This window comes from Microbacterium xanthum (assembly GCF_034531355.1).
GTDB lineage: Bacteria > Actinomycetota > Actinomycetes > Actinomycetales > Microbacteriaceae > Microbacterium > Microbacterium xanthum.
Genome location: NZ_JAWHUE010000002.1, coordinates 57,516 through 288,201, shown reverse-complemented (window position 1 = coordinate 288,201; position 230,686 = coordinate 57,516). Strand labels below are relative to the sequence as shown.

At 70.1% G+C, this 230,686-nt stretch carries 205 protein-coding genes (2 of these 205 only partly in view); 95 read left to right on the top strand and 110 right to left on the bottom strand.

Annotation, left to right across the window (positions count from 1 at the left end):
• The 8 genes from RZO50_RS06995 to RZO50_RS06960 form a co-directional block, all read right to left on the bottom strand.
• Positions 1-234 carry the 5' portion of a sugar ABC transporter ATP-binding protein gene (locus RZO50_RS06995; RefSeq protein ID WP_322598998.1) on the bottom strand. Its footprint begins 1,302 nt before the window's first position, so the window shows 234 of its 1,536 coding nt (coding positions 1-234); it begins with the start codon at positions 232-234; its stop codon lies off the left edge, out of view.
• A gap of 17 nt (positions 235-251) precedes the next feature.
• Entirely contained in the window at positions 252-1,547 is a 1,296-nt protein-coding gene (locus RZO50_RS06990; protein WP_322598997.1) for a sugar ABC transporter substrate-binding protein, read from the bottom strand.
• A gap of 50 nt (positions 1,548-1,597) precedes the next feature.
• A complete protein-coding gene (locus RZO50_RS06985; protein WP_322598996.1) occupies positions 1,598-2,608 on the bottom strand; it encodes an ABC transporter permease in 1,011 nt (336 codons plus the stop codon).
• Positions 2,608-2,973, bottom strand: coding sequence for a cupin domain-containing protein (locus tag RZO50_RS06980; protein ID WP_322598995.1), 366 nt, complete (start codon positions 2,971-2,973; stop codon positions 2,608-2,610). The genes RZO50_RS06985 and RZO50_RS06980 overlap by 1 nt, the downstream gene beginning before the upstream one ends.
• Positions 2,970-3,860, bottom strand: coding sequence for a 3-hydroxy-5-phosphonooxypentane-2,4-dione thiolase (lsrF, locus tag RZO50_RS06975; protein WP_322598994.1), 891 nt, complete (start codon positions 3,858-3,860; stop codon positions 2,970-2,972). The genes RZO50_RS06980 and lsrF overlap by 4 nt, the downstream gene beginning before the upstream one ends.
• Before the next feature lie 49 nt (positions 3,861-3,909).
• Positions 3,910-5,499: an FGGY family carbohydrate kinase gene (locus tag RZO50_RS06970; RefSeq protein ID WP_322598993.1), complete on the bottom strand. Its 1,590-nt coding sequence runs from the start codon at positions 5,497-5,499 to the stop codon at positions 3,910-3,912.
• Positions 5,496-6,515: an NAD(P)-dependent oxidoreductase gene (locus RZO50_RS06965; RefSeq protein WP_322598992.1), complete on the bottom strand. Its 1,020-nt coding sequence runs from the start codon at positions 6,513-6,515 to the stop codon at positions 5,496-5,498. The genes RZO50_RS06970 and RZO50_RS06965 overlap by 4 nt, the downstream gene beginning before the upstream one ends.
• Positions 6,516-6,790: 275 nt before the next feature.
• Entirely contained in the window at positions 6,791-7,639 is an 849-nt protein-coding gene (locus tag RZO50_RS06960) for a GntR family transcriptional regulator (RefSeq protein WP_322598991.1), read from the bottom strand.
• 399 nt (positions 7,640-8,038) lie between these two features.
• On the opposite strand from RZO50_RS06960, the gene RZO50_RS06955 reads away from it, so the two are divergent.
• The 3 genes from RZO50_RS06955 to RZO50_RS06945 all read left to right on the top strand — a co-directional run bounded on the left by RZO50_RS06955 (position 8,039) and on the right by RZO50_RS06945 (position 10,432).
• Positions 8,039-8,275, top strand: coding sequence for a ribbon-helix-helix domain-containing protein (locus RZO50_RS06955; protein ID WP_322598990.1), 237 nt, complete (start codon positions 8,039-8,041; stop codon positions 8,273-8,275).
• Entirely contained in the window at positions 8,272-8,706 is a 435-nt protein-coding gene (locus RZO50_RS06950) for a TA system VapC family ribonuclease toxin (RefSeq protein ID WP_322598989.1), read from the top strand. The genes RZO50_RS06955 and RZO50_RS06950 overlap by 4 nt, the downstream gene beginning before the upstream one ends.
• A 163-nt stretch (positions 8,707-8,869) precedes the next feature.
• The gene (locus tag RZO50_RS06945; protein WP_322598988.1) at positions 8,870-10,432 is read left to right on the top strand and encodes an HNH endonuclease signature motif containing protein; all 1,563 of its coding nucleotides are present in this window, start codon (positions 8,870-8,872) and stop codon (positions 10,430-10,432) included.
• Positions 10,433-10,504: 72 nt separating this feature from the next.
• On the opposite strand, the gene RZO50_RS06940 is transcribed toward RZO50_RS06945, so the two are convergent.
• Positions 10,505-11,206, bottom strand: a complete 702-nt coding sequence (locus tag RZO50_RS06940; RefSeq protein WP_322598987.1) for a sigma-70 family RNA polymerase sigma factor — start codon at positions 11,204-11,206, stop codon at positions 10,505-10,507.
• Between the two features lie 81 nt (positions 11,207-11,287).
• Between RZO50_RS06940 and RZO50_RS06935 the strand changes: the two genes are divergently transcribed.
• Positions 11,288-12,049, top strand: a complete 762-nt coding sequence (locus RZO50_RS06935; RefSeq protein WP_322598986.1) for a class I SAM-dependent methyltransferase — start codon at positions 11,288-11,290, stop codon at positions 12,047-12,049.
• Between the two features lie 21 nt (positions 12,050-12,070).
• Here RZO50_RS06935 and RZO50_RS06930 read toward each other — a convergent pair whose 3' ends face one another.
• Entirely contained in the window at positions 12,071-12,610 is a 540-nt protein-coding gene (locus RZO50_RS06930) for a VanZ family protein (protein WP_322598985.1), read from the bottom strand.
• Positions 12,611-12,866: 256 nt separating this feature from the next.
• Here RZO50_RS06930 and RZO50_RS06925 point away from each other — a divergent pair, with 256 nt between their 5' ends.
• Entirely contained in the window at positions 12,867-16,478 is a 3,612-nt protein-coding gene (locus RZO50_RS06925) for a purple acid phosphatase family protein (protein WP_322598984.1), read from the top strand.
• A 73-nt stretch (positions 16,479-16,551) separates the two neighbouring features.
• Here RZO50_RS06925 and RZO50_RS06920 read toward each other — a convergent pair whose 3' ends face one another.
• Positions 16,552-18,309, bottom strand: coding sequence for a beta-xylosidase family glycoside hydrolase (locus tag RZO50_RS06920; RefSeq protein ID WP_322598983.1), 1,758 nt, complete (start codon positions 18,307-18,309; stop codon positions 16,552-16,554).
• A 68-nt stretch (positions 18,310-18,377) separates the two neighbouring features.
• Between RZO50_RS06920 and RZO50_RS06915 the strand changes: the two genes are divergently transcribed.
• The 5 genes from RZO50_RS06915 to RZO50_RS06895 are packed head-to-tail and all read left to right on the top strand — an operon-like array spanning position 18,378 to position 24,259.
• Positions 18,378-19,475, top strand: a complete 1,098-nt coding sequence (locus tag RZO50_RS06915; RefSeq protein ID WP_322598982.1) for a LacI family DNA-binding transcriptional regulator — start codon at positions 18,378-18,380, stop codon at positions 19,473-19,475.
• Positions 19,472-21,073: an FAD-dependent oxidoreductase gene (locus RZO50_RS06910; RefSeq protein WP_322598981.1), complete on the top strand. Its 1,602-nt coding sequence runs from the start codon at positions 19,472-19,474 to the stop codon at positions 21,071-21,073. Before RZO50_RS06915 ends, RZO50_RS06910 begins: the two co-directional genes overlap by 4 nt.
• A gap of 12 nt (positions 21,074-21,085) precedes the next feature.
• On the top strand, positions 21,086-22,369 hold the full coding sequence (locus RZO50_RS06905; RefSeq protein ID WP_322598980.1) for an ABC transporter substrate-binding protein: 1,284 nt from the start codon (positions 21,086-21,088) through the stop codon (positions 22,367-22,369).
• Positions 22,370-22,374: 5 nt separating this feature from the next.
• Positions 22,375-23,334, top strand: coding sequence for a carbohydrate ABC transporter permease (locus tag RZO50_RS06900; protein WP_322598979.1), 960 nt, complete (start codon positions 22,375-22,377; stop codon positions 23,332-23,334).
• Complete coding sequence (locus tag RZO50_RS06895) at positions 23,324-24,259, top strand: carbohydrate ABC transporter permease (RefSeq protein ID WP_322598978.1); 936 nt, start codon at positions 23,324-23,326, stop codon at positions 24,257-24,259. Before RZO50_RS06900 ends, RZO50_RS06895 begins: the two co-directional genes overlap by 11 nt.
• A gap of 74 nt (positions 24,260-24,333) precedes the next feature.
• On the opposite strand, the gene RZO50_RS06890 is transcribed toward RZO50_RS06895, so the two are convergent.
• The 6 genes from RZO50_RS06890 to RZO50_RS06865 all read right to left on the bottom strand — a co-directional run bounded on the left by RZO50_RS06890 (position 24,334) and on the right by RZO50_RS06865 (position 29,963).
• On the bottom strand, positions 24,334-25,659 hold the full coding sequence (locus tag RZO50_RS06890; RefSeq protein ID WP_322598977.1) for an extracellular solute-binding protein: 1,326 nt from the start codon (positions 25,657-25,659) through the stop codon (positions 24,334-24,336).
• Positions 25,660-25,722: 63 nt separating this feature from the next.
• Positions 25,723-26,619, bottom strand: a complete 897-nt coding sequence (locus RZO50_RS06885) for a carbohydrate ABC transporter permease (protein ID WP_322598976.1) — start codon at positions 26,617-26,619, stop codon at positions 25,723-25,725.
• Complete coding sequence (locus RZO50_RS06880; RefSeq protein ID WP_322598975.1) at positions 26,616-27,500, bottom strand: carbohydrate ABC transporter permease; 885 nt, start codon at positions 27,498-27,500, stop codon at positions 26,616-26,618. Before RZO50_RS06880 ends, RZO50_RS06885 begins: the two co-directional genes overlap by 4 nt.
• Positions 27,497-28,588: an ABC transporter ATP-binding protein gene (locus RZO50_RS06875; protein WP_322598974.1), complete on the bottom strand. Its 1,092-nt coding sequence runs from the start codon at positions 28,586-28,588 to the stop codon at positions 27,497-27,499. The genes RZO50_RS06880 and RZO50_RS06875 overlap by 4 nt, the downstream gene beginning before the upstream one ends.
• On the bottom strand, positions 28,585-29,313 hold the full coding sequence (locus RZO50_RS06870) for a glycerophosphodiester phosphodiesterase (RefSeq protein WP_322598973.1): 729 nt from the start codon (positions 29,311-29,313) through the stop codon (positions 28,585-28,587). Before RZO50_RS06870 ends, RZO50_RS06875 begins: the two co-directional genes overlap by 4 nt.
• Positions 29,310-29,963, bottom strand: a complete 654-nt coding sequence (locus RZO50_RS06865; RefSeq protein WP_322598972.1) for a PI-PLC domain-containing protein — start codon at positions 29,961-29,963, stop codon at positions 29,310-29,312. Before RZO50_RS06865 ends, RZO50_RS06870 begins: the two co-directional genes overlap by 4 nt.
• Before the next feature lie 224 nt (positions 29,964-30,187).
• On the opposite strand from RZO50_RS06865, the gene RZO50_RS06860 reads away from it, so the two are divergent.
• Entirely contained in the window at positions 30,188-31,201 is a 1,014-nt protein-coding gene (locus RZO50_RS06860) for a LacI family DNA-binding transcriptional regulator (protein ID WP_322598971.1), read from the top strand.
• Between the two features lie 55 nt (positions 31,202-31,256).
• On the opposite strand, the gene RZO50_RS06855 is transcribed toward RZO50_RS06860, so the two are convergent.
• Together RZO50_RS06855 and RZO50_RS06850 are read right to left on the bottom strand one after the other, a co-directional pair.
• Positions 31,257-32,078: a glycerophosphodiester phosphodiesterase gene (locus tag RZO50_RS06855; RefSeq protein ID WP_322598970.1), complete on the bottom strand. Its 822-nt coding sequence runs from the start codon at positions 32,076-32,078 to the stop codon at positions 31,257-31,259.
• 158 nt (positions 32,079-32,236) lie between these two features.
• Entirely contained in the window at positions 32,237-33,157 is a 921-nt protein-coding gene (locus RZO50_RS06850; RefSeq protein ID WP_322598969.1) for an aldose 1-epimerase family protein, read from the bottom strand.
• Positions 33,158-33,280: 123 nt separating this feature from the next.
• Here RZO50_RS06850 and RZO50_RS06845 point away from each other — a divergent pair, with 123 nt between their 5' ends.
• Positions 33,281-33,433, top strand: coding sequence for a hypothetical protein (locus tag RZO50_RS06845; RefSeq protein ID WP_322598968.1), 153 nt, complete (start codon positions 33,281-33,283; stop codon positions 33,431-33,433).
• Positions 33,434-33,492: 59 nt separating this feature from the next.
• On the opposite strand, the gene RZO50_RS06840 is transcribed toward RZO50_RS06845, so the two are convergent.
• Entirely contained in the window at positions 33,493-33,936 is a 444-nt protein-coding gene (locus RZO50_RS06840; protein WP_322598967.1) for a DUF805 domain-containing protein, read from the bottom strand.
• Positions 33,937-34,030: 94 nt separating this feature from the next.
• Complete coding sequence (locus RZO50_RS06835; protein WP_322598966.1) at positions 34,031-34,585, bottom strand: helix-turn-helix domain-containing protein; 555 nt, start codon at positions 34,583-34,585, stop codon at positions 34,031-34,033.
• A 76-nt stretch (positions 34,586-34,661) separates the two neighbouring features.
• Between RZO50_RS06835 and RZO50_RS06830 the strand changes: the two genes are divergently transcribed.
• The 4 genes from RZO50_RS06830 to RZO50_RS06815 all read left to right on the top strand — a co-directional run bounded on the left by RZO50_RS06830 (position 34,662) and on the right by RZO50_RS06815 (position 40,584).
• Positions 34,662-36,287 carry a bifunctional NAD(P)/FAD-dependent oxidoreductase/class I SAM-dependent methyltransferase gene (locus RZO50_RS06830; RefSeq protein WP_322598965.1) on the top strand — a complete coding sequence of 542 codons (1,626 nt, stop codon included), beginning with the start codon at positions 34,662-34,664 and terminating at the stop codon, positions 36,285-36,287.
• 85 nt (positions 36,288-36,372) lie between these two features.
• Complete coding sequence (locus RZO50_RS06825) at positions 36,373-37,698, top strand: UDP-glucose dehydrogenase family protein (RefSeq protein ID WP_322598964.1); 1,326 nt, start codon at positions 36,373-36,375, stop codon at positions 37,696-37,698.
• A 74-nt stretch (positions 37,699-37,772) separates the two neighbouring features.
• Positions 37,773-38,843: a spore photoproduct lyase family protein gene (locus RZO50_RS06820; protein ID WP_322598963.1), complete on the top strand. Its 1,071-nt coding sequence runs from the start codon at positions 37,773-37,775 to the stop codon at positions 38,841-38,843.
• A gap of 46 nt (positions 38,844-38,889) precedes the next feature.
• Positions 38,890-40,584 (top strand): hypothetical protein, encoded by a 1,695-nt coding sequence (locus RZO50_RS06815; RefSeq protein ID WP_322598962.1) that lies wholly within the window; start codon positions 38,890-38,892, stop codon positions 40,582-40,584.
• Positions 40,585-40,716: 132 nt separating this feature from the next.
• On the opposite strand, the gene RZO50_RS06810 is transcribed toward RZO50_RS06815, so the two are convergent.
• Positions 40,717-42,087, bottom strand: a complete 1,371-nt coding sequence (locus tag RZO50_RS06810) for a coiled-coil domain-containing protein (protein WP_322598961.1) — start codon at positions 42,085-42,087, stop codon at positions 40,717-40,719.
• Positions 42,088-42,398: 311 nt separating this feature from the next.
• On the opposite strand from RZO50_RS06810, the gene RZO50_RS06805 reads away from it, so the two are divergent.
• Both RZO50_RS06805 and RZO50_RS06800 read left to right on the top strand, forming a co-directional pair.
• Positions 42,399-46,394, top strand: a complete 3,996-nt coding sequence (locus tag RZO50_RS06805; RefSeq protein ID WP_322598960.1) for an Ig-like domain-containing protein — start codon at positions 42,399-42,401, stop codon at positions 46,392-46,394.
• 95 nt (positions 46,395-46,489) lie between these two features.
• Entirely contained in the window at positions 46,490-46,849 is a 360-nt protein-coding gene (locus tag RZO50_RS06800; protein WP_322598959.1) for a hypothetical protein, read from the top strand.
• Positions 46,850-46,852: 3 nt separating this feature from the next.
• Here the strand turns inward: RZO50_RS06800 and RZO50_RS06795 are convergent, their stop codons facing one another.
• The gene (locus RZO50_RS06795; RefSeq protein ID WP_322598958.1) at positions 46,853-48,640 is read right to left on the bottom strand and encodes a sulfatase; all 1,788 of its coding nucleotides are present in this window, start codon (positions 48,638-48,640) and stop codon (positions 46,853-46,855) included.
• 165 nt (positions 48,641-48,805) lie between these two features.
• Between RZO50_RS06795 and RZO50_RS06790 the strand changes: the two genes are divergently transcribed.
• Genes RZO50_RS06790 through RZO50_RS06770 form a run of 5 tightly spaced genes read left to right on the top strand, consistent with a single transcriptional unit; the run spans position 48,806 to position 54,997 of the window.
• Positions 48,806-50,071, top strand: coding sequence for an extracellular solute-binding protein (locus RZO50_RS06790; protein WP_322598957.1), 1,266 nt, complete (start codon positions 48,806-48,808; stop codon positions 50,069-50,071).
• Positions 50,072-50,079: 8 nt separating this feature from the next.
• A complete protein-coding gene (locus RZO50_RS06785) occupies positions 50,080-51,036 on the top strand; it encodes a carbohydrate ABC transporter permease (RefSeq protein WP_322598956.1) in 957 nt (318 codons plus the stop codon).
• Between the two features lie 4 nt (positions 51,037-51,040).
• Positions 51,041-51,937 carry a carbohydrate ABC transporter permease gene (locus RZO50_RS06780; protein ID WP_322598955.1) on the top strand — a complete coding sequence of 299 codons (897 nt, stop codon included), beginning with the start codon at positions 51,041-51,043 and terminating at the stop codon, positions 51,935-51,937.
• A 47-nt stretch (positions 51,938-51,984) separates the two neighbouring features.
• On the top strand, positions 51,985-53,859 hold the full coding sequence (locus RZO50_RS06775) for a glycoside hydrolase family 3 protein (RefSeq protein WP_322598954.1): 1,875 nt from the start codon (positions 51,985-51,987) through the stop codon (positions 53,857-53,859).
• 25 nt (positions 53,860-53,884) lie between these two features.
• Positions 53,885-54,997, top strand: a complete 1,113-nt coding sequence (locus tag RZO50_RS06770) for a LacI family DNA-binding transcriptional regulator (RefSeq protein WP_322598953.1) — start codon at positions 53,885-53,887, stop codon at positions 54,995-54,997.
• Positions 54,998-55,060: 63 nt separating this feature from the next.
• On the opposite strand, the gene RZO50_RS06765 is transcribed toward RZO50_RS06770, so the two are convergent.
• A complete protein-coding gene (locus RZO50_RS06765; RefSeq protein WP_322598952.1) occupies positions 55,061-55,822 on the bottom strand; it encodes an SDR family oxidoreductase in 762 nt (253 codons plus the stop codon).
• A gap of 100 nt (positions 55,823-55,922) precedes the next feature.
• Between RZO50_RS06765 and RZO50_RS06760 the strand changes: the two genes are divergently transcribed.
• Complete coding sequence (locus tag RZO50_RS06760; protein ID WP_322598951.1) at positions 55,923-56,765, top strand: helix-turn-helix transcriptional regulator; 843 nt, start codon at positions 55,923-55,925, stop codon at positions 56,763-56,765.
• Between the two features lie 153 nt (positions 56,766-56,918).
• On the opposite strand, the gene RZO50_RS06755 is transcribed toward RZO50_RS06760, so the two are convergent.
• Positions 56,919-57,680 carry an FxLYD domain-containing protein gene (locus RZO50_RS06755; RefSeq protein WP_322598950.1) on the bottom strand — a complete coding sequence of 254 codons (762 nt, stop codon included), beginning with the start codon at positions 57,678-57,680 and terminating at the stop codon, positions 56,919-56,921.
• Positions 57,681-57,724: 44 nt separating this feature from the next.
• Entirely contained in the window at positions 57,725-58,531 is an 807-nt protein-coding gene (locus tag RZO50_RS06750; RefSeq protein WP_322598949.1) for a Cof-type HAD-IIB family hydrolase, read from the bottom strand.
• A gap of 92 nt (positions 58,532-58,623) precedes the next feature.
• Here RZO50_RS06750 and pgi point away from each other — a divergent pair, with 92 nt between their 5' ends.
• Positions 58,624-60,303, top strand: coding sequence for a glucose-6-phosphate isomerase (gene pgi, locus RZO50_RS06745; RefSeq protein ID WP_322598948.1), 1,680 nt, complete (start codon positions 58,624-58,626; stop codon positions 60,301-60,303).
• Between the two features lie 183 nt (positions 60,304-60,486).
• On the opposite strand, the gene RZO50_RS06740 is transcribed toward pgi, so the two are convergent.
• Complete coding sequence (locus RZO50_RS06740) at positions 60,487-60,978, bottom strand: riboflavin kinase (RefSeq protein WP_322598947.1); 492 nt, start codon at positions 60,976-60,978, stop codon at positions 60,487-60,489.
• Positions 60,975-61,523 carry a flavin reductase family protein gene (locus tag RZO50_RS06735; protein ID WP_322598946.1) on the bottom strand — a complete coding sequence of 183 codons (549 nt, stop codon included), beginning with the start codon at positions 61,521-61,523 and terminating at the stop codon, positions 60,975-60,977. Before RZO50_RS06735 ends, RZO50_RS06740 begins: the two co-directional genes overlap by 4 nt.
• Positions 61,524-61,925: 402 nt before the next feature.
• Between RZO50_RS06735 and RZO50_RS06730 the strand changes: the two genes are divergently transcribed.
• The 5 genes from RZO50_RS06730 to RZO50_RS06710 all read left to right on the top strand — a co-directional run bounded on the left by RZO50_RS06730 (position 61,926) and on the right by RZO50_RS06710 (position 66,775).
• Complete coding sequence (locus RZO50_RS06730; RefSeq protein WP_322598945.1) at positions 61,926-62,465, top strand: NADPH-dependent FMN reductase; 540 nt, start codon at positions 61,926-61,928, stop codon at positions 62,463-62,465.
• A 29-nt stretch (positions 62,466-62,494) separates the two neighbouring features.
• A complete protein-coding gene (locus tag RZO50_RS06725) occupies positions 62,495-63,025 on the top strand; it encodes a flavin reductase family protein (protein WP_322598944.1) in 531 nt (176 codons plus the stop codon).
• A 195-nt stretch (positions 63,026-63,220) separates the two neighbouring features.
• Positions 63,221-64,192: an alpha/beta hydrolase gene (locus RZO50_RS06720; protein ID WP_322598943.1), complete on the top strand. Its 972-nt coding sequence runs from the start codon at positions 63,221-63,223 to the stop codon at positions 64,190-64,192.
• Between the two features lie 80 nt (positions 64,193-64,272).
• Positions 64,273-65,283 carry a helix-turn-helix domain-containing protein gene (locus RZO50_RS06715; protein ID WP_322598942.1) on the top strand — a complete coding sequence of 337 codons (1,011 nt, stop codon included), beginning with the start codon at positions 64,273-64,275 and terminating at the stop codon, positions 65,281-65,283.
• A 106-nt stretch (positions 65,284-65,389) separates the two neighbouring features.
• Positions 65,390-66,775: an NtaA/DmoA family FMN-dependent monooxygenase gene (locus RZO50_RS06710; RefSeq protein WP_322598941.1), complete on the top strand. Its 1,386-nt coding sequence runs from the start codon at positions 65,390-65,392 to the stop codon at positions 66,773-66,775.
• A 170-nt stretch (positions 66,776-66,945) separates the two neighbouring features.
• Here the strand turns inward: RZO50_RS06710 and RZO50_RS06705 are convergent, their stop codons facing one another.
• Positions 66,946-67,749, bottom strand: a complete 804-nt coding sequence (locus tag RZO50_RS06705) for an alpha/beta fold hydrolase (RefSeq protein WP_322598940.1) — start codon at positions 67,747-67,749, stop codon at positions 66,946-66,948.
• Between the two features lie 336 nt (positions 67,750-68,085).
• Here RZO50_RS06705 and RZO50_RS06700 point away from each other — a divergent pair, with 336 nt between their 5' ends.
• The 7 genes from RZO50_RS06700 to RZO50_RS06670 all read left to right on the top strand — a co-directional run bounded on the left by RZO50_RS06700 (position 68,086) and on the right by RZO50_RS06670 (position 77,257).
• Positions 68,086-68,736 carry a DUF4956 domain-containing protein gene (locus RZO50_RS06700; RefSeq protein ID WP_322598939.1) on the top strand — a complete coding sequence of 217 codons (651 nt, stop codon included), beginning with the start codon at positions 68,086-68,088 and terminating at the stop codon, positions 68,734-68,736.
• Positions 68,733-69,557 carry a polyphosphate polymerase domain-containing protein gene (locus RZO50_RS06695; protein WP_322598938.1) on the top strand — a complete coding sequence of 275 codons (825 nt, stop codon included), beginning with the start codon at positions 68,733-68,735 and terminating at the stop codon, positions 69,555-69,557. The genes RZO50_RS06700 and RZO50_RS06695 overlap by 4 nt, the downstream gene beginning before the upstream one ends.
• 52 nt (positions 69,558-69,609) lie before the next feature.
• Positions 69,610-71,427, top strand: coding sequence for a carbohydrate-binding domain-containing protein (locus RZO50_RS06690; RefSeq protein WP_322598937.1), 1,818 nt, complete (start codon positions 69,610-69,612; stop codon positions 71,425-71,427).
• A 102-nt stretch (positions 71,428-71,529) separates the two neighbouring features.
• Positions 71,530-72,489 carry a nucleoside hydrolase gene (locus RZO50_RS06685; RefSeq protein WP_322598936.1) on the top strand — a complete coding sequence of 320 codons (960 nt, stop codon included), beginning with the start codon at positions 71,530-71,532 and terminating at the stop codon, positions 72,487-72,489.
• Positions 72,486-73,331 carry a PfkB family carbohydrate kinase gene (locus RZO50_RS06680; RefSeq protein ID WP_322598935.1) on the top strand — a complete coding sequence of 282 codons (846 nt, stop codon included), beginning with the start codon at positions 72,486-72,488 and terminating at the stop codon, positions 73,329-73,331. The genes RZO50_RS06685 and RZO50_RS06680 overlap by 4 nt, the downstream gene beginning before the upstream one ends.
• A gap of 157 nt (positions 73,332-73,488) precedes the next feature.
• Positions 73,489-76,602, top strand: a complete 3,114-nt coding sequence (locus RZO50_RS06675; protein ID WP_322598934.1) for a M14 family zinc carboxypeptidase — start codon at positions 73,489-73,491, stop codon at positions 76,600-76,602.
• Positions 76,603-76,654: 52 nt separating this feature from the next.
• Positions 76,655-77,257, top strand: a complete 603-nt coding sequence (locus RZO50_RS06670; RefSeq protein WP_322598933.1) for a hypothetical protein — start codon at positions 76,655-76,657, stop codon at positions 77,255-77,257.
• 20 nt (positions 77,258-77,277) lie between these two features.
• Here RZO50_RS06670 and RZO50_RS06665 read toward each other — a convergent pair whose 3' ends face one another.
• From RZO50_RS06665 to RZO50_RS06625, 9 genes are all read right to left on the bottom strand, one after another.
• Complete coding sequence (locus RZO50_RS06665) at positions 77,278-77,634, bottom strand: hypothetical protein (protein ID WP_322598932.1); 357 nt, start codon at positions 77,632-77,634, stop codon at positions 77,278-77,280.
• A gap of 161 nt (positions 77,635-77,795) precedes the next feature.
• The gene (locus tag RZO50_RS06660; RefSeq protein WP_322598931.1) at positions 77,796-80,744 is read right to left on the bottom strand and encodes a polysaccharide lyase family 8 super-sandwich domain-containing protein; all 2,949 of its coding nucleotides are present in this window, start codon (positions 80,742-80,744) and stop codon (positions 77,796-77,798) included.
• 64 nt (positions 80,745-80,808) lie between these two features.
• Positions 80,809-82,440 (bottom strand): FAD-dependent oxidoreductase, encoded by a 1,632-nt coding sequence (locus RZO50_RS06655; protein WP_322598930.1) that lies wholly within the window; start codon positions 82,438-82,440, stop codon positions 80,809-80,811.
• A 2-nt stretch (positions 82,441-82,442) separates the two neighbouring features.
• The gene (locus RZO50_RS06650; protein ID WP_322598929.1) at positions 82,443-83,321 is read right to left on the bottom strand and encodes a carbohydrate ABC transporter permease; all 879 of its coding nucleotides are present in this window, start codon (positions 83,319-83,321) and stop codon (positions 82,443-82,445) included.
• Positions 83,311-84,249, bottom strand: coding sequence for a carbohydrate ABC transporter permease (locus tag RZO50_RS06645; protein WP_322598928.1), 939 nt, complete (start codon positions 84,247-84,249; stop codon positions 83,311-83,313). Before RZO50_RS06645 ends, RZO50_RS06650 begins: the two co-directional genes overlap by 11 nt.
• 7 nt (positions 84,250-84,256) lie before the next feature.
• On the bottom strand, positions 84,257-85,543 hold the full coding sequence (locus RZO50_RS06640; RefSeq protein ID WP_322598927.1) for an ABC transporter substrate-binding protein: 1,287 nt from the start codon (positions 85,541-85,543) through the stop codon (positions 84,257-84,259).
• Positions 85,544-85,672: 129 nt separating this feature from the next.
• Positions 85,673-87,070, bottom strand: coding sequence for a sulfatase-like hydrolase/transferase (locus RZO50_RS06635; RefSeq protein ID WP_322598926.1), 1,398 nt, complete (start codon positions 87,068-87,070; stop codon positions 85,673-85,675).
• A gap of 45 nt (positions 87,071-87,115) precedes the next feature.
• Positions 87,116-88,159: a LacI family DNA-binding transcriptional regulator gene (locus RZO50_RS06630; RefSeq protein WP_322598925.1), complete on the bottom strand. Its 1,044-nt coding sequence runs from the start codon at positions 88,157-88,159 to the stop codon at positions 87,116-87,118.
• Between the two features lie 75 nt (positions 88,160-88,234).
• Positions 88,235-89,254 (bottom strand): NADP-dependent oxidoreductase, encoded by a 1,020-nt coding sequence (locus RZO50_RS06625; RefSeq protein ID WP_322598924.1) that lies wholly within the window; start codon positions 89,252-89,254, stop codon positions 88,235-88,237.
• Positions 89,255-89,368: 114 nt separating this feature from the next.
• Between RZO50_RS06625 and RZO50_RS06620 the strand changes: the two genes are divergently transcribed.
• The 3 genes from RZO50_RS06620 to RZO50_RS06610 all read left to right on the top strand — a co-directional run bounded on the left by RZO50_RS06620 (position 89,369) and on the right by RZO50_RS06610 (position 92,086).
• Positions 89,369-89,944 (top strand): TetR/AcrR family transcriptional regulator, encoded by a 576-nt coding sequence (locus RZO50_RS06620; protein WP_322598923.1) that lies wholly within the window; start codon positions 89,369-89,371, stop codon positions 89,942-89,944.
• A 361-nt stretch (positions 89,945-90,305) separates the two neighbouring features.
• Positions 90,306-91,697 carry an FAD-dependent oxidoreductase gene (locus RZO50_RS06615; protein ID WP_322598922.1) on the top strand — a complete coding sequence of 464 codons (1,392 nt, stop codon included), beginning with the start codon at positions 90,306-90,308 and terminating at the stop codon, positions 91,695-91,697.
• Positions 91,694-92,086 carry an arsenate-mycothiol transferase ArsC gene (locus RZO50_RS06610; protein ID WP_322598921.1) on the top strand — a complete coding sequence of 131 codons (393 nt, stop codon included), beginning with the start codon at positions 91,694-91,696 and terminating at the stop codon, positions 92,084-92,086. Before RZO50_RS06615 ends, RZO50_RS06610 begins: the two co-directional genes overlap by 4 nt.
• A 23-nt stretch (positions 92,087-92,109) precedes the next feature.
• Here the strand turns inward: RZO50_RS06610 and RZO50_RS06605 are convergent, their stop codons facing one another.
• Positions 92,110-92,583 (bottom strand): Lrp/AsnC family transcriptional regulator, encoded by a 474-nt coding sequence (locus tag RZO50_RS06605; protein WP_322598920.1) that lies wholly within the window; start codon positions 92,581-92,583, stop codon positions 92,110-92,112.
• A 132-nt stretch (positions 92,584-92,715) separates the two neighbouring features.
• Here RZO50_RS06605 and ald point away from each other — a divergent pair, with 132 nt between their 5' ends.
• From ald to RZO50_RS06585, 4 genes are all read left to right on the top strand, one after another.
• Positions 92,716-93,786, top strand: a complete 1,071-nt coding sequence (ald, locus tag RZO50_RS06600) for an alanine dehydrogenase (protein ID WP_322598919.1) — start codon at positions 92,716-92,718, stop codon at positions 93,784-93,786.
• A 361-nt stretch (positions 93,787-94,147) separates the two neighbouring features.
• On the top strand, positions 94,148-94,861 hold the full coding sequence (locus tag RZO50_RS06595) for a cohesin domain-containing protein (protein ID WP_322598918.1): 714 nt from the start codon (positions 94,148-94,150) through the stop codon (positions 94,859-94,861).
• Positions 94,862-94,920: 59 nt separating this feature from the next.
• The gene (locus RZO50_RS06590; protein WP_322598917.1) at positions 94,921-96,756 is read left to right on the top strand and encodes an amidase family protein; all 1,836 of its coding nucleotides are present in this window, start codon (positions 94,921-94,923) and stop codon (positions 96,754-96,756) included.
• 89 nt (positions 96,757-96,845) lie between these two features.
• Positions 96,846-98,159 carry a chloride channel protein gene (locus tag RZO50_RS06585; RefSeq protein ID WP_322598916.1) on the top strand — a complete coding sequence of 438 codons (1,314 nt, stop codon included), beginning with the start codon at positions 96,846-96,848 and terminating at the stop codon, positions 98,157-98,159.
• A 21-nt stretch (positions 98,160-98,180) separates the two neighbouring features.
• Here the strand turns inward: RZO50_RS06585 and RZO50_RS06580 are convergent, their stop codons facing one another.
• Positions 98,181-98,546 (bottom strand): response regulator transcription factor, encoded by a 366-nt coding sequence (locus tag RZO50_RS06580; protein WP_322598915.1) that lies wholly within the window; start codon positions 98,544-98,546, stop codon positions 98,181-98,183.
• Between the two features lie 126 nt (positions 98,547-98,672).
• Here RZO50_RS06580 and RZO50_RS06575 point away from each other — a divergent pair, with 126 nt between their 5' ends.
• Entirely contained in the window at positions 98,673-100,373 is a 1,701-nt protein-coding gene (locus tag RZO50_RS06575; RefSeq protein WP_322598914.1) for an ATP-binding protein, read from the top strand.
• 44 nt (positions 100,374-100,417) lie between these two features.
• Here RZO50_RS06575 and RZO50_RS06570 read toward each other — a convergent pair whose 3' ends face one another.
• Positions 100,418-101,266 carry a universal stress protein gene (locus RZO50_RS06570; protein ID WP_322598913.1) on the bottom strand — a complete coding sequence of 283 codons (849 nt, stop codon included), beginning with the start codon at positions 101,264-101,266 and terminating at the stop codon, positions 100,418-100,420.
• Positions 101,267-101,361: 95 nt separating this feature from the next.
• Here RZO50_RS06570 and RZO50_RS06565 point away from each other — a divergent pair, with 95 nt between their 5' ends.
• Positions 101,362-101,661, top strand: coding sequence for a hypothetical protein (locus RZO50_RS06565; RefSeq protein ID WP_322598912.1), 300 nt, complete (start codon positions 101,362-101,364; stop codon positions 101,659-101,661).
• Here the strand turns inward: RZO50_RS06565 and RZO50_RS06560 are convergent.
• Both RZO50_RS06560 and RZO50_RS06555 read right to left on the bottom strand, forming a co-directional pair.
• The gene (locus RZO50_RS06560) at positions 101,658-102,008 is read right to left on the bottom strand and encodes a DUF7882 family protein (protein ID WP_322598911.1); all 351 of its coding nucleotides are present in this window, start codon (positions 102,006-102,008) and stop codon (positions 101,658-101,660) included. The two genes, RZO50_RS06565 and RZO50_RS06560, sit on opposite strands and share 4 nt — an antisense overlap.
• A 420-nt stretch (positions 102,009-102,428) precedes the next feature.
• Positions 102,429-102,719 (bottom strand): hypothetical protein, encoded by a 291-nt coding sequence (locus tag RZO50_RS06555; protein WP_322598910.1) that lies wholly within the window; start codon positions 102,717-102,719, stop codon positions 102,429-102,431.
• A 79-nt stretch (positions 102,720-102,798) separates the two neighbouring features.
• Here RZO50_RS06555 and RZO50_RS06550 point away from each other — a divergent pair, with 79 nt between their 5' ends.
• The 6 genes from RZO50_RS06550 to RZO50_RS06525 all read left to right on the top strand — a co-directional run bounded on the left by RZO50_RS06550 (position 102,799) and on the right by RZO50_RS06525 (position 109,835).
• Positions 102,799-103,659 carry a hypothetical protein gene (locus RZO50_RS06550; protein ID WP_322598909.1) on the top strand — a complete coding sequence of 287 codons (861 nt, stop codon included), beginning with the start codon at positions 102,799-102,801 and terminating at the stop codon, positions 103,657-103,659.
• A gap of 152 nt (positions 103,660-103,811) precedes the next feature.
• Positions 103,812-104,579 (top strand): response regulator transcription factor, encoded by a 768-nt coding sequence (locus RZO50_RS06545; RefSeq protein ID WP_322598908.1) that lies wholly within the window; start codon positions 103,812-103,814, stop codon positions 104,577-104,579.
• Between the two features lie 68 nt (positions 104,580-104,647).
• A complete protein-coding gene (locus RZO50_RS06540; protein ID WP_322598907.1) occupies positions 104,648-106,228 on the top strand; it encodes a sensor histidine kinase in 1,581 nt (526 codons plus the stop codon).
• Positions 106,225-107,415: a hypothetical protein gene (locus RZO50_RS06535; protein WP_322598906.1), complete on the top strand. Its 1,191-nt coding sequence runs from the start codon at positions 106,225-106,227 to the stop codon at positions 107,413-107,415. The genes RZO50_RS06540 and RZO50_RS06535 overlap by 4 nt, the downstream gene beginning before the upstream one ends.
• 9 nt (positions 107,416-107,424) lie before the next feature.
• Positions 107,425-109,221: a DUF4012 domain-containing protein gene (locus RZO50_RS06530; protein ID WP_322598905.1), complete on the top strand. Its 1,797-nt coding sequence runs from the start codon at positions 107,425-107,427 to the stop codon at positions 109,219-109,221.
• A 68-nt stretch (positions 109,222-109,289) separates the two neighbouring features.
• Positions 109,290-109,835: an LPXTG cell wall anchor domain-containing protein gene (locus tag RZO50_RS06525; protein WP_322598904.1), complete on the top strand. Its 546-nt coding sequence runs from the start codon at positions 109,290-109,292 to the stop codon at positions 109,833-109,835.
• 6 nt (positions 109,836-109,841) lie between these two features.
• On the opposite strand, the gene RZO50_RS06520 is transcribed toward RZO50_RS06525, so the two are convergent.
• Positions 109,842-110,555: an endonuclease/exonuclease/phosphatase family protein gene (locus tag RZO50_RS06520; RefSeq protein ID WP_322598903.1), complete on the bottom strand. Its 714-nt coding sequence runs from the start codon at positions 110,553-110,555 to the stop codon at positions 109,842-109,844.
• 112 nt (positions 110,556-110,667) lie between these two features.
• On the opposite strand from RZO50_RS06520, the gene RZO50_RS06515 reads away from it, so the two are divergent.
• Positions 110,668-111,690 (top strand): glycoside hydrolase family 6 protein, encoded by a 1,023-nt coding sequence (locus RZO50_RS06515; RefSeq protein WP_322598902.1) that lies wholly within the window; start codon positions 110,668-110,670, stop codon positions 111,688-111,690.
• A gap of 117 nt (positions 111,691-111,807) precedes the next feature.
• Complete coding sequence (locus RZO50_RS06510; protein WP_322598901.1) at positions 111,808-112,863, top strand: response regulator transcription factor; 1,056 nt, start codon at positions 111,808-111,810, stop codon at positions 112,861-112,863.
• 69 nt (positions 112,864-112,932) lie between these two features.
• Here the strand turns inward: RZO50_RS06510 and RZO50_RS06505 are convergent, their stop codons facing one another.
• Both RZO50_RS06505 and RZO50_RS06500 read right to left on the bottom strand, forming a co-directional pair.
• On the bottom strand, positions 112,933-114,408 hold the full coding sequence (locus RZO50_RS06505; protein ID WP_322598900.1) for a glycosyltransferase family 2 protein: 1,476 nt from the start codon (positions 114,406-114,408) through the stop codon (positions 112,933-112,935).
• 20 nt (positions 114,409-114,428) lie between these two features.
• Positions 114,429-115,154, bottom strand: a complete 726-nt coding sequence (locus RZO50_RS06500; protein ID WP_322598899.1) for a fructose 1,6-bisphosphatase — start codon at positions 115,152-115,154, stop codon at positions 114,429-114,431.
• 221 nt (positions 115,155-115,375) lie between these two features.
• On the opposite strand from RZO50_RS06500, the gene RZO50_RS06495 reads away from it, so the two are divergent.
• Positions 115,376-115,993 carry a hypothetical protein gene (locus tag RZO50_RS06495; protein WP_322598898.1) on the top strand — a complete coding sequence of 206 codons (618 nt, stop codon included), beginning with the start codon at positions 115,376-115,378 and terminating at the stop codon, positions 115,991-115,993.
• A 28-nt stretch (positions 115,994-116,021) separates the two neighbouring features.
• Here the strand turns inward: RZO50_RS06495 and truA are convergent, their stop codons facing one another.
• Entirely contained in the window at positions 116,022-116,867 is an 846-nt protein-coding gene (gene truA / locus RZO50_RS06490) for a tRNA pseudouridine(38-40) synthase TruA (protein WP_322598897.1), read from the bottom strand.
• A gap of 124 nt (positions 116,868-116,991) precedes the next feature.
• On the opposite strand from truA, the gene RZO50_RS06485 reads away from it, so the two are divergent.
• Entirely contained in the window at positions 116,992-118,977 is a 1,986-nt protein-coding gene (locus RZO50_RS06485; protein ID WP_322598896.1) for an acyltransferase family protein, read from the top strand.
• Positions 118,978-118,986: 9 nt separating this feature from the next.
• Here the strand turns inward: RZO50_RS06485 and RZO50_RS06480 are convergent, their stop codons facing one another.
• From RZO50_RS06480 to rpsJ, 33 genes are all read right to left on the bottom strand, one after another.
• A complete protein-coding gene (locus RZO50_RS06480) occupies positions 118,987-120,027 on the bottom strand; it encodes a GNAT family N-acetyltransferase (protein ID WP_322598895.1) in 1,041 nt (346 codons plus the stop codon).
• Positions 120,028-120,100: 73 nt separating this feature from the next.
• A complete protein-coding gene (locus RZO50_RS06475; protein WP_322598894.1) occupies positions 120,101-121,126 on the bottom strand; it encodes a GNAT family N-acetyltransferase in 1,026 nt (341 codons plus the stop codon).
• Positions 121,127-121,248: 122 nt separating this feature from the next.
• Positions 121,249-121,803 (bottom strand): 50S ribosomal protein L17, encoded by a 555-nt coding sequence (gene rplQ / locus RZO50_RS06470; protein ID WP_322598893.1) that lies wholly within the window; start codon positions 121,801-121,803, stop codon positions 121,249-121,251.
• Between the two features lie 68 nt (positions 121,804-121,871).
• Positions 121,872-122,861 carry a DNA-directed RNA polymerase subunit alpha gene (locus RZO50_RS06465; RefSeq protein WP_322598892.1) on the bottom strand — a complete coding sequence of 330 codons (990 nt, stop codon included), beginning with the start codon at positions 122,859-122,861 and terminating at the stop codon, positions 121,872-121,874.
• Positions 122,862-123,018: 157 nt separating this feature from the next.
• Complete coding sequence (rpsK, locus tag RZO50_RS06460; protein WP_071044935.1) at positions 123,019-123,417, bottom strand: 30S ribosomal protein S11; 399 nt, start codon at positions 123,415-123,417, stop codon at positions 123,019-123,021.
• 31 nt (positions 123,418-123,448) lie between these two features.
• Positions 123,449-123,823, bottom strand: coding sequence for a 30S ribosomal protein S13 (rpsM, locus tag RZO50_RS06455; protein ID WP_071044934.1), 375 nt, complete (start codon positions 123,821-123,823; stop codon positions 123,449-123,451).
• 229 nt (positions 123,824-124,052) lie between these two features.
• The gene (gene rpmJ / locus RZO50_RS06450) at positions 124,053-124,169 is read right to left on the bottom strand and encodes a 50S ribosomal protein L36 (RefSeq protein ID WP_055821300.1); all 117 of its coding nucleotides are present in this window, start codon (positions 124,167-124,169) and stop codon (positions 124,053-124,055) included.
• A 79-nt stretch (positions 124,170-124,248) separates the two neighbouring features.
• Positions 124,249-124,470, bottom strand: coding sequence for a translation initiation factor IF-1 (infA, locus tag RZO50_RS06445; RefSeq protein ID WP_028496510.1), 222 nt, complete (start codon positions 124,468-124,470; stop codon positions 124,249-124,251).
• 289 nt (positions 124,471-124,759) lie between these two features.
• Positions 124,760-125,734 (bottom strand): hypothetical protein, encoded by a 975-nt coding sequence (locus tag RZO50_RS06440; RefSeq protein ID WP_322598891.1) that lies wholly within the window; start codon positions 125,732-125,734, stop codon positions 124,760-124,762.
• A gap of 211 nt (positions 125,735-125,945) precedes the next feature.
• Positions 125,946-126,632, bottom strand: coding sequence for a DsbA family protein (locus RZO50_RS06435; protein ID WP_322598890.1), 687 nt, complete (start codon positions 126,630-126,632; stop codon positions 125,946-125,948).
• Between the two features lie 15 nt (positions 126,633-126,647).
• Entirely contained in the window at positions 126,648-127,562 is a 915-nt protein-coding gene (gene map / locus RZO50_RS06430) for a type I methionyl aminopeptidase (protein WP_416211579.1), read from the bottom strand.
• On the bottom strand, positions 127,495-128,100 hold the full coding sequence (locus tag RZO50_RS06425) for an adenylate kinase (RefSeq protein ID WP_322598889.1): 606 nt from the start codon (positions 128,098-128,100) through the stop codon (positions 127,495-127,497). The genes map and RZO50_RS06425 overlap by 68 nt, the downstream gene beginning before the upstream one ends.
• Positions 128,097-129,419: a preprotein translocase subunit SecY gene (gene secY / locus RZO50_RS06420; RefSeq protein ID WP_322598888.1), complete on the bottom strand. Its 1,323-nt coding sequence runs from the start codon at positions 129,417-129,419 to the stop codon at positions 128,097-128,099. Before secY ends, RZO50_RS06425 begins: the two co-directional genes overlap by 4 nt.
• Before the next feature lie 99 nt (positions 129,420-129,518).
• Entirely contained in the window at positions 129,519-130,067 is a 549-nt protein-coding gene (rplO, locus tag RZO50_RS06415; protein WP_322598887.1) for a 50S ribosomal protein L15, read from the bottom strand.
• Positions 130,067-130,252, bottom strand: coding sequence for a 50S ribosomal protein L30 (rpmD, locus tag RZO50_RS06410; protein ID WP_194424257.1), 186 nt, complete (start codon positions 130,250-130,252; stop codon positions 130,067-130,069). Before rpmD ends, rplO begins: the two co-directional genes overlap by 1 nt.
• A complete protein-coding gene (rpsE, locus tag RZO50_RS06405) occupies positions 130,252-130,944 on the bottom strand; it encodes a 30S ribosomal protein S5 (RefSeq protein ID WP_322598886.1) in 693 nt (230 codons plus the stop codon). Before rpsE ends, rpmD begins: the two co-directional genes overlap by 1 nt.
• Positions 130,941-131,300, bottom strand: a complete 360-nt coding sequence (gene rplR, locus RZO50_RS06400; RefSeq protein ID WP_322598885.1) for a 50S ribosomal protein L18 — start codon at positions 131,298-131,300, stop codon at positions 130,941-130,943. Before rplR ends, rpsE begins: the two co-directional genes overlap by 4 nt.
• A gap of 2 nt (positions 131,301-131,302) precedes the next feature.
• Positions 131,303-131,839: a 50S ribosomal protein L6 gene (gene rplF / locus RZO50_RS06395; protein WP_322598884.1), complete on the bottom strand. Its 537-nt coding sequence runs from the start codon at positions 131,837-131,839 to the stop codon at positions 131,303-131,305.
• Between the two features lie 6 nt (positions 131,840-131,845).
• Positions 131,846-132,244, bottom strand: a complete 399-nt coding sequence (gene rpsH, locus RZO50_RS06390) for a 30S ribosomal protein S8 (protein ID WP_322598883.1) — start codon at positions 132,242-132,244, stop codon at positions 131,846-131,848.
• Positions 132,245-132,340: 96 nt separating this feature from the next.
• Complete coding sequence (rplE, locus tag RZO50_RS06385) at positions 132,341-132,931, bottom strand: 50S ribosomal protein L5 (RefSeq protein WP_322598882.1); 591 nt, start codon at positions 132,929-132,931, stop codon at positions 132,341-132,343.
• A 2-nt stretch (positions 132,932-132,933) separates the two neighbouring features.
• The gene (rplX, locus tag RZO50_RS06380) at positions 132,934-133,293 is read right to left on the bottom strand and encodes a 50S ribosomal protein L24 (RefSeq protein ID WP_322598881.1); all 360 of its coding nucleotides are present in this window, start codon (positions 133,291-133,293) and stop codon (positions 132,934-132,936) included.
• A 2-nt stretch (positions 133,294-133,295) separates the two neighbouring features.
• The gene (rplN, locus tag RZO50_RS06375) at positions 133,296-133,664 is read right to left on the bottom strand and encodes a 50S ribosomal protein L14 (RefSeq protein ID WP_322598880.1); all 369 of its coding nucleotides are present in this window, start codon (positions 133,662-133,664) and stop codon (positions 133,296-133,298) included.
• On the bottom strand, positions 133,661-133,999 hold the full coding sequence (rpsQ, locus tag RZO50_RS06370; RefSeq protein WP_228480829.1) for a 30S ribosomal protein S17: 339 nt from the start codon (positions 133,997-133,999) through the stop codon (positions 133,661-133,663). Before rpsQ ends, rplN begins: the two co-directional genes overlap by 4 nt.
• Complete coding sequence (gene rpmC, locus RZO50_RS06365) at positions 133,999-134,304, bottom strand: 50S ribosomal protein L29 (RefSeq protein WP_322598879.1); 306 nt, start codon at positions 134,302-134,304, stop codon at positions 133,999-134,001. Before rpmC ends, rpsQ begins: the two co-directional genes overlap by 1 nt.
• Complete coding sequence (rplP, locus tag RZO50_RS06360; RefSeq protein WP_322598878.1) at positions 134,304-134,723, bottom strand: 50S ribosomal protein L16; 420 nt, start codon at positions 134,721-134,723, stop codon at positions 134,304-134,306. The genes rpmC and rplP overlap by 1 nt, the downstream gene beginning before the upstream one ends.
• A complete protein-coding gene (rpsC, locus tag RZO50_RS06355; protein WP_071044921.1) occupies positions 134,723-135,469 on the bottom strand; it encodes a 30S ribosomal protein S3 in 747 nt (248 codons plus the stop codon). The genes rplP and rpsC overlap by 1 nt, the downstream gene beginning before the upstream one ends.
• Positions 135,469-135,867 (bottom strand): 50S ribosomal protein L22, encoded by a 399-nt coding sequence (gene rplV / locus RZO50_RS06350; protein WP_194423762.1) that lies wholly within the window; start codon positions 135,865-135,867, stop codon positions 135,469-135,471. Before rplV ends, rpsC begins: the two co-directional genes overlap by 1 nt.
• A gap of 26 nt (positions 135,868-135,893) precedes the next feature.
• Positions 135,894-136,175 (bottom strand): 30S ribosomal protein S19, encoded by a 282-nt coding sequence (rpsS, locus tag RZO50_RS06345; RefSeq protein WP_045246805.1) that lies wholly within the window; start codon positions 136,173-136,175, stop codon positions 135,894-135,896.
• A gap of 13 nt (positions 136,176-136,188) precedes the next feature.
• Entirely contained in the window at positions 136,189-137,028 is an 840-nt protein-coding gene (rplB, locus tag RZO50_RS06340) for a 50S ribosomal protein L2 (RefSeq protein WP_071044919.1), read from the bottom strand.
• 25 nt (positions 137,029-137,053) lie between these two features.
• Positions 137,054-137,374, bottom strand: coding sequence for a 50S ribosomal protein L23 (gene rplW, locus RZO50_RS06335; protein ID WP_071044918.1), 321 nt, complete (start codon positions 137,372-137,374; stop codon positions 137,054-137,056).
• Positions 137,371-138,054, bottom strand: coding sequence for a 50S ribosomal protein L4 (gene rplD / locus RZO50_RS06330; protein ID WP_322598877.1), 684 nt, complete (start codon positions 138,052-138,054; stop codon positions 137,371-137,373). The genes rplW and rplD overlap by 4 nt, the downstream gene beginning before the upstream one ends.
• Positions 138,055-138,058: 4 nt before the next feature.
• Complete coding sequence (gene rplC / locus RZO50_RS06325; RefSeq protein WP_322598876.1) at positions 138,059-138,718, bottom strand: 50S ribosomal protein L3; 660 nt, start codon at positions 138,716-138,718, stop codon at positions 138,059-138,061.
• 8 nt (positions 138,719-138,726) lie between these two features.
• The gene (gene rpsJ / locus RZO50_RS06320) at positions 138,727-139,035 is read right to left on the bottom strand and encodes a 30S ribosomal protein S10 (protein ID WP_039403048.1); all 309 of its coding nucleotides are present in this window, start codon (positions 139,033-139,035) and stop codon (positions 138,727-138,729) included.
• A 619-nt stretch (positions 139,036-139,654) separates the two neighbouring features.
• Between rpsJ and RZO50_RS06315 the strand changes: the two genes are divergently transcribed.
• Together RZO50_RS06315 and RZO50_RS06310 are read left to right on the top strand one after the other, a co-directional pair.
• Positions 139,655-140,740, top strand: coding sequence for a glycosyltransferase family 2 protein (locus RZO50_RS06315; protein ID WP_322598875.1), 1,086 nt, complete (start codon positions 139,655-139,657; stop codon positions 140,738-140,740).
• Positions 140,741-140,760: 20 nt separating this feature from the next.
• The gene (locus RZO50_RS06310) at positions 140,761-140,922 is read left to right on the top strand and encodes a hypothetical protein (protein WP_322598874.1); all 162 of its coding nucleotides are present in this window, start codon (positions 140,761-140,763) and stop codon (positions 140,920-140,922) included.
• Positions 140,923-141,068: 146 nt separating this feature from the next.
• Here RZO50_RS06310 and RZO50_RS06305 read toward each other — a convergent pair whose 3' ends face one another.
• The 16 genes from RZO50_RS06305 to RZO50_RS06230 all read right to left on the bottom strand — a co-directional run bounded on the left by RZO50_RS06305 (position 141,069) and on the right by RZO50_RS06230 (position 168,252).
• On the bottom strand, positions 141,069-146,195 hold the full coding sequence (locus RZO50_RS06305; RefSeq protein ID WP_322598873.1) for a DUF5979 domain-containing protein: 5,127 nt from the start codon (positions 146,193-146,195) through the stop codon (positions 141,069-141,071).
• A 376-nt stretch (positions 146,196-146,571) separates the two neighbouring features.
• Entirely contained in the window at positions 146,572-146,787 is a 216-nt protein-coding gene (locus tag RZO50_RS06300) for an Rv0909 family putative TA system antitoxin (RefSeq protein ID WP_322598872.1), read from the bottom strand.
• A 222-nt stretch (positions 146,788-147,009) separates the two neighbouring features.
• The gene (gene tuf / locus RZO50_RS06295; protein ID WP_322598871.1) at positions 147,010-148,203 is read right to left on the bottom strand and encodes an elongation factor Tu; all 1,194 of its coding nucleotides are present in this window, start codon (positions 148,201-148,203) and stop codon (positions 147,010-147,012) included.
• Positions 148,204-148,347: 144 nt separating this feature from the next.
• Positions 148,348-150,462, bottom strand: coding sequence for an elongation factor G (gene fusA, locus RZO50_RS06290; RefSeq protein WP_322598870.1), 2,115 nt, complete (start codon positions 150,460-150,462; stop codon positions 148,348-148,350).
• Between the two features lie 128 nt (positions 150,463-150,590).
• Positions 150,591-151,061 (bottom strand): 30S ribosomal protein S7, encoded by a 471-nt coding sequence (rpsG, locus tag RZO50_RS06285; protein ID WP_322598869.1) that lies wholly within the window; start codon positions 151,059-151,061, stop codon positions 150,591-150,593.
• 5 nt (positions 151,062-151,066) lie between these two features.
• Complete coding sequence (rpsL, locus tag RZO50_RS06280; protein ID WP_071044913.1) at positions 151,067-151,435, bottom strand: 30S ribosomal protein S12; 369 nt, start codon at positions 151,433-151,435, stop codon at positions 151,067-151,069.
• A gap of 293 nt (positions 151,436-151,728) precedes the next feature.
• Positions 151,729-152,229: a hypothetical protein gene (locus RZO50_RS06275; protein WP_322598868.1), complete on the bottom strand. Its 501-nt coding sequence runs from the start codon at positions 152,227-152,229 to the stop codon at positions 151,729-151,731.
• Complete coding sequence (locus tag RZO50_RS06270; protein WP_322598867.1) at positions 152,226-153,983, bottom strand: DUF5684 domain-containing protein; 1,758 nt, start codon at positions 153,981-153,983, stop codon at positions 152,226-152,228. The genes RZO50_RS06275 and RZO50_RS06270 overlap by 4 nt, the downstream gene beginning before the upstream one ends.
• Entirely contained in the window at positions 153,980-156,460 is a 2,481-nt protein-coding gene (locus tag RZO50_RS06265; protein WP_322598866.1) for a transglutaminase domain-containing protein, read from the bottom strand. The genes RZO50_RS06270 and RZO50_RS06265 overlap by 4 nt, the downstream gene beginning before the upstream one ends.
• On the bottom strand, positions 156,457-157,839 hold the full coding sequence (locus RZO50_RS06260; RefSeq protein WP_322598865.1) for a DUF58 domain-containing protein: 1,383 nt from the start codon (positions 157,837-157,839) through the stop codon (positions 156,457-156,459). Before RZO50_RS06260 ends, RZO50_RS06265 begins: the two co-directional genes overlap by 4 nt.
• Positions 157,836-158,801 carry an AAA family ATPase gene (locus RZO50_RS06255; protein WP_322598864.1) on the bottom strand — a complete coding sequence of 322 codons (966 nt, stop codon included), beginning with the start codon at positions 158,799-158,801 and terminating at the stop codon, positions 157,836-157,838. Before RZO50_RS06255 ends, RZO50_RS06260 begins: the two co-directional genes overlap by 4 nt.
• A 21-nt stretch (positions 158,802-158,822) precedes the next feature.
• Complete coding sequence (locus RZO50_RS06250) at positions 158,823-164,771, bottom strand: Ig-like domain-containing protein (RefSeq protein WP_322598863.1); 5,949 nt, start codon at positions 164,769-164,771, stop codon at positions 158,823-158,825.
• Between the two features lies 1 nt (position 164,772).
• On the bottom strand, positions 164,773-165,903 hold the full coding sequence (locus RZO50_RS06245; protein ID WP_322598862.1) for a serine/threonine-protein kinase: 1,131 nt from the start codon (positions 165,901-165,903) through the stop codon (positions 164,773-164,775).
• Between the two features lie 189 nt (positions 165,904-166,092).
• The gene (locus RZO50_RS06240) at positions 166,093-166,746 is read right to left on the bottom strand and encodes a spermidine/putrescine ABC transporter substrate-binding protein (RefSeq protein ID WP_322598861.1); all 654 of its coding nucleotides are present in this window, start codon (positions 166,744-166,746) and stop codon (positions 166,093-166,095) included.
• A 53-nt stretch (positions 166,747-166,799) separates the two neighbouring features.
• Positions 166,800-167,303 carry a hypothetical protein gene (locus tag RZO50_RS06235; RefSeq protein ID WP_322598860.1) on the bottom strand — a complete coding sequence of 168 codons (504 nt, stop codon included), beginning with the start codon at positions 167,301-167,303 and terminating at the stop codon, positions 166,800-166,802.
• A gap of 7 nt (positions 167,304-167,310) precedes the next feature.
• The gene (locus tag RZO50_RS06230) at positions 167,311-168,252 is read right to left on the bottom strand and encodes an ABC transporter (protein ID WP_322598859.1); all 942 of its coding nucleotides are present in this window, start codon (positions 168,250-168,252) and stop codon (positions 167,311-167,313) included.
• A 152-nt stretch (positions 168,253-168,404) separates the two neighbouring features.
• Between RZO50_RS06230 and RZO50_RS06225 the strand changes: the two genes are divergently transcribed.
• The gene (locus RZO50_RS06225) at positions 168,405-169,016 is read left to right on the top strand and encodes a hypothetical protein (RefSeq protein ID WP_322598858.1); all 612 of its coding nucleotides are present in this window, start codon (positions 168,405-168,407) and stop codon (positions 169,014-169,016) included.
• A gap of 1 nt (position 169,017) precedes the next feature.
• Here the strand turns inward: RZO50_RS06225 and RZO50_RS06220 are convergent, their stop codons facing one another.
• From RZO50_RS06220 to RZO50_RS06200, 5 genes are all read right to left on the bottom strand, one after another.
• Positions 169,018-169,638, bottom strand: a complete 621-nt coding sequence (locus RZO50_RS06220; RefSeq protein ID WP_322598857.1) for a hypothetical protein — start codon at positions 169,636-169,638, stop codon at positions 169,018-169,020.
• A 134-nt stretch (positions 169,639-169,772) separates the two neighbouring features.
• Positions 169,773-173,645, bottom strand: coding sequence for a DNA-directed RNA polymerase subunit beta' (gene rpoC, locus RZO50_RS06215; protein ID WP_322598856.1), 3,873 nt, complete (start codon positions 173,643-173,645; stop codon positions 169,773-169,775).
• Positions 173,646-173,682: 37 nt separating this feature from the next.
• The gene (rpoB, locus tag RZO50_RS06210; RefSeq protein ID WP_322598855.1) at positions 173,683-177,174 is read right to left on the bottom strand and encodes a DNA-directed RNA polymerase subunit beta; all 3,492 of its coding nucleotides are present in this window, start codon (positions 177,172-177,174) and stop codon (positions 173,683-173,685) included.
• Positions 177,175-177,445: 271 nt separating this feature from the next.
• Entirely contained in the window at positions 177,446-179,086 is a 1,641-nt protein-coding gene (locus RZO50_RS06205; protein WP_322599562.1) for a 5-oxoprolinase subunit B/C family protein, read from the bottom strand.
• On the bottom strand, positions 179,086-179,841 hold the full coding sequence (locus RZO50_RS06200) for a 5-oxoprolinase subunit PxpA (RefSeq protein WP_322598854.1): 756 nt from the start codon (positions 179,839-179,841) through the stop codon (positions 179,086-179,088). The genes RZO50_RS06205 and RZO50_RS06200 overlap by 1 nt, the downstream gene beginning before the upstream one ends.
• A gap of 52 nt (positions 179,842-179,893) precedes the next feature.
• Here RZO50_RS06200 and RZO50_RS06195 point away from each other — a divergent pair, with 52 nt between their 5' ends.
• The 3 genes from RZO50_RS06195 to RZO50_RS06185 all read left to right on the top strand — a co-directional run bounded on the left by RZO50_RS06195 (position 179,894) and on the right by RZO50_RS06185 (position 181,997).
• Entirely contained in the window at positions 179,894-180,757 is an 864-nt protein-coding gene (locus RZO50_RS06195; RefSeq protein ID WP_322598853.1) for a spermidine synthase, read from the top strand.
• A 133-nt stretch (positions 180,758-180,890) separates the two neighbouring features.
• Positions 180,891-181,418: a hypothetical protein gene (locus tag RZO50_RS06190; protein WP_322598852.1), complete on the top strand. Its 528-nt coding sequence runs from the start codon at positions 180,891-180,893 to the stop codon at positions 181,416-181,418.
• Between the two features lie 90 nt (positions 181,419-181,508).
• Complete coding sequence (locus tag RZO50_RS06185; protein ID WP_322598851.1) at positions 181,509-181,997, top strand: SprT-like domain-containing protein; 489 nt, start codon at positions 181,509-181,511, stop codon at positions 181,995-181,997.
• Here RZO50_RS06185 and RZO50_RS06180 read toward each other — a convergent pair.
• Entirely contained in the window at positions 181,957-182,529 is a 573-nt protein-coding gene (locus tag RZO50_RS06180; protein WP_322598850.1) for a 2-phosphosulfolactate phosphatase, read from the bottom strand. The genes RZO50_RS06185 and RZO50_RS06180 overlap by 41 nt on opposite strands.
• A gap of 249 nt (positions 182,530-182,778) precedes the next feature.
• Here RZO50_RS06180 and RZO50_RS06175 point away from each other — a divergent pair, with 249 nt between their 5' ends.
• On the top strand, positions 182,779-183,315 hold the full coding sequence (locus tag RZO50_RS06175) for a hypothetical protein (RefSeq protein WP_322598849.1): 537 nt from the start codon (positions 182,779-182,781) through the stop codon (positions 183,313-183,315).
• On the top strand, positions 183,308-183,826 hold the full coding sequence (locus RZO50_RS06170; protein WP_322598848.1) for a GNAT family N-acetyltransferase: 519 nt from the start codon (positions 183,308-183,310) through the stop codon (positions 183,824-183,826). The genes RZO50_RS06175 and RZO50_RS06170 overlap by 8 nt, the downstream gene beginning before the upstream one ends.
• Before the next feature lie 4 nt (positions 183,827-183,830).
• Here the strand turns inward: RZO50_RS06170 and pheA are convergent, their stop codons facing one another.
• Together pheA and RZO50_RS06160 are read right to left on the bottom strand one after the other, a co-directional pair.
• Positions 183,831-184,790, bottom strand: coding sequence for a prephenate dehydratase (pheA, locus tag RZO50_RS06165; RefSeq protein WP_322598847.1), 960 nt, complete (start codon positions 184,788-184,790; stop codon positions 183,831-183,833).
• A 13-nt stretch (positions 184,791-184,803) separates the two neighbouring features.
• The gene (locus RZO50_RS06160) at positions 184,804-185,769 is read right to left on the bottom strand and encodes an EamA family transporter (protein ID WP_322598846.1); all 966 of its coding nucleotides are present in this window, start codon (positions 185,767-185,769) and stop codon (positions 184,804-184,806) included.
• 73 nt (positions 185,770-185,842) lie between these two features.
• Between RZO50_RS06160 and RZO50_RS06155 the strand changes: the two genes are divergently transcribed.
• A complete protein-coding gene (locus RZO50_RS06155) occupies positions 185,843-186,760 on the top strand; it encodes a LysR family transcriptional regulator (protein ID WP_322598845.1) in 918 nt (305 codons plus the stop codon).
• A gap of 64 nt (positions 186,761-186,824) precedes the next feature.
• Positions 186,825-188,471: a phosphoglucomutase (alpha-D-glucose-1,6-bisphosphate-dependent) gene (gene pgm / locus RZO50_RS06150; protein WP_322598844.1), complete on the top strand. Its 1,647-nt coding sequence runs from the start codon at positions 186,825-186,827 to the stop codon at positions 188,469-188,471.
• A 123-nt stretch (positions 188,472-188,594) separates the two neighbouring features.
• Here the strand turns inward: pgm and RZO50_RS06145 are convergent, their stop codons facing one another.
• Entirely contained in the window at positions 188,595-189,581 is a 987-nt protein-coding gene (locus tag RZO50_RS06145) for a serine hydrolase domain-containing protein (RefSeq protein ID WP_322598843.1), read from the bottom strand.
• 168 nt (positions 189,582-189,749) lie between these two features.
• On the opposite strand from RZO50_RS06145, the gene RZO50_RS06140 reads away from it, so the two are divergent.
• Positions 189,750-190,772 carry a LacI family DNA-binding transcriptional regulator gene (locus RZO50_RS06140; RefSeq protein ID WP_322598842.1) on the top strand — a complete coding sequence of 341 codons (1,023 nt, stop codon included), beginning with the start codon at positions 189,750-189,752 and terminating at the stop codon, positions 190,770-190,772.
• Here RZO50_RS06140 and RZO50_RS06135 read toward each other — a convergent pair.
• Entirely contained in the window at positions 190,759-192,903 is a 2,145-nt protein-coding gene (locus tag RZO50_RS06135; protein ID WP_322598841.1) for a beta-galactosidase, read from the bottom strand. The genes RZO50_RS06140 and RZO50_RS06135 overlap by 14 nt on opposite strands.
• A gap of 103 nt (positions 192,904-193,006) precedes the next feature.
• On the opposite strand from RZO50_RS06135, the gene RZO50_RS06130 reads away from it, so the two are divergent.
• From RZO50_RS06130 to RZO50_RS06105, 6 genes are read left to right on the top strand one after another with little or no spacing between them, the layout of a single operon-like run.
• On the top strand, positions 193,007-194,782 hold the full coding sequence (locus RZO50_RS06130) for an ABC transporter ATP-binding protein (protein WP_322598840.1): 1,776 nt from the start codon (positions 193,007-193,009) through the stop codon (positions 194,780-194,782).
• 28 nt (positions 194,783-194,810) lie between these two features.
• Positions 194,811-195,929, top strand: coding sequence for a Gfo/Idh/MocA family protein (locus RZO50_RS06125; protein ID WP_322598839.1), 1,119 nt, complete (start codon positions 194,811-194,813; stop codon positions 195,927-195,929).
• Positions 195,926-196,825 carry a DUF6807 domain-containing protein gene (locus tag RZO50_RS06120; RefSeq protein WP_322598838.1) on the top strand — a complete coding sequence of 300 codons (900 nt, stop codon included), beginning with the start codon at positions 195,926-195,928 and terminating at the stop codon, positions 196,823-196,825. Before RZO50_RS06125 ends, RZO50_RS06120 begins: the two co-directional genes overlap by 4 nt.
• Positions 196,822-197,577, top strand: a complete 756-nt coding sequence (locus RZO50_RS06115) for a cupin domain-containing protein (RefSeq protein WP_322598837.1) — start codon at positions 196,822-196,824, stop codon at positions 197,575-197,577. The genes RZO50_RS06120 and RZO50_RS06115 overlap by 4 nt, the downstream gene beginning before the upstream one ends.
• Before the next feature lie 37 nt (positions 197,578-197,614).
• The gene (locus RZO50_RS06110) at positions 197,615-198,715 is read left to right on the top strand and encodes a Gfo/Idh/MocA family protein (protein ID WP_322598836.1); all 1,101 of its coding nucleotides are present in this window, start codon (positions 197,615-197,617) and stop codon (positions 198,713-198,715) included.
• A complete protein-coding gene (locus tag RZO50_RS06105) occupies positions 198,715-199,683 on the top strand; it encodes a glycoside hydrolase family protein (protein WP_322598835.1) in 969 nt (322 codons plus the stop codon). The genes RZO50_RS06110 and RZO50_RS06105 overlap by 1 nt, the downstream gene beginning before the upstream one ends.
• A gap of 15 nt (positions 199,684-199,698) precedes the next feature.
• Here RZO50_RS06105 and RZO50_RS06100 read toward each other — a convergent pair whose 3' ends face one another.
• Together RZO50_RS06100 and RZO50_RS06095 are read right to left on the bottom strand one after the other, a co-directional pair.
• Positions 199,699-200,403: a GntR family transcriptional regulator gene (locus RZO50_RS06100; RefSeq protein WP_322598834.1), complete on the bottom strand. Its 705-nt coding sequence runs from the start codon at positions 200,401-200,403 to the stop codon at positions 199,699-199,701.
• Positions 200,404-200,457: 54 nt separating this feature from the next.
• Positions 200,458-201,798, bottom strand: a complete 1,341-nt coding sequence (locus RZO50_RS06095; protein WP_322598833.1) for a sulfatase family protein — start codon at positions 201,796-201,798, stop codon at positions 200,458-200,460.
• An 88-nt stretch (positions 201,799-201,886) separates the two neighbouring features.
• On the opposite strand from RZO50_RS06095, the gene RZO50_RS06090 reads away from it, so the two are divergent.
• From RZO50_RS06090 to arfA, 8 genes are all read left to right on the top strand, one after another.
• Positions 201,887-203,164 (top strand): ABC transporter substrate-binding protein, encoded by a 1,278-nt coding sequence (locus RZO50_RS06090; protein WP_322598832.1) that lies wholly within the window; start codon positions 201,887-201,889, stop codon positions 203,162-203,164.
• A gap of 13 nt (positions 203,165-203,177) precedes the next feature.
• Positions 203,178-204,371: a Gfo/Idh/MocA family protein gene (locus RZO50_RS06085; RefSeq protein ID WP_322598831.1), complete on the top strand. Its 1,194-nt coding sequence runs from the start codon at positions 203,178-203,180 to the stop codon at positions 204,369-204,371.
• A 218-nt stretch (positions 204,372-204,589) separates the two neighbouring features.
• A complete protein-coding gene (locus RZO50_RS06080) occupies positions 204,590-205,879 on the top strand; it encodes an ABC transporter substrate-binding protein (RefSeq protein WP_322598830.1) in 1,290 nt (429 codons plus the stop codon).
• A 71-nt stretch (positions 205,880-205,950) separates the two neighbouring features.
• Positions 205,951-206,946, top strand: a complete 996-nt coding sequence (locus RZO50_RS06075; protein WP_322598829.1) for a carbohydrate ABC transporter permease — start codon at positions 205,951-205,953, stop codon at positions 206,944-206,946.
• On the top strand, positions 206,943-207,881 hold the full coding sequence (locus RZO50_RS06070) for a carbohydrate ABC transporter permease (RefSeq protein ID WP_322598828.1): 939 nt from the start codon (positions 206,943-206,945) through the stop codon (positions 207,879-207,881). The genes RZO50_RS06075 and RZO50_RS06070 overlap by 4 nt, the downstream gene beginning before the upstream one ends.
• Positions 207,882-207,885: 4 nt before the next feature.
• Positions 207,886-208,557 (top strand): hypothetical protein, encoded by a 672-nt coding sequence (locus tag RZO50_RS06065; protein ID WP_322598827.1) that lies wholly within the window; start codon positions 207,886-207,888, stop codon positions 208,555-208,557.
• Positions 208,558-208,611: 54 nt separating this feature from the next.
• Positions 208,612-210,681, top strand: a complete 2,070-nt coding sequence (locus RZO50_RS06060) for a beta-galactosidase (RefSeq protein ID WP_322598826.1) — start codon at positions 208,612-208,614, stop codon at positions 210,679-210,681.
• Between the two features lie 30 nt (positions 210,682-210,711).
• Positions 210,712-212,229, top strand: coding sequence for an arabinosylfuranosidase ArfA (gene arfA, locus RZO50_RS06055; RefSeq protein ID WP_322598825.1), 1,518 nt, complete (start codon positions 210,712-210,714; stop codon positions 212,227-212,229).
• A 4-nt stretch (positions 212,230-212,233) separates the two neighbouring features.
• Here the strand turns inward: arfA and RZO50_RS06050 are convergent, their stop codons facing one another.
• On the bottom strand, positions 212,234-213,247 hold the full coding sequence (locus tag RZO50_RS06050) for a LacI family DNA-binding transcriptional regulator (protein ID WP_322598824.1): 1,014 nt from the start codon (positions 213,245-213,247) through the stop codon (positions 212,234-212,236).
• A 152-nt stretch (positions 213,248-213,399) separates the two neighbouring features.
• Here RZO50_RS06050 and RZO50_RS06045 point away from each other — a divergent pair, with 152 nt between their 5' ends.
• The 14 genes from RZO50_RS06045 (at position 213,400) to RZO50_RS05980 (ending at position 229,639) form a co-directional block, all read left to right on the top strand.
• A complete protein-coding gene (locus RZO50_RS06045; RefSeq protein ID WP_322598823.1) occupies positions 213,400-214,923 on the top strand; it encodes a sugar ABC transporter ATP-binding protein in 1,524 nt (507 codons plus the stop codon).
• Positions 214,920-215,954 carry an ABC transporter permease gene (locus tag RZO50_RS06040; protein ID WP_322598822.1) on the top strand — a complete coding sequence of 345 codons (1,035 nt, stop codon included), beginning with the start codon at positions 214,920-214,922 and terminating at the stop codon, positions 215,952-215,954. The genes RZO50_RS06045 and RZO50_RS06040 overlap by 4 nt, the downstream gene beginning before the upstream one ends.
• Positions 215,951-217,009 carry an ABC transporter permease gene (locus RZO50_RS06035; RefSeq protein WP_322598821.1) on the top strand — a complete coding sequence of 353 codons (1,059 nt, stop codon included), beginning with the start codon at positions 215,951-215,953 and terminating at the stop codon, positions 217,007-217,009. The genes RZO50_RS06040 and RZO50_RS06035 overlap by 4 nt, the downstream gene beginning before the upstream one ends.
• Before the next feature lie 50 nt (positions 217,010-217,059).
• Entirely contained in the window at positions 217,060-218,097 is a 1,038-nt protein-coding gene (gene rhaS / locus RZO50_RS06030; protein WP_322598820.1) for a rhamnose ABC transporter substrate-binding protein, read from the top strand.
• A 189-nt stretch (positions 218,098-218,286) separates the two neighbouring features.
• Complete coding sequence (locus RZO50_RS06025) at positions 218,287-219,483, top strand: Gfo/Idh/MocA family protein (RefSeq protein ID WP_322598819.1); 1,197 nt, start codon at positions 218,287-218,289, stop codon at positions 219,481-219,483.
• Positions 219,484-219,488: 5 nt separating this feature from the next.
• Positions 219,489-220,730 carry a dihydrodipicolinate synthase family protein gene (locus RZO50_RS06020; protein WP_322598818.1) on the top strand — a complete coding sequence of 414 codons (1,242 nt, stop codon included), beginning with the start codon at positions 219,489-219,491 and terminating at the stop codon, positions 220,728-220,730.
• A complete protein-coding gene (locus tag RZO50_RS06015) occupies positions 220,727-221,605 on the top strand; it encodes a sugar phosphate isomerase/epimerase family protein (RefSeq protein WP_322598817.1) in 879 nt (292 codons plus the stop codon). The genes RZO50_RS06020 and RZO50_RS06015 overlap by 4 nt, the downstream gene beginning before the upstream one ends.
• Before the next feature lie 33 nt (positions 221,606-221,638).
• A complete protein-coding gene (locus RZO50_RS06010) occupies positions 221,639-222,673 on the top strand; it encodes a LacI family DNA-binding transcriptional regulator (protein WP_322598816.1) in 1,035 nt (344 codons plus the stop codon).
• A gap of 126 nt (positions 222,674-222,799) precedes the next feature.
• Entirely contained in the window at positions 222,800-223,801 is a 1,002-nt protein-coding gene (locus RZO50_RS06005; RefSeq protein ID WP_322598815.1) for a LacI family DNA-binding transcriptional regulator, read from the top strand.
• 77 nt (positions 223,802-223,878) lie between these two features.
• Positions 223,879-225,225 carry a Gfo/Idh/MocA family protein gene (locus RZO50_RS06000; protein WP_322598814.1) on the top strand — a complete coding sequence of 449 codons (1,347 nt, stop codon included), beginning with the start codon at positions 223,879-223,881 and terminating at the stop codon, positions 225,223-225,225.
• Positions 225,222-226,178: an NAD-dependent epimerase/dehydratase family protein gene (locus RZO50_RS05995; RefSeq protein WP_322598813.1), complete on the top strand. Its 957-nt coding sequence runs from the start codon at positions 225,222-225,224 to the stop codon at positions 226,176-226,178. The genes RZO50_RS06000 and RZO50_RS05995 overlap by 4 nt, the downstream gene beginning before the upstream one ends.
• Before the next feature lie 8 nt (positions 226,179-226,186).
• Positions 226,187-227,086 (top strand): 5-dehydro-4-deoxyglucarate dehydratase, encoded by a 900-nt coding sequence (locus tag RZO50_RS05990; protein ID WP_322599561.1) that lies wholly within the window; start codon positions 226,187-226,189, stop codon positions 227,084-227,086.
• Positions 227,083-228,165 (top strand): mandelate racemase/muconate lactonizing enzyme family protein, encoded by a 1,083-nt coding sequence (locus RZO50_RS05985; protein WP_322598812.1) that lies wholly within the window; start codon positions 227,083-227,085, stop codon positions 228,163-228,165. Before RZO50_RS05990 ends, RZO50_RS05985 begins: the two co-directional genes overlap by 4 nt.
• A 28-nt stretch (positions 228,166-228,193) precedes the next feature.
• Positions 228,194-229,639: an aldehyde dehydrogenase (NADP(+)) gene (locus RZO50_RS05980; protein ID WP_322598811.1), complete on the top strand. Its 1,446-nt coding sequence runs from the start codon at positions 228,194-228,196 to the stop codon at positions 229,637-229,639.
• A gap of 170 nt (positions 229,640-229,809) precedes the next feature.
• Here RZO50_RS05980 and RZO50_RS05975 read toward each other — a convergent pair whose 3' ends face one another.
• On the bottom strand, positions 229,810-230,686 hold the 3' portion of the coding sequence (locus RZO50_RS05975; protein WP_322598810.1) for a glycerate kinase. The gene runs 266 nt beyond the window's last position; the window shows 877 of its 1,143 coding nt (coding positions 267-1,143); the start codon falls outside the window, past its right edge; it ends in the stop codon at positions 229,810-229,812.

Sequence of the window (230,686 nt, the reverse complement as noted above, 5' to 3'; positions counted from 1 at the left end):
CACATCGGAGCCGTCCATGACGACCATCCCCGCCGTCGGCTGCAGCACGCCGCACATGATGTCCATCACCGTGGACTTGCCCGCACCGTTCTCGCCGATCAGACCGACGATCTCCCCCGGATTCACGTGCATCGTGACATCGCGCAACACGACATTCGTGTCGAACACCATGCCCGCGCCGACGACCCCGAGGGAGGTCGACGCGGACGACTGCGCGCGTGCGTGCTGATTCATGACGACTGCTCCTCGGGTTACTTCTGACCGAACGAGGTCTCACCCGACAGGGTGAGGCCGATCACCGGTGCCAGCGGGTTTGCGACCGAGTGGTCGAGGTAGGTCGACGCCAGATCGAGCGCCGGGCCCTCGAGGTCCTCCGCGTACGCGGCGGGCAGCTCGTAGCCGGCGGGCGGCTCCTCACCGATGCGGCCCCAGTACTCGTACGGGTCGATCGGAACGAGGGTCACCTGCGTGTCCCAGTCATCCGGGTTCATCGCGCGGGAGATCGACGTCCAGTCGAAGGGCAGCGGGTCGGCCTGGTAGACGACCGACTGGTACTCACCGGCCGCGTCCGACGTGTCGATCGTGAGCGAATCCTGGAACATCATGCTCTCGGCCGGCGTGTACTCCGCACCCTCGTAGGCGTCGTAGAGGCGCACGACGTTGTACCCGCCGAACCAGGAACCATGGATCGCGACAGTCGCCGCCGCATTCGACCCGTTCTGCATGTCGTCGAGGAACTCGTCGATCGCGTCGATGCCGCCGACCTTCACGTCGGACATGCCGCGGTCCTTCAGCGCGTTGATCACGGCGATCGCCGAGTCGTCGTTGTGGCAGATGATCGCATCAACATCGGGGTTCGCGGTGAGGAGGTCCTCGATGACCGGCTGGGTCGCGACACGGTTCTCGCCGCCGCTCTCGCGGCCGACCAGCTCGATGCCGGGGTTCTCGTTCAACGCCTGCTGGACACCGAGCTGACGCTCGTCTGCGGTGGTGTTCCCGGGGAGGCCGGTGATGTGGATCACCTTGCCCTCGCCACCGATCTGGTCGATCACCGACGAAGCCATGTTGTACGAGTCGCGCACGTTGTCGGGCAAGAAGTAGCCGACGTAATGGTCGTTGTACTCCGGCTCCGACGGAGTGGACCACGGCTGGTTGGAGAAGATGTTCGTGGCATAGATGTCCTGGTCGGTTGCCGCCTGGATGAGCGTCGGCGACGAGGCCTGGTCCTGCGCGAACAGCAGGGCCATATCGATGCCCTTCGAACCGGCTTGCTGAACCTGGCTGAGCTGGGTGTCGGTGGAGTCACCGTAGACCTGCACGTCGACACCGATGTCCAGAGCGTCGGCCGCAGCCTCCGCCCCCTTGATGACGTCGGCCCAGTACGAGTTGTCCAGGGTGGGCACCTGCACCATCACGGTCGGTCGGTCCGGATCGCCGGTGGCGTCGCCACCGGCACTGTTCGAGGCGCAGGCCGCGAACAGCGGCACGGCGGCGGCGAAGGCGACGCCGGCCATGAGGCGGCGACGGGTGGACGATGTGGGGGTCATCAGACACTCCTTTGTGTGTTTCGGGTTGGTGAGTGGGGAGGGCCTCGGCGCTATTTGACGCTCGAGAGTTCTTTGCGGTTGAGGGTGAGGGCCACGGCGGCGATGAGCACGACGCCCGTGATCGTCTGCTGAACGAACGGGTCGACGCTGGCGAGGTTCATGCCATTGCTCAGCACCGAGATCACGAGCACGCCGAGGATGGTGCGCGCGGGCCCGCCCACTCCGCCCATGAGCGAGGTGCCCCCGAGCAGAATGGCGGCGAGCGCCTCCATGAGCAGAGGCTCCCCCATGCTTCCCGAAGCCGAGTTCGTGCGGATCATCAACAGGAGTCCCGCGAAGGCGGCGAACAGGCCCGACAGGGCGAACACCGCGACCTTCACGCGGTCGACGTTGATGCCCGAGAGCTTCGCCACGGTCTCGGCGTCACCGACGGCCTTGGCCCGGTATCCGAACACCAGTTTCTTCTCGATGGCCACGGCGATCACGAGGGCCACGAGCGCCCACAGCGAGATCAGCGGGATGCCGAAAATCGTGCCACCGAAGATCGTCGACAGCTCCGGCGAGCGCAGTGCCTGCGGACGCCCACCCGAGACGATCAACGCGACGCCCGCGAAGACGAACATCGTGCCGAGGGTGACGATGAAGCTCGGCACCTTCAGGTAGACGTGCACGAGCCCGTTCACGAGTCCACACGCGACGCCGACGGCGAAGCCGAGCGCTGCACCCCACGGGCCGAGCGCGGCGACGAACATCGCCGAGCTCACCCCCGTGAGGGTCACGATCGACCCGATCGAGAGGTCGATGCTGCCGATCAGCACGACGAACGTCGCACCGAGAGCGACCACGAGAAGTACCGCCATCTGCCGCACAAGGTTCTGCAGGTTCTCCATCGTGAAGAACACCGGACTCGCCAGCGAGAAGACGATGATGAGCACGATCAGCGCCGCGATCGGGGCGAGCAGGATGATGCGAGCCCGCCACGCGCCCTGGCCGTCGGATCTGATCTGGGTCGCGACCGTCTGGGTGAGGGTTCCCGGTTCGGGATCGAGTTTGGTGCTCATCATGTCTCCTCGGGGGTCCAGGGGCGGTCGACCTTGTCGCCGTCGACCCAGGGGGTCTTCACGAACACGGCGCGGAAGGTCTCGTCGAACGGGTTGCGCACGAAGTGCTCTTCGCCCGGCTCGGCGCGCAGCACCTCACCGGCCGAGACGACCACGCGCGTGGTGCGGTCGAGCCAGATCTCGGCTCTGCCCTCGAGCACCACGAACGACTCGGTGTGCTTCTCGTGCAGGTGGTTGTCGAACGTGTCGCCGGGGCGCAGCACGACCGTGCCGAACGCGGCATCGTCGGTCTGCTGCAGATACGCGGGGCCCCAATCGCCGAACCGCAGGTCGGCGTCGGCCGGGCGCAGCACATCCGCACTCATACGAGCACCTTCTCGGCGCTGGCCTCGCGGAACAGTTCGTACGCGTCGGCGGGGTCGACGTCGTCGTGCACGACCGCGCGCACGGCCCGCATCATCGCCGCCGGGGCGGCGCTCTGGAAGATGTTGCGGCCCATGTCGACACCGGCCGCCCCGGCACGCACGGCGTTGCTGGCCATGGTGAGGGCATCCCGCTCGGGAAGCTTCTTGCCGCCGGCCATGATCACCGGCACCGGGCAGCCGGCCACGACGTCTTCGAAGCCCTCGTCGCAGTAATACGTCTTCACCAGCTGCGCGCCGAGCTCGGCGATGATGCGGGTCGCCAGGCCCAGGTAGCGGGCGTCGCGGGTGAGCTCCTTGCCCACCGCGGTGACCCCGAGCACCGGAATGCCCGCGTCGTAGCCGGCGTCGACGAGCGTGGTCATGTTGCGGATGCTGCGGCTCTCGTTCTCGCCGCCGACGAACACCTGCACCGCGACCGCGTCGGCGTTGATGCGGACCGCATCGTGCATCGCCATGGCGGTGTACTCATCCGACAGCTCCTTCAGCACCGACGGGCCGCCCGAGGCGCGGAGCACCAGGCCGGACTGAGTCGCCGGGGAGATCGAGGTGCGCAGCGACCCGCGCGTGCACATCAGCGCGTCGGCCTCTTCGGCCAGCGGCGCGATGTTCAGGTCGATGCGCTCGAGTCCCGACGTGGGGCCCTGGAAGTAGCCGTGGTCGAACGCGAGCATCACGGTGCGGCCCGTGGCCGGGTTCAGGATGCGCGCGAGACGGTTCTGCATGCCCCAGTCGAGGTTGCCCGCCCCGCGGATGCTGTGCCCGAAGGGCACCGCGGGGGTGTCGGGGTGGAACTGCTTCGCCGAGGCGTTGCCGTCGAGGTCTGCCATGAGGGTCTCCTTCGGGGATGGGGTCTTCGAGGGGGTCGGGGTGATCGGGTCAGGCGTGGGGTTCCCGGGTGCGGCGGGCCTGCATCGGCTCGCGGGCCGCGCCCGGCGGGGTGAACAGGGGCTGCAGGTCGTCGCCCGAGATCGACAGCACGTCGCGGTAGACGCGGTGCCAGCGCTGCACGATCTCCGGGTAGGCGTCGCGCTCGGCCGGGTCGGGGTGCACGATGCGGTCGGGCTCGCCCATCGGCGGCAGCGACGCGCCGACACCCTGCGCGGCCAGGCGCGCGGCGCCGTACGAGGTCGCCTCCGGGGCCGGGGTGACGGCGGTGTCGAGGCCGGTGACCCCGGCGATGATGCGCGGCCACAGGGTGCCGGCACTCGAGCCGCCCGTGAAGGTCACGGTGCCGTTCTCGGTCGCACCGCCGCCGGTCAGCTCGGTGAGGATGTCGAGGTGCGCCGCGGCGACGATCGCCGCCGACTCCTCGATCGCGCGGATGAACGCGCCCCGCGAGCACGAATCCGGGTCGTTGATGTCGAACCCGACGAACGACGGCGCGGCCTGATGCCACGCATCCGCCTGCATCACGTTCGCGAGCGTCGCGACCACCCCGCCCGAACCGGCCGGAATGGTCTGCGCCCACTCCTCCATGACGGTGAACGCCGACGTGCCGCGCTCGGCGGCGGCGACCGCCGCATCCGGACACATCGAATCGCGGAACCACCGCATCGCCAGGCCCGACAAGAACCCGATGCCCTCGACCATCCACGCGTCGGGCTCGACGTGACACAGGGTGCGCAGGCGCCGGTCGGGGTCGATGAGGGGGTCGGTGGTGACGGCGGTGGTCTGCCAGAACGTGCCCGCGACGATCGTCGGGGTGCCCGGGCGGGCGGCGATGCCATGCAGGGCGAGCTGGGTGTCGGCGCCGCCGGTGACGACCGGAGTGCCGGGGGCGAGCCCGGTCGCGGCGGCCGCCTCGAGCGTGACGACACCGACGGTCTGCCCCGGCTCGACGACCTCGGGCAGGATGCCGCGGTCGATCCCGACCGCCTCGGCCAGGTGCGCCGACCACGTGCGCGCCTTCAGGTCGAACAGCGCCGAACTCGACCCGCACGTCGGCTCGGTCACGAACCGACCCGTCAGGCGCGTGGTCACCCAGTCGCTCAGCATGCCCAGGTGCCGGGCACGGGCGAGCAGGTCGGGTTCGTGGCGGGCGATCCAGCGCAGCCGGGCCGGGGCGGTGATCGACACCCAGTCCCCCGCCGTCGCGTAGATCTCGGCCGCCAGTCCCTCGCGCACGAGGTCGTCGGCCTCGGCGCGGGCACGGCCGTCGGTGTTCGGGCACGCCCACAGTTCCCGGCCGTCGGCGTCGTAGAGCACGAAGCCCTCGCGCATGCTCGAGGCGGCCACCGCGGCGACCTCGCGTCCGTTCAGGTGCGCGACGACGTCGGAGACCGCACCGACGATCGCCACCCACCCGCCGTCGGTGTCGAACACCGTGCCGCCCGGGTGCCCGGGCACCGGCGCGTGGGTCCACTCGCGGGCGCCGTGGGCGACCAGGCGCCCCTCGATGTCGAACGCGAGCGCCCGCGCCGAGCCGGTGCCGGCATCGATGGCGAGGAAGACCGGTGAGGCGCTCATCGTTCCCACCGCAGGTCGGCGCCGTCGCGGAACGCCTGGATCTCGGCGGCGAGCATGTCGGCACCGCGCGCGAGGGTCTCATGGGTGGCCCCCGCCAGGTGCGGGGTGAGGATCACGTTCGGCTGCACGACCAGCTCGCGCCACGGGCCGTCCGGCTCGTTCACATCGAGCGCGACACCCGACAGGTGACCGCGTGTGAGAGCATCCAGCATCGCCTGCTCGTCGACGAGGGACTCGCGGGCCGTGTTGATGAGGAACGACCCGGCCGGCATCGTCGCGATCTGCGCCGCGCCGACCATGTGTCGGTTCTCGGCCGTCGCCCGGGCGTGGACGCTCACGACGTCGCTGCCGGCGAGGAGCTCGTCGAGGTCGCCGACGATCGTGGTGTCGGTGACGGTGGACGGGTCGACGAACGGGTCGTACGCGGTGACCGTCGCGCCCAGGGCGTGGGCGCGGGCGGCGACCAGGCGCGCGACGTTGCCGTAGCCGATCAGGCCCACGCGGGTGCCGGCGACCTCGCGACCGAACCAGCGCGCGCCCTCGAAGGTCGACTCCGCCAGCGGCAGGCCCTTCGCGACCCGGTCGTCGACATCCCGCAGCGAAGCCGGCACATTCCGGATGAGCGAGATCAGGAAGCCGATCGTCAAGTCGGCGACCGCCTCGGCGTTCTTGCCCGGGGTCGTCGTCACCCGCACGTTCCGCCGCGTCGCCGCCGCCAGGTCGACGTTCACCGGGCCGCCGCGAGCGCATCCGAGCAGCTTCAGGTCGGGAAGCGCCTCGATCACCTCGGCCGTGACCGGAGCGGCGTGGAAGGCGACCACGTCGTAGCCGGCGGCGAGCTTCGCGACCTCGGCCGGGTCGCCCTCGAACTCGCGGATCGCGCTCGTCGGCCACGTGGCGTCGGCGAGGGTGAGGGTCGCGGCGTCGGCCGTCAGACCCCGCGCGGTGAACGCCGAGGTGAACACGTCGGCCGACATGTAGCTGTCACCGAGCACGAGGATGCGGGGGTCGGTCATGAGGTGTCTCCGGGGTGGTTGGGGGTTGCGGGTTCGGGTTTGGGGTTCGGGTTTGGGGGTGGGTTGCGGGTTCGGGGGGGTGGGGTTCGGGGGTGGGGTTCGGGGCTGGGCTGGGTTTCGGGGGGTGGGGTTTTCGGGGTCGGCGAAGACGCGACGGGCCGAGGTGGGGGCGGTTCGGGTTCGCGTGGGGGTGGTTCGGGTTGGGAGGGTTCGGGATCGGAAAGGGGAGGGGGGAGGGAGTTCCGGGGTACCCGGGGGCGGGCGGGGCTCGGGGATCAGGCGGGGCTGGGTTTCACGCGGGCACTGTCGGTGGCGGCGCGGCGTCCGGTCGGATATCGGCCCGACGCGTGCTCGGATGAGATCCCGTCGGCTTCGAATCCGGTGTCGACGCTCACCCGCAGACGGTCGGTGCGCACCGACGCGCGGGAGAAGTCGATCGGTTCACCGTCAGGTCCATATGCGACCGCTTCGACGACGACGATCGGGTGGCCGGCCTCGACCTCGAGCAGGGTCGCGAGGGTGCGGTCGGCGGTCGCCGCCTCGATGGTGCGGTGCATCCGGGAGATGCGCACCCCGGCGACCCGGGTGATCGTGCCGTACAGGCTCGCCTGCGGATCGCGCAGATCGGGCAGCACGCCGGCGAAACGGCGGGGCATGTAATTGATGACGTGCACCGCCGTGCGGGAACCGACCGCACGCACGCGCTCCAACACGAAGCCGTACCCGTCGGCAGAGTCGCGCCCCAGGGCGGCCGCGGCCCACGACGGCAGCGGCTCGACCCCGCCCCGCAGAATCTGCGAGGTCAGGGCGCTGCGGCCATCCTGGCTGTACTCCCCCAGCAGGCTCGGCGCCGACGGGAGGGTCCACGCCGACGGACCCTGAGTTTGTTCGACGAACGCGCCCTTGCCCTGCTGGCGCGAGATGATGCCCGCGGTCTCGAGGCGAGACAACGCCTCACGCACCGAGGTGCGCGACGCCGAGAAGTGCGCGCACAGCTCGTTCTCGCTCGGCAGCTTGTCACCCGGCACCCATGTGCCGTCGGCGACCCGCGACTCCAGCACCCGCATGATCTGGAACCAGATCGGGGCCGTGGCCTCACGGTCGAGCTGAGGAAGCGTCAGCATCGTTCGAACCTGTCTCTTCGGTGAGCGGGAGGGATCGGGCTTCTGGCCCTGACCACCCGGCGACCTCGCCCGGCGGATGTATCCATCCTGTCGGGGAACATGTATCCCCTGTAGAGACAAGTGCGTCTTTTTCGGGTTCGGCCTTCTCTGCCGACCGGCTTTACGGCACGATCTGGGGTTTTCGCAACTCTTCGGCGGGGAGAGGGCGATGGTGGCGACCGTACGCACGCGGGGTGGGCCCACTCATCCCAGACAAGTTGACGGAGCTGGCAACGCGCAGAGGCGTCGCCTACTCCTCCCCTTCACGCACCGGCGGGGCACCGAGGACATTCCGCGCGCAGCTGGCGTGGCTATTGGGACCTATACAGATATCTGCCATGGTCGCGTATGGTTATCTGCATGAGGACGACGCTGAACCTTTCCGATGCTCTTGCACGGGCGGCGAAGGAACGCGCGTCTGCCGAAGGGCGCAGCTTCACGAGTTTCCTCGAGGAAGCCCTGCGCGAGCACCTCGCGCGCGAACCCTCACAAGGCACGACCGGCCCGTTGCCGACATACTCGCCCCGTACTCCCGGCACCCTGGTCGACCTCGACGACACCGATGCGGTGTGGGACGCACTGGACGCGGGCGCATGACGCTCGTCGTTCCCGACGTCAACATCCTGATCCACGCGTTCCGCACCGACACGGCCGGACACGAGACGTACGCCACCTGGCTGCGAACCACCATGCGCGACGGCCGACTCGGCATCGCCGACACGATCGCCACCGGCTTCGTGCGCATCGTCACCCACCCGCGCATCTTCGCCGAACCGACACCGACCCTGGCGGCACTCGAGTTCATCGACGCGATCGCCGCCCGGCCGCGCGCAAGCTGGCTGCACCAGGGAGCCGAACCCTGGCAGCACCTCGGACAGATAGCTCGCGACGACAGTGGCGTGCGGGGCAACCTCGTGCCCGATGCCCACATCGCGGCCCTCTGCCTCAGCAATGGCGCACATCTTGCCACTCGCGACCGCGGATTCGCCCGGTTCCCCGGCCTGCGGTTCTTCGATCCGGCCGCGTAGGGTCTCGACGTCGGCCGGATGGAGACGCGATCACGGGACGAGGTCGCCACCTGTCTGTATAGAACCTGTGTACTATATTTTTTTCCACAGATCGCTCCGGTAGGGGTACAAATGTCGTACCCCCTCTCTACTCTTGAAGTAGTCAGAGATCACGGGGGCGGCGATGGAGAACGAGCGGCAGCGAGAAGCAGACGCGGCTCGCACGCGGGAGCTGGTCGCCGCGATCTCCGAGCTAGATGCCGCCGAGGCGCGCATCCAAGCCGAACGGGCTCGTCTCTACGCTGACGCGTTCGAGCTCACCCAGGAGCAGACCGCGCGACTGCGTGAGGCCAGTACCCGGGAGCGCGAGATGCCGTTGCGGGCGATGGCCGCCGAACTCGCCGTCGCCAAACGCGTCAGCGACCGCACCATGCAAACGCACCTGTTCGACGCGTACCGCACCGTCAACGACTACGCCGCCACCTGGCACGCATGGCATGCCGGACGCATCTCGCGCGCGCACGTCAGCGTGATCGTCGACAACGGACTCGAGCTCACCGAGCCCGACGCCCGCGCCGCCTACGAACACGAGGCACTCGCTTACGCCGAAACCACATCCGCATCGCGGCTTCGACCCTTCGCGGAGCAGGCCGCCGAGAAACACAACCCGAAGACCATGCAAGAACGCCACGACGAAGCCGTGCTCGACAGGCGGGTGTGGGTAGAAGACCTGCGCGATGGCATGTCGATGCTCGGCGCGATCGGGCCCTCCGTCGAGATCCACGGGGTCTACGACCGGATCACCCGGCAAGGGAAAGCCATCACGCACGCCGACCGGGTCGCGCGACGCGACGCCGCGCAGCAAGACGCCCAGCGCGAGGCGGCCGCACGTGCACGGTCAGAGGCGGGCGCAGTCCGGTGCGGCGCGGGACGGCGCGAGGGCCTCGAGGGCGGGTACGACGTGGACGAGCACCGCACGACCGGGCCCGGTGCGGGCTTCGGTCTTTCCGATGACCGAAACATGAACCACACCGCGGGCGGCGCGGTAGAACACCAACTCGTCGACACCGGCAGCTGCGGAACTGCGAATGCCGGTGAGGTGTGGTTCGACCAGCGGACCCTCGACCAGATCCGCACCGACCTGCTGCTGGACATGATGCTCACCTCCACCCCCTCGTTCGATACGACCGGAGATGTGGTCGAGGGTGGGCTCGGGGCGATCCGGGCGCACGTGCAGGTCACCGTTCCCGCCACCAGCCTCGCGGGAACAACCGCCGGGGGTGCGGAACTGGACGGGACGTGCGCGGTCGACCCCGAGACGGCGAGAATCCTCGCCGGAAACGCCCCCGGGTTCGACCGGGTGTTCCTCGACCCCATCGGCGGGGCCGTTCTCGCGGTCGACCGGCGGCACGCGACCGCGGCGCAGAAACGGTACCTGATGGCCCGGGACGTCCGGTGCCGGTTCCCCGGATGCCGGAGACCTGCGCGAGATTGTGACTGGGATCACCGGGAGGACTATGCCCTCGGCGGCAAAACCGATGTCGACAACCTCGGGGCGTTCTGCAAGAGACACCACACCCTGAAACACGCCGCCGGGTGGACCGTCGTCCAACACCCCGGCGGGAGACTGCACTTCACCGCACCCTCCGGACTGCAATACACCGACGACCCACCACCACGGGTGATGTTCATCCCCGACCCGTCACCGCAGCCGAGACCGACCGCCGTGGTCGCCCCGCCGTTCTAGACGGAACGGTCGCACGGCCCATCCTTCCGAGCCTCCGCGCATGGGCTCGCCCCGCCGTTCGGCGAGACCGCGTCAGGCAGCCAGCGCGGGCGGGGACGGCGCGTGAAGCTCGCGCAGCCGCGACAGGGCCGCTCGGATCCGCGTCTTCACCGTGCCGAGCGGCGTATCCAGGATCTCCGCGATCTCGACCTGCGTATGCCCGCCGAAGTAGGCGAGCTCGATCACCTGACGATGCGGCGCGCTCAGGCGGGAAAGAACCGTCCGGAGGGCATCACCCTCGACGATGGCCTCAACCTGATCGGCCGGTTCAGGATCGAGCGACACGGCCTGGCGGTGGCCGTGCACAACATCCCGCCGGCGGTCGGCCTGGGTGCTGCGCACGCAATCGACCGCCCGCCGGTGAACGAGGGTGAACAGCCAGGGCATCGCCGAGCCGCGTGCCGACGAGAACGCCCCCGCGTTCTGCCAGATGTACAGGAAGACCTCCTGCAGCACCTCTTCGGCAAGCTGGCGGTTCTGGAGGAGTCGAACCGCCAGACCGAACAACGCGGGCGAGACCGCGCCGTACAGCTCAGCCAATGCCGCGGGATCGCCGGCGGCGATATCCGCGAGCAGGTTCTCGAGGTTCGCGTCGGGGTCGCTGGGGGGCATGGGACTACCGTGCCGCGCCGAAGCGACCGACTTCGGGGGCTTGTGGAACCGCGGCCGACCATGTACATGCATCTGCATACGGAGGCGAAGACCGGGTGGTGCGCGCTGCACGTTGCCGAACACCTCGACGACGCAGGACCCCGCCGGCCACCATGCCCGTCGCCCCCGTCACCCCCCGACGCGACGAACTGGGAGACTGGCCGCATGACCGAGACGTTCGAGTCGCTGCTGAAGACCGGGTCAAGCGCAGACGTGTCGGGATGGGACTTCTCCTGGCTCGACGGCCGCGCGAGCGAACAGCGGCCGCCCTGGGGCTACGCCCGACAACTCGCCGACCGACTCTCCCGAGCCTCGGCCTCGCTCGACGTGCAGACCGGCGGCGGTGAAGTGCTCGCCGAAGCCGCATCCTTCCCCGCGACGGCAGCCGCGACCGAGTCCTGGCCTCCGAACGTCGCGAAGGCCACCCGGCTGCTGCACCCGCGCGGCGTGGTCGTCGTGGCCGACCCGGACGAACCTCCCCTGCCGTTCGCCGACGAGGCGTTCGACCTGGTCACCAGCAGGCACCCCGCCACCGTCTGGTGGGACGAGATCACCCGTGTGCTCCGTCCCGGCGGCACCTACTTCGCCCAGCATGTCGGCCCGGCGAGCGCATTCGAGCTGATCGAGTTCTTCCTCGGTCCCCAGCCCGACGCACGGCGAGCACGCCACCCTGATGACGAAGCCGCCGCGGCCGAGGCAGCCGGCCTCGAGATCGTCGGCCTGCGGACCGCGCGCCTCCGCATCGAGATCCACGACGTCGCCGCCGTCGTCTACCTGCTGCGGAAAGTGATCTGGTGGGTCCCCGGATTCTCCGTCGAGAGCTCGCGCGAGCGACTGCGGGATCTCCACGACCGCATCCAGACCGACGGCCCCTTCATCGCGCACTCCACCCGGCACCTCGTCGAAGCCCGACGCCCGACCGCGTAGCCACACGCACCGGGGCGGTGCTCAGCTCGCGGCCTCGCGCGAGTCGCCCGCCGACCGGCCCCTGCGGCGCCACCACCGCCACGCCGCCACACCGAGCAGGCCGATGCAGGCGCCGGCGGTGTTCGCGATGATGTCCAGCTCGCTCGGGGTGCGGCGATCCAGCAGCACCCCCTGCACGCTCTCGATCCCGAGGGTCAGGACGATCGCGATCGGAAGCACCAGCGCACGATCGCGCAGGAGGAGGGTCAGCAGCACCCCCAGCGGCACGAACAGCAGGATGTTCGCCCCGAACTCGATCCGGGCATAGGTGAGCACCGGAATGAGGCGGGTGACCAGGTCGATCATCGGCCCGGCGCCGCTGTCGACGGGCGAGGGCCAGAACGCGATGAGCGTGAGAGCGAACAGGTAGCCGGCGAGAGACCAGCCGGCGATGCGGCGCACGTCGCGGCGCGGCGAGGTATGTGCGGCGAATCCCGGGGGGAGCGCGTTCCGCGGCAGCGGAGGTCGAGGGGGCACCACGATCCGCTCCATGTCGGGGTGATCGCGCGGCGACGGGGGCATCGTCCTATCGTGCCCCCTCGCCGTGCCGTCGGCGTTGCCCAACGACGTCGACGACGTTTCGGGATGCTCGGCGCACACCGCACGCACCCCCGGCCGACGGTGTTCGCGATATCGTTCACCTCCCCTTCCCGTGCGTTCACACAACGTCCCTAGCGTCAGTCGAGCCGGACCGATCGAGCGAATCGCGCCGATCACGCCGCAGTCATCACAACAGGGAGACGACGTGGGTGTCGAAAGCACGTGGATGAGACGCGGGGTGGCGCTGAGCGTCGCCACCGCACTGGGGATCACCGGCGCCATCGCCGGCACGACCGCGGCGAGCGCGGCACCGAGCGGGGCGGTGAGCGCTCTGCCCCTGGTCGCCGTGCAATCGGCGTTGCACGCCACCGGGACGACCACCGGGCAGGTCGCCCAGCTGCTCTCCCCGGAGCTGGACGAACGGATCGGCGCGTACGGGCGTCATGCCCTCCCCGGAACCGGAACCCCGATCCTCTCCCCCGACGAACAGACGGCCACCCTCGAACGCCTGACCCCCGCCGGTGCCGTGCCGGGCGAGCTCTGCGACGACGACCTCGCCGACTGCGAAGCCCGTCCGACCTGGTCGACCACCTCGGGCGCACTCGAGACCGGTGACGCCTCAGCTCGCACCACCGCGACGCCGACGAGCCTGCGCGCCGAATCATCCGTCACCGACGTCACCGTGCATCTCGACGACCTCCTCGAGGGCCTGACCGACATCACCGGCATCGACCAGGCCGCGAGCGTCGGGCTGGCCTCCGCCGACGCGACCACCGCCGGCGCACCCGTGCTCACGCTCGATGACGTCGACCTGCTCGGCGACACCGTCGACCTCATGACCGAGATGCCGCAGACGACCCGCGTCGCCGCGTTCGAGCAGACCGACCCGGCCCTCGTGCTCGGGTCGCTCGTCGGCGCCGAAGACGGCGTCGCGTACGCCGGATACGTCACTGACGCACTCCTCGCCGGCGAAGTGACCGTCACCGCCGAACGACCCGCCGTCGTCGACGGTGCCGGCGCCGCCCTGCGCCTGACCGTCGAGATCCACTGGGACGTCGACATCGACAGCGTGATCGGCACGATCGACGCGAGCATCGACGGAACACTGCTGGTCGCCGATCTCGGCGCCTACGTGCTCGACGCGGACGCCTCGCCGGCCGCGCTGCTGCAGACCGTCTCCACCGCCATCGACGTGCAGCACCTCGAGGTCCCGGCATCCGGCGAGATCAGCGGTGGAGCGTTCGCCGAGCTGTTCAACGCCGAGCTCGAGAACACCGACATCGGCGGCGACGACCGCATCGCCTGGGCGGAGTTCGGCACCCCCGACACCGACCCCGGCGAGAACGGCGTCTTCGTCGAGGAGGACGAACCCCGTGAGGGTCTGAGCTTCACCCGCATGCAGGTCTCCCACGTGCTCGCCGACACCGGAGCGACCGCAACGGTCAGCGGCGACGACCTCGCCATCGGCGCCGAGCTCGTCGCCGAAGACGACATCGCCTCGGCCGTCTTCGGCCTCGACGACATCGTCACCCTCGACGCGATCACCGCGAACGCGACCGCCCCGCGCTCCTTCGACGCCGCCACCGGCACCTCGCTCGACCTCGAGAACCTGCGCGTGCTCGGCGAGGCCGTCGCCCTCCCCGGCGACGGCTCGCCCGCCGTGGTGACCGTCGACACCGAGGTCACCGACATGGATGCCGCGGTCGCCGCCCTGTTCGGCGAGGAGATCTTCGCGCAGGCCCCCGGGCTCAAGGGCAACCTCACCGGGTCGGCGACCACCACCGTCACCGCGACGGTCACCCCGGTGGAGACGGTCACCGGAGGAACCGCGGCGGCCCGCCTGGAGGTCGTGCTGAGCGCCGAGTCCGAGTTCTCCGCCACGGCGAGCGGGCAGGCCACGATGTACCTCGAGAGCATGGACTTCACCGCGGCCGGCGAGTTCGCCCGCCTCGAGGTCGGCGCCGTCAGCGCCGGACGCGACGGCAGCCTCATCGAACCGGTCGTGCCGGAAGAGCCGGGCGAAGCATCCGATACGACCTGGGCGATCCCGACCGAGGCGCCCAGCCGCATCCTGCTCAGCCTCACCGAAACCCCGGCGACGTCGATCGGCGTCACCTGGCGCACCGACGCGGCGATCGACGCCGGCTCGGTCGAGGTGCGAGAGATCGGCGGCGACACCCGGAGCGTCCCCGCCACGACGGGCGAGCCGGTCGGCTTCTCGTCCTGGGAGTACTCCTCGCGCTCGCACTCAGCGGTCATCGACGGCCTCTCACCCGAGACCACCTACGAGTACCGCGTGGGCACCGGCGAGCACGTGAGCGACTGGTTCTCGTTCACCACCGCAGCCGAATCGGGCGCGTTCACCTTCATCGGGTTCGGCGACGCCCAGAACGACCTCACCGAGGGATTCACCCCCGTCGCCCAGATGGCGTTCGCCGACGTGCCGGAGGCGGCCTTCGCGCTGCACCCGGGGGACCTGATCAACAACTCCGACCGCGACGTGCAGTGGGCGGAGTGGTTCCGGGCGCAGGAGCCGTTCACAGCGACGATCCCGACGATCACCACCCCCGGCAACCACGAGTACTCCGGCGACCAGCCCCTGACGCAGTACCACGAGCACGTCACCCAGCCCCTCAACGGACCGGTCGCCACCGCGGAAGACGCCTACACGCGGGCGTTCGAAGAGGAGATCGCCGAGCACCTCGCCGAGTCGGCGTTCTACGTCGACCACCAGGGCGCCCGGATCATCTCGCTCGATGACAACCCGGGGTCGGGCGTGACCGAGTTCATCCCGGACGAGGTCCCGGCGTGCGAGCTCGAACGGTGCGAGTCGGCGATCGAGATCTTCCTGCGCATGCAGGGCGAATGGCTCGGCGACGTGCTCGCTGAGAACCCGCACCCGTGGTCGATCGTCACCTTCCACCAGCCCGTCTTCTCGACCTCCGAGGGACGAGACAACGCGCTCGTGCGCAACGCGTGGCTGCCGATCCTCGAAGAGCACGACGTCGACCTGGTGCTGACCGGACACGACCACAGCTACGGCCGCGGCCACCTCATCGCGAACGAGACCGACCTCGACGGCGTGCAGACCGGCCCGGTCTACGCGGTGTCGGTGTCGGGACCGAAGATGTACACGCTGAGCGATCCCGACGACAACATCTGGACCCAGAACGGCGCCCGTCAGGTGACCCGCGCCGGCAACACCCAGGGCTACCAGGTGATCGACGTGACCGAGCAGGCCATCCACTACCGCGCGATCGTCGCCGTCAAGCAGGACGGCTCCACCGTCGACGCCGAGGTGGGGGAGGTGTTCGACGAGTTCACCATCACGAAGTACGCCGACGGAACCAAGTGGGTCACGGAGGCAGGTGTCGAGATCCCCGCCGACACGGGCGACGGCGGCACCGGCGACGGCGGCACCGGCGACGGCGGCACCGGCGACGGCGGCACCGGCGACGGCGGCTCGGGCGAGACGGCGGCGACGCTGACCCTCTCCTCCGGCACGGTCGCCGCGGGCGGCACGCTCTCCCTGACCGGCAGCGGCTTCGAGCCAGGGGCAGAGCTTCGCGTCGAACTGCACTCGACTCCGCAGGTGCTCGGGGCGGTCACCGCGGATGCCGCGGGGGCCTTCGCATCCACCGTGACGATCCCCGCCTCGACCGAGACGGGCACACACACCGTGCGGGTCTTCGCGGGCGATGACGAGCTCGCCTCGGCCGAGATCGAGGTGACGGCGGCCGGAGCGCTCGCCGCCACCGGCGGCACCTTGTGGGCGCTCGGGCTGTTCCTCGCGGTGGCTCTGGTGTCGGTGGGTCTCCTGCTGCGCCGCCGCCGCACCTCGACGAGCTGACGGCGCACCACAGCACGACATCCGCGTTCGCGCCGGACCCGACCCTCAGCGGCTCGGGCCCGGCGCGGCCGCGTCAGTCAGACATGCACTGCGCGTACTCCGCGGCGGAGGGTGAGAAGCGCACCCACTCGAAGGCCGCATCGATCTCGGCGGTGTTCTGCCCGCCACGGAACGCGTACGGTCCGACGTGGGCGAACCCGGCGCCGGAGACATCGATCGCACGACCGTAGTCCTGGAAGTCCTCCCCGTCGTAGGACAGGGACGGCCGGATCTCCTGACCGTCGCTGGTCAGCCGCAGCCACAGCTGGGTGGCACCGGAAACGGCGGGCGGCGCGGTGTCCTGCCGGTTCGCACCGTCGTGGTGGTAGACGACCTCGACGGATCGGCCGTTCGCCGCCCACACCAGATCGAACTTCGCATAGTGCGTGTCGGTCGCGTAGAGCAGCAGCCCCGCCTGCTGGTACTTCTGCGTCGGGTCGATCTCGACCTTCGTCGTGACCTGCCACGGACCCGTCGGGAGCTCCTGCTGGATGAGCGGTGCGGCGGCGACCCCGCCGGCGTAGGTCGGGATCACCAGGTCGCCGGCGACCACGGTGTGCCGGGCATCCGAGGCCCGGAGCACGCGGTCCCACGCCGTCGACAGCGTCGTGTCGAACTCATCCGACCCCTCCGCCGCGCACTGCGCGAACACCGGGTTCTGCTCGTCGACGGGGAACCCGCCGAAACCCGTCGGCGGCGGTGACGCGGCGGCGTCCTTCGCCCAGGCGATGGTCGCTCCCGTGCGGTTGCCCGACTCGTAGAAGAGGTAGGTGCCCCCCTCCGCCGTCACGATCTCCGGCGATGCGACCCGCCCGACATCTTCCCCCACCCCGCTGGCCTCATGCAGCAGGATCGGCTGCGACCCCACCTGGCGGAGGGTCTCGTCGATGGTGCGGGCATACGACTTGCCGCTCGAGGCGTGGTAGACGACGTATCGCTGGCCGTTCCACTCCCACAGGTCTCCGGCCGACACGTTCTGTCCCTCTTCCGCCCCGGGTGCGACGACGTAGTCGGGGTCGACGATCCAGGTCTGGCCGTCGACCGACTCCGCCAACCGCAGCCGTCGGATGTTGTCCTGCTCGTTGGCCATGTAGAACATCCCGTACGCGAACCCGGATGAGGCATCCGGGTGCGGGAAGACCCGCGCATAGCTCGACTCCGTGACGGTCGGGCCGCCCATGCTGTTCGTCACCGCGACCCCGCCGTAGTCGAAGGTGACACCATCGTCACTGGTCGCATAGCGGGTGACCTCGTTGCCGCCGTGGAAGTACAGATACAGCTCATCGGCCTGCTCGTTCCACACCGCATCCGGGCTGGAGACGTGGTTCACATCGAAGTACGGGCTCCACTTCCGGGCGATGATCGGGTTCGCGCCGTACTCGGTCCACGGACCCTCGAGGCTGTCGGCGTACAGGAGCATGATCCCGCCCGGGCGATCGTGCGGCGCGATGTACATGTACCACTCGCCCAGCGGATCATCGAAGTACGCCCCGGCGTGGAACACGCTCGGGAAGATGTACTCGTTGGTGGGGTTGTACTGCATCTGACTCTTGTCGGTGATCTCCCCCTGATAGGTGAACTGCGGCCACCCGGCCGGCTGCGGGGCGACCGCCGTCGGCGTGAGCGACCCGGCGGCCACGGATGGTGCTGAGCCGCCCTCCGACCCGGCGGCGGCTGACGGGGCGGCGACGGCGAGCGACAGTGCGGCCGCAACGGTCGCCCCGATCGCCACCGCGCGGCGACGAACCCGTCGCGCGCTCTCGCGCCCGGTGCTGCGGATGTGCTTCTCCATTCGGATCTCCTTCGATTCGAACTGTGACTTGCGCATCGTGATAATGCGCATTACCGTTGCATCATCGCATGATCATGCGCATTATCACCACCCTCGATGGAGAGATCATGGGCCGACCCGACAGCGGACGCATCACCCAGCGCCGCATCGCCGAGCTCGCCGGCGTCAGCCAGGCGACCGTCTCCCTGGTGCTCAACGCACGCACCGACGGCACCGTGCGCATCCCGCAGGAGACGCGGGATCGCATCATGAAGGTCATCGAAGAGACGCGCTACGTCGCCGACCCGTCCGCGCGCCGACTCGCCGGCGCCGACAACCACATCCTGGGCGTCTTCACCTACGAACCGGCATTCCCCACCGAGAGCCTCGACTTCTACACGCCGCTGCTGGCCGGCATCGAAGCGGGCGCGGAACAGGTCGGCTCCGACCTGCTGCTCTTCACCTCGGCCCCCGCCGTCGAGGGGCGCCGACGCCTGTTCCACGAACGCAACCGTCTCCGCCTGGCCGACGGACTGCTGCTTCTCGGCGTCGAGATGGACCCCGTCGAGCTCCGCCGCCTCGTCGAAGACGGCATCCGCACCGTCGCCGTCGGTCGACGCGACGTGCCGGAGATCCCCTATGTCGGTATCGACTACGTCAGCGCCAGCCGCGCCCTCGTCGAGCAGGCGCTCGCCCTCGGGCACGAGAAGGTCATCTTCCTGCACCGCGCCGGGCTCGGCGAGTCGGTCCTCGACCGCCGGCAGGGTGTCGCCGAGGCGGCCGCCGCGTCCGGACTCGACATCCTCGACCGGGCCACCGCCGGCACCGCCGGACCCGACACCGCCGCCGACTGGCTCGCGGTGCGCGAATCGGGCGCCACCCTCGTGATCGCCGAGCAGCCGGAGCTTGCCACCGCCCTGCACGATCATGCGGTGCGCGACGGCATCGACGTGCCGGGCGATCTCAGCATCGTCGCGCTCGGATCCGCCGCCCGCCCCGGCGAGGGGGCCACCGAGATCACCCGACTCTCCCCGCCGCGCGCCGAACTCGGCGCCCACGCCGTCGCCCTCCTCACGCGCATCCTCTCCGGAGAAGACGTCCCCGCCGCGGAACGTCGACTCCTGCTCCCCTGTCCCATCACCGAGGGCACGACCCTCGCCGCTCCCCCTCTGGAGGCCACCCGATGACCGCGATCCGTACAGACCTTCTCGTGGTCGGAGGTGGCCTGGGCGGTGTCGCCGCCGCCCTCGCCGCACTCGACGCCGGCCGCCGGGTCGTGCTCACCGAGGAGTACCGCTGGCTGGGCGGGCAGCTGACCAGCCAGGCCGTGCCCCTCGACGAGCACAGCTGGATCGAACAGTTCGGCGCCACCTCGCGCTACCGTCGGCTGCGCGGCGCCATCCGCGACCACTACCGCCAGTGGTACCCGCTGACCCCCGCCGCCCGCGCCGACGCGACCCTCAACCCCGGCAACGGCCTCGTCAGCCGCATGTGCGCGGAGCCCCGCTCGGGCGTCGCCGCGATCGACGGGATGCTCGCCCGTCACCGCTCGTCGGGTCGCCTGACGATCATCCAGCCCGCGGTTCCCGTCGCCGTCGATGTCGACGGGGACCGTGTCAGCTCGGTCACCCTCCGCCGCGACGACGGCGGCGAGGTCACCGTCGAAGCCGACTACGTCGTCGACGCCACCGAACTCGGCGACCTGCTGCCCCTCGCCGGCGCCGAGTACGTCACCGGGTTCGAGGCGCAGTCGCAGACCGGCGAGCCCAGCGCACCCCAGGAGGCGCAGCCCGACAACCAGCAGGCCTTCAGCTGGTGCTTCACGATCGACCACGTCGACGGCGACCACACCATCGACCGGCCCGCCGACTACGACACGTGGCGCGCGGTGCAGCCCGACTACTGGGGCGCACCGATGATCTCCCTCACCGGCCCCGACCCGCGGAGCCTCGAGACCCTCACCCGCACCTTCACCCCGCACGCGGTGCGCGCCGACGCGATCGCCGACCAGGGCAAAGACCCGGGTGACCGGGAACTGTGGACCTTCCGCCGCATCCTGGCCCGGGAGAACCTCGTCGACGGCGCCATCCCGAGCGACATCGTGCTGGTCAACTGGCCGATGATCGACTACCTCGGCGGCACCCTCATCGACGTCGACGCCGAGACCGCCGAGCACCACAAGGCCCAGGCGCGGCAGCAGTCGCTGTCGATGCTCTACTGGCTGCAGACCGAGGCCCCCCGCCCCGACGGCGGCACCGGCTACCCCGGCCTGCGTCTGCGCGGAGACATCACCGAGGGGCCCGAGGGCCTCGCGATGGCGCCCTACATCCGCGAATCCCGGCGCCTGCTGGCCCTCTCGACGGTCACCGAGAACGACCTGTCGATCGCCCTGCGCGGCGATGCCCGCCCGTTCACCACCCCCGACAGCGTCGGTGTCGGGATGTACCGCATCGACCTGCACCCCTCGACCGGCGGCGACAACTACCTCGACATCGCCAGCGTCCCCTTCGAGATCCCCCTCGGCATCCTCCTCCCCCGCCGCCTCGACAACCTCATCGCCGGCGGCAAGAACGTGGGCACCACCCACATCACCAACGGAGCGTTCCGCCTTCACCCCGTGGAGTGGAACATCGGCGAAGCGGCGGGCGCCCTGGCGGCCTTCTGCCTCGACCGCGCGACGCGTCCGCGCGCCGTGCACACCACGCCGGACCTCCTCGCGGAGTTCCAGCACACCCTCACCCGAAACGGCGTCGAGCTGCACTGGCCCGACGTCCGCGGCTACTAGGAGAGAAACAGCATGAGAACAGCAAAGACGCTGGCCGCCACCGCGATGATCGCGGCGACCGCGCTCGCGACCACCGCGTGCGCCGGCGGCACCGGCACCGCCGAACCGACCGACGACATCGACCTGCGCATGACCGTGTGGACGTCCAACGACGACCACCTGGCCCTGTTCGACTCGATCGCCGAGGAGTACATGGCCGATCACCCGGAGATCTCCTCGATCACCTTCGACCCGCTGCCCTTCGACGACTACACCAGCACCGTCACCACGCAGATCGCCGGCGGGAACGCCCCGGATCTGGCGTGGATCCTCGAAAACGCCGCCCCCGACTTCGTCGCCTCCGGCGCCCTGGAGCCCCTCACCGAGGTGCTCGAGGCGACCGAGGGCTACGAGTACGACGACCTGGTGCCCAGCGCCCTGGAGCTCTGGGAACAGGACGGCGACCTGCTCGCCTACCCGTTCAGCACCTCGCCGTTCGTCGTCTTCGCCAACGACGACATGCTCGCCGAGGCCGGCCAGCCGACCTCCGGTGAGATGCTCGCCTCAGGCGACTGGAACTGGGAGACCGTGAGCGAGGTCGGCGCCGCCGTACACGAGGCCACCGGCAACGCCGGCTTCGTCATCCGCGACTTCGACTACCTCAACTGGGACTACCTCAGCACCGTCTGGAACGGCTGGGGCGCCGCCCCGTGGAGCGCCGACGGCACCGAGTGCACGTTCGCGAGCCCCGAGATGGTCGACGCCTTCACGTTCCTGCACGACGCCGCCTTCACCACCGAGTCGATGCCCGGCCCGGGGACGACCGCCGACTTCTTCGCCGGCGAGGCCGCCTTCACCGTCACGCAGATCTCACGTGCGAACCTGCTCCCCGAGGGCGGATTCGCGTGGGACCTCCTGCCGCTGCCGGAGGGCCCGGTCGGTGAGTACTCCGTCACCGGACAGGCCGGCATCGGCGCGATGGCGCAGGGTGCGCAGCCCACCGCCGCGGCCGAGTTCCTGGCGTTCTTCACCAACCCGGAGAACTCCGAGAAGCTCGCTCAGTACTTCCCGCCGCCCCGCGCATCGCAGTTGAACGTCGAGACGCTCGCGGCAGCGAACCCGCTGCTGACCTCCGAGCAGATCGAGACCGTCGTCGTGCCCGGCATCGAAACCGGCCAGGTGCGCCCGAGCCACACCGATTCCGGACAGATCTCCCAGCAGGTGCGGGCATCGCTCGACAACCTGTGGGTGGCCGACGCCGACATCCCGGCCGTGCTCGAGTCGACCTGCGAGTCGATCGCCCCGCTGCTGGGCTGACACCCATGACGACCCCCACGTCGACGCTCCCGGCTCGCGCACCGTCGCGGGCCGGGGGCGCCCCCGACCCCGCGCCGCGCCGCTGGTGGACCGCCACCCGGCGCGACGCCGCGGCGGGCTACCTGTTCATCGCGCCGCAGCTGCTCGGCATCGTGCTGTTCGTGCTGATCCCGCTCGGCCTGATCTTCTACTACGCCTTCCACGAGTGGAACGTGCTCGCCGGCACCTTCACCTTCGTCGGACTCGAGAACGTCGAGAAGCTGTTCTCGGATCCGCAGCTGATGCCGGTGCTGACGGCGACCGCCGTCTTCTCCATCGGGCTGGTGGTGTTCAACCTGTCGTTGGCGCTGCTGCTGGCCGTGCTGCTGAACCGCCGCTGGCGCGGCGTCACCGTCTTCCGCACGATCTTCTTCTCCCCCGTCGTCGTCTCGCTCGTGGCGTGGACGATCGTGTGGGGGTTCCTGCTGCAGGACAACGGCGGCATCAACGGCCTGCTCGCCGTGGTCGGCATCGAAGGACCCAACTGGCTGCGCGAAGGCGGCACCGCGATGTTCTCGGTGATCGTCGTGCAGGTGTTCAAGAACGTCGGCCTGAACATGGTGCTCTTCCTCGCCGCCCTCCAGGGTGTTCCCCGCGAGCTGCAGGAAGCCGCCCGGGTCGACGGCGCCACCGACCGCACCGTGTTCGTGCGCATCGTGCTGCCGCTGATCTCGCCCACCGTGCTGCTCGCCCTGATCATCACGATCGTCGGCTCCCTGCAGGTGTACGCCCAGATCGCGGTGCTCACCCAGGGCGGGCCCGGCATCTCCACCACGGTGCTCGTCTACTACCTCGTGCAGCAGGCCTTCGAATTCCACCAGTTCGGCTACGGGTCGACGCTGGCGATCCTGCTGTTCCTCATCGTCGGCGCCCTGACCATCGCTCAGTGGCAGCTGCGCAAGAGATGGGTCTTCTATGAGAACTGAGAGCCCCGAGGCGCCCGCCGCGCCCGCCACCTCCCTCACCCCGAACCTCGACCGGGTGACGTCGGTGCGGCCGCAGAACCGCCGCCGCCCCGTCACCTCGCCGTGGAAGGCCGTGGCGTTCTACGGCACACTCAGCGTGCTCGCGATCCCGTTCGTCTTCCCGACCTGGTGGATGATCACCTCGTCGCTGAAGCCCGTGTCGGATATCTTCGCGTTCCCGCCGACGCTGTGGCCGACCGACCCGACCCTCGAGGCGTACGTCGAGGCGTTCACGGTGCAGCCGTTCGCGCTGCAGTACTTCAACAGCCTCTACATCGCCGCATTCGTGACGGTCGGCACGATGCTCATCTCGGCGCTGGCGGGGTACGCTTTCGCGCGCATCCGCTTCCCCGGGCAGAACGCGCTGTTCCTGGTCGTCCTCACCGGCCTGCTCATCCCGAGCGAGGTGACGATCGTGCCGCTGTTCCAGATGTTCAACGCGGTCGGCCTGGTCAACACCCACTGGCCGCTGCTGCTGGTGACGACCTTCGGGGCGCCGAGCGTTCTGGCGACCTTCATCATGCGCCAGTTCTTCCTCACCCTGCCGGTCGAGCTCGAGGAGGCTGCGCGTCTGGACGGGCTCGGACGCTGGGCGATCTGGTGGCGGATCGCCCTGCCGCTGTCGCGGACCGCGTTGGCCGCCGTGGCGATCTTCACGTTCCTGAACGTGTGGAACCTGTACCTCGAGCCGACGGTGTACCTGCTCTCCCCGGAGCTGTTCACCCTGCCCCAAGCGCTCACCCGCTACACGGACGCGTACGGCGGAGAGATGTGGAACGTGCAGATGGCCGCGTCGACCATGACCGCGCTTCCCGTGCTGATCGTGTTCGTCTTCGCCCAGAAGCAGTTCGTCGAGGGCCTGGCCCAGACCGGCCTGAAGGGCTGAACCGACCCTCTGCCCCGCGACGAGAGCCCGTGGATGCTGCGCGCATCCACGGGCTCTCGTGTCGTGACCGGGTATCAGCGGTCGAGGATCGCGTCGACCTCGGCCGACAGGTCGGCCATCGCCTGCTCCGGGTCGCCGCCGTCTGCCCACAGCGCGGCCAGACGCTCGATGATCAGCTGCTGGATCTCGGTGTAGGACTCCCCCATCGGACGGGTGCGACCGTAGGAGAGCTGCTCGGTGGCGACCGCGTAGGCCGGGTTGGCGGCGAAGGTCTCCTGGAGCAGCTCGGTGTCCTGCGACGACTCGCGGACGGCGACGTAACCGGTCGCCGCCGAGGTGTAAGCCGCCTGCTCGGTGTCGGTCGCCCAGCGTGCGAACTCGAACGCCGCCGCCTTCTCCTCGTCGGTGCCGGTGTCGGCGACGTACAGGTTCGATCCGCCGACCGAGACGCCCCGGTTGCCGTCCTCGCCCGCGGGGAACAGCGCCACGGTGAGGTCGATGCCGGCCTCACCGGCCATCCCCTGCAGCGTCTGGATGGCGCCGGAGCTCGTGAGGGTCACCGCGGTGGTGGGGGCCGTCACCGAGGCGATAAACTCCTGCAGCTCGGTCGGACCGGTGTGGCGCACCGCGCCGGCGTCGATCAGGTCGCCGAGCCATGCGGCGGTCGCGACCGCGCCCGGGTCATCGAGGTTCGAACTGTCGAAGTCCTCCGACAGCACGGACGCATCGCCGTAGCTGTACATGAGTGCTTCGAGCACCCACAGGTCGTAGTTCGGCAGCACCATCGCCGGCTCACCGGTGTCGGCACTGATCGTGCGGAGGATCTCGTCCATCTCGGCGAGCGTCTCGGGGCCCTCGGCGTCGAAGCCGTAGTCCTCCAGCAGGGCGCCGTTGACGTACATCACCGGCACGCTGCGCATGTAGGGGAGGGCGTACATGTCGCCGTCGATGTACAAGTTGCCGGTCGCGCCGATCTGGAAGTCCTCGTCGTCGATGCCGTTGGCCTCCAGGTACGGGGTGAGGTTCAGCGCGACACCGCCCTCCTGGAACCCCTTGGTCATGCCGACCTCGTCGACGAACACGTTCGGCATGGTGTCGGCCAGCTGGGCGGCGTAGACCTTCTGCTCGGTTTCGAAGTAGTCGCCCTGGTAGGTGACGTTCACGCGGATGCCGAGCTCTTCACCGCGGGTCTCGTTGAACATCTCCGCCATCTCGGCATTGACGTCTTCGACCGCGGCGCTCCAGAACTCCAGTTCGACGACCTCCTCACCGGGCTCGTAGACGTAGGTGGCGGGATCGGCCGACGCGCTGCCGGCGCAGCCGGTGAGGGCGAGGCCTGCCGCGGCGACGAACGCGACGGGGCTGAGCACGCGGAGGGCGCGCGAGGTGCGGATGGTCATGTCAGAGGGACCTTTCGATAGTCGGGCACACGGGGGAAGGGATGGGAAGGGGACGGACGGAGGTCATTTGACGCCGGTGTAGGTGAAGGCGTTCATGATGTGGCGACGGGTCAGGAGGAACACCACCACGGCGGGGATGATCAGCAGCACGTTGCCGGCCATCGCGATGTTGGGCGCGAATTCATCCACCCGCACCAGCCGGTCGACGGCCAGGGGCAGCGTGCGCACCGACTCGGTGGTGGTCCACACCAGCGGGAAGAAGTAGTTGTTCCACGTTCCGACGAAGGTCAACAGCGCGACGGTCGCGATGGTCGGCTTCGCCATCGGCAGCATGATCGTCCACAGGATGCGCAGTTCACCGGCGTCGTCGAGACGTGCCGCCTCGAGGATCGCGTCGGGCACCTGCATGAAGCGCTGACGCAGCATGAACAGCCCGAAGCCGCTGGCCAGGAACGGCAACACGAGCGAAGCGTGCGTGTTCAGAAGCCCCGCCTCGGCGTACATGACGAACACCGGCAGGAAGATCAACTGCCCCGGGATGAGCATGGTGGCCAGCACGATCCCGAACAACGTCGCCCGCCCCGGGAACTCATGCCGGGCGAACGCGTAGGCCGCCGGCACGATCAGCACGATCTGCCCGATCACGGTCGCACCGGTGATGATGATCGAGTTCACCGCGAAGTGCGTGAAGTCCACCCGTCGGAACGCCTCGACGAAGTTGTCGAGCGAGAACTGCTCCGGCCACAGCGTCGGCGGCAGGGACGATGCCTCCGCGGCCGTCTGGAACGACGTCGACAGCATCCACAGGAACGGCCCGAGGAAAATCACGAGCACCACCGCGCCGCCGAGCACACGCCCGGCCACGGCGAGTGCGCGCACCACCCCGCGCGGGACGGCGGCGGTCGCCCCCGCGGGACGGGTGGGGGTGAGAACGAGGGGCTCGCGGACCACGGCGGTCATCGGTAGTGCACCTTTCGCTGCAGAACACGGAAGTACACGGCCGTGATCGCCCCCACGATGACCATGAGAACGGTCGCCATGGCCGCGGCGTATCCGACCCGGTAATAGCTGAAGCCCTCGCGGTAGATGCTGAAGATCAACGTGTTCGTCGCGCCCTGCGGACCGCCCTGGGTCATCACGTTGATGCTGTCGAAGGCTTGGAACGACGCGATGATGTTGATCAGAACGAGGAAGAACAGGGTCGGCGAGATCATCGGCACCGTGATCCGGGTGAACCGCGACCACCGGCTCGCGCGGTCGAGGGCCGCCGCCTCGTCCAGATACGGCGGGATCGCCCGCATGGCGGCGAGGATGATCAGCGCGTTCAAGCCCGCCGACTTCCACACCGACACCAGCGCCACCGACACCAGCGCCACCGACGGGTCGGTGAGCCAGCCCACCGCCTCCACACCGACCAGCGACAGCACCCAGTTGAGCAGCCCGTCATCGGCGCGCATGAGCCACACGAACACCAGCGAGACCGACACGAGCGAGATCACCGTCGGCACGAACACGACCGATTCGAGGAAGCGGTTCACCCAGGACAGCCGGCGAAGGTACAGTGCCAGGGCGAATCCCACCGCGAGGGTGAGGGTCACATCCATCACCATGTAGAGGATCGTGTTGCCGAGGATGCGGCCGAAATCGGGGTCGGTGAACATCTCCACGAAGTTGCCGAGGCCGACGAAGGTCATCGGGCCGCGCATGTTCCAGTCGAAGAACGACAGCACCAGGTTGTACCCGAGCGGGTAGAGGTAGAACACCGCCAGCAGGATCACCACCGGCGCGACCAGCAGGTACGGGAGGGCCCGGTGCGGCACCCGGGTGCGGCGGGAGCTCACGCGGGGCTTCCCACCGCGACGGGGCGTGCGACGGCCGCGGGGATGCGCTCCGGCGCGGCGTCGATACGGGCCTGCGAGGCGTCGAACCAGTGCAGTCGCGACGCGGGGACGTGCACGGCGACCGGTCCACGGGCGAGCGGTCGGTGACCGTCGAAGCCACGCACCGACACCGGCTCGCCCGAGTCCAACCGCACCCGGTCGACCGTCTCGGCCCCCAGGTATTCGCTGGCCACCGAGGTGCCCTCCAGCCGCACCCACCCGGCCGCGGTCGCTTCGCCGCACGAAGCGACCCGGGCATGCTCGGGGCGGAACCCGACGAAACCGGCGCCGGGTTCGGCTGCGGGGCCGAGCTGGGCGGCGGCGACGACGTTCATCGGGGGGCTGCCGATGAACCGTGCGGCGAAGGTGTTCGCCGGGCGGGTGTACAGCTCGAGCGGCGAGGCGTCCTGCATGATGCGACCCTTGTCCATCAGCACGATGCGACTGCCCATGCTCATGGCCTCGACCTGGTCGTGGGTGACGTAGATGAACGTCGCACCCAAGCGGGCGTGCAGGTCGACCAGTTCGGCGCGCATGTGCTGACGCAGCCGCGCGTCGAGGTTCGACAGGGGCTCGTCCATGAGGAACACGTCGGGCTTTCGCACCATCGCCCGCGCCAGGGCGACGCGCTGCCGCTCCCCACCGGAGAGCTGATCGGGCGGGGTGCGCAGGTGATCGGTCAACCCGACCGTCTCGGCGATCTCCTCGACCAGTTCGCGCCGCTCCGCCTTGGCGACACCGGTGTTCCTCAGCCCGTACTCGATGTTGCGCGCGACGTTCATCGTCGGATAGATGGCGTAGTTCTGGAACACCATCGCGACCCCGCGCTCCCCCGGTGGCAGAGACGTCACGTCTCGGCCGCCGATGCCGATACGACCGCCGCTGGGCTGCTCGAGCCCGGCGATCATGCGCAGCGTCGTCGACTTGCCACAGCCGGACGGGCCGACGAGCACCGTGAAGCTGCCCTCGTCGACGGTCAGGTCGATCGGTTCGATGACGGTGCGTTCACCGAAGGTCTTGACGACGGACTGCAGATCGACGCGGCTCATGAGGTGGCCTCCACACGCATATCGGGACGGTTGGTCATCAGCCCGTCGACGCCGAGGGCGAGGATGCGCGAGGCCTCCTCCTCGTCGTCGACGGTCCAGGCGTTCACGCGGAGCCCCGCCGCATGGGCCTGCTCGACGAACGCCTCGTCGAGCAGGCGGTGGTGGGGGTGCAGCACCCGTGCGCCGCAGCGGCGCGCGTAGGCGACGACGTCGACGAAGCGCTCCACGAAGGCGATCGCGGTGAGCGCGTCGGGGTGATCGGCCGCGAACGCGGCGACGGCCCGGTGGTTGACCGAGGACACGAGGGTCCGCGGCATCCAGCCGGCCTCCCGGACGGTGGCCGCGACCAGGTCGTTCACCCGTTCGGCATCGTCACCGAACGACTTCGTCTCGACGTTCAGATCCAGGTCGTGCTCGACCATGAACGACACGGCGTCGGCGAACTCGAGGATGCCGACCTCGTCGGGCGCGAACGCGCCCGGGTGGGTGCGGTCGTAACGGAACGCGCGCAGGTCGGCGAGGGTCATCTGCGACACCGCCCCGGTGCCGTCGGAGGTGCGGTCGATCGTGGCGTCGTGGATGACCACCAGCCGCTGGTCGGCGGTCAGGTGCACATCGAGCTCGATCGTGCGCGCGCCCTGGGCGAGGGCCAGGGCGAACGCGGCACGGGTGTTCTCCGGCGCCGCCGCACTCGCGCCGCGGTGCGCGATCAGTCCCCGGATCATGCGCGCGCCTCCGTCGCCTCGCCCGCGGCGTCGCGGAGCCGGAGCAGACCCGGGTCGCTGATCGTCACCGCGTCGACACCGGCGGCGCACGCGCGGTCGTACTGCTCCCGTTCGGGGACGGGCCACCACGACGCGGGGATCGTCCACGCGTGGACGGGGATCCCTTCCGCCGTCGCCTCCGCCACATCCTCGCGGGTGGTGACCCCGGCCAAGGGGTGCAGCGACGAGGCGTTCAGCAGGGCGGCGTACTGCGCACCGCGATGCAGAGCCGCCACGTGGCGGAGCCCCAGTCGGAGCCCGACCGCGTTGCCGCCGATCGCCGTCAGGGCGCGGTGATCCAACGAGGTCAGCCGGACATCGGGGGTGATCAGACGCGCTGAGACGAGAGTGGCCACCGACGCCGCGATGAGCGAGGCCTGATCCCCGAAGTCGACCTGTCCGCCCGCGACCAGCTCCACCCGCACACCGCGGCGGGTGGCGTCGATGAGAAGCGCCTCGAGCCCGGTGTCACCGGCGAGCACGGTGCGCTCGTCTCGGATCGACAGCTCGCACGAGACGCCGTCCGCCCCGAGGGCCACCGCGTCGGCGAGGGTGCCGCCGGCCGGCAGCCGCAGGTACGACGCCGGTCGTGGCGTGGCGGGAGTGGTCATGGGGGTCCTTCTCGTCGGGTCGCCGCGACCGGTCGGTCCGGGGCGATGTCCCCCGAACCTGGTCATCGACGGGGCATGGACGGTGACCTGTCCGTGACCGGGAGCGACGTGCACGTGAACACTTCGCCACCGGGGCATGGAAATCGTGGACGCCCGCGCGTGCAGCGTCGCCCCGGCGGGGACCGTCGGTGCACCGCCGCCGGGGCGGATGGAAGACTGGGAGGGTGCCCCCCACACCCGAGGGCCGCTCGACCCCGCCGCGGCTCGCCGACATCGCCGCGCGCGCGGGCGTGTCCAAGTCGCTCACGTCCCTGGCCCTGCGCGGCGAGAACGGGGTGAGCGAGGACGCCCGGCGCCGGGTGCTGGACGCCGCCCGCTCCCTCGGCCGCCACGTGACCCCGCACGCGCTCCGCATGCTCGGCGGCACCGAGATGATCGGGGTGCTCGTGACCGACCTGCGCAATCCGTTCCATGTCGAGGTGGTCCTCGGCATCGAGAACGAGGCCGACCGCTCCTCCGTCCACGTCGTCAACGGCGCCCGCGACATCGAGCGGATGCGCGGGCAGTTGCGCGAGTTCGACACCCTCGGCGTCGCCGGAGTCGTCATCGTCAGCAGCTGGCTCCCGGGCGAGGATGTCGCCCGGGCCGGGTCACGCCGACCCGTCGTCGTGATCGGCTCGACCGTGAACCACACCCCCGGCACCGACACCGTCCGGGGAGACATGCGCGTCGGCATCCGGGAGACCGTCGAGCATCTGGTGGCGTCCGGGCATCGACGCATCGGCTTCGTCGCCGAATCCGAGAGGTCGTCGTCACGCGTGCGGCACGCGGCTTTCCTCGAGCAGACCTCGCGCTTCCTCAACGACACCGCCACCGGCGCGCTGCACATCGACGACCTCGCCGCCGATCCGGCACATCTCGCGCGATTGACCCGCGATCGCGGTGTGACCGCGTACATCGCCGCGAACGACGTCACCGCCATCGCCTTCATGGGCGTCGCCGAGCGTGCGGGACTGCGGGTCCCCGAAGACCTCGCGGTGGCCGGCTACGACAACACCACCAGCAGCCGCCTGGTGCGCCCGGCTCTGACGACCGTCGACCAGCCGTGGGAGCGGATGGGCGAGCGCGCCTTCCAGATGATCCGCGAGCGCACCCTCGGCCGGTCCGCCGACCGCGAAGAGGTCGTCACCCCACACCTCGTGCCGCGCGGATCGACCGCGCCCGTCTCCCGCGGCTGACCCCCAGGGCCGCCCGGGGGTCCGGGTCGGCCGGTCCCGCGCGGCGTGCCGGGTCTCAGGGGCGGTCGGCGAGCAGCGCCGCGGGGTCGTCGGTGCACAACGCATCGGCTCCGGCACCCGCGAGCTCGCGCGCCCGCGCGAGGTCGTTGACCGTCCAGACGTACGCGCGCAGACCGGCAGCGTGGAGGCGGTCGATCTCCGGCGCGCCCAGTCCGTCCTCCCAGATCGACACGCCCTCCGCACCGACGTGCTCGGCGAACGCGAGGGCCGGTTCGAAGCCGGTGGACTCGAGCTGCTCCACGAGCATCCGGAACCAGGTGTCCACGCGCTCGGCGGGATGCCCGCCGGCCACCGCCTGCCGGCGCATCACGCCCGGGTCTCCGACACCGAGGGTCAGCGGGTAGAGGCGGGCCTGCGGGATCCGCTCACGCAGCTCCTGCAGCACCGGCCAGTGGAACGACGACGCGAACCAGACGAGGTCGGGGAACGCGGCGACGACATCCGCCACGGCGGGCACCGCCGCAGGGGCCTTGATCTCGATGTTCACCTCGGCGCGCCCCGCGGCGAGCGCGAGGACCTCCGCGAGGGTCGGCACACGCTCGCCGCGGCCGGCATCGAGCGCCGCCAACTGCGCGGCGGTGAGAGCGTCGACCGGTCCGTGCCCGTCGGTCGTGCGGTCGACCGTGTCATCGTGCATCACCACCGGCACCCCGTCGGCGCTCAGGGCCACGTCGAGCTCGATGCCCTCGGCGCCGTACGCGATCGCCGCCGCGAACGCCGCGAGGGTGTTCTCGGGGTACTCGATCGACGCACCCCGGTGTGCGGCCACGGCGACCCATCGGGCGACGACCCCGTCGGTCTCGACTGCTTCGATCACGGACATGGCCTCTCCCTCGGTCGGTGGGCGCCGGGCGGACGCCGCGCCCCACGCTCCGGACCCGGCGTGCCGGGACGGCGACCACGCGGTGGTGGCCGAGTGAACGGTGCGCGACCGGGCGGTGAACCGAGCGGGATCCGCCGCCACCGGCGCCGGGATCAGTCGGCGGGGAGGTAGCGGGCGCCCCACGTGAGCTCGCGCACCTGGCCGGGTTCGAGCCAGATGAGGTCCGTGCCCGAGTTCAGCGCGTTCGGCGGCGCCGACATCGGCTCCAGCGCGACCGCGCGCCCGACACCGTCGGCACCGGGGAAATCATCGGGTGTGAAGACCTGCACCCAGCCGAACTCCGGATCGGCCCACACCTGCGTCGATGACCCGTCGGGGGCATCCAGGCGGGCGATCTCCCCCGGCTCGTCCCGGTTCGCGAGTTTTCCGTAGGCGACGTTCAGGTCGGCCCCGGCGAGAGACCTTCCCCCTCGCAGATCGAACTCACCCGGGGCGACGTCGCGCTCCGCGACGGGGTTCAACCGTTCGTCGAGCTCGAGCCGCACGGCGGCGTCGACGTGGAGGGTCAGGTCGTCGGTGGGCACCTCGCCGACACGGAAGTAGGGGTGCGCACCCACCGCCCACGGGGCGCGCGCATCCGACCGGTTGCGCACCCCGTGCGTCACCGAGAAGCCGTCGGCCTCGAGCGCATACGTCACCCATGTCTCGAACAGGAACGGCCAGCCGTGCTGCGGGTGGATCACAGCGCCCAGACTCATCACCTCATCGGTGCGGTGACGAAGCGTGTACGGGGTGTTGCGGAGCAGTCCGTGGATGGCGCTGCCACGGGCCACATCGGTGACATCGAGCTGCTGGGTCGTGCCGTCCAGCTCCCAGCGGGCATCCTTCACACGGTTCGGCCACGGCGAGAGGACGATGCCGCACCCGTGCGAGGGGAGCGCCTGCGCCCCGACGGTCTCCGTGATGCGCACGCCCCGCACCCTCACCTCGCGGAGGACGGCAGCCAGCGAACCGACCTCGATCCGCACGGTGCCGTCATCGAGCACGAACTGTTCACCCAGAATGCCTGTCACGCCGACCAGCCTAGAAGCTCCCGGGCGGGCCCGATCACGTGTCCGGGGTATCCGCAACCCCTCGCGGCCGTGGCGTGCGACCGGTTGAGTGGATGCGGAACGAACGACGGAACGGAGGTCACCATGACGACCGATGCATCCCACGACCGACACGACGAGCACAGCGACGCACCCGGCACCCACGAGGGATCGCGCGGGGCAGGGTCGGAGTCGCCCGAGGAGGGCGAGGCGGCCATGGCAGCCGCCGAGGACGCCACCGTCGACGACGAAGACTGACCGCATATGCACGACGCGCCCGCCACCGCTCCGGTGACGGGCGCGTCGTGCGGTTCCGGTCAGGCGTCGAAGCGGGCCCCGGCTGGGTCGCTGTCGAGCACGAGCAGCACCAGCAGGATGATGCCCCCGACGACCGGGATGAACCCGACGAACCACCACAGGCCCGAACGGTTGGTGTCGTGCAGACGACGCCACGAGATCGCCAGCGTCGGGACGATGATCACGAGGAACCACAGCCCCAAGATCGCCATGCCCACCCCGAACAGCGGCCCCGGTGTGGTCGCGGTCGTCGGGCCGTCGAAGGTCGCGCCGGCGAAGGCGAGGATCGTCAGCACGATGCTCAGCACCGTGGAGATGAGCAGGTATGCCAGGTACCACCACCAGAACTCGCTCCGGCTGGCGCGGCCGGTGAAGGTGGCGTACTTCTTCCAGAAGCGGGTGAAGGCCTGGCCGAAGGTGGCGCCGTAGAGCGGCTGCGACAGCGAGGCGGATGCGTTGGTCACGGTGTGATCCCCCGAGGTGAGTGAGTGCGAAAAGCCCCGAACCGGGCATCCCCACTGTGCCCGAATCAGACGTGCCTCGTGGGGGTTGTGACGCTCACCGGTGCAGGTGGGCGCGCTGCCCCTCCCGGTCGAAGACCATGATGAGCTCGGCCGGTGCGCCGACGGCGACCATCGCGTGCGGAGTCATCGTGGAGAACTCCGCCGCCTCCCCCTGGCCGACCTCGATGCGTCGCTCGCCGAGCTGCAGCATCACCCGCCCCTCGAGCACGAGGAACCAGTCGTAGCCGGGGTGCACGCGCGGCGGGGGCATGTCCGCCTCGGGTTCGAGGCGCAGCTTCATCGCCATCGTGCGGCCGTCGATGCGGTTCAGCGCCCAGGTCGTGCGTCCGGCGGAGCGGTGCTGCGTGGGGCGGATGACGACGTCGTCATCGTCGTCCGCGTGGAAGAGGGAGTCCAAGCTCACCTGCAGCGCTTCGGCCAGCGGCACCAGCACATCCAGGCTGAGGCTGCGTTTGCCGGTCTCGATGCGGCTGATCGTCGAGGCACTGAGGTTGCTGCGCTCGGCGATCTCGTCGAGCGAGTACCCGAGGGTGGTGCGGATGCTGCGCAACCGCACGCGCGCGAGCTGTTCGACATCGGACGTGGTCATGGGACGAGCATCCCGCGCGCTTGCGAATTATGCAAGACGCCATCCCGAATGCGCCAGACGCGCATACGCTGTCGGCATGGGCCACCACCACACCACCGACCACGCCCCCCACGAGCACACCACCCACGAGCACACCGGCCACGGGCCGGCGATGAGCCGCACGTGCGACGTCGCGGTCATCGGCGGATCGGCCGCCGGGCTCGCCGGGGCCCTGCAGCTGGCCCGGCAGCGTCGGTCGGTGATCGTCGTCGACGACGGCACCCCGCGCAACGCGCCGGCGGAGCACATGCACGGCTACCTCGGGCGCGAAAGCGCCCCGCCGGCCGAGCTGGTCGCGATCGGGCGCGACGAGGTGCGCTCGTACGGCGGCGAAGTGCTCACCGGGCGGGTGCTCGATGTACGGCGCGAAGGCGACCGGTTCCGCGTCGCACTCACCGGCGGCAGCGCCCTGCTCGCCCGCCGCGTGCTCGTCGCCTCGGGCATCGTCGATGAACTCCCCGACATCCCGGGACTGCGCGAGCGATGGGGACGCGAGGTCATCCACTGCCCGTTCTGCCACGGCTGGGAGGTGCGCGACCAGCGGGTCGTGCAGATCGTCACCACCCCGATGGGACTGCACCCGACCCCGCTCGTTCGGCACCTCACCGACCGGCTCACCGTCGTCGTCCATGACGCGGCCGGCATCGACCCGGCGGCGCTGCGAAGCCTGACGGCGTCGGGTGTGGCGGTGCTCCAGACGCCGGTGCGGTCGATCACCGACGCGGACGGCGCGCTCGGCGTCGACCTCGCCGACGGCACCCGACTGCCCGCCGACGCCGTCCTCGTCGGGTCGCGCTTCCATGCCCGCCTCGACATGCTCGCCGGCCTCGGACTCGAAGCCACCGCGCACCCCAGCGGGCTGGGCGAGGCGCTCGGCGTCGACGCGACCGGCGCGACGGCCGTCGCGGGCGTCTACGCCGCGGGAAATGTGGCCGATCCGAGCCTGCAGGTCCTCCCGGCCGCGGCGAACGGCAGCATGGTCGGCGCCCACCTCGCGTTCAGTCTCGCGAACGAAGACCTCGCCGCGGGCGTGCGCCCCTCGGCGGTCGAAGCGGAATGGGACGCCCGCTACGGCGACGAGCGCGTCTGGAGCAGCAACCCCAACGGGTCGCTCGTCGCCGAGGTCACCGACCTCACCCCGGGCCGGGCGCTGGATGTCGGCACCGGCGAAGGCGCCGACGCCCTGTGGCTCGCCGAGCGCGGCTGGACCGTCACCGCCACTGACGTCTCCTCCCGAGCCCTGGGCCGGCTCGACGACGAGGCCGCCCGCCGCGGCGTCCAGGTGCGCACCCTGCACGTCGATGCCAACGGCATCCGCCCCTACGGCGAGGACCGCTTCGACCTCGTCTCGCTGCAGTACGGTTCCTTCACCCGCACCCCCGACGGGCGCGGGCTGCGAAACCTCGTGGATGCGGTCGCGCCGGGCGGCACGCTGCTGGTCGTCGCCCACGACATGGCCTGGGCGTACGAGGAGCTCGACCCGGCCGAGACCACGCGCCTGTTCGACCCGGCGGCCTTCGTGGGCGTCGCGCACATCGCCGAGGCCCTTGCCGCCGACGGCGGCTGGCGCCTCGACGTGCACGAGACCCGGCCCCGACCGGCCGGCGCGATCAGCCACAATCACGTCGAGGACGTCGTGCTCCGCGCCGTGCGCGTCGGCTGAGCGGCGGACTGTCCGAGGCGTGTGACGCACGCTCGCAATGCGAGACTGGTAAGACAGAGTGTCTGTCTTCTTCCATGGGGGTTTCATGCGTCTTTCGGTGATCGGTTGCGGGTACCTGGGTGCGGTGCATGCCGCGGCGATGGCGTCGATCGGTCACGAGGTGGTCGGGATCGATGTCGACGAGCGCAAGATCGCGTCGCTGTCCGCCGGTGACGCGCCGTTCTTCGAGCCGGGTCTGCAGGAGATCCTCACCGAGGGCATCGCATCGGGACGGTTGTCGTTCACCACCGACATGTCCGCGGCGAAGGGCGCGAAGGTGCACTTCATCGGCGTCGGTACCCCGCAGCAGGCCGGCGGGTACGCCGCCGACCTCACCTACGTCAACGCCGCCGTCGACGGCCTGCTCCCCTACCTCTCCGAGGGCGACCTGGTCGCGGGCAAGTCGACGGTGCCGGTCGGCACCGCCGCGAACCTCGCCCCCCGCGTGGCCGAGACCGGCGCGACGCTGGTGTGGAACCCCGAGTTCCTCCGCGAAGGATGGGCCGTGCAAGACACCGTCGACCCCGACCGTCTCGTCGCCGGCGTCCCCTCCGAGGACGGTCACCCCACCACCGAGGGCGAACGCTGCGCCGACGTGCTCCGCGAGGTCTACCACACCGCGATCGCCAAAGACACGCCGTTCATCGTCACCGACTACGCCACCGCTGAGCTCGTGAAGGTCTCCGCCAACGCGTTCCTCGCGACGAAGATCAGCTTCATCAACGCCATGGCCGAGATCGCCGAAGTCACCGGCGCCGACGTCACCACCCTCGCCGACGCGATCGGCCACGACGCCCGCATCGGCCGTAAGTTCCTCGGCGCCGGCATCGGCTTCGGCGGCGGCTGCCTCCCCAAAGACATCCGCGCCTTCAGCGCCCGCGCCGAAGAACTCGGCAAGGGCGAATCGGTCGCGTTCCTCCGCGAAGTCGACGCGATCAACCTCCGCCGCCGCGACCGCGCCGTCGACCTGACCGTCACCGCCCTGGACGGCACCGTCTACAACAAGAACATCACCGTCCTCGGCGCCGCCTTCAAGCCCCACTCCGACGACATCCGCGACTCCCCCGCCCTCGACGTCGCCGTGCGCCTGCACGGCCTCGGCGCGAAGGTCACCGTCACCGACCCCGCCGCGATCGAGAACGCCCGCCGCATCCACCCCCAACTCACCTACGTCGAAGACCGCGACCAGGCCCTCACCGGCGCCGACGCCGTCATCGTCGTCACCGAGTGGGACGAATGGCGCCGCCAGCTCGACCCCGCCCACGCCGCCACCCTCGTGGCCGGCAAGGTCGTCGTCGACGGACGCAACTGCCTCGACGCCACCGCCTGGCGACGCGCCGGCTTCACCTACCACGGCATGGGCCGCCCCTGACCCGGCACCACCGGAACCGGCGCCCGGGCCTGACCGGGGCTCGGGATGTCGGGGGTCGCGGGTAGGAAGGTCTGATGGCCGTCACGCGCGAGACCCTGCTGCAGATCGGGCGCATCTATGCCGAGCAGGCCGCCCTCGACCTCCCCCGCGGGCGGGAGATCGTCGCACGGTGGCCGGATGCCGACATCGTGCCGGTGGATTCGCACTGGCGGATCCCCGAGCTGCACGGTGATGAACGCAACGTCGCCCGGTGGACGCGGATCAAGACCGAGGCGCTCGTGCTCGGTGTGAAGAAGTCCGTCGCGACACGGCTGAACGGCCGCTCGGCCGACTTCATCGCCCCCTCCGCCTCGAACGGCTGCGCCATGGCATGCGCCTACTGCTACGTGCCGCGGCGCAAGGGATACAGCAACCCCGTCACCGTCTTCGCCAACATCGAGCAGATCCACCGGCACCTCGCCCGTCACATCGCCGCGCAGGGCCCGAAGACCGAACCCAACCAGTGCGACCCCGACAGCTGGGTGTACGACATCGGTGAGAACGGCGACTGCTCCGTCGACGCGATGATCAGTGACAACGTGCGCGACCTGTGCGACCTGTTCCGCATGTCCCCGTCCGCGAAGGCGTCGTTCGCGACCAAGTTCGTCAACCCCGACCTGCTGGACTGGGATCCGGCAGGTCGCTCCCGGATCCGCTTCTCCCTCATGCCCCACGAGACCGCACGGGTGACCGATCTGCGCACCTCGCCGATCGCCGAGCGCATCCGCGCGGTGAACGACTTCGTCGAGGCGGGGTGGGAGGTCCACGTGAACTTCTCGCCTGTCATCCTCACCCCGACGTGGCTGCGCGACTGGGCCGACCTGTTCGATCAGATCGACGACGTGCTCACCGACCGGGCGAAGGCCCAGCTCGCCTGCGAGGTCATCTTCCTCACCCACAACCAGGCCCTCCACGAGGTGAACCTCGGCTGGCATCCGAAAGCCGAAGAGCTGCTGTGGGCCCCGGCGATCCAGGAACCGAAGAGATCGCAGAACGGTGCCGAGAACGTGCGGTATCGACACCCTCTCAAGAGTGACAGCGTCGCGGCACTGACCACCCTCATCCGGCGGAAGCTGCCGTACTGCCGCGTGCGCTACGCGTTCTGAGCGTCGGCGTCGATTCGAACGCGACACCCGGGGCTGGTATCAGTGGATGGTGAACCTCGCCTCACGTAGAGCCCCCCGTACGATCAGCGTCGGCCTCGCCGCGCTCCTGACCCTCACGGCCTGCACCGCGTTTCCGCCGAGCGACGAAGCCGCCCCGGCCGCCACGGCGACCCCGGAGGCGGACGTCGTCACGCCGGATGTCGCGGTGCAAACGCCGGAGCCCGACCCCACACCGACACCCACCCCCAGCGTGACCGCGCCCGCCCCGGTCATGCCCGAGGCATCGCCGTGGGTCCGGCCCGCCCCGGCCCCGGTCATGTCCCACGATGTCGCCCCTGGCGCCGGCCCCGACATCGGCACCGTCGTCGACGTCGCTGACGAGGAGATCGAGACGGGCGTGCACGCGCACGACGACGTCGCCTATCTTCAGAGCGATATCGGTGAGCTCGCCTTCGACTTCCAGGAGAGCTCGGTGACGGACGGCCAGCCCTTCACCTTCGTCGATGCGTCGTCGGTCGAGGGCAGCCTCGCCTTCGAAGTGTCGGCCGGCCACAAGAACACGGCCACCCCCGCCGACTGGTTCACCCACCAGGTCGGAAGGAACACCGTCAACGACGGGCTCGGCTTCCACAGCGCGACCGGACGCACACCGAAGGACCTCCACTACGCGTTCTGCGGCGACCTCACGTTCCACGCGTACGACGACGCCACCACGACCGCCTGCCTCGGTCAGGGGCACACCGGCCTCGACAACGACTGGTGGTTCGGCGGCCCGGACTTCGAGGTGATCGATGGACACCTCTGCCACATCGACGCCAGCGCGGCCGACGACGACGATCGCGGCCTCGCCGCCTGCGTCCTTCCCACCTCGGTCGCGAACGCGTTCGACGTCAGGACCGCATCGACGCATTCGAACTACGTGACCACGTACAGTCCCAAGCTCGACACGGCACTCTCCGAGAGCATCGAGACGCGCGCGGTCGCGCAGAACCTGGTGGACACCCTGTACGAGAAAGAGCTGATCTCGAAGACGGAGAAGACGGCCCTCGACGTCGCGATCAGGGCCCTCCCCGACACGACGATTACCGCCGAGCTCCCCACCGGGTGGACGTTCCACTGCGACCACGCGTGCGCGGACGATGACCAGTACGCCATCAGCGACGGACAGATCTGGGCGGGCGCGCGCGCGTCCGACGCCTACTCGTCCTGGCTGTGGGACGAGCTCATCCCGGGGGCGGTGAAGAAGGACCTCAACAACACCTCCGTCAACGCCACCGCCGGTCGTCACGGCACCTCGGATGTCGCCGAGTGGATGGTCGACCAGGTCGGCGACGGCGGCATGATCGGGATGGGGAGCAGCAACGGCACCGCGACACCGGCATCTCTGAACTTCGCCTTCTGCGGCACGCTCGACCCGGACGGCGTCGACTCGCATGTCGAACACGATGTGTGCCTCGGCCAGGGTCACACCGTCGCCGACGACGCGAACAACTGGTGGGTCGGGGGCGAGGACTGGATCGATGTCGGATCGCTGTCGTTGCACGATCTGCTCCCGAACGTCCACAACTTCGCCATCCGCGACTTCGTCGATGTGGTTATCGGCGACGGGGACGTGCGGATGCTCCTTCACCGCGAAAGCCTCACGGCCATCATCACCGCGGAGACCGATGCGCTCGACAGCGGCTTCGTCGACAACATGATGATCGTCGCGGGCGTCGAGGTCTTCGCGGAACGCGATTGACCATACGTGGCGGGGTGCGCGCGGCCCGCGCTCCCCGCCGCCCTCGGGCCGGTGTGCCCTTACTCAGGCTGCAACGGCCCTCCGGGGCCGGGTGCGAGCCGGTCGGCTCCCCTCAGCCTGAGTTATGGCACGTCAACCGCGCGCTTCAGCGGAGTCCTCGTCGTCGGCGACGGTGATCTCGGCGACGCCTTCGGTCTTCTGCGCGTCGACGTCGTCGTCCGCCTCACCCGAGCCGGTCCCGCTCGCACCCGAGTCCGTGACGGTCAAGCCGTCGGGGCGGATGAGCTCGCGCACCTCGGCCATGAAGCTCGTCATCTGCTGCTGCTGCCAGCGCAGCTGACGGGTGCGGTCCTCGGCGTCGCGCAGCACATCGTTGCTGTGACCGGTGACGGTGTCGACGATCTTCTGCGCCTTCTCGCGCGCCCGGTCGATGGTCTGCTGGGCCTTGACCCGCGCATCCGCCTCGATCTGCTGGGCCTGCGCGCGCATGAGCCGTTCGTAGTCCTCGGCCTTGTTCGAGATGCGCTGGGCGTGCTCGAGGGATGCCGCGACCTGGGCGTTGGCATCGGAGGTGATCCGCTCGGCGTGCGAGACGGCCTGGTTGTGGAGCACGAGGAACTCCTGCTGGGCGTCGTCCTGGCGCCGCGTCAGGGTCTCCTCGAACTCGAGCACGCGCGCGTTCATCTCCCGCACGGCCGCCTCGGCCTCGGTGCGCATGTCGGTCGTCTCGCGGGTCACCATCGCCCGCAGCGCCGCCGCACCCTTCTCGGCCTCGGATCGGATGGCCTCCGCCTCGCGCTCGGCCTGCAGCACCTTCTCCGTCGCGTGCGCGGCTTCGCGTTCGATGCGCGCCTCGTGCGCGGTGTACTCGGTGTCGATGCGCAACCGGTTCTGGTCGGAATCGTGCTGCGCCTTCTCGACGATCGTCGCGGCGTCGGTCTTCGCCTCGGACCGCACCTGCTCGGCCTGCTCGCGCGCGGCATCCAGCAGACGCTCGGCCTGCGAGGCGGCGTTGCGGATCAGCAGACCCGCCTGCTCCTCGGCGACGCGCAGCACCGCCTCGAACTGCTCGCGATCGTGTGCCACGCCGTCTTCGATCGGGGTGCCGGCCAGCTCCGCGGTGAGCGCGGTGACCTTCGTCTCGGCCTCGCCCAGCTGCGCGTTCGCCGCGGCGAGGTCGGCTTCGAGCTGCGCGCGGTTCTCCTGCTGCTCGGTGCGAAGCGCGTCGAGGGCCTCGGCGTTGTCGGCGACGAGCTTTTCGATCTCGGCCTGCTGCTCGGCCCGCATCTCGTCGAGCGAGTCGCGCCGGGACTGCTCGGTTGCGGCCAGCTCGCTCTGGTAGCGGTCGACCCGAGCGGACAGCTCGGCGATGGCGTCGTCGACCTCGCGACGCTCGTACCCGCGGAACGCGACCGTGAACGCGTTCCCCCCGTCCGGAGAGCCGCCGCCCGTCTGGGCGGAGAGAAGCTCATCGAATGCGTCGTTGCGCGCGTCGTCGGACATGCAGAACCTTCCAGCAGGGGGCGAGGGATGCCGGCGTCGCGGCCGACCCCCTCCACTGTGCCGCATCGACCCTCGGCGTCGCCGGTGAGATCTCTATGAGATCTCGAGGCCCCGGCGCCGACGGCGGCGCCTGCCCGGACGACGCGCGCAACCGGGGCCACAACCTTGGGAAAAGTCATGGTTTACCTATGGGAAACATAAGAAAGGGAGCCCGAAACATCGGATCTCTAGCGTGGCCGGTGCACCGACCTGCTCCATCGTGCTCCACCGAAGGTGCTTCCCCCCATTGGAATCGCAGGAAGAGGACCGCCGTGAAGGCTCCCGGCTCTGCGCGCTGGCGCGCGCTCGCCACCGTCCCCGTCATCGCAGCACTGCTGCTCCCGACCGCCCCCGCGGTCGCGGCGACACCGGCCGAGGGGGTGATCACCTCCGCCGACCCCGTCGCCACCGCCCTCGACGTCGGGAGCCTCCCCGACCCGCTCGCCTACGGCCCGTACACGCCGAGCACCATCCAGGAGACCAAGCTCGGCACCGTCGATCTGCAGGAGCCCAACTCCAGCGGCGACGCCCCCGACCCGGGCACCTCTCAGGCGGCCGAGACCATCGAGATCCGCGGCGCCCTGTACTCCCCGGCCGACCGCACCGAGCCGTCGCCGGTGATCGTGCTCGTGCACGGCAACCACGGCTCGTGCGACTCGGGTCAGGATCGCGAGACGATTTCGTGCGAGGAGTTCAAGCGCAACGAGGCCGGCTACGCCTACCTCGGTGAGAACCTCGCCACCTGGGGCTACACGGTGTTCTCGGTCTCGCAGGATCAGATGATGATGCGCCAGGACGGCTGGGCCGGAAAGGGCATGCACCAGCGGCGCCTGCTGATCGCCGCGACGCTCGACGCGCTGAGCGCGGCGAACGAACCGGGCGGACTGCCCGTCGACGAGCACACCACCATCGGCGCGACCCTCGCCGGCACGCTCGACATGGAGCGCATCGGCCTCATGGGCCACTCGCGTGGCGGTGACGCCGTGTCGAGCTTCATCGACTACAACCGCACCCGAACCGATGGGCCGCGCTACCCGCTGCGCGGTGTGATCTCGCTCGCCCCGGTCGACTACGAGCGCAAGGCACCGTACGGCACGCCGTACATGACCATCCTCCCCTGGTGCGACGGCGACGTGTCGAACCTGCAGGGCGCGCGCATGTTCGAGCGCAGCCAGTACGTCAACGGCGCCAATCCGTTCCCCTCCATCCAGGTCTCGCACCTGGGCGCCAACCACAACTGGTACAACACCGTGTGGTTCGCCGACGGTCAGGACGGAACCACCGGCGGCGACGCAGCCTGTGGCGACAGCCGCCCCACGCGCGATGACCGCGTCTCGGAGAACAACCTGCGCCTGAGCGGTGCGGCCTCCTACGACCCGGCGTCGTACGTCATCGACAACAGCGACACCTTCAACCCCGAGGTCAACACCAAGATCTCCGCCGACCCCGACCGGATGGGCGCGCAGGAGAAGCTCGGCCAGGCGACCATGGCGGCGTTCTTCCGCCGCTACGTCGGCGGTGAAGGCGCCTTCGAGCCCTATATGACCGGCGCCCTGTCGACCACCGATTCGCACCAGCAGATCCCGGCGTCGGCCTGCCCCGACATCACGCCCGGCGATCTCGCGATCGACTGCGCCGAGCGGGTGTCGACGACGTACTTCGCGCCGTCCGACGAGCGCGTCGATGTCATCCGCCCCGAGATCGAGAACCCGCTGAGCCTCAACGCGCTGGGCGGCGCCCTCACCAGCACCGGATTCGCCAACCCCTACCTCGCCGACGGCGGCGTGCAGCCGCAGCCGACCCCGGAGGCCGGGATCGACTGGTGCAACCCGGAGCCCGACCAGTTCGCGCCCGGCGTGCTCGGAATCGACGGCAACCCGGTGGCCGCGAAGGCCTGCCCGCTTCCGAACGCCGACGCGGTCGGCGGTCAGAACGGCACCCGCGAGAACTCGCCGATCAATCACTCCTACGGCCGTCAGCTCGCGCTGGCCTGGGAAGAGGGCCGGCAGGCGACGCTCACCGCACAGATCCCCGACGCCTCCAAGGATGTCTCGGGCATGACCGCGCTCGCGCTGAACGCCGACGTCAACTTCTTCGACCTGCGCAACCCCGGTGCGGTCTCGCGCGAAGAGGGCGACCCCAAGACCGACGTCATGTGGAACCCCGCCGCGTCGACCCAGGACTTCGAGATCGTCCTGACCGACACCACCGGCGCGTCGGCATCGGTCGCGGCCGGCGACCCGCGCTGGGGCAACGCCCTGCACATGTCGACCGGTGACCAGACCCGCTACACGCACATCGTGCTGGAGCAGATCCGGGTGCCGTTGACCGCGTTCGACGGCGTCGACGTGTCGTCGCTGGCCTCGCTCGAACTGCGTTTCGGCGGCGAGGGCATGCCCGCATCGGGATCGATCCAGGTCGCCGACGTGCGCTTCCAGGAAGCCGCCGTCGACGCCCCGCTCATCCTCTCGGACGGCACCACCCCGAACGCCGGCGCCGGACACGGTGCTCCCGCCTCGGGCCCCGACCCGGCGGTGTTCCTCACCGAGACCGACATCACGCCGGGCGAGCTGACCCTGCCCGACACCGTCGCCGACACCTCTTCGAACGTCACCTGGGTCGTGGACGACGACGGGGCGCAGTGCCCCGAAGCCGGCTTCACAAGCATCCAGGACGCGGTCGACCACGCCTCACCGTGGGACACCATCGTCGTGTGCGAAGGAACCTACGAGGAGTCGTCGACCCCCGTCGACAGCGCCCGTGTTCCGGTCGCCGAGGGATCGATGAACGGCCTCACGATCGCCAAGCCCCTGAAGATCAAGGGCGCGGGCGCCGACAAGGTGACGATCATGCCCGACCAGAGCATGACCACGCTCGCCGGCTCGACCCCGTTCCTGCGTGACGGCGGCGGCAATGTGATCACCGTCTCCCGCCAGTCGCTGGGATCGACCGACACCAACGAGATGTTCGTCGAGATCTCGGGCGTGACGGTCACGTCGGGATCCGTCGCCGCCGAGGCGGGCATCGCCTTCCTGAACACCGCAGGTCGCGTGTCGGAGAGCATCGTCGGACCGGTGACCGCCGGTGACGGCCCGCACGGGTGGGGCATCGTCAAGACCAACCACCTGCAGGGTGCCGGGCCCGGCACCGTCGAGACCGAGGTCACCGTCGCCGACAGCGTCGTGACCGGCTACACCGCCGGCGGCATCCTGTTCGACGGCGGCCGCGGCGCCGACGGCGACCCGGCCAACGACGTCGACGCCGGCATCCGCCAACTCGGTTACGTCAGTGGCACCGTGGTGTCCGGATCGGGTGCCGACGGGCAGGTCGGGGTGGTCTACACCCACGGCTTCGGCGGGTTCATCGACGGCAGCCGCGTGTTCGGGAACGCCGGCGGCAACGTCGTCCTGAACGCCGCGCCCGATGTCGAGGTCGGTAGCGTCGTCGAGACGGCGGAGGGCGGCGACGCCCCGACCGGTGTCGGCGCGACGGTCGACGACGCCCCGTCGAGCGCGATCATCGATCCCGGTGCGGGCCTCGAGCTCGAACCGGGCGATGAGATCGCCCCGCTGGTGCGTGCCGTGGACGACTTCGCGATCGGCTCGGTGACCCTGCAGGCCGACGGAGAGACGGTCGCGACCGTGACCAGCTCACCCTACGCCTTCACCTGGGCTCCGACGGAGGAACAGGCGGGCACCGACGTGGCGCTCACGGCCATCGCGACCGACTCCTCGGGGCAGTCGACCACCTCCGCCGCCTACCTCGTGGCGGTCGCCGGGGACGACTCCGGTGACGGCGGAGACGGCGGAGACGGCGGAGACGGCGGAGACGGCGGAGACGGCGGTGACGGCGGAGACGGCGGTGACGGCGGTGACGGCGGCGACTCCACCGCGAGCGTGTCGCTCTCGGCGTCCTCGGTCGAAGCCGGTGGCACGGTGACCGTGTCGGGCACCGGCTTCGCGCCGGGCGACAGCCTGCGCATCGAGCTGCACTCGACACCGCAGGTGCTCGCGAGCGTCGACGCCGGCACGTCCGGTGGCTTCCGCACCACGGTCACCATCCCGGCCGCGACCGATCCCGGCGACCACACCATCCGGATCTACTCCGGTGACACCGAGCTCGCATCGGCCGAGCTCGAGGTGACCGCCACCGGCGATCTCGCCGTCACCGGCGGGACCCTGTGGACGGCGGGCATCGTGCTCGGCGTGATGCTGGTCGTGGTGGGCGCGGCGATGCTCGTCATCCGCCGCCGCAACGCGATGGGCTGATCAGTCACGAAGAACGGAGGGCTCGGGCGTACGCCCGGGCCCTCCGTCGTGCGCGGGGGACCTCTCGGGCAACACCGAACGCATACCCTGGACGCATGAACCGTCCACTCGGAGTCACCCTCGTCGCGATCGTCGCCTGGCTGATCGGGTTCTTCCAGATCATCGGAGCCGTCTTCGGCATCCTCGGCGGACTGCTGATCACCCCGTCCGCGCTGCTGGCCTGGGTCAGCCTCGCCGTCGGCATCATCACCCTGCTCGTGGGTATCGGGCTGTGGCGCGGCAACAACACCGCCCGCACCGTGGCCACGATCGTCTTCGTGGTCAACATCGCCCTCGAGATCATCGGCATCTTCACCGGAGAGGGGCTGTTCGCCGGGATCTTCGGTTCGGTCCTGCCGGCCATCGGCCTGCTGCTGCTCTACACCAGCTCGGCAAGCCGCTACTTCCGCGCGTAGCCCCTACGCTCTCGCGGGGGTCCGCCGCACGACGTCCCCCACGGCCTCGAGCGCGTCAGCCGTGATCATCGGGTGCGTCAGGGCGAGGTCGTACACGCTCGCGTCGGCGTGGTCGCGGCGGAAGGCCGGGTCGGCGAGCATCGGCGCGCGACGGGCCACGACCGGATCGTCGAAGGCCTCCGCGGGCAGATCCCCGAGCGGCGCGAGGAGTCCGGGGGCATCGCGTGCCACGCGCTCTCGTGTCGGCAGCGCCGCCGCGGCCTCTCGGGCGCGCGGAGCCTGGCGGGCGGCGAGGAGGTGTGCCTCACCGACCTCACCGGTCTCGGGAAGCCCCAGACGCTCATACTGCGACGACGGCGCATCCGCCGCCCGGAGCTGCTCGACCAGGAGCGTCGCCATCTTCCGTTCGAGCCGGTCGTCGACCAACGGCGTGCGCTGGTCGGGATCGGTCAGCAGGTCGAACAGCAGCGTGCCGAAATCGGCGGGGTTGGCTCCCGCCCGCGCGGGCGCCCGAAGCACCGGCACCCCTTTGGTGAAGCTGAACGGCGCGACCAGCTCGGCGTCGCGCAGCTCTTCGGGAGCGAAGCGGGTCGCCATGTGCGTGGGCATCAGGGTGTGCTCGAACAACGGTTCGTTCGCATCCGTCGCGCAGGCCCGCATGTAGACGTAGCGCCCGTCGGTGATGCTCACATGGCCGCCGAAGGAACCGAACAGACCCGTTTCGCGCGCCGGCGCGGTCGCCGCGAGCGTGGGCCCCATCGGGATCCCCTGCATGTCGCTCGGGCGCTCGATGCCGAAGTACTCCAGCAGCGTCGGGCCGAAGTCGACCGTCTGGACGAGGTGATCGACGCTCTCACCGGTTCGCGCGGTGCGCGGATCCCAGACGAACAGCGGGGTGTGGATGTTCTCGTCGTACCAGGGTTGGACGTTCTTGCCCCACCAGCCACGCTCGCCCAGCAGCAGGCCGTGATCGGTGCAGACGATCAGCAGGGTGTCCTCCCACAGATTCAGCTCGTCGAACGCATCCAGAACCCGCCCCAGCGAGGTGTCGCACATCGTCAGCAGCGCGCGGTATTCGTCGCGCGCCTGCTCGATCGCCGCGGGCTCCTCGGCGACGCGGGCGTAGTCGGGCCAGTCGAACTCGGCGCCGGTGTCGACCCCGTCTTCTCGGTACCACCGGCGATGGCGCGGGTAGCTCACAAACGGCTCGTGCGGGTCGAAGCACTCGATCTGCAGGAACCAGGAGTCCTCAGCCGCGTTGGTGCGGATGAACTCCAACCCGGCGGAGACCGTCCGCGTCTGCGGATGCAGATCCTCCGTCGGGTAGTAGGAGCGGTTGATCCGGTCCTGCCGCACCGTCTTGCCGGCGCGACGGCTGACCTTCGGCGGCATCTCGGGGTCGCGGACGTGCCCCTTCCACGGGTCGCCCTCCTGCCCGCGGAACAGCTCGTAGGTGTCGTAGCGGTTGTGATAGGTCGCGCCGCCGTCCTCCCAGTAGTGCTGGTGGTCGGTGACCAGGTGCGTGTACACCCCGGATTCGCTCAGCAGCTGCGGCGTGGAGTCGTCGAAGGGCTCCAGCGGACCCCACGACCGATGCAGGAAGTTGTACCGACCGGTGTGGATCTCCCGCCGTGCCGGCATGCAGGGCATGCTGCCGGCGTAGCAGTTCGTGAACCGCACCGTGCGCTCGGCGAGCCGCGTGAAGTTCGGCGCGTGGATCCCCTCCGCCCCGTACGGCGGCAAAAACCGCCGATTCAGCGTGTCGAACATCACCATCACGGCACGGGTCACGGGTTCTCCTTCGTCGGCGAGCGATCCCATCATCCCAAGCACCCGCCGCCGGTCACATCCCGTCGCTCTTGCATCGAGCTATCTATGCGCTTAGACTCCTGAAGGTCGTCACGATTTATGCGCTTAGATCCACAGTGGGATCAGCCGCGATTCAAGGAGGAAGACGTGAAGTTCAAGCCCGTTCTCGGAGGTGTCGCGGTCCTCACCGCCGCGACTCTCGCACTCACCGCCTGCGGCCGCGCGGAGGACGCCTCATCCGGCCCGTCCGACGCCGTCTCGCTCGACGGCTCCCCCGCCGAGGGCACGATCACCGTGTGGGCCATGGGCGCCGAGGGGGAAGCCCTCCCCGAGTTCGTCGAGGCGTTCGAAGAAGCCAACCCCGACGCGACCGTCGAGGTCACCGCGATCCCGTGGGATGCGGCGCACAACAAGTTCCAGACCGCGATCGCGGGCGGCACCACGCCGGACGTCGCGATGATGGGGTCGACCTGGATGGCCGATTTCGGCGACGCGTTCGCGACCGTTCCCGCCGAAGTCGACACCACGGACTTCTTCCCGGGCGCCCTCAGCACGACCGAGTTCGACGGCCGTGCGGCCGGTGTGCCCTGGTACGTCGACACCCGCGTGCTCTACTACCGCACCGACCTCGCCGCCGAAGCGGGATGGGAGGAGGCGCCCACCACGTGGGATGACCTCACGCAGATGGCCTCCGACCTGCAGACCGAGGCCGGCACCGACTGGGGCATCCGCCTCCCCGCCGGCAACGACGCGTTCCAGGGCTCGATGTGGATGCCGTGGTCGGCCGGGGCCGAACTCACCGACGGCGACGCCTGGACCCTCGACACCCCGGAGATGGCGACCGGCCTGGCGTACTACCAGAGCTTCTTCGACGAGGGACTGGCCGACCCGAACGCCGACTTCTCGTCGGGGGCGACCGAGTCCGAATTCGTCGCGGGCATCTCGCCGATGGTCGTGGAAGGACCGTTCCTGCGCGGATCGCTCGAGCTCGCCGCGGGCGAGGAGTTCACCGAGCAGTACGCCACCGCGGTCCTGCCTGCCGAGGAGGAGTCGGTGTCGTTCAGCGGCGGCGCGAACCTCGTGGTGTTCGAGGGGAGCGACAACGCCGAATCGGCGTGGAAGCTCGTGGACTGGCTGAGCCAGCCGGAGACCCAGGTCAGCTTCTACGAAGCGACCGGCGACCTCCCCGCCGCCCCGTCCGCGTGGGAGGACCCGGCCCTCGCCGGCGACGCGAGCCTGGAGACCTTCGGCACACAGCTCGAGACCGCGAAGGCTCCCCCGGTGACCACCAGCTGGGTGCAGGTGGCGGCGAAGGGGGACCAGGCCCTCGAGCAGCTGCGCCGCGGCGACGGGGACGTCGCCGACGTCCTGGCCACCCTCCAGGCCGACGCCGACGCCATCGGCCTGGAGTGACCTGACCCATGTCGACCTCGACACTCGTCGCTCCCGGAGCCCGCACGGGCTCCGGGAGCCGGGGGACCCGCAAGGGCGGCCTGCACGACCGGCAGCGCAAGCGTCAGGCACTCGTCGCGTGGGGTTTCGCGCTGCCCTTCGTCGCCGTGTTCGCCGTGTTCATGCTGTTCCCGATCATCGGGTCCTTCGCGATGTCGTTCACCGACTTCACCTCGCGCGACATCCGCAGCCCGTTCGCGGTCAACGTGGTGTGGTTCGAGCAGTACCTCACCCTCTTCCACGACCCCCGCTTCCTCACGTCGATGCGGGTCACGGCCGTGTTCGTCCTCGTCGGCATCCCGCTGACGATGATCGTCGCCCTCGCCCTCGCTCTCGCCCTCAACAGCGGACGCGGCAAGATCGTGTCGTTCTTCCGCGTCGGCTACTACGCCCCGGTCGTCACGAGCATCGTCGCGGTCGCCGTCGTCTGGCGATACATCCTCCTGCCGGACGGACTGCTCAACTCCGCGCTCGCCGTCGTCGGCATCGACGGGCCCAACTGGCTCAACGACACCACCTGGGCGCTGCCGTCCCTCATCGCCATGGCGGTCTGGCGCAACGTCGGCACGCTCATGATCATCTTCCTCGCCGGGCTCCAGGCCGTCCCCGAAGACGTCAATGAAGCCGCCACGATGGACGGCGCCTCCTCATGGCGACGACTCGTCTCGGTCACGCTGCCGCTCCTGCGCCCGACCCTGCTGCTGGGTGCCGTGCTGATCTCGGTCGGCTACCTGCAGTTCTTCGAGGAGGCGTTCGTGATGACCCGCGGCGGCCCGCTCGACTCGACCCTGTCGGTCGCCTACTACACCTACCAGCAGTTCGGTTTCGGCGAATACGGCCTGGCCTCCGCCGCCAGCTACGTGCTCTTCCTCGCGATCGCGCTGTTGAGCCTGCTGCAGTTCCGTCTGCTCCGATCGAAGGACTGAACCGATGACCACCAGCGTCCTCGACCGTCCGGTGGATGCCGCCACGCCCGCATCCCCTCCCCCACCCCGTCGACGCCGACGTCGCGGGTTCGGCCCGCGCGCCCTCACCTATACGGTTCTGACCGTCGGGCTGGTGCTGTGGCTCATCCCGTTCGTGTGGATGCTGCTCGGCTCGCTGAAGACCCAGGGCGAGATCCTGCAACGCCCCCCGACATGGCTGCCCCAGAACCCGACGCTCGAGAACTTCGCCGCGTGGTTCGGGCCGCTCGATTTCTGGCAGTTCTTCGCCAACAGCGCGATCGTGGCGATCGCCACCGTGCTCGGCAACCTCGTGTTCTGCTCGATGGTCGGCTATGCGCTGGCGAAGATGGAGTTCCCCGGAAAGCGGGTGCTCTTCGTGCTGGTGATGGTCACGCTCATGGTGCCGGGTGTGGTGACCTTCGTCCCCCTGTTCGTCATGGTCTCCTCCCTCGGCCTGGTCAACACCTATCCGGCCCTGATCCTCCCGTTCGTCACCGCACCGGTCGGCGTGTTCCTCATGCGACAGTTCATGCTCGGCATCCCCGAGCCCCTCCTCGAGGCGGCCCGCCTGGACGGCGCGGGCGAATGGCGCATCTTCGCGCGGATCGTGATGCCGCTGTGCGGGCCGCCGCTGGCGACCCTCGGCATCCTGACGTTCCTGTCGTCGTGGAACAACTTCCTCTGGCCGCTCGTGGCCGCCCAGACCGAGGAGATGTACACGCTGCCGGTCGCCCTGTCGCTCTACTCGACCGGGCAGAACGCCACGAACTACGGTCTGCTGCTGGCGGGGTCCGTGCTCGTGATCACCCCGATCATCGTGCTGTTCGTGTTCCTGCAGCGCTGGTTCATCCGCGGCGTGGCCACCACGGGTCTGAAGTGACCTCGCCGCGCCGTCCCACGCCCGATCCCCTTCTGGAGTCCCCACCGATGCAGCCCACCTTCTCGACCGCGCCCGACGGCACCCGGTTCCGCGACCTCAACGGCAACGGGGTGATGGACCCCTACGAAGACCCGCGCCTGTCCGCCGCCGAACGCACCGACGACCTGGTCGGCCGACTGTCCCTCGAGGAGAAGGCCGGCCTGATGTTCCAGACCGTGATCGAACTCGGCGAGGACGGTGGGCTGCTGGAGACGCCCGGGGCGATCTCGAAGTCTCCGACGTCGACGGTGATCCTCGGCAAGGGGATGAATCACTTCAACGTGCACCACATCTCCACCGCGCGCGCCGGCGCGCGGTGGAGCAACAACCTGCAGCGACTGGCGGAACAGACGCCGCACGGGATCCCGGTCACCATCAGCACCGATCCGCGTCACGCCTTCGTCGAGAACAGCGGCGTCGCCTTCTCAGCGGGCCCCTTCTCACAGTGGCCCGAGCCGATGGGGCTGGCCGCCCTGGACGACCTCGACGTCATCCGATCCTTCGCCGACATCGCGCGTCGGGAGTACTGCGCGGTCGGGATCCGTGCCGCGCTGCACCCGCAGATCGACCTCCCCACCGAACCGCGGTGGGGGCGGCAGGCGCAGACGTTCGGCTATGACGCCGACCGGGTCTCGCAGATCACCGCCGCCTACCTCGAGGGGTTCCAGGGCGACGCCCTGGGGCCGGATTCGGTCGCGTGCACGACCAAGCACTTCCCCGGCGGCGGTCCGCAACGCGACGGCGAAGACGCCCACTTCCCGTACGGGCGCGAACAGGACTACCCGGGTGGCATGTTCGAATACCACCTCGCGCCGTTCCGGGAGGCGATCCGGCGCGGAACGGCCGGGATGATGCCGTACTACGGCATGCCGGTCGGCCTCGAGCGCGGCGGGCAGGTGATCGACGAGGTCGGCTTCGCGTACAACCGTCAGATCGTGACCGACCTGCTGCGCGACGAACTCGGCTACGACGGCGTCGTGGTCACCGACTGGGAGCTGGTCAACGACAACCATGTCGGTGATCAGGTGCTTCCCGCCCGCGCGTGGGGCGTCGAGCACCTCGATGCGGCGGGGCGCATGCGGATGCTGCTCGAAGCCGGCGTCGATCAGTTCGGCGGCGAAGAGTGCGTCGACCTGCTGCTCGATCTCGTCCGCTCCGGCGTCGTCGCGGAGCAGCGGCTGGACGCGTCGGTGCGGCGCATCCTGCTGGTGAAGTTCCAGCTCGGCCTGTTCGACGACCCGTATGTCGACGAGGACGCTGCCGAGAGCCTGGTCGGCAACGCCGAGTTCCGCGCCGCCGGCACGACGGCGCAGGCCGAGTCGGTGACGGTGCTCCGCGACCGGGACGGGACTCTGCCGCTGTTCGCGGAGCCGGCGCGGCCCCGCATCTACGCCGAGGGGTTCGGCGACGCGGCCCTCGACGCCTACGGCGAGCGCACCGGGCGCCCGGAGGATGCCGATGTCGCCCTCGTGCGCATCGGCGCACCGTTCGACCCGCGGGACGACCTGTTCCTGGAGAGGTGGTTCCACCAGGGATCGCTGGAGTTCCCACCGGGTCTGGCCGTGCGCCTGGGCCGCCTCGCCGAGCACGCGCCGCTCGTGATCGTGGTCAACCTCGACCGCCCCGCGGTCCTCACCCCGCTCGTGTCGATCGCCTCCGCCCTGGTGGTCGACTACGGCAGCTCCGACGAGGCCGTCCTCGCGGCACTGTCGGGCCGCATCCCGCCTCGCGGTGTCCTGCCGGTGGAGATCCCCCGCTCGATGGACGCCGTCCGCGCATCGGCCACCGACGTGCCCGACGGCACCGTCGACCCTCTGTTCCCCCGCGGGTTCGGCCTGTTCCCCCGCGCGCAGGCACCGGAGCCCGCCGCAGCGCGTCAGTAGGATTCCCGAGGAGAGCGAGGAGCACATGCCCACGACCCGACCGACCGTGTACGACGTCGCCGAGCGCGCCGGCGTGTCGATCGCGACCGTGTCGTTCGCGTTCCGCCGCCCCGACAAGGTGCGCACCGAGACGCGGGAGGTCGTCCTCCAGGCCGCACGCGAGATCGGGTACGTCCCGAGCGGCTCCGCGCGCAACCTCGCTCGCGGCCGCACCGGGGTACTCGGGCTGCACCTGTTCGACCTGCTCCTGGATGTGGCGCCGGGCACCCCCGCGGCCGACGAAGGCCTGGTCGACCTGTCGAGCCTGGACCTCACGGCCCCGTTGCTGCAGTGGGACGCCGCCGAAGACGCCCGCGCGAGCGAGCCGAAGGTGTTCCCTCTCTACGTCGACGAGGTGCAACGCGGCTTCGTCTTGGAATGCCGACGCAACACCACCGGGGTCCTGCTGCGCCGTGGCGGGACCGGCTCGAATGAGATCGCCGAAACCGCCGGACAGGTCGACGGGCTGGCGATCCTCCCCGGACACGCGGGCTTCGCACCGACCGAAGCGCTCAGCTCGTCGGTGCCGGTCGTGATGGTCTCCAACGGGGGCGGAACGGGACACCACGTGCTCGCCGACAACGCCGGCGGAGTCAGCATCCTCGTCGAGCATCTCGTCACCGCACACGGCGTGCGCAGCCTGGGCTGGGTCGGCGCGGCCGAGGGGTGGGATCCCCGCCGCCGACGGGATGCCTTCGACGATACGGTCGCGGACCTCGATGGCGTCACGGGGGAGCTGATCGATGCCGTCGACGTCGGAGTGGACCCGGTGTTCACCACGCTCCTCGAGCGCGCCGACAGCGGGACGCTTCCGGATGCGCTGGTGTGCGCGACGGACCAGACCGCCCTCGCCGCGATCGATGTGCTGCGCGCGCGCGGCATCGAAGCGCCTCGCGACATCCTCATCGCGGGATTCGACGGCATCCAGGCGACGCGGACCTCGTCGCCGACGCTGACCACGGTGCGACAGCCGATGGAACTCATGGGGCGACTGGCCGCGCATTTGCTTCTCACCGATCCCGGCGACGGCTCGGTGGCGCCGCGAACGGTGACCGTCGCCGTTGCGTTGCAGCTCGGCGCCAGCTGCGGCTGCGGCTGAGCCCGACCCACCCTCCGGCCGAGGCCGGGGTCGCACCGAGGTCGCGACGGCGCGGGCTTCCGCTCAGGCGTGGGGGTCTGTGGCGTTCAGCCGCGCGACCACCTCGGGGTAGTCCCCGCGCTTCTCGGCGTCGCGGAGGAACGTCACTCGCTCGACCTGCACCTCGGTGACATCCGGCTCGGCCGCGAGGATCGACATCACTTCGTCGACGAAATCCGTCAGCGGCATCGCGATCGGGCTGTGCCGCTGGCCCGGCATGAGATCGGTGGCGACCGCCGGCGGTTCGAGTTCGACGACCCGCACCGACGTGTCGGCCAGCTGCAGGCGCAGGGACTCGCTGAGCATGTGGATCGCCGCCTTCGAGGCGTTGTAGCTCGGGGTCGACCGCAGGGGCACGAAAGCGAGACCCGAAGAGACGGTCATGATCGTCGCGTCCGGACGGCTGCGCAGGTGTTCGATGACCGCGCCGATCAGGCGGATGGGACCGAGGACGTTGGTGGTGACGGTCTGTTCGGCAGAGGAGACGAAACCGGCCGGACGCGTCCAGTCCTCGACGCGCATGATGCCCGCCATCGCCACCACGACATTCAGGTCCGGGTGCCGCGCGATCACCTCGGCGGAGCCCTCGGCGATCGAGGCCGGATCAGCCACGTCGACCTCGACCGTGTCGATACCGGGATGGGCGGCGGCGATCTCGTCGAGCAGCTGCCGACGTCGCCCGCCGACGATGACCGTGTTCCCCGCCGCGTGGAAGCGCTCGGCGAGCGCGCGCCCGATGCCGCTGGTCGCGCCGGGGATGAAGATGGTGTTTCCGCTCATTCGCATGATCCGAGTCTTCGACGACCCGCGTATCCCGACCAGAGACCACTCATCGGAGGATCGGTGCTCCCTGGATGCCCGCCATCGCACAGGACAGGATGGACGTATGGACCGGGATGCACTCGCGAACTTCCTCCGCCGACACCGCGCGAGCCTGCAACCGAGCGACGTCGGCCTCGGCTCCGGCACCCGTCGGCGCGCACCGGGGCTGCGACGGGAGGAGGTCGCCCACTTGGCGACGATGTCCACCGACTACTACACCCGGCTCGAGCAGCGCCGCGGCCCGCAACCGAGCACACAGGTGCTCACCGCCCTGGCCCGCGCCCTGCGCCTGACGACCGACGAACGCGACTACCTCTTCCGCATCGCCGGTCATGCCGCACCCGACCGGCACACGGCATCCACCCTCGTCTCACCCGCGCTGCGGCGGGTGTTCGACCGTCTCGACGACACCCCGGCGCTGATCATCTCGACCCTGGGCGAGACGCTCGAGCAGAACGCCCTCGCGGTGGCCCTCTTCGGCGACGACGTCGGCCGACGCGGCTGGGAACGCTACGAGGCGTATCGATGGTTCGTCGGCGATGCACGTTCCCGCGCGCATTACCCCGCGAGCTACCACCCGCAGCAGAGTCGCGCCCTGGCTTCGGGCCTTCGTGCCGCGGTCGGCGAGATGGGCTCAGCATCGGTGGCGGGCGATCTCGCCGCCGTGCTCGTCGCGCGCAGCGATGAGTTCCGGACCCTGTGGGAACAGCAGGTGGTGGCGCGTCGTTTCGCCGACCGCAAGACCCTCCTTCACCCCGAGGTCGGCGCGATCGAGGTCGACTGCCAGGCGCTGTTCACCGAAGACCGCTCGCAGGCGCTGCTGGTGCTCACGCCGCGGGCGGGCAACGATGCGACGGAGAAGATCCGCCTGCTCGCGGTCGTCGGCACCCAGTCGTTCGGCAGCTGACACCGACACGGGCGCCCGGCTGGGATCCGCGCTCGCGGTGCGCGGCGCAGCCCGGGTCCGTGTCCGAAACCTGGCTGCACGCACCGCCGTCTCGGACACCGAGCCGGGTCTCGGTGCCGGGTGTCGCCGGGCCCGCGCCGCACCGGGCTGGGATCAGTACGAGGCGAAGACCTCGTACTCGAGGCCGGCGGGAGCATCCCACACGTCGACCGAGAAGCGAGCCGACCCGCCCGCGGGGACCCGGTCGACGTAGCCGTATTCGGCCGCGACGATGGCGCCGGTCGCATCGCGGCCGATCACGGCGACCTCGACGTACTCCTGGTCGTCGCTGAACTCGCTCGTGACGGTCCCGCTGACGGTGACGTACCACTCGTCTTCGACCACCTCGAGGTCATCGAAGGACACGTAGCCCGTCTCCCCCGCCGGAGAGTGCACCGCCTCGCTCGGCTCCGGACCGATCACGTCGAGATGGGCGATCTGTTCATCGCCGATGTCGGTGAACCACCCGACCAACGCCGTCTGGCCGCTCAGCAGGACCTTCCAGTGCGAATCGGATGCGAGGATCGTGCCGTCGGCCGCGATCGCCTCGATCGTGAAGGTGGCGTCGGGGAAGATGTGATCGGGATTGGGGTTGTCGACGACGACGGCATACCAGTACCAGTCCTGGTCCTCCGTCGCCCCGACGGCGGATTCCACGACGGCCAGCGGCACCACGTCCCCGACGGCATCATCCTGCGTCGTGTCGTCGACGGTCTCCTCGGTGACCGCGGGATCCTGCCCGGCTGGGCGCGCCCCGGCGGTGTCGTAGGTGGCGCACCCGGCCAGGCCGACCGTCACGAGTGCGAGCGCCACGAGCGGTGCAGCGAGCGTCTTGTTCAGCATGATCCCCATCCCCCGTTCGGACTCCTGCGTCAACCGTAGCGAGATCCTCGCCGCCGCCGCAGGCCGACCGGCACCCCTCAGCCGAGGAGGCGCTCGATGGTGGTGATGACGCCGTGGTCGGTGTTCGCGGGCGCGCGGTGCTTCGCCCGGGCGGCGACCTCGGGATGCGCGTTGGCCATCGCGAACGACAGCTCCGCGGCATCCATCATCTCGAGGTCGTTCAGGTAGTCGCCGAAGACCGCCGTCTGCGCGGCGGACACCCCCAGACTCGCCTGCAGCCGCCGAAGCGCCACCCCCTTGTTCACACCCTGGTTCATGATGTCGGTCCAGTGATGACCCGAGACGACGACCTGGTGGGTGCCGCGGAGATCGTCGATGCGCGACGCGAGATCGGCCGCCTCGACGAAGTCGTACACCGCGATCTTGACCACCTGGTCCTCGACCGCCGAGAGGTCTTCGACGAGCTCGAGCCGGGCGTAGTATCGGTCCGCCTCGCGGCGGAAGGCCTCGTCGGGACGCTCGATGTACGCGGACTGCTTGCCGCACAGGACGACCCCGAGATCCCGCTCGGCACCGAGGTTCCGCAGACGGTCGAGCAGCATCGCCACGAACGCGCGATCCAGCGCATCCGACGACACCTCCTCCCCGCCGCTGACCACATGCGCGCCGTTCTCGGCGATGAACACCATGTCGTCGCGATGCGCCGCGAACGACTCCTGCAGGGTCGCCAGCTGACGGCCGCTGGCCGGGGCGAAGCGGATGCCGCGATCGTGCAGGCGGTCCAGCAACGGCCACAGGGCATCCGGGATGCGGCCCTCCCCGTCGAGCAGGGTGCCGTCCATGTCGACGGCGATGAGGCGCAGGTCCGCGGCAGGGAAGGTCATAGGCGACCAGGATCGCACAGCGCGGTGATCGACCGCCCCGGGCGGCCCGGCGGGACCCGGTGCGAGGACGGGCACCGCGCTACGGTAGGGGCGTGACTGCTCCCATCGATCCGACCGGCACCTCCGCGTGGGCTGAGCTCGACGCCCACCGCGCTTCGTTCGACCCCGACCTGCGCGGCTGGTTCGCCGCCGACGCCGACCGCGTCGAAAAGCTCAGCTTCCCGCTGGCCGACCTTCACGTCGACCTGTCGAAGAACCTCGTCACCGACGAGATCCTCGCCTCGCTGGTGAAGCTGGCCGAACAGACCGGTGTCGCCGACCGCTACGCCGCCATGCGGGCCGGCGAGCACATCAACACCACCGAGGATCGCGCGGTGCTGCACACCGCCCTGCGCCGCCCGTCCGGCGCGGAGCCCACCCTCGTCGTCGACGGCCAGGACGTCGACGCCGACGTGCAGGAGGTCCTCTCCCGCATGTCGGCGTTCGCCGAGCGGGTCCGCAACGGGGAGTGGAAGGGCGTGACCGGCAAGAAGGTCACGCATGTCGTCAACATCGGCATCGGCGGGTCCGACCTCGGCCCGGTCATGATCTCCGCCGCCCTCGAACCGTATGCCGATGCCGGCATCCAGGCGCGGTTCGTGTCGAACATCGACCCCACCGACATGGCGCAGAAGACCAAGGGTCTCGACCCCGAGACCACGCTGTTCATCGTGGCCTCCAAGACCTTCACGACCCTCGAGACCCTCACCAACGCCCGACTCGCGCGCGATTGGCTGTGGGCGGGACTCGAGGCCGCCGGCGCCATCGACGGCACCGACGACGCCAAGACCGACGCGGTCGCGCACCACTTCGTCGCCGTGTCCACGGCGCTGCCGAAGGTCGCCGAGTTCGGCATCGACACCGACAACGCCTTCGGCTTCTGGGACTGGGTCGGCGGCCGCTACTCCGTCGACTCCGCCATCGGGCTGTCGCTCATGATCGAGTTCGGCCCGGAGGTCTTCCGCGAACTGCTCGCGGGCTTCCACGCCGTCGACGAGCACGTCGGGTCGACGCCGCTGGCCGAGAACGTCCCGGTACTGATGGGCCTTCTGAACGTCTGGTACGTCAACTTCCTCGGCGCCCAGTCGCACGCCGTCCTGCCCTACGCCCAGCAGCTCAGCCGCTTCGCCGCCTACCTGCAGCAGCTGACCATGGAATCCAACGGCAAGTCGGTGCGGTGGGACGGCTCCCCCGTGACCACCGACACCGGCGAGGTGTTCTGGGGCGAGCCCGGAACGAACGGTCAGCACGCGTTCTATCAGCTCATCCACCAGGGCACGCGCCTGATCCCGGCGGACTTCATCGCCTTCGCAACGCCCGCCTACCCCCTCGAGGACGGCGGGCGGGATGTGCACGGCCTGTTCCTGTCGAACTTCCTCGCCCAGACCAAGGCGCTGGCGTTCGGCAAGACCGCCGAAGAGGTCGAGGCCGAGGGCACCACCGGATCGCTCGTGGCCGCGCGCACCTTCGCCGGGAATCGCCCCACCACGTCGATCTTCGCCCCGGCCCTGACCCCGCGCGTGCTCGGCGAACTGGTTGCCCTCTACGAGCACATCACCTTCACGCAGGGCGTCGTCTGGGGCATCAATTCCTTCGACCAGTGGGGTGTCGAGCTCGGCAAGCAGCTCGCGATGCAGATCGCTCCGGCGATCGAGGGCGACGCAGACGCGATCGCCGCGCAGGATGCCTCCACCCAGGCGCTCCTGGAGTACTACCGCACCCACCGCGCATAACCGCCGCATCCCACCCCGCCGCGCGCTCGACGCGCGCGACGCACCCCGCGCGCCGCGACGCCGAGACAGCCCCTTGCCACCGAGCCACCCCTTCCCCACCGATGGAAAAGGGGCGGCTCGACGCGAAAGGGAGGGCTCGACGAGAGCCGAGCCCGGGCGGGGCGGGGCGGGGGCGGGGGCGGGTTAGCGGAGAGCCGGAGGGCGAAGCGGCGCGAGATCCCCGGATGATGCGCGGGCGGCCCGCGCCCACCGGCGCACGTGCTCGACGTCGTGATGCATCTGCTCGATGAGCGCGGGCAGACTGTCGAAGCGGCTCTGGGGCCGGATGCGCTCCCGCAGGTGGACGACGATGGTCTGGCCGTAGAGGTCGCCGGCGAAGTCGAGCAGGAACGGCTCGAGCAGCCGGACGCCGTCGCCGTCGTAGAAGGTCGGGCGTCGGCCGACGGATGCGGCGGCGATGTGGCGCTCGTCGCCGACGTAGACATCGGCGGCCCACACGCCGTCCTCGATTCGGTCACCGGAGGCGAGGGCGAGGTTGGCGGTCGGGAACCCGAGCTCGCGCCCGCGCTGGTCGCCGTGGATCACGGTGCCGACGACGGCCGGGGCACCCCCGACGGAGTGAACCATCGCCGTTTCGGCCGGATCGGCCGCCGTTTGCGGATCTTCGGAGGTCATGCGCGTCCCGTCTCGATCGCGCGGAGCCCATGGAACCGGCGCTCGTGGTAGACCAAGGGGGCGCCGTCCTCGTCGATGTTCATGCCGTGCACGCGCATCACGACGACCGCGTGGTCACCGGCCGGGGCGCAGCTGTACACGTCGCAGTCGAACCACATCGCGGCGCCGTCGATCAGCACCGCGCCGTCATCGGTCACCGTCGTGGCGAGCCCGTCGAAACGGTCGCGGCTGCGCGACGCGAGCTGCATGCACGCGTCGGACTGGTGGGATCCGAGCACGCTCACGCCGATACGCTCCGCTCGACGCAGCACCGGCCACGTCGAGGAGGAGTTCTGCACCGAGAACATGACCATCGGCGGGCTGTAGGACGCACCGGTCGAGAACGACGAGGCGACCATCCCCACGGGGACCCCGTCGACGATCGCGCACAGCGCGACCACCCCGGTCGGGAAGCGTCCCATGGCGCCGCGGACGTGATCCGGATCGTGGGTGGGGACATCGAGAACACGGGTGCTCTCGGAGATGTCGGGGGACAACAGGGTCATCGCGGACTCCCTTTCGACGACGTCGCTCGGATGGTGAGCACGGGTCGATCGGCGGCACGCAACGAATGCGGTCCGTTTCCAGACCCGATGCTCGCCCCCGGGGTCTTGTGTCCCGAGAGGGTCCGCAGCGGCTTACGCTGCACGATCAGTGTGCGGGACGCGCATTGCCCGCTCGTCACGCCGATGTAAACGACGTGTTGCGCGGCGTTCTGTGACGGCGCGTGACCTCCGCAACACACGCGAAACACGTCGGTGGCACAATGGCCGATGCAGCGTAAGCCGTTGCGGGCGCACCGGGCCAAAAGAACCTGGATGCGTGTGGAGGTCTCGTGCGCTCCACTGCCCCGGGCGGAGTCACGACATCATCCTCTCCCAGTCAATCGGTACGGATGTGAGTCACAGATGTCGTTGAAAGTCATGGTCGTCGTCGGCAACCCCAAGCCGGCCTCCCGCACCCGGAAGGTCGCGGAGCTGCTGGTGTCGCACCTCCTCTCCCCCGGCTCGTTCGAGCTCGAGGTGCTCGACCTCGCCGATCACGTGGACGAGATCTTCGCGTGGCCGTCGGAGAAGATGTCGGCGCTGAACGCGAAGGTCGCCGAAAGCGACCTCGTCGTGTTCGCCTCCCCGACCTACAAGGCCACCTACACGGGCCTGTTGAAGGCGTTCCTGGACCGCTACCCGGCGAACGGTCTCGCCGGGGTGACCGCCATCCCGCTGCACACCGGCGCCGACTTCACCCACGCGATGGGGCCGACCTTCACGCTGTCGCCGCTGCTGGTCGAACTCGGCGCGATGGTGCCCGGCCGCGGGTTCTACCTGCCCCTCAGCCAGATGGACAGGCTCGACGAGGTCGTCGCCGCGGCCGCCGCCGAGTATCGCGGCAACCTCGCTCGCCTCGCCACCGTCGCCGCCGCGACGACCGACGCATCCGTTCCCGCCTGATCGACAGCCGACGCTCCAGGAGGATCCCCGTGTCACACCCCGCGACCCCACCCACCGCCATCGATGCCCGCCGCTTCCGCGACACACTCGGCCACTACGCCTCCGGCATCACCATCGTCTCCGGGCTCGAAGCAGATGCACCCGTCGGCTTCACCTGCCAGTCGTTCTACTCCGTCTCCGTCGATCCGCCGCTGGTGTCCTTCAGCGTCATGAAGACCTCGACCACCTACCCGCGGATCGCCGCCGACGGCAAGTTCGCCGTGAACGTCCTGGCCCACGACCAGCACGCCGTGTCGAACCAATTCGCCCGCTCCGGCACCGACAAGTGGGCCGGCATCGACTGGAGTCCCGCCGCATCCGGCAACCCGATCATCGCCGACACGCTCATGTGGGTCGACTGCGAGATCTGGGCGGAGCACGAGGCGGGCGACCACCTGATCGTGATCGGGAAGGTCGTCGAGATGAGTCCCGCCGAATGGCACGACCGCGACACCGAGCCCCTGCTGTACTTCAAGGGCGCCTATCGCCATCTCCGAGAGGCCGACCAGCTCGCCGGGTGACCTCATCCACCCGGTGACCCCGAGGGCGCCCCGTCCGCAGGCGGGGCGCCCTCGTCTCGCCCGGCCCCACCCCGCCGGATGGCGGGCGGCGCGCGAGAATTCCGCCGCGCACGGCGGGTGACACGATGGAGCCGTGATCAGAGGATGAGATCACGCCGCGACGCCGCGGCCGTCTGACAGAACGAAGGAGTTCTCATGACCCTGACCGCGCCTCGACCACCGTTCGACGCAGAGCTCGAGCCCGCTCTCGACGTCGTCGCGCAGATGTTGCCCACCCTCACGCGCGAGAACCTCCCGGCCACCCGGGAGAGCACCGCAGCGATGCTGGGCCAGGGGCTCGACGCCCTGATATCCGAGGCGGGACTCGTGTTGCGTGAACGGACGATCCCCGGGTACGAGGGCGCCGACATCCCCGTGTCCGTGCTCACCCGGTCCGACCACGGGGGGCGGGGCCCGGGCATCGTCCACCTCCACGGGGGCGGCATGGTCATGGGCGACGAGAAGACCGGGCTCGAAGGGTTCCTCGACACCGTTGTGCGGCACGATGCCGTGCTCGTGAGCGTGGGCTACCGCTTGGCCCCGGAGTTCCCCGACCCGTATCCGGTGGAGGACTGCTACGCCGGGCTCCTCTGGACCGCCGAGCATGCCGAGGACCTCGGGATCGATCCCGATCGGATGATCGTGGCCGGCACCAGCGCAGGCGGCGGCCTCGCCGCGGGCACGGCCCTGATCGCCCGCGACCGCGGGGGCCCGGCTCTGAGCGGACAGCTGCTCATCTGCCCGATGCTCGACGACCGTGATGCGACCGTCTCGAGCCGGCAGATCGACGGCGTGGGCGTCTGGAACCGCGCGTCGAACGTGACCGGCTGGACGGCGCTGCTCGGCGATCGCAAGGGTGGCGACGACGTGTCGATCTACGCTGCTCCGGCGCGGGCGACCGACCTCGCCGGGCTCCCGTCGGCCTTCATCGACTGCGGTTCGGCAGAGGTCTTCCGCGACGAGGACGTCGCCTACGCGAGCGCACTGTGGGCAGCTGGCGTCCAGGCGGAGCTCCACGTGTGGGCGGGAGGATTCCACGGCTTCGACACGATGGCACCGCAAGCGGCCCTGTCCGTGGCGGCCGTCGCCGCGCGCGAGAGCTGGATCGACCGCGTCCTCGGCGCGTGACGCGACGCCGGGCCGCGCCCTCCCCGCGGCCCGGCGCCACCGGTCGGTAGGCTGTGCGCGTGTCATGAGGGAGTGAGACCGTGCAAGAACTGGTGGGACGACTGACCGCCCTCGACGCCGAGGCGAGCGAGTCGCTGAAAGTCATCTCCTACTTCGACGCGCTGGTCGCCCGCGGCGTCGGTCCCGACGCGCTCCTCCGTGCGGCCGCCGCGCTCAGCGGTGCCGTGGTCGGCAGCTCGGCGCCCGGCCGCACGCGCCGCATGCAGCCCACGGGCAGACCCGCCGAAGAGGTGTCGGGCGCCGCTCGGCTGTCCCGACGGGTGCATCCGAGCGGGCAGGTGTGGATCGAACGTCGCGAGCCGCACGCGAATGACGCCATGATCCTCGAACGCCTCGCCCTGGCGCTCGAGATCACCGCCGCCCGCCGAGGGAACGACCCCGTCGACGCGGTCGAGCAGTCGATCGACGAGCACCTCACACCGGCCGAGCGGCGGACGGCGAGCGCGCGCCTGCGCCTCACGCCCGGCGACGAGGTCTGCGTCGTCGCGACCCTCCCCGATGCGCCCCCACCGGTCCCCGGCCCGTCCGCACTGGTCGTCACCGAGTGGGGCCCGGCCCGCGCCTTCGTCACCCGCACGGTTCCGTCGCCTCCGACCGATGCCGACGGCACCGCATCCGCCCCCGCACGCGTGGGCGTCGGTATCCGGGTCACCCCGCCCGACCTCCCGGAATCGTGGCGGACGGCCACGCTCGCGCTCCGGATGACCTCGCCCGAGCTCCCTTACGTGGACGCCGATGAGATGGGCGCCATCATGCTGCTGGCCGAAGCCGCCGACGAGCGTGCCGCCGACCATCCCGACGTGGTCACCCTCGCGGGCCTCGATCCGCGGCACCGCGTCATCCTCGATGCGTACGGGCGAAAAGGGAGTGTGCGACAAGCGGCCGCCCTGGCGGGTGTCCACCACTCGACCGCGCAGGATCGATTCGCCCACCTGGCCGACCTGCTCGGGTATGACGTCCGGCACCCGAACGGCCTGGCCCGCTACACCATCGCCCGATTCCTGCTGACCCTGTCGCGCCCCGGTTTGTGACCGGGATCACGACGCGTCCCACCGCGCTCCCGCGTCCGGCGTGACGAGACGGAAACATCGCGCCCGTACAGTGCGGACGATCCGGTCCGACGCACGGGAGCAATGCATGCACGAACATCCCCCCGCCCTCCACTTCGGTGTCTTCGAAGTCGCCGCCCCCCAGGTGGGAGGCACCTTCAGCTGGGCGCATCCGCGCAGCCGGAGCGCCGACTTCCTCGACCCGCAGCACTGGATCCACATCGCCCGTGTGCTCGAGGACTCCGGTTTCGACTTCCTGTTCTTCGCCGGCGGCTACGGCTACCCGCTCGTCGACGGCGACCTTCCCGATATCGCCGCCACCAAGGGCATCAACTTCTCCGCGATCGACCCCGACTACCTGATCCCGGTGCTCGCCCAGCACACCGACGCCCTCGGGTTCGTCGTCACCCTCTCGACCGGACTCGAGCATCCCGCCCAGCTCGCCCGCCGCTTCGCGTCCCTCGACCACCTCACGGCCGGCCGCGTCGGGTGGAACATCGTCACCGGCGCCTCGCAGAACGCCGTCGCCGACGTGTTCGGGCAGGACGAGATCGTGCCCCACGACACCCGCTACGCGATGGCCGCCGAATACGTCGAGCTCGCGGCACGCCTGTGGGAGGAGGGGTGGGATGACGACGCGCGCGTCGTGGATCGCGACGCCGGCGTATATGCGCGACGCGAGGGCGTGCGCCCCGTGGTCTTCGACGGCGAGCACTACCGTTCACGCGGGTACTTCGGTGCGCCGCCGTCGCCGCAGCGCACGCCGGTGCTCTTCCAGGCCGGAACCTCACCCGCGGGGCGCGCGTTCGCAGCCCGGAACGCCGAGTGCGTCTTCGTGCAGGCGACCACGCCGCCGCGCACCGCCGCCGCCGTGGCCGACATCCGGCGTCTCGCCGCCGAGCGCGGGCGCGATCCGCGCGGTGTGAAGCTCATGGCCGGGCTCACCGTCTTCGTCGGCGAGACCGAGGCCGAGGCGAAGCGCTACGAGGGCGAATTCGATGCGATGCAGACCGACGAGATCGTCGCATCCCTGTACGCCGGAAACACCGGCATCGACCTGCTCGCTCTCGACCCCGACAAGACCCTTCACCAGGTGCTCGAGCAGGGCGGCCCGGTCGGACAGATGGGCACGAGCAACATCGAGCGCTTCCTCGGCGAGAACGCCCCGACCGTGCGGGAGATCCTCGACCAGCTGCGCGGTCGCGGCACGCGGGGTTTTCGGGTCGTGGGAGACCCGACGCAGGTGGCCGACCGGATCGAGGCCCTCGCCGCCGAGACCGACCTCGACGGTTTCCTCATCGAGCCGGTGTTCCCCCCGTCGGACCTGGAGGACTTCGGCCGGCTCGTCATGCCGATCCTGCGCGAGCGCGGGCGCCTTCGCGACGCCGTTCCGGGCAACACCCTCCGCGCGCGCCTGACCGAGCGCGCCGGCCACGACCGCCTCGGCGTCGCGCATCCCGTCCTGGCGGACTGACGCCGCCCGCACCCGCCCACCTGCGCCGACCCCCGCCCGCCCGCGCCGACCCTCGCCCGCGAGCCGGCCCTCGCCCGCGAGCCGGCCCTTTCTCGCCGAACGACCCCTTTACGTCGCCGCGCAAAGGGCCGGCTCGGCGAGAAAGGGCCCGTTCGACGAGAGCGGGGCCCTCAGCCGGCGAGGAACGCCCGGGCCGCGCCGCGGAAGTCGCGGGAGCCGGGGGCGTTGAAGTGATGGCGGTCGGGGATCTCGACGAACCGGCCGGCGGGGCAGGCGTCGGCGAGCGCTTTGGACCCCTCGAGGATGGCGTCGCGCGAACCCGTCGCGATGAGAACGGGCTGGGTGGGGGCCATCGCCGGGTCGGGGTCGGCGGCGCCGGAGGCCCGCAGCCCCTCGGCGATCGCCAGGAGCGCCTCGAGGTCGTTGCCGCCGACGCGCTCGATGAGGCGGATGTACTGCTGGGTCTGCGCGTCGGTCACCGCCGCGCCCTCTCGCACGTACGCCCGCGCCTGGGCGAGGTCGAGCTTGCTCAGCGGCACACCGTCGGGGACACCGCCGAGGACGACCCGCTCGATCCGTGCGCCGAGATGCCGCGCGACCTCCCACCCGACGCGGGCACCGAGGGAGTACCCGACGTAGGAGGCGGTGTCGACGAGGTAGGTCTCCAGCACGGTCTCGACATCGCGCGCGAGGGCGCTCAGTGCGTACTCGCGCGCGTCGTGGGGCTTGTCGCTCGCCCCGTGGCCGCGCTGGTCCAGGGCGAGGACGCGGTACCCGGCTCGCGTGAGGTCGCGCACCCATCCGGTACTGACCCAGTTGTCGCGTGTGCTCGAGGCGAAGCCGTGCACGAGCAGAACGGTCGGCTGGGCCTCCTCGCCCCACGAGTAGGTCGCGAGGCGAAACCCGTCCTCGGACATGACGAAGGTCGGCTCGGGGACGTCGGTCAGCGATGTCGGTGCGGGCACGGCATCCATTCTCCCGCCGATCGGATGCCGGGGCCCAGACGCCGGCGGGACAAGCGACGGATCCCGCCGGCCGCATCCCGGGCTCCCCCAGTATGTGCCCGGTGCGTCGTCTGGTGAGACGAGTGTGGCACTCGGATCGGATGCGCGCCTCCGGGGGAAACCCTAAGCCCGGGGGCGGCGAGTCCGGGGTCCCGGCGTGGGGTCGACGTACGGGCACGCCGCCGCCGACGCACACACTCCGCCCGTTACCGATTCGTAACCTGGTCCGAGGCCTGTCATAGCTGTCGCATAGCGGTGCGCCGTTGTCTTGGTACTCCCGACACCATCCGTCAGGAGAAGAAGACCATGGACCTGCTCAGCATCATCGCCCTCGACCTCGTCGCGATCGCCGTCTTGGCGTTCGCCGTCTACTACCCGAGACACCGACGGCGCGACCTCGCGATCGCCTTCGTCGGCGTCAACGTGGGTGTCCTCGCCGTGTCGATGGTGCTCGCCGACACCACGGTCAGCGCCGGTCTCGGCCTGGGCCTGTTCGGTGTGCTCTCCATCATCCGGCTGCGCTCGCGCGAGATCGAGCAGAGCGAGATCGCCTACTACCTCGCCGCGCTGGCTCTCGGCCTGATCGCGGGTCTCTCCGGCACCGCGACGTGGACCGCGGCGGGCCTGTCGATCCTGATCGTCGGCGTGATCGCGATCGTCGACAGCCCGGCCGTGCTGCGGCGCTCACGCGAGCAGACCCTCATCCTCGACCGGGCCTATCCCGACGAGGAGGACGCACGCACCGCGGTCGAGGAGACCCTCGGCACCACCGTGCAGCGCGTCACGGTCCGCAACCTCGACCTCGTCTCGGACACCACCACCGTGAACGTCCGGTACACCCTTCCCCGCCGCTCCGCACGTCGTCGCACCACGCGCGGACCGTCCGGTCCCGCCACCGCGGCCGACCGCGACAGCGCCCCCGACACCGTCGCCCACACCTGGCAGGTGACACGATGAACGCCCTCACCCCCCTGGACCGCTTGCGCACCATCGGGCTGGACGAGCTCAACGCTCAGGCGGAGCTGCAGACCCGGGTCGACCGCAAGTACATCCTGCCCCGCCGCGACCTGCCGGCCGTCCTGCTGGCACTCCCCGCCGGCAGCGAGGTGCTTCAGATCGACGGTGAGAGTTCGCTCCGCTACGCGTCGCAGTATTTCGACACCCCGCAGCTCGACAGCTACTTCGGGGCGGTCCGCAAGCGTCGCCGTCGGTTCAAGGTGCGTGCCCGCACCTACGTGGACTCGGGAGGCTCCTTCCTCGAGGTGAAGACGCGGGGCGCCCGCGCGGCGACCGTCAAGGAGCGGGTCCCGGTCGCCGGCGACGCTCTGGACGACGAGGCCGTCGCGTACGCGACCGATCTGCTGTCGGAAGCGGGCATCCCCCACGCGGCGCACCTCGCCGACACCCTCCGCCCGACCCTCGTGACCCGCTACCGCCGGGCGACCGTGCTCCTGCCGGCCGCCGCCGGCGGCGACGCCTCCCGAGCGACCATCGACACCAACCTGACGTGGGTCGCCGCGGAGGGCACCGTCCTCCAGCTGCCGGCATCCGTGATCGTCGAAACGAAATCCGGGCAGCGGGCCGGTGCACTCGACCGGGCACTGTGGCGCCAGGGCCACCGGCCCGCCCGCATCTCGAAGTACGGCACGGGCATGGCCGCGCTCCGCCCCGACCTTCCCGCCAACCCCTGGCACCGGGTTCTGACCCGGCACTTCTCCGGGGCGATGGTCACCGACGGCCACCGCCCCACCTCCGACACCCCCTCCGTGGCCGCCTGACCCCCGCGGCCGACACCCCACACACGATGTGGCCCCCCGAAAGGACACCGACATGACCATCCGCACCCGCCGTCCCCGCCGCCTCTGGCCGGCCGCCGCGCCCGCCCTCGCCCTCACCCTCGTCGTCGCCGGCTGCACCGCGACCGAGGTCGCCTCCTCCGTCTCGGACGACACCGTCGCCTCCGTCACCGAGGAGTCCGATGACACGGTCGTGACCGTCGCGAACATCGATACCGCCGATGTGACCGCCGCCGACGTCCTCTCGGGCAATCAGGACACGCACGACAAGGATGACGACGACGAGTACGACCTCAGCGAGGCGACCACGATCGCCCTGTCGGGCACCACGGCCTCCGTCTCGGGCGACGGCGCGACCGACGAAGACGGCACCGTCGTCATCTCCGACCCCGGAACCTACGTCCTCTCCGGCGAGTACTCGGGCCAGGTGGTCGTCTCCTCGGATGCCGACGGGCAGGTTCGCCTCGTCCTCGACGGCGTCGACATCGCCACCGACGCCGGCGCCGCGATCGATGTGCAGGCGGCCGACGAAGCCCTCGTGATCCTCGCCGAAGGGTCCGACAACTTCCTCAGCGACGCATCGAGCTACGCCGACGACGCCGACGCGAACGCCGCCCTCTCCAGCGCCGCAGACCTGACCATCACCGGTTCGGGATCGCTCACGGTGACCGGGAACGGCAACGACGGCATCGCCTCGAGCGACGGACTCGTCATCCAGTCCGGCACCATCACCGTCGACGCCGTCGACGACGGCATCCGCGGAAAGGACTACCTCGTCGTGCGCGACGGAGACATCTCGGTCACCGCCGGCGGCGACGGGCTCAAGGCCGACAACGAGGAGGAGACCGAGCGCGGCTACGTCCTCATCGAGGGCGGCACGGTCGACATCACGGCGGGCGACGACGGGATCGACGCCTTCACCGACGTCGTCACCACGGGCGGCACCGTGTCGATCGTCGCCGGCGGGGGCGCCGCGGACGCCGTGGCCGACAGCGGCGCCAAGGGCATCGTGGCGGGCGTCGTCGCGGTCCTCGAGGGCGGCACGATCGACGTCGACGCCTCCGACGACGGCGTGCACGCCGACGCCTACCTCCACCTGGCCGGGGCCGAGGTCACCGTCGCGTCCGGAGACGACGGTGTCCACGCCGATCAGGAGCTGCAGGTCTCCGGCGGCGCCGTCACGGTCACGACCTCCTACGAGGGACTCGAGGCCGAGATCATCACGATCAGCGGGGGCAGCAGCGACATCACCGCCAGCGAGGACGGCGTGAACGCCGCGGTCTCCGGCGGCGGCGCGTCCGAGCCCAACTCGGGCGACCTCACCGCGCAGTTCATCGTGTCCGGCGGCACCCTCGTGGTCGACGGCGGCGGTGCGGGCACCGCGAACGACGGCGCCGGTGACGGCATCGACATCAACGGCGACTGGACCCAGACCGGCGGCACCGTCATCACCTCGGGACCGTACGGAGGCGGCGACGGCGCGGTGGATGCCGACGGCACCGTCTCGATCGACGGCGGCGTGCTCATCGCCCTCGGCGGACTCACGACCGACCTCGACCTCTCGGCGCAGTCGGCCGTGCAGTTCGACACCTCCGGCGTCGCCGACGGCACGTCGCTCACCGTCACCGGCGCGGACGGGACCGAGATCGGATCCTTCACCGCGGACGGCTCGACGAGCATCACCGTATCCACCCCGAGTGTGGCCACGGGATCGACGTACTCCCTCACCTCGGACGGCCAGACGGTCGCCACGGCGACGGCGGGGGAGATCACCTCGACCCAGGGCGCCGGAGGTGCCGGTGGCGGAGCGCCCGGCGGACAGGGCGGCGGCCCCGGCGGCCAGCGCCCCTGATCCTCCCCCTCCCCACGGGGCCTGCGCTCTCCCGTCCCCCTCCGGACTGCGCAGGCCCCTTTCCGTGGCGCACGACTCGGCGGGACACGCCATGCTGGAGGGGTGAACTCCCCCCACCCTCCGCCTGTCCCGGTGGTCCTCGACGTCGATACCGGCGTCGACGACGCCCTCGCCCTTCTGCTGGCCGCCACCCACCCCGCCCTCGACCTCAAGGCGGTGACGTGCGCGGCCGGAAACGTCTCCCTCGCGCAGGTCGTCGACAACACGCTCGGAGTCCTCGCGATCGCGGGACGGGCGGATGTCCCCGTGGGCGCGGGTGCGGAAGGCCCACTCGTCGGGAGGCCCCGTGATGCCAGCCACATCCACGGCGCGAACGGCCTCGGCGACATCACCCTGCCGGCGCACGGGCGGGCACCCGTCGCCGTGCACGCGGTCGAGCTGTTGCGCCAGACGCTCGAGGAATCATCCGAGCCGCTCACGATCATCGCCCTCGCCCCCCTGACGAACATCGCCCTGCTCCTGCGGATGTACCCGTCGTCACGCGAGAAGATCGCGCGGATCGTCTTCATGGGCGGCGCGATCGGCACGGGGAACATCACCGCCGTGGCCGAATTCAACGTCTGGGCGGACCCGGAAGCGGCCGCCGTCGTGCTCGACAGCGGCGTCCCCACCCTGATGTACGGGCTGGAGCCCTTCTACGCCGCCACGTGCGACCAAGACGCCATCGACGCTCTGGTCGCCTCTTCCCAGCCGGCCGCCCACCTGGCCGCCGCGCTGCTCGGCTACCTCACCGCGGGACGCGGCGAAGAGGGACGCGTCCCCGGCGGCCACGCCCCGCTCGGCGATGCCGGAACCGTCTGCGCGGTCATCGATCCGACCATCCTCACCGTCGTGGACGCGCCGGTCGATGTGGCGCTCGCTCCCGGCCGGACGCGGGGGCAGACGATCGTGGACCTGCGCCGGTCGCCGGTCGGGACCGCCGGGACCCCCGCGTCCGTCGGGGTCGTCGCCGCCGTCGACGTCGCCCGCTGCCGAGACCTCTTCGTCGGGACGCTGTCGTGACCGGCGCCGGCGGCGCAGGCCGCGTCGTGGTCGTCGGATCCCTGAACCTCGACACCGTGCTCGAGGTCGAACGCATCCCCTCCCCCGGCGAAACGGTCCCCAGCCGCGGCGGTGCGTTCATGCCCGGCGGCAAGGGCGGGAACCAGGCGGCGGCCGCCGCGGCCGCCGGCGCCTCCACGCGCATCGTCGCGGCGGTCGGGGCCGACGGCGAGCGCTATCTGCGCCATCTCGCCGCGGCGGGCGTGGACACCTCGGCGGTGACGCGCCTGCCGGACTCCCCCACCGGCGCCGCGACGGTCATCGTCGATGCCGCGGGGGAGAACGTCATCGTCGTCACCGAGGGGGCCAACGGCCGGGTCCCGTCCGCACGTGTCGCGGCTGAGGAGTGGACGGCCGCGGATGTGGTTCTCGTTCAGTTCGAAATCCCCGCAGAGGTTGTGCGCGCGGCGGCGGAGCGGGCCCGCGCGACAGGCGCGACACTCGTGGTCAACCCGTCGCCGTGGCGCGACGACCTCTCCGACGTTCTGGCGCAGGCGCACGTCGTGATCGTCAACGAGCACGAGCGTCGTCAGCTCGGCGAGGACGTCGCCGACGACCGGGTGTGCACGACGCTCGGTGGCGAGGGGGCACGCTGGGGATCGCACACCGCGACCCCGCAGCCGATCACGCCGATCGACACCGCCGGCGCGGGAGACGCCTTCGCGGGCACCCTCGCCGCAGCGCTCGTCCGCGGTCTGAGCCGGGGCGAGGCCCTGCAGCACGCGGTCGACGCCGCCACCGCCGCATGCCTCCGCCGAGGCGCGCAGCAGTGGCGTGCGGACGGAGGCGGCGCCTTGAGGTGAGACGCCACCGTCGGACATAGCCGCGTCACAGGTTGGAAACATCGTCCGCTTAGCGTGACGATCACCGAGCCGGAGTGTGTCAGGAGCCGGACGGCGCGACGCGGGTGCGCGTCGCTTCCCGTTGTGCTTCACCGAACACCCGAAGGAGTGTGCCTTCGTGCACAGAAGACCCGTCCTGCTCGGCCTCGTCGGCTCCGCGTTGCTTGTCGCACCGCTCGCCGCGACGCCCGCCGTGGCCGCCGTCGAGGAGCCCGCGCTCCCCATCGTGCGCCCCGCCGTCATCGGCGACATGCCCACCGCGTACCCGTACCAGCCGGAGCTGCGGGTCTTCCCGGACGACCCGACCGATGCCTCGATCGCCCGCGGCGTGATGCCCTACGACGAGATCGCCCCGACCCTGAACGGCTTCATGGACCTCGGCGACCGCGTGTCCACGCAGGTCATCGGCACGTCCGAGCTCGGCAAGGACATCTACCTCGTCACCGTCACCTCGCCCGAGACCGCGGCCGAGACCGCACAGCAGACCGAGTGGCGCCGAACGGTGAAGTACGACCCGGCGGCGGCCGCCGCCGACGAGGACCTCCTCGCCGAGTACAAGATCCCGCTGTGGTTCAACGCCAACATCCACGGCAATGAGTGGGAGGGCACCGACGCGACCCTCAACTACATCGAGGACCTCGCCACCAGCACCGACCCCGAGATCGTCGACCTCATCGACACGCACCGGCTGTACTTCACCGTCACCAACAACCCCGACGGTCGCGCCCTCGGCCAACGCGCCACCGCGAACGGGTACGACGCGAACCGCGACGCGATCACCGGCGCCACCGCCGAAGCGGCGATCATCCGCGATCTGTCCGCCGTCCTGCAGCCCACCTACTTCATCGACCTGCACGGGTACACCAACATCCTGCAGGTCGAACCCTGCGGTCCGCCCCACGGCGAGAACTACGAATACGACCTGTTCCTCCCCCACGCGTATGCGACGGCGCTGGAGATCGAGGAGCGCGTCGTCGATGCCGCGATCGAAGGCAACCCGCTGACCTCGGCCGGCGGCATCCGCATCCCCTACCGCGACATCCGCGCCGGCTGGGATGACTGGCCGCCGATCTTCATGCCGCAGTACGTCGCCTACCAGGGCGCGATCACCAATACCGTGGAGCTTCCGCTCGGGCGCAGCGGTGACCAGCCCGCACGCGCCGCGATCAACATCGAGGTCGCCGAGGTCGTCATCGACACCGTGTCGGACTACGTCCAAGAGCACGGCGAGGCGCTGCTGTCCAACCAGATCGAGATCTTCGAGCGTGGTCTGACCGGCGCTCCGAGCGTCGAGATCCCGTCGGACGTCGCGCCTGAGGACCTCCCCGTGGGCATGCCCACGGAGTGGACCGCCATCTGGGACGAGACCGACATCTACGTCGCCGATTACCCCCGCGCCTACGTGATCCCGCAGGGTGACGGGCAGCGCTCCGACTCCGACGCCGTGACCCTCGTGCGCCAGCTGCTGGTCCACGGCGTCGAGGTCGATCGCCTCACCGCGCCGCTCACCGTCGGCGACACCGTCTACCCGACCGGTTCGTACTACGTCGACATGCACCAGCCCGTGCGAGGACTCGCCAACGTCCTCCTCTCGGACGGCACCGACATCAGCGAGCGGGTCCCCGACATGTACGACGTGTCGGCCTGGAGCCTCTCGCTCCTGTGGGGTGCCGACGTGGACGCGGTCGGGAAGACCGGCGATGCCGCCCCGACGACGGCCGTCGAGCACGTGACCTCCGTCGCCCTGTCGGGATCCGTGGACACATCCGCCGCGTACCTCGCGTTCGACACGGCCGGGGTGGCCGACTATCAGGTGATCAACGAGCTGCTGGCCGAGGGAGTCACCCTCTCCCAGCTGCCCGACGGCACCGTCCTGATGCGGCGCTCCGCGGAGGTGGATGCCGCGGCCGCGGCCGCGGCCGACCTGTACGGCGTGCACTTCCGCGCCGACGACGGGGTCGCCCTGCGCACCGGCGACGCGGTCGGCCTCGAGCCGGTGACGGTCGCGTACGTCAACAACACCGATGACCGGGATGCCCTGACCAAGCTCGGCTTCACCGACATGGTCGCCGTCACCAGCGCCACGCTCACGTCGGGCGCCGTCACCCTCGACGACGTCGATCTGCTGTGGGTGGGCAGCGGGCTGAACTTCAACGGGTCGCAAGCCGCCGGTCGCGCTGTCGTCCAGGCTTACCTGGACGCGGGCAAGCCGGTGGTCGGACGCGGCACGTCCGCAGCGTCCTTCGCGGCGTCGTTCGGCCTGGCGTCCCTGTCGACGGTGTCGGGTACCGGCGGGTCGAACGGCATCGTGTCGATCGAGACCGCAGCGGGCGGGGTGCTCGCCGACCACCCGGTCGACACCGCCTTCGCCTATCCGGCGGTGTGGTTCACGGGCCTGGGCGACGACATCACCGTCGAACGCTCGTACGCCGCCGATCCGTTCGTCTCCGGGCACTGGCCGGCCTCGACCGGCCGATCCCAGGCCGACGCCGCGGGGCAGGCATCGGAGGTGTCGACCGTGACCTCGACCGGCAACCGGGTGTTCCTGTTCGGCACGACGCCGACGTTCCGGAACCACCCGGTCGGCGCCTTCAGCGACATCGCCCGCGCGGTCTTCTGGGCAACGGCCTCCGACAGTGCCCTCACTCCGCCGGTCACCGCCGAGGACCTCACGCCCGAGGCACGGGGCGTCGTGGACGCTCCGGACGAGATCACCGCGGGCGAGGATGCGACGATCGGCGTCGGATCGGACCGCGACGGCGCGCTCGTCAGCGCCTACCTGTTCCCCGCCGCGACAGCCCCGGGATCGATGACCCTTCGTCTGGCCGCGGTGGCCGGCGACGTGGCGGCGCTGGGCGGGGCCGTGGTCGACGGGACCGCCTTCACCGTGACCGTTCCCGCCGATGTCGTCCCCGACGCGTACCGTCTCGCGGTACTGGACGACGCCGGGGTCCTGATCGGCTGGGACGAGGTGCAGGTACTCGCTGCGCCGACACCCACACCCACGCCCACACCGACGGAGCCGACGCCGGAGCCGACCGACGACGCCGAGCCGACGCCGGAGCCGACGGAGGACGCCGAGCCGACCGCGACGCCCCAGCCGGCAGGCGGGTCTCTCCCGACCACCGGCGGCGGTGACACGGGTGCGCTGTGGGCCGGCGCGCTGGCCTTGATGCTCGTCGGAGCCGGTGTCACCGTGATCGCTCGGGCCCGCGCCCGCGCACACCTCTGAGACGAGGGGGAGGGATGGGTGAGCCCGTCCCTCCCCCTCGGAAGGAACCGCCGTGAACGACGAACCCACCCCCGAGGGTCCCGCACCCGCCCCCGCGCGTCGCCGCCCGTACCTCGTGGGCGGCGCTCTCCTGGCCGCGGGTGCGGCACTCGGGGTGTGGGCCGTCACCACCGCCACGACGGCTGACGCACGGTCATCCACCGACCCGTCCGCCTTCTCCGCGACGCCGTCGCCCGCCACATCGAGCGGCGCAGCCGCGCCGGGCACGCCCGAGCCGGAACGCCCGGGTGGTGAAACGGATTCCACCACGTCCGCGGCGGCACCGGCGGAGTCAGACGCCGGGCATCCGGCCGACGACCACCCGGTCGTCCGCACCTTCGCCGCACCCGCGACGGTCATGTGTGAGGACGATCGCGCGGCATCCGCCGATCTGAGCTTCGCCTGGTCGATCGACGGCGCGGAGCGGGTGTGGTTCGGAATCGACACCTCCGACGCCGCTGCACAGCCGTTCGCCGAGGTCCCCGCCGACGTCGACGGCTATGCCGACGCCGTCTACGAGTGTCGATACCCCGAGCGCCTCTACACCCTCACCGCGGTCTCGCCGTCGGGAGCGAAGCAGAGCGCTTCGGTGACCGTCGTGCGGGAGCTGCCCTGATCGAGGGGTCCCTCCCGGGCTCAGCCCTGATCGATGTCGAGGTCGAGGTCGCCGGCCCATTCGGGCGCCCCGCGCTCGGAGGTGTCTTCGACGGCGACGATCGGCGACGCCGGGTACAGCACATGCGCGCGCAGCTGCTCGGCGGCGTCGCCGAAGTCGGGTTCCTCGCCGAGCCACTCGACGGGAACCGAAATCACCTCGTTGCCCGCGCCAATGACCAGGTCCGCGGTGGTGACGGCCCCCTCCGACGTGCAGATCGGGACGGTCACCGCCTCGGTGCGTCGCTCGTTGCTCAACGCCACCGAGAGAGCCACCATCGCCTCGGCGACGTCGTCAGCGGTCAGGATGCTCTGTCCGGCATAGGTGACGCTTCTCATGATCCGACTCTGACGCATGCCGACCGATTCCGGGGACCGCTTGCACCCGAGGCTCGGATGCATTAGCGGGGCTCGGCGCGGCCATGCGGAGACCCTCCGGGCCTGATGCGACGACGGAAAGGCCCCGGACCGAATCGGTCCGGGGCCGCGACGCATCGTCGCTACCTCACCGTGACCTTGTGGGTCTTGCTGGAGGTCGTTCCGGCGTGGTTGGTGAACTCCATCACGTACGCGTACGTTCCGGCGGTACGACCCTCGACCGGTACGCGCACCCGCTGGGCCGCGGGGGTGGCGGCAGCCAGATCGCCCGTTGCGATCTCGACGCCGTCCTCCAGAAGTCGCCACGAGGTCGCGTTCGTCCCCCACCACATGTCGGCGGTGACGGTGTACGCACCGTCTTTGTCCCAGTTGTCGCTCGAGAGCTTCGGTGTCCCCGGTTCGGCGTCGGTCACCTTCACGGTGAGAGGCTTCGGATGCGCGCTCCCCTGGCCGTTCACGACCTCCGCGGTGTATTCATAGGTGCCGTTGACCCGGCCCGTCAGGTCGACCGAGACCGTCTGCGAGGCGTTGCCGTCGACGGTGAGGCGCTCCGTGTGGACGGGCTCGCCGTTCTCGTAGATCGTCACCTCGGAGGCGTTCGAGCCCCACCACAGGTTCCACGAGACGGAGTGGTTCCCGTCGCGCAGCCCACTGTGGCCGCTCGTGCTCGAGAGCGTGCCCGGCGCGGGCGGCGCACCGAAGAGGGCCTCGAAGGTGGCCCCGCGGCTGCCCGCGACATCCACCTCGACCTGGATCGTCGGGCTCAGCTGCGTCACGCGCATCCCCTCGGCCGCCGACACCAGCCCGGCGGAGGCCCGATCGAGTTCGACGGTGACGACGCCGTCCTCGGCGTGCGTGGGGTCGGACACCGACAGCCGCAGCCCCTCCGGCGAGTCCCACACCATCACCGAACTCTGCCCGGTGACCGTGAGCGGCCCGACCTCGGTCGGCTCATCGGTCCAGACGTTCGCGGCGACGAGTCCGAGCCCGGAATCCTCGACCGCCTGCACCTGCGCGGTGTTGGCGAGGATCTCGACCCCGCTGTCCGCCGCGTAGGCGGCGACCTCGTCCTGCGTCGACGCGGGCAGCATCACGTAGGCGTAGTCGGCCCGGTCGGGATCGACGCCGTGGTCGAGCCAGAAGGTGCCGTAGGTGTCATCGAGGACGTCGGTGGGCGTGACCGGCCGGTCGTTGATGTCGACCCACGACCCCTCGCGCAGATCGCGCGCGGCGTTCAGGGTGACCTCTTCGGGGAAGTAGTAGCCCACACCACCGTCGGCGTCCTCCCCGGTCGCGACGTGGACCGTCTGCACACCCTCGAGGGTGTCGGACCAGTCCGCGGTCGTCGGCATGGCCTCGCCGTCGATCGTGATCGCGTCATCGCCCGCGTCGCTGAGCTTCCGGTTCTCCACGATCGTCTCGATCGCACGGCCGTCGCTCGCGGAGATGTCCGCGCCGAGCGCGACGACCTCCTCGTCGAGCATGAACCACGACTTGCGCGCCTCGAGCGAGGACTCCCACCCGAACAGGTGCATGCCGGTCGCGCCGAACTCACCGCCGACCGCGGTCCCCCCCACCCAGGAGGCGGGCGAGAGTTTGCCGGTGCCGGAGCGGTCCTCGCGTTCCCGCGTGTCCACGGTCGTGCCCGGCAGGCGGTACGGATCGACGGTGGCCCAGTAGCCCTCGGAGTACTGATCCAGGTCGGACGTGTACAGGGAGACCATGCCGTCGGCGGTGTGCCACCCGTGCAGGTGCTCGCCGTTGATCGACTCGTAGCTCTTGATCCGCTCCGAGTACATGCTGAGCGCCATCGCCCAACCCTCGCGCTTGTGCACGGCACGGTCGGTGCGCGGGAACTGGTAGGTCGCCAGCACCTCCTCGCGCTCCGGCACGCTCTCGTCGGCGAGGAGGGCCGTCGCCTCGGCGATGCTCGAGATGGAGGCGTGCTCGACGAAGTCCCGATACGTGTCGCTGAGAATCCACTGCTTGGCGGCGCTGCGGAAGGACGCGGCAGCCTCGTCGTCCACCGACCCGGACAGACGCAGGATCGCCGCGATCGCCTGATGACCGCTGACGTGGTCCTCGGTGTACTCCCGCGCGATGTTTCGCCCGCGGAAGGCATCCATGACCGCACCGCGGTAGATCATCGGATCGAAGGTGTCCTCCACCCAGGGCACGATGTTCTCGATGTTCGGGTCGGTGACCGGCCAGCTGGAGTTCTGCAGCAGCACCAGCAGGTCCGACAGCGCGAGGATCAGCTGCACCCCGTATCCTCCGGCGTACGCGTACGCCTGGTGCTGGATGAAGGATCCATCACGGTGGAAGCCGTCACCGGTCTCGGCGTAGGCGAGCACGTCGCTCAGGCCGTCGCGGGCGTTCATGAGCTTCTCCGGCGTGCCGGTGAGGATGCCGTGGCCGGCGACCGCGTGGGCCTTCCAGATGCGGTTGGCGCCGGTGTTCTTCACCTCGGGCGAGAATCGGTCGACCGCGGCCATGTACGCGCCGACCTGATCGGCGGTGAGCTCGTCGTAGAGCATGACCGTGATCTCGTTCAGCCGCAGCGGCGCCCCGATCTCCCAGTCCCACCAGTTGCCGTACTTCTCCACGGTGGTGTTGTAGAGGTTCTCCTCGACCCAGTCCAGCGCGCCGAGGAGGGCATCGCGGTACGCGGTGTCGCCGGCCAGTGACGACCCGTTGGTGGCGTACGCCGTGGTCATCTCGAGAAGCCGCGTGTAGTGCGTGGTGATCTGGGCCGAGCGGCTGCGGTCGTCCTCGACCTCGGCGGCCACGAGATCCGGCCACACGAAGGTGCGGTCCGGCGACGTGTCCATCTGGGCGTACCACTCGCGGGCGACCTCGTCGTTCGCGGCGATCTTCTCGGCCACGGCCGGGATCGACGCGTCGAGGTCGCGAGGACCCACCAGCAACGCCCGCCAGGTCTCGCGCAGCTGCGCGAACTCATCGGCGGCGTGCGCCGGCGGCGACGGTGCCAGCAGCAGCGCACCCGCGAGGGCGAACGCCACCAGCACCGCCGCGGTGCGGCGGAGGCGGAGGAACAGGGGCATGGTCATGCGTTTCTTCCTTTCATCGCGTCGTTGCGATGGTCACCGCACCGGATCGGCGGCGACCGTCAGGTCACCAGCGCATCCCGGCGGGCCACTCCAGCGGCACGCCGGCCGCACGCAGCTGCGCCTGCAGCTCGCCGGTGAGCGCTTCGCTCTCGTAGACCTCGTGGGGCTCTCGGCCGTCGCGCGCGCACAGGGCGATGAGCGTTCCCGCCGCCTCGCCGATCGACCACTCCACCGGGTGCAGGCGATAGCTGCCGTTGGTGATGTGGGTCGTGCCGATGTTCTTGCACGCCGGCAGGACGTTGCGCATCCGCACCGGGATGAGTGCTCCGAGCGGGATCTGGAACGGATGCGGTCGCCCGCCCTTGCCCTTGCGCCCGGCGGTACCGGCGTGCTGGTCGATCCAGAAGTAGTGGCCGACGCCCACGGAGTCGGCGAACGGCTCCGCACCGGCGTCCTCGCCGCGGATCTCGAGGGAGATCTCCTGCTGCACGATGGTCTTCCGCGCCTGGATGCGGCGCGACTCGCGGATGTAGGGCGCCATCGCGAGCCCGTCGCGGGTGCCTGCCACATCGGGCCGCAGCCGCAGTCCCGGCCATCCGGTCCCGCCATCGGGACGCGGGGCTTCGGTCTGCAGCCAGTACAGCACCGACAGGCTCAGCTGACGGGCTCCGCGCAGGTGGTCCGCCGCGTCCGGCACACCGAAGATCGGACCGCGCGTGTAGTCGTTCATGTGCCAGTTGACGATCGTGACGTCGCTGTCGAAGGTGCCCGGCTGGAAGTGCTGACGGGCAGAGATGCGCCGGTACGTCCACAGCTCCACCGTCGGGGGCATGTTGCGGTGGTCGGTGTCGATCGCGAAGGGATCGTCGTCATCGTTCACGACCAGCTTGCAGCCGCGCGGACGACCGTCGTTGGCGGGCGGCCGGTTGAAGCTCAGGATGCGGTTGCCGCCCCAGGCCGGCGGTTCCCACGTGCGGTAGAAGTCGTAGTCCGCGGGGCGGTCGATCGTGTGATCCTCACCCTCGCGGTGATCCATCGCGAAACACCACGTCACGCTCTGCATATCGAGCGGGTCGGCGATGTCGGCCGCGTCGGGCTCACCGGTCATCTCTTTCGACTCCCGGCCGGTGACATGCTCGATATCGGCGAGGTCGAGCAGATCGCCGAGCTCGGTCGCGTCGACCACCCACGGGGCGGTGACCGTGATCGGGTCGTCGTCTCCGATCAGCCGGAACGTGACCGCCTCGACGACGTCGCCGGCGACCTGCGCCGACACCGGCTCGGTCTCGGTGAGGATCGTGAGCTGACCGGACGCCTGGAACGGCATGAGCAGGGCTTCCAGCACGCTCAGCCCGACGCGCGGGTCGTGGCTGAGGGGACTCACCCAGGCCGCTCCCGGGTTCAGCGTGTCGTGACCGGCGGCCGCCGCGTTCAGCGGGAACCAGGTCCGGTAGTAGTCGCGGATGCCGCGCCGCAGCTCGCGATACGTGGCGGACGCCCCGATGCTCTCCACGCGTCGATGATCGTCCAGCGGTACCAGCTGGCTGGTCAGCTGCCCGCCGATCCACCGCGTCGATTCGGTCATCACGACGTTCATGCCGTTGCGGAGCATGGTCAGGGCGGCCGAGATGCCGCCGAGTCCTCCTCCGACGACGAGCGCGTCGGTCCGGCGTTCCCGGGGTGTGGTGCGTGGCATTCCTAGCCTTTCATTCCGGTGCGTGCGAGCCCTTCGACGAAGTGTCGCTGGGCGAAGAGGAAGACGATCAGCAGCGGCACGACGGCGGTCGTGGTCGCGGCCAGCTGAGCGGTCCAGAGCACGTTCTGGTATCCGTCGTCGTACTGGGTGAGGGCGAGCGGCAGCGTGAACAGGTCCTGACTCTTCAGGAACACCAGCGGCTCGAGGTAGAGGTTCCAGCTCTTGAGGAAGCTGAGGATCGCCACCGAGGCGATCGCCGGCCCGGCCAGCGGGAACGCGACGCGGCGGAGGGTGCCGAACACGCCCAGCCCGTCCAGACGCGCGGCCTCTTCCAGTTCCGTCGGCAACCCCAGGAAGAACTGGCGCATGATGAACGTGCACAGCACGCTCGGCCCACCGAAGACCGGGATGAGGATGAGCGGCCAGTGCGTGTCGAGCATCCCGACCTCGCTGGCCATGCGGAACAGCGGCACGATGGTCACCTCGGCCGGGATCATCAGACCGGCCAGGATGATGAAGAAGAGCACATTCGCGCCGCGGAAGCGGATGCGCGCGAAAGCGTATCCGGCGCACGCGCTGACCAGCACCGTCCCGATGGTCACGAGCGCGGCGATGTAGAGGCTGTTCCCGTACTGCTGCGCCAGCGGGGCCAGCGTGAACGCCTGCACGTACCCCTCGATGGTGGGGTTCTCGGGGAAGACCGAGGGTGGATTGCGGAAGATCTCGCTCGCCGGCTTGAAGCTCGCCGACACGAGCCACCACAGCGGCATCACGAACGGCAGCACCATGACGATCAGCAGCGCGTAGAGCGCGATACGGGTGCGCCACGGCGTCCACGCCGATGCGCGGCGCGCGGTCGCCTTGTTGCGATCAGACTTCATCGAACACCCACTTCTTGCGGCTCTGCCACTGCACGAAGGTCAGCAGCAGGATGAGCACGAACATGACGACGCCGAGCACACTCGCGTAGCCGAAGCTGCTGAATTCGAACGCCTGCTGGTACAGGTAGAACGCCAACACGGTGGTCGAGTTGCCGGGGCCGCCGCCGGTCATCACGTCGACGAGGGCGAAGACCTCCAGCGACCCGATGACGGTGATGATCGACACGAGCAGGATGGTCGGGCTGATCAGCGGCAGCGTGATGGAGAAGAAGATCCGCGGCGGCCGCGCGCCGTCGATCTGGGCGGCCTCCTTGAGCTCTGCCGGGACGCCCTGCAGCGCCGCGAGGAAGAGCACCATGTTGATGCCGACGCCTTTGAAGGTCTGCACGACGATGAGGGCGATCATGCTCGTGGTGGGCTCGCGCAGCCAGTTGGGTCCCTGGATGCCGACGATCTCGAGCAGGGCGTTCACGCCGCCGTCGGCCTGGAGCAGGAAACCCCAGACGATCGACCACGCCACGAGCGAGACGACGACGGGAGCGAAGAAGGCGGTCCGGAAGATGATGATCCCCGGCAGCTTCTGGTTCAGCAGGACCGCCAGCAGGAGTGCCAGCGAGATGTTGAACAGCACCAGGCCGATGGAGAACTGGGCGCTGGCGATCAGCGAGTCCACGAACGCGTCGTCGGTGGTCAGCCGGACGTAGTTGTCCAGCCCCACGAAGCGGAACTGCCCGGAGAGGACGTTCCAGTCGTTGAGGCTGAACCAGAACACCGCCAGGAGGGGGATGATCACGAGGATCAGCGCCCCCAGCAGCTGCGGGGCCACAAGGATGTACGCGGCGATCTGATCTTGTCTGCGGGCCAGGGGGGCCGCCGCGGGGCGGCGCCGCGCACGACGCGGCCCCGCGGCTGTGGTGGGAGATGCCAAGATGCGGTCAGCTTCCGAGGAGGGGCTGGATGCTCTCGCACACGTCGGAGAGCACCGCGGGAACGTCTGCGTCCGCCACCCACAGGTCGTCGAGCACGACGCGTGCCTTCTCGATGACCTCACCGGCGTTGGCGTGGGCGGGCAGGGTCTGGGCGCCGTCCACGGCGTCGATGACGACGGTCTCCAGCTGCTCCTGGGTGAGAAGCGGGTTCGACGCGGCGAGGACTTCGGCGTTCAGGGCGGACTCGCGCGGCGCCGGGAAGAACTGGCCGAGCTTGGCCGCGTTCTCCGGGTTGGTGAAGAACGCCAGGAAGTCCGCCGAGATCTCCGGGTGCGCACCCGCCGCCATGACACCGATACCGGCCTGACCGATCACGTCGACCTGCCCTTCCGGACCGGACGGCAGCGGCACGACCTCGAAGTCGAACGAGCCGTCCAGCGCACCGGCGCGGCTGATCTGGGTGACGGTCATCGCGGACTCCCCCGCGAAGAAGTCGGCCGAGGTCCCCGGGGCGGGAAGGGCCCCGTCGACGAAGATCGCGTCGTGGATCCACTCCATCGCCTCGACCATCTCGGGCGAGTCGAAGGTGCACTCGGTGCCGTCCTCGGACCACGGCGAGGCACCCCAGCTCGCCCAGATCGCGGTGAGGCGGTTCCAGTTCTGGTAGTCGAAGTCGCGCATGATCATGCCGTCGACCTCGCCGTCGGCCGCCACGGCGGTGGCGAGTCCGCGGGCCGCCTCCCAGTCCCAGGCGTCATCGGCGACCAGTTCGGAGGGAAGCGGCTGTCCGGCTTCGGCCACGATGTCGGTGTTCACGAAGACCGCCAGCGGGCTGTTGGAGAACGGGTAGGCGTAGAGCCCCTCATCGCTTCGCCACAGGTCCAGCGGTGCATCGAGGACGTCGTCGAAGTCGTAGTCCGCGTCGCCTTCCAGGGTGGGGGCGAGGTCGTAGAGGGCACCGCTCTCGACGAATTCCGGTCCGTTGGCCTCGAGGATCCACGCTAGGTCGGGCACCTGTCCGCCCGCGATGCGGGTGCGCAGGGCGGCGGTGTAGTCCGCCGCGGGGGTGGATTCGAAGGTCACCGAGCCGACCAGTTCCGGGTTCTCCTCGATGTACTCCGCGGCGATCTCGTCGAACAGCGCCAGGTGGTCCTCGTTGGTCGACCAGACGGTCATGGTGAGGTCGACGGGCTCGTCGGGAGCAGCGTCGCCCGACCCTCCCGAACAGCCGGCGAGGGTGAGAGCCGCGCAGGATGCGAGCGCCGCGAGAGGCAGGACACGGCCAGATTTCATGGATACTCCTTTGTAGTGATGAACTGACGTCGGTGGTGGGTGACCACCCTGCGCGTTATCGATAACGAGCTTAGGGTGCCGCTGCGCGCATGTCAACGCCACCCGGCGTGTCGCCGACCGTCCGGACGGTCAGGTGGCGACCGCTCGCGAGGTCGACACCGGGGCACCCGCGAGCGGATCCTCGAGCTGCATCTGCAGTGCCTGCAGCACCGCCCGGAGATCGTCGCGAAGTCCGGCACACGCGGGGTCGGCGGCGAGATTCGTCATCTCCCACGGGTCCGCGTCGAGATCGAAGAGCTGCTCGCGTCCGTGCTGCGGGTAGTCGACGAACTTGTGGCGTTTCGTGCGCACCAGCCGCTGCACGTGCCGATACGCGCCGAAGACCACGGCGCGCTCTTCGTGCGGCCGCCCCGCGACGGCGTCGGCGAGGCTCGCCATCTCCACGCCGGGCGGGGCGGCAACCCCGACCAGCTCGGCGATCGTGGCGTAGATGCTGCTCTGGTACACCAGCTCGTCCAGTCGTCGACCGGAGCGGACCCCGGGTCCGGCGAACAGCAGCGGCACGCGGATCGAGTGGTCGTAGGGGTTCTGCTTGCCCATCAGACCGTGCTCACCGAGGGCGAGGCCGTGATCCCCGGAGAACACCACGAGGGTGTCCTCGGCGACGCCCATCTCCTCGAGACGGTCGAGGATCCGGCCGATCTGCTCGTCCACATGGGAGAGGATCGCCAGGTACTCGCGGCGGTGCACTCGGATCATCTCGGGCGTGCGCGGGCGCGGCGTGAGCGTCTCGTCACGCACCTCGAGTTCGCCGTTGTCGAAGGGATGCTCCGGCCAGGCATTGGGCGGCACGAAGACCTCGTCCTCGTCGTACATGTCCAGGAATCGACGATGGGTCTGCCGCGGGTCGTGCGGCGCGTGGTACGCGATGTGGAGGAAGAACGGGCTCTGCTCGTGGGCATCCGCGGCCGCGCGCTCATCGAGGAACCCCAGCGCCGCATCCGTCCAGCGTTCGCTCGAGTGCTGCACCCCGCCGTCGGCGGTCGGCATCCAGTGGCCTCCCCGCGTCGTGTCGGCCGGGTCCCACGTGTTGCCCGGAGCGGGACGCTCGTACGCCTCGCCTCCGATCTCGCCGGAGTGCAGCATCGCCCCCGCCCAGGGGCCGACCTGGTCGTAGTCGGCTGCGAGCGCCTCTTCCTCGTTGTGCCACTTGCCCGTGAAGAACGTGCGGTAGCCCGCGTCCCCGAGCGTGCGGCCGAGTCGCTGCGCCGCCAGGAAACTCTCGCTCGCCCGGAAGAGGCTCATTCCGGTCAAGAGCATCTGACGGGCCGGCAGGCACACCGGCTGCATCTGCGACCCCTGGTTGAACGCGTGGGTGAAGACCGTCCCGCGGGCGGCGAGCCGGTCCAGATTCGGCGTGCGGCACCGCTCGCTCGTGAGCGCCCAATGGGTCATGTCGTCCATGAAGATCAGCACCACATGGGGCTGCTTCGCCGCCTCGTCGCGACCACTCGTTATCGATACCATCCCGGCCAACATAAGCCCCCGGAACCGGCCGGTCAAGCCCGGGCGTCAGCGCGCGAGCACCTCGCCGGACCCACGGGCGACGAGCGTCATCGGATTCACGACCCGCCGCGGCGCAGCCGAGAGGCCGTCCAGCCGCTCGAACAGCATCTCCGCCGCGCGGCGCCCCATCTCCGCCGGATCCTGCGTCACAACGGTGATCGCGGGGTCGAACACCTCGGCCAGCTCGAAATCGTCGATCCCCACCAGAGCCAGTCCGCGCAGCCGCGAGCCGAGCGCGCGAATCGCCCCGACCGTCATCCGGTTGTTCGTCGCGAACACCGCCGTCGGAGGGTCGGGGAGCGTGAGCAATCGCGCCATGGCCTCGGCCGCACTCGTCGCCGACGAGCCTCCGGCGACGATGAGGGTCGGATCGAGTTCCACCCCGGCCGCGGCGAGCGCGGAGCGGTGCCCGGCCAGGCGTCCGGACAGGGTGTCCGACGTGGCACGGGCGTCATCGACGGTCGCCGAACCGCCGTAGGCGATCACGCCGATGCGGCGGTGGCCGTGCGCGAGGAGATGCTCGGTGGCCATCTTCCCGCCCGCGACATTGTCCGCCAGCACGACGTCGACGTCGTCCCGGCCGGATGATCGACCGAGGAGCACCATCGGCCGATCCACGGCGGGCCCCCTCGGATCCGGCCCACTGCCCTCGGCGCTCGGATACAGCAGCAGCCCGTCGACGTTCCGGGCCAGCAGCGCTTCGACGAGGTCGCTTTCGCTCCCCGGCCCCGAGTCCCCGCTCGTGATCACCAGCACGGCGCCGCGCTCGGTCGCCACCCCCTGCGCCGCTTCGGCCACCGTGGCGAACAGCGGGTCTGCGAGATGGTCGACGACCATCCCGATGGTCGGCAGAACGGTTCCCTGACGCAGCGCGCTCGCGGCGCGGTTCATCCGGTAGCCGGTCTCGACCACCGCCGCCTGGATGCGCTCCGCCACATCGGCCGGGGGCTTCTGCTTTCCGTTGAGGATGCGCGAGACCGACATGCGGCTCATGCCGACGATATCGGCGATGTCCTGGAGCGTCGCCTGACGCCGTTGTTCAGCCCCCATGACCCTCGATGGTAGACCCAGGCCGACCGATCGAGTGGGAGCGTTCCCGTCAGGCGACGCGCGCCGGCACGATGCTCACACCTCGCCCACCCGCACGAGCATCTTGCCCGTGTTGGCGCCGCGCATCATGTCGAGGAAGGCGTCGACGGTACGGTCGATGCCGTCGTAGACGGTCTCGTCGTAGGCGATTCGGCCGTCGGCGAACCAGCCGCTCATCTTCTCCTGGAACTCCGGAGCCAGGTGCAGCCACGACCCCAGGGTGAACCCCTGGAGCGTCAGAGACCGCGTGATGATGTTCGACATGTTGTCGGGCCCCGGCGTGCGCTCGGTGGAGTTGTACACCGAAATGGCACCGCACAGCGCCGCGCGGCCGCCGTCGTTGAACGCGGCGAGGGCGGCTTCGAGGTGGTCGCCGCCGACGTTGTCGAAGAACACGTCGATGCCCGCGGGAGCCGCGTCGGCGAGCTGGGCGCGCACATCTCCCTGCTTGTAGTCGAACGCGGCGTCATAGCCGTACTTCTCCGTCAGCAGCGCGACCTTCTCGGCAGATCCGGCCGACCCGATCACCCGGCCGGCACCGAGCAGCTTCGCGACCTGTCCGACGGCGGTGCCGACCGCGCCGGCCGCCCCCGAGACGAAGACGGTGTCGCCCTCCTTCACACCCGCGATGGCGGTGAGGCCGACATAGGCGGTGAGACCCGTCATCCCGAGGATGTGCAGACGCAGCGACAGCGGCAGCCCCGGGGTCTCCGGAACGACGCGGAAGGTCGACGCGTCGGCCTGCACGGCGTCGCTCCACCCGTGCTGATGCAGCACGGTCGCCCCGACCGGAACCTCGGACACGGTCGACTCGACGACGCGACCGACGGCCCCGCCCGCGATCGTCTGGCCGATCTCGTAGGGCGCGACGTAGCTGCGCGCGTCGCTCATGCGCCCTCGCATGTACGGATCGACCGACACGAAGGCGTTCCGGACTCGCACCTGCCCCGGCTCCAGGTCCGGGTGGACCACCTCGACGGTCTCGAAGTCGTCGTGGGTCGGCCAGCCGGTCGGGCGGGCGGCGAGACGGATCTGCGTGCTGCGGAAGTCGGCCATGCGGGTGTCCTCCTCGGGATGCGCGGATCGCGCGCATCGGTTTTTCTGGGATGAGCGTTCCACAATATAGTGGAACGGACAGTTCAGAAAATCCTGCGGAGGGAGCGCGGACTCATGGGCAGAACGGCGTCCTTCGAGCGCGAGGCGGTCGTGCGCGCCGCGCGCGGGGTGTTCTGGCGCGAAGGCTTCGAGTCGGCCGCGGTCCCCGACCTCGAGCGCGCGACCGGACTCGGCCGCTCGAGCCTGTACCACGCGTTCGGATCGAAGCGCGGCCTGTTCGACGCCGCCGTGCAGAGCTACCTCGACGAGATCGTCCGCCCCCGCCTGCGCCCGCTGCAGCACGAGCCGGTGCCGGCGGCCGCGCTCGCCGACTATCTCGCGGGACTCGCACAGGCCATCACACGGGCCGACACGCGCGACACGGCGCACGGCTGCCTGCTCATCAACGCCGCCGGCTCGCCGCTGGCCCACGATCCCGAGCTCGCGAAGGTCATCACCGCGTACCGCGCCGAACTGCGGGACGCCGTCGATCGCGGCATCCGCGCGCGCCGCCCCCACGACGCCCCCGCCGAACGCGAACGCACCGCCTCCACGGTGACGGGTCTGGTCGTCGGTTCCTACGCCCTCGCACGCATCGCCCCGGACGAGGCGGTCCGCCTCCTCCACACGGCCCGCAGCCTGGTGGTCTGAACGGTCGTCGGAGGTTCCCGCAGGATCCACCGAGCGGATACGCGATCGTTCCGCGCGGAAGCACCCGGTCGCTAGCATCGGACCCGAGCGGATGCAGGGGTGCGGGGACCGCTCGAGCCGTCACTCGATCTTGGGGGGTCACACGGATGCATGCACGCCGGTCACGTCACCGCACACGAGTCCTCACGCCCTGGTACCGGCAAGAGGTGGGTGGCCTCCCCGTCTGGGCGATGCTGGTCATCGCCGCGGGCGCCGCGGGCCTCATCGCGTTCACCGTGATGAACATGCCCGCGTAGCCGACCGCGGCGTTTGCCGCGCGTTCACCTCCGACGCGCACTGTGGCGGGGTCGAAGGGACCCCCATGACGCACATCGTCGCCGTCGGCGGAAGCGACGCCGGCATCTCCGCCGCGTTGCGCGCCCGCGAGCTCGATCCCGACGTCGACGTGACCGTCGTCGTCGCGGACGCCTACCCGAACTACTCCATCTGCGGCATCCCCTACTACTTCTCCGGCGACGTCCGCCGCTGGCAGGCGCTCGCCCACCGCTCCCACGCCGAGCTCGAAGCCACCGGCATGCGACTGCGCCTGGACACCCGCGCCACGGCCATCGACGTCGCGGAACGGCGGCTGACGGTCACCGACCGCGCGGGCGAATCGACCATCGCCTACGACGAACTCGTCGTCGGCACCGGCGCTCTCCCCTCCTTCGCCGGGATCGCCGGGCTCGATGCGCTCGGTCCGGGCGACGGCGTCCACGTCATCCACTCCATGGGCGACACCTTCGCCCTCGACGCCGACTTGGAACGCCGCTCGCCGGGCTCCGCGATCATCATCGGCGCCGGCTACGTCGGTCTCGAGATGGCCGAGGGATTCCGCGGACGCGGCATGCGCGTCACGCAGCTGCAGCGCGGACCCGAAGTGCTCTCGACGCTCGACCCCGAGCTGGCGGTCACGGTCCGTGAGGAGCTCGAGACCCACGGCGTCGAGGTCCACACCGGCACGTCGGTGCGAAGCGTCGAGAAGACCGACTCGGGCCTGGTCGTCCACGCCGAGCGAGGCTGCCGGGCCGTCACCCACGCCGCCGACCTCGTCCTCGCCGTGGTCGGCGTCCGCCCCAACACGTTCTTGCTCGAAGCCGCCGGCGCCCGCCTCGGGCACGGTCGCGCAGTCATCGTGGACGAGCACATGCGCACCGGGCTGCCCCACGTGTTCGCCGCGGGGGACGGGGTCATCACCCACCACCGACTGCTCGGCACCACCTACCTCCCGCTCGGCACGACCGCCCACAAGCAGGGCCGGATCGCGGGGGAGAACGCCCTCGGCGGCACCGCCCGGTTCGCCGGCTCCGTGGGCACCCAGGTCGTCAAGGTCTTCGACGTCGTGGCTGCGCGCACGGGCCTCCGGCACCACGAGGCGGCGGGAGCGGGGTTCCGCCCCGCGACCACCGCCGCGTCCGCCGACGACCACAAGCGGTATTACCCGGGCGCACAGCCGATCGACATCCGGGTCACCGGCGACCGCGACACCGGCCGCCTCCTCGGCGCCCAGCTGGCCGGACGCTTGGGCACCGAGACCGCCAAGCGGGTCGACACCTTCGCCACGGCGCTGTACGCCGGCCTCACCGTCGATCAGGTCGCTGAACTCGACCTGTCCTACACCCCACCGCTCGGCTCCCCGTGGGATGCCGTGCAGATCGCCACCCAGGCGTGGTCGCGAGAGCACGCCGCACATCCCTTGGAGGTCGCGCCGTGAGCCACGAGCGCCCCGTCGTCCTGTTCATCTGCACGCACAATGCGGGCCGTTCGCAGCTCGGCGCCCACCTGTTGGATCACCTGGCCGGCGGCCGGTACGACGCGACCTCGGCGGGTGTCGCCCCGGGTGAGGCCATCAACCCGGAGGTCGCCGAGGCCCTGGGAGAACTCGGGATCGACACCTCGGCGGCCGCGCCGCGGCCGGTGACCCCCGAGCTGCTCACGAACGCCGACGCGGTCGTGACGATGAAGCCCGGACTCGCCCTCCCCGGCGACGTCCCCGGCGAGCTGATCGAGTGGGAGTTCCCCAACCCGGAGTCGTGGGGCATCGAAGGGGTGCGTGACCTGCGCGACCGCATCCGCGCCGCCATCGAGGACCGCTTCGTCTGACCCGGCGCCGGACGGGCTCCTCGTCAGTCCGACAGCGGACCGCGGGTGTGTTCGAAGATCAGGCTGGTGCTCGTGGCGGCCACGATCGGCTGCGTCGACAGGTGGTCGGTGACGAAGTCGCGCAGGTCGTGGCGGGTGCGGCCACGGTAGTGGATGACGAAATCCTCGGCGCCGGCGAGATAGAAGAACTGCGCGACGTCGGGGTGGTCGGCCACCTGCTCCGCGAAGGCGGTCAACTGTGCGCGCGCACCGGGACGGATCCGCACCGAGACCAGCGCCTCGGTGTCGTAGCCGAGCGCCGCAGGGTTCACATCGATCGTGAAGCGTCGGATCACACCCGACGCGACCAGCCGCGTCACGCGCGCATGGACGGTCGAGGCGGCGAGCCCCACGGCACCGGCGAGTCGACTGAGCGGCATGCGGGCATCCCGACGCAGCTCATCGAGCAGCCGGCCGTCGACGTCGTCGATCGAAGCCTGAGCCGGTGAATCCCGCATACGCCGATGATACGTCGATGCCAACGCCTCGTGAGCAATGATTCTTCGAGAGATCTTGCCAGCTCGCCGCAGAATCTGTGACCGTGACGGCACGCGGCGTGCGTCGCACGCGGCGGCGGAGAGGAGACGCAGATGATCGTCGGAGTGCCCACCGAGGTCAAGGACAGCGAGCTGCGGGTCGGGATGACCCCGGTCGGCGTGCGCGAGCTGCGTGACCGCGGTCACACCGTGCTCGTTCAAGCCGGCGCCGGCGTCGGGTCCGGCTTCCAGGACGACGACTACCGCGCGGCCGGGGCGCGCATCGCCCCCTCCGCGGAGACCACGTGGGGCGAGGCGGACCTCATCGTGAAGGTCAAGGAGCCGGTCGCGTCGGAGTTCCCGCACCTTCGCGGGGACCTCACACTCTTCGCCTACCTCCACCTCGCCGCCGTTCCCCGCCTCACACGCGCGCTCCTGGATGCGGGAACGACCGCGATCGCCTACGAGACCGTCCAGCTGCCGGACCGATCACTGCCCCTCCTGGCACCCATGAGCGAGATCGCCGGACGCCTGTCGGTGCAGGCCGGTGCCCACCACCTGATGGCCCCGGGCGGCGGCCGCGGGATCCTCCCCGGCGGGGTGCCGGGCACCCCGCGTGCGAGCGTCGTGGTGATCGGCGGCGGTGTCGCCGGCACGAACGCCGCCGAGATGGCCGTCGGTCTGGGAGCCCACGTCACCGTGATCGACACGTCGCTTCCCCGCCTGCGCCAGCTCGACGAGCGCTTCGCCGGCCGGGTGGACACCCGGGTCTCGACCCGCACCGCGATCGCCGAGGCGGTCGCCGGCGCCGATCTCGTCATCGGATCGGTCCTGATCCCCGGAGCCGCCGCCCCCAAGCTCGTCACCCTCGACATGGTCGAGGGGATGCGTCCGGGGTCGGTCCTCGTCGACATCGCCGTCGACCAGGGCGGGTGCTTCGAGGGGACCCGGCCGACCACCTACAGCGACCCCACCTACCGGGTCCACGGATCGGTGTATTACGCGGTGGCCAATATGCCCGGCGCCGTGCCGCTCACCTCGACCCTCGCCCTCACCAACGCCACCCTCCCGTTCACGCTGGCGCTGGCCGAGGGGGCCGATGCCGCGCTCGACCGGGATGCCGCACTGCGCGCGGGCCTCTCGACCGCGAACGGCGAGGTCGTCGACCCCCGCATCACGCCCTGACCCCACCGAGTCCGCCCCCTCCACACACCGTGTCCCCATCTCTGCGGTCATCGCACCGCAGACCGACAGAAAGTGGGACATGCGACGGGTCTCTCCCCACACCGTGTCCCCATTTCTGCGGTCATCGCACCGCAGACCGACAGAAAGTGGGACATGCGCGCGGCGGAAAGCTGAACGACCGGTCATCTTTACGTGACGGTGACCTTGCGTCACACGAGGGAAACACGGTGCTGGAAAAGTCGCGAACACCCCCGATCTGGACGCGCCGACGCGAGACGGCGCATCCCCGTGCGCCGGCGAGTCCGAACTTTCCCCCGAAAGGACTTGCACGCGCATGCATGCAACCCCCATCCGTCCGCGAATGCGCACCCGCGCCCTCGCCGCGGCGGCCACCGCCCTTGCCCTGTTCGGCGGGTCGATCGCGCTCGCACCCGCTGCCAACGCCGCTCCCCCCGAGACCGGGGCGATCACCCTGGACGCCCCGGCCACCGTCGACGCCGGCGACACCGTCGAGGTCGTCGCCGAAGCCCCCGCCGCGACCGACCTCTACGCCTACACCCTCACCGTCGACTTCGACCCCGCCGTCGTCGAGTTCGACTCCGCCGCGACGTCGCACACCACCGACGGGTACGACGCGGTCAGCGAAGACACCGGCTCGGTGGAGTTCACCCACACGCGCCTGGGCACCTCGCCGGGACTCACCGGCGAGACCACCCTCGTCACCTTCACCTTCACGGCGCAGGGCGCCGGCACGGTGGAGTTCGCCCTCAGCGAGGCCACCTTCGTCAGCTCCACCGACGAGACCCTCGACCTCGCCGCGGCCGTGACGGCCAGCACCGAGGTGACCGCCGCGGTCGACCCGACCCCGACACCGACCTCCACAGCCACGACCGAGCCCACGCCGGACCCGACCGAGACCGGCACCCCCGCCGACGAGGAGACCGACTCCGCCACCGGCGACCTCGCGAACACCGGCTCCGACGCGTCCGTGTGGACCATCGTCGCCGCTTTCGCCGCCGCCCTGGCCGCGTTCGGTGTCGTGCTCGTCCTGCGTCGTCGGGCGGTGAACCGATGACCGCCCGCATCCGCCTCGACGGCGCCCCCTCGGCATCCCACTCCTGGAGGAAGACCCCGGTGAAGACCACCACCCGCACCATCGCCGTCGCGGCGATCGTCGGCACCGCCGCGGCGACGGCCATCTCCGTCCCCGCCACGGCGGCGACCGAGGTCGACGCGCCGCTGCTCATGCCGTATTACACCGACCTCGACCTCACCGGTGACGCGCAGGTGACCACGGCCGACCTCGACGTCGCCGCCGCCGCGATCGGCACGGCCTCGACCGACGCCGGCTGGGCCGATGTGAGCGTCATCGACGTCGACGAGGACGGCGAGATCACCGTCGTCGACATCGCCGGGCTCTCCCAGCGCATGGTCTACGACGACGGCCCGTTCGACCTGATCGAGGCCGACGTCATCGAGATGCAGGCGGCCATGAACGCCGGCGTCACGACCTCTGTCGAGATCACCCAGGCCTACCTCGACCGCATCGCCGCGTACGACACCGTCGCTCAGGGCGAGGGCGAGCGCGCGCTGAACTCGATCATCAACACCAGTGACGTCGCCCTCGACGCGGCTGCCGCCGCGGACGCGGAACGTGCGGCCGAAGGCATGACCTCCATGCTCCTGGGCGTGCCGATCGCGCTGAAGGACAACTACAACACGTACGACATGCCCACCACCGCCGGTTGCGGCTGCTGGGACGACAACCAGACCGACAGCGACGCGACCATGGTCGAAGGCCTGCGCGACGCGGGCGCGATCATTCTCGCCAAGGCGAGCCTGGACGAGTTCGCCTACGGATTCCGGTCGGAGTTCTCCGCCTATCAGGACGCCGGCGAGTCGACCTACATCGCCTCGCCGTACTTCACGAACGAGACCGCGGGCGGTTCCTCCGGCGGTACGGGTGCGGCGATCGCGGCCAACCTCGCGGGCATCGGGTTCGGCACCGACACCGGCGGCTCGATCCGTGTGCCCTCGTCGTACAACGCCCTCGTCGGCATCCGTCCGACCGTGGGACTGTCCAGCCGTGACGGCATCGTGCCGCTCGCGCTGAGCCAGGACACCGGTGGACCCATGGCCCGCTCGGTGCTCGATGCGGCCGTGGCCCTCGACGCCACGATCGGCGTCGACGACGGTGACCCGATCACCGCGAACCAGGCCGGCCTCACGCCCGAGTCGTACACCGCGTCCCTCGACCCGGAGGCGCTGGACGGCGCCCGCATCGGGTACATCCCGGTGATGGTCGATCCGACCCCGGCCGACCCGGAGCGATACTCGGCCGACCCGACGACCGTGCGCCTGTTCGACCAGACGGTCGCGACGATGGAGGCGGAAGGCGCCACGGTTGTCGAGCTCGAGCAGCCGGAGTGGTTCCTCGACCTCGTCAATGAACAGAGCGGCTCCACGGATGAGTTCCGTCACGACCTCGAGGAGTACGTCGACGCGTACCTCGCCCCCGAGGTCACCGCCCGCACGATCCCCGAGATCGTCGAGAGCGGACGGTTCGTGACCTCTCGCGAGCGCACCTACAACACCCGCGCGGCGATCACCGAGGAGCAGTACGAGGCATGGGCGGGCCCCGAGGGATCGCACACCACGATCCTCGCGCAGGGCAAGATCGACATGCACGCCCTGCTCGACGAGTACGACCTCGACGCGATCATGTACCCGTCGGGCACGCCGTACGGCACCCAGTGGCGGAACCTCCGCCTGAGCCCCAACACGGGCATGCCGACGGTCACGCTCCCGATGGGCCAGTCCATCGAGGGCGAAGATCTCCCCGGCGCCAACGTCAACATCGAGATCCTCGGTCGCGACTACGACGAGGAGACGATCCTCGGCCTGGCCTACTCGTTCGAGCAGGCCACCGAGTACCGCACCACCCCGGCGCTCTACCCCGCACTGGACTGAGCCGCCCCTTCCACGAGGCCCTCGACCCACCGGTCGGGGGCCTCGTGCCGTGCCAGGTCGCGCCCTCGCCGTTCGCTAGCCTGGCGTGCGTGGACCCGACCGAGCGACCCGGACGCGAGGGCGACCCGGCGCGCGCCGGACTGATGGTCCTCCTCGCGGCCGTCGCCGCGGCGGGGCTGGCGACGGGCTTCGTCGGCGGCGCGTTCCGCTGGGTCCTCGATCGGGCCACGGAGCTGCGCGGGCACATCGTCACGTGGGCGCTGGAGACCCCGGCCGGGTGGATCGCCGCGGTGCTGTTGACCGCGCTCGCGGCGGCCACCGCCGCGGCGATCGTGCGCATGTCGCCGCGGTCGGCCGGCAGCGGCATCCAGGATGTCGAGGCCGTCGTCCGCGGGGAGGTCGCCCCGCCCCGGCTCGACGTCATCCCCGCCCGCTTCGTCGGCGGCGCCCTGGCCATCGGGAGTGGTCTCGTCCTCGGTCGGGAAGGCCCGACGGTGCACATGGGGGCGGCGCTCGGCGCCGCCGCCGCCGAGGCTGCGCGGCGGGACGACGCCGACGTGCGCATCGCGCAGACGGCGTTGTCGGGGGCAGGGCTCGCCGTGGCGTTCAACGCCCCGATCGGCGGCGCGCTGTTCGTGTTCGAAGAGGTGACCCACCGGCTGAGCACGCGCCTCATGCTCGCAACGCTCGTGGCCGTCGGTGTCGCGGTGGCATGCGCCCGGATCATCATCGGCAACTCCCCCGACTTCGCCGTCGTCGACCTCGCGGAAGCCCCCCTCCACACCCTGCCGCTGTTCGTCGCGTTCGGCGTCACCCTCGGACTGCTCGGCGCCGCGTATTCCTCGGTCGTGGTCGGGTGCCTCACGCTCGCTCATCGCCTGCGGCGCATCCCGCCGACGGTGCGCGCGGCCGTCGTCGGTGCGGTGGTCGGGGCAGCTCTGCTCTACGATCCGCTCACGGTCTCGGGCGGGGACGCCCTCACCCAGCTCCTGCTCCACGGACAGAGCGTGGCCCTCCCCGTCGTCCTCACCTATCTCGTCATCCGCTTCTTCGCCGGGCCACTCTCGTACGCGGCGGGCACCCCGGGCGGCCTGTTCGCACCCCTGCTGGCTCTCGGTGCCCTCGCGGGCCTGGCCTTCGTCCAGACGGTGGAGGGCTTCTGGCCAGGCTGGGGAGCGGACCTCGCGCTGATGTTCGTGCTGGTCGGCATGTCGACCCTGTTCGCCGCCGTCGTCCGCGCTCCGCTGACGGGCATCGTCTTGGTCGTCGAGATGACGGCCGTTACCTCTGCCGTCATTCCCATGATCGCCGCCGGAGCCGCTGCGGTCCTGACCGCGACGGCGCTGCGCAGTCGCCCGGTCTACGACCGGCTGCGCGAGATCATGCTCACCGGCAAGCCCTGACGACGCCGCAGCCGTGCTCGATCAGCCGGCCAGCAGCTCCGCGACCCGTGTGCGCAACGCGCGCGGCAGAAACGGCTTGACGAGGTAGTCGTCGGCGCCCGCGGCCATCGCCCGCTCGCGATCCTCGTCGGCGCGACGCGCCGTGAGCATGACGATGCGCGTCGACGCGAAATCCTCGTCCGAGCGCAACTCTTCGCAGACTTCGATACCGGTCTTCACCGGCATCATCCAGTCCAGCAGCACCAGGTCCGGGTGCTCGGCGCGGGCGAGCTGCAGACCCTCTCCCCCGTCGCGGCCGACCCGGATGTCGTAACCGTCGCGGGCGAGCACATCGCGGACGAGCGACGCGACATCCTCATCGTCCTCGACGATCAGCACCTGGGCCACGTGGCACCTCCAGCTCCCAGATCGGTGTCATCCCAATGTAGTCAGCCCTCCGCGATTCGCGCAGTACCCGATGCGCCCTTGCATCAATACCACGCGTGCCCCATACTCGCCGCTAGTCTCGGACGCGTGACCCCCGACGAGCGCCCCCCGCGCTCGCGACCGGATCGCACGCCCATCTGGCTGTGGATCCTGGGGCCGGTCGGCATCCTTGCGCTGGCGCTGATCGGTGTGTCGTTCTCGGTCCCCGGGATCGAATTGGCGGTCTGGTGGCCCGCGGCCGGGTTCGCGGCATGGTTCGCGTTGCGGGCGGCACCCCGCCACCGGTGGATCGCCGTGCTCGCGATCTTCATCGTCACCACGACGGCCAACGCCCTGCCGGGGCGCGACCTCCTGCTGTGTGCGGCGTATGGGCTGGCCAACGCACTCGAAGCGGCGGTCATCGTCACACTGTTGGCGCGCCGCACCCGCCTGTTCGCCCGCCGCGCGCACCTCATCACGCGGGCCGGACGCGGTTTCGTGCTCGACACCGCCAACAACGCCCTCTACTTCGTGCTCGCCGCCGCCCTCGGGTGCGTCGCCAGCGCCGTCGTGATCGGTGCTGCCGGTGCGGTCTTCTCCACGGGTTTCACACCGCTCACGGGGCTCTTCGTCGCCGCATCACACTGCGCCGCGGTCCTCCTCATCGCCCCGTTCGCGCTGCTCCCCCCGCCGCTGGCGACCCGGATCCACGCCATCGAGGTGACCGCGCAGACGCTCCTCCTGGTCGGGATGATCGTCATCACCTTCTCGCCGTTGACGAACCTGCCCGGCGCCTTCCTGATCTTCGGCCTGTTCACCTGGGCGGTGCTGCGGTTCCCGATCCGCATCGTCTACCCCCAGGCGCTCGCCACCGCCGTCGCGGTACTCGTCCTCACCGTCCTCGGCCAGGGTGCCTTCGCCGACCGGAGCTCCACCCCCCTGGAGACCGCCGCGGTGACGGTGATCTTCATGACCTCCCTCGCCGTCTTCAGCGTGCTGCTCACCTCCGCGCGCTACGAGACATTGGCGAACGCGACGGCGGCCCTCGAGCTGACACGCGTGCAGGCCGCCGCCGAACGCGAGCGGGCCGCTGCCCTGAGCGAGCGACTCGAACTCGAACGGCAGCGGCAGGACTTCGTGGCCACGACCAGTCACGAACTGCGCACACCGATCACGAGCATCCTCGGGTACAGCGAGCTTCTGCAGGAGTCGGAGTTTCCCCCTCCCGAACGCGACTGGGTCGAGGTGATCCACCGCAATGCCGCGCGCCTCGGCGACCTGGTCGAAGACCTCCTCTCCCTCGGTCACGGCGACGCCGAACCGGCGGCACTGACCCCCGTCGAGCTGGCCGCCGCGGACCTGGCCTCCGACGTCGTGAGCACCCACGACCCCCTGGCGATGACCCGGCAGGTCGACCTCGGCCACCGCATCGCTTCCGATGCGGTGTTCGTGGCCGACCGCAGCGATGCCGTGCGGGCGCTCGGGAATCTGGTGTCGAACGCCGTCAAGTTCACCCCGCAGGGCGGAACCGTGCTGGTCGAAGCGGAACGCGACGGCGGGTTCGTGGTGTTCACCGTCACCGACACCGGCCCGGGGATGTCACCGGCGACCCTGGCGCGCGCATTCGACCGGTTCTACCGCGCACCGGACGCCGAGACGCAGAACACCCCCGGCACCGGCCTCGGGCTGGCGATCGTCCGAGAACTGGCCGAGCGCAACGGCGGCAGTGTGACCATCGACTCGCCGCGTCACGGCGGGCTGCGCTCGAGGCTGGTCTTCCGCGCGGCGCCGCCACCGGTCGTCCCGTAGGTCACGTGCGCCGGGCGACCGAGGCACGCCGCGACCCGGACGGCTCAGCGCACCGCGATCGTCGGCGAGGTCGGGTCCGCGAGCACCGCCGTCGAGACCGACCCGAGGAAGAACCGTGCGAGCGCACCCCGGCCGTGCGTTCCGACGACGAGCAGGGTCGCCTCACGGGCGAGGTCGGTCAACAGCTGCGCGGCGTCGGCCTCCTCGACCCGCACGTGCACGTCCAAGGTCGGATGGGCTGCGCGCACCGGTTCGAGAGCGCGCTCGATACGCTCGGTCGCGACCGGCGCGAGGTCGACGGGGTACAGGCCCGCCGGATCGACTGACCCGATCAGATAGTCCCCGCTCCCGGTGAGGTCGCCCGGCATCGGTGCCGGCAGCCACGCGCTCGCGGCGATCAACGGCTGCCCCTGCCGCGCCGCTTCGTCAGCGGCGAAGGCGACGGCCGCGGGCGTCACATCGGAATCGTCGATTCCCACGACCACCCCCTGACGACCGACCGACCCGGCAGCGGGGATGACCGCGACGGCGGCATGCGCCCCGGAGACGATGTGGCGCACCAGAGCACCATGATGGTCTGCGTGATCGTGCCCGATGACGATGAGTTCGACCGTGTCGGAGGCCTCGACGAGCCGGTGCGCGAGGTCGCCGCGCACGATTCGCGTCTCGACCGCGATGTCGACCCCCGTTCGCGCGACGATCTCCGCCACCCGGGCGCCCTCCGCGTCGAGCAGGATCCGCGCGGTGGGCACCGCCTCATCGTCGCGGTCCTCCGGCGACGCAGCCACCAACGTCACGTGCGCGTCTCGGTCCACCGCGCGCGCCGCCGCCCACGCAACCGCGTACTCGGTCGACGCCGACTCGGTCACGGCCACGACGATGCGTTCGGGCATGAGTCCCCCTCCGCGCCGCGCCGACGCGCAGCATCACGCCGATGCTACCGAGGGCCTCCCATCCCGCACACCCGGTGCGTGGGAGACTTGTCGACATGGATGGGCTGGAGAACGCCGCCGAGCAGCTCGAACGACTGATCGGCGATCCCCTGGCGGGCGCCGCGCGCGGGACGGCGACGGTGCTCACGGCGTCTGCGCCCGAGGGGCGGAGCCGCTATCAGGAGTGCCGCATCACGCTGCGCGCCGAAGCCGAGGGCCTGGAGCCGGCGGTGGTGGAGACGGCCGTGGTGGTCGACCGGAGGCACTGGCCGCGCGCGGGCATCGTGCTCCCCGCACGCATCTCCCGCACGCATCCCGGCACCGTGGACGTCACGTGGGACGCCCTGGCGCGTTAGGCGATCACCGCCGGCGGTGACGCGGTCGCCGTGTCGACGTCGAAGGGGATCACCGCGTCGAGGTCGACCGTGAGGCCCGCCGTCGAGCTGGCGCGATTGGCCAACTCACTCAGCGTGGGCGCGTGCAGCGGTTCGGGTTCTTTCGAGCCGAAGACGAAACGCAACGGAATCGACGGCTCGATCCACAGCGTCGAACGCCCGCCCTCGTCACCGGCGGCGTTGCGCCACGAGAGGGTGAAGCTCTCGTGGCGACGGAGCTTGGTGGCGATGACGACTTTGAGGTGCGCGAGCAGACGATCGGGGAATTCGATCGGATCCGGCAGATTGCCGTAGTACAGGTGGCCCATGGGATGACATCCCTTCGCCCCGCGGAGGTTGCAGAGACCGGCAACGCGAGGACTGACGCCGATAACTGCACATTACCCCGCACCGCCGACACTTCAAGGCGGGGCACCCCTTCCGTCGATGAGAAGGGTCTCACGCACGGAGACAGCGTGGCGTGTGCCGATCCGGACACCGCGCAGGACGGAGTCCGGCAGGCCGAGTCCGGGCAGGACAGTGGCCCCGGCACTGGGGTCGCCGGGGCCACTCTTCCGCTTTCGAATGGAGCGGTCGGATACCCGAAATCCGCCGGTCCGCATCAGCGGGGAGATGCGTGTCTGCGACGATACGCGTGCAGATCCGAAACCGTCTGTCCGCCGTTCGGGGGACACAGCCGCCCGATCCGCGGAATCGCGCGGTTCGCGTGCCTCATCATGAGAGAAGTCTCACCCCATGGCGGGGTCGCGGCGGGTCACCGCGCTGCGCCAGACCACGGTGTTGCGCTCGCCTCGATCGGTCTCCCATGCCACCGCGACGACCCGGTCGTTCCACCCCGTCGCCCACCCCGCCACGCGCTCGGCCGCACGATGCGGCCACGTCACCCACGCCCACACGGGCACGCGAGTCGCCGCCCATCGCATCGGGTCAGCACCGTAGGCATCGGCCGGCAGCGTGCACGGTGCGACATTCGCGAGGACGAGCTGCATCATCTCGTCGCTGACCTTCGTACTTCCCACCGGCCGACCCTCCTCCGGCCGTGCCACGACGCTAGCCGCGGCCCCCGACAGCGCCGGCTCGCGTGCTAGCGTGCGGGCCATGCACACGAGCGGCGCGGGTCTCGTCGCCCGGGTGCGATCCGCCGCCGTCGGTTCCACCCCCACCTCGTCCTCGTCGCAGCGCACGTACCGCTACCTTCGCATCGGCGCTGCCGCGACGGTGCTGGCGATCTTCACCGCGATCGGCGTCGCCTCCCTGTCCGTCGGCATCCTGCCGTCGGTGAGCGCGTACTACTTCTCCCCCGCCAGGGATGCGTTCGTCGGGTCGCTCATCGCCGCGTCGCTCGCACTGTTCGCCCTGTCCGGCCACGGCCTGTCCCGCGCCCTGCTCGACGCCGCCGCCCTCTTCGCCCCGCTCATCGCCCTCGTCCCGACCGCATCGGACGCGATCGAGGTCGACGGGTCCGGTGCGAGCGCCGTCGACCTCACGACGTCGGTCGCGACCTACCTCATCGTGGGGGCGGCGGTGCTCGCGGTCGCCGTCGCGTTGGCGGTGACCGATCAGACCGACGCGGTCGCCGCGGGCGCGAGTCTCGCGGTCGCCGCAGCGACGCTCCTTGCGGTCGCGGCCTCCTGGTGGCTCGCCCCCGCGTGGTTCACCCGCTGGGCGCACCCCGTCGCGACCGTGGTGTTCTTCTCCCTCATCGCCGGCGTCGCCGTTCTGGCCGCGCTCACCCCGGCCGACCCCGCCGCCCCCTGGCTGCGACGCGCCTACATCGCCATCGCCGCCCTGCTGCTCTCGGTCGGGATCGTCTATGCCGTGGTCGCGCTGACCGGCGTCGACATCGATGTGCCTCTGGTCCTCCTGTGCGAAGTCGCCGCGCTCGCTCTGTTCATGGCGTTCTGGATCCTGCAGACCGTGCAGCACTGGACGGATCACGACCCCGCTCTCAGAGCCTGATCGAACGATGCATCGATGTATCTCTGAGACACGTGCACAGCCCGACCAGGCAAGCGCAAGGCGAGCGCAAGGAATGTGAGACAATTCACCCACGCCGCAGATCGGGGACGCGGCGTGCTTACGATCGTGACATCCAGCGGGGGAGGCGAGACATGACGAAAGCCGACCGTCGCACAGCGGTGATCATCGAGGACGACCCGGATATGCGAGCCGTCATCGTCGAGGTGTTCGAGGGCGCCGGTTTCGACACCGTCGCGGTCGCCGACGGCGAACAGGGTGTGCACGAGGTCGTCGAGCGCGACCCGGATGCCATCACGATCGACATCTCCATCCCGGGCATCGACGGTTTCGAGGCGGCGCGGCGCATCCGTGCCGCCAGCGACGCGTACATGTTCATCATCTCCGGCCGATCCGACGAAGTCGACGCCGTGCTCGGGCTGAGCGCGGGGGCCGACGACTACATCACGAAACCCTTCCGCCCCCGCGAACTGCGCGCGCGGATCGACTCACTCGCCCGGCGCCTCGAGCGCCAGGAGAAGGCTGCGCCGGCAGGCTCCCGTGCGGACGCGGCCGACGTCCTCGCGCACCGTGACATCACCCTCGACGCCGACAGCCGCATGGTGACGCTCGCCGACGACGACCCCGGGCTCACCCGCAGCGAGTTCGACCTGTTGACGGCGCTGCTGCGGACCCGACGTCGCGTGCGCAGCAAGGCGGAGCTCGCCCGCATGCTGCGCGGCGACGCGTCGGACGACACCTACGTCAGCGACGCCGACGAGCGGGCGGTCGAAGCGCACATCACGAACCTGCGCCGCAAGCTCGGAGACAGCTCGGCGGCGCCGCGCTACATCGAGACCGTCCGAGGTGTCGGCTACCGCCTCACGGACGCCGACGGCGAGACCGCGGCGGCTGCCGGGTAGTCCTCATGCGGGGGCCCGCCGACACGAACGCTGCTCCGCGCACGGCCCCCACGGGGACCAAGCGCGCCGTGAGCACGCGTACGCGGTCGATCTGGCTCTGGCAGCTCGTCCTGGCCGCGGCGGTCGTCGTGATCATGCTCGTGATCACCGTCCTGGACACCGAAAACCTCTCGCACACGTCGCTGCTCGTCGGGTCGGCTCTGATCATCGTGATCAGCGCGGTGGTGTTGTTCGTGCCGTGGGACCAGATCCCCCGCGACACCGTGATCGTCGTTCCGCTGGTCGACACCTTCGCCGTGGGCGTCATGGCACAGGACAGCGGGCTGCGCCTGGAATTCCTGTGGTGCTTCCCCATCGCGTGGATCGCCACGCATTTCTCGGTCCGGTGGCTCGGCGCGGCCTTCGCACTGATCTCGACGGTCATCCTCCTCGACGCGGTCGAGGCGGGGATGTCCTCGACCATCACCCTTCGGTTCGCGATCGTCCTCCTGTGCCTGGCCTTCCTCGGCGTGCTCTTCCGCCAGATGGCCCGCCGCGCGACGGCGATGAAGGCCCTCCTGCGCAGCCAGGCCGGGCGCACGCAGCGGACCCTCGGACGGGTCTCGGCGCAGCAGGCCCGGGCCACGCAGATGTTTGACGGCGTCAACATCGCCATCGCCCGGGTCACTCCCTCCGGCGACCTCGTCTCGCCGAACGCCGCCTACCTCGAGCTCTACGGCATCGATCTCGACGACCCCACCCAACCGCCCCGCACGATCGACTACGAGAGTCAGCGCGGGCGGGCCCTCAGCACACACGAGCGCCCGGTCAGCCGCGCTGCCCGGGGCGAGCATCTCGACGGCGAGCGGGGGTGGGTCTTCGACGCGCACGGGCAGTGGCGGGCGGTGTCGGTCTCGACCAGACCCCTTCCCCCGGTCGGCGACGAGAGTCCCAGTACCCTGCTGATGGTGCAGGACGTCACCGAGCTCACCCAGGAGCGCCGAGGTCGCGAGAACCTCGCCGCGGTCGTCTCGCACGAGCTGCGCACGCCCATCACGGTCATGCTGGGCAATGTCGACCTCATGCGGGACGACAGCAACCTCACTGCGGAGCAGACCGACCGGCTCGACACCATCGATCGCGCCGCCGAACGCATGCTGGCACTCATCTCGAGCATCCTGAGCACCGACCGCGACACATCGGTGCCGCACGAGCCGGTCTCCCTGGTCACCCTCCTTCGCGAGTCCGTCACCTCGTTCTCGGCTGCGGCGCGCACGCGAGACCAATCACTGACGCTCGACATCGCCGGCACCTTCCGCCTCACCGGAGACGCGTTCCGGCTGCGGCAGCTGATCGACAACATCCTCAGCAACGCCGTGAAATACACCCCCAACGGGGGGTCGATCCGAGTGTCGGCACGAGCGCAGGACGGCAACATCGAGGTCGCGATCAGCGACAGCGGACTCGGGATCGCCGCGGAAGACATCCCGCACCTGTTCGACGACTATTTCCGCGCCGAGGAGGCCGTCGGCAGCGGTCTGCCCGGTTCGGGACTCGGAATGGGCATCGCCAAGGCCATCGCCGAATCCCATGGCGGTTCGATCCGCGTGGAGAGCACCGTCGGCCGAGGCACCACCGTCACGATCACGCTTCCGGAGGCCACCTCGTGAACACCACCGTCGTGCTGAACCTGGGCATCAGCCAGGCCGCGGTCGCCACCCTCGCGACCACGCTCATGATCGGACTCGGCTTCCTGCGCCGCCCCTCTGCGGCCACCGCGCTGTGGTCGATGGCGTTCGTGCTGGTGATGATCACCTCCTACGCCTCGATCAGCGCCGAAGCCGCCGACGAGGAGATCGCCCGTGTCGCGGCGATCGGATTCATGCTCGGCGCTCCCGCCTTCATCTGGAGCGGTCTGCGCGCCGCCCGCGGCGCGTCGACCTTTGCGTGGATCGCCCCGCTCCAGTCACTGGTATCCGCCGGACTGCTGGTCGTGTTGAGCGGCACCGCGCTGTACAGCACCGGATTCGCTCTCCTCTACCTCGGCGCCTCCCTGGTCGCGGGGCTGACCGCGTGGGAGCTCTTCCGCCGCGACGACCACGGCGGAGGCATGCTGCTGCCGCTCACGCTCGTCTCCGGCGTGTTCACCCTGCTCGGGATCCTCGTCGCCATCGTCACGATCGCGATGGACCCGGCCGGCGGCAACGATCTCCTGCTGGTCCGCACCGTCAATTCCGTCGCGATGGTCGTGTACATGGTCTGCGCCGTGGTCTCCCTCCTGTTCCTCTCGGAGATGCGCGACGACGGGATCGGACGCCGGGAAGGCGACCTCCGCCGTGTCATGCAGGACCGCCTGTCCCGCGCCGAGGATCGGGACGACTCCGCGTGGTCGCTGTTGACGGTGACCCTCGATGATGTGACGGAGATCCGGGCCGCCGCAGGAGATGGGGCGTTCACCTCGACGATGGAGCGGATGATCGCCGACGCGCGGGCGACCTTCCCCGCCGAGTCCGATATCGGCCCGGGCGGCACCCCGGGATCTCTGCTGGTGCTGGTGCCCCGGTCCGAGAACGAGGTGCGCGAACACATGCGTGCGTTCCTGCAGCGATTGAGCACCATGCGCCCCGGGCAGCCCCTCGCCGTCCAGCTGTCGGCGAGCATCGGCTGGGCCCCCGCCCGCGAGGTCGGCTTCGACCTCGCCGAGCTCATCACCGCCGCCCTCGCCGCCGAGGCCGACGCGCGCGAAGCCGGCGGTGACGGCTGGTACCGGGTCGGGAACACGCGACGCCCGTTCGGCACCGCCCCTCAGATCGAGCGCGGACCCGCATCCAGCGGCTCCACACCCTTCGCGCCGTAGAGTGACACCGTGACCCCCGCTCCCACGGCGCCCGTGCTGCCGCGCGCCGCTCGCGTCGCCGGCGTCGTGTTCGCCGCGGTCCTCGGTGCACTGCTGGTGTGCGTCGTCGCCGCCGCGGCATGGATCGGCATCCGGGGGATCCTCGCCTACGGCCACCTGGACGACGCGCAGACGGCGGCCGCGCTGACCCGCGATCAGCTCACCGACCCGGCCTCGGCCGCAGACGCCGTCGCCACGATCGCCGACGACACGGCCGCCGCACGGTCCCTCACCACCGATCCGATCTGGCGCGCCGCCGAGGTCCTTCCCTGGGTGGGCCCCCAGCTCGCCGCCGTGTCGACGATGACCGTCGCCGTCGACGATGTCGCCGGGTCTGCACTGACCCCCCTGGTGGAGGTCGCCGGCACCTTCGACGTCGACTCGCTGCGTCCGCAGGACGGCCGCCTCGACCTGTCACCGTTCACCGAGATCCAGGATGCCGCGGCGGCGAGCGCCGAAGAGCTCGTCGACGCGGCAGAGGCCGTTTCCGCGATCGACCGCAGCCCCCTGGTCACCCCCGTCCGCGAGGCCGTGCGGGACCTGTCCGCGCTGCTGGCCGACACCCGGGACGGCGCCGGCGCCGTGGCCCGCGCGACAGCGCTCCTGCCGGCCATGCTGGGCGCCGACGAACCGCGCACGTACCTGCTGCTGTTCCAGAACAACGCCGAGTGGCGCTCCCTCGGCGGGATCACCGGCGCCGTCGCCGCCATCCGCACCGACGACGGCTCCCTCTCGCTGGCCGCGCAGGGTTCGTCGAGCGACTTCCCGCGGTACGACGACGCCGTCCTCCCGCTCGATGAGGAGATCCTCGGCATCTACGGGACCCGCCCGGGGCGCTACATCCAGAACGTCACCCAGGTTCCCGACTTCGCCGTCTCCGGCGCCTTGGCCCAGGAGATGTGGCAGCGCGAGACCGGGGAGACCGTCGACGGGGTGATCGCGGTCGACCCGGTCGCCCTGTCCTACCTGCTGGAGGCGACGGGCCCGGTGATCCTCCCCACCGGCGACGAACTGACCGCCGGGAACGCGGTCGACCTGCTCTTGAACGATGTGTACTTCCGCTACGACGTCCCCGCCGAGCAGGACGCGTTCTTCGCCGCTGCCGCGGCCGCCGTCTTCGACGCCGTCGCGGACGGGCGGGGCGACCCCGCCGCGCTGCTGTCGGCTCTCACGCGCGCCGGAGACGAGCACCGCCTCCTGTTGTGGAGTGCGCACGAGCACGATCAGGAGTTGCTGGCCGACACCACCCTGGCGGGCGGCCTTCCCCGCACCGACGACGAGGCCGCGCGCTTCGGGGTCTTCCTCAACGACGGCACCGGGTCGAAGATGGACTACTACGTCACCGCCGACACCGTCGTCGGGTGGGACGCCTGCATGGTCGACGACACCGGCGCCGCGCAGGGCGAGGCCACTCTCAGTGTCACCCTCGCCAACACCGCACCCGACGCATCCGACCTCCCCGACTACATCACCGGCGGCGGCGGGTTCGGAGTGCCTGCTGGAACCGCCCGCACCGTGGGGTACATCTATCTGCCGGAGGGGTGGGAGCTGACGGACGCGGAGATCGACGGAGACCTCGGATTCGGCGGCGGAACCCATGACGGCCGCCGGGTCCTCACCTTCGAGCTGGACCTCGAGTCGGGTGAGCAAGCCAGCGTCTTCGTCACCGCACGCTCTGTCCACGCCGGCGCGCGAACCGTCGAGGCGGTCTCGACACCGAGGATCGGCCAGGCCACCGAAGTTGTCGCGACGTGCCCGCGCGCCTAGACTTCCCGCCAAGGGGAGGACACGCCCCCACCACGATGCGAATCGCCCGCCTCCACGAGGGACTCTCCATGACCCGCCGGTTCACCCGCCTTCTCCTCACCGCCGCCCTGACCGCCGGTCTCGTCGCCGCCCCCGCCGCCGCGCAGGCCTCGACGATCTACCCTCCGGCCGGGTCGTGCACGACGAGCCCGGCGACGATGACCGCCGGCAGCACCGTCACCTTCGGCTGCTCGAACGGAACGTTCTCGGCCGACGAACCCGTCACCGTCACCGTCACCGGGGAGAACGGCGCCGACGCCACCTTCGGCATGGTGCGCATGGCCATCAGTACCGCAAGCGCGACCTTCACCTCGACCGCCGATGGCGCCCTGGCGGGCGTCGCGATCACCTTGCCCGCGAACGCGACCGGCACCTACAACATCGCCGCCGTATCCCCGACCTCGGCAGGCGGCACCGCAGCTGCGAGCATCACCACGGCCGACGGCCTTCCGACCACGGGTCTCGACCAGGCGTCGCTGGCGATCGTGTGGATCGGCGGCGGAGCGCTCCTCGCCGCCGGGGCCGTCCTCGCGGTCGTGGCCGGGGTCCGCCGCTCGCGCGACCGCAACTCCTGACGCCGTTCAGGCTCCCGCGATCTCGACGGACGCCTCGGACGGGCGCGACACCGCGGAGGGGTGAGCCGTCACCAGGATCGGCAGGTGATCCGACCGCCCCTGCGGCAGCGTGCGAACCTTGTCGACCCGGAAGCCGACCGACGTCGCGAAGTCGTAGTGGCCGCGGAAGAAGCGGTATCGCGTATACGTGCGGGCGTCGCTGAGGCTCAGCTCGTAGCCCTGTTCACGCACCTTCTGCCCGAGGTTCTCTTTGAAGACCGGGTAGTTGTAGTCCCCGACCATCAGCGCCGGCAGGCCCTCGCCCAGCGCGCTCAGTTCGTTCAGCGCGGTGCGGATCTGGTGGCGCCGCAGCGAATTGAGCGCCGTCAGCGGCGCCGCGTGGAAAGAGGCGACGATGAACTCGTGGCCGTCGTCGATGTCGTGCAGCCGCACTCCCAGCAGACGCTCTTCCGCAGGCTTGAGCACCCGGTCGTGCAGCGACTTCTTCAGCGACAGCGACCGCACATCGACCGCGCGATAGGCGTTCTCCCGGTAGTAGACCGCGAGCCCGAGACGGTTGCGCTGCGTGGCGTCCGCCAGCCGCAGGCCCCCGATCACCGGCGGGATGTCGCGAGTGTCGTATTCCTGAAGGCACAGCACATCGGCGCCGTGATGCTCGACGAGATGGGCCAGCTCTCCGGCCGCACGGTGTTTGCGCAGGTTGTACGAGATCACCTTCATGGTGCGGCCAGCATATTCCCGCCGGACCCCCGGCGGGCATTCGCAGGGCAATCCCATAGCCGAGACAGGGCCGAGGCTCGGTGCTCCCGCGCGATCGGGATAGCATCGATACGTGACTGTACGCCCGGCACCCGTGCGGCGACGGTTCGGGATGCCGCGGTGGTTGCTGTTCACGCTGCTCGGCGTCACCGCCGTCGCCATCATCGCCGTGCTCGCGGGCATCGGGTCTCTCATCACGTGGGGAGTGCAGACGTTGTCGGCCAGACCGCCCGCCGTGGGCACCACCATCGTCGCGCCGGAGGAGTCCAAGGCCGCCCGCGCGCTCGACGAGCTCACCGCCGGCACCGAGGAATACGAAGCGACCGCCTACCTGGCCCAGCAACCCACGACCTACTGGCTCACGCCGGAGGAGGACCCCCTCGGCGAAGCGACCGCACGCGTGTCGAACCTCGCAGCCGAGGCGCGCGACACGGGGACGGCCCTCTCCGTCGCCGTGTACGGGCTGCCCGGACGAGACTGCGGCAACTTCTCCGCCGGGGGACTCGCCGAAGAGGACTACGCGATCTGGATCGATGAGATCGCGCGCGGACTGAACGCCGCCCCCGACGTGCAGAAGATCGTCATCCTCGAACCGGACAGCCTCGCCCTCGCGCCCGAGTGCGGCAACGTCGAGGAGCGCGTGAGGCAGCTGCGCAACGCCATCGACCGGCTCGCCGGGACCAACACCTGGATCTACGTCGACGGCGGGCATTCGAACTGGGTCCCCGCTGCCGAGATGGCCGGCCTGATCGCCGCCCTCGACCGCGCCGACGACATCCGCGGATTCGCCACCAACGTCTCCAACTACAACCACTCCACCGAGGAGTTCGCCTACGCGCACGAGCTGTCAGACCTGCTGGGCGGCTCGCACGCGATCATCGACACCTCGCGCTCCGGCGCCGGATCCAACGGCGACTGGTGCAACCCGTCGGGGCGCCTCGTCGGCGAGCCGGGCGGCACGCTCGGTGACGAGGTCGTCGACACGAACCTGTGGATCAAGCCGCCCGGCGAGAGCGACGGCACCTGCAACGGCGGTCCGGCCGCGGGCGTGTGGTGGCCCGAAGCGGCCGTCGAGCTCACCCGCGAGGCCCGCTGACCGGCGTGCCGGGGGATACGCCGGTGTACCGGCGGTGTGTAGCATGACCGGAGACATACCTTCCCCCAGCAATGTCCTACCGGGCCCGCACCCTTCCCCAGAGCCGGAGCTTCGCCGATGACCGACCCATCGCTCGACCTCAAGACCGCCGTCATCGTCGAAGACGACCCCGACATCCGCCACCTCCTGCGCGAGGTGCTCGAGGCGGCGGGCTTCTCGACGGTCTCGGTGGGCAACGGGATCGACGGGGTGCGCGCGGTGATGTCCTACCGGCCCCTCATCACCACCCTCGATGTCAACATGCCCGGCATCGACGGATTCGAGGCCGCGCGTCGCATCCGAGCGCAGAGCGACACGTACATCATCATGCTCACCGGTCTCGAAGACGAGGCCGACGTGGTGCTGGGCCTCGGCGCCGGTGCCGACGAGTACATCATCAAGCCGTTCCGTCCGCGGGAGTTCCGTGCCCGCATCGACGCGATGCTCCGGCGGCCCCGCCAAGGCGCATCCGCCCCGGCCGCGCCCCGTCAGGACTCCGTCGGCCCGTCCTTCCCCGGAGGGCGCAACACCTCCCGCGGCCCGCAGCCCTCCTTCGATCAGGCGGAGCGATGGGATGCGGATGCCGGCCCCGGATGGCAGGAGCCCCGGCGAGACGGATACGACGCACCCCGCCCCGACACCGCTCCCCCGCCGCGCGACGACCCCGCCACCTACCGCCTGTCCCCCGGCGCCGAAGCGCCCGCGCACTGGGTACCCGCCTACACCGATCGCCCCGCGCCGGGCACCGACGTCGAGCGGACCACGAACGGCGGGGCGATGGAGCTGGCGGGTCCGTCGGTGATGACCCACCGCGACCTGCAGGTCAACCCCGACTCGCGCGTGGTGATCGTCGGCGGCGAGCAGCTCGATCTGACCCGCACCGAGTTCGACCTGCTGGCCACCCTCATGGAGTCCAAGCGCCGCGTGCGCAGCAAGGCCGACCTCACGCTCGTGCTGCGCGGCGAGTCGTACGTGACGTCGTACTTCGTCGGCGAAGCCGACAAGCGGGCGATCGAGGCGCACATGACCAACCTGCGCCGCAAGCTCGGCGACAACCCGACCAATCCCCGCTACATCGAGACGGTCCGGGGCGTCGGTTACCGTATGACCAGCGAGCTCAGCCCGGCGAATTGACGCCGCATGCCTGAACGCGCATGAGGAGAGCCCCCGCCGTCCGGCGGGGGCTCTCCTCATGCGCGGGGTTCAGACCTTGTACCCCTGGTGACGACGGATCAGCTTGAAGAACATCAGGAGGGTCTGGATGACGGTGACCACACCCACGATCGGCCAGCCGATCCACAGGATGGTGGACTGGACGACCGGATCGAGCATGGACCAGATCACGGCGAGCGCGACGAACACGGCGACCAGCAGGATCAGCGGGATCCAGTGGGTGCTGCCGCCGCCCTTCTCCGCCTTGGCCTGCATCGCCCAGTTGTCCACCTTCTTGCGCGACAGGAACCGCGTCCACGACCGGAGGAAGTGGCTCAGCCGGATCCACATGAAGATCTCGGCCGGAACAACGAGCCCCGCGAACAGGACGTCGCGCGAGTTCCGGTTCTCCATCGTGTAGGCGATGCGCAGGTTCAGCAGCACCGCCATCAGGACGGGGATCAGCCACCACGCCGAGAACACGAACGCGTTGATCGACAGGGAGGCGGCCAGCAGCGTGATGAAGGCGACGCGGACGAACAGGTTCGTGAGCATGCCGAAGTTCTCGAACCAGCGCAGGCGCAGGTTCGGGTGGAACGGTTGACCCTTCGTGTCCCCGCGCTGTCCCGGCCACATGAGTTCGATGGCGCCGTAGGTCCACTTCACCTGCTGGGCGTCGTATCCGCGCAGAGTGGTCATGCCGCCGACATCCGCCCGCGAGAACGGGCTGATCTTCGTGAGGTATCCGGCGCTCTTGATCTGGAGCGAGAGCAACGAGTCCTCCACCTCGCTGTCCTTGACCCACGGCGTCGACTGGTGGTTCTGCCGCATGACCTCGCGGAGGGCATTGGTGGAGAAGATCGAGAACTGCCCGCCGAGCACGGCCATGTTGCGCCCGCGCAGCAGGTTCTGCAGGTTGAACGCCGCGAACTGCGTGCGCTGACCGGCGATCAGGAACTTTCCGATGAGTCCTTTGATCGGGCGGTCGTCGATCGAGTAGATCGCCGAGATCCCGCCGATGCGCGAATCCGACACAGCCTCGGTCTCGAGATACTCCACCGCGCGCGAGTCCGCCGTGGTGTCCCCGTCGACGCCGAGGAGGTAGTCGTATCCTTCGACGAGCGAGTAGCCGTAATTGAGCGCGCCGACCTTCTTGTCGGGGTTCTTGCCGATGTCGTGCACGAACACCTCGGTGAACTGCTCGCCCATCTCCGTCTCGAGCTGGTGGGCGCCGGCGAATTCCGACGCGATGCGCACGGTGGCGTCCGAGGTGTTGTTGACGACGACGTGGATGACATCGGGCACGCGGGTCTGCGCCAGCAACGACTGGATGACGTCGGCGATCGACTCCTCCTCGTTGTAGGCCGGGATGATGCATCCGATCGTCGACCGGTGGCCGGTCGTGTTCTCCAGCACCGCCGAGAAGTCGTCCGCGAAGCCGGGCTCGGTCTCGGCCGCGGGCTCGCGCGGCAGGATCGAATCCGGCGCGTGGGGAGCCGCCGCACGGGGGCTGTTGACGTCGGTCATGATCGTTCCCCTCACGGACGTCATTGCTCTGCTGCCTCGTCGGAGGATATCGCGATGGGGAGGTACTGGTACACCGTCTGCTGCGAGAAGGAGTCGTCGTCGTCGGCGACGCCCTCGACGGCGATGGTCATCGCGAACTCCAATGTCACGCCGTACGTGTCGGCCGGGAGCTGGTTGATCGTGGTCTCCGGGACGAGCAGCCCGCCCTGGAAGCTGTTCAGCAGCAGCCCGCGGTCCGAGCGCAGCGTGTCGCTGGGCACCAGGGTGCGGGGATCCGAGCTGAACTGGAACGGGTTCTGCACCTGTCCCGACGTCTGCGCCGTCTGCGAGGTGATCGAGATCGACGAGATGTAGACGCGGCGCTTCTGGGTCAGCACGGCCTTCTCGTCGACGTAGTGGTCGTAGACGTTCACGGCGAACCCGAACGTCTTCGCGGTCGACGTATCCCATTCGCTCGTGCGCTTGGGGTCGGCCGCCCACACGTCCAGCCGGAGCTCGAGCTGGTCGGCGACGTCGGTGGACAGCGCGACCGAGCCGTCGTAGGCGAAGAGGGAGTCGAACGCGATGTCCTCGGTGGCCAGCGGGGTGGGGCTGGCGTAGGCGACCGGCTCGTCGGCCGCAGCGGGCTGCTGGACTCCGTTGAAGATCTCGGCGACCTGGGTGCAGCCGGCCAGCGAGACGGCCAGCCCGAAGGCCGCGCCCACCGCGACGACGCGGCGCGTGATCGGCGATGACGAAGTGCTCACGATGGTCCGCTCCTGATGATCGAGGGTGCCGCCGGGGTTCGGGTCCCCGGCGGCGTCACGGGATTCCCGCGACATGAACCAGGAAACCAGCCGATTCGGCCGTCTTGAGCTTCTTGAGGTTCCCTTGAGGGAGCCTTGAGGAACGTCCGACGGGGCATCGCGCGGCACGGCGGCGGCCTCTCGTAGACTGAACCGACGGACCGCTCGGGAGGGAACGGCACATGGGAACAGCACGACGCGTCGGCACGGCGACGGCGGCCGCCGCTCTCGCGATCGTCCTCGCCGGTTGCGGCCCCGCCCCGTGGGAGTACGGCGACGGCGGTGACGCGACCCCGTCCCCGACCCGCAGCACCTCGTCCCCGGCCCCGGCGCCGGTGCCCAATGACCTCTCCAGCGGATCGACCCAGCGCGAACTCGTCGCCGGGGCCGTCACCGCGACGGTCGACTACTGGTCGACGTTGTCGATGGACTTGTGGACGGCGGAGGCGGTCAAACCGGTGAGCATCTCGATGGTCACCGAGGTGACCCCCGATGACGGCCAGAAGGTGTACTTGCAGAGCGCCACCATGGTCGCCGTCGCCCATGACCGGGACGGGGAGACCCTGGGCGCCCTCGATCCGCAGAGCGACACCTCCGCGGTCTCCCCCGGCTACCTCGTGCTCGCGCCGTACAGCTATTCCCAGACTTTCAACGTCGGGGCGCTCCCCGCCGACACGGCGTACGTGCAGCTGCAGTTCACCTACGACTTCCTCGTGCAGACCACGCCGACGTCCAAGGAGTACGCGAAGCAGACCGCGAGCGACATGCTCACCGTCGCGATCTTCCAGCCGGGACAGTAGCCGGGCGGGCCGTGCGCGCGCCGCGCGGTCAGTCGCGGTCGCGCCGGTTGCGTGTCTGCGCGGCCCGCGCAGCCAGCTGGTCGGCGGCGGGGTATCCCACGGCCGTGAGCGTCAGCCCTCGGGCGGCGAGCACCTTCACCTCGGGGACCCGCACCAGGTCGTCCCGGATGCGCGCCAGGTCCACCACCCTCAGCCGGCCCTCGCCGACCGCCACGCACCCCCCGACGAGCGCCCGCACCATGCTGTGGCAGAACGCGTCGGCCTTGACGTTCGCCACGAGGACGCCGGACCCGTCCCGCCGCCAGTCGAACTCCAACAGCGTGCGGATGGTCGTCGCCTCTTCCCGGGGCTTGCAGTACGCGGCGAAGTCATGCAGCCCCACCAGCGTGCGAGCGGCCTCATCCATACGGTCCACGTCCAGCTCGGCCCGCACCGTCGTGGTGCGCGACCGCTCGAGCGGGTCGTATCCGGTCGTGTCATCGGCGATCCGGTAGGCGTAGCGCCGCCATACCGCCGAGAAGCGGGCATCGAACCCCTCGGGGGCCGCGCACGTGGTCGTCACGGTCGCGTCCGCGTACGCGCCGAGGACGCCGCGGAGGCGTCCGGCGAGCGCCTCGACCGGATCGCGGTGCGGCCCGCGAGAGCGTCGGGACAGCATCCGTTCGGTCTGCGCGTCGTCGAGGTCGACGTGCGCGACCTGCCCGGTCGCGTGCACACCGGCGTCCGTGCGGCCGGCCACCACGAGGCGCGGATCGCCGCCGAGCACACGGGCGAGCGCCCCTTCGATCTCACCCTGCACGGTGCGATGCGAGGGCTGGCGCGCCCAGCCGCGGAAGTGCGTGCCGTCGTAGGCGATGTCGAGCCGGATGCGCACCGCTCCACCCTACGCCGCCACGGCCGCGCTTCCCGGCGGATGCTCGGCAAGCTCCCCTCGCACGGTCGTACACTGACGTGTCGCCCCGCCTCCCCTCGGCGCCCCGCGTGCACCCCTTCGAACGATGACCACTCCACCGCTTCCCCCCGCCTCGCCCGCGACGCGATATGCGGGCCTCGACGGCCTGCGCGCCATCGCCGTCGGGCTGGTCGTGATCTACCACCTCTTCCCCGGGACCCTGTTGGCGGGAGGGTTCGTCGGCGTGGACGTGTTCTTCGTCATCAGCGGATTCCTCATCACGAGTCTGCTGCTGCGCGAACACCGCGCCACGGGTCGGATCTCCCTGGGGGACTTCTGGCGCCGCCGGGCGCGACGTCTGCTCCCGGCCCTCGCGCTCGTGGTCACGGTCTGCGCGAGTGCCGCCTGGATGATCGGCGGAGACGTCCTGGTTCGCCTGGGCGCCCAAGTGATCGGGGCATTCACCTTCAGCTACAACTGGATCTCCGTCGCCGGCGGCACCGGGTACTTCTCCGCCGCCACCCCGGAGCTGTTCCGCAACTTCTGGTCCCTGGCCGTCGAAGAGCAGTTCTACGTCGTCTGGCCGCTGGTGCTGCCCCTGTTCCTCCTCCTGCCGCGCGCCTGGGCGCGGGTCGGCGCCGCGCTCGCCCTGGCCGTCGCCTCGGCGGCGTGGATGGGTGTGCTCGTCGCCTCCGGCGGCGACCTGACACGCGCGTACTTCGGTACCGACAGTCACGCCTTCGGCATCTTCCTCGGCGTCGGCCTCGCCTTCGGGATCGCTCCGCTGCGGCGGCGGCTCTCTGTCGGCGCCGTCCCGGTGTGGATGCGTTCGGGCGCCGTGCGCACGACGGCTGTCGTCATCGGTTCGGTCGGCCTGCTGGGAATCCTCCTGATCGCGTCCCTTCCGCCGGCCGACACGACGGCGACCTTCCCCGGCGCCCTCGCCGCCGCATCCATCGGTGCCGCCCTCGTCACACTCGCGGGCGTCTGGCCGGGGTCGCCCCTCGGTCGGCACCTCGACGCGCGACCGCTGCGATGGGTGGGCGAGCGTTCCTACGGCATCTACCTGTGGCACTGGCCGCTCCTGGTGCTCCTGGTGGCGGCGATGGAGGGCACCGGGCCCGACGCCGGCGTGCCGGTCGGTATCGGCCTGCTCACCCTCGCCCTCACACTGGTCCTCTCGGGGCTGTCCTACCGTTTCGTCGAGTCACCGGTGCGCCGCGTGGGCTTCCGGGGCAGCCTCCGACGCATCGGAATGGCGCTTCGAGCACGCTCCGGCCGCCGGGTGACCGCCCTCGCGGGGCTCGCCGCCGGGGCCGCTCTGGTCGCCGGCACCGCGGCCGCCGTCGTCGCGGGACCCGCCGTGTCGTCGGGACAGTCCGTCGTCGAGGCAGGAGCCGCCGCACTGGCAGCCGAGACCGCATCCCCCTCGCCGACGGACCCCTCGGCCACCGCCGGCGACGCCGATCAGGAGGCTGCACCGGAGGAGACGCCGGACACCGGCGCGGCCCCGACCCCCTCGCCCACCCCGGTGACCGGCGAGGAGATCACCGCGGTGGGGGACTCGGTCATGCTCGCCTCGGCGCCGTCCCTGTTGGAGCGGTTCCCCGGCATCTCCGTCGACGCGGCGGAGTCGCGCTCCGCCTGGGCCGGGCCGGGGATCCTCCGCACGCTGCGGGACGAGGGACGTCTGCGGCCGGTCGTCGTCGTCGGCCTCGGCACGAACGGACCGGTCGACCGCGCGACGCTCGAGGAGATCGCCGACATCGCGGGCCCCGACCGTCGCGTGGTCCTCGTCAACGCCTTCGCACCGCGCGACTGGGTGCCCGGCGTCAACGACACCCTGCGCACCTTCGCCGCCGCCCACAGCGGCGTCAGCGTCGCCGACTGGAGCGCGGCGATCGACCCGCATCGCGAGCTGCTCGCGGGAGACCGCATCCACCCCGGTCATCGCGGCGGTGACGTGTACGCCGACGCCGTCGCCGCGGGTGTCGAACGGGCCGAGTACGAGCGTGCCGTCCGCCGGTACGGCGAGGAGCTCCGGGCGTTCCGCGACGAGAACAGTCACGGTCCGCCGCTGGTGCCGCAGTGACGGATCCGCTCAGAAGCGCGAGACGAACACCCGATCCCGTTCGGTGGGCGTGAACCCGAGGCGCTCGTACAGCGCGTTCGCCCCCGTGGGGCTCGCGGTGTCGACATCGAGGACCGCCCGTTCCAGCCCGGCCGCGGCGATGGCGCGAAGGGTGCGCGAGATCACGAGCGGCGCCAACCCCTCGCCGCGATGGTCGCGCACCACCCCGATCAGATCGATGTAGCTGTTGCTGACGCCCAGCGTGACCCAGTCGTCCTCGTTGACCGAGGCGAGGCAGAAGGCCACGATCCGGTCCTCCACGACGGCGAGGGTCGACAGATCGCGGCGCAGGAACGCGCCGCCGGTGAACTGCGCCCACCGTTCCGGAGGCGTGGGAAGGCTTCCCCAGTGATCCCGGAACGCATCGTTCCGGGCCTCGCGCGCCGCCTCGTCCCACATCGGATCGAACGCGTACAGCGACACTCGATCGGGGACGTCCGGCTCCGGAACCGGCCGCGACATGTCGCGTTCCATCGTCGTGAACCAGCGCTCGGTGGTCATCCCGGCGCGCTCGGCCAGGACGACGGCGCCGTCATTGCCGTCGTGGACGTAGAGGTGCACTTCGCCGGGGAGGGCGAGATCCGAGGCGGCGAGCACCTGCCGTGCCCGGTCGGACTGCCACGCCAGCAGCCGACCGCCGATGCCGCGTCGTCGCCACCGCGGGTGCACCGCGCCGTCCAGATGCACCTTCAGCGTGGCGGAGGTGTCCGGGTGGCGCATCACCGAGCCGACGGCGATCGGATCGCCGTCGGCGGTGAACCCCAGCGCCGTGTCGGCGAGATGATCGACGTCCGGGAGGGCGAACGTGTCGGCCACGTCCTCGCGCGGCGTCACCCACGTCGGGTGATCGACGCGGTCGGCCGCGGCGATGACGGCATGGATCGCATCCACGTCGTCGACTGTCGCGCCACGCCAGACCGCGACGTCGGGGTGGGCGGGGTGGGGCAGGCGTTCCGGGGCACTCACGCGCGCGCTGAGCGGCGTATCCGGCCCATCCGGGGTCTCGGTCACCCGCACACTCTAAACCGCCCGCAGACGGCCGCACGACCCGCGCGCCGGCACCTGCCGACGCGCGGTGGGGGCCTCAGAAGTGGCGGGTGAAGACCTGCTCACGGTCGCGCTCGGCGAAGCCGAGGCTCTCGTAGAGCGTGTTCGCCCCCGTCGGACTGTCGGTGTCCACGTCGAGCTGGGTCGCCTTCAGGTCGGCGGCGGCCATCGCGCGCAGCGTGCGGCGGATCACACGCGGCGCCAGCCCTTTGCCGCGGTGGGCACGCACGACGCCGATGTACTCGATGTAGGCGTACGGCAGTCCGCGGCGCTCCCAGTTGTCCTCGTTCACGGTGACGAGGCAGAACGCCGCGACCTCCCCGTCGATGATCGCGATGGTCGACAGGTCCAGGCGGAAGTGCTCCGACCCCGTGAAGGCGTTCCAGTACTCCTCGGAATACGGCACGCTTCCCCAGTGGTCGCGGAAGGCGTCGTTGCGCGCCAGGCGCACATCGTCGACCCGGTCTGCAGACAGCGGAACCAGATCCACACCGGGCTCGACGTCGCCCTCCACCTCGAAGACCGGTTCGGTCAGGTCTCGTTCCATGACCACGAACCAGCGTCCGACCGTCATGCCGAGGTCGCCCGCGATGACGGCAGCACCCGGGTCGTTCTCATGGACGTACTGTTCGATGACGCCGTCGACGGTCGCGTCCGTCTCCGCGGCGAGAAGCTGGAGCGCACGGTCGTACTGCCAGCGACCGACGATCGTCCCGAGGCCGCGGCGGCGCATGTCGGGGACGACCGCGCCCTGGAGGCTCACACGGACCTCGAGCGTGGTGTCCTCCTGCTTGATCGCCGCGCCGACCGCGACGATGCGACCCTCCGGCGTCTCGCCCACGAGGAGGTCGTCGGGGGTGGTCTGCGGGAGCTCGAACCAGTCCTCCACATCCCCCCGGGCGAAAGCCCACGTCGGGTGGTCGACCTCATCGGCGGACACGAGCGCGGCGTGGATGGCCTCGATGTCGTCTGTCGTCGGAGATCGCCACGCCACGTCGGGATGCGCGGCGGGCGCGAGGGTCTCGGGAGCGGTCACACGGTGGTTCAGGGTCTGGTCGGCCACCTTCCCACGGTACGCGGGTCCCCCCGGTGCGGGTCAAACCGAGCCGGTGACGACGGAAGGCCCGCCACCCTCTCGGGTCGCGGGCCTTCCGGCTGCGGTGGCGCCGGCCGTGCCGGCGGCGATCACTTCGTTTCGTCGGCGTCCTCGGCGGCGGCCTCGGCGGCTTCGCCTTCCTCGGTCGACTCGGCACCGGCCTCGGCGGCGGCGTCCTCGGCGGGGGTCTCCTCGGCGGGGGTCTCCTCGGCGGGGTCCTGCTCGGCGGGGGTCTCCTCGGCGACCGGCGCCGCGGCCGTCTTGGTGTTCTTCGCCTTCGGGGTCACCGGCTCGAGAACGAGCTCGATGACGGCCATGGGGGCGTTGTCACCCTTGCGGTTGCCGACCTTGGTGATGCGGGTGTAGCCGCCCTCACGCTCGGCGACCAGCGGGGCGATCTCGGCGAACAGGATGTGCACGACTTCCTTGTCACCGATGATCGACTGCACGCGACGGCGGGCGTGCAGGTCGCCGCGCTTGGCGAACGTGATGAGACGCTCCGCCAGCGGACGCAGGCGCTTCGCCTTGGTCTCGGTGGTCTGGATCGACTTGTGGGTGTACAGCGCCGCGGCGAGGTTCGCAAGCAGCAGGCGCTCGTGTGCGGGGCCGCCTCCGAGGCGGGGACCCTTGGTGGGCTTGGGCATGTCTCAATTACTCCAGTGGGGAAAAGTCGGTCGAAAACGGATGCCGGTCAGACCGGCGGCCGTGCGGCTCAGGCGTTCTCTTCGTCGTAGCCGGCGTAGAAGTGCGCGCCGTCGAACCCGGGGACCGAGTCCTTGAGCGAGAGGCCGAGCGAGACGAGCTTGTCGCGCACCTCGTCGACCGACTTCTGACCGAAGTTGCGGATGTTCATCAGCTGGGTCTCCGAGAGGGCGACCAGTTCGCTGACGGTGTTGATGCCTTCGCGCTTGAGGCAGTTGTACGAACGCACCGACAGATCGAGGTCCTCGATCGGCATCGACAGCTCGTTCGAGGCGACCTCGGCGACCGGCGCGGGGCCGATCTCGATGCCCTCGGCCTCGACGTTCAGCTCGCGCGCGAGGCCGAACAGCTCGGTGAGGGTGCGGCCCGCCGAGGCGACGGCGTCGCGCGGGGCGATCGACGGCTTGGTCTCGACATCCAGCACCAGCTTGTCGAAGTCGGTGCGCTCCCCGGCACGGGTGGCGTCGACACGGTAGCTGACCTTGAGGACCGGCGAGTAGATCGAGTCGACCGGGATCTGGCCGGCCTCGGCGTACTCGTTGCGGTTCTGGTTGGCCGACACATAGCCGCGGCCGCGCTCGATGGTGAGCTCGAGCTCGAACTTGGCGGTGTCGTTGAGCGTCGCGATGACCAGCTCGGGGTTGTGCACCTCGACACCGGCCGGGGCCGAGATGTCGGCGGCGGTGACCTCGCCGGCGCCCGTCTTGCGCAGGTAGGCGGTGATGGGCTCGTCGCGCTCGCTCGAGACGACCAGCTGCTTGATGTTCAGGATGATCTCGGTGACATCCTCCTTCACACCGGGGATCGTGCTGAACTCGTGCAGGACTCCGTCGATGCGGATTCCGGTGACGGCGGCACCGGGGATCGACGAGAGCAGGCTGCGACGCAGCGCATTGCCGATCGTGTACCCGAAGCCGGGCTCGAGCGGCTCGATGACGAAGCGGCTGCGGAACTCCCCGATCTTCTCCTCGTTCAGGGTGGGACGCTGTGCGATGAGCACTATGTGTTCCTTTCGGCTAAGTGCCCGCTATATGACACTTGCTGGTTGAGTTGTTGAGTTGTGGGACGGTCCGCCCGGCGGCGGCCCGTCGTGAAACGACCGAATCCCGGGCCGGTGCGCGGGCGGACCCACGCACCGGAACCCGGGTGCGGCAAACTCAGACGCGGCGGCGCTTCGGGGGGCGGCAGCCGTTGTGCGCCTGCGGGGTGACGTCCTGGATGGACCCCACCTCGAGGCCGGCGGCCTGCAGCGAGCGGATCGCGGTCTCGCGGCCCGACCCCGGGCCCTTCACGAAGACGTCGACCTTCTTGACGCCGTGGTCCTGCGCCTGGCGCGCGGCGGCTTCGGCCGCCATGCCCGCGGCGTAGGGGGTCGACTTGCGCGATCCCTTGAAGCCCACGCCACCGGACGATGCCCAGCTGATGACGGCGCCCGACGGGTCGGTGATCGAGACGATCGTGTTGTTGAACGTCGACTTGATGTGGGCCTGGCCCAGCGCGATGTTCTTCTTCTCCTTGCGGCGCGGCTTGCGCGCAGCGGTCTTGGCCTGTGCCATGAGTGTTCTCCTCTAAACCTTGCAGCGCGCCTTAGCGGGCCTTCTTCTTACCGGCGACGGTGCGCTTCGGCCCCTTGCGGGTACGGGCGTTCGTCTTCGTGCGCTGACCGCGCACCGGGAGGCCGCGGCGGTGGCGCAGGCCCTCGTAGGAGCCGATCTCCACCTTGCGGCGGATGTCGGCGGCCACCTCGCGTCGGAGGTCACCCTCGACCTTGTAGGTGCCCTCGATGAAGTCGCGGAGCGCGACGAGCTGGTCGTCGCTGAGGTCCTTGACGCGGATGTTCCCGTCGATCTCGGTCGACGCGAGAATTTCGGCGGAACGGGTACGGCCGATGCCGTAGATGTACGTGAGAGCGATCACCACGCGCTTGTCGCGCGGGATGTCGACTCCGGCCAGACGTGCCATGTCGTCTCCAAAGGAGTGTCGTGGAGGTGTGGAGCAGGATCGGTGCCCGGGCCTCCGCCCCGAGGTGTCCCCCTTGCGGGTTCTGATCCTGCCGTAGGTGTGTTCAGTTGTACGTGGGTGGGATCTCGGTGGAGATCGAGGGAGATTTCGATACGGCCGCGGGGCGGCCTACTCGATCATGACCCGAGTCGCATCAACGCGCGCTGCGCGCGCATCGATCCGACACGCGTCATCCCTGGCGCTGCTTGTGGCGGGGGTTGGACTTGCAGATGACCATGACGCGGCCGTTGCGACGGATGACCTTGCAGTGGTCGCAGATCGGCTTGACGCTGGGGTTGACCTTCATTGTTCTGTTCCTTGTTCGCTGTCTTCGTGCCTCGGTGTGCGGCGGCTGCCGCGCACCGGGCCGTTACTTCTCGACCGGCTCAGCGGTAGCGGTACACGATCCGACCCCGGGTGAGGTCGTACGGGCTGAGTTCGACGACGACGCGGTCCTCGGGGATGATGCGGATGTAGTTCTGCCGCATCTTCCCGGAGATCGTGGCCAGCACCTTGTGCCCGTTGGTCAGCTCGACGCGGAACATCGCGTTGGGCAGGGCCTCGGAGATGACGCCCTCGATCTCGATGACACCGTCTTTCTTCGCCATAAACTCACTATCGCTCGTGCAGCTCGCGTGCCCGACTCCCGTACGGTGTCAACCGTGGCGGGGCGCCGTGCAGCCGATCGGTCTGCGGTGATGGGTTGGTGGTGCGCGGACACGCCACGATAGGCGCAACGCACCAAAGAACGAGCATACGTGGTATTGCCCGCCCGCACAACTACGCGTTATCCTCCCCCGCCCCTTCCATCCCGAGTCCACCCCATCTCGCCGAATCCACCCCGTGGCAACGCAGGCGGAGGGTGGATTCGGCGCGTTGCAGTGGATTGAGGGGATGTCACCGCGGCGGATGAACGCCGTGACGGGCAAGCCGGTCCCGGAGGGCGGCGGCCGAGGCAAGCTGCGCGGATGTCCAGCGCACGAAGCGTCTCTGGCTGATCCCGCGGATCCAATCCTCTCGCTCCTTCTCCCGTCGAACGACCTGTTCGATCGTCCGGCCCGCTCGGAGCTCGGCCTCGACGTACTTCCCTTCGCCGTCGAACTCGCCGAGCGCCGCCACGTCGTCCAGACCGAAGTCGACCGCCCAGTCCTGCCCCGCCGGCCCCACGAACGGCACCTGCAGGCGGATGTGTCGGAAGCCGAGCTCATCGAGCAGGACACGACTGACACTTTCGCCGGGCAGCTGCGCGCGACCGTCCGCGAAGGCGAAGACCCACCGTGCCTGACGGATTCCCCGCGCGCCGGTCGTGAGGCGCGTCATCACCGCGTCCCGCCACTGCTCCGCCCGTTCCGGGTCGTACGTCCGCGACCGCTCGTCCCACGCCACCGAGCGCATCGCCGCGTCGAGGCAGGCGACGGCGGCGTTCCGGCTCACCTGCCGCGCGACGTCGTAGGCAGTGCGCGTCAGACCCGTGCACCGGATCCCGCCGATCGTGACGACGTCCTCGTCGGGCACCGCGACACCGTGATGGGCCACCAGCCCACCGGAGTTCGTCCGTCCGTCCGTCCCGCCACCGCTGATGTGGACGCGCGTCGGCCGGGTCCGGTACAGCGGCAGCCCGTGCAAGACCGCCGCCGAGACGTGTGACACCACAGCTTCACCACCCTGGCGTCGCTGATCGCATGCGACGACCTCCAAGAGGTGTCGGTCCTCTGCGTAGAGTCCCTCCCATCTCTTCGTCGTGACGAATCGCCCCGGGCCGAGCCGACGAAGCTCTCCCCGTTCGACCCGTCGACGCAGCTCGCGCTCGCCCATGTCCCACACCAGCCGGTCCCGCGAGAGGATGTCGGCCCGCGCCTGTTCGATGTCCACGGCTCGATGGTCACGCGCCCGCGCATCCGCTGCGTCGGCCGATCACTCCGTCGTGCACCGCAACCTCCCGGTGCCCTCCTGGGGAGGGCGAGTGCCCTCCCGCGAAACCACCCCTTCTCAACGAATCCACCCCTCTCCGGCGCCGGAAAGGGGTGGATTCGTTGAGAAGGGGTGGACTCGGCCGCGGGGCCGCGGGGGCCGGGTCGCGGGGTCAGCTGAAGAGGGAGGCCAGGTTCTCGGGCTCGGGGAGCTCGGAGTTGGCGATGACCTCGCCGTTGATCTCGATCGTCGGGGTCGCGATGCCGGAGTTGCCCGGCTGCACCGGCGTGTTCTGGGTCATCGCCGTCACGTAGTCGGTGTACTCGCCGTCGGTGACGCACGCGTCGATGCCGGTCACGCCGACGCCCTCCGCGATCGCGAGGATCTCCTCGTCCGCGAGTCCCTCGGTGTTCTCGGCGGGCTGGCCGGCGAACATGGCCTGCATGAAGGGCACCGCCGCGTCGGGGTCGGCCTCCGCCACGCAGTACATCGCGCTCGCCGCACGCGTGGAGTACTCGGTGCCCTGCGAGAAGCGATCGAGGATCGAGATCGGGTGGATGTTGAGGGTGATCGTGCCCTCCTCGACGAGGGCGAGGATGTCTTCGCCGTACGCGTCCTCGAACTGCCCGCAGATGGGGCACATGAAGTCGATGTAGGTGTCCATCGTCTGGTCACCGTCTCCGACGACGACGGCACCGGTCTCCTGGTTGATGCCGGAACCCTGCGGCGGCTCGCCCGGGTCGGTGGCGGCGTTGTTCATCCAGACGACCAGCACGGTCACGACGACCAGCACCGCGACGACCACGACGCTGACCCACACGGCGAACCAGTTCGTCTGCTTCGCGCTCGTTGCCATCATGCTGTGTTCCTCTTCCTATGCGATCTCTCGGGGCGTGACGCCGAACGGTGCGAGGCCCTCCGCACCGCCGTCGGGCGCCGTGAGCACCCACACCCCGTCATCATGCACGGCGACGCTATGTTCCCAATGTGAGCCGGCCATGCCGTCCACGGTCGACACCGTCCAACCGTCGTCCTCGACGAAGGTCACGTCGCTGCCGGCGACGACCATCGGCTCGATCGCGAGCACCAGACCCGGGCGCACCTCGGGTCCAGGGTCGGCGACGCGGTAGTTGAACACCGACGGGGACTCGTGCATCTTGCGCCCGATCCCATGCCCGACGTACTCGCGCAGGATGCCGTACTCCCCCTGCGCCTCGATGTAGGCCTGGATCGCCGCACCGATCTCGCCGATGTGCGACGCGGTCGACAACGCCGCGATCCCCGCCCACAGCGACCCACGCGTCACGCGAGACAGCTCCTCTCGGGCCGCGACGACGTCGGGCCGATCGGGATCCGGGATGACCACGGTGAAGGCGGAGTCGCCGTTCCATCCGCGGTACTCGGCACCGGCGTCGACGGAGATGATGTCACCCGGTTCCAGGACGCGATCGCCCGGGATGCCGTGCACCACCTGTTCGTTGACCGAGGTGCAGACGGTGTGGCGGTACCCTCGCACCATCTGGAAGTTCGACTTCGCACCACGAGAGGTGATCACCTCGGAGGCGGCCGCGTCCAGTTCGGCGGTCGTCACCCCGGGGGCGATGAGATCCCGCACGGCGGCAAGGGCGTCGGCCGTGATGAGACCGGGTTCGACCATGGCGCGCAGCTGCGCGGGGGTCTTGTAGATCGAGCGTCGACCGGGGATCAGCGAGGGCGACACGTCAGGCGAGCGCGCGACGCGCGAGGCCGCGCCGATCGAGGGCCGCGACGATCCGCTCGGTGATCTCATCGAGCGAGCCGACCCCGTCGATGGTGTCCACGGCGCCACGCTCGCGATACACCTCCAGGATGGGGGCCGTCTCGCTCTCGTAGATGCCGAGGCGATTCGCGATGACCTCTTCGGTGTCATCGGTGCGCCCCTGCTCCTTCGCACGCTGGGTGAGGCGGGTGATGCTCTCTTCGCGCGGCACGTTCAGCTCGATGACGGCGTCGATCTTCTCGTCGCGCGCCTGCAGGAACGCGTCGAGGTCGGCGACCTGACCGAGGTTGCGCGGGTAGCCGTCCAGCAGGAAGCCGTCGGCCGCGTCCTCCTGGCTCAGCCGCTCGGCGACGACCGCGCTGGTGAGCTCGTCGGGAACGAGGTTCCCGGCCTCGATGACGGCCGTGACCTGCTTTCCCAGATCGGTGCCGGCCGCGACCGCGGCGCGGAACATGTCACCGGTCGAGATGGCCGGGATGCCGAAGGCTTCGGCGATACGCACGCCCTGCGTGCCCTTGCCGGAGCCCTGCGGGCCCACGATCAGCAGTCGAGCGGTCTGGTCCGTCATCGGAGGAGCCCTTCGTAATGACGCTGCTGAAGCTGAGCGTCGATCTGCTTCACGGTTTCCAGACCCACACCGACGATGATGAGGATCGAGGCACCGCCGAACGGGAAGTTCTGGTTGGCCCCGACGGTGGCCAGCGCGATCAGCGGCAGCAGCGCGATCAGACCCAGGTAGATCGAGCCGGGCAGCGTGATGCGCGTGAGCACGTAGTCGAGGTACTCGGCCGTGGGGCGACCGGCACGGATGCCGGGGATGAATCCGCCGTACTTCTTCATGTTGTCGGCGACATCGACCGGGTTGAAGGTGATCGCGACGTAGAAGTACGTGAATCCGACGATCAGCAGGAAGTAGGTCGCCATGTAGATCGGCGAGTCGCCCGTCGTGAAGTACTGGGCGATCCACGCCACCCACGGGGCTGCTTCCTCGCCGGCCTGCGGCTGGTTGAACTGCGCGATCAATGCGGGGATGTACAGCAGCGACGAGGCGAAGATGACGGGCACGACGCCGGCCATGTTGACCTTGATCGGGATGTAGGTGTTGGTCCCGCCGTACGTGCGGCGTCCGACCATGCGCTTGGCGTACTGCACCGGGATGCGGCGCTGCGACTGTTCGACGAAGACGACGAGCGCGACCACGACGATCCCGACCGCGAGCACGAGAAGGAAGATCTCGAAACCCTGCGACGTGGCGATGGCCCACATCGAGGCGGGGAAAGCCGCGGCGATGGAGGTGAAGATCAGCAGCGACATGCCGTTGCCGATGCCGCGTTCGGTGACGAGCTCGGCGAACCACATGATCAGGCCCGTGCCGGCGGTCATCGTGATGATCATCAGCAGCTGCGCCCACCACACGTCGTTGGTGAGCACCTGCTGGCAGGCGGCGACGTCGGTGACGCCGAACAGCTGTCCGCTGCGCGCGACGGTGACGAGGGTCGTCGACTGCAGCAGCGCCAGGGCGATCGTCAGGTAGCGCGTGTACTGCGTGAGCTTGGCCTGGCCCGACTGGCCCTCCTTGTAGAGGGTCTCGAAGTGCGGGATGACCACGCGCAGCAGCTGCACGATGATCGTCGCGGTGATGTACGGCATGACGCCCAGCGCGAAGATCGACAGCTGCAGCAGCGCACCGCCGGAGAAGAGGTTCACCAGCGAGAGCAGACCCTCCGTGGTGCCGGTGATCTGCAGGCACTCCTGGATGTTCGGGAAGTCCACGAACGGTGCCGGGATGTGCGCACCCAGACGGTAGATGGCGATGATCGCGAGCGTGAACGCGATCTTCCGCCGCAGGTCGGGGGTGCGGAAGACCCGCGCGATGGCGCTGAACAAGACGATGCCTCCAGGTGGGAATGCGCGGCGGCACACGGCACGCCGCTACCCAGGGTAGCCGAACGGGGGCCGGAGTGATCTCCGACCCCCGTCAGGGACTTACTTGATCGAACCGCCCGCGGCGACGATCTTCTGCTCGGCGGAACCCGAGACCTTGTCGACGTCCACGGTCAGGGCGACCGAGATGTCGCCGGTGCCGAGCACCTTGACCTTCTCGTTCTTGCGGACGGCACCCTTGGCGACCAGGTCGCTCACGGTGACGTCGCCGCCCTGCGGGTAGAGCTCCGCGAGCTTGCTCAGGTTCACGACCTGGTACTCGACGCGGAACGGGTTCTTGAACCCACGCAGCTTCGGGGTGCGCATGTGCAGCGGCATCTGCCCGCCCTCGAAGCCGGGGCGCACCTGGTAGCGCGCCTTCGTGCCCTTGGTACCGCGACCGGCGGTCTTACCCTTCGAGCCCTCACCGCGACCCACGCGGGTCTTGGCGGTGTGGGCGCCGGGAACCGGACGCAGGTGGTGGACCTTCAGCACACCGGGGCGCGAGGCGGGAGCCTCGGTCGCGGCGGGCTTGGCGGTCTTCTTGGCGGCCGGCTTCGCGGCCTTCTTCGCCGGAGCCTTCTCGGCTTCGGCCTTGTCGTTCTCAGCCATCAGTCGATCTCCTCAACCTTCACGAGGTGGGCGACGGTCTTGACGTAGCCGCGCGTCTGCGCGTCGTCGGGACGGACGACGGTGTCGCCGATCCGCTTCAGACCGAGGCTGCGCAGCGTGTCACGCTGGTTCTGCTTCTCGCTCACCTTGGACTTGACCTGGGTCACCTTCAGACGTGCGGCCATCATGCACCAGCCTTCGCGTTCGCGGTGGCCTCGGCCTCCGCACGCACGAGACGGGCGGGGGCGACCTGGTCGAACTCGAGGCCGCGGCGCGCGGCGACCGCACGGGGCTCCTCGAGCTGCTTCAGGGCCTCCACCGTCGCGTGGACGATGTTGATCGTGTTCGACGAGCCGAGCGACTTCGACAGCACGTCGTGGATGCCGGCGCACTCGAGCACGGCACGCACCGGACCACCGGCGATGACACCGGTACCGGCAGCGGCCGGGCGGAGCAGCACGACGCCCGCGGCGGCCTCACCCTGCACCGGGTGCGGGATGGTCGAGGCCGAACGGGGCACGCGGAAGAAGTTGCGCTTGGCCTCTTCGACACCCTTCGAGATGGCCAGGGGCACCTCGCGGGCCTTGCCGTAGCCGACGCCGACCACACCGTTGCCGTCGCCGACGACGACGAGCGCGGTGAAGCTGAAGCGACGACCACCCTTGACGACCTTCGAGACGCGGTTGATGGTGACGACGCGCTCAAGGAACTGGTTGTCGCCACGGTCGCGCGAACCGCGGTCGCGGCTGTTGTTGCGCTCACGACCGCCGCGGCGGTTCTCACGCGGCTCGCGCTCGGTCTGCGGCGCCTCGGCAGCGGCCTGCTCGGGCGCGGCCTGCTCGGTGGCGGTCACTTCGGTCTCCTTGTTGTCACTCACAGGTTCAGCCCTCCCTCGCGGGCACCGTCGGCGATCGCGGCGACGCGGCCGGCGTAGCGGTTGCCGCCACGGTCGAACACGACGTCCTCGACACCGGCGGCCTTCGCGCGCTCGGCGACGAGCTCGCCGACCTTGCGCGCCTTGGCGGTCTTGTCACCGTCGAACGAGCGGAGGTCCGCTTCGAGCGTGGACGCCGACGCGACCGTGTGGCCCTTGGCGTCGTCCACGACCTGGACGAACACGTGGCGCGCCGAACGGGTCACGACCAGACGCGGACGCAGCTCGGTGCCGACGATCTTCTTGCGAAGGCGGGCGTGACGACGCGCACGGGCGACGTTCTTCGACTTCACAGCCATGCTTACTTACCAGCCTTTCCGGCCTTGCGGCGGACGACCTCGCCCGCGTAGCGCACACCCTTGCCCTTGTAGGGCTCGGGCTTGCGGATCTTGCGGATGTTGGCAGCCGTCTCGCCGACGGCCTGCTTGTCGATGCCGCTCACGGTGACCTTGTTGTTACCTTCGACCGTGAACGTGATGCCTGCCGGCGGCTCGATCAGGACGGGGTGCGAGAAGCCGAGGGCGAACTCGATGTTCGATCCCTTCTGCTGCACGCGGTAGCCCGTGCCGACGACCTCGAGGCCCTTGGTGTAGCCCTGGGTGACACCGATGATGTTGTTGTTGATGAGCGTGCGGGTCAGGCCGTGGAGCGACCGCGACTCGCGCTCGTCGTCGGGACGGGTCACGACGACCTGGTTGTCCTCGACGGCGACCTCGATGGGCTGGGCGACGGTGATGCTCAGCTCGCCCTTGGGGCCCTTGACGGCGACATCGCGGCCGTCGACCGAAACGGTCACGCCGGCGGGGATGTCGATGGGGAGACGTCCGATTCGCGACATGTCAGATCACCACACGTAGGCGAGGACTTCCCCACCCACGCCCTTCGACTCGGCCTGCCGGTCGGTGAGAAGACCGGAGGAGGTGGACAGGATGGCAACGCCGAGGCCGCCGAGCACCGTGGGGATCTCGGTCGACTTCGCGTACACGCGCAGGCCGGGCTTCGACACGCGCTTGATGCCCGCGATCGACCGCTCGCGGTTCGGGCCGTACTTCAGCGTCAGGGTCAGGGTCTGACCGACGCGTGCGTCTTCGACGGCCCACTCCGAGATGTAACCCTCCTGCTTGAGGATCTCGGCGATGTGGGTCTTGAGCTTCGAGCTCGGCAGCGACACGGAGTCGTGGTGCGCCGAGTTCGCGTTGCGCAGACGGGTCAGCATGTCTGCGACCGGGTCTGTCATCGTCATGGATTGCTTCTTTCTGTCACCAGGTTTCGTACGCCGTTACACGACGGCCGACCTGTGGTGGGGTGTGGGCCCGGAAGTCCCGGGCCCACGGGGGTGTCACGCCTGAGCGTCGTCCGCGCGGAACGGGAAGCCCAGGTGACGCAGGAGCGCGCGGCCCTCGGCGTCGGTCTTCGCCGACGTGACGACCGTGATGTCGAAGCCGCGCACGCGGTCGATCTTGTCCTGGTCGATCTCGTGGAACACGGACTGCTCCTGGAGACCGAAGGTGTAGTTGCCGTTGCCGTCGAACTGCTTGCCCGACAGCCCGCGGAAGTCGCGGATACGGGGCAGTGCGAGGTTGACCAGGCGGTCGACGAACTCCCACGCGCGGTCACCGCGGAGGGTGACGTGCGCGCCGATGGCCTGCCCCTCACGCAGCTTGAACTGCGCGATGGACTTGCGGGCCTTGGTGACGACCGGCTTCTGGCCGGTGATCTTGGTGAGGTCGTCGACCGCACCGTCGATCACCTTGCTGTCGCGAGCTGCCTCGCCGACACCGGTGTTCACGACGACCTTCACGAGACCGGGGATCTGCATGACGTTCTCGTAGCCGAACTCGTCCTGCATCGCCTTCTTGATCTCGGCGTTGTACTTCTGCTTCAGGCGAGGCTGGATTTTGCCAGTCTCAGCGGCAGTGGCGGTGCTCATGTTCAGAGGTCCTTGCCTGACTTCTTCGCGTAGCGCACGCGGACCGTGCGCTTGACGCCGTCCTTGACCTGCTCCTCGACCCGGTGACCGACGCGGGTCGGCTTCTTGGTCTCGGGGTCGACGACGGCGACGTTGGAGATGTGGATCGGGGCTTCCATCGTCTCGATGCCGCCCGTCTTGGTGCCGCGCTGGGACTGGCCCACGCGGGTGTGCTTGGTGACGTAGTTCACGCCCTCGACGATGACGCGGTTCTGCTCGACGAGGACCTCGAGGACCTTGCCCTGCTTGCCGCGGTCGCCGCCGCGCTCGGGCTTGGCGCCCGAGATGACCTGAACCAGGTCGCCCTTCTTGATGTTCGCCATGATCAGATGACCTCCGGGGCGAGCGAGACGATCTTCATGAACTTCTTGTCGCGAAGCTCACGGCCGACCGGCCCGAAGATACGGGTGCCGCGGGGCTCCCCGTCGTTCTTCAGGATGACGGCGGCGTTCTCGTCGAACTTGATGTACGACCCGTCGGGACGACGGGTCTGCTTGACGGTGCGGACGACGACGGCCTTGACGACATCACCCTTCTTGACGTTTCCGCCGGGGATGGCGTCCTTGACCGTTGCGACGATGGTGTCGCCCAGGCCCGCGTAGCGGCGGTTGGAGCCGCCGAGGACGCGGATCGTGAGCAGCTCCTTGGCGCCGCTGTTGTCGGCGACCTTCAGCCGGGACTCGTTCTGAATCACTTTGCCTTCTCCAGGATCTCGACGAGACGCCAGCGCTTGGTCGCGCTCAGCGGACGGGTCTCGTTGATGACGACGAGATCACCGATACCGGCGGTGTTGGCTTCGTCGTGCGCCTTCACCTTCGAGGTGCGGCGCATGACCTTGCCGTAGAGCGGGTGCTTCACCCGGTCCTCGACCTCGACGACGATGGTCTTGTCCATCTTGTCGCTGACGACGTACCCGCGGCGGGCCTTGCGGTACCCGCGGGCGTCGGCGTCACGCACGTCGTGCTCGGCGTGCTCGTGGCCGGGAACCTGCTCCGCGGCCTCGGCAGCTGCCTTCTTCGTGGTGGCCATCACTCAGCCTCTTCCTTTGCGGCCTCGGCGTCGTCCGCCTTCTTGGCCTTGCTCTTCTTCGCCTTCGTCTCCACCGGCGCGGGCGTGGCACGAATGCCGAGCTCGCGCTCGCGGATCACGGTGTAGAGCCGCGCGATGTCGCGCTTGACGGCGCGGATGCGGCCGTGGCTCTCCAGCTGCCCGGTGGCCGACTGGAAGCGCAGGTTGAACAGCTCTTCCTTGGCCTTGCGCAGCTCCTCGACGAGGCGCTGGTCTTCGAACGTGTCCAGCTCGCTGGTCGCGAGCGTCTTGGTGCCGATCGCCATTACGCGTCGCCCTCCTCGCGCTTGATGATGCGTGCCTTCAGCGGCAGCTTGTGGATTGCGCGGGTCAGCGCCTCACGAGCGAGTTCCTCGTCGACGCCCGAGACCTCGAAGAGGACCCGGCCCGGCTTGACGTTTGCGACCCACCACTCCGGCGAACCCTTACCCGAACCCATGCGGGTTTCGGCGGGCTTCTTGGTCAGCGGTCGGTCGGGGTAGATGTTGATCCACACCTTTCCGCCACGCTTGATGTGACGCGTCATCGCGATACGAGCGGACTCGATCTGACGGTTGGTCACGTAGGCGGGCGTCAGGGCCTGGATGCCGAACTCACCGAACGACACCTTCGTGCCACCGGTGGCCTGGCCACCGCGCTTGGGGTGGTGCTGCTTGCGGTACTTGACCTTGCGGGGGATGAGCATTACGCCGACGCTCCTTCTGCGACCGGGGCCTCGCTGCGGGGGCCACGGCGGCGGTCACCGCGCTCGCGCGACGGCTTCTGAGCCGCCTGCTCGCGCGCCAGTTCCTTGTTGGTGAGATCGCCCTTGTAGATCCAGACCTTCACGCCGATGCGGCCGAAGGTGGTCTTGGCCTCGTAGAAGCCGTAGTCGATGTTCGCGCGCAGGGTGTGCAGCGGCACACGGCCTTCGCGGTAGAACTCCGAGCGGCTCATCTCAGCGCCGCCGAGGCGGCCCGAGACCTGGATCCGGACACCCTTGGCGCCGGCGCGCTGCGCACCCTGCAGGCCCTTGCGCATCGCGCGGCGGAACGCCACGCGGGCGGCGAGCTGCTCGGCGATGCCCTGAGCGACCAGCTGAGCGTCGGTCTCGGGGTTCTTGACCTCGAGGATGTTCAGCTGGATCTGCTTGCCGGTGAGCTTCTCCAGGTCACCCCGGATGCGCTCGGCCTCGGCGCCGCGGCGACCGATGACGATGCCCGGACGCGCGGTGTGGATGTCGACGCGGACGCGGTCACGCGTGCGCTCGATCTCGATGTTGCTCACGCCGGCACGGTCGAGCTGCTTCTGCAGCAGCTGACGGATCTTGATGTCCTCGGCGACGTAGTCGGCGTAGCGCTGGCCGGGCTTCGTCGAGTCGGAGAACCACCGCGACACGTGGTCGGTGGTGATGCCGAGGCGGAAGCCGTACGGGTTGACTTTCTGTCCCATTACTTGCTCGCCTTCTTGGTCTCGGCGCCACCCGCGGTCTCCGCGACCTCGGGCGTCGACAGCACGACCGTGATGTGGCTCGTGCGCTTCTTGATCTGGAATGCACGACCCTGCGCGCGGGGCTGGAAACGCTTGAGCGTCGTGCCCTCGTCGACGTACGCGTTCTTCACGTACAGGTCCTGGTCATCCAGGTACTCGCCGTCCTTATCGGCCTTCACGCGAGCGTTCGCGATCGCCGAGGCGACGAGCTTGTAGATCGGCTCGCTCGCACCCTGCGGTGCGAACTTGAGGATGGCCAGGGCCTCCTCGGCCTGCTTGCCCTTGATGAGGGCAACGACACGACGAGCCTTCTGAGGGGTCACGCGGATGTGTCGCACACGGGCGATGGACTCCACCATTTCTCTCTCCTCTCAGCGCCCCCGCGTCAGCGGCGGCGGCCCTTCTTGTCGTCCTTCTCGTGGCCGCGGAAGGTGCGGGTGGGCGCGAATTCGCCCAGCTTGTGGCCGACCATGGTCTCGGTCACGAACACGGGGATGTGCTTGCGACCGTCGTGCACGGCGATCGTGTGGCCCAGCATGGCCGGGATGATCATCGAGCGACGCGACCAGGTCTTGATGACGTTCTTCGAACCCGCCTCGTTCTGCGACACGACCTTGCGAAGCAGGTGCTCGTCGACGAAGGGGCCCTTCTTGAGACTGCGTGGCATCTTCTGTTCCTACCTACTTGCGCTTCTTGCCGGCGGTGCGACGACGGACGATGTACTTGTCGCTTTCCTTGTTGGGGTGGCGGGTACGACCCTCCGGCTGACCCCACGGGGTGACGGGATTGCGGCCACCGGAGGTCTTGCCCTCACCACCACCGTGCGGGTGGTCGACCGGGTTCATCGCGACACCGCGCACGGTCGGGCGGACGCCCTTCCAGCGCTTGCGGCCGGCCTTGCCCCAGTTGATGTTCGACTGCTCGGCGTTGCCGACCTCGCCGATCGTGGCGCGGCAGCGCGCATCGACGTTGCGGATCTCACCCGAGGGCAGACGAAGCTGCGCGTACGGGCCGTCCTTGGCGACCAGGCGCACCGAGGCGCCGGCCGAGCGCGCCATCTTCGCACCGCCGCCGGGGCGGAGCTCGATCGCGTGGATCACCGTACCGGTGGGGATGTTGCGCAGCGGCAGGTTGTTGCCCGGCTTGATGTCCGCGCCGGCACCCGACTCGACGATGTCGCCCTGCTTGAGCTTGGCGGGCGCCAGGATGTAGCGCTTCTCACCGTCGGCGAAGTGCAGCAGCGCGATGCGCGCGGTGCGGTTGGGGTCGTACTCGATGTGAGCGACCTTCGCGTCGATGCCGTCCTTGTCGTTGCGACGGAAGTCGATCACGCGGTACTGGCGCTTGTGCCCACCGCCGATGTGGCGGGTGGTGATGCGGCCCTGGTTGTTGCGTCCACCGGTCTTGGCCAGCGGACGGAGCAGCGACTTCTCCGGCGTCGATCGGGTGATCTCGGCGAAGTCGGCCACCGACGAGCCGCGGCGACCGGGGGTCGTCGGCTTGTACTTGCGAATAGCCATAGTTCTCTCGTCCCTTACCCGACCGTCAGTTGACTGCCGTGAAGATGTCGATGGAACCCGACTTCAGCGTGACGATGGCGCGCTTGGTGTCCTTGCGCTTGCCGGTGCCGAAGCGGGTGCGACGGGCCTTGCCGACGCGGTTGATCGTGTTGACGCCCGCGACCTTCACGCCGAAGATCTTCTCGATCGCGGCCTTGATCTCGGTCTTCGAGGCGCGGGGGTCCACCAGGAAGGTGTACTTGCCTTCGTCGATGAGCCCGTAGCTCTTCTCCGAGACGACCGGCTTCAGGATGATGTCGCGCGGGTCCTTGTTGGATGCCGTCTGCAGGACGTTGTCCGTGCTCATGCCGAGACCTCCTCGGTGGCGGCCTCATCTGCGACGCTCGTGTTGAGCTTTGCCGAAACAAAGGCGTCGTAGGCGGCCTTGGTGAAGACGATGTCGTCGGAGACGAGCACGTCGTAGGCGTTCAGCTGGTCGAACGACAGCACGTGGACGAACGCGAGGTTGCGCACGCTCAGGATGCTGCGCTCGTCGTCGCGGTCGACGACCACGAGCACGTTCTTGGTGGCGCCGAGGCCGGTGAGGACCGACGCGGCGGCCTTGGCCGACGGGCCGTTCTCCGTGCCGAAAGCCTCGACGATGTGAAGACGCTCACCGCGGGCGCGGTCGCTCAGGGCGCCGAGCAGTGCGGCGGCGATCATCTTCTTGGGCGTGCGCTGCGCGTAGTCGCGCGGCTTCGGGCCGTGGACGATGCCACCACCGGTCATGTGCGGCGCGCGGATCGAACCCTGACGGGCGTTACCGGTGCCCTTCTGCTTGAAGGGCTTGCGGCCGGCGCCCGAGACCTCACCGCGACGCTTGGTCGAGTGGGTGCCCTGGCGTGCCGCCGCGCGCTGCGCGACGACGACCTGGTGGATCAGCGGGATGTTCGTCTTGACGTCGAACAGCGCGGCGGGAAGCTCAACCGAACCGGCGTTCTTGCCGTCGGCGCTGCGGACGTCGAGCGCGAGAGTCGAGTCAGCCATGAGATCAGGCACCCTTCACTGCGTTGCGGACGTAAACGGTGCGGCCGCGCGCGCCGGGGACGGCGCCCTTGACGAGCAGCAGACCCTTCTCGGCGTCGACGGCGTGAACCGTGAGGTTGAGGACGGTCACGCGCTCGCCACCCATACGGCCGGCCATGCGCATGCCCTTGAAGACGCGGCTCGGGGTCGCCGAGGCGCCGATCGAACCGGGCTTGCGGTGGTTGCGGTGCGCACCGTGCGAGGCGGAGACACCCTTGAAGTTGTGACGCTTCATGACACCCGCGGTGCCCTTGCCCTTGCTGGTGCCGACGACGTCGACCAGCTGACCCGACTCGAAGATGCCGTCGACCGTGAGCTCCTGACCGAGTGAGTAGTCAGCGGCGTCCGCGGTGCGGATCTCGGTGAGGTGGCGACGCGGGGTCACGCCGGCCGCCTCGAAGTGGGCTGTGAGGGGCTTGTTGACCTTGCGGGGGTCGATCTGGCCCGCGGCGATCTGAACGGCGTTGTAGCCGTCCTTCTCGAGCGAGCGGACCTGGGTGACCACGTTGGGGGCCACCTCGATGACGGTGACGGGGACGAGCTTGCCGTCCGCATCCCAAACCTGGGTCATGCCGAGCTTGGTGCCGAGCAGACCCTTCGAAACCTTGGTGTTGATGTCAGCCATGTCGGACCTCAGAGCTTGATCTCGATGTTGACGTCGGCCGGCAGGTCGAGGCGCATCAGCGAGTCGACGGCCTTCGGCGTCGGGTCGACGATGTCGATCAGGCGCTTGTGGGTGCGCATCTCGAAGTGCTCGCGGCTGTCCTTGTACTTGTGGGGCGACCGGATGACGCACACGACGTTCTTCTCGGTCGGGAGGGGCACGGGGCCCACGACCGTCGCGCCCGCACGGGTCACGGTGTCGACGATCTTGCGCGCTGACGAGTCGAGACCTGCGTGGTCGTACGACTTCAGGCGAATGCGGATCTTCTGTCCCGCCATTGTCTGCTCACTCTCTTTCTCGCGTCTTACCGCGGTGTTCCCCTCGCGGGGCACAGCGCAGGCATCGGACGCACATGGCGCTTTCGCGCCCTGGCACTTTCGTCCCGCTCGCACGGGTTCTGCTGCACCGCTGTTCTGATGTCAATCCGGGCAACGGGTGCCCGGCCGACCCTCGCACGCGCGGAAGTGCATCCCGCGGGAGGAGGTATCGGTGTGGTGTTCTGCTGCCCGCGGCCTAGGACCTTGCGCGAGACCTCCGGAGAGGCCGGTCGCACCGCCTATGCACTGCCCTGGCAGTGATCCGACGACGACAAAAGCGCACGCCGGAATGTGGAACTTCACTAGCTTAGCCGCGCGTCGACACCCCACGCAAACCCGGGCGTGTCGCGCTGAGCCGACTCTCAGGAAGAGGCCGCGATCCGCAAGAACTGCAAGGAATCGACCGCACGGCGCGAGGACGTGTCGACACCTCATCGTATTGCGATGTGATTCCCCGAAGACCGTTCCCTCCCCGACCCGGCGGCGCTAACGTTCCTACACCCGTCGAAAGGGTCTGGGGACCGGGCGGGGACTGGGATGTCGCGCTGGGGCGCGACCGGCACCGGAGGTGTCATGAGCGATGTCGAAGAAGATGTCCGCGACGGGGCGTCGACCCGTCGGCCGAGTCGTCGCACTGTTGCCCGCCCATGATGAGTCGGACACGATCCGGCGGGCGGTGGCGGGCCTGCGGGCGCAGACGGTCCCGCCCGATCGCATCATCGTGATCCCCGACAACTGCACCGACGACACCGCGGCGATCGCCGCCTCCACCGGCGCGGAGGTGCGTCCCACGAGCGGGAATTCGGACAAGAAGGCCGGCGCGCTCAATCAGGCGCTGGCCGCACTCCTGCCCGATCTCGAGGATGACGACGCGATCCTGGTACAGGACGCGGACTCCGCACTGGATGAGCCGTTCATCGAACGTGCACTCTCACGGCTGGCCGATCCCTCCTACGGGGCGGTGGGGGGCGTCTTCCGCGGTGACGACCGACCCGGTTTCGTGGCTCACCTTCAACGCAACGAATACGCACGGTACGCCCGAGACGTCTCCCGCCTCCAGGGCCGGTGCCTCGTCGTGACCGGCACCGCGGCGCTGTTCCGGGTGCGCACCCTGCGCGAGATCAGCGAGGCACGGCGCAGCGGCGGATTGCCTGCTGGGGACGGCGACGGCGGGGTCTACGACACGACGGTCCTGACGGAGGACAACGAGATCAGCTTCGCCGTCCTGCATCTCGGCTACCGCATCATCTCCCCGAGCGCCTGCACCCTGATCACCGAGACCATGCCCACCTGGCACGACCTCTGGGCACAGCGCCTGCGCTGGAAGCGCGGGGCGGTGGAGAACTGTATGCAGTACGGACTCACACGGGTGACATGGTCGTACTGGGGGCGCCAGATCCTGACGATGTGCGGCGTCGTGGTCACCGCCGTGTACATCGCGACCCTCGTCGCGGCGATCGTCTCCGGCACCTTCGCCGTCCACCCGTTCTGGCTCGGGGTCACCGCCGTGTTCGTCGTCGAACGCGTGGTGACGGTCCGTCTGCGCGGCTGGCGTCAGATGCTGCTCGCGGCCACGATGTACGAGCTCGTCCTGGACGGGTTCCTCCAGATCGTCCAGGGAAAGGCCTACGTCGACGCCTTCACCGGGCGTCGCCGTCGGTGGTAGATGAGAAGGGAGGGGAGGACATGTACAACACCAACTCCGCGCTCGCCGTCACCGGCGGCGGCGCGCTGGTAGCCGGGGTCAACAGCATCTGGTGGCTGCTCGCCGGCTTCGCGCTCCTCGCCGCAGGTTCGGCCCTGATGCGCATCGTGCCGCGTCGGACCGACGCGCCCCACGGCGACTGACCGGCGAACACCCGTCCCCGCTTCGTGATCCCAGGCCGAGGCGGGGACTCGTCGTGTGCACCTCGGCACACAGGCATCCCCGGGTTCCGCGGCGGAGGGGGCGGGCGCGGAACCCGGGGATGCCTGGCCTTGGCGAGAGGGCGTCCTCAGAGGCGCGCTCCCGTCCGACGGCGGCGACCTGCCACCGTCAGCGCCGCCCCACCGACGAGGGCGAGGAGGCCGAACAGGATCGCCGGAAGCGCGATCTGGCCACCCGTGACAGGCAGCTCGCCGCTCGGACGGGAGCAGTCGTGAGCCGACTGCGCCACGCCTGCCGCCGTCACCGTCGCGGTGTTGAGGAATCCGCCGGCCGCCGGGTCATCGCCGGACACGCAGGCCAGGGAGGCCGCCGACGCCGTGGCGATGTCGACGGTCGCCAGCACCGTCACGGTGTAGGTGTCCGCGCCGCCACCGGCCAGGGCACGTCCCTCGGCGAGCGTCGCGCTCCAGGGGGCGGTGAACCCGCCTTCGGTCGCGCCGCTCCACTCCGCCGCGGTGACGGTGATGTCCTCGCCGAACCGGAGCGTGTCGGTCAGGTCGTAGACCGCCGTCAGCTCGTCGTCGGCGTTGCGGACGACCACCTCGTACGTGATCTCCCAGCGATCATCGCCGAGGTCGACGGTGTCTGCCACGGTCTTCTCGATGGTCACCTCGGGCCGGTCGATGTGGGTGCAGGCCGTGTCGGTGTCCTCGCCGATCCCGTTGGTCACCGTCGCGGTGTTCCAGAACCCGGTCCCCTCGGTCGGGTCGGCGCACGCGAGGGTCTCGTCATCGACGTCGACCGCCACGGCGACCGTGCGGGTCACGGTGTACACGTGCACCGCGCCGGCCGGGAGCATGCCCGAGGCCATCTCGGTCTTCTCGACGCCGTTCCAGGCCTCATCCAGGACGCCTTCGCCGCCGCCGGTGACGACCGGACCGGCCGCTTCCCATGCGCCACCGCTGACGCCGGTCGGAAGCGCGTCGGGGACGTCGGTCAGGTCGTAGGCGACGGTGACGTCGGAGTCGTTGCGCACCTCCACCTCGTACCCGAGGGTCCATGCACCGGTCTCGGCGTTCTGCATCGCGGGCAGCGCCGTCTTCGTCACGGTCGGCGAGGCCGGCTCCGCGCATCCGTCATCGCTGTCGCTGCCCCCGGGGAACACGACGGTCGCGATGTTGTGGAAGGCCCCACCGTCACCGGGCTCGCACGTCAGCTGCGGTTCCGCGGTCTGCGGGTCGAACTCCGCCACGATCCGATAGGTGTAGACGTGCGCTACCGGCTCGATGTCGGCCCCCGCGATCGGCGTGTTCGGCTGCGGGGCGTCACCGATCCACTCACCGGAGAGCAGGCTGAAGCCGGTGCCGAGGTCGGGGGTGTCGGTCAGCGTGTAGACCGTCGGCTGTGCCGAGGCGTTGAGGACGGTGACGACGTAGTCGATCTGCCACGTCCCGTCCGCCAACTGCTCGGCGTCGCCGTCGGCCTTGACCACCTCCACCGGCGGGAGGGTCACCGAGACACAGCCTTCGGCGTCCTCGACGACCTCACCGGAGGTGACCGTCGCGGTGTTGACCAAGCCGCCTTCCGATGTCCCGCACACCCCGATGGGGTCGGCCTCGACGGTCGGCGTCAGGGTGCCCTCGACGGTGTAGGTGTACATCGCATCGACCGGCAGGGTGCCCTGCCAGATGACGACCTCGCCCGGAGCGGCGCTCGCGGTCGCGGGGGCCGGAGCACCCTCGACAGCCGCGATCGTCCACTCACCACCGGCGAGCGACCATCCGGCCGGCACGCCCGGCAGGTCATCGCTCAGCACGACCTCCAGGTCCACGGCGTCCGGGTTCGCGATCGTCACCGTGTAAGACACGCCGACGGACGCATCCGCGTCGTACTGCGGCGCCGCACCGGTCTTGGTGATGACCGGGAAGCCGGGCTCGCCGCACGCGTGGACGGTGGTGTCCTCGTCGCCGACCGACATGGTGGCGGTGTTGAGGAAGCCGCCGGCGCCGGGCTCGTCGCCCTCCTGGCACTGCCAGGTCTCGCCGTCCTGCGTCCCATCGGCGATCGACGCGGTGACCGTCACGGTGTACACGTGCGTCCGGTCGGCCGCCTCGGCCGCGGGGGCGATCGACGCATCCGTGGCGAGGGTGGCGGTCCCCTCCGGGAGAGCGAAGTCGCCGCCGCCCCCGGGACCGGTCCAGCTCGCAGCCGTCGGGGTGATCCCGGCGCCGAAGCGCAGCTCGTCGGTCAGGTCGTAGAAGAACGTCGAGGTCGTCGACTCGTTCGTCACCGACACCTCGTAGACGATCGTCCAGGTGCCGTCGGCGTTCTGCACCGGGGATCCGGTGACGAGGGACTTGCCGACGGTTCCCTCGGCGGGGACGGCGGTGTTCGTGATCTCGCATGTCACGTCGTCGCCGACGGAGAGGGTGATCTGCCCGCCCACGACCTCGATGCCGCTGTCACACGACCAGACACCCGCCGTGTAGCCCGACGGCCCGTTCTCTTCGAGCAGGTAGGACGATCCGCCCAGAAGCGGCTGCGTCGCCGTCGCCGCGACCAGCGGATCGGTCGTCGACTGCGTCTGCGGGTTCCAGTCCTGCGCGCGGTCGCCCGACGCCGTCAGGCTCCACTCGGCCGAGACGCGCGAGCCGGTGCCGTCGCGGTTGTCGACCTTCTTCACGAGGGTCAGCTTCGGCGCGACGTCGGAGTTGGTCAGCACGCACACCACGTCGGCTCCCTCGGCGACGGCGACGGCGTCTCCGTCGAGCTCGACCGGCGAACCGTCGGCGGTACAGGTCACGTCCGTCAGCTCGTAGCCGGAGATCTGATCGATCTCGTCGATGACGTACTCACCGTGCGGCACGGCGATCGTCTCGTCGTGGTCGAACAGGATCGGGGTGTCCTCGCCGCGCTGCGCCTGCAGCTTCTGGTCCCACGCTGCGGGGTCGGTGACCGTTCCGCCGTGGGTGTTGCGGATGAGTTTGGCGAGCGTGAGGGTCGACTGCTGCGCCGTGTTCTTCACCGTGAAGGTCACGGCCTCACCCGCGGTGTCGACCTCGTCCTCGGCGGGAGAGATCTTCGCGGAAGCCCATGTGTAGGAGGGGTCGGCGAACATCGTGTCGCTCGGGGCGTCCTCGGTGACGGCGCACTCGGAGGTGAGCGGGATGGCGTCGTACGGCCCGGTCAGGGTCGCCGCACCACTGGTGTCGACGGACCACGTGCCGGCCAGCGGCGCGTCCTCGCCGTAGACGCAGGACCATGCGCCGGAGAAGTCACCCGTGAACCCGTCGGGGGTGCCGATGAGCTTCTTGGTGACGGCGATGGCGCCGTAGACGCGTTCGGTGGTGTTGCGGACCGTGGCCTTCACCGTCTCACCCGAGACGACGGCCCCGGGCTGGGTGACCTCGCCGACGGTGTCCCACGCGAAGGACGCGTCGACGAGGTAGTCGGCGGGCGTGGCCGTCAGCGCAGCGGTGTCCTCGGCGACGACGCACGTCGCCCCGACCGGCAGGTCGGTGACGACCGTGGTGCCCTCGCCCTCGATGCGCCAGGTGCCGTCGGGCCCGTCGGGGCCGCAGTCGTAGGTACCGGTGAAGGTCGCATCGGCGCGGATGCCGGCTGATCCGTCGTAGTCCTTGACGATGGTCAGGCTCCCGGGGGCGATGACCTTGTTGACGAAGGAGCAGTCCACCGTGGCTCCGGGGCCGACGTCCTGCAGGGTCACGCCGGCGGCGTCCGGAATGGACACCTCGGCGGGGTTCCCACCGAGCGGGGTGACGGTGCAGGATCCCCGCACGAACTCCCACCCGTCCTGCTGCGTCTCACTGACGGTGATGTCGGTCGTGGTGCCCGTCGCGCTGTACACGACGTCCCACGAGGCGGTGCCGTCATCAGCCGTCTGCTGCGTCGCCGCCGCGGGGTCGGTGGCCGCCGTCCCACCGGTCGTGCCGTCGAGAGCGGCGCCGACGGTCCATCCTGCACCGGCGGTCGGGTTCTCCCCCGCCGCGTCGAGCTCCGTCTTGTCCACGGAGACGGCGGTCACCAGCGGGGCGTTGGTGAAGGTGCACAGCACGCTCGCACCCGACACGTCGGGAATCTCGACGGTACCCGAGGTGCCCTCGGTCACGGTCTGGCCGTCGTCGCAGGTCCACGAGCTGGCGTAGTCCGCTCCGTCGCCCGCGGCCATGCTCTCGCTGATCTCGTACTCGTCGCCGGCGATCACCGGGATCGGCCCGATCTGCTCGGTCTGCACGCCGGTCGCGCTCCCGGTCGTGGTCGCCGTGGCGATCTCCTCACCGTCTCGCGCGACGCGCAGCGTGAACTGATCGTCGGTGTCCACGCGACCTGCCACGTCCTTGACGACGGTGAGGTTGGCCGGGGAGTTGCAGCTGGCCAGGTCGGTCGAGCTGGTCTGGGTCGTCGCGGTCGACAGCTCCGACCAGTCCGACGGGTCGTAGCGCTTGACCGTCGACCCGTTGCCGAGGTAGACGGATCCATCGCCGTCGAAGGCGATGCCGTTGACATCGCTGAGGCCGCTGAGCGTCATCGCATTGGTCGCCGAGAACGCCAGCTCTCCGCCGGACGCGGCCATAAGGGTCTCCGCGGTCACCGTGAACACGTTGATCGTGGATCCGCTGCGGACGATGTAGAGGTTGCCGGCGCTGTCGAAGGCCATGTCGCCGTTCGCGGTGGCGTCGGCGTGAAGTCCTGTGTCGAAGTATCCGAGGGTGCTGATCTGAGAGTCCGCCGGGTTGAACTCGTACAGGCGGAAGAGCAGGTCGTCGCCCTCGCCGTCGTACCCGCCGAAGAGGTAGCGCCCGTTGTCGAGGTTGACCGCACCGGTGACCATCGAGCGGTTGTTGCCGGTGTTGAGCGCCGTGTTCGGGATCTGCTCGACCTGTCCGGTGGCGGGGGTGTACCGGATGATCGACGAGATGTTCTGAGAGGTGCCCCCCGACCGCTCGTACGCGTAGACGACGGTTCCGCCCGCTCCGATCGCCAGACCGTTCGCACTGGCGTAGTCACCGAGGTCGACGACCTCTTCCGGCGACGAGTCGTCCGGGTTGACGATGTGCCGGATCGTCCCGCCCGGCGAGATCGAGTAGACGTTGTTCGGCAGACACACCAGCGGCGCACCGGGTGTCGTGGTCTTCGTGGTCTGCACGACCGCGCTCCTCGCGGCGGCGGTCTCCCCCGCGGTTGCGGGCGCGACCCCCACGAAGAGCATCGCGCTCGAGACGACGGCAGCCACACCGCCGGCGTACCAGCGGCGGCGCAACGTCAGCTTCCGCGCGCGCGTCCTCTCGATTCGTCTCGCACGTCGCGTCCCCACGCGATGTGCTCCGGCAGATTCCCAGTTCAATGCCATTGCCAGCCTTCGTCATCCATGACGGAGCAGCAGCAAGCGGCGCGCCCCCAGAGCGCGCCGCTCGGCGTGCCCCCACGGCACGCCGGTACTGCTGATTCCCAGTTAAGACCCCCCAGCGAGGTCCTATCGGGACGCTAACAATCGCCTTCCGCCCACCCCGGCAACTTCGGCGAAAGCGCGGGAAAAACGAAGATACGGGGCCGTATCCTGAGCGAATACGACCCCGTCCTTGCGTCACGAAATGCGCAACAGAGTGCGCTTAACGATCACCGATGTGCTTGTCGATCCCGTCGCGCACATTGTCGACATGCTCATCGACACCGTCGGGGGCCACCTTCTTGACGAAGTCCGAGGCGGCGTCCAGCGCCGAGTCGCTCACGCCTTCCGCCTGCTCCGACTTCAGGACGTCGTCGATCTTGTCCTTGTTCTGCTCCAGGAAGTCCTTTCCCTGGTTCACCAGATCATCGATACCCATCCGACTCCCCTCTCTCCCGCCGGCGGCGGCTACGCGGCCATTGTGGACCGCCGTGCGGGTACGCGAAAGGCCCCCGGGGTGTCCCCGGGGGCCTTTCGCGTGGACCGGCTCGCCGCCTGCGGCGGTGACGGTTCCTGAGTAGCCGCGCAAGCGGCGTACCGAAGGGCGATCTGAGTCGACGCCGGGTCGACGCGCGCTATGCGCGCATCGACCCGGCACGACTCACTTGATGATCTTGGTGACGGTACCGGCGCCGACGGTGCGACCACCCTCACGGATGGCGTAGCCGAGGCCCTCCTCCATGGCGATCGGCTGGATGAGCTCGACCGTCATGTCGGTGGTGTCGCCGGGCATGACCATCTCGGTGCCCTCGGGCAGCGAGATGACGCCGGTGACGTCGGTGGTGCGGAAGTAGAACTGCGGGCGGTAGTTCGTGAAGAACGGGTTGTGACGCCCACCCTCGTCCTTGGACAGGATGTAGGCGGTGCCCTCGAAGTTCGTGTGCGGGGTGACCGAACCGGGCTTCACGACGACCTGGCCGCGCTCGACGTCGTCACGCTTGGTTCCGCGGAGGAGCAGACCACAGTTCTCGCCGGCCCAGGCCTCGTCGAGCTGCTTGTGGAACATCTCGATACCCGTGACGATCGTCTTCTGCGTCGGGCGCAGACCCACGATCTCGACCTCGGAGTTGATGGCCAGCGTGCCACGCTCGGCGCGGCCGGTGACGACGGTTCCACGACCGGTGATCGTGAAGACGTCCTCGACGGGCATCAGGAACGGCTTGTCCTTGTCGCGCACCGGGTCGGGAACGTTCTCGTCGACGGCCTCCATGAGGTCGAGGACCGACTGGACCCACTTCTCGTCACCCTCGAGAGCCTTCAGGCCCGAGACCTGGACGACCGGGGCGTTGTCGCCGTCGAAGTCCTGGCTCGAGAGGAGCTCGCGGACCTCGAGCTCGACGAGCTCCAGGATCTCCTCGTCGTCGACCATGTCGGCCTTGTTCAGCGCGACGACCAGGTACGGCACGCCGACCTGCTTGGCGAGCAGAACGTGCTCACGGGTCTGAGCCATCGGGCCGTCGGTGGCGGCGACCACGAGGATCGCGCCGTCCATCTGAGCGGCACCGGTGATCATGTTCTTGATGTAGTCGGCGTGACCCGGGGCGTCCACGTGAGCGTAGTGACGCTTCGGGGTCTCGTACTCGACGTGCGAGATGTTGATCGTGATACCGCGCTGGCGCTCTTCGGGCGCCGAGTCGATCGACGCGAAGTCGCGCTGGACGTTGGTGGCCGACGGGTACTTGTCGGCGAGCACCTTCGAGATCGACGCGGTGAGCGTGGTCTTGCCGTGGTCGACGTGACCGATCGTTCCGATGTTCACGTGCGGCTTGGTCCGCTCGAACTTGGCCTTAGCCACTGGGTCCTCCTCAGGACGTCGTGTAGATCTCCCGGGCGCTGGATTGCGACCGGTCGTCTACGGGGATGGTTGTCAGTCTAATAGACGGGTCTGTATTCAGTTTGCGGGACGCCGGGGCCGCCGTGACGGCCCCGGCAGCCAGGGCTATTCGCCCTTGTTCTTCTGGATGATCTCGTCCGCCACGGCCCGGGGGACCTCGGCGTAGCTCTCGAACTCCATCGAGTACACGGCACGGCCCGAGGTCTTCGAGCGCAGGTCGCCGATGTAGCCGAACATCTCCGACAGTGGGACGCTCGCGCGCACCACCTTGACACCGGCGGCATCTTCCATCGACTGAATCTGGCCACGACGCGAGTTCAGGTCGCCGATGACGTCGCCCATGTACTCCTCGGGCGTACGCACCTCGACCGCCATGACCGGCTCCAGGATCACGGGGCCGGCCTTGCGGGCGGCTTCCTTGAATCCCATGGAACCGGCGATCTTGAACGCCATCTCCGACGAGTCGACATCGTGCGACGCACCGTCGAGGAGGGTCGCCTTCACGCCGACCATCGGGTACCCGGCGAGGATACCGACATTCATGGCGTCCTGGAAGCCCGCGTCGACCGAGGGGATGTACTCGCGCGGGATACGGCCACCGGTGACCTTGTTCTCGAACTCGTAGATCTTGTCGCCCTCGACCTCCATGGGAGCGAGTGCGAACTGGATCTTCGCGAACTGACCCGACCCACCGGTCTGCTTCTTGTGGGTGTAGTCGTGCTTGTCGACGGTCTTGCGGAGCGTCTCGCGGTAGGCCACCTGCGGCTTTCCGACGTTCGCCTCGACCTTGAACTCGCGCTTCATGCGATCCACGAGGATGTCCAGGTGCAGCTCGCCCATGCCCTTGATGACGGTCTGACCAGTCTCGGCGTTGAGCTCGACGCGGAACGTCGGGTCCTCTTCGGCGAGCTTCTGGATGGCCAGCGACAGCTTCTCCTGGTCGGCCTTCGTCTTGGGCTCGATGGCGACCTCGATGACAGGCTCCGGGAAGGTCATCGACTCCAGCACGACCTGGCTCTCGGAGTCCGACAGCGTGTCACCGGTGGTGGTGTCCTTCAGGCCGATGACCGCGTAGATGTGACCGGCGGTGACCGAGTCGACCGGGTTCTCCTTGTTGGCGTGCATCTGGAAGATCTTCCCGACGCGCTCCTTCTTGGACTTGGTCGAGTTCACGACCGCCGAACCCGAGTCGAGGTGACCCGAGTACACGCGGATGTAGGTGAGGCGACCGAAGAAGGGGTGCGAGACCACCTTGAACGCGAGCGCCGCGAACGGCTCGTCGCGGTCGGCGTGGCGCTCGATGATCTTCTCTTCGTCCTTGGGGTCGTGCGCCTCGATGGCGGGCACGTCCAGGGGCGAGGGCAGGTAGTCGACGGTGGCGTCGAGCATCGGCTGCACACCGCGGTTCTTGAACGCCGAACCGCACAGCACGGGGTAGGCCTCGCCGGCGATGGTGAGCTTGCGGATCGCGCCCTTGATCTCCTCGGGGGAGAGCTCCTCGCCCGCGAAGTACTTCTCCAGCAGCGCGTCATCCGACTCGGCGACGGCCTCGAGGAGCTTCTTGCGATACTCCTCGACCTTGTCGACCATGTCGGCCGGGATCTCCTGGATCTCGTACTTGGCGCCCATGGTCACGTCACCCTTGGCGTCGCCGGGCCACACCAGTGCGCGCTTGTAGATGAGGTCGACGACACCGACGAAGTCGTTCTCGGCGCCGATCGGGAGCTGGAGCACCAGCGGCGTGGCCTTCAGGCGCGACACGATCGTGTCGACGGTGAAGTAGAAGTCCGCGCCGAGCTTGTCCATCTTGTTGACGAAGCAGATGCGGGGGACGTTGTACTTGTCGGCCTGACGCCACACGGTCTCCGACTGGGGCTCGACGCCCTCCTTGCCGTCGAAGACGGCGACGGCACCGTCGAGCACGCGGAGCGAACGCTCCACCTCGACCGTGAAGTCGACGTGCCCGGGGGTGTCGATGATGTTGATCTGGTTGTTCTCCCAGAAGCAGGTCACCGCGGCCGAGGTGATCGTGATGCCGCGCTCCTGCTCCTGCTCCATCCAGTCGGTGGTCGCGGCACCGTCGTGCGTCTCACCGATCTTGTGGTTGACGCCCGTGTAGAACAGGATGCGCTCGGTCGTCGTCGTCTTGCCGGCATCGATGTGCGCCATGATGCCGATGTTGCGGACCTTCTTGAGGTCGGTGAGCACGTCTTGTGCCACGGGGTGTCCTTACGTGTAGTGACGGATGGATGCGTTTCGTCTCGCGCTGCTCGCTCAACGACCGTATCGGACCGGCCGTTGAGCGAGCTGCGAAGCCGCGAGTCGAAACGCGGCGACGCGGAGGAGACTTACCAGCGGTAGTGCGCGAACGCCCGGTTCGACTCGGCCATCTTGTGGGTGTCCTCGCGGCGCTTGACCGCGGCACCCAGGCCGTTCGAGGCGTCCAGGATCTCGTTCTGCAGGCGCTCGGTCATCGTCTTCTCACGACGACCCTTGGCGTAGCTGACCAGCCAGCGCAGCGCGAGGGTGTTCGCACGGTGCGGCTTGACTTCGACGGGCACCTGGTAGGTCGAACCGCCCACACGGCGGCTCTTGACCTCGAGGGTCGGGCGCACGTTGTCGAGCGCCTTCTTCAGGGTGGCCACGGCGTCCTGACCGTTCTTGGTCTCGACACCGCGGAGGGCACCGTACACGATCGACTCGGCGAGCGACTTCTTGCCGTCGACGAGGATCTTGTTGACCAGCTGGGTCACGATGGGTGCGCCGTAGACCGGGTCGTTGACGACGGGGCGCTTCGGGGCGGGTCCCTTACGAGGCATCTAACTCAACCCTTCTTCGCGCCGTAGCGGCTACGGGCCTGCTTGCGGTTCTTCACGGCCTGGGTGTCCAGGGCGCCGCGGACGATCTTGTAGCGCACACCGGGGAGGTCCTTCACACGACCGCCACGCACGAGCACCAGCGAGTGCTCCTGCAGGTTGTGACCCTCGCCGGGGATGTACGCGGTGACCTCGGTGCCGTTGCGGAGCTTGACACGGGCGACCTTGCGCATGGCCGAGTTCGGCTTCTTGGGGGTGGTCGTGTACACACGGGTGCACACGCCGGCCTGCTGCGGGTTCGCCTTCAGCGCCGGAGCCTTGGTCTTGGCGACCTTGGGGCTGCGGCCCTTGCGAACCAACTGCTGAATGGTTGGCACGTTCTCTCTACTCTCGTTGTGCTGCGCGGCGCTCTCGGCCCCGCGCAGGTGCTGCACGGTGACAGCGTTCGTGGTTTCACCACAGATCCGACGCGCAGAACCATCGTCCTGCTTCAGGTGTCGGATATGCCGTGGGGGTGGCCTGTTCGCAGACCGTTCCCGGAGATGCGACGCCCTCGCAGACCGACCTCCGAGCCGAGACACGGCGGACGGCGCGCGCGGACGCACACCCGATCCATGATAGGCGGTCGAGCCGAGGGGGGCAAACGAGTGCCGACGTGAGGGTGGGATCCTCAGGCGATCACCAGCACGGCGAGAGCTCCTCCGGCGAGGAGGATCGCCGCGCCCGTCCCGGCGATGAGCCCGCCGAGCACCAGGCGCCGTCGCCGACGCCTCGCCAGGGCGGCCCCGCGGCCGTCCACCGGCGGCTGCTCGTGACGAGGCGGCGGCGCGCCCCGACGCACGACGGAGGCCTGCGGTGTCCGCGGTGACTGCGCGGCGAACACGCCGTCCGGGATGTCGGCGGTGCGCACGAGAGGTCGCTCTGCGGTGATCGCCGGGTCGACGGTTCGTCCGGGGCGCGTGCGCACGGTCGTGGCATGGGACCGACGTGATGCGGCGGTCGGGGCATCGGCGTCCTGCCGTCGGGCCGGCGCGGTGCGCGCGTCCGGGTCATGGCGGCGCCCGCGCGCGGTGGTGTCGGGGAGGTCGTCGCGGCGGGGCGCGTCCCGCCGCGACATCCGTGTCGCGTCGTCGGGCGGGTCGACGGCGGGATCGGGCGGGACTGCGCTCACGGGGTGGGGAGCTCTTCCAGGCGCAGCTCGGCGTCGCCGAGCAGGAACCTCGGCGTCAAGCGAGTCACCGCGCCGGGCTGGACCTCCGTCTCATCGTCGTTGTCGGCGATGAGGACGACGCCGTTGGTGGAGTCCAGGTCGACGACGGTCCAGACGTCCCCCCGGAGTTCCAGACGCGCGTGGGTCTTCGACACCGTCCGCGTCGGGTCGCCGAGGGTCACCAGCTGCGCGTGCGGGAACGCCGCATCCACGCTCGGGCGGCGTCCGACGACGGCGACGTCCTCCTCGAGGGCGATCCGCTCCCCGTCGGGGCCGACGAGAATCCATCCCGTCCGTCGGCGGCGCGTGACGATCGTGTGGTCGTCCAACTCCTCGTCGCGACTCACGTCTGCGAAGCGTGCCGACACCGACGAACGTGCCGACCGGGGCGAGCCGGCCACCGGTGCGCCGACGATGGCCGAGACCCCGCCGTCGTCGGGGAAGGCATCGGCTTCGGTGTCCGATGGCGCACCCGGCGCAACGACCGGCGCACGGGTGACCGGCGGCGTCGGCGCGTGCGCGGGTGCGGCCGGAAGGTCCGCGTGCGGGCCGCGGTCATCGCTCCCCGCGGCGTCGCCGGTCCCCGCCGACGGGGCGTCCGTCGCGGCCGGCACCGCGGAGATGGGCGCCGGCGCACCCGGCACCGCGTCGGTGACCTCTCCGGTGAACTCGCCCGGCGCACTCAGGTCGAAGCCGTTCCACGAGGGACGAGCCGTGGACCGCCGCAAGGGGGGCGGCACCTCCTCGCTCTCCTCCGCCGCGGAGGCGGCGAGGGGAGGAAGGTCGGCGGGTCCGGGGTGCGCCGTCGACGGTGACGCCGAGACGGGCGAAGCCGTCGCAGGCTCGGCCGTCGCGGGTTCGGCCGATGCGCGCGGTGTCGACGGGGTCGGCGGATCCGCGTCCGCAGCGGCAACCGGCTGGGGCGGCCCCTCATCGAACAGCGGGCCGGAGACCGGATCGTCGACGGCCGAGTCGGTGTCGGGATCTTCGTCGAGGACGTCGGGCCACCAGTCGGCGAACGGCGAGGTCGGCGCGGGACGCGCCGCGGTCGCGTCGCGCGTCCCCTCGCCGGAAGGCCGCTCGGTGCGTGGCTCGACGCCACGGGGCTCATCAGGACGGGGTTCGTCCGTGGGGGGCTCGTCCGTACGGGGCTCGTCGGCGCGCGGCCCATCGGCGCGCGTGGGCGCCCATCCCGCCAGCCCGGCCGCGACCGGACCGTCGCCGCCCGCGGCGGGCTCCGCCACCGCGCCGAACGACTCCGGCGTGCCGTCGAACCCCCGCGCGTAGACCGGGTCGGCGACGTCGCCGTGCGTACGGCGCCGCGGCGCGGAATCCGCCTTCTCCGCGCCGATCCAGCGGGCCGAGCCGAATCCGAGCACGGTCGCCCACACCGGAGGCAGGAGCACAGCCAGAACCGTCATCCCCCCGCCGAATCCGAACGCGCGGTTCACGCGGAGGGCCGCGAGCACGAACACCACGAAGACGATGACCGGACCGGCGATCGGAATGAGGAACAGCAGCACGCTCCACCACGGGTATCCCGCGAGCTGGAAGAGCACGCCGACGTTGTAGACGGGTACCCATCCCTTCCACCCGGCCTCGCCGGACTTGCGGAAGAGCGCCGAGAGGGCGATCGCGGTCCACACGTACAGCAACGCGCCCACCAGGAGCGAGGTCGCCGTGACGGCGACCAGGGCGGTGGAGTCGGTGTTCATGGCATGGTGCGCGCTCGCCGCGACGAGCCGCGCTCCCCCCTTTCGGCCAGGTGGCGACGGGCACCGCCCGGGGCGGTGCGACGGATGAATGATCTCAAAGAAACCGACGCCATGAGCGCGCGCCACACACCTCGGGACGAGCGCAGGTCCCGGCGACGCCGGTCGACGTCGTCCCAGAACGCCTGCGCCTGCGCGGTCGTGGCGCCGCGGCCGGAGAAGGTCGCCTCATCCGCCGCGGCGGCCAACCGCACCCCGTCGGGCAGCTCCCACAGCGCCGCCGTCTCGCTGCGCGTGCGGGCGCCGGGCGGTTCGTACCCCGCGTCGGCGGCGGCGTCGACCACCTCCTCCCACCCGGCCGCGATGCGGTCTGCAGGGGTGGCGGCACGCCGCCGGCCTCGCCGTCGCAGAGCCTTCGCCGCGAGGATCACCAGGAACGGACCGAGCAGCAGAAGGGCCACCAGCATCCAGATCGCGACGACACGGAGGATCGGCCAGAGCCACGCGAGATCCCACGCCGCGGTCTCCTCGTCATCGCGCGAGACGGCCTCGTCCTCCTGCGTGGGATCGGGCGGGACGACCTCCTCGACGGCATCGGGGCGCACGTCTGTGACGTTCTCCGGATCGCGCTGCTCGGTGGTCTCCAGATTCGGCGAGCGCTCGTGCTGCGGGGTCGTGTCGATGGCCACCCACGCGCCGGACGCCGTGCGCACCTCGATCCAGGCGGACAGGTCGCCTGCCGTGCACACACCGTCCTCGCAGACCGGCAGGGAGGGATCGTCGGCCGCGAGCCGGGCTCCGACGACCACCCGCGCGGGGTAACCCAGCTCCTCGGCGATGAGTGCCGCCGCGACGGCGAACTGCTCGTCGTCGCCGACGGCTGCGACGAAATTGTCCGCGACGATCGCCTGCGGATCAGCCTCGCGCTGCAGCAGCCGGGAGAACATCTGGTCGATGCGGGCCAGCGAATGGCCGGCGGCGGCGGGCTGGAACCGGTAATCGTCGAGATCCTGCATCCACCGCGCCGGCACGTCGCCGTCGGTGAGCGCGTGGCTGAGGTAGCCGCGCTCACGCAGCAGATCGATGAGGGCGATCAGCGCCGCCCCGTCCGTCCCGGTGCGATGCTCGTCGACCCAGACGCGCAAGCTCTCCGGGGCGCCGACGCCGGGCGTGGACCCGGGCGCGGCGAAGGTGGCCGGGGAACCGGGGAGCGAAGCTTCCAGCCGATACGCGTCACCGGCGCGCAGTCCTCCCCCGGCGGTCTCCACCGCCGCGGCGTTCTGGGCGCTGTAGTAGAAGCCGTCGGCCAGCGCCGCGGCCCGCTCACCGACGAACGAGACCTCCACCAGGTCGCCGATGATCGGCATCCACACCGCGTCGAGGTCGACGATCTCGACGTCGACGACCGCGCGCGCACCGGCCTGCGCCGTCCGAGCCGAGGGCACGCGGACGAAACGCGTGTCGGCGTCCGTGCGGAAGACTTCGCCGTCGTAGCCGTCGAGGACGGCGACGCGCACCCGCTCGGGCGCCCCCTCGAGGACGGCGACGCGGAACAGGACCTCGTCGACGCGATCGTCGTCGAACGCGGCGCGATACGACGCCAGCGGGCTGATCTCGGCGGAGAGGTCGACGTCGGGGGCGGTCGCCCCGCGCAGGACGTCGCGGTCCAGGCCCTGCGCCGCCCAGGGAACCACCGCCACCGCGACGACGACGGCCAGGGCGAGGAGCCCGACCGCGGTCCACCCGCGCGCGGCCGCCCCGCCGGAGGCGCGTCGACCGATGCGCGCACCACGCGCCCGCGCGAGCGCGCCGGACCGCTCGGCGCGATCACGCCACACCAGCCACAGCAGCAGCACGAGCATCGTGGATGCGCCGACCATGGTCTCCAGCGGCGCGGCCAGGGTCAGCTGTCCGACCACCAACGACGCGCTGACCGACGTGCGCCCGAAGAGAAGACCGAACCCGACCATGCCGACGGCCACCGGGACGGCCAGGAAAGCGAGGCGATCGCGACGCCACGCGGACAGAAGCAGCACGCTCGTGCCCGCGAGGAAGACCACGAGCGCCGGGACGAGCAGGTTTCGGTAGGACCCCACCGGCAGATCGACCGTCAGCAGGTCCTTCCACCCGACCACCGCGCCGGTCAGCACATCGCCGATGGCGCGGGGCAGCATCCCGGGGTCGGTGAGGCGCGAGGGCACGGCGACCAGAACGCCGATCAGCAGGAAGACCCCGCCGAGGACGACCGTGACGGTCCACCCGCCCCACCGCAGACGCAGGGCGCACGCGGCGACCGCCGCACCCGCCACGGTGCCGGCGACGGCGACGAACACGAACGCCGTGTCGTCGTAGACCGGCCACGCCGCGAGGGTCGCGAGGACGGCGACGGCGAGAGCGAGGAGACTCCCGGCGACCACGCGCGTCCGCTCGCCGCCGGAGAAGGCGCCGTCCCGACGCGGCGGTGCCGTCCGGCCGCTCATGAGCTCGCCCCGCGAAGGAGCAGCCCGGAGAGGTCGTCGACCATTCCGACGGTGAGCACCGTCATGCCGTTCACCGACTGCATCCGCGGGTGGGCCCGCTCATCGCAGCGGACGCCGACGACGGTCGCGTCTGCCGGGAATCGCAGCGCCGCCTGACGCACGTGCGACAGCGGCACGCGCGAGCCGACGATCACGAACGCGACCGAGAGCCGATCGGAGGACTCGGCCGCCAGACGGCACACCTCTCCGACGGGCATGGTCGTGTCGAGCAGATCGATCGCGCTGAAACCGTCGAGCATGTTCCGCGGCGACGCCGCATTCACGCGCTGGATCGCCCGCAGACGACCGCGCACCACGCGCGGCACCTCGCCCCCCGCCACGATGTCGACCTCTCGCGCGTCGCGGACCGCGCGCAGGCCCAGCGAGGCGGCGCACGAGACGGCGAGTTCGAACTCGTCGGCGTCCGCGTACTCGTCGGCGGCGATCGCCAGGACGACCGCCATCCGCGAACGACGGGTCTCCTCGTACTGCCGCACCATCAGTCGCCCCGTCTTGGCCGTCGACTTCCAGTGCACCTGACGCCGACTGTCCCCGGGGGCGTACTCCCGGATGGCGTGGAAGGACATGTCGGCATCGACCAGACGGCGGGTCGGGGCACCTTCGAGATCTCGGATGAGGCCGGCGCTCGTGGAGGGCAGGACCACGGTGCGCGGGTGGACGTACAGGTCGTGCACGTCGTCGAAGGCGTGCTCGCGACGCATCAGGCCGAGCGGATCCGCCCGCACCGTCGTGGCGGGACCCACCGAGACGATCCCCCGCCGGAGGTCGGGGATCTCGAGCGGGTCGGCGATCCCGTGACCGGGTCGGAGCACGGGCACGTCGATCTCCACGACTCCGTCGCCCACGGGGATGTCCATGCGGCCCGGCAGGGTCGTGCGGGGGCCGTCGTTGCGGATCCCGATCGTCCCGGCCACGGCCGACCCTGCCACGACCCGATCGTGACCGAGCGCCAGGTCGACCGCGTAGGAGCGCGCACCGAACAGGAACGGCACCGCCGTGACCACGAGCACGAGGGCGATGACCGCGGCGACCAGCCACTCCACCCACCCGAACACCACTCCACCCAGCAGGCCCGCCGTCGCCGCCACCACGACCAGCGCGCCGGCCGGGCGCACGGTCCGCGCGCTCCAGCGCGCCGACCGTGCGAGCACCGCCGCCACCGCGCGACCCGCGCGCGTGAGGGCCACGACCATCCGTACGAGCGCCCGGTCGCGCCGCGACCCCGACACCTGGGTGCCGGTCGCGGCGAGCGTCGCGGTGACGCCGGCGCTGTCACCCCCGGTCGAGGTGCGCGTGAGGCGGGACTCGGTGCGGGTCATACCGCCTCGCGCCGCGTGGGCGGTTCCACATCCAGCAGCACCTGCCCGATGACCGCCTCGGGGGTCACCCCGTCGAACTCGGCCTCCGCGTGCAGGATCAGTCGGTGCGCGAGAACCGGGACGGCGAGCGCCTTGATGTCGTCGGGGGTGACGAAGGTCCGTCCGCGGGTGGCGGCGCGGGCGCGACCGGCGCGGGTGAGGGCGAGGGCGCCGCGGATGCTGACGCCCAGCCGCACATCGTCGGCGGCGCGGGTGGCATCGACCAGCCGGGAGATGTAATCCAGCACGAGCGCGTCGGTGTAGACGGTGGCGGCGAGGTCGGCCATCCCGACGAGGGCCTGCGGCGTGATGATGGGACCGAGGTCGTCGGTCGAGGTGGCGGCGCCGTCGAGGATCCGCACCGTCGCGGCGTGATCGGGGTAGCCGAGCGCGGTGCGCATGAGGAACCGGTCCAGCTGCGCCTCCGGAAGCCGATAGGTGCCGGCCTGTTCGACGGGGTTCTGGGTCGCCAGCACGAGGAAGGGGACGCCGACGGTGCGGCTGACGCCGTCGATGGTGACGCGCCCTTCCTCCATGACCTCCAGCAGCGCCGCCTGCGTCTTCGGGCTCGCGCGGTTGATCTCGTCGGCGAGCACGATGTTGGCGAAGATCGGCCCGGCGTGGAACTCGAACACACCCTGCTTCTGGTCGTACACGGTGATACCGGTGATGTCGCCGGGCAGGAGGTCCGGCGTGAACTGGATGCGCGTGTTGGTGCCCTGCACGGACTGGGCGATGGCGCGAGCCAGGGAGGTCTTCCCGGTGCCGGGCACGTCCTCGAGCAGCACGTGCCCGTCGCTGAGCATCGCGGTGAGCACGAGTTCGACGACGTGACGTTTGCCGAGCACCGCCCGCTCGACGTTGTCGGCGATCTGCGCGAAGGTCTGGGAGAACCAGGTGGCCTGTTCCTGCGTGATGGTCATCGTTCCTCGTCCGTTCTGGCCTCAGCCGGCCGGGGTCTGCGGCGGCGCGTCGCCGGGCTGGCATGTCGCACCGAAGGTGGTCTGCGCGTTCTGGAGTCCCCAGCCCTGAGCACTCCAGTCCACCGTCACCGCGATCCCCTCGACGTACGCCGCGCCGAGGGGGACCTCCCACGTGCCCGCGGTGTGCGGCAGGCGGGTCCCGTCCGCGTCGAAATACCGCAGCGAGGCGTTCCCGAACGTGATCGAGGCGGCGCCGCCGCCCGGCGCGTTCGAGGACGACCCGGCGGTCTGCAGCGTGCCTCCCCCGACGCACGAGGTCGCCGACCAGGTCGCCTGCACCTGGTACGGCGCGCTGCCGGCACGCGGGGTGACATCGGCCCATCCGGTGGTGGCCCCGCGCCAGTCGTGCACGTAGCGCACGTCGATGCCGGGGTCGCGGTCGAACACGCTCGTCGGGTAGCCGCTGAAGTCGGGCTCGTTGAAGCGAGGCGGGTCCTCGTCGGAGGAGGGCGCCTGCCGGATGCGCCACTCGGCACGGGCGGAGGTGACGTCGGGTCGCGGGTCCACGACGAAGGTGTAGCCCTGCGGGAGCGTGTCGTCCTGCACCGCGTAGACGGTGCGTGTGACGGTGACCTCGCCGTAGTCGCGACCGTCGTACCGCGATTCGACGCACATCTCGTACGTGTACTCCTCGCCGTCGCGCACCTCGAACTCGGCCCGCGCCCCGTCCTCGTCCGGCCGACAGAGGCGTCCTTGCTCCACGATGTCGTACCGCAGCGTCGACCCCTGCCCGTTGACGGTGGCCGTGGCGGTTGCGGTGATCGTGGCGGTGCCGTCGCCGTCGTTGGTGGCCGTCAGGGTCAGCTGCGCGTTCTTCGGCGCGCCGATGCCGTTGGCCGCGACGGTGACGGCGGATCCGGATGCACTGCCGCCCAACCCCGGCGGCACGTCGAAGCGCGAGACGGGCGTGACCGTGACGGTCGAGGCCGTGTTGACGCCGATGCGGTACTCCCGCACGGTCACCCGCGTCTGGTCCCGGGACACCGACACGCTCACGTCGTCCCCCGACGGGCTGGTCACCCGGAGGCTCCCGGTCTCGGCGGGGCTGATCCCGGTCACCTCCAGGGAGATCACACCCCCCTCGCCGGACGACGTGGGGACGGGGTACGCCGTGACGGCCTCCGGCGCCGGCGGCGGGTCGTACGCCCACGCCGTCGTCCCGACGCCGGTGCGCGACTCCCCGACCGCGTTCACGGCACGCACCTCGTACACGCGCTGCTCACCGTTGGGCGCCGCGATCGCCGGGCAGGTCCCGTCGGCACCGCACCGGGCGACCACCTGGCCGCCCGTGCGCACGACGAACCCGGTGAGGGCGGGGTAGGCCTGTCGAGCCGACCCGGGGTCGACGCGCAGAGTGAGGCTGCGGTCGGAATAGGCCGTCTGGGTCAGCGACGCCGGAGCACGCGGGTACCCCTGAAGGTCCAGCAGTACGCTTCCGTCGCGCTCCCCCGCCGAGACCCGCCCCTGCGCGTCCTGGACCGAGAACGAGGCCGTGCACGTCGCCCCCGGGGCATCCCCCGACCAGGACGCCACGACGCTGGATGCATCGGCGACCGCGAAGGTCACGCCCGTGCACGCGCCGGTGGCCGTCACATCCACGACCTCGAGCGGGGTGCCCGGCAGCGGATTCACCTCGCCGCCTGCCCCGATGACCGGGATCGTGCACTGGCTGCCCGCCGCCTGGGAGCACTGCTGGGTGACCGAGCCGCCGCGCGGCAGAGTCGACGGTGCGGCGCCCACGCGCAGCAGCAGTCGGGCCGAGGCGACCCCGGGGTGGCTGGTCACCGAGACGACCACCGCTTCCTGCCGGCCCGGGACCGCGTCGTCGGCACCCGTGATGGTCACGACGGATCCGGCGAGGGCCACGTCGAAGGAGGCACCCTCCGCCGAGACGGCGTAGGAGATCCCGCTCCAGTCCTCCCGCAGCTGCCACGACGTCATCTCGCGCAGGTCGAACGTGTCGCTCTCACCCGGTCCCACCGTCAGCGAGGCCGGACCCAGCTCCGGCTGCGGGTCGAGCGCGACGACCGTCACCGGCACGGAGAGATAGGTCCACTCGGACTGACCCACCAGGCGCACGGGCACCTGGCACGCATCGGAGAAGGGCGCGCCGGCACCGGCGTCGTAGGTGATCCGGGTCCCCGCCGCGGCGCGGCACTCGGCCTCGGCACGCGCACCCGCCGCGCGCACCTGCTCGCCGACCTCGAGGTCGGAGCCCCGCGGCAGCGCGACATGGTCGGCGAGGTCGAAGGTGACCGACTCGAGCTCGGTCACCTCGGGCGCCGGAACCCCCGCCCGCAACGCGAGCTCGATGTCGTCCTCGCCCGGCACACGCAGGAACGCGTAGGTGGTGACCTCGCCGCCGGTCGCGTCGCCGGTGACCGAGAACGGGATGATGCGGGTGCGGTCCGGCACCTCTCCCGCGAGACGTGCACCGACGACCTCGACGTCGTCCGGATCCCCCCAGAGCCCCAGCTCGAGGTCGGCGATCTCGCCGCCGGACCACGCGGTCTTCCCGGCGAGCACGTCGACGCCGTCGACGAAGTCGTCACGCGTCTCCACCGTGAGCACGGTGTCTTCGACGACGGGGAACGCCGGCACCGCTTCACGGACCACCTTGACCACGACCAGCCCTCGCGCGGTGTTGCCGGAGGTTGAGGCGACGTCGTAGAGGAAGGCCATCGTGCCGATCTGGTCGCCGGCTCCGATCACGAGTGTGCGCTCGCCGTCGGTGTCGACCAGACCGGCCAGGCGCGCGTATTCGGGGTTGGGAGTCCCGTCGACGAGAACCTCGGGCTGGTCCGGCCGCACGGCGCGGATCGAGAGATCGCCGCCGGTGGGATCGATGTCGTTGGCCACCGCGTCCACCCGCACGACGTTGTCGGCACCGACCTGCACCCGGACGTAGTCGGTGAAGGTCACCGGGCTGGGGTCGGCGACCGAATCGAGCACACCGACCCGGACCGTGCCCTCCCCCGTCTGCCCGGACTCGTCCACAACGCGGTAGCGGAAGGCGTCCTGACCGCTGTCGCCGGCCACACTCGAGTAGACCAGCGCCGTACCGTCGGCCGAGATGGTCGCCACCCCGGAATCCGGTTGAGAGACGACCGCGTCGAGGCGGACCACGTCGCCGTCCGGATCCATCCCGAAGCCGTCGAACGGGATGCGCGTGGTCAGGCCGCTCAGCACGCGCGCTTCGAGGGTGTCGGGCGAGGGTGGCCGGTTGGCGTCGGAATCCAGCACCTCGATGCGCACCGTCGCGGTGTCCTCCAGGCCGGGTGAGCCGGTCGCCGATGCGGCGTACTCGACGGTGTGGCTGCCCGGGTCGTCCGGCGCGAGGTAGCGGAGGACCTCGCCGGAGGCGAAGGCGAGCGCCTCCGGCGAGGAGGACACCACCGATGCCGGGTTCAGCACGGGACGCCCGCCCGATGGGGTGACGTCGTTGTCGAGGACCGGGATGTCGACCTGAGCGCCGGTTCGCACCACGACGACGTCGTCCACGGCGATCGGGGCCCGTTCGGGGGCCGGTGGGAGCAGGTAGACCGTCGCTTCACCGCGGACGCTCGCGCCGCCGTCCTGTGTGCCGTCGCTGACGGTGTAGGCGACCGTTCCGAGGCGCCCGGGTTCGCCGGTGGCCGTCGTGCCCGACACCCGGAGGTCCTTCTGACCGACGCCGTCGACGCTCAGCGTCGCCCCCTCGTCCGGCCGCGGCTCGATCTCGCTGAGCAGGAGCACCCGGCGGGTCGGGTTCGACACCGCCGCGAACACCTCCAGCGTGGCGTCCTCCTGCGGGTGCACGAAGGCCACGACGGGCGCGGTCGCGAGATCGGCCGGCGCCTCCGGATCCAGCAGCGTGATGCGGGCCGTCGCCACCGCCGTGCTCTCACCGTCGGTGACGGTGTAGTCCACGCGATAGGTGCCCGGCTCGTCGGCCGCGACGTCGAACCGCGTCGAGCCGCCGACCACCGTGGCGGTGGCCGCCGCCTCGTCCAGGACGCGCACCGACTCCAGCACCATCGCCCCCGCCGTGCCGGTCACATGATCGACGACGTCGACGGTGAGGCCGGCGCCGACGGTGTCGACGACCGAGAAGGACTGCGCCACCAGCTGCGGCTGCGGCGAGACGCGCACGAGCAGAGACTTCGTGGTCGCCTGACCGAGGGTGTCGGCGACGGTGACCTGCAGGTCGACGAGCTCCTCCGAGCCGGCGCCGTCGTCGTCGTGCTGGTAGACCACCTCCCCCGCCGGGGTGGCGGCGACGTTCCCGACACCCGAGGGGTTCTCGACCGACAGCAGCAGCAGCGGGTCCCCCTCGGGGTCGACCCATCCGGGCAGGACGGGCACGGTCACCGTGCCGCCGCGCGCGACCTCGGGCGCGGGCCACGACACCAGGCACCCCTCGACACCGCACCACCGCGGGGCACTCTCCACACCGGCCTCGGCGACCGAGAGCGTCACGGTCGTGCTGTCGGAGGTCAACCCGCCTTCGGCCGTGCCGTCGGTGACGGCGTAGGCGAACGTCGCCGACCCGGTCGCACCCGGCTCGACCTGCACGCTCAGCCGCTGTCCGTCGTCGGTGATCCCGACCGCCCCGAAAGCGGGATCGAGGCCGGTGACCGATGCGGGGTCGATCGTGAGCACGTCCTCGTTCGGGTCGTGGTCGTTCATCAGCACCGGAAGGGTCGTCAGGGAACCCGAACGCACCCCGAAGGCATCCGGTTCGGCGACGGGCGGCTTCGGGTCGACCTGGACGGCCAGCTGCTCGTCGCTCGGCTCCGACTCCGGGTCGACGCGGTCATCGAGCGCCCAGTTCTGGCTGGAGGCGACCAGGCCGCCGTCGGGGACCGTCCACACCCAGCCGCTTCGCGTCTCGTTGAGGATCACCGCGCCCTGTCCGACCACGAACTGAGGACGCCGCTGCTCGCCGAGCGTCTCACCCGCATAGTCCAGTACGGTCTCCCCGTCGATGGAGCTCCACAGCAGGCCGGCGCCATCCCCCTCCGGCAGCCATGCGGCGTACACCTCGCCGTCCACCGTGACCGGTGCCGCCGGCGCGCCGAGGACCGTCGTGCCACCACGCTCGGTGTCGGGGGCGGAACCGTCGACCGGGACACGGACGAGGCTGGTCTCGTCGGCGACGTACACCGAGTCCCCCTCGGCGGCGGCACGGCCGACCACGACCGACCCGGCGACCTCGACGGTGAGGGGCTCGGCGAGACCCTCCAACCAGATCCGTCCGTCATCGGCATCGACCACGGCCCAGGCGTCACCCGCCGCGGTCAGGCGCGGCCGTGCGAGGTCCGGGAGCGCGAGCGCGTCGCGCTCCTGCATCCGCCCCGACGGGATGTCCCACCGGAGGACCGACGCATCCGCGGCGGAGTAGGCGAAGAGGATGCCGTCGTCGGCGACGGCAAGGGCCTCGGCGGTGTACGCGGGTGCGTCCTCGTCGCCGCCCGCGAACGGATCGAGCTGCACCGCCTCGCCGGCCAGTTCACCCGCGAAGACGGTGCCGGCGTCGGTGAGGTAGGCGACATAGGCACCCGCGGTCGCGACGGTGGTGGTGCCGGCCGGCGTGGACGGCGAGGCCCGGAGGGCTTCGTCGTCGAGGTCCGACGGCAGTGCCTCGTCGATCCGCGTGAGCTTCGACCAGCTGTCGGAGAAGAGGAAGGTCCCCTCGGCGTTCTGCGCGACGTCGCTCGGGTTGGACACCGTGCGCACGGTGTCCAATTCCCCGATGGCGGTGTTCACACGGGCATAGCGCGAACCGTCGCCGGTCTGCAGCGCCCAGACGGACACATCGATGTCGGGCGTCTCCTGCGCATCGAGTCCGGGCCAGACGATGCCCGCCGTGAGCACCACCCCGACGGCGGCCACGGCCGCCACGACACCGGCGCGCGTGCGGCGCCGCACCTCAGACCACCCCCGTGGTCAGCAGCGCGGCGAGCACGCCGGCCGTCCCGACGGCCGCGACGACCACGACCGCCCACGGAAGCATGCGCCGGCGGGCCCGGTCGGGGGAGGTGAACTCGGTGTCCTCGTCGCGCGCGAGCGCGGCCACGCCGCTGCGAGGGGCCGTCTTGCGTCGTGTCTCCCGCGCGACCTGCGAGCGGGCGGGGCCGCGCAGCTCGCTGTCGCCGAAGTCGATCGGAGCGGTCCCCGGTGTCCACTCCGAGGCGGGCACCTCGAGGGGCGTCGGGGAGATCCCGAGCTCCTGCTGAACACTCTGGAGGGCCTGGGCGAACTCGCGCGCGGAAGCATAGCGCTGGGCCGGGATCCGACTCATCGACCGTGCCAGGACGTCCTGAAGCGCGTCGGGGACATCCGGGCGAGGGATGGGCGTGAAGGCGGCACGGGCGATCCGCCGTCGGAGGAGGTCTTTGGAGTTCTGGCCGCGCTCACGACGTTCGAAGGGCGACCGCCCGGCCAGGAGCGAGTAGACGGTGGCCCCGAGGCTCCACACTTCGCTCGAGATCGTTCCGGCGGTCTCCTCCGCGACGACCTCGGGAGCCGACCACGGAATCGACATCGCCAGGACCTCTTCGGCCTGCGTGCCGATCAGCGACGACGAGATGCCGAAGTCGGCGAGGACCGGGGTTCCGAAAGTCGTCACGAGGATGTTGCTCGGCTTGACGTCGCGGTGAACGAGCCCGGCGCGGTGGGCCGACTCGAGGGCCGACGCCATGCGCACGCCGATCGAGAGCACCTCCGGGACCGGCATCCGCTCGACGCGGTAGCGCTGCGACATCGATCCGGGGCAGAACTCCATCACGATAAACGGTCGGCCGTCGGCCGAGATCCCGGCCTGGTAGACGGTCACGATCGACGGGTGAGCCGACAGCCGGGCCAGCACGTCCGCCTCGGCATTGAACATCCGCCGCAGATCGGCCTCGCGCACATCGCTCGGCAGCACCTTGACCGCGACGTCCCGGCGGGGCATGTCCTGCTCGTACAGGAACACGTCGGCGAACCCGCCCGAGCCCAGGGGTCGGATATAGGCGAGACCCGGCAGGATCGGCGGCGAAGAAGGCAGGCGAGCGGCCACCGTTCCTCCCCGACTCTCTGGCGCGAGCGCCCGCCCATGCTAACAAGCGCCACCCCGCGCATCCCGCCGCCCCGCCGCCGTGCCACCCCGCCGCGAATCCACCCGTTCCCGCCGAGACCGCCCTTTCCTGACGTCGATTGGGGGCGGACTCGGCGCGGAAGGGTGGGTTCGGCGGGACTGAGGTGCGCGTCAGGTGAGCGCGGGCGGATCGTCGAACGGAGAATCCAGAGACCGCGTGAGCTCCTCGAGCATGGCCGCGATCTGCGGCTCGACCAGCTCGGTCACCGCCGCTTGGATGCGGAGGCGATGAGCCAGCAGCAGGGAGCACACGTCCCGGCCCACCATATTGGCGTAGTCGTCCGCGAGGCCGACCTCCTGACGCAACGCGGCCTTGGCCTCGTCGCTGAGCGGCGGGAGCGCGGGGATATCGGCATCGGCTTCTTCGGCCAGCCCCGCGATGGTGAACAGGAACGGCGCCCCGGGCACCGGATCGGGGTCCAGCGGCAGACCCTCGAACTCCGGTGCGAGGTCTTCGGCGGGCCGGTAGCTGCGGGCCCGATTCCGCGCGGCCTGCTGATCCAGCTCCGCCTGGAGCATCGGCAGGTTCTGCGCGGTGTAATCCGCGACGGCGTGATCGACGATGGTCTTGATACGTGTCGACAGGCCGTGCTGCACCCCGTGCGGCACGTCGGCGCCGAGACCGGCAGCCGAGAGCACCGGGGAGCCGAAGCAGCGACGGCACGGGGCGATGCGACCCCGGTGGGTCGCCGGCTCCCACCGCGGCAGCCAGCGCAGCCAGGCGTCCACCGCCTGGCTGACCTGCGTCTCGAGCGACCGCTCCACCCTTCCACGGTAGCCCTCCGCCCCCGATCCGACCGGGTTTCCGCGCTCTCGACTCACACGTCGTCCTCGTCTTCCCACGACCACCTCGGCCGGGCGGACCGGGTACGCGCGAGCTCGATCCCCGCCCAGGCCGAGAGCACCGCGGCGACGAGCACCACGAGCCCGAACCATGATGTGGCCACCCGTGCGGCCACGCCCGTGGCGGAGCCCAGGCCCGCGCCGGTGCCCAGGGCCGTGACCCAGAGTCCGACGAGGTAGGCCAGCCCGGTCACCGCAGCGATGACCGGCGCAGACCGTGGTCGCGGGTCGGCGCGGCGCACGACCGCGAACAGGCCTGCAGCGAACGCGGCGAGTGACGCGGCGACCGCGACCGCCCCCGGCGCCTGGCCGAGACCGGGCTGCGCGATGACGGCCTCGTCGATGATCAGGCTCGTCATCCCGAGACCGAAGATCAGCAGGGCGAGGTAGCCGACCGTCGCGAACACGACGGCGACGCCCGGTCGCACCGGGCCCCCACCGGACGGGGAGGGATCGGGTGCGCCGGGCGTCGTGGTCACGGTGCGGTCAGGAGCGGACCAGCTGGGGTCCCGCCTCGAGGGTGCGCTCGTACTCGCGCTGCGCCTCGGTGTTCAGCTCGGTCACGCGCTTGCCGCGTGAGGCGACCCACGCGCCGTACCAGATGGTCAGTTCCCGCCCGAGGACGAATGCCACGATCGCCAGCGGCGCGAGCAGCTGGCCCTCGACGAGAGCGGCCCCCTCGCGGGCGGTCAGCATCCAGAAGGGCGCCTGGAAGAGCTGGCCCAGGATGTGTCCGCCGTACGCGGCAGCACCCACGAGGAGACCGAAGATCACCCACGCACCCCAGCGGCCGCGGTTGATGATCGCCCCCAGCAGCCAGAACGACAGGAAGAACACCACGACGGGCACCCACAGGGCGGCCGTACCCAGCGCGGCGAGCGCATCGGCGCCGACCGAGTCGACGGTCACGGCGCCCTCGATCGCTCCGAAGCCGAGCCACGCGGCGAGGTAGAGCACGGCGAAGGTCAGCGCTGCCAGGACGCCGATCGCGCCGGCGGCGGCACGGTTGCCTCGAGGGCGCGGGGCTTCAGGAGCCTGGACGAAGATCGGCTGCGGGCTCGGCGCCGGCGCAGCGTACGCGGGTTCCCGATCGGCCGACCCCGCGGCGGGCTCCTCCGCCCAGGAGGGGACCTCGTAGCTGCGCTCGGTGTACGGGGCGGCGGGATCGGTGGCGACCGGCGTCTCGTCCACGGGCTCGGCGGCAGACACCGCCGGCTCCTCCACGGGGGCGGAATACGCCGTCGTGGCGGCGTCATCGACGACCGGCTCGGCGTGGTCAGGGGTCTGCTCGGCCGCAGCCGCAGCCTCGGCCTCTTCGCGACGGGCGGCCTCGGCGTCGGCAAGGCCGGCGTTGGCCTGCCCGACCACGTCATCCACCGGGCCGGGCTCTTCGACCGGCTCACCGTACGACGACTTCGGGTCACTCATCGTGATCGCACTCCTCACGCGGGGACGATCCCCGCCCTAGCGAAGATATCCCGGCGCAGGCCGACTGGACCGTAGGCGTGCCGGGCGTTGCGCCACGCGATTCCACGTGGATCTTCAGCCCCACGCGGCCCGCGCGGGCCTAAGGTGTCAGCATGATCCGCCGCCGCACGCTCCGACCCGCCCTCGCGGCGGCCCTCGTGGTGGCCGCCGCCGCGCTCGCCGCGTGCGCACCCGACCCGTCCGCATCCCCCGCGCCCACCGTCAGCGACAAGGGGATCTCAGGCCTGCCCTCCCCGGTCGAGACGATGACTCCCGACCCGAGCCCCACCGCCACTGCGGAAGCGGCCGCGGCCGTGCCGACGGATTGTCTCGACCTGGTCAGCGAAGACGTCCAGGCGCAGCTGTACGGCATCCCGCTGAACGATCCCGCCTTCGGACCCAGCGGGGTCCAGGCCGACGGTTCGCTCACGTGCATCTGGGCCGACCCGGCCTCGGACACCACGAGCCTGGTGACCACCATCGAGCGGATGTCGCGAGGGCCGGCCCTCGACCAGCTCAACGCGCTCGTGGCGGACGAGGGCTACACCTGCTACACGCCCGACGGCGGCACCCGCTGCGAGAAGACCTGGGAGAACCCCGACTACCCGGTCACCGACGGCCGCACCCTGTTCTGGCGCGCCGACCTGCTGATCGACACCCGCTACTCGAATCTCGCGCCCGCGGGGTACACCTCCTCGGTGATCGCCGCGATCTGGGACGAGTGAGTCAGCCCCACACCTGCGCGACGATCCGCGCGGCGTAGTCCTCGGGGTGCCACGCCGATTCCACCGTGACGAGCCACACCCCGTCGCGGATCGTGTGCGTCTCGATGTCCGCCCCCGACATGCGGGTGCACGTCAGCGACCCCTCACCCGTGTCACAGGAGAACCCCTGACCGCGCAGCGCGGCATCGGCGACGGTCACCGCATCCTCACCCACGGTGGACAGGCTCGTAGCGAGCGTTCCGTACTCCGACCGCCAGGAGCAGGTGACGGCCACCGCCGGTGACAGCACCTCGATGAGACCTTCGGCAGCCGTGGTCGGGTCATCGGTGCTCTGCACCAGAAGGGCATCCGGGCTCCAGACGACGTCGGCCCACAGATCGTTCGGATACAGGGCGCGGCAGTCGATGTCGGTGAAACCCTCGGCGGTGACGACATCGGCCGGCGGCGGCGTCGGATCAGCCTCGACGCTCTGGGCGCTGCCGAACCGCAGGGCATCGCCCACGAACCCGACCACGCCCGGGACCGACGGTGCGGCGAACCACCCCAGCGCGCCCACGACGACGAGGCAGATGAGCCCGATGGGCACGGCCAGCCACAGGCTCCTGCCGCCCGTTCGCGCCATCCGCGGTTCCCCTTTCGTCGCCGCCCTCCACCGTACGTCGAAACGAGGACGGGCCCCGGCATTGCCGGGGCCCGTCCTGTGCGACTCGTGGGAACGAGCGGCGAGCCGCTCCTCGACCCTGAGTCGATGTGGACTCAGTTGTAGTTTCCGCTGAAGTCGTCCGTGGAGAAGCTGTCGAAGTCGACGTAGCTCAGGTCGCTGTCGCTGTAGGCGCCGTCCGACGCGAAGATGCGGTTGGGGTACCGCTCGCTCTTCGCCTCCTCCGTCGCCTCGACCGTGACATTGCGGTACTTCGCCAGGCCGGTACCGGCCGGGATCAGCTTTCCGATGATCACGTTCTCCTTCAGGCCCACCAGCGGGTCGCTCTTGCCCTCCATCGCGGCCTGCGTCAGCACGCGCGTCGTCTCCTGGAACGACGCGGCCGACAGCCACGACTCGGTCGCCAGCGACGCCTTGGTGATCCCCATGAGCTCCGGGCGACCCGATGCGGGACGCTGGCCCTGGGTCACGGCCTCGCGGTTGATCTGCTGGTAGCGCTTGAAGTCGACCATCTCGCCGGGCAGCAGCGGGGTGTCGCCGTGGTCGACCACGGTGACCTTCCGCAGCATCTGACGGACGATGACCTCGATGTGCTTGTCGTGGATCGGCACACCCTGCGAGCGGTACACGCCCTGCACGCCGCCGACGAGGTACTTCTGCACCTCGCGGGCACCCTGCACGCGCATGATCTCCTTCGGGTCGAGCGTGCCGACCTGGAGGGGCTGACCGACGGTGACGTGCTGGCCGTCCTCGACCAGCAGCGTCGCACGCTTGAGCACGGGGTAGACGTGCGGCTCGTCGCCGTTGTCGGGCGTGAGGATGACCTTCTTGCTCTTCTCGGTCTCGTCGATCGTGATGCGTCCATCGGACTCGGCGATCGGCGAGGCACCCTTCGGGGTACGCGCCTCGAACAGCTCCTGCACGCGGGGCAGACCCTGCGTGATGTCATCCGCCGATGCCGAACCACCCGTGTGGAAGGTACGCATCGTCAGCTGGGTGCCGGGCTCACCGATCGACTGGGCAGCGATGATGCCGACGGCCTCACCGATGTCGACGAGCGAGCCGGTGGCCAACGACCGGCCATAGCACTGCGCGCAGACACCGACAGCCGAGTCGCAGGTCAGCACCGAGCGCACCTTGATGCTCTCGACACCGGCCTCGATCAGCTGGTTGATCTCCGGGTCACCGACATCCGAACCGGCCTCGAGGACGACCTCGCCCTTCCCGTCGACGGCGTCGACGGCGAGGGTGCGGGCGAACACCGAGTTCTCGACGTTCGGGTCGCGCACGAGCTGACCGTCCGAGCCGGGCGCCGCGATGACGAACTCGAGACCCTTGTTCGTGCCGCAGTCGTCCTCGCGGATGATGACATCCTGCGACACGTCCACGAGGCGACGGGTCAGGTAACCCGAGTCGGCGGTACGGAGGGCCGTGTCGGCCAGACCCTTACGGGCACCGTGCGTGGCGATGAAGTACTCCGCCACCGACAGCCCCTCGCGGTACGAGGAGATGATCGGACGCGGGATGATCTCACCCTTGGGGTTGTTCACCAGGCCGCGCATACCGGCGATGTTGCGGATCTGCAGCCAGTTACCACGGGCGCCCGAGGACACCATGCGGTTGATGGTGTTGGACTCCGGGAAGTGCGCGCGCATCGCCTTCTGCACCTCGTCGGTCGCCTCGGTCCAGATCTGGATGAGCTCCTGACGACGCTCGGCGTCGGTGATGAGACCCTTCTCGAACTGCGACTGCGCCTTGGCGGCCTGCTTCTCGTGCTTGGCGACGATCTCACGCTTCTCCGGAGGCGTGAGGATGTCGCTGAGCGCCACGGTCACACCCGAGCGGGTGGCCCAGTAGAAGCCGGCGTCCTTGATGCGGTCGAGGGTCTTGGCGACCTCCACCTTGGGGTACTCCTCGGCGAGCTTGTTCACGATCTGCGAGAGCTTGCCCTTGTCGGCCTGCTCGCGCACGAACGGGTAGCCCTTGGGCATGGCGTCGTTGAAGATCGCCTGGCCGAGGGACGCGTCCAGCAGCCCGTGCTGGTCGTAGCCCTCGGGCGCTTCGCCCTCGAGGAAGGTCAGCCCCGGCACCCGGATGCGGACCTTGGCCTGCAGGTCGAGGGTCCCCTCGTCCTTGGCCATGATCGCCTCGGCGACCGAGCCGAACACACGGCCCTCACCGGTGGCACCCTCGATGACCGTGGTCAGGTGGTGCAGACCGATGATCATGTCCTGCGAGGGCAGGGTCACCGGCCGGCCGTCCGACGGCTTGAGGATGTTGTTCGAGGCGAGCATCAGCACGCGGGCCTCGGCCTGGGCCTCGACCGACAGCGGCAGGTGGACGGCCATCTGGTCACCGTCGAAGTCGGCGTTGAACGCCGCGCACACGAGCGGGTGGAGCTGGATGGCCTTGCCCTCGACCAGCTGCGGCTCGAACGCCTGGATGCCCAAGCGGTGGAGCGTGGGGGCGCGGTTCAGCAGGACGGGACGCTCGCGGATGATCTCCTCGAGCACGTCCCACACCTCGGGGCGGTAACGCTCGACGGCGCGCTTGGCGGCCTTGATGTTCTGCGAGTGACCGAGGTCGATGAGGCGCTTGATCACGAACGGCTTGAACAGCTCGAGCGCCATCTGCTTCGGCAGACCGCACTGGTGCAGCTGCAGACGCGGACCCACGACGATGACCGAACGGCCCGAGTAGTCCACGCGCTTTCCGAGCAGGTTCTGACGGAACCGACCCTGCTTGCCCTTCAGCATGTCGCTGAGGGACTTCAGCGCACGGTTGCCGGTGCCGGTGACGGGGCGACCGCGGCGACCGTTGTCGAACAGCGCGTCGACGGCCTCCTGCAGCATCCGCTTCTCGTTGTTGACGATGATCTCGGGAGCACCGAGGTCGATCAGGCGACGCAGACGGTTGTTGCGGTTGATCACGCGGCGGTACAGGTCGTTCAGGTCGGAGGTCGCGAAACGGCCACCGTCGAGCTGGACCATCGGGCGCAGCTCCGGCGGGATCACCGGGACGACGTCGAGCACCATCGCGGCCGGGCTCATGCCCGTCTGCAGGAACGAGTTGACGACCTTCAGGCGCTTGATCGCGCGGATCTTGCGCTGGCCCTTGCCCTCGGCGATCTGCAGGTGCAGGCTCTCGGCCTCGGCGGCCAGGTCGAAGGTCGACAGGCGGCGCTGGATCGACTCCGCGCCCATGTGGGCCTCGAAGTACTGTCCGAACCGGTCCTGCAGCTCGTGGAAGATCTCGTCCTCGCCCTTCAGCGAGCCGACCTCCAGGTTGCGGAACTCATCCCACACGCGCTCGAGCTTGGCGATGGAGTCGTCCGCGTTCTTGCGGATCGAGGTCATCTCCTTCTCGGCGGCGTCCTTGGCCTTCTTCTTCTGATCGGCCTTGGCGCCCTCCTCCTCGAGCGTCGCGAGCTCCTCCTCCAGCTTCTGCAGGCGGGTCGCGATACGCGAGTCGCGGCGGTCGGCGAGGTTCTTCATCTCGAGCCGGAGGTTGTTCTCGTGCGTCGGGAGGTCGCGGTGACGCGCCTCCTCGTCGACCGAGATCACCATGTAGGCGGCGAAGTAGATGACCTTCTCGAGGTCCTTCGGCGCCATGTCCAGCAGGTACCCGAGGCGCGAGGGCACGCCCTTGAAGTACCAGATGTGGGTGACCGGGGCGGCCAGTTCGATGTGACCCATGCGCTCACGGCGCACGGAGGACTTGGTGACCTCCACGCCGCAGCGCTCGCAGACGATGCCCTTGAAGCGGACGCGCTTGTACTTGCCGCACGAGCACTCCCAGTCGCGGCTGGGTCCGAAGATCTGCTCACCGAACAGACCGTCCTTCTCCGGCTTCAGGGTGCGGTAGTTGATGGTCTCGGGCTTCTTGACCTCGCCGTAGGACCAACGACGGATGTCGTCGGCGGTGGCCAGACCGATGCGAAGCTCGTCAAAAGTTGTTGCGTCGAGCACTAGTTCTCCTGTGTCTCAGAAAATTTTTCGGCCTGGCTCAGATCTCGTCGATCGACGAGGACTCGAACCGGGTGGAGATGTTGATGCCGAGCTCCTCCGCCGCGCGGAAGGCGTCGTCGTCGGTGTCGCGGAGGTTGACCGCGGTGCCGTCGGCCGAGAGGACCTCGACGTTCAGGCAGAGCGACTGCATCTCCTTCATGAGCACCTTGAAGGACTCGGGGATGCCGGGCTCCTGGATGTTCTCGCCCTTGACGATCGACTCGTACACCTTGACGCGGCCGAGGATGTCGTCGGACTTGATCGTGAGGAGCTCCTGCAGCGCGTACGCGGCACCGTAGGCCTCGAGGGCCCACACCTCCATCTCACCGAAGCGCTGACCGCCGAACTGCGCCTTCCCACCGAGCGGCTGCTGGGTGATCATCGAGTACGGACCGGTCGAACGCGCGTGGATCTTGTCGTCGACGAGGTGGTGCAGCTTCAGGATGTACATGTAGCCGACCGAGATCGGGGCCGGGAACGGCTCCCCCGAACGACCGTCGAACAGCTGCGTCTTGCCGCTGGAGTCGATCATGCGGTCGCCGTCGCGGTTCGGGAGCGTCGAGTCGAGCAGACCGACCAGCTCCGACTCGAACGCACCGTCGAACACCGGGGTGGCGACCTTGGTACCGGGGGCGGCCTCGCGGGCCTGCTCTGGCAGCTTGGCGGCCCACTCGGGGGTGCCCTCGACCTTCCAGCCCTGCTTGGCGATCCATCCGAGGTGGAGCTCCAGCACCTGGCCGAAGTTCATTCGGCCCGGGATGCCGAGCGGGTTCAGGACGATGTCCACCGGCGTGCCGTCCGGCAGGAACGGCATGTCCTCGACGGGGAGGATCTTCGCGATGACGCCCTTGTTGCCGTGACGGCCGGCGAGCTTGTCACCCTCGGTGATCTTGCGCTTCTGGGCGATGTAGACCACGACGCGGCGGTTGACGCCCGAGCCCAGCTCGTCGTCGCCCTCCTCGGCGTCGAACTCCTTCACGGCGATGATCGTGCCCTGCTCGCCATGGGGCACCTTGAGGGAGGTGTCGCGGACTTCGCGGCTCTTCTCGTTGAAGATCGCACGCAGCAGGCGCTCCTCGGCGCTCAGCTCGGTCTCGCCCTTGGGCGTGACCTTGCCGACGAGGATGTCTCCGGGGCGAACCTCGGCGCCGATGCGGATGATGCCGCGCTCGTCCAGGTCCTTCAGCAGGTCCGGGCTGACGTTGGGGAGGTCACGGGTGATCTCCTCCTTGCCGAGCTTGGTGTCGCGGGCGTCGACCTCGTACTCCTCGATGTGGATCGACGAGAGGGTGTCCTCCTTGACCAGGTCCTGGCTCAGGATGATGGCGTCCTCGAAGTTGTGCCCCTCCCACGTCATGAACGCGACGAGGAGGTTCTTGCCGAGGGCGAGCTCGCCGTTCTCGGTCGCGGGACCGTCGGCGATGACCTCACCGGCCTCGATCCGCTCCCCCGCCGAAACGACGACGCGCTGGTTGTAGCTGGTGCCCTGGTTCGAGCGGTCGAACTTGCGCAGGTAGTAATCCTGCGTGCCGCCCTCGTCCAGCTGCACGGTCACGACGTCGGCCGAGACCTCCATGACCACACCGGACTTCTGCGCGGTGATGACGTCTCCGGCGTCGACGGCGGCGTAGCCTTCCATACCGGTACCGACCAGCGGCGAGTCGCTGCGCAGCAGCGGCACGGCCTGACGCTGCATGTTCGCACCCATGAGGGCGCGGTTGGCGTCGTCGTGCTCGAGGAACGGGATCAGCGAGGTCGCCACCGACACCATCTGACGCGGCGAGACGTCCATGTAGCCGATGTCCTCGGCCGGAACGAGCTCCACCTCGCCGCCCTTCGAACGGGCGAGCACGCGGGTCTCCTCGAAGTGGCCGTCGGCCTTGAGGGGCGCGTTGGCCTGGGCGACGATGAAGTCGTCCTCCTCGGCGGCGGTCAGGTACTGGATCTCGTCGGTGACGCGACCGTTCTCGACCTTGCGGTACGGCGTCTCGATGAAGCCGAACGCGTTGATGCGCGCGAACGACGCGAGCGAACCGATCAGACCGATGTTCGGGCCTTCCGGCGTCTCGATCGGGCACATGCGGCCGTAGTGCGAGGGGTGGACGTCGCGGACCTCGACGCCGGCGCGCTCACGCGACAGACCGCCGGGGCCCAGCGCCGACAGGCGGCGCTTGTGGGTCAGACCCGCGAGCGGGTTGTTCTGGTCCATGAACTGCGACAGCTGCGAGGTGCCGAAGAATTCCTTGATCGCCGCGACGACGGGGCGCACGTTGATCAGGGTCTGCGGGGTGATCGCCTCGATGTCCTGCGTGGTCATGCGCTCGCGGACGACGCGCTCCATGCGGGACAGACCGGTGCGGACCTGGTTCTGGATGAGCTCGCCGACGGCGCGGATACGACGGTTGCCGAAGTTGTCGATGTCATCGACGTCCATGCGGATCTCGGCTTCCTGCCCGGCACGCATGCCGGTGAAGGTGGTGTCGCCGCGGTGCAGACGGACCAGGTACTTGATCGTGGCGACGATGTCGTCGACGGTCAGCACCGAGTCGGTCAGTTCGCCCTCGAGTCCGAGCTTGCGGTTGATCTTGTAGCGACCCACCTTGGCGAGGTCGTAGCGCTTCGGGTTGAAGTAGAAGTTGTCCAGCAGCGCGCGGGCGGCCTCGGCGGCGACCTGCTCGCCCGGACGGAGCTTCCGGTAGATGTCGCGCAGCGCATCCTCCTTGGTGAGGATGGTGTCCTTCTCGAGGGTCTCCTCGATGGAGGTGAAGCCGGCGAATTCGTTGAGGATGTCTTCGCTGGTGAGGCCGAGGGCCTTGAGGAAGACGGTGACCGACTGCTTGCGCTTGCGGTCGATGCGCACGCCGACCTGGTCGCGCTTGTCGATCTCGAACTCGAGCCAGGCGCCGCGGCTCGGGATGACGCGGGCCGAGACGATGTCCTTGTCGCTGGTCTTGTCGGGCGTCTTGTCGAAGTAGACACCGGGCGAACGCACCAGCTGCGACACGACGACACGCTCGGTGCCGTTGATGATGAACGTGCCCTTGTCGGTCTGGAGCGGGAAGTCGCCCATGAAGACCGTCTGGGTCTTGATCTCACCGGTCTGGTGGTTCATGAACTCGGCTTCGACGTAGAGCGGGGCGGCATACGTCTTCCCGCGCTCCTTGCACTCTTCGATGGAGTACTTCTCGGGCTCGAGGTAGGGGTTCGTGAACGACAGCTGCATCGTCTCCGAGAGGTCCTCGATGGGGGAGATCTCCTCGAAGATCTCCTCCAGACCGCTCTGCAGGGCGACGTCGGTGCGTCCGGCGGCCTGCGCTTCGGCGAGGCGCTCACGCCACGCCTCGTTGCCGACGAGCCAGTCGAAGGACTCGGTCTGCAGCGCCAGCAGGTCCGGGACCGTCAGCGTGTCGGAGATTTTGGCGAACGAGAGACGGGAAGCTCCGCGTCCGTTCTTCAGGGTGGTGGTGGATGCGTTGCTCGCAGCAGCCAAGGGGATTACCTCCGTGGGCCCGGGCGGGGCCTGTTTCCTTGTCGTCAGGTGGAGTGCTCAGTCGTCCCCGAAGTCCATGAGCCGCACGCCGCTTCGTATCGCGCGATGAAGCGGGGGCACACCGACACCGCCGACCACCATATGAGGGCAGGGGGAATCCAAGCGCAAGGACCAACTATACGGGGCGCGACGCGCCATGTCCAGCCGATCCTTGACCCGACCCGCCTCGTGGGGTATAAATCGCGCGCCTCGTCCCCGCGACCCCGCGCGATCACGCGGGTTTCGCGTGCCGGAAACGCACTCTCGCGCCCGGGCGCGCCTGCGCGAGCGCGTCCAGCGACGCATCTGCCACCACCGCGATGACCGGGTACCCGCCGGTGACGGGCCCATCGGCGCAGAGCACCGTGGGGCGACCGCTCGGCGGCACCTGCATCGCGCCGACGACCATGCCCTCGCTCGCGAGCTCACCGTCGATGCGGCGCGGCAGCGCCGGCCCGTCCAACCGCATCCCCACCCGGTCCGCCTCGTCGCCGACGGTCCATTCCGCCTCGAACAGCGCCGCAACGGCGGCGTCGGTGAACCATTCGGCCCGCGCCCCCGGTGCGAGGAGGATCTCGAGATCGTCCGCGGGTGCGCCCCATGCGGCCGGCGGCGCCGCAGGGATGGGTGCCGCGGGATCCTCCCCGACCGGCACCCACGCGCCGGCGACCAGCCGATCGGGACCGAGACCGGCCAGCACGTCGGTGCTGCGCGAGCCGAGCACCTCGTCGACGTCGACGCCGCCCCGAAGCGCGAGCATCATCCGCGCCCCGTGCGTGGCCCAGTCGATGTGCAGTTCGCTCCCGGCGGGCCACTCATGCGCGAGGTAGGGGTCGACGGTGCGTCCGTCCAGCCGCACCGGCCCCCATGCGCCGGTCACCGCGAACCACAGCCGCTCCCCTGCCCGCGCACGGAAACCGCCCATCGTGATCTCGATCCCGGCCCGCCCCTCGGGGTTGCCGACGAGTCGGTTGCCGGTCCGCAGCGCGCCGCGGTCCATCGCGCCCGAACGCGCCACCCCGAGGGCGGCGCGGCCCGGTCGTCCGAGATCCTGCACCGTGGCGAGCAGACCGGCGTCGATGATCTCCAGTCCCCGCCCCCGCTCCGATTCACCGTGCACGAACTCAGGCTGGACGAGGGTCGGCGGCCGGATGGGACGGCGTGTCGCCTCCGGCGCCGCCTCCTGGCCTGAATTCGTGTCCGTTGCGGAGGCCGTTGCCGACGCCGTTGCCGACGCCGACGCCGACCGGGGGCGGAACCGGACGCGGGTTCCCGGTGCGAGCACGGCGGGATCGGTCGCATCCGGGTCGAACAGCGACGTATCGGTCCTGCCGATGAGACGCCATCCGCCGGGGGTCTCGCGGGGGTAGGCGCCGGTGAAGCCGGCTGCCAGGCCCACCGCGCCGGCCGGCACACGTGTCCGCGGCGCATCCAGGCGCGGCACGTCGAAGGCCCAGTCCTCACTCACGAGATACCCGAACCCCGGCGCGAAACCCGTGAAGGCGACCGTCCACACCGCACCGGAATGGCGGCGCACGAGCTCGTCGACCCCGATCGCCAGCAGGGCCGCCGTTTCGGCGAGGTCGGCGCCGTCGTACCGGATGTCCAGGATGACCTCCCCGGCCGCGGGCGACGCATCGAACGCGCGCCCGGTGACGCCGGCGATCCACTCGCGCGCGGCCGCGAGGGGAAGCACCGCGGGGTCGACGTGCACGAGCACCGTACGCGCAGCGGGGACCAGGTCGATCAGGCCGGCGGGCGCCGTCGCCTCGAGCGCGGAGTGGAGGGCGATCACGTCCGACAGCGTCGGCACCTCGACGAGGACCGCCCGCTCCCCCATCGGCAGAAGCCGCCGCCCCGCCCCCGCCGCCATCACCACGGCGCCCTCACCTCGACCCCGGCAGCATCCAGCGCTGCGCGCACCGCGCGGGCCATCGCCACCGCAGCGGGGGTGTCACCGTGCACGCACAGCGAGGCGGCGTCAGCGGCGACCATCGTGCCGTCCACCGCCGCGACGCGCCCCTCGACGGCCAGGAGGACCGCTCGGGACGCGACCGCATCCGCATCGGCCAGGAGCGCACCGTGCTCGCGCCGCGGCACGAGGCTCCCATCGGGGAGGTACCCGCGGTCGAGGAACGCCTCGCGCACGAAGGGGATCCCCGCCGCCTCGGCGGCGCGCTCCCCCTCCCCGCCGAGACCGAGCAGCGGCAGGTCGCGGCCGAGGTCATCGGCCAGGCGCCGGACGGAGGCGGCGACCACGCGCGCGGTCGCCGCGTCGGCGGACACCGCATGGTAGAGCGCGCCGTGGGGTTTGACATAGCGGATGTCGCCGCCGGCAGCCGCGAGCGCGTCCACCTGCCGGTCCAGCGTCTCGCGCAGCGCCGCGGCGGTCATCGTCATCGGCTCGCGGCCGAACCCCGCCGCATCCGGGTAGGAGGGGTGCGCCCCGACGGCCACGCCGTGCCGCGCCGCACGCGTCACCGATTCGCGCATCGAGCGGGCGTCGCCGGCGTGACCCCCGCACGCGACGCTGGCGCTGGTGACGATGGCGAACATGGCCTCATCGTCGGCGGTCGGCACGCCGTCGACGGTCTCGCCGAGGTCGGCGTTCAGATCGATGACCGGCATGGCCTCACGGTACCGGCGACCACCGCGTGTCGGCATCGGGCAAGCTGGGAGGATGGCCCGCACCCGCGATGAGCAGCCCGAACCACCGGTTCGCCTCGGCGACGGGTCCCTCGCCTCGGTCGAACCCTCGCCGTACACCTCGGGGTACGAACTCATCGTCGACGGGACTCCGCAGTCGCACGTCGACCTGGATGACCCCACCCACCTGCACTTCGAGTACATCGCACGGATGGCCGCGGTCATCGACCGGCTGAAGCTCCCCGGTCAGCCGGTGACGGCGGTGCACCTGGGCGCCGGAGCGCTCACCCTGCCGCGCTACGTCGAGGCGACCCGTCCGGGGTCCCGCCAGCAGGTCGTGGAACTCGAACCCGACCTCATCGCCCTCGTGCGCGAACGCCTGCCGCTGCCCCGCGGCGCGTCGATCCGGGTGCGGATCGGCGATGCGCGCGCCGCCCTCGACCGCTTCCCTGCCGGGCTGGTCGGGCAGGTCGACGTGCTCGTGGTCGACGTCTACGCCGGCGCACAGATCCCCGCACACCTGACCTCGGCGGAGTTCTACACCGCCGCCGCACGCCTGCTCGCCCCCGACGGCGTGCTGCTGGTGAACGTCGCCGACGGAGCGGGACTCGCCTTCGCGCGCCGTCAGGTCGCGACGGTGCGCGAGGTGCTGGCGAACGTGATCGTGCTCGCCGAGGTGCAGACCCTCAAGGGACGCCGATTCGGCAACCTCGTGATCGCCGCATCGGCCGCATCCCTGCCCACCGCGTGGCTTCCGCGGCTCATGGCCGCCGGACCGCACCCCGCGAAAGTCGCCGAGGGGCGTGAGATCGACGACTTCGTGCGCGGCGCACGCCCGACCACCGACGCCGACGCCGTGGCGTCCCCGAAACCCTCGTCCACTCTCTTCGAGCGCTGACCCCTCCGCCGCCGCACACTCGCGGGGCGGGATGCGGCGGGGCGGGATGCGACACATCGGCGTGCCCGCCCGGAACCGGCGTCCCCGGAGGGCACACTGAGGAGGCGAACCGCACGCGCGAAGGGAGTCGACGGTGAGCTACATCCACGGATACGACCCCGACACGCTGCGGGAGATCGTCGACCCGGCCCAGTGCAAGGAGCGGCTGGCAGAGATCGGCGAGCAGCGCAGCCTGGTCTCGATGCTCGAACGCGTGTGGCTGCTGAAGGTGCTCGGCGAGACCGGCGAAGCCCTCAGCCTCTCGGAGCAGGCTGTGCGCTTCGCCCGCATGGCCGGCACCCGCAAGGATCTGCTGCGCGCGCGCATCCTGCACGCCACGGTCGTCCAGGCCCGTGGGGCCTACGCGGCGGCGGAGCAGGAGCTGACCACCTGCGCGGAAGAGGCCGAGGGGCAGGGATGGTCCGCGATCGCCGCTTTCGCCCTGCAGCACCGCGGCAAGGTCAACTTCGACGCCGGCGAGTTCGAGGATGCCCGCCGCGACTTCAAGCGGACCCTGTTCCTGCGCCAGGAGTCGGGGGCTCCGGAGTCGCAACTGCAGACCGTCCTCCTGGCGATCGACCTCTGCGACCGGCGACGCGCACAGACCGCGGTGGCCAGCTGAGCGGCGCGGTCCCCGCGGATGGGTCCCGCCGAGTGTCGCCCGCCGCATCCGCCCCCTTCCGTGTCGTAGGTATGTTCTAGTTTTTCCCGCATGTCAGAACCGCATCGCATACGCCAGTGGGCGGAGGCCCTGATCACGGCCCACCTGGATCCGTCGTGGACGTTCGGCTTCGACAATGCCAAGCGCCGTGCCGGCCAGTGCGACTTCGCGCGCCGTCGCATCACCGTGTCGCGCTATCTCTCCGCCCGCTACGACGACGACACCAACCACCAGACTCTGCTGCACGAGGTCGCCCACGCCCTGGCGGGTGCGTCTGCCGGACACGGGCCGCAGTGGAAGGCGGTCGCCCGCGACCTCGGCTACGTCGGCGGCACGACGCATCACGGTGAGACCGCCACCGAGCTGGCACCCTGGGTGGGCGTGTGTCCGGCGGGACACGTCGCCTACCGACACCGGCGGGCGTCGCGTCCGACGTCCTGCGCGCGGTGCGCACCACGATTCGACGAGCGTCACCTGCTCGCCTGGACGCGGCGCGAGATCACTCCCGCGACGCGCCTGTCGGCACTGACGCCCCGCTGAGCGCCGGCGCGTACACGCGCGGGTCGTCACTGACGTCGAGCTCGGATGCGCGCAGGACCTCATCACGCCGCCCGTCGGCGATCAGCCGCTGACCGGTCCCCCCGGCTGTGAGCAGGTGCCGGACCGCGCGACCGAGTCCACGGTAGGACTCCGCCGCCGCCGCCGCCTCGGGCGAGGTGTGGTCGATGCCGCGGAGCCCGAGCGCGTCGATCACGGCGCCGGCTCCGAACTGATCCTCCACGGCGAATCGCTGGCCGGTGGCGGATTCCTCCCCGGCCGAGATGACCGAGACGCTGGTCCGGGCGCCCCGGAGGGCCTGCTCGTCCGCGACCGCGGCAGCCACCGCGGACGCATTGCGCAGGCCGCCGAGCAGGACGATCGCACCGGTCGCGTGGGCGGCATCGGCGATCGGCACCGCGTCGCCGAGGACCGACACGACCACGACGACGTCGGCGGGCGCGAGACGCGCGAGACCCGCGCTGCCCCACTCGTGGCGAATCTGATAGCGCTGCTGATCGAACGGCGTACTCACGCGCAGAAGCCTACGTCGCCGGGGTGGCCTCGCACGGCCGGCCCGTCACACGCCGAAACGCGACGGCGAGCGCCGGGACTCACCTGTCACCGGATGCCGGAATCGGGCATTCACCTGTCACCGGATGCCGGAATCGGGCCGGATCGCGACATCCATCGCCAACCGAAGCGAACTCCGACGGCGTCCGGGGCGGCGTGAGGCGCGGACCGGGACGGAGATCGGCGGATCTTGCGCCGGGAGCGTCGCACGGTGACACGATGGAGCATGCGCGTTCTGCTGAAGCTCGTGATCGACTGCGACCCCGACGCCGCGTGGCGCGCCCTGCACTCGCCGCGCGCCGTGGCGGAGTTGTACGGACCGATGGTCTCGATGGCCCCCGTCGTCCCGTCCGGACTGCCCTCCCGGTGGGAGGTCGGAGACGACGTCCCGGTGACCCTCGAGACCGGGCCCCTGCCGCTCGGCAGCCAGCTCATCCACGTCAGTCACCGCGAAGTGGAGGAGCCCGGCGGCACGGTGCGCATCTTCCGCGACAGCGGCATCCCGCTCACCGGGCCACTGGCGTCGCTGGATGTATGGGACCACCAGATGGCCGTCTCCCCCGCCCCCGGCGACCCGCATCGCACCCTCTGGCGGGACCGCCTGGTGTTCGACGGCCCGACCGCCGCGCTGATGTGGCCGATGATGTGGACGATCTGGCAGTGGCGCGGAGCGCGCATCCGATCCCTGGCCCCCACATGGGCGCACGACGGGGATCCCGAGCTCGACCCCGGAGCGGGCGGTGACTGACACCTACGCCGTGCGGCGCGCGCGGTCCGGCGACGCCGCGGCGATCGCGGCCGTGCACGTCACGTCGTGGCGCGAGGCCTACACCGGGCGCATCCCGGACGAGGTCCTGGACGGCATGGATGTCACATCACGGGCCGAGGTGTGGCGTCGCATCCTCGCGGGGGAAGTCGCCGGGGAGGCGGGCGAGGTCTGGGTCGCCGAGCTCGACGGCGATGTGATCGGGTTCGCCTCCGCAGGTCGCTGCCGCGACGACGATGCCGTTCCGGGTCGGCGTGAGCTCTACGCCATCTACGTCCTCGAGGCCGACTACGGCACGGGGGTGGCCGACATGCTGCTGGATGCCGCGATCGGCGATGCGGCCGCCTCCCTCTGGGTGCTCGAAGACAACCCGCGCGCCCGCGCCTTCTACCGTCGTCACGGGTTCACCCCGGACGGGGCCGCGAAGACGCCGTCGATCGACGGCGTGCCGATCCGCGAGGTCCGCCTCGTCCGGATCGGATCCGGCGCCTGAGCGCTCAGACGCCCGGTTCGCCGGAGATCAGGCCGCGGAGCCAGTCGCGCGCCTCGACGAACACCTCGTCGGAGTACCGCTCGGAGTACCGGACGATCGAACGGTCCGCGCGCGGGTAGGAGCCGAGGAAGATCACCTTCGGGCTGAACCGCCGCAGCCCCATCAGAGCGTCCGCCATCCGCTCGTCCTGGATGTGGCCGTCGGCGTCGATGACGAACCGGTACCGGCCGAGCGAGTCGCCGATCGGACGCGAGGCCAGCAGGGACAGGTTGATGCCGCGGGTGGCGAACTGCTCGAGCATCTCCAGCAGAGCACCCGGATGGTCATCGGGCAGCTCGACGATGAGGGAGGTCTTGTCGGCACCGGTTGCGGGCGGCGGTGCGACCGTGCGCCCCACCAGCACGAACCGGGTGACCGCGTTCTCGTTGTCGCCGATCTTCTCGGCGAGCAGATCGAGTTCGTGGTGGTCGAGGATCCCCGGAGGAGCGATCGCGGCATCCGCATCGCTCGTCCCCTCGAGGATGCCCAGCGCACTGGCGACGTTGCTCGCGGCCGGGATGTGCGCGTGCTCGGGCAGGGTCCGGCTGAGCCACTGCAGGCACTGCGCATAGGCCACGGGGTGGGCTGAGACGAGGGTGACCTCGTCGAGGCGGACACCCGGACGCGCGACGAGGACGAAATCGACGGGCACCAGGTATTCGCCGATGATGCGCAGCCCCGGGATCGTGGCGAGAGCGTCCTGCGCGGTCGAGACCCCTCCGTCGACGGAGTTCTCGATCGCGATCATCGCCGCGTGCGAGCTGCCCTCCACGACGTCGGCGAGCGCCTCACCGACGTTGTGGACCGACTTCCACCGCTGCCCGCGCGCCTCGGGGACCTGCGCCAGAGCGGCCTCCGTGAAGGTTCCGGCCGGCCCGAGGTAGCTGTATTGGCGAAGAGCGGGCACGGTTGCGGACTCGGGCATCACGGCGGCAAGCCTAGTCGCGAACGACGGGCTGCCCCCTCACGTTGTCCACAGCCGCGGCATCGCCCGCGGCAGCGGTACCGCGCACCGACCGCGGCAGCCTCCGCCGGGTTCGCGGCGGGATGGCCGTGATGAGCACCCCCATCACTAGCAGGGCACCGCCGCCGATCTCGGCGGGTGTCGGGATGTCGCCGAGCAGCAGGGCCGCCGCGACCATCGCCACCACGGGGGCCAGGAGAACCCACGGCACGACGGCGGCGGAGGGATTGCGCGCCAGGAGGCCGTTGAAGACGGCGTAGCCGACGAGTGTGCACAGTCCGGCCGTGTACAGGGTCGAGAGGGCCGCCGCGGGCCCGAACGCGGCCAGCCCCGCCGACACCGCCAAGGGCCCGTCGACGGCGACCGCCAGCACCAGGGCAGGAACGGGCACCACGGTGGCCGACCACACCGTCAGCGACAGCGCCCCCCACCGGCCCCGCCCCGTCACGATGCCGGCCCGGCGGGAGATCACGTTGCCGATCGCCCACGACAGAGCTGCCGCGAGCGCGAGAGCCACGGTGATCGCGGGCGCCTCGCCCCCGCGGCCTGCGGCGACGACGCCGAGACCGACCACCCCGAGGACGACGCCGGTCGCCTGCGAGGGTGTGGGTCGCTCGTGCAGGACGCCGGCGGCGATGACCACGGTGAACACCGCCTGGGCCTGCAGCAGCAGCGCGGCCAGCCCCGGCTGGAGGCCGAGGGCCATCGACGTGTAGAGGAGGCCGAACTGCCCGAGGCTCATGAACAGGCCCACCCCGACGATCGTCCTCCACGACGCCGCCGGTCGGGGCACGACGACGATGAAGAGAGCGACGACGGCGAAGCGGACAGCGACGAACAGCAGGGGTGGGATGCCGCCCATCCCCCCGTCAATGACGAGGAAGTTCAGTCCCCACGCCGCTGCGACCCCCGCCGCGAGGATCATGTCCCGTCTCGTCATGGCGTCAGTCCATCCCACAACGGTCATAAAGCACAAGCAATGGTTTCTTGGCTTGAATCAGTAGCATTGCTTCATGATCGACCTCGAAGCCGTCGAGTCCCTGCGCACCGTCGCCCGTGAGGGGAGCGTGGTCGCTGCGGCGGCCGCGCGCGGATTCACGCCCTCGGCCGTGTCGCAGCAGATCAAACGGCTCGAGCGCGAGACCGGCGTCGCTCTGCTCGAGCGGGTCGGCCGCGGCGTGGCGCTCACCGAGGCCGGCGCCCACCTGGTCGTCGGCTCGACTCCGATACTTGAAGAGCTCGAGCGGCTGCGCGCCGACCTCCGCGCGCATCCCGCCGAGGATGCCGAGCTCGCGGGAGACGTGCGCCTCGCCGCGTTCTCGACCGTCGTCCGCGGCTTGCTCGCACCCGTGCTCGTCGACCTCGCCGCCGCGCACCCGCGCCTGAACATCCTCACGCGCGAGAGCGAGCCGTGGGAGACCGTGGCCCTCGTCGCGTCCGGGCAGCGCGACCTCGGCATCGCCCACCAGTGGGGCGGCGTGGCCCTCTCGATCCCCGATCACCTCGTCGTGACACCCCTGTTCACCGATGTCGCCGACGTGGTGATGCGCCGCGATCACCCTCTCGCCGTGCGCGCCTCGCTGCGCCCGGAAGAACTCGCCGAGCAGCGGTGGGTCGCGACCTTCGACACGACCATCTGCCGCCAGTGGCTGCGACGGCTGTTCGACGGCGTTCGCAACGCGCCCCGCGTGGTGCACGAGTCGATGGAGTTCCAGAACCACCTCACTCTGGCCCGTACCGGGTCGGTCGTCGCGCTCGTGCCTCGACTCGGCCGCGGCCCCCTCGGTGCGGACCTCGTGGCCGTCCCCACCGAGCGCCCGGCCTCCACCCGCGACGTGGTGGCCGTGCACCGACGCTCACAGTCCGACGCACCCGCCCTCCGCGCCGTGCTCGCGGCCCTCACCGAGGCCGGCGCCGCCATCGACACGTGAGCACTCGCGGTCGAAGGACACCCGGAGGGTGGAAAAGCCGGTCGCTCGGGGCACAATGGGGTCCATGAGCACCCGCGCTGGAACCCCCGCCGAGGCATCCGACCTGATCGACATCGACGAGCTGCTGGCGGCGTACTACGACCGAAAGCCCGACGCCTCGATCCCCGCCCAGAGGGTCGCGTTCGGCACCAGCGGCCACCGCGGTTCGTCGCTGTCCACGAGCTTCAACGAGGACCACATCCTCGCGACCACCCAGGCGATCGTGGACTATCGCGCCGCCCAGGGCATCTCGGGTCCCCTGTTCCTCGGTCGCGACACCCACGGCCTGTCACTTCCGGCCGAGCGCACGGCCGTGGAGGTGCTGGTCGCCAACGGTGTGGATGTGCGGCGCGACTCCCGCGACTCGTGGGTCCCGACCCCCGCGCTCAGTCACGCGATCCTCACCTACAACGCCGGCCGCGACGCCGCGGACCCGGGGCGCGCGGACGGCATCGTCGTCACGCCCAGCCACAACCCGCCGCGCGACGGCGGGTTCAAGTACAACCCGCCGCACGGCGGCCCCGCCGACACCGACGCGACCGGGTGGATCGCCGACCGCGCCAACGCCCTGATCGCCGCGGGGCTGGAGGGCGTGAAGCGCACCCCGTTCAAGGATCTCGACGAGTCGACGATCGGCGAGTACGACTTCCGCGACGTCTACGTCCGCGACCTGGCCCACATCATCGATGTCGAAGCCATCCGTTCCGCCGGCGTGCGGATCGGCGCCGACCCGCTGGGTGGGGCGTCGGTGGACTACTGGGCGCTCATCGCCGAGGTCTACGGGCTCGACCTCACCGTGGTGAACCCCGACGTCGACCCCACCTGGCGCTTCATGACCTTGGACTGGGACGAGAAGATCCGGATGGATCCGTCCTCGCCCTCGGCGATGGCGTCTCTGGTCGCGCGCCGCGACGAGTACGACATCCTCACCGGCAACGACGCCGACGCCGACCGGCACGGCATCGTGACCCCGGACGCGGGGCTGATGAACCCCAACCACTACCTCGCGGTCGCGATCGACTACCTCTACGCGCACCGCCCGGACTGGCCGGCCGACGCCGCGGTGGGCAAGACCCTCGTGTCGTCGATGATCATCGACAGGGTCGCCGCAGCCCTCGGCCGCACGCTGCTGGAGGTGCCGGTCGGATTCAAATGGTTCGTCCCGGGCCTGCTCGACGGATCGGTCGCGTTCGGCGGCGAGGAGTCGGCGGGCGCGTCCTTCCTGCGCACGGACGGCTCGGTGTGGACCACGGACAAGGACGGCATCCTGCTGTGTCTGCTCGCCGCCGAGATCCTCGCGGTCACCGGGAAGACCCCCTCGCAGCGGTACGCCGAACTCGAAGCCGAGTACGGGGCGTCCGTCTACCAGCGCGTGGACGCTCCCGCGACGCCGGAGCAGAAGGCGGCACTCGGCAAGCTCGCGCCGGAGTCGGTCAGCGCAACGGAGCTCGCCGGCGAGCCGATCACCGCGAAGCTGTCCCACGCCCCCGGCAACGCCGCGGCGATCGGCGGATTGAAGGTGCAGACCGACGGCGCGTGGTTCGCCGCGCGCCCGTCCGGCACCGAGGACGTGTACAAGCTGTACGCCGAGTCCCTGCGCGGCGAGGAGCACCTGCGTCGGGTGCAGGAGGAGGCCCGCGCGGTCATCACCGCCGCACTCGGCGACGCCTGACGCCCGCACCGTCCCGCGGTCGGCGCGTGCCAGGTCGGCGACCGAGCCACCCCTTTGTGCCCGAGTCGCCCCTTTGCTCCGAGATGCAACGGGGCGACTCGGCGGTAAAGGGGTGGCTCGAGGTCAGCGGGAGGCGGCTGCGGCGACGGCGTTGTCGAGGCGGTCGGCGTCGACGCCCGGACGTTCGGCGCGGTTGGTGAGCAGAACGTAGGCCACGCCGAGCCGGGGGTGGATCCAGAACTCGGTCCCCGCCCAGCCTCCGTGCCCGTACACGTCGGTGTCGATGAGGCCCGGTGCGCGTGAGCGCAGGTTCCACGTGAAGCCCCAGTCCTGCCCGCGCTCCGCGGGGTACGGCTCCAGACGGGGGATGTCGCCGGTGAGCGGGCGTCGCATCATGGCGAGCGTGGCCGGCGCGATGATCTCGTCGCCCTCCCTCAGCAGCGCCGACCCGATCGCCAGAAGGTCGCTCGCACGTGCCATCGCGCCCGCGCCCGGATGCCGGAGGGCCGCGAAGGCGGACATGTCCACGCCTTTGGTCGACGCATCCGGGACGGCATGAGGATCGCACGAGGTGTCCAGGGTCACCCCGTCGGCTCCAGCCGCCGCCGTCCACGCGCCCAGCTGCGACTCCCACGACGAACCCGCGGCGTGTTCGAGGAGTGCCGCCACCCCGTCGAAGGCGACCGAGGAGTAGCGCGACATCGTCCCTGCGGCGAAGTCGCGTCCCGAGGCGAGAAGCGCCTCCCGGAGGGCGCCGCGGTGATCGAGGGCGGGTTCGGGGATGCCCGCGGTGTGCGAGACCAGGTGACGCAGCAGGACGGCATCGTCCCGGTCCCTCCCGAACGGCGGCAGGGCGTCGGTCAGCGGGGTCTGGGGCGTGACGAGACCGCGCTCGATCGCTCGGGCGGCCGTGAGGCCCACGAGCACCTTCGTGATCGACCACAGGAAGTAGTGGTCGTCGACGGTCGCGGGGCGACCCTCGGTGTGTCCGAACGCGTCCAGCGCCACGACGCCGGACCGGTCGGCGACGCCGAGCACGGCGGTGGGCAGCGCGCCCGCGTCGACCTGCTGCCGCGCCCAGTCGAAGGCGGCGGCGTACGTCTGTGTCATCGTGTCGCTTCCCGTTGGTCGGATGATCGCGCGTTCGTCGGAGGATATCGGCCGGATCCTCCGACATCGCGACGATTCTCCGACATCCTGTGATTCGCAGAACGTTTTTCTGGAAAGCGCCTACCATGGGGATGCCGGCCGCCGAGAGCCGGAGGACGCGAGGATGCGATGAAGCGCGTGGGGATCCGCGATGTCGCCGAACGGGCCGGGGTGTCCATCAGCACCGTCTCCAATGCCCTGAATCGCCCGGAGCGCGTGCGCGACGAGCTCGTGGCGCGGGTTCGCTCGGCCGCCGACGACCTCGGATACGTCCCCCTGCAGGCGGCGCAGCAGCTGCGCGCCGGACGCAGCGGGCTGCTCGGGATGACCGTGATCAACATCGCCAACCCGTTCTTCGCGGCCATGGTGTCGGGGGCAGAGGAGGCCGCCGCCGAATCCGGGTACCGGATCCTCGTCGGCAACGACGACGACGACGCCGACAAGGAGCGCGAGCACCTGCGACTGTTCGAGCGCGTTCAGGTGGAGGGGGTGCTGGTCTCGCCGTACGGGTCGCCGGACGAGTCCATCTCGATGCTGCGTGCGCGCGGCATCCCGGTGGTTCTGGTGGATGCGGTCGACGACGACGGCACCCTGTCGGCCGTGTCGTTCGACGACGTGGCCGGGGGCAGACTCTCCGCCGACCACCTGCTGCAGGCCGGTCGCCGCCGCCTCGCCTTCGTCGGGGCGCGCGAAGAGGTCCGTCAGGTGCGAGAACGCCTCGCCGGCGCCCGGGAGTCCGTGTCGGCGTATCCGGATGCGACGATCGATGTCATCTGGTCGGCTCGCACGACGGCGCAGCTGGGCCGCGAACTCGGCGAACGCATCGCGGCCGCCGCGCCTGACGAACGCCCGGACGGAATCGTGACCGCCAACGACCATCTCGCGTGCGGCATCGTCTTCGGGCTCATCGCCTCGGGCGTGCGCGTGCCCGAGGACATCGCGGTGGTCGGATACGACGACATCGAGTTCGCCTCGGTCGCCGCCGTTCCACTGACCTCGGTGCGCCAGCCGGCGCGGGACATGGGGCGAAGGGCCGCCGAACTGCTCATCGCCCGCATCACCGGCGACGAACCCGACGGCGCGAAGGTGATGTTCGAGCCGGAGCTGGTCGTGCGGGCGTCGACGGCCGGCGCGCACGTCACGGCAGTCTGAAGCGCCCGGGGATTTGCCACGCGGCCCGTTCGATCCTGGCCGCGTCGGGCCGGCCGGCGATGATATGGATGTGTCCGCCGGCGCCGTACGGCAGGATCTCCAGGCGGAGCTCCTCGAGACCGACGAGATCGGCCGCGGGGATGCGCCAGGGGCGGCCGTTCCACACCGCATCGGAGACGAGACGGTCGCCCGCCCACGCGCGGGCGAGGTCGCCGTGCCACTCGAGGACGAGTGCGCCGGCGTCGGGCACCTCGCCGAGCGAGACCCGGACCGCGGCTGCTCCCGTCCAGTCGGCGGGGATCGATGCGCGCCCGTTCGGCGCGGCGCGCGGCGCGGGAGGGGCGGCGGCCTCCCGCAGGGGCCGCACGGTCGCAGCGCGCCGTTCTGCTCGCACGGCTCCGGCGTGCATCCACCCCTCATCTTGCAGACACCAGACCTCGGTCGCGTCGTGGGAGACGACCCATCCGCCGTGCACGGCTCCGGAGGTGTGGACGAGGCGTCCCCGATCCACACTGAGCGCGAGTGCCGTGTCGGGCTCGACGACCAGTACACGCGAGGTGAGCGAGCCGTCCCGCACCAGCTCGTACACGTCGCCGAAGCGCAGTGCCACCTTCCCCCTCACCTCGGCGTCCTCGACGTCGAGCATCACGTCGATGCCGTCCGTCGCGGCGACCACGAGGAGGGGTGCCTGGCGCCAGGTCGTCTCGGTGACCGGCTGGGCGGTCAGCGTCCGGATGCAGGCGGCGCCCAGGGTCCAGCCGAAGGGCCACGCGAACACGGCGCCCCCGGGGATGTCCACCGCCGGGAAGCGCGCGGCACCATCGGGGAGCTCGATGTCGAAGACCACGCTCGCGTGGTCAGGCATGGCGGTATGCGCCTGGTGGTTCACGACGAAGACGAATCCGCGATTCCCGTCGGAGCGCACCGACCACCGCAGGGCGGTGTCGTCGCGGGTCGACCGGGACGCCGGGAAGGTGACGGGCATGTCGGCGAGTTCGCACCCCCACGACGCCAGGAGCGCATGCTGGCGTCGCAGTCGTGCCCAGGTCTCGCGGACCGCGCCGTCCACGGTCACGGCGGCGCCGAAGTCGTATCCGATCTCGATGAAGTCGTTCGGTTCGCCGAGCGCGTGCTGCTCCTGCAGTCCCCGCCGCGGATTCCGACCGTCGGCGTACATGTAGTACCCCTGCCACGAGCTGCCGGAGGCGAGCTTGGCCATGGCGAGTGCTTCGACATCGCGCGCGGACACCGCCGGTCGCCGGTGGTACGCGGAGACCATGCCGGCGCCCAGTTCGCACGTGAGATAGGGGAAGCGGTCCCGCACCCGGTCGGCCGCGCCGCGCGCATCCCCGCGATGGTCGGCACCGATCGAGTCGTCGTCGCGACGCGGCGTGATCTCGAAGTTGCTGAGGCTTCGGTCGTCGCGCACGTCGGAGGCTTCGACCCAGAAGGAGTCGGGATAGCCGCCGTAGGTCGGCACGAGCATGGGGGGCAGCTGCGCGCCTCCCCACCCCGTCGCAACCCAGAAGGGGGCGCAGATGCCGACCTCCTCGGCGATCGCGCGCAGCGTGGCGAGGTGCTCGGGACGGTCGTAGAGCTCGTTGTCGACCTGCACCGCGAACAGGTCGATGCCCTCGGTCTCGACGGCGATCCGCCGGTACCAGCGCCGGACCTCGTCGAGATACGCCGGGTCGTCCGTCCGGACGGCCGTTCCCCCGTCGACGAGCCAGTCGGGCAGGCCGCCGTACCTGGCTTCGGCGTGCGCGTAGGGCCCGATGCGGAGGACGATTCCGAGTCCGGCGTCGCGGGCGTGCTCGAGGAAGGCCCGCAGATCCCGTCCGTCGCAGAAGTCCGCCTGGCCCCGGACCGGCTCGTGGTGGTTCCACAGCACGTAGGTGGCCACGTGTGTGAGCCCACCGGCCGCCGCCGCGTGCAGGACGCGACTCCAGTCCGCGCGCGGGATCCGCGAGTAGTGGATCTCCCCGCTGCGCGGGAACACGGGCCGCGCATCGACGAGGACGGCGCGGTCGGTCATCCCGTGATCCGGGCCGATTCCGGCATCGAGGACGAGATCCGCGTCGGAGAGGGCGGGGACGGACGCGGTATGTCGCTGCGCAGGCATCTCCTCCATCGAACCAGAATCCGACCCGAGTGAGAAAACGCTTGCTGATCTTCCCGGAGCCGGCGGCCAACCGGCCGTGACGAGGATCCCGGAGCGCGCTAGCATGGAGACGATGACTCGGAAAACGCTTCCCGATCTGACGGACGCCATCGACGGCCGCCGTCCCGCGCGCTCGGTGATCCGGCTTCTGCTGCGCCGCCCGTGGCGCATGCTCATCGCCGTGCTCGCCTTCGCGCTGAAGGAGATCCCGCTGTGGTTCCTTCCCGTCATCACCGCGGCGATCATCGACATCGTCGCCGATGACGGCGACGTCAGCGCGGTGCTGTGGTGGTTCGCCCTCGCGGCCGTCCTGCTGATCCAGAACTACCCGAATCACATCCTCTACACCCGCCAGTTCATGACCGTCGTGCGCGACACCGGGGCGGATCTGCGCAACGCGCTCGCGCAGCGCCTGCAGAGCCTGTCGATCGGCTATCACTCCCGCGTCAGCTCGTCCATCGTGCAGACCAAGGTGGTGCGCGACGTCGAGAACGTCGAGCTGATGCTGCAGCAGGTGACGCACCCGCTGCTGTCGGCGACGATGGTGATGATCGGCGCCCTCGCGATGACCGCGGTCGCCGTCCCGCAGTTCCTCCCGGTCTACGCCCTCGCCGTCCCGATCGCGATCGGCATCCGCTACGGACTGCGGAAACGTTCGCGCACCCGCAACGAGCTCTTCCGCCGCGAGGTGGAAGTGCTTTCGGCGCGCGTCGGCGAGATGGCCTCCCTGATCCCGGTCACACGTGCCCACGGCCTCGAGCGCACCGCCGTGACCCGAGTCGCCACCGGTGCTGACGGCGTGCGACGCGCCGGACTGAACCTCGACATCCTCAACGGGCACGTCGCATCGATCTCCTGGGTCGCGATGCAACTGCTGGGGGTGGGGTGCCTGGTGCTGGCCGCCGTCTTCGCGCTGACCGGGATCCTGCCCATCACCCCGGGCGAGGTCGTCCTGCTGTCGACGTACTTCACCCTGCTGACCCAGGGGCTCACCCAGCTGCTCATGCTGATCCCCGTCGGCGCCCGCGGCCTGGAATCCGTTCGTTCGATCGCCGAAGTGACCCAGGAGCCGGACCTGGAGTTGAACGAGGGCAAGCGCGCGGTCGAGTCGGTTCAGGGCGACATCACCCTGTCGGCGGTCAGCCACCGGTACCCCGGAGCCGACGAAGACTCGCTGCACGACATCGATCTGCAGATCCCGTCCGGCCAGACGGTCGCCTTCGTAGGGTCCAGCGGATCCGGCAAGTCGACGATGCTGAACCTCGTTCTGGGATTCCTCCGCCCCACCGGCGGTCGCATCCTGCTCGACGGCGTCGACATGCAGGAACTGGACCTGCGCACCGCCCGACGCTTCGTCTCCGTCGTCCCGCAGGAGTCGGTCCTGTTCGAGGGCAGCATCCGGGAGAACATCGCCTACGGGCTGGAGGACGTCTCCGACGAGCGGATCCACCAGGCCCTCGCCGACGCGAACGCGCTGGAGTTCGTCAACGCGCAGCCCCAGGGCCTGGACACGCTGGTCGGCGAGCGCGGCGCGCGCTTGTCCGGGGGTCAACGGCAACGGCTCGCCATCGCCCGCGCCCTCATCCGCGACCCGCGCATCCTCCTCCTGGACGAAGCGACCAGTGCGCTGGACCCCGAGTCCGAGCAGCTCGTCAAGGAGGCCCTGCAACGCCTGATGGCGGGGCGCACGACCCTCGTCGTCGCCCACCGGCTCTCGACGATCCGCCGAGCGGATCGGATCGTCGTCCTCGAGCACGGCCGCATCGTCGAGCAGGGGAGCCACCGCGACCTGCTCGATCTGGAAGGTCGCTACGCCGACCTGCACCTGACACAGGCCGGATCGGCCTGATCGACCACCGACTCGAGGAGGAGTCCCCGTGACCATCACACCCCCGCCGCTGCGGGCCGGGATCATCGGCACCGGCGCGATCGCCCACGCCCACGCGTCGGCGATCGCCGAGCTGGCGCCGCACATCGAGCTCGTCGGTGTCGCGGATGTCGACGCGGACCGCGCGAGCGAATTCGCCGCGCTCTTCGGCGGACCGGCCACGTACGGCACCGCCGACCGACTGCTGGCCGAGGCGGATCTCGACCTCGTCTCGGTGTGCACCCCGCCGAAGACGCACACGCCTCTCGCGACCGCCGCGATGCGGGCGGGGGTCCCGGTGCTCGTGGAGAAGCCGACGGCGTTGAGCCTCGCCGAGATCGACGAGCTCGTCGCCGTCCATGCCGAGACCGGGGTTCCCGCACTGACGGTGTTCCAGCATCGCTTCGGGCCCGCCGCGGTGCGGTTGCGCGCCCTCGCCAGGGAGGGCGCGCTCGGGCGCCCGCAGGTGGCGACCTGCGAGACCCTCTGGTATCGACCCGACGACTACTTCGCCGTGCCATGGCGCGGACGGTGGGACACCGAGGGGGGCGGGCCGACCATGGGCCACGGCATCCACCAATTCGACCTTCTGCTGAGCATCCTGGGCCCCTGGGCGGAGGTGACGGCGATGGCCGCCCGCCAGTCCCGCCCGACCGACACCGAGGATGTCTCGCTGGCGATCGCGCGGTTCGACAGCGGCGCACTGGCCACCGTGGTCAACTCCGTCGTCTCCCCGCGCGAGACCTCGCGCCTGCGGTTCGACTTCGAGTTCGCCACGGTCGAGGTCGAGCATCTGTACGGGTACACCGATGCGGACTGGACCTTCACGCCCGCCCCCGGCCACGAGCACCTCGCCGACCGTTGGCCGGCCGGCGAGGACGACGCCGCCGAAATCAGCGGACACCGGATGCAGTTCGCCGCCGTGATCGACGCCCTGCGCGGCGGCGGTGAACCGGGCGTGTCGATCGCCGATGCCCGCCGCACGTTGGAGTTCGCTGCGGCGACATACGCGTCGGCCTTCCGAGGGCGACCGGTGGCTGCGGGAGAGATTTCGGGAGACGATGCCTTCGTGACCCGAATGGACGGCGACGGCGCTCCCTGGGCGCCGATCAAGGGGGTTTCGGCATGACGCTCACCATCACCCGCGGCGAGGATCGGCTGGTCGTCCGCGCGGACGGCACTGAGATCGCGACGTACGTGTTCGCATCCGACGCACCGACCTTCGAGGGCCCGAAGCCCTACCTGCACCCGATCCGCGCCCTGGACGGGGGTGTTCTGACCGGGTACCGCCCGTGGGATCACCGCTGGCACAAGGGTCTTCAGTTCACGTGGACCCATGTGTCCGGCGAGAACTTCTGGGGCGGCCCGACCTACATCGACGGGGAGGGCTATGTCGCGCGCGACAACGTCGGCCGGATGCGTCACGACGACTTCGACGCCCTCGTCGACGCCGGGGAGGAGGTCTCCTTCACCGAACAGCTCACGTGGATCACGCAGGCGGGCAGCGAGTGGGTCGCCGAGACGCGCACCCACCGGTTCGGCGGCGTCGACCGCGAACGGGGGCTGTGGGTCCTCGACTTCGACACGACGTTGCGCAACATCAGCGGCAGGACCCTCGAGCTCGGAAGTCCGACGACGCAGGGGCGTGCGAAGGCGGGTTACACCGGCTTCTTCCTGCGCATGCCGCGCGCGTGGACCGGCGGGACGGTGATCTCCCCCGACGCCTCGGACCCGGACGAACTCATGGGGGCCGTCGCAGAATGGGTCGCCTTCTCGGGTCGGCACGACGATGTCGACGGCGGCGGGACGGTGCTCTCCTACGCGGGGGCGTCCTCGGCGCCACCGCCGGTGAAGTGGTTCGTGCGCAGCGAACCGTTTCCGGTGCTCAGCCCGTCGCCGTCCTTCGACGAGCACATCTACGTCGCGCCCGAGGCGGAGATCTCCCTGTCGCATCGGTACGTCTTCGGGGATCGCATCTGGGATGCGGAAAAGACGCGCTCGATCGCGGAGGAGCTGGCGCCGTGAGCACGAAGCATCCGCTGACCGGCGCCATCCGCATCCCGCCGATCTTCCCCGGCGGGGTCGCGGTCAGCGACCTGTGCGTGTACGACGCCGAGGGCCCCGACGGACTGGCCGGGGGGTCCCCGCACCTGCACACCGCCTCGGGCGAGGGCTACGTGGTCACCGGCGGTATCGGTGAGGTGCATACGCTGTCGCACGAGGGGGCGGCCATCCACCCGTTGGCACCCGGCGAGGTGGTCTACTTCTCTCCGGGCACCGTGCATCGACTGGTCAACCGCGGCGACCTCCGACTCGTCGTGGTCATGCAGAACGCGGGCCTTCCCGAGGCGGGTGATGCGGTTCTGACCTTCCCGACGGAGGTGCTGGAGGATGCCGACGCGTACGCCGCGGCGGCATCCCTGCCCGAGGGCGACGCCGATCTCGTGGCCTCCGCCGCACGCCGCAGCCGCGACCTGGCGCTCGAGGGCTACGGCCAGCTGCGCGCCGCCATCCGCGACCGCGGCCCGGAGGCCTACGCCGAGTTCCAACGCCGCGCCGCGAGACTGGTCCGGCCGCGCGTCGCGCACTGGCAGCAGATGTGGGAACGGACGGTGGCCGCCGAGACGAACCGCACGCGCGATCAGCTGGCCTCCCTCGCGGAGGGCCACCCGGGCCTGATGGGCGACGCGACGGTCGTGCGTGCGGACCCCGCGCCCGGACCGCGCCGGTTCGGCATGTGCGGGCGCCTGCAGACCTGGCGCTGGCCCTCGACCTGACCGGTCCCCCGCCATCCGTCACGAAGGAAGGGATCCCATGCTCCTCGACACCGACCGACCGCTGCGCTGCGCCCTGGTGGGGACCGGCAGCGTGGCCCGGCTCCACGCCGAAGCGGTCGCCGCGGACCCCGCGGCCCAGCTGGTGGCCGTCACCGACATCTCGCCGGATGCGGCGCGGACCTTCGCGCAGGCCCATGACGTGCCGACGGTCTCCGCCGACCTGGACGCCCTGCTGAGCGCCGAGCGACCGGAGGTCGTCCTGATCTGCACCCCACCGGCGGTGCACCGCGAGCAGGCCCTCGCCGCCTTCGCGGCCGGCGCGCACGTGGTGGTCGAGAAGCCCCCGGCACCGAGCCTGGCGGAACTCGACGAGATGCGCCGCGCGGCCGCGACCGCCGACCGTCGACTGGCCGTTGTGTTCCAGCAGCGCACCGGGACCGCCGCGGCGCACGTCAAGCGCCTCCTCGACGACGGCGCGCTGGGACGGCCCCTGCTCGCGCAGTGCCAGACCCTGTGGTTCCGCGACGCCGACTACTTCGCCGTTCCCTGGCGGGGGAAGTGGAGCACCGAGGGCGGCGGCACGACGCTCGGCCACGCCATCCACCAGCTCGATCTGCTGGCATTCCTCCTCGGCGAGTGGGCGAGCGTCGAAGCGCGCCTGTGGCGGCTCGACCGCGAGACCGAGACCGAGGACGCCTCCACCGCCACCGTGCGGTTCGCGCAGGGCACCGTCGCGCAGGTGGTCTCGAGCACGGTCTCGCCGCGGCAGACCAGCTCGATCCGCATCGACACGCGGAAGGCGACCGTCACCGTCGACCACCTGTACGGGCACGGCCATGAGAATTGGTCGATCACTCCGGCGCCGGGCTTCGAGCCCGACGCCGCGGACTGGGCGCTGCCCGCGCACGAAGTCGCCAGCGGTCACGCTCCTCTCCTGCACGATGTGTTCGCCGCGCTGCGCGCGGGGGCGCCTCTGCCGCCGACGGCAGACGCCCCGGCGAGGTCGCTGGAGCTGGTGGCGGCGATGTACGCGTCGGCCGCGGCCGACGGACGCCCGGTCACCCCCGAGGAGCTCGCCGCGCATCCGACCCATCGTCGAGGCTTCGAGAGCCCGGTCATCGATCTGCGGACGCCCTGATGCCGCGCGGGCCCCGCGGTCCTCTCCCGACCGATCCCGCACTCGGCGAGGTGTATCGCGATCCCGTCTACGACGGCGCGACCGACCCCACCGTCGTGCGCACCCCCAACGGGTGGTGGATGTTCTACACCCAGCGGCGCGCCACGCACCCCGACCCCGGCCCCGGGGTCGCATGGGTGCACGGCAGCCGCGTGGGTGTCGCCCGCAGCGACGACGGCGAACGCTGGCGATACGTCGGCACGCTCGCGCCGGGATCCTCCGGGACTCTGACCCTTTCGGCAGGTTCTCCCCCGCGGGATGTCGACCGCACGCACTGGGCGCCGGATGTCATCCACGACGGCACCGGGTGGCGGATGTACCTCACCGAGATCGCCGGAATCCCCGACCGTTGGGAGGGCCACGCCCGCCACATCGTCGAGTACGCCTCCGACGACCTCGCCGTCTGGCGCCGTGTGGGACCCATCCCGCTGGACAGCGACCGCGTGATCGACGCCGCCGTGCGGCGTTGCCCCGACGGCCGGTGGCGCCTGTGGTACAAGGACGAGGCGGCCGATTCGATCACGAAGGTGGCCGTGTCGGGGGACCTGGCCGCGTGGGAGGCGGCCGGCACGGCGATCGGCGGCCGCCCGCACGAGGGGCCGTTCGCGATCGAGCTCGGCGGCTGGTGGTGGATGATCACCGACGAGTGGCGGGGACTCGCGGTGCACCGCTCACGCGACGCCGTCGTGTGGGAGCGGCAGGACACGCTTCTCCTCGACGAGTCGGGCCCCGTGGGCTCCGGCGCGCAGATCGGACGCCACGCGATGGTCGTCGCCGACGCTGAGGACGCGGGCTGGATCTATTTCTTCACCCATCCGTGGTGGGACGGATCCGAGATCAACGATGCCATGGGCGATGCCCACCGACGCAGTTCGGTGCAGCGGGCGCGCCTCACGGCGGTCGATGGCCGACTGGTGGCCACGCGCTGACACCGCGGGTGCCGGTCACGCCGGGTAGTGGCGCGCGAGAGTCGTCGGCCACGCATCCGACAGGTCGGCGCGATCGGCATGCGGGACGAGTGAGCGCGCCGTCTTGCGCAGGTGCACCCGCATCGCATCGACCGCGGCCCGGCGATCCCCCGCGGCGATCGCGTCGGTGATCGCGGCGTGCTCGTCGAGGATGGCCCCGAGGCGGACGTGGGGAGGCTGGACCCGCTCGGGCGGCGGGGGCGTGGCAAAGCGCAGGTTCTGGATCTGCGACTGCATCCAGGGGTTCTCCATCACCGCGACGAGCGTGTCGTGCCACGCCCGGTCGGCTGCCACGAAGGTCGGGACGTCCTCGATGTCGAGGGCCGCACGCAAACGCGCGGTGTGCGGGGCGAGATCGGGGGAGATGTCTCGCGCGTCCGGCGTCGCCAGGAACGACACCGCCCCGCCTTCCACCAGGAAGCGCATCTCGAACGCGGACTCCATGTCGGCCAGCGAGATGCGACGGACGACGAGGCCGCGGTTGCGCTCGATCGTGACCAGGTTGATGTCGGCCAGACGCAGCACGGCCTCCCGCACCGGGGTGCGGGAGACGCCGAGCCGGTCGGCCAGCGTGTAGATCGAGTGGCGGCTCCCCGAGGGCATCTCACCCTGCATGATCTCGTTGCGCAGGGTCAGGAACACCTGCTCCGAGGTCGATTCCGCGGCACGCACGCTGGGCATCTGCTCAGTGTAGGGCGCCGCGCCGCGTCGCCACACGCGGCGCGCGACCGGGCGTCACGAGGACGCCGGGACCGCTCCCGGGATCGTCGCCCGGGTGCGCGGGGCCGGGATGAACCCCGCCAGCAGCGGGTCGTCCACGCGCCGCATCCACGCGTCGAGATCGGCCTGGAGCCGGTCGCGCACGTCGGCGTGCGCGGGGTCGGCGATGAGGTTCGTCAGCTCCAGCGGATCGGCGACGAGATCGTAGAGCTCGCGTTCGCGGTTGTTCGGCATGTTGCCGCGATCAAGGCCCAGGGGCAGAGAACGGTGCGCCCACGACTGCGTGGGGTCCATGGCGAGGGGCGCGTTGGAGTAGTTGACGATGAGCTTGTGCCGCTCGTCGCGGACGCTCCGCTTGGGGTCGTAGTAGTTGTGGTAGGTCATCTGCCCGAACACCTCGCTCTGCCCCGGCTCGAGGTCGTCGGCGACGGCGATCAGGTTCGGCGCGGTGCGCTCGGCGCCGATCTCGCCGGCGGCATCCAGGAGGGTCGGGACGACGCTCAGGTGCGAGACCATCGCCTGCGGGCGACGCCCGGCCAGATCGCGCCGCCACGGCACGCGCATGATCAAGGCGACCTCGAGTCCCGGTTCGTACAGGGAGCACTTGGCCCTCGGCATCGCGATCCCATGATCGGTGGTGAACACCACCAGCGTGTCCTCTGCCACACCGGCCTCCTTGAGCGCCGCGAGCACCTCCCCGACGGCGGCGTCCATCACACGGACCGCACCCTGGAGCTCGGCGATCTCGGCGCGACTGGAGGCGGTGTCCTCAAGGTAGGGCGGGACGGTGACGCCGCGCTCGTCGTCGGGCTGGATGTGGGAGCCGAGAAACCCGACGACTCCCGCCTCATCACGGTCCGACTGCAGTCGGTGCGGTTCGATGAATCCGACCTGCAGGTAGAACGGCCGCTCCTGTCCGGCTCGCCGTCGGACGGCCGCCGCGGCGCGCCGCGCGACGTCGGGGGCGTAGCCGCCGGTGTCGACGCGGTCGAATCCGAGCCGGTCCGCCACCTCGGCATCCGGCAGCGTGCGGGACTCGTGGTGGATGCCGACCAACTCGGTGGCGTACCCGGCCCGACGCAGGTGCGTGGCCACGTGCCGGGAAGGATCGACCATGTCCCACCCGTGCGGGTCGTGCGTGAGACCCAAGACCCCGGTCTGCTGCGGATAGTCGCCGGTGAACAGCGACGAGCGCGCAGGAGAACACTGCGGCGCGGTGGCGAACGCCCGCTCGAAGACGATGCCGTCCGCCGCCAGCGCGTCCAGTGCGGGAGACTGCACGGTATCGATCCCGTAGGCGGAGAGGAAGCGGCCGAGGTCGTGGCAGTGCAGCAGAAGGATATTGGGGTGGGTCATTGCGGTCTCCGTTCCCGAAAGGCGTTCACAAGTAGCATGCTACCGTGTAGCATGCTACTTATCGCCAAACGATCATAGGAGGACAAGGATGTTCCGATATCGCCGCTGGACCGCGCTCGCCGCGGGTTCCGTCATCGCGACCGCGACCCTCGCGGGGTGTTCCGCCGGCGACGACGCCGCCTCGGAGGGACCCGTCACGCTCGACTTCGCCTACTGGGGCAACGACGTGCGCGCGGAGATGTACGAGGAGTCGATCGCACTGTTCGAAGAGCAGCACCCCGACATCGAGATCCGCTCGACCTTCCTCGGCTTCGCCGAGTTCTGGGAGAAGCGTCAGACAGAAGCCGCCGGCGGCGGACTCCCGGATGTGATGCAGTTCAGCGAGCAGTACCTGCGTCAGTACGGCGAAGCGGGTCTGCTCCTTCCCCTCGACCCCTACCTCGGTGACCCGCTGCAGACCGACACCCTCAGCGACGAGGTGCTCGCTCTCGGCGTCTTCGACGGCGAGACGCTCGGAATCGCCACCTCCACCAACACCTTCGGCGCCTTCTACAACCTCGGCCTGCTCGACGAGCTGGGCATGGAGCCCTTCGAGGCGGGCACGTGGGAGGAGTACAACCAGTGGATGGCCGAGGCCACCACCGCCGGAGCCGACGCGGGGATCTTCGGCGGCACGGACTGGACCGTCGGCTTCCGCAACTTCGAACTGCAGCTGCGCGCCGAGGGCGGGAACCTCTTCACAGAGGACGGACAGCCCGGCTTCGACCGCGAGCGCCTGACGGAGTTCTGGGAGCAGGGCGCATCGCTGCGCGACGGCGTCGCCGTCTCGCAGCAGCGCCTGGAGGAGCTCAGCCCGCTCACGGCCTTCGACGCGTCCGTCGCGGCCAGCGAGTTGCAGTGGGACAACTTCGGGGCCAGCTACGTGCAGAACCTCGGCGTCGACCCCGAGCAGATCGCGCTGGTCGCGCCGCCGACCCTCATCGAGGGCTCGAAGGACATGTTCTTGAAGTCTTCGATGCTCTACACGATCGCCGCCACGACCGACCACCCGGACGAGGCCGCGATCTTCACCGACTTCCTGGTCAACAGCCCCGAGGTCGGCGAGATCTTCGGCACGAACCGAGGCCTGCCCGCGTCCTCGACGCAACTGGCCGGCATGGAGCTCGGCCCCATCGAGACCCAGGTGCAGGAATACGAGGCGTCGATCACCGACCGCCTCGGCGACCCGCCGCCGCTGCCGGTGTCGGGACAGGGCTCACTCGAGGAGAAGTTCCGCCAGCTGGGCGTGGAGCTCGGATTCGGCACCCTCACCATCCCCGAAGCGGTCGACCAGTTCTTCATCGAGATGGACGTCGTCCTCGGCTGAGAAAGGCACACCCATGATCTCCATCGGCATCGTCGGAGCCGGGCAGTTCGCCCGCCACTTCGCCCCCCTGTTCGCTCTGCACCCCGGAGTCGGCGACATCTACGTCACCGACGTGATCCCCGAGCGGGCCACCGCCCTGGTCGACGAGTGCGACCTGACCGGCACGTTCGACGACGTCGACGCGATGCTCGCCTCCGACGTCGACGCGATCGCGATCTTCACGCAGCGGTGGACGCACGGACCGCAGGCGGTTGCGGCCCTCGAAGCGGGCAAGCACGTGTATTCGACGGTGCCGATGGCGTTCACGGTCGACGAGGTCGCGGCCATCCTCGACGCCGTCCGCCGGACCGGGCTGGTCTACATGATGGGCGAGACCAGCCATTACAACCCCGCGACGGTCTTCGCCCGCGACAAGCGCGAGCAGGGGGCCTTCGGCCGGGTCTTCTACGTCGAGGGCGACTACGTGCACGACATGGACCTCGGTTTCTACGCCGCGTACCAGTACAGCGGGGGGCCGGAGTGGAAGCGCACCGCCAGCTTCCCGCCGATGAAGTACCCCACGCACTCGGTCGGCGGGGTGCTCGGCGCGCTGGACGCGCACGCCGTGAGCGTCAGCTGCGTCGGTATCGCCGACGACCGCGACGACGGCGTGTTCGACCGCGAGGTCAGCGACTTCGGAAACGACTTCTCCAACGCCTCGGCGCTGTTCGAGATGTCGGACGGCGGTGCCATGCGTGTCAACGAGTTCCGACGCGTCGGGTACCCCTCGCACATCCGCGAATCGCGCTTCCGCTTCTTCGGCACCGAGGGCAGCTTCGAGCAGCTCGCCGAAGTGAGCGTCTGGCAGGACAAGTCGGGCGTGGACGATGTCTCCGCCGACCTCGAGTGCGTCCCGTCGATGGATGCGGACGACCCCGCGCTGCGCCATATCGCCCCCGATCTGAGGCCGGCCTTCATCAGCGGTCACGCACCCGTGCACGACACCGGGCGCCTTCCTGACAGCTACGCCGTGGCACCGAACGGTCACGACGGAAGTCACCAGTTCCTCGTCGATGACTTCGTCACCGCGGTGGCCACCGGCACCCTGCCACCGGTGAACGCCTGGGTCGCGGCCCGGTACACCGTCCCCGGGCTCGTCGCGCACGAGTCCGCGCTGCGCGGCGGGGAGCGACTGCCCATCCCCGACTTCGGCGATGCCCCGCTCTGAGCGCGGCGGGCGCTCACCGTCTGCCGTGATCTGACCGTTATAAATCGTTCAAAATTTTTGGACGACAGCTCTTGCGAAACGTTTTTCTGCGTCTTACGGTTGCAAGCAAGCGTTTTCCCGCACCCGCACCACCTGCTCTGAGGGAAATCGCCGACACCGCATCACACGGACAACGAGCGTCCCGGTGGAGAACACAGGCGTTCGAAGAGAGGACAAGGATGTTCAGCAAGAAGCGGACCATTGCCGCGATCGCGCTGGCGACCGGCGCAGGACTCGTCCTGGCTGGCTGCTCAGGGGGCTCCGAGCCCGCCGACACGATGGACACGGACGAAGAGGTCACCCTCGACCTCGCCTTCTGGGGCAACGACGTGCGCGCCGAGCTCTACAACGAGGCCATCGCGGCGTTCGAAGAGGAGTACCCGAACATCACGGTGAACTCCACCTTCCTCGGATTCCCCGAGTTCTGGGAGAAGCGCCAGACCGAGGCCGCCGGCGGCAACCTGCCCGACGTCATGCAGTTCGACTACTCCTACCTCCGCCAGTACTCCGAGAACGGTCTGCTGCTCGACCTCGACCCGTTCCTCGGCGGCATCATCGAGACCGACCCGATCCCGCAGAACATCCTCGACATCGGCGTCGTCGGGGGCGTCACGTACGGCCTGGCCACCTCGACCAACGCGTGGGGCATGTACACGAACACGGCACTTCTCGAGCAGGTCGGCGTCGACGAGTTCGCCGGCGGCAGCTGGGGGGACTACAACGACTGGATGGCCGAGGTCACCGACGCGTCCGGCGGCGAGATCTACGGCGGCACGGACTGGACCGGCCGCATCCAGAACTTCGAGATCCAGCTCCGGGCCGAGGGTGGACAGCTGTTCACCGAGGACGGCGAGCCCGGCTTCGACGAGGAGCGCCTCGCCGAGTTCTGGAACTCCGGCACCGCGATCCGCGACGACGAGGTCGTCATCCCGCAGCAGCGCCTCGAGGAGATCTCGCCGCTGTCCGGATTCGGCGCGGCACTGACCACGAGCGAACTGACGTGGGACAACTTCGGCGCCGGCTACCTCGGCGAACTCGGCGAGAGCTACTCGGAGCTGGGCCTGATCGCACCCCCGGTCACCGTCGAGGGCGCGAAGGACCTGTACCTCAAGCCGTCGATGCTCCACTCGATCTCGGCCAACACCGAGCACCCCGAGGCGGCAGCGACCCTGGTGAACTTCCTCGTGAACTCGCCGCAGTCGGGAGAGATCTTCGGCACCAACCGCGGCCTGCCGGCCTCGGAGACCGCGCTGGCCGCGGCCGAGCTCGACCCGCTGAGCCAGCAGATCGCCGACTACGAGGCCTCCATCACCGACCGCCTCGGCGACGCCCCACCGGTTCCGGTCAACGGATACGGCACCCTCGAAGAGGAGTTTCGCGTCCTCGGCACCGAGCTGGGCTTCGGCACCATCACGGTCGATGAAGCGGTCGACCGCTTCTTCACCGAGATGGACGTCACGCTCGGCTGACACACCTCCCGGGGGCTCGGATGACGCATCCGGGCCCCCGGGGCACCACCCGCCCCCGAACTGGAGTTGACGTGAGTACAACAGCGACGAGAGTGATCGTCACGGGAAAGAGCTCGCGACGATCGCTGATCCAGCGGCGCCGCGCCGAGAGCAACGCGACCCGCCCGGGCCAGAAGCGCCGCCAGCGGAAAGAGACCCTCACCGGGTACGGCTTCCTGCTGCCCTGGCTGATCGGCTTCTTCGGCCTCACCATCATCCCCATGGTGTACTCGCTGTACCTGTCGTTCACGCGGTATAACATCTTCCAGCCGCCGCGCTGGGTGGGACTCGACAACTACATCCGACTGTTCACCAACGACCCCCAGTTCATCCAGTCGGCGCAGATCACCCTGATCTACGTGCTGGTCGGGACCCCGATCATGCTCGCCGCCGCACTCGCCGTGGCGATGCTGCTGAACTACCGCGACCGCGGCGCCGCGTTTTTCCGATCGGCCTTCTACGCCCCGTCACTCATCGGCGCCTCCGTCTCGGTCGCCATCGTGTGGCGCGCCATGTTCTCTGGCGAAGGCCCCGTCGACAACTTCCTGAGCTTCTTCGGCATCAACCTCGGCTCCTGGATCGGCAACCCGCAGCTGGTGCTCCCCGCGATGATCATCCTCGCGGTGTGGCAGTTCGGTGGCACGATGGTCATCTTCCTCGCCGGCCTCAAGCAGATCCCCAAGGAGTTGTATGAGGCCGCGGAGATGGACGGCGCCGGCCCGTGGCACCGCTTCCGGGCGGTGACGCTCCCGATGCTCTCCCCCGTCATCTTCTTCAACCTGCTGCTGGGCCTGATCGGCGCCTTCCAGGTCTTCGCCTCGGCGTACATCATCTCCAACGGCTCCGGCGGACCGGCCGGTATGACCAACTTCATCACCGTGTACCTCTATAAGCGCGGTTTCGCCGACGGCCAGATGGGGTACGCCGCCGCGATTGCGTGGGTGCTGCTGGTCGTGGTGGCCATCATCGCCTTCATCCTTTTCCGCACCCAGCGAAACTGGGTCCACTACTCGGGAGACAACCGATGAGCACGCAGAGCTTCGGCGAACCGGCCGTTCAGGTCCTCGAGCAGCAGGACCTCGACCAGACCCTGCCCGACACCCCCAGCCCGCGGCGCCGCAAGATCAAGCGCAAGACGTGGCAGACGATCGTGTGGTTCGCCGCCCTGATCCTCATCACCGCGGTCGTGCTGTACCCGCTGGTGTGGCTGCTGTTCTCCACCTTCAAGCCGAACGCCGAGTTCGGGCAGAACCCCGGTCTCCTCCCGAACAACCCGACGATCGACAACTACTTCAAGGTGCTCGAGGGCATCGCCGGCATCCCGCTGTGGAAGTTCTTCTGGAACTCCTTCGTCCTGGCCACGCTCGCCGTGATCGGCACGGTGTTCAGCTCGGCACTGGCCGCCTACGCGTTCTCCCGCGTGCAGTTCAAAGGCCTCGGCGTCCTGTTCGCCGCCATGATCGGAACGCTGCTTCTGCCGTTCCACGTCGTGATCATCCCCCAGTACCTCCTGTTCAACAACCTCGGCATGGTCGACACGTTCTGGCCCCTGGTGCTGCCGAAGTTCCTCGCGACCGAGGCGTTCTTCGTCTTCCTGCTGGTGCAGTTCATGCGCCAGATGCCCCGCGACATGGACGAAGCCGCCCGCATCGACGGGGCCGGCCACCTCCGGATCTTCTGGGCCATCATCCTGCCGCTGATCAAGCCGGCGCTGATCACCTGCGCGATCTTCTCCTTCATCTGGGCGTGGAACGACTTCCTCGGACCCCTCATCTACCTGACGAGTCCCGAGAACTACCCGCTCCCGATCGCGCTTCGCCTGTACAACGACCAGACCTCCACCAGCGACTACGGCGCCACGGTGACCGCGTCGTTCCTGGCCCTGGTGCCGATCCTGCTGTTCTTCATCGTCTTCCAGCGGTTCCTGGTCGACGGCGTCGCCACCCAGGGATTGAAGGGCTGAGTTCGTGGGCACGTCGTCGGAGCGGACGCGGGAGCGTCGCGAGCTGAAGGCCGCCCGCCGCGGAGACCGCGACGGCAGCGGACCCACGCTCGACGAGCGCCCTCCCGCGCGCTTCCCGGGCGCCACGGCGAAGTTCGGGCTCCTCGGCGAGGTGCTCATGACGGGTCTGCTCGTCACCCTCGTGGCGATCCCGGTCGTGACGCTGCCCGTCGCGCTGGCCGCCGGCATCCGGCACCTGCGCCGCTTCGTGCGCGCCGAGGGATCGCCGTTGTCTCAGTTCTGGACGGACGTGCGCCGCGGGCTGGCCGGCGGCGCGGTCGTAGGCCTGGCCACCGCCGTGCTGATCGGACTGTTCGCCCTCGACATCGACCTCGCCGCCTCGGGCGCGCTGCCCGGCGGCGCGGTCGTCGCCGTCGTCGGCTGGACGGGCCTGGTCGTGACCGCCGTCGCCCTGCTCACCGCCGCCGGCGCCTGGACGCCGGAGACCGGCTGGCGACACGCGCTGCGCACCACGCCCGGTCTCGTGCGGCGAGATGTGCCCGGCGCCCTCTACCTGGCCGCCACCGCCGCGTTCGTCGTGATCGTGACGTGGGTCCTCGCGCCCCTCGCCATCCCTGCTCTGGGCTGCGCCGCGCTCGCGGTGGTGGCGGTGCCGGAGCGTCGCACCGGTGCCTGACCGGCATCCCTTGCGCCCCCACCCGAACCCGTTCCCCGCCCGAAGGAGTCACGCGTGCTGTACGGCGCCGACTACAACCCCGACCAGTGGCCGGAAGACGTCTGGGACGACGATGTCCGCCGCATGAACGAGGCGGGGGTGAACATCGTCAGCCTCGGCATCTTCGCGTGGTCGCGCATCCAGCCCGCTGAGGGCGTGTGGGACTTCGGCTGGCTCGACCGCGTGATCGACACGCTGCACGCCGGAGGCATCCGGGTCAACCTGGCGACAGCGACCGCCTCGCCGCCGCCCTGGGTCAGCGCCACCTACCCCGAGACGCTTCCCGCCGACGAGACCGGAGCCTCCTACTGGCCCGGCAGCCGACAGCACTTCGCCCCGTCGTCTCCCGTCTACCGCCGCCTGGCGGGCGAGCTGGTCCGCCGCATCGCCGAACGATACGTCGATCACCCTGCGGTGGTGATGTGGCATGTCGGCAACGAGTTCGGCTGCCATCTGTGGATGGATTACTCGGATGCGGCCCGCGATGCCTACCGGCTCTGGCTCCGAGAGAGGTACGGCACGGTAGAGGCCCTCAACGCGGCGTGGGGCACGACCTTCTGGTCGCAACGGTACGGCGCCTTCGACGAGGTCTTCCCGCCGCGCCTGGCGCCCTACAGCCACAATCCCTCGTCGATGCTCGACTTCCGGCGGTTCACCTCCGACATGCTGCTGGAGTGCTACCTCGCCGAGCGCCGGATCCTCCTCGCCGCGGGTGCGACCCAGCCGATCACCACCAACTTCATGGGTCCGTTCAAACCGGCGGACTACCGCCGATGGGCCCCGCACATGGACGTCATCGCCGACGACTGCTACCCCGACCCGGCCCACCCGACCCGTGTGCGCGACTCGGCCTTCCAGCGCGACCTGGTGCGCTCACTCAAACCCGGCGTGCCCTGGCTGCTGTGGGAGCAAGCCACCGACGCGGTCAACTGGCGCCCGGCCAACCCCGGCAAGGCCCCCGGCGCCCTCGCCGCCGAGACCGCGCAGTCGATCGGCCGCGGGGCCGACGGCATCATGTTCTTCCAATGGCGCCAGTCGCGCGCCGGGAGCGAGAAGTTCCACTCGGCGATGCTCCCCCATGCCGGCACGCAGACCCGCACGTGGCAGGAGGTCGTCTCACTCGGCGAGCGCCTGCGTCGACTCGGGGAGCTGCCTGCCCCCGGATCCGACGCGCGCGCGGCGCTGGTCTTCGACTGGGAGAACTGGTGGGCCGTCGAAGAGCGCGATCACCCGTTCGAGATCGACTACCTCGCGGTCGCACTCGAGTGGTACGGCGCGCTGCACCGGCGCGGCGTGATGGTCGACATCATCGGGCCCGAAGAGGCCGACGCCCGCTACGACCTCGTCCTCGCACCCGCGCTCTATCTGCTCCGCGACGACGGCGCCGCCGCGCTGAATCGCTATGTGGGTGAGGGCGGCACCCTCCTGACCGGGCCGTTCAGCGACATCGTCGACCAGCACGATCAGTTCTGCGACGGCGGCTTCATCACGCGGCTCGGCGAGGCGCTGGGGATCCGCTACGAGGACTTCGGCGCACTCGCAGGCCCGCCGGCCGGCGGAATGGGAGTCGGTGCGCTCGGAGCGGTCGGGGCGGTCGGGGCGGGCGACCCGCAGACGGTCGCCCTGACCCTCGACGGCATCGCCGCGCGCGGCACGCTGGTCGCCGAAGCGATCCACGCGACGACGGCCGAGGTCGTCGTCGTCTTCGACGACGGCCCGAACGCGGGACGCCCGGCGCTGACCCGGCAGCGGCACCGCGCCGGGGAGGCCTGGTACGTGGCGACGATGCCGGATGCCACAGGGGTCGACGCGATCGTGGCGCGCCTGCTGCGCGAGACCGGCGTGCGTCCCGTGGTCGACGACCTTCCGGACGGGGTGGAGGTCGCCCGCAGAGGATCGCTCGTGACGGTGATCAACCACGGCGATGTGCCGGCGACGCTCGATCTGGCCGGCACCGATGTCGAGTCCGGTCACCCCCTGGGCCGCACCGAACTCGCCCCGCAGCAGGTCGTCTTCTGCGCCCTGCCCCTCGCAGAGCCTTCCACCCCCGACGCGACCGAGCGCATCCCGGCCGCCGTCTCCTGATCCCACGCCGCGCAGCCCACCGGAGGAACCATGGCAGCCACCGCCCGCCTCGACCCGCACGACGAGATCGCCGACATCGACCGGCGCCTGTTCGGCGGGTTCGTCGAGCACCTCGGACGCCACATCTACGACGGCATCTTCGAACCCGGCCATCCCGACGCCGGTCCCGACGGCTTCCGCCGTGACGTGATCGATCTGGTCAAGGAGCTCGGTGTCACCACCATCCGCTATCCAGGCGGGAACTTCGTGTCGGGGTATCGCTGGGAGGACGGCATCGGGCCCGTCGACCAGCGCCCGCGCCGGTTGGATCTCGCGTGGCACTCGACCGAGACCAACGAGGTCGGCCTGCATGAGTTCGCCGGGTGGCTCGACCAGGTCGGCAGCGATCTCATGCTCGCGGTGAACCTCGGCACACGAGGCACGCAAGAGGCGCTCGATCTGCTCGAGTACGCCAACGTCGACGCGAAGACGGCGTGGACCGACAGACGCGCCGCGAACGGCCGCGCGGAGCCGTTCGGCGTCTCGATGTGGTGCCTCGGCAACGAGATGGACGGCCCCTGGCAGCTGGGGCATCGGAACGCGGAGGACTACGGCAAGATCGCCGCGCGCACCGCGAAGGCCATGCGGATGGTCGACCCTGCGATCGAGCTGGTCGTGTGCGGATCCTCGGGTCGCAGCATGCCCACCTTCGGATCGTGGGAGCGCACGGTGCTCGAGCACACCTTCGACGATGTCGACTTCATCTCCTGCCACGCCTACTACCAGGAACGGCGCGGACAGGCCCAGGAGTTCCTCGCCTCGAGCGTGGACATGACGACGTTCATCGAGTCCGTCGTGACGACCGCCGACGCAGTCGCCGCGACCAAGAACAGCGACAAGCGCATCATGATCTCCTTCGACGAGTGGAACATCTGGTACCTCCACTCCGACGACGGCGAGCTGATGGACAAGCCGGAAGAACCCGGATGGCCCGTCGCTCCACGACTCCTGGAGGACCGCTACAGCGTGCTCGACGCGGTGGTCTTCGGCGATCTGCTGATCACGCTGCTCACGCATGCCGACCGCGTGCGCTCGGCCTCCCTCGCTCAGCTGGTCAACGTCATCGCCCCGATCATGACCGAGCCCGGCGGGCCGGCGTGGCGGCAGACGACCTTCTTCCCGTTCTCCCTCACGTCGCGCCTGGCGCACGGCCGCGCCGTGCACATGCCGGTCTCGGCGCCGACGTTCTCCAGCACCGCGTTCGGCGAGGTCCCCACCGTGGACGCGGTGGCGACGATCGACGAGGACGGGATCTCGGTCTTCGTCGTCAACCGGTCCACCACCGCTCCCGAGACGCTGTCCGTCGACCTCGCACCGCTGCTCGCCGAGCTCGGCCGGGGTCTCGTCGTCACCGAGTCGCACCTGCTGCACGACGACGACATGTACGCCGCGAACACCCTGGAGGCACCGGAGCGCGTCGGGCTGAGCACGCTGACGACCGAGATCGACGGAGCGTCGCTCAGGATCGAGCTTCCGGCGGTGTCGTGGGGATGTGTGCGCCTGACCTGAGCGCTCAGCCCGTCGGGGACGTCGAACGCCTCGCCACCAGTTCCGGCTGGAAGACCGTCTGACGCGGGATCGCCTCGGTGTCCCCGGCTTCTTCGAGCAGGATCCGCAGCGCGGTCTTGCCGATCGTGGTGCTCGGCTGTCGCATCGACGACAACGGCACCGCGGCGGCGGCGGCGAATGAGATGTCGTCGAATCCGATGAGGGCGATCTCGTCGGGAACGAGCATCCGCCCGCCCACGACGAGCTGTTGCAACAGCCCGAGAGCGATGAGGTCGTTGCCCGCGAAGAGGGCGTCGGGGCGCTCGCGGGCCGGGCGAGCCATGAGGCGGGCGCCCGCGGCGATGCCCTCCTCCACGCTCATCGCCGATGTCGCGACCACTTCGAGCGAGACGCCGGGCGCGTCCTCGACGGCGACACGCGCACCCGCGAGACGATCCGTCATCTGACGCATCTCGAACGGGCCGCCGACGAAGGCGATCCGCGTGCGCCCGGTGGCGATGAGGTGCTCGACGGCCATGCGCCCGCCGCTGATGTTGTCGACCGACACCGAGCTGAAGCGATTCTCACCGCTGTAGCGGTCGACCAGCACCGCGGGGATGCCGCGATGCTTGAGCCGCGACAGACGGTTGTTCACGTCGCCGAAGGGGGCGATGAGCAGACCGCGGACCTGGTGCTCCTCGAACAGGTCGATGTACATGTCCTCGCGTGTGCGATTCTCGTCCGTGTTGCCATACAGAATCGCGATGCCGCGCGCGGTCGCCTCGTCCTCGGCACCTCGGACGACCTCGTTGAAGAACGGATTCTGCCCGTTCAGCACGACGAAACCCACCGTCGCGCTGACACCGGCACGCAGCTTGCGCGCGGCCTCGTTGCGCACGTACCCGAGGTCGTCGATGGCCTGCTGCACCCGCGTCACCGAATCCGCCGACACCTCGTCGGGCCGGTTCAGCACGTTCGAGACCGTCCCCACGGACACTCCCGCCTGCCGCGCGACGTCGCGGATGCTCACATTCGGCATGTCGGCGCTGTCTCCTCTTCGATCGGGCACCAGTCGCGCACCGGACTTGACCTGCACAGGTGCGCTCCATAGAGTATGCCTGAAGTTCTCCTGAATCGATTCATGGAGTTCAGAAGCACAGCAAACAGGTTCACCCTCAAGGAGGAGGCACCGTGACGAACACGTCGCCGCACCAAGCCGCCCCCGCGCTCGAACTCTCGCGGGTGGTGAAGTCCTTCGGTGCCGTCGTGGCCCTGCGCTCCGGCAGCATCCGCCTCGAGAAGGGCTCCATCCACGCCCTCATCGGCGAGAACGGCGCGGGCAAGTCGACGATGGTCAAGATCATCGCCGGCCTCTACCGTCGGGACGCCGGAGAGTTCCGCCTCGACGGAGAACCGGTCGACTTCACCAGCACGGCACAGTCCAAGGCCGCCGGCATCGCGGTGATCTACCAGGAGCCCACCCTCTTCCCGGATCTGTCGGTCACCGAGAACATCTTCATGGGCCGCCAGCCGACCAACCGCATCGGGCGCATCGACCGCAAGGCGATGCGCACGGAGGCCACCGAGATCTTCGAGCGCCTCGGCGTGCGGATCGACCCCGACCGCCTGACCGAGGGCCTCTCGATCGCCGATCAGCAGATCATCGAGATCGCCAAGGCCATCTCGCTGGATGCCCGCGTGCTCATCATGGACGAGCCGACCGCTGCCCTCTCCGGCGTCGAAGTCGAGCGTCTGTTCGCGGTGGCGAGGAGCCTGCGCGACGAAGGCCGCGCGCTGGTGTTCATCTCGCATCGCTTCGATGAGGTGTTCGACCTGTGCGACACGGTCACCGTCATGCGCGACGGCGCCTACGTGGACACCATGTCGATCGACGACACCACCGTGGACGAGCTCGTCCGCCAGATGGTCGGACGCGACGTCACCGAACTGTTCCCGAAGATGCCGACCGAGATCGGTGAAGACGTCCTCGTCGTCGAGGGTCTCACGCAGAAGGGCGTCTTCCACGACATCAGTTTCACCGTACGTTCGGGGGAGATCGTCGGCCTCGCCGGACTCGTCGGCGCCGGCCGGAGTGAGGTCGCACGGGCCGTGTTCGGAGTCGACCCGTACGAGTCGGGCTCGGTCACCATCGAGGGCGCACCGCTGGCGAAGAACAACCCCCGCAGGGCGATGGCGCAGGGCATCGCCCTCGTCCCCGAGGACCGACGCAAGCAGGGCCTCGTGCTCGACCAGTCCGTCACCCGGAACATCACCCTCGCGATCCGCTCACGACTGGCCAAATGGGGCCTCATCTGGGGTGGCCTCGAGAACGCCGCCGCCCAGACCTGGGCGAGCCGACTCGAAGTGAAGACCGCCGCCCTGGACGCCGAAACCGGCACCCTCTCCGGCGGCAATCAGCAGAAGGTCGTGCTGGGCAAGTGGCTGGCCACCCACCCCAAGGTGCTCATCGTCGACGAACCGACGCGCGGCATCGACGTCGGTACCAAGTCCGAGGTCCACCGGCTCATCTCGCAGCTGGCCGGCGACGGCATGGCGATCCTCATGATCTCCTCCGAGCTGCCCGAGGTCCTCGGCATGGCCGACCGCGTGCTCGTCATGCGCGAGGGCCACCTCACCGGAGAGTTCGCGCGCTCCGAAGCCACCCCCGAGAACGTGATGTACGCCGCCACGGCGGAAGAGGAGGCCGTGCGATGACCCTCACGACCGAAGCCGAGCCGAAGCAGCATCCGCTGGTGTCGGCCACCGGCCATGTGCTGAAGGCCCGCGAGACGGGCATCGCGATCGCCCTCGTCCTGGTGGTGGTCGCCGCAACCGCGGTCAACCCGGCGTTCCTGTTCTCCGGTGACGGGTTCCGCGACCTGCTGCTCACGCCCTCCCTGCTGATGGTCGTCGCCGTCGGTCAGGCGATCGTGATCATCACCCGCAACGTCGACCTCTCGGTCGGGTCGACCGTGGGCCTCACCGCCTACCTCACCGGTCGCCTGTTCATCGACTTCCCCGGGATCCCCCCGGTGCTCGTGTTCGTCGCCGGCATCGGCCTGGGCGCCGTCCTCGGGCTCATCAACGGCGCCCTGGTCGCCTTCGCGAAGGTCCCGGCGCTGGTGATCACCCTCGGCACGCTCTATATCTACCGCGGCATCAACGTCGCCTGGGCCGGCAGCGACCGCATCAACGCCTCCGACATGCCCGCCGACTTCCGCGGCCTCGGAACCGGCGACATCCTCGGCATCCCGCTGTTGACGATCCTCGCCGTCGTCGTGCTCGTCGTCGCCGCCTGGTACCTGCGAAACCTCCGCAGCGGACGCGAGCTGTACGCCATCGGATCCGACCCCGCGGCCGCCCACCTGTACGGTCTGCGGGTCACCAGCCGCGTGCTCGGTGCGTTCATCGTCTGCGGGGCGCTCGCCGGACTTGCCGGGGTGCTGTACGCGGCCCGCTACGGCACCGTCAGCTCCAACGCCGGATACGGCTGGGAGCTGCAGGCCATCGGCGCCGCCGTGATCGGCGGAGTCGCCATCTCCGGCGGCGTGGGCACCGTCTGGGGTGCGGCCATCGGCGCGTACCTGCTCCTGACCATCAACCGCGCCCTCCCGATCATCGGCATCGAGGACTTCTGGCAGCGCGCGGTGGTCGGCATCCTCATCATCGGCGCCATCGTGCTGGACCGGGTGCTCGCCGTGAGACAACATCGACGACTCATCGCCGCGAGGGAGGAGCAATCATGACCTCGGCCGTCCTCACCGCTCGCACCGAGCGCCGGTACCGCAACCACCACCACGCCCTGTGGCGACGCATCGTCCTGAACCGCGAAGCGGCCATCATCGGACTCCTCGCCCTCGTGATCGTCGTCGCGACCATCGTCGTGCCGAACTTCGACAGCCCGCTGACGATCACCTACCTCATCCGCGAACTCGCCCCGATCCTGCTGATCGCCCTGCCGATGACGCTGATCATCATCACCGAGGAGATCGACCTCTCGGTGGCCAGCATCGTCGGCCTCTCCTCGGTCGTCACGGGGCTCGGCGTCCAGGCCGGCTGGGGGCTGCCCCTCGCGGGCCTGGCCGCGATCGCCGTCGGCGTCATCGCGGGTGCGATCAACGGTGCCCTCGTGACCTTCGTGGGACTGCCGTCGCTGGCCGTCACGATCGGAACCCTCGCCCTCTTCCGCGGGATCGCGGTGGGACTGCTGGGGACCACGGCGATCAGCGACTTCCCGGACTTCTGGACCGACCTGGCACGCGCCAACGTGCCGGGGACCCCCGTCCCGGTGATCATCATCCCGTTCATCGTGCTGGCCGCCGTCTTCGCGGTCCTGCTGCACTTCACCCCCTTCGGCCGCTCTCTCTATGCGATCGGCCTGAACAAGGAGGCCGCGAGCTTCTCGGGGATCGACGTCGGCCTGACGAAGTTCTGGCTGTTCGTCATGAGCGGCGCCGTGTCGGGTTTCGCAGGGATCTACTTCACCCTGCTCTACAACAACGCCCGCGGCGACAACGCCACCGGCATGGAACTGCAGATCATCGCCGCCGTCCTGCTGGGCGGGGTGTCGATCTTCGGCGGCCGTGGCGCGCTCCACGGCGTCATCGCCGGCGTGCTGCTGATCGGGACGCTCTCCAGCGCTCTCCGGTTGGCCGGCGTCACCAGCGACATCATCAACGTCATCACCGGGATCCTGCTGGTCGTCTCGGTGGTGTCCGCAAGCTTCCTCGCATGGGTGCGCACCAAGCGCGTGTCCGCCGTCGGGAAGAAGAAGGGACGCTCCGGCGCATCAGACGCCTGAACATTCCACCTGGAATCACAGACCGACTTCACCAAGGGAAGGAAACAACGATGTTCAACACCAGGAACCGCCGCTTCGGCGTCGGCATCGCGGCCGTCGCGGCCACCGCGGCTCTCGTCCTCACCGGATGCTCCGGCTCGAGCGACTCGGGCGGGGACGCCGGCGGCGACGGCGAAGCCGTCACCATCACGATGCTGCCCAAGAACCTCGGCAACCCGTACTTCGACACCTCCAGCGCCGGGGCCGTCGAAGCCGTCGACGAGTTCGGCGGAGTCTTCGAAGAGGTCGGCCCGAGCGAGGCGACCCCGACCTCGCAGGTCACCTACATCCAGACCGCGGCACAGCAGGGCGCCGACGCGCTCGTCGTCTCGGCGAACGACCCCGAGGCCATCTGCGATGCGCTCGATGAGGCCCGCGGCGCCGGTGTGAAGGTCGTCACCTTCGACTCCGACACCAACCCGGAGTGCCGCGACCTGTTCATCAACCAGGCCACGGCAGAAGGTATCGCGCAGGTGCAGGTCGACCTGATCACCGAGCAGATCGGCGACGAAGGCCAGATCGCCGTCCTGTCCGCCTCCGCCAATGCCACGAACCAGAACGCCTGGATCGAAATGATGGAGGAGGAGCTTGCGGCCAACCACCCGGACGTCGAGCTCGTCGAGGTCGCGTACGGCGACGACGACGACCAGACCTCGTTCGACAAGACCGCCGCTCTGCTGCAGACCTACCCCGACCTCAAGGGCATCGTCTCGCCGACGACCGTCGGCATCGCGGCCGCGGCACGCTACCTGTCGACCTCGGAGTACAAGGGTGAGGTCGCGCTGACGGGCCTCGGCACCCCGAACCAGATGCGCGAGTACGTCGAGGACGGCACCGTCGAGGCGTTCGCGCTGTGGAACCCGGCCGATCTCGGATACCTCGCCGCCTTCGCCGCCGACGCACTGGCCACCGGAACGATCGAGGGCGCCGAAGGCGACTCCTTCGACGCCGGCAAGCTCGGGACCTACGAGGTCGGCGCCGACGGCGTCGTCCTCCTCGGAGACCCCTTCGTCTTCGACGCCGAGAACATCGGCGACTTCGACTTCTGAGAAGTCATGATCCAGGGGCGTCCGGCGATCCGCCGGGCGCCCCTTCGTCGTGCCCGACGAGGACGCGATCGGGAAAGCGCTTGCGCGGTGACGCGGCACCATGGCACACTGGGGAAAGCGTTTACCCCATCCGGGGTCCCGAGTTCCCCGCGACCACGTCGTCGACGGGATCCACGAGAGAAGGACCGAATGACCGACACCACGATCGCCCCGGCCGCGGCCGAGGTACGCCCCGCCGTCCGCGAGATCGGCATCATCATGAACGGCGTCTCCGGGCGCATGGGTTACCGCCAGCACCTCGTGCGGTCGATCCTCGCGATCCGCGACCAGGGCGGCATCGTCCTCCCCGACGGCACGAAGGTCACCGTCAAGCCGCTGCTGGTGGGTCGCAGTGAGGCGAAGCTCGCCGACCTCGCCGCCAAGCACGACATCGAGGACTACACCACCGACCTCGACGCCGCCCTGGCCGACCCGCGCTGGGAGATCTACGCCGACTTCCTCGTCACCAAGGCCCGCTCGGCAGCCCTCCGCAAGGCCATCGCGGCCGGCAAGACCATCTACACCGAGAAGCCGACGGCGGAGACGGCCGCCGAAGCCCTCGAGCTGGCCACGCTCGCCCGCGAGGCCGGCGTGAAGACCGGCGTCGTGCACGACAAGCTGTACCTCCCGGGCCTGCAGAAGCTCAAGCGCCTCATCGACTCCGGCTTCTTCGGCCGCATCCTGTCGGTGCGCGGCGAATTCGGATACTGGGTCTTCGAAGGCGACTGGCAGCCCGCGCAGCGACCCAGCTGGAACTACCGCACCGAAGACGGCGGCGGCATCATCGTCGACATGTTCCCGCACTGGAACTACGTGATGGAGAACCTGTTCGGCGAGGTCAAGAGCGTGTACGCCCAGGCGTCCGTGCACATCGCCGATCGGTGGGACGAGAACGGCGAGCACTACACCGCCACCGCCGAGGACGCCGCCTACGGCATCTTCGAGCTCGACGGCGGCATCGTCGCCCAGATCAACTCCTCCTGGACGGTACGGGTCAACCGCGACGAGCTCGTGGAGTTCCACGTCGACGGCACCCACGGTTCGGCCGTCGTGGGGCTGTTCGGCGCGAAGATCCAGCACCGCAACGCGACTCCGAAGCCGGTCTGGAACCCGGATCTCGCCGACGGCCACGACTACGACGCCGATTGGGCCGAGGTCCCGACCAACGACGTCTTCCAGAACGGCTTCCGCCAGCAGTGGGAGGAGTTCCTCACCTCCTATGTCGAGGGCACGGACTACGAATTCGATCTGCTCTCCGGCGCCCGCGGCGTGCTTCTGGCCGAGGCGGGTCTGGAATCCAGCCGCGAAGGCCGCAAGATCGAGCTGCCCACCCTGAGCCTGGACTGACCCGCATGCCGCACCTCACCCTGTTCGACGCCGCCGGGGCGACCTCTCAGGTCCCCCTGCGCGAGGCATCCGGCTTCACGAAGCCCACGGCTCCCTTGCGCAGTCGCGTCGCGTACGCGGCCGCACACGTCGTGCCGCACGTGCACGCCGACAACACCCCCGGCCGCCCGGCCGAGATCGACTGGGACGCGACCCTCGCCTTCCGTCGCTCGGTCTACTCGTGGGGACTCGGCGTCGCCGACGCCATGGACACCGCCCAGCGGAACATGGGACTGGACGCCGCCGCGGTGCGCGAACTGATCTCCCGGACGGCGCAGACCGCGCGAGAAGAAGGCGGCTCCGTCGTCGTGGGTGTCAACACCGACCACATCGAAGACGAGCACATCTCCCTCGACCAGGTCATCGACGCCTATACGTCGCAACTGGCCTTCACCGAGGAGCAGGGCGCGGGGCCGGTCCTGATGGCCTCACGCCACCTGGCACGAGCCGCGTCCTCGGCCGAGGACTACCGGCGCGTCTATCGCGAGGTGCTCCGCTCCGCGCAGGGCCCCGTCGTCCTGCACTGGCTGGGCACGGCGTTCGACCCGGCCCTCGAGGGATACTTCACGTCGACCAAGCTCGGGACAAGCGGTTCGCCGCACTGGCGCGAGGCGTCCGAGGTGCTGCTGCAGATCATCGGCGAGAACGCCGACAAGGTCGCCGGCGTGAAGATGAGCCTCCTCGACGCCGCCTCCGAGGTCTCGGTGCGCGAGCGCCTGCCGGAGGGCGTCAGGATGTTCACGGGCGACGACTTCAACTACGTCGGCCTCATCGGAGGTGCCGACGTGCCGGACGCACGCCAGCCCGAGCGCGACCCGTCCTCTCCCCGACAGCACTCCGACGCCCTGCTCGGTGCCTTCGCCGCGATCACGCCGGTCGCCTCGGCCGCGATCCAGGCGCTCGACGCGGGAGACGGCAGCCGATACCTCGAGATCCTGGAACCCACCGAAGAGCTCAGCCGGCAGGTGTTCGCCGCCCCGACCTTCTACTACAAGACCGGTGTCGCCTTCCTGTCCTGGCTGAACGGCCATCAGCCGGCGTTCCAAATGGTCGGCGGCCTGCACTCGGCGCGCAGCCTGCCCCACCTGTCGCGCATCGTCGAGCTGGCCAACGCCTCCGGCGCCCTCGAACGGCCGGAGCTGGCGGCCATCCGGTGGCACGGGATGCTGCGGCTGAACGGCGTGGACGTGCCCGGGGTGATCGCATGAGCGTCGACCCTCGCCTGTCGATCAACCAGGGCACGATCAAGCACGCCGACCTCGCCACGGCGCTCGCCGCCACCTCCGCCGCGGGCGTTCCCGCGATCGGGCTCTGGCGCGAACCGGTGCAGGAGGTCGGTCTCGCCACCGCCGCGTCGATGCTCGCCGACTCCGGCCTCCGATTCACCACGCACTGCCGATCGGGTTTCTTCACGATGCCCGACGGCCCTGACCGTCGCGCGTCCATCGACGACAACAAGGTCGCCATCGACGAGGCCGCGGCCCTCGCCGCCGCCGGGGCCGACGGATCCACCGCGATCCTCGTCCTCGTCGCCGGCGGCCTCCCCGACGGCTCGCGCGATGTCATCGGCGCCCGCGAACGCGTCCGCGACGCCATCGGCGAACTGGCGCCGTACGCGGCCGAGGCCGGGGTCACGTTGGCCATCGAGCCGCTGCACCCCATGTACGCCTCCGACCGGTGCGTCGTATCGACCCTCGGTCAGGCCTTGGACATCGCGCACGACTTCGACCCGTCCGTCGTCGGCGTGACCGTCGACACCTTCCACATCTGGTGGGATCCGGACGTCCTGCCGCAGATCGAACGCGCCGGTCGAGAAGGACGCATCGCCACGTACCAGGTGTGCGACTGGAAGACCCCGCTGCCGGCAGATGTGCTGCTCAGCCGCCACTACCCGGGCGACGGCGTGATCGACTTCGGACCGATGACCCGGGCGATCGTCGACGCCGGGTACACCGGTGACATCGAGGTGGAGATCTTCAACGCCGACGTGTGGGCGACCGATCCGTTCGAGGCCGTCCGGCGCACGTCCGAGGCCTTCACCGCCGCGGTGACCCCGCACCTGCCCGCCACGGTCGGTGCCTGACCGGGCGGCGGGCGACCCCCTAGAATCTCGCACGTGACCCGAACACCCTCGCCCTCCCGCAGCGCAGCCACCCTTCACGACGTGGCGCGGGAGGCGGGGGTGTCGCTGGCGACGGCTTCCCGCGTGTTGAACGGGTCGACGCGCAAAGTCGCCGAGAGCTACCGCGTCAAGGTCGAAGCCGCCGCCGCGCAGCTCGGCTACACCCCCAACCTGTCCGCTCAGGCCACCGCCCGCGGCACATCCGCCGTCGTCGCGCTCCTGGTCGCCGACATCGCCGACCCCTACTTCGGCCAGCTCGCCTCCGGGGTCGCCCGCGGCGCCGACGAGGCGGGCCTCGTGGTGACCATCGCCATCACCGAGCGCGACCCGCAGCGCGAGGTCGCCCTCGTCCGCGCCCTGCGCGGCCAGCGCCCACGCGGCCTCATCCTCGCCGCTTCCCGCACCAGCGGCCCCGACGCGGTCGGCCTCGACGCCGAGCTCGACGCGTTCCAAGGCATGGGTGGGCAGGTCGTCATGCTGGGCCCGGCGCCCGAGGGCATCCGCTCGGTCGCCGTCGACAACGTCGGCGGGGCGCGTGCGCTGGCCACACGTCTGCGAGAGCTCGGATACGACGAGGCGATCGTCATCGGGGCCCGCGAGGGGATCCAGACCTCGGATGATCGAATCGACGGCTTCACCCGGGGCTTCACCGCCGGCGGCGGTCGCATCCGCGAGGTCGTCCGGTGCGGGTTCACCCGCGACGCCGGCTACGACGCCGCCGAAACGCTCCTGGCCGGCGAGATCCCGACCGGAACGGTGATCTTCGGCATCAGCGACGTCGTCGCCATCGGCGTCATGTCGGCCGTGCGCGACGCCGGGCGCGAGGTCGGGACGGACATCGCCGTCGCGGGCTTCGACGACATCGCCACCGGTCGCGACATCCGTCCCGGGCTCACCACCGCGCGCGTCCCCCTCGACGAACTCGGCTACCGCGCCCTGCACGCCACGATCGACGAGGAGTGGGACGCGGCGCAGCCCGCTCTCGCGGTCGAGCCGGTCGTCCGCGGCAGCACCCCCGCCCGCGTCTGACCGCGCACCCCGGTCGCATCCGGCATCGGGGCGGATGACTCCTCAGGGGCGCACCGGGGCACACGTCGCCGTCGGCGAGAGAACGTTACCTTCCTGGATAGAGTGGCGCGAGCGGAAGGAGTGCGCATGTCTCGATCGCCGAAGCGGGTCACCATCGCCGATGTCGCGGTGAAGGCCGGCGTCTCGCTGTCGACGGTGTCACGCGTGCTCAACGGCAACATCACGGTCGATCCGGCGATGGCCGAGCGGGTTCGCGCCGCCGCCGCCGAGCTCCAGTACTCCGCCAGCCCGCTGGCGCGCAGCCTCGTGCTCGGCCGCACCCAGACTGTTGCCGTCGTGGTACCGGACCTCGGGAACCCGACCTTCCAGGAGATCCTCCGCGGACTCAGCCGTGCCGCCGGATCGGCCGGGTACCACGTGCTCGTGGCCGACTCGGCGGAGTCGGTCGACGAAGAGCGGGCGCTCGCCCTCACGACGCGTCGCCGCACCGACGGCGTCGTGCTGTGCGCTCCACGCATGGACGACGACGCCCTCGCGGCAACCCTCGCCGAGCTCTCCCCCGTCGTCGTCGTCAATCGCGACACCGCTGACGCCCCCGCCGTCGGTGCCGACTACCGCTCCGCGTTCACCGAGATCCTCGAGCACCTCTACGGGTTGGGGCACCGCAGGCTCGTCTTCCTCTCGGGGAACCCCCGCTCCGCGTCGAACGCCGCCCGCGTCGCCGCGGTGTCCGCATTCACCGCGGCGCACGTCGACGTCGCGGTCGTCGAGATCACCTGCGGCGTGGACGTCGACAGCGGCGCGCGGGTCGCCGGAGAGGTGCGGATCTCCGGGGCGACGGCGGTGCTGGCGTACAACGACCTCGTCGCGATGGGCGTCATGGGGGCGCTGCGCCGTGACGGCGTGCGCATCCCGGAGGACATCTCCGTGGCCGGGTTCGACGACATCCCGTACGCGAAGTGGACCTCACCGACGCTGACCACGGCATCGGTGCCCACCGAGGCGGTCGGCGCGCGCGCCTGGGAGGCGATGCGAGGCCTGCTGTCGGGCGACGGCGCCGCCCCCACGACCGAGTGGCTCCGCCCGGTCGTGGCCCTTCGCGAGAGCACCGGGCCCGCGCCCGCCTGACCTTCCATCCACCCCTTCCCGGGCGCAGCCGAGAGGGAGCGTGATACGCTGAGAAAACGTTTCCTGAGGAGCCATCGATGACCCACCTCCGCTACGCACTCGCCGGCGCCGGCGCGCGCGCCCAGATGTACGTCGACGCGATCACGACCACCTACGGCGACCGCGCGTCGCTGGTCGCGATCCTCGAGCCCAACCCGGTCCGGGCGCAGTATCACGCCGACCGCGTCGCCGCCGCCGGCATGCCCGCGCCGCTGATCTACTCCCCCGACCGCCTCGAGGAGATGATCGCCGCCGAGCAGGTCGACCGCGTGATCGTGTGCGCACGCGACGACCTCCACGCCGAGCTCATCGTCCGCTCCTTGGACGCCGGCGCCGACGTCGTCGTGGAGAAGCCCCTCACGATCGACGCGGAAAGCGCCGCCGCGATCGAGGAGGCGATCGACCGCACGGGCCGCCACGTGGTGATCACCTTCAACTACCGCTACTCGCCGCGCAACAGCGCGCTGCGCCGGATCCTGCAGGAGGGCACGATCGGCGAGATCACCTCGATCGACTTCTCCTGGATGCTCGACACGAAGCACGGGGCCGACTACTTCCGCCGCTGGCACCGCGAGAAGGAGCACTCCGGCGGTCTGCTCGTGCACAAATCCAGCCACCACTTCGACCTGGTCAACTGGTGGCTGCGGAGCGTGCCGAGCCGCGTGTACGCGTCGGGCGGACTGCGCTTCTACGGCGCCGAGAACGCCGCCGCGCGCGGGATCGGCGAGCGCGCGCCCCGAGGCACGCACGACGGCGCGGGTGCGTTCGAGCTCGACCTGCGCGGCGATGCGAACCTCAAGGCCCTCTACCTCGACGCGGAGGAGCACGACGGGTACCTGCGCGATCGTGACGTGTTCGGCGAGGGCATCACCATCGAGGACAACCTCGCCCTCGTCGTCGACTATGCCTCCGGCGCCACGCTCAGCTACTCCCTGAACGCGCACGCACCGTGGGAGGGGTACCGCGTCGCCGTCAACGGCACGAAGGGACGTGCCGAGCTGGAGGTCGTCGAGCGCGGCGCCGTGCTCGCGGACGAGGGCCTGCACCCGGTGCTCGACCCGAGCGCCGTCGACGCCGGTTCGTCCGGGTCGCTGCGGCCGGAGGGAGAGCGGCTGCTCGTCCAGCGCCACTGGGAGACGGCCACCGAGGTCGAGATCGAGAACCTCGCGGGCGGCCACGGCGGCGGCGACCGGCTGCTGCTGGCAGACGTCTTCGAGGGCCCCGGGGACGACCCGCTCCAGCGGCCCGCGGACTGGCGCGACGGCGTACGGTCGATCGCGGTGGGCATCGCCGGCAACAGATCGTTGGCCTCGGGGATGCCCGTTCGAATCGCCGACCTCGGCATCCGATTCCTGGCCGAAGCCCCCCAGACGGTGTCCGCGTGACACGCATCGTCGTCACCGGGGGCGCGGGGCGCCTCGGCCGCACGCTGGTGGCCGGCCTCGCGGATGCCGGGCACGAGATCATCTCGATCGACCGCCAGGTCTCGGATGCGGTCGAGCTGACCTCGCGCGATGCGGTCACGCAGAGGGCGGTCGACCTGACCGACCCCACCGCCACCACGGCGGCGTTGACCGACGCACGCGCGGACGCCCTCGTGCACCTCGCCGCGATCGCCGTGCCCTTCAGCGCGCCCGAGGACATCATCCTCCGCACCAATGCCGCCCTCGCGTTGAACACGATGTCGGCGGCCGTCGCCGCGGGTGTCACGCGCGTGGTCACCGCGTCGAGCCCGACCGTGCTCGGCTATGGCGCGCCCACGGGGTGGGTGCCCCCGTCGATGCCTCTCGACGAGGAGACCCCGACCCGCCCCTGGAACGCGTACGCCCTCTCCAAGCTGCTCGCCGAACAGACCGCGGCGATGCTGGCGCGTCAGACCGGCGACGCGACACGGTTCGCGGCCTTCCGCCCGTGCTACGTCATCGCCCCCGAGGAGTGGGAGGGCGCTCCCACGCAACAGGGCCACACGGTGCGCGAGCGCCTCGACGACCCGGCCCTGTCGGCCCCGGCGGTGTTCAACTACGTCGACGCGCGCGACGTCGCGACCTTCATCGACACGCTGCTGGAGGCGATGGGCGAGATCCCGAACGCCGAGACCTTCTTCGTCGGCGCCGATGACGCCCTGGCCCGCGAGCCGCTGTGCGACCTGGTGCCGCGCTTCCACCCCGGCACCGAGGAGGTCGCGGCGGCGCTGACCGGCACCACGCCTGCGTTCACGAGCGCGAAGGCCGGTCGCCTGCTCGGTTGGCATCCGTCCCGCTCGTGGCGCGACGAGCTCGCCGCCGCCGACGCCCGCGCCGCGGGCTCCCCCGACTCCCGAAAGGACACCGCCGCGTGAGTACCGGAATCGCCTTCGACGGCGTGCTCTTCTTCCCCGTCACCCCCTTCGACACCGACGGACGCGTCGACGACGCGCTTCTGCGCGAGCATGTCGAATCGGCACTGACCCACCGACCCGGCGGGGTGTTCCCCGCGTGCGGCACGGGCGAGTTCCACGCGCTCTCGACGGATGAGGCGGCGCAGGTCGTGCGGTCGACCGTCGAGACCGTCTCGGGGCGCGTCCCCGTCGTCGCCGGCGCCGGTGGTCCGCTGGGGCACGCGATCGCGGTCGCCCGCGCCGCGGCTGACGCGGGTGCTGACGCACTGCTGGTCCTCCCGCCCTATCTCGTCGGCGGTCCGCAGGCCGGTCTCGTCGCCTACGTCGAAGCGATCGCCGACGCATCAGACCTGCCCGTGATCGTCTACCACCGGGCGAATGCGCAGTACTCGCCGGAGTCGATGCGCCACCTCGCCCGCAACCCGCGCGTCGTCGGGTTCAAAGACGGCGTGGGCGACATAGGGACCGCGCAGCTGATCGTGCGCGCCGTCGCCGAGGAGGGTCGCGACGACGTCGCGTTCTTCAACGGCCTCCTCACCGCCGAGCTCACGCAGGGGGCCTACCGCGGCATCGGCATCCCGCTGTACTCCTCGGCGGCGTTCGCGATGGCCCCCGAGGTCGCCGTGGCCCACTACCGCGCATACGTCGACGGCGACGAGGCCCGCCGTCTGCAGCTGATCGACGGCTTCTACCGCCCGCTCGTCGCCCTCCGCGACGAGACCCCGGGTTTCGGTGTCTCGCTCATCAAGGCCGGCCTGCGGCTGTCGGGACTCGCCGTGGGGAGCGTGCGCGCACCGCTGGTCGACCCGACCCCGGCGCAGGAGCAGCGGCTGGCCGAGATCCTCGCAGCGGGGCGCGGGTTGCTGTGACCGATGCCGTCATCCGCTCGCTGACCGCGCGACTGCGGCGCATCCCGCTCGATCGCCCGTGGGGCGCCGACGTGCGCGCGATCGGCGTGATCGACACGCACGTGGTGCTCAGCGACGGCGGCGAGGGGTGGGGGTTCTCGTGGACGCCACAGATCGGCGCAGAGGCGGTGCTCGCCATGATCGAGCACGAGATCGCGCCCGCAGCGGTGGGCCGGACGGCTGATCCCGAACAGACCTGGCCGGCGCTGTGGGAGCACCTGCACGAAGCCGGCGGCGGCGGGATCACGACCATCGCCCTGGCCGGTCTCGACCTGGCCCTGTGGGATGCGGCCGCCCGCCGTGCGGACCTCCCCGTCTCGCGGATGCTGGGCCGACGCCGCGACACCGTGCGCAGCTACGGAAGCGGCGTGAACCTGCACTACCCGCTCGACGAGCTCGCCGCGCAGATCCGCCGCTGGGTGGATGCCGGGTTCGATGCCGTGAAGGTCAAGGTCGGAAAGCCCGACGTCGCCGAAGACCTCGAGCGGATGCGGGCGGTGCGCGACGTGCTCGGCCCCGACCGCGCGCTCATGATCGACGCGAATCAACGATGGGACCTCGACCGGGCGACCCGCCACCTGGAGGTGCTCGCCGAGGTCGCACCCGCGTGGATCGAGGAGCCCCTGCGCGCCGACGATCTCGCCGGCCACATCGAGCTGTCCCGCCGCCTGGCCGCGAGCAGCGGCATCCCCATCGCCGTCGGCGAGAACCTCCACACCGCGTTCCGTTTCGACGACGTGCTGCGCGTCGGCGCCGCCCAGATCGTGCAGCCGAACGTCGTGCGGGTCGGAGGGATCACCCCGTTCCGCCGGATCGCGGCGATCGCCGCCGACCGCGGCGCCGCCCTGCATCCGCACCTGCTGCCCGAGCTGTCCGGTCAGCTCGCGCTGACCCTGGAGACCGTCGATCCCCTCGTCGAAGACGTCGAGGACGCCGGGTTCGGCCAGCTCGGCGCCCTCGATGGCCCGTCGCCCGTCCGCATCGCCGACGGCGTGCTCCGCGAGACCGACCACGTCGGTCTCGGCATCCGTTTCCGCTGACCGCCCACCGACCCCCTCGGGAGCATCCATGACCACCAGCACCGCCGACCTCGACCGTCTCGTCGCCGCCGCCGCGGCCGCCGCCCCCGTGTGGCGCGCATCGTCTGCCGGCGACCGCGCGCGCTGGCTGCGCGCCGCCGCCGCCGCCCTCGACGCGCACGCCGACGAGCTCGTCGCGATCGCCGACGAGGAGACCCGGCTCGGCGAGACGCGGCTGCGCGGCGAGGTCGGTCGCACGACGGGGCAGCTGCGCCTGTTCGCGGACGTCGTAGAGGAAGGCTCGTACCTCGAGATCACCGTCGACGACGCGGATGCCGGTGCGACGCCGCCTCGCCCCGAGCTGCGCCGCATGCTCACCGGCGTCGGCCCGGTGGCGGTGTTCTCGGCGTCGAACTTCCCGTTCGCGTTCTCGGTCGCCGGTGGCGACACCGCCTCGGCCCTGGCGGCGGGGAACCCCGTCATCGTGAAGGCCCACTCGGGCCACCCGCGGCTGTCTGAACGCACGGCCGCGATCGTTTCCGACGCCCTCGAGGCCGCCGGCGCGCCGGCCGGGTCGCTGGCGCTGGTGGAGGGCCGCGAAGCGGGCAACGCCCTGGTGCAGCATCCTTCGATCCAGGCCGCGGGATTCACCGGCTCCCTCGGCGGTGGACGCGCCCTGTTCGACCTCGCAACCGGCCGCCCCGACCCCATTCCCTTCTACGGCGAGTTGGGAAGCGTCAACCCGGTCGTCATCACCGCTGCGGCCGTCGATCGACGCGGCTCCGCCCTCGCGCAGGGTCTCGTGGCGTCGTTCACGCTCGGGGTCGGACAGTTCTGCACCAAGCCGGGGGTCGTGTTCGTGCCCGCCGGATCCGGGTTCGATCAGCTCATCGCCCCGCTCGTACCCGGCGCGGCGGGCGGCCGGCTGCTGACGGACCGCATCACCGCGGCATTCCCCTCCGGGGTGGCCCATCTGGAAGGCGACCCGTCGGTGTCGGTGGTCGCCGGCGCGGCCGCGCAGTCGGGCGACATCGCCGCGCCGGTCGTCCTGCGCACCGATGCCGTCGCGGTCGCAGAGCGTCCCGAGACGCTGTTGGCGGAGTGCTTCGGCCCGGTCACCCTGCTGGTCGAGTACGCCGACGCCGCGGACCTGCACCGTGCGCTCGAAGCGGTGCCGGGCAGCCTCACCGCGACCCTTCACGCGGAAGACGACGAGCCGGTCGAGGCGATTCTCGAGGTGCTCGTCCGGAAGGCGGGGCGCGTGCTGTTCGCCGGGTGGCCGACCGGGGTCGCGGTGACCTGGTCGCAGCAGCACGGCGGCCCGTGGCCGGCGACGACGTCCCTTCACACCTCCGTCGGAGCGACGGCCATCCGCCGGTTCCTGCGTCCGGTCGTCTTCCAGGACGCGCCGCAGCGCCTGCTTCCCGCCGTGCTCCGCGACGACGCGTACCCGTCCCTCCCGCACCGCCGCAACGGCGTCCTCACGCTGCCCTGACCACGCCCGCACCGGCCGAGGAACGCACGGCGGCTCGGGCGATTCACCTGTCACCGGATGCCGCTCACGCGGCATTCACCTGTCGCGGGATGCCGCTTACGCGGCACAGAGCGACACCCCGTGACAACCGAGCCGGGGGTTGGGGGGTGGGGCGGGTGGGGCGCCGCGGGTCAGTGGGATGCGGCGAGGATCGCGCCGGCGCGGGTGAGCCACCGTGCCGGGTCGGCCATCGCCGCCTCGGGTGAGCCGGCGAGGTCGGTCAGCGACGCCGCCGCGGCGAAGGCGCGGGTGTCGGCGTCAGGGGCGATGCGCCCGGCGACGAGCATCGCCGGGACTCCCGCCGCGGCGGCGAGGTGCTGAACCCGCGAGGGAACCTTCCCGTCGGCGGACTGTCCGTCGAAGGATCCCTCGCCGGTGATCACGACAGCGGCCGTGGCGACCGCGGCGGCGAGGCCGATGAGCTCCGCGACCTCTGCCGCGCCCGCAAGGAGGTCGCCGCCCCAGAGCCGCAGCGCGAATCCGGTCCCACCGGCTGCGCCCGCACCGGGCACGTCCGGGTCGCCGCCGGCGATGGCCGCGAATCGCGCCAGCGACGCATCGACGACCGGGATGTCCGCCGCGCCGAGCCCCTTCTGCGGACCGAAGACGGCTGCGGCGCCACGCGGGCCGGTGAGCGGATTGGTGACGTCGCTGAGCACGCGCACACCGCCGGGCGGGAGCGGGGCCAGCGTGGAGACATCCACCTCGGCGACATCTCGGAGACCCCGCGCGCCGGGCAGAACCGGCGCCCCGTCGGCGTCGAGGATCCGGGCTCCGAGCGCGGCGAGCATCCCGACGCCCGCGTCGGTCGATGCGCTCGAGCCGATCCCCAGCACCAGGCGCGAGATCCCGTGGTCGAGGGCCGCCGCGATCGCCTGGCCGAATCCTCGGGTGTCGGCGTCGAACGGCCGCAGCCGCGGCGGCGATCCGAGCAGTTCGATGCCCGACGTGCCGGCCAGTTCGACGACCCCCGTCCCCCGCGGCGCGTCCTGCGTGGGCGGGAGGAGC

Coding starts and splice junctions, on each gene's coding strand:
- RZO50_RS06990 (WP_322598997.1), bottom strand. CDS start 1,547: ATGACCCCCACATCGTCCACCCGTCGCCGCCTCATGGCCGGCGTCGCC.
- RZO50_RS06985 (WP_322598996.1), bottom strand. CDS start 2,608: ATGAGCACCAAACTCGATCCCGAACCGGGAACCCTCACCCAGACGGTC.
- RZO50_RS06980 (WP_322598995.1), bottom strand. CDS start 2,973: ATGAGTGCGGATGTGCTGCGCCCGGCCGACGCCGACCTGCGGTTCGGC.
- lsrF (WP_322598994.1), bottom strand. CDS start 3,860: ATGGCAGACCTCGACGGCAACGCCTCGGCGAAGCAGTTCCACCCCGAC.
- RZO50_RS06970 (WP_322598993.1), bottom strand. CDS start 5,499: ATGAGCGCCTCACCGGTCTTCCTCGCCATCGATGCCGGCACCGGCTCG.
- RZO50_RS06965 (WP_322598992.1), bottom strand. CDS start 6,515: ATGACCGACCCCCGCATCCTCGTGCTCGGTGACAGCTACATGTCGGCC.
- RZO50_RS06960 (WP_322598991.1), bottom strand. CDS start 7,639: ATGCTGACGCTTCCTCAGCTCGACCGTGAGGCCACGGCCCCGATCTGG.
- RZO50_RS06955 (WP_322598990.1), top strand. CDS start 8,039: ATGAGGACGACGCTGAACCTTTCCGATGCTCTTGCACGGGCGGCGAAG.
- RZO50_RS06950 (WP_322598989.1), top strand. CDS start 8,272: ATGACGCTCGTCGTTCCCGACGTCAACATCCTGATCCACGCGTTCCGC.
- RZO50_RS06945 (WP_322598988.1), top strand. CDS start 8,870: ATGGAGAACGAGCGGCAGCGAGAAGCAGACGCGGCTCGCACGCGGGAG.
- RZO50_RS06935 (WP_322598986.1), top strand. CDS start 11,288: ATGACCGAGACGTTCGAGTCGCTGCTGAAGACCGGGTCAAGCGCAGAC.
- RZO50_RS06930 (WP_322598985.1), bottom strand. CDS start 12,610: ATGCCCCCGTCGCCGCGCGATCACCCCGACATGGAGCGGATCGTGGTG.
- RZO50_RS06920 (WP_322598983.1), bottom strand. CDS start 18,309: ATGGAGAAGCACATCCGCAGCACCGGGCGCGAGAGCGCGCGACGGGTT.
- RZO50_RS06915 (WP_322598982.1), top strand. CDS start 18,378: ATGATCATGCGCATTATCACCACCCTCGATGGAGAGATCATGGGCCGA.
- RZO50_RS06910 (WP_322598981.1), top strand. CDS start 19,472: ATGACCGCGATCCGTACAGACCTTCTCGTGGTCGGAGGTGGCCTGGGC.
- RZO50_RS06905 (WP_322598980.1), top strand. CDS start 21,086: ATGAGAACAGCAAAGACGCTGGCCGCCACCGCGATGATCGCGGCGACC.
- RZO50_RS06900 (WP_322598979.1), top strand. CDS start 22,375: ATGACGACCCCCACGTCGACGCTCCCGGCTCGCGCACCGTCGCGGGCC.
- RZO50_RS06895 (WP_322598978.1), top strand. CDS start 23,324: ATGAGAACTGAGAGCCCCGAGGCGCCCGCCGCGCCCGCCACCTCCCTC.
- RZO50_RS06890 (WP_322598977.1), bottom strand. CDS start 25,659: ATGACCATCCGCACCTCGCGCGCCCTCCGCGTGCTCAGCCCCGTCGCG.
- RZO50_RS06885 (WP_322598976.1), bottom strand. CDS start 26,619: ATGACCGCCGTGGTCCGCGAGCCCCTCGTTCTCACCCCCACCCGTCCC.
- RZO50_RS06875 (WP_322598974.1), bottom strand. CDS start 28,588: ATGAGCCGCGTCGATCTGCAGTCCGTCGTCAAGACCTTCGGTGAACGC.
- RZO50_RS06870 (WP_322598973.1), bottom strand. CDS start 29,313: ATGATCCGGGGACTGATCGCGCACCGCGGCGCGAGTGCGGCGGCGCCG.
- RZO50_RS06865 (WP_322598972.1), bottom strand. CDS start 29,963: ATGACCACTCCCGCCACGCCACGACCGGCGTCGTACCTGCGGCTGCCG.
- RZO50_RS06845 (WP_322598968.1), top strand. CDS start 33,281: ATGACGACCGATGCATCCCACGACCGACACGACGAGCACAGCGACGCA.
- RZO50_RS06835 (WP_322598966.1), bottom strand. CDS start 34,585: ATGACCACGTCCGATGTCGAACAGCTCGCGCGCGTGCGGTTGCGCAGC.
- RZO50_RS06830 (WP_322598965.1), top strand. CDS start 34,662: ATGGGCCACCACCACACCACCGACCACGCCCCCCACGAGCACACCACC.
- RZO50_RS06825 (WP_322598964.1), top strand. CDS start 36,373: ATGCGTCTTTCGGTGATCGGTTGCGGGTACCTGGGTGCGGTGCATGCC.
- RZO50_RS06820 (WP_322598963.1), top strand. CDS start 37,773: ATGGCCGTCACGCGCGAGACCCTGCTGCAGATCGGGCGCATCTATGCC.
- RZO50_RS06815 (WP_322598962.1), top strand. CDS start 38,890: ATGGTGAACCTCGCCTCACGTAGAGCCCCCCGTACGATCAGCGTCGGC.
- RZO50_RS06810 (WP_322598961.1), bottom strand. CDS start 42,087: ATGTCCGACGACGCGCGCAACGACGCATTCGATGAGCTTCTCTCCGCC.
- RZO50_RS06800 (WP_322598959.1), top strand. CDS start 46,490: ATGAACCGTCCACTCGGAGTCACCCTCGTCGCGATCGTCGCCTGGCTG.
- RZO50_RS06785 (WP_322598956.1), top strand. CDS start 50,080: ATGTCGACCTCGACACTCGTCGCTCCCGGAGCCCGCACGGGCTCCGGG.
- RZO50_RS06780 (WP_322598955.1), top strand. CDS start 51,041: ATGACCACCAGCGTCCTCGACCGTCCGGTGGATGCCGCCACGCCCGCA.
- RZO50_RS06775 (WP_322598954.1), top strand. CDS start 51,985: ATGCAGCCCACCTTCTCGACCGCGCCCGACGGCACCCGGTTCCGCGAC.
- RZO50_RS06770 (WP_322598953.1), top strand. CDS start 53,885: ATGCCCACGACCCGACCGACCGTGTACGACGTCGCCGAGCGCGCCGGC.
- RZO50_RS06765 (WP_322598952.1), bottom strand. CDS start 55,822: ATGCGAATGAGCGGAAACACCATCTTCATCCCCGGCGCGACCAGCGGC.
- RZO50_RS06760 (WP_322598951.1), top strand. CDS start 55,923: ATGGACCGGGATGCACTCGCGAACTTCCTCCGCCGACACCGCGCGAGC.
- RZO50_RS06750 (WP_322598949.1), bottom strand. CDS start 58,531: ATGACCTTCCCTGCCGCGGACCTGCGCCTCATCGCCGTCGACATGGAC.
- RZO50_RS06740 (WP_322598947.1), bottom strand. CDS start 60,978: ATGACCTCCGAAGATCCGCAAACGGCGGCCGATCCGGCCGAAACGGCG.
- RZO50_RS06735 (WP_322598946.1), bottom strand. CDS start 61,523: ATGACCCTGTTGTCCCCCGACATCTCCGAGAGCACCCGTGTTCTCGAT.
- RZO50_RS06730 (WP_322598945.1), top strand. CDS start 61,926: ATGTCGTTGAAAGTCATGGTCGTCGTCGGCAACCCCAAGCCGGCCTCC.
- RZO50_RS06720 (WP_322598943.1), top strand. CDS start 63,221: ATGACCCTGACCGCGCCTCGACCACCGTTCGACGCAGAGCTCGAGCCC.
- RZO50_RS06710 (WP_322598941.1), top strand. CDS start 65,390: ATGCACGAACATCCCCCCGCCCTCCACTTCGGTGTCTTCGAAGTCGCC.
- RZO50_RS06705 (WP_322598940.1), bottom strand. CDS start 67,749: ATGGATGCCGTGCCCGCACCGACATCGCTGACCGACGTCCCCGAGCCG.
- RZO50_RS06700 (WP_322598939.1), top strand. CDS start 68,086: ATGGACCTGCTCAGCATCATCGCCCTCGACCTCGTCGCGATCGCCGTC.
- RZO50_RS06695 (WP_322598938.1), top strand. CDS start 68,733: ATGAACGCCCTCACCCCCCTGGACCGCTTGCGCACCATCGGGCTGGAC.
- RZO50_RS06690 (WP_322598937.1), top strand. CDS start 69,610: ATGACCATCCGCACCCGCCGTCCCCGCCGCCTCTGGCCGGCCGCCGCG.
- RZO50_RS06665 (WP_322598932.1), bottom strand. CDS start 77,634: ATGAGAAGCGTCACCTATGCCGGACAGAGCATCCTGACCGCTGACGAC.
- RZO50_RS06660 (WP_322598931.1), bottom strand. CDS start 80,744: ATGACCATGCCCCTGTTCCTCCGCCTCCGCCGCACCGCGGCGGTGCTG.
- RZO50_RS06655 (WP_322598930.1), bottom strand. CDS start 82,440: ATGCCACGCACCACACCCCGGGAACGCCGGACCGACGCGCTCGTCGTC.
- RZO50_RS06650 (WP_322598929.1), bottom strand. CDS start 83,321: ATGAAGTCTGATCGCAACAAGGCGACCGCGCGCCGCGCATCGGCGTGG.
- RZO50_RS06640 (WP_322598927.1), bottom strand. CDS start 85,543: ATGAAATCTGGCCGTGTCCTGCCTCTCGCGGCGCTCGCATCCTGCGCG.
- RZO50_RS06635 (WP_322598926.1), bottom strand. CDS start 87,070: ATGGTATCGATAACGAGTGGTCGCGACGAGGCGGCGAAGCAGCCCCAT.
- RZO50_RS06630 (WP_322598925.1), bottom strand. CDS start 88,159: ATGGGGGCTGAACAACGGCGTCAGGCGACGCTCCAGGACATCGCCGAT.
- RZO50_RS06625 (WP_322598924.1), bottom strand. CDS start 89,254: ATGGCCGACTTCCGCAGCACGCAGATCCGTCTCGCCGCCCGCCCGACC.
- RZO50_RS06620 (WP_322598923.1), top strand. CDS start 89,369: ATGGGCAGAACGGCGTCCTTCGAGCGCGAGGCGGTCGTGCGCGCCGCG.
- RZO50_RS06615 (WP_322598922.1), top strand. CDS start 90,306: ATGACGCACATCGTCGCCGTCGGCGGAAGCGACGCCGGCATCTCCGCC.
- RZO50_RS06605 (WP_322598920.1), bottom strand. CDS start 92,583: ATGCGGGATTCACCGGCTCAGGCTTCGATCGACGACGTCGACGGCCGG.
- ald (WP_322598919.1), top strand. CDS start 92,716: ATGATCGTCGGAGTGCCCACCGAGGTCAAGGACAGCGAGCTGCGGGTC.
- RZO50_RS06595 (WP_322598918.1), top strand. CDS start 94,148: ATGCGCACCCGCGCCCTCGCCGCGGCGGCCACCGCCCTTGCCCTGTTC.
- RZO50_RS06570 (WP_322598913.1), bottom strand. CDS start 101,266: ATGCCCGAACGCATCGTCGTGGCCGTGACCGAGTCGGCGTCGACCGAG.
- RZO50_RS06565 (WP_322598912.1), top strand. CDS start 101,362: ATGGATGGGCTGGAGAACGCCGCCGAGCAGCTCGAACGACTGATCGGC.
- RZO50_RS06560 (WP_322598911.1), bottom strand. CDS start 102,008: ATGGGCCACCTGTACTACGGCAATCTGCCGGATCCGATCGAATTCCCC.
- RZO50_RS06550 (WP_322598909.1), top strand. CDS start 102,799: ATGCACACGAGCGGCGCGGGTCTCGTCGCCCGGGTGCGATCCGCCGCC.
- RZO50_RS06545 (WP_322598908.1), top strand. CDS start 103,812: ATGACGAAAGCCGACCGTCGCACAGCGGTGATCATCGAGGACGACCCG.
- RZO50_RS06525 (WP_322598904.1), top strand. CDS start 109,290: ATGACCCGCCGGTTCACCCGCCTTCTCCTCACCGCCGCCCTGACCGCC.
- RZO50_RS06520 (WP_322598903.1), bottom strand. CDS start 110,555: ATGAAGGTGATCTCGTACAACCTGCGCAAACACCGTGCGGCCGGAGAG.
- RZO50_RS06510 (WP_322598901.1), top strand. CDS start 111,808: ATGACCGACCCATCGCTCGACCTCAAGACCGCCGTCATCGTCGAAGAC.
- RZO50_RS06505 (WP_322598900.1), bottom strand. CDS start 114,408: ATGACCGACGTCAACAGCCCCCGTGCGGCGGCTCCCCACGCGCCGGAT.
- RZO50_RS06495 (WP_322598898.1), top strand. CDS start 115,376: ATGGGAACAGCACGACGCGTCGGCACGGCGACGGCGGCCGCCGCTCTC.
- RZO50_RS06485 (WP_322598896.1), top strand. CDS start 116,992: ATGACCACTCCACCGCTTCCCCCCGCCTCGCCCGCGACGCGATATGCG.
- rplQ (WP_322598893.1), bottom strand. CDS start 121,803: ATGCCCAAGCCCACCAAGGGTCCCCGCCTCGGAGGCGGCCCCGCACAC.
- rpsK (WP_071044935.1), bottom strand. CDS start 123,417: ATGGCACAGGCCAAGACCGCTGCGCGCAAGCCGCGCCGCAAGGAGAAG.
- rpsM (WP_071044934.1), bottom strand. CDS start 123,823: ATGGCACGTCTGGCCGGAGTCGACATCCCGCGCGACAAGCGCGTGGTG.
- rpmJ (WP_055821300.1), bottom strand. CDS start 124,169: ATGAAGGTCAACCCCAGCGTCAAGCCGATCTGCGACCACTGCAAGGTC.
- infA (WP_028496510.1), bottom strand. CDS start 124,470: ATGGCGAAGAAAGACGGTGTCATCGAGATCGAGGGCGTCATCTCCGAG.
- RZO50_RS06435 (WP_322598890.1), bottom strand. CDS start 126,632: ATGATGGCAACGAGCGCGAAGCAGACGAACTGGTTCGCCGTGTGGGTC.
- map (WP_416211579.1), bottom strand. CDS start 127,562: ATGAGATCACCGAGCGGATCGTCGCGGCCCTCGATCGGCGCGGCCTCG.
- RZO50_RS06425 (WP_322598889.1), bottom strand. CDS start 128,100: ATGACGGACCAGACCGCTCGACTGCTGATCGTGGGCCCGCAGGGCTCC.
- rplO (WP_322598887.1), bottom strand. CDS start 130,067: ATGGCTGAGAACGACAAGGCCGAAGCCGAGAAGGCTCCGGCGAAGAAG.
- rpmD (WP_194424257.1), bottom strand. CDS start 130,252: ATGGCCGCACGTCTGAAGGTGACCCAGGTCAAGTCCAAGGTGAGCGAG.
- rplR (WP_322598885.1), bottom strand. CDS start 131,300: ATGGCTGTGAAGTCGAAGAACGTCGCCCGTGCGCGTCGTCACGCCCGC.
- rplF (WP_322598884.1), bottom strand. CDS start 131,839: ATGTCGCGAATCGGACGTCTCCCCATCGACATCCCCGCCGGCGTGACC.
- rpsH (WP_322598883.1), bottom strand. CDS start 132,244: ATGACGATGACAGACCCGGTCGCAGACATGCTGACCCGTCTGCGCAAC.
- rplE (WP_322598882.1), bottom strand. CDS start 132,931: ATGAGCACCGCCACTGCCGCTGAGACTGGCAAAATCCAGCCTCGCCTG.
- rplX (WP_322598881.1), bottom strand. CDS start 133,293: ATGGCGAACATCAAGAAGGGCGACCTGGTTCAGGTCATCTCGGGCGCC.
- rpsQ (WP_228480829.1), bottom strand. CDS start 133,999: ATGGCCACCACGAAGAAGGCAGCTGCCGAGGCCGCGGAGCAGGTTCCC.
- rpmC (WP_322598879.1), bottom strand. CDS start 134,304: ATGGCGATCGGCACCAAGACGCTCGCGACCAGCGAGCTGGACACGTTC.
- rplP (WP_322598878.1), bottom strand. CDS start 134,723: ATGCTCATCCCCCGCAAGGTCAAGTACCGCAAGCAGCACCACCCCAAG.
- rpsC (WP_071044921.1), bottom strand. CDS start 135,469: ATGGGACAGAAAGTCAACCCGTACGGCTTCCGCCTCGGCATCACCACC.
- rplV (WP_194423762.1), bottom strand. CDS start 135,867: ATGGTGGAGTCCATCGCCCGTGTGCGACACATCCGCGTGACCCCTCAG.
- rpsS (WP_045246805.1), bottom strand. CDS start 136,175: ATGCCACGCAGTCTCAAGAAGGGCCCCTTCGTCGACGAGCACCTGCTT.
- rplB (WP_071044919.1), bottom strand. CDS start 137,028: ATGGCTATTCGCAAGTACAAGCCGACGACCCCCGGTCGCCGCGGCTCG.
- rplW (WP_071044918.1), bottom strand. CDS start 137,374: ATGAGCACGGACAACGTCCTGCAGACGGCATCCAACAAGGACCCGCGC.
- rplD (WP_322598877.1), bottom strand. CDS start 138,054: ATGGCTGACTCGACTCTCGCGCTCGACGTCCGCAGCGCCGACGGCAAG.
- rplC (WP_322598876.1), bottom strand. CDS start 138,718: ATGGCTGACATCAACACCAAGGTTTCGAAGGGTCTGCTCGGCACCAAG.
- rpsJ (WP_039403048.1), bottom strand. CDS start 139,035: ATGGCGGGACAGAAGATCCGCATTCGCCTGAAGTCGTACGACCACGCA.
- RZO50_RS06315 (WP_322598875.1), top strand. CDS start 139,655: ATGTCGAAGAAGATGTCCGCGACGGGGCGTCGACCCGTCGGCCGAGTC.
- RZO50_RS06310 (WP_322598874.1), top strand. CDS start 140,761: ATGTACAACACCAACTCCGCGCTCGCCGTCACCGGCGGCGGCGCGCTG.
- RZO50_RS06300 (WP_322598872.1), bottom strand. CDS start 146,787: ATGGGTATCGATGATCTGGTGAACCAGGGAAAGGACTTCCTGGAGCAG.
- rpsG (WP_322598869.1), bottom strand. CDS start 151,061: ATGCCTCGTAAGGGACCCGCCCCGAAGCGCCCCGTCGTCAACGACCCG.
- RZO50_RS06270 (WP_322598867.1), bottom strand. CDS start 153,983: ATGAACACCGACTCCACCGCCCTGGTCGCCGTCACGGCGACCTCGCTC.
- RZO50_RS06265 (WP_322598866.1), bottom strand. CDS start 156,460: ATGAGCGGCCGGACGGCACCGCCGCGTCGGGACGGCGCCTTCTCCGGC.
- RZO50_RS06260 (WP_322598865.1), bottom strand. CDS start 157,839: ATGACCCGCACCGAGTCCCGCCTCACGCGCACCTCGACCGGGGGTGAC.
- RZO50_RS06255 (WP_322598864.1), bottom strand. CDS start 158,801: ATGACCATCACGCAGGAACAGGCCACCTGGTTCTCCCAGACCTTCGCG.
- RZO50_RS06230 (WP_322598859.1), bottom strand. CDS start 168,252: ATGAGTGACCCGAAGTCGTCGTACGGTGAGCCGGTCGAAGAGCCCGGC.
- RZO50_RS06225 (WP_322598858.1), top strand. CDS start 168,405: ATGATCCGCCGCCGCACGCTCCGACCCGCCCTCGCGGCGGCCCTCGTG.
- RZO50_RS06220 (WP_322598857.1), bottom strand. CDS start 169,638: ATGGCGCGAACGGGCGGCAGGAGCCTGTGGCTGGCCGTGCCCATCGGG.
- RZO50_RS06205 (WP_322599562.1), bottom strand. CDS start 179,086: ATGGCGGCGGGGGCGGGGCGGCGGCTTCTGCCGATGGGGGAGCGGGCG.
- RZO50_RS06200 (WP_322598854.1), bottom strand. CDS start 179,841: ATGCCGGTCATCGATCTGAACGCCGACCTCGGCGAGACCGTCGACGGC.
- RZO50_RS06195 (WP_322598853.1), top strand. CDS start 179,894: ATGGCCCGCACCCGCGATGAGCAGCCCGAACCACCGGTTCGCCTCGGC.
- RZO50_RS06185 (WP_322598851.1), top strand. CDS start 181,509: ATGTCAGAACCGCATCGCATACGCCAGTGGGCGGAGGCCCTGATCACG.
- pheA (WP_322598847.1), bottom strand. CDS start 184,790: ATGCCCGAGTCCGCAACCGTGCCCGCTCTTCGCCAATACAGCTACCTC.
- RZO50_RS06160 (WP_322598846.1), bottom strand. CDS start 185,769: ATGACGAGACGGGACATGATCCTCGCGGCGGGGGTCGCAGCGGCGTGG.
- RZO50_RS06155 (WP_322598845.1), top strand. CDS start 185,843: ATGATCGACCTCGAAGCCGTCGAGTCCCTGCGCACCGTCGCCCGTGAG.
- pgm (WP_322598844.1), top strand. CDS start 186,825: ATGAGCACCCGCGCTGGAACCCCCGCCGAGGCATCCGACCTGATCGAC.
- RZO50_RS06145 (WP_322598843.1), bottom strand. CDS start 189,581: ATGACACAGACGTACGCCGCCGCCTTCGACTGGGCGCGGCAGCAGGTC.
- RZO50_RS06140 (WP_322598842.1), top strand. CDS start 189,750: ATGAAGCGCGTGGGGATCCGCGATGTCGCCGAACGGGCCGGGGTGTCC.
- RZO50_RS06135 (WP_322598841.1), bottom strand. CDS start 192,903: ATGGAGGAGATGCCTGCGCAGCGACATACCGCGTCCGTCCCCGCCCTC.
- RZO50_RS06130 (WP_322598840.1), top strand. CDS start 193,007: ATGACTCGGAAAACGCTTCCCGATCTGACGGACGCCATCGACGGCCGC.
- RZO50_RS06120 (WP_322598838.1), top strand. CDS start 195,926: ATGACGCTCACCATCACCCGCGGCGAGGATCGGCTGGTCGTCCGCGCG.
- RZO50_RS06110 (WP_322598836.1), top strand. CDS start 197,615: ATGCTCCTCGACACCGACCGACCGCTGCGCTGCGCCCTGGTGGGGACC.
- RZO50_RS06105 (WP_322598835.1), top strand. CDS start 198,715: ATGCCGCGCGGGCCCCGCGGTCCTCTCCCGACCGATCCCGCACTCGGC.
- RZO50_RS06100 (WP_322598834.1), bottom strand. CDS start 200,403: ATGCCCAGCGTGCGTGCCGCGGAATCGACCTCGGAGCAGGTGTTCCTG.
- RZO50_RS06095 (WP_322598833.1), bottom strand. CDS start 201,798: ATGACCCACCCCAATATCCTTCTGCTGCACTGCCACGACCTCGGCCGC.
- RZO50_RS06090 (WP_322598832.1), top strand. CDS start 201,887: ATGTTCCGATATCGCCGCTGGACCGCGCTCGCCGCGGGTTCCGTCATC.
- RZO50_RS06085 (WP_322598831.1), top strand. CDS start 203,178: ATGATCTCCATCGGCATCGTCGGAGCCGGGCAGTTCGCCCGCCACTTC.
- RZO50_RS06080 (WP_322598830.1), top strand. CDS start 204,590: ATGTTCAGCAAGAAGCGGACCATTGCCGCGATCGCGCTGGCGACCGGC.
- RZO50_RS06070 (WP_322598828.1), top strand. CDS start 206,943: ATGAGCACGCAGAGCTTCGGCGAACCGGCCGTTCAGGTCCTCGAGCAG.
- arfA (WP_322598825.1), top strand. CDS start 210,712: ATGGCAGCCACCGCCCGCCTCGACCCGCACGACGAGATCGCCGACATC.
- RZO50_RS06050 (WP_322598824.1), bottom strand. CDS start 213,247: ATGCCGAATGTGAGCATCCGCGACGTCGCGCGGCAGGCGGGAGTGTCC.
- RZO50_RS06040 (WP_322598822.1), top strand. CDS start 214,920: ATGACCCTCACGACCGAAGCCGAGCCGAAGCAGCATCCGCTGGTGTCG.
- RZO50_RS06035 (WP_322598821.1), top strand. CDS start 215,951: ATGACCTCGGCCGTCCTCACCGCTCGCACCGAGCGCCGGTACCGCAAC.
- rhaS (WP_322598820.1), top strand. CDS start 217,060: ATGTTCAACACCAGGAACCGCCGCTTCGGCGTCGGCATCGCGGCCGTC.
- RZO50_RS06025 (WP_322598819.1), top strand. CDS start 218,287: ATGACCGACACCACGATCGCCCCGGCCGCGGCCGAGGTACGCCCCGCC.
- RZO50_RS06020 (WP_322598818.1), top strand. CDS start 219,489: ATGCCGCACCTCACCCTGTTCGACGCCGCCGGGGCGACCTCTCAGGTC.
- RZO50_RS06015 (WP_322598817.1), top strand. CDS start 220,727: ATGAGCGTCGACCCTCGCCTGTCGATCAACCAGGGCACGATCAAGCAC.
- RZO50_RS06005 (WP_322598815.1), top strand. CDS start 222,800: ATGTCTCGATCGCCGAAGCGGGTCACCATCGCCGATGTCGCGGTGAAG.
- RZO50_RS06000 (WP_322598814.1), top strand. CDS start 223,879: ATGACCCACCTCCGCTACGCACTCGCCGGCGCCGGCGCGCGCGCCCAG.
- RZO50_RS05980 (WP_322598811.1), top strand. CDS start 228,194: ATGACCACCAGCACCGCCGACCTCGACCGTCTCGTCGCCGCCGCCGCG.